General features: G+C 52.6%; 213 protein-coding genes, 3 tRNA genes, 12 pseudogenes and 1 riboswitch (2 of these 229 only partly in view). Of the genes and pseudogenes, 91 read left to right on the top strand and 137 right to left on the bottom strand.

The genetic code is table 11. The features are described from left to right. The 3 genes from IPK01_09280 to IPK01_09270 form a co-directional block, all read left to right on the top strand. Positions 1-328, top strand: the 3' portion of a protein-coding gene (locus IPK01_09280) for a response regulator (GenBank protein ID MBK7933675.1). 65 nt of this gene lie to the left of the window's left edge; 328 of the gene's 393 nt are visible here — the last part of the coding sequence; the start codon falls outside the window, past its left edge; its stop codon occupies positions 326-328. 16 nt (positions 329-344) lie between these two features. Further along, positions 345-1,145 (top strand): Hpt domain-containing protein, encoded by an 801-nt coding sequence (locus IPK01_09275; GenBank protein MBK7933674.1) that lies wholly within the window; start codon positions 345-347, stop codon positions 1,143-1,145. 211 nt (positions 1,146-1,356) lie between these two features. After that, positions 1,357-2,430, top strand: a complete 1,074-nt coding sequence (locus tag IPK01_09270) for a response regulator (GenBank protein ID MBK7933673.1) — start codon at positions 1,357-1,359, stop codon at positions 2,428-2,430. Here IPK01_09270 and IPK01_09265 read toward each other — a convergent pair. The 8 genes from IPK01_09265 to IPK01_09230 all read right to left on the bottom strand — a co-directional run bounded on the left by IPK01_09265 (position 2,402) and on the right by IPK01_09230 (position 11,764). Further along, entirely contained in the window at positions 2,402-3,118 is a 717-nt protein-coding gene (locus IPK01_09265) for an SDR family oxidoreductase (protein ID MBK7933672.1), read from the bottom strand. The two genes, IPK01_09270 and IPK01_09265, sit on opposite strands and share 29 nt — an antisense overlap. Positions 3,119-3,143: 25 nt before the next feature. Next, positions 3,144-4,130, bottom strand: coding sequence for a hypothetical protein (locus IPK01_09260; GenBank protein MBK7933671.1), 987 nt, complete (start codon positions 4,128-4,130; stop codon positions 3,144-3,146). Positions 4,131-4,147: 17 nt separating this feature from the next. Further along, positions 4,148-5,617 (bottom strand): Asp-tRNA(Asn)/Glu-tRNA(Gln) amidotransferase subunit GatB, encoded by a 1,470-nt coding sequence (gene gatB, locus IPK01_09255; GenBank protein MBK7933670.1) that lies wholly within the window; start codon positions 5,615-5,617, stop codon positions 4,148-4,150. Between the two features lie 3 nt (positions 5,618-5,620). Further along, positions 5,621-6,109: a hypothetical protein gene (locus IPK01_09250; protein ID MBK7933669.1), complete on the bottom strand. Its 489-nt coding sequence runs from the start codon at positions 6,107-6,109 to the stop codon at positions 5,621-5,623. 153 nt (positions 6,110-6,262) lie between these two features. Further along, positions 6,263-8,551: a TonB-dependent receptor gene (locus IPK01_09245; protein ID MBK7933668.1), complete on the bottom strand. Its 2,289-nt coding sequence runs from the start codon at positions 8,549-8,551 to the stop codon at positions 6,263-6,265. Between the two features lie 117 nt (positions 8,552-8,668). Next, a riboswitch (cobalamin riboswitch) is annotated at positions 8,669-8,864 on the bottom strand. Between the two features lie 53 nt (positions 8,865-8,917). After that, positions 8,918-9,640, bottom strand: a complete 723-nt coding sequence (locus IPK01_09240; protein MBK7933667.1) for an ABC transporter ATP-binding protein — start codon at positions 9,638-9,640, stop codon at positions 8,918-8,920. A gap of 111 nt (positions 9,641-9,751) precedes the next feature. Next, complete coding sequence (locus tag IPK01_09235) at positions 9,752-10,672, bottom strand: iron ABC transporter permease (protein MBK7933666.1); 921 nt, start codon at positions 10,670-10,672, stop codon at positions 9,752-9,754. A 222-nt stretch (positions 10,673-10,894) separates the two neighbouring features. Then, positions 10,895-11,764, bottom strand: a complete 870-nt coding sequence (locus IPK01_09230; GenBank protein ID MBK7933665.1) for a cobalamin-binding protein — start codon at positions 11,762-11,764, stop codon at positions 10,895-10,897. A 556-nt stretch (positions 11,765-12,320) separates the two neighbouring features. On the opposite strand from IPK01_09230, the gene IPK01_09225 reads away from it, so the two are divergent. The 6 genes from IPK01_09225 (at position 12,321) to IPK01_09200 (ending at position 19,011) form a co-directional block, all read left to right on the top strand. Then, positions 12,321-16,007 (top strand): HEAT repeat domain-containing protein, encoded by a 3,687-nt coding sequence (locus IPK01_09225; GenBank protein MBK7933664.1) that lies wholly within the window; start codon positions 12,321-12,323, stop codon positions 16,005-16,007. Between the two features lie 396 nt (positions 16,008-16,403). Continuing rightward, positions 16,404-16,646: a 30S ribosomal protein S21 gene (locus IPK01_09220; GenBank protein MBK7933663.1), complete on the top strand. Its 243-nt coding sequence runs from the start codon at positions 16,404-16,406 to the stop codon at positions 16,644-16,646. Between the two features lie 79 nt (positions 16,647-16,725). Further along, positions 16,726-17,472 (top strand): 5'/3'-nucleotidase SurE, encoded by a 747-nt coding sequence (surE, locus tag IPK01_09215; protein ID MBK7933662.1) that lies wholly within the window; start codon positions 16,726-16,728, stop codon positions 17,470-17,472. A 63-nt stretch (positions 17,473-17,535) separates the two neighbouring features. After that, a complete protein-coding gene (locus IPK01_09210) occupies positions 17,536-18,150 on the top strand; it encodes a protein-L-isoaspartate(D-aspartate) O-methyltransferase (GenBank protein MBK7933661.1) in 615 nt (204 codons plus the stop codon). Between the two features lie 12 nt (positions 18,151-18,162). Continuing rightward, positions 18,163-18,912 (top strand): VTT domain-containing protein, encoded by a 750-nt coding sequence (locus IPK01_09205; GenBank protein ID MBK7933660.1) that lies wholly within the window; start codon positions 18,163-18,165, stop codon positions 18,910-18,912. 22 nt (positions 18,913-18,934) lie between these two features. Then, positions 18,935-19,011: transfer RNA gene (locus IPK01_09200), tRNA-Pro, on the top strand. Positions 19,012-19,055: 44 nt separating this feature from the next. On the opposite strand, the gene IPK01_09195 is transcribed toward IPK01_09200, so the two are convergent. From IPK01_09195 to IPK01_09185, 3 genes are read right to left on the bottom strand one after another with little or no spacing between them, the layout of a single operon-like run. Beyond that, positions 19,056-19,520 carry a nuclear transport factor 2 family protein gene (locus IPK01_09195; protein ID MBK7933659.1) on the bottom strand — a complete coding sequence of 155 codons (465 nt, stop codon included), beginning with the start codon at positions 19,518-19,520 and terminating at the stop codon, positions 19,056-19,058. A gap of 45 nt (positions 19,521-19,565) precedes the next feature. Next, positions 19,566-19,949, bottom strand: a complete 384-nt coding sequence (gene queD, locus IPK01_09190; GenBank protein ID MBK7933658.1) for a 6-carboxytetrahydropterin synthase QueD — start codon at positions 19,947-19,949, stop codon at positions 19,566-19,568. 9 nt (positions 19,950-19,958) lie between these two features. Continuing rightward, on the bottom strand, positions 19,959-21,947 hold the full coding sequence (locus tag IPK01_09185; protein ID MBK7933657.1) for an ATP-dependent DNA helicase: 1,989 nt from the start codon (positions 21,945-21,947) through the stop codon (positions 19,959-19,961). A gap of 252 nt (positions 21,948-22,199) precedes the next feature. On the opposite strand from IPK01_09185, the gene IPK01_09180 reads away from it, so the two are divergent. The 3 genes from IPK01_09180 to IPK01_09170 all read left to right on the top strand — a co-directional run bounded on the left by IPK01_09180 (position 22,200) and on the right by IPK01_09170 (position 32,945). Further along, the gene (locus tag IPK01_09180) at positions 22,200-26,216 is read left to right on the top strand and encodes a M36 family metallopeptidase (GenBank protein ID MBK7933656.1); all 4,017 of its coding nucleotides are present in this window, start codon (positions 22,200-22,202) and stop codon (positions 26,214-26,216) included. A 284-nt stretch (positions 26,217-26,500) separates the two neighbouring features. Further along, a complete protein-coding gene (locus IPK01_09175; GenBank protein ID MBK7933655.1) occupies positions 26,501-31,252 on the top strand; it encodes a M36 family metallopeptidase in 4,752 nt (1,583 codons plus the stop codon). 238 nt (positions 31,253-31,490) lie between these two features. After that, positions 31,491-32,945, top strand: a complete 1,455-nt coding sequence (locus tag IPK01_09170; protein MBK7933654.1) for a hypothetical protein — start codon at positions 31,491-31,493, stop codon at positions 32,943-32,945. Between the two features lie 151 nt (positions 32,946-33,096). Here IPK01_09170 and pilQ read toward each other — a convergent pair whose 3' ends face one another. From pilQ to IPK01_09140, 6 genes are all read right to left on the bottom strand, one after another. After that, on the bottom strand, positions 33,097-34,758 hold the full coding sequence (pilQ, locus tag IPK01_09165) for a type IV pilus secretin PilQ (protein MBK7933653.1): 1,662 nt from the start codon (positions 34,756-34,758) through the stop codon (positions 33,097-33,099). A 92-nt stretch (positions 34,759-34,850) separates the two neighbouring features. Then, the gene (locus IPK01_09160; protein ID MBK7933652.1) at positions 34,851-35,585 is read right to left on the bottom strand and encodes a hypothetical protein; all 735 of its coding nucleotides are present in this window, start codon (positions 35,583-35,585) and stop codon (positions 34,851-34,853) included. Between the two features lie 42 nt (positions 35,586-35,627). Next, positions 35,628-36,293, bottom strand: a complete 666-nt coding sequence (gene pilO / locus IPK01_09155) for a type 4a pilus biogenesis protein PilO (GenBank protein ID MBK7933651.1) — start codon at positions 36,291-36,293, stop codon at positions 35,628-35,630. A 21-nt stretch (positions 36,294-36,314) separates the two neighbouring features. Then, on the bottom strand, positions 36,315-37,028 hold the full coding sequence (locus IPK01_09150) for a PilN domain-containing protein (protein MBK7933650.1): 714 nt from the start codon (positions 37,026-37,028) through the stop codon (positions 36,315-36,317). A gap of 4 nt (positions 37,029-37,032) precedes the next feature. Beyond that, positions 37,033-38,085 (bottom strand): type IV pilus assembly protein PilM, encoded by a 1,053-nt coding sequence (pilM, locus tag IPK01_09145; protein MBK7933649.1) that lies wholly within the window; start codon positions 38,083-38,085, stop codon positions 37,033-37,035. 453 nt (positions 38,086-38,538) lie between these two features. Further along, a complete protein-coding gene (locus IPK01_09140) occupies positions 38,539-39,732 on the bottom strand; it encodes an acyl-CoA dehydrogenase family protein (protein ID MBK7933648.1) in 1,194 nt (397 codons plus the stop codon). Positions 39,733-40,005: 273 nt separating this feature from the next. Here IPK01_09140 and IPK01_09135 point away from each other — a divergent pair, with 273 nt between their 5' ends. Beyond that, on the top strand, positions 40,006-41,154 hold the full coding sequence (locus IPK01_09135) for a phosphotransferase family protein (GenBank protein MBK7933647.1): 1,149 nt from the start codon (positions 40,006-40,008) through the stop codon (positions 41,152-41,154). Positions 41,155-41,169: 15 nt separating this feature from the next. Then, positions 41,170-41,727 carry a hypothetical protein gene (locus IPK01_09130; GenBank protein ID MBK7933646.1) on the top strand — a complete coding sequence of 186 codons (558 nt, stop codon included), beginning with the start codon at positions 41,170-41,172 and terminating at the stop codon, positions 41,725-41,727. 5 nt (positions 41,728-41,732) lie between these two features. On the opposite strand, the gene preA is transcribed toward IPK01_09130, so the two are convergent. The 17 genes and pseudogenes from preA to IPK01_09045 form a co-directional block, all read right to left on the bottom strand. Further along, on the bottom strand, positions 41,733-42,980 hold the full coding sequence (gene preA / locus IPK01_09125; protein MBK7933645.1) for an NAD-dependent dihydropyrimidine dehydrogenase subunit PreA: 1,248 nt from the start codon (positions 42,978-42,980) through the stop codon (positions 41,733-41,735). Positions 42,981-43,058: 78 nt separating this feature from the next. Beyond that, positions 43,059-43,526: a hypothetical protein gene (locus tag IPK01_09120; GenBank protein MBK7933644.1), complete on the bottom strand. Its 468-nt coding sequence runs from the start codon at positions 43,524-43,526 to the stop codon at positions 43,059-43,061. Positions 43,527-43,689: 163 nt separating this feature from the next. Then, entirely contained in the window at positions 43,690-45,048 is a 1,359-nt protein-coding gene (locus IPK01_09115; protein MBK7933643.1) for an NAD(P)-dependent oxidoreductase, read from the bottom strand. A 3-nt stretch (positions 45,049-45,051) separates the two neighbouring features. Further along, positions 45,052-45,921, bottom strand: a complete 870-nt coding sequence (locus IPK01_09110; GenBank protein MBK7933642.1) for an acyltransferase — start codon at positions 45,919-45,921, stop codon at positions 45,052-45,054. 21 nt (positions 45,922-45,942) lie between these two features. Next, complete coding sequence (locus tag IPK01_09105; protein ID MBK7933641.1) at positions 45,943-46,746, bottom strand: hypothetical protein; 804 nt, start codon at positions 46,744-46,746, stop codon at positions 45,943-45,945. Beyond that, complete coding sequence (locus IPK01_09100; protein ID MBK7933640.1) at positions 46,743-47,015, bottom strand: hypothetical protein; 273 nt, start codon at positions 47,013-47,015, stop codon at positions 46,743-46,745. Before IPK01_09100 ends, IPK01_09105 begins: the two co-directional genes overlap by 4 nt. 99 nt (positions 47,016-47,114) lie before the next feature. After that, the gene (locus IPK01_09095; GenBank protein MBK7933639.1) at positions 47,115-48,518 is read right to left on the bottom strand and encodes a CoA-acylating methylmalonate-semialdehyde dehydrogenase; all 1,404 of its coding nucleotides are present in this window, start codon (positions 48,516-48,518) and stop codon (positions 47,115-47,117) included. Further along, positions 48,499-49,998: pseudogene (locus IPK01_09090) on the bottom strand (NCS1 family nucleobase:cation symporter-1). The gene IPK01_09095 and the pseudogene IPK01_09090 overlap by 20 nt, the downstream one beginning before the upstream one ends. 204 nt (positions 49,999-50,202) lie before the next feature. Continuing rightward, positions 50,203-50,892, bottom strand: a complete 690-nt coding sequence (locus IPK01_09085) for a hypothetical protein (GenBank protein ID MBK7933638.1) — start codon at positions 50,890-50,892, stop codon at positions 50,203-50,205. A gap of 656 nt (positions 50,893-51,548) precedes the next feature. Then, the gene (locus IPK01_09080) at positions 51,549-52,505 is read right to left on the bottom strand and encodes an RNA-directed DNA polymerase (protein MBK7933637.1); all 957 of its coding nucleotides are present in this window, start codon (positions 52,503-52,505) and stop codon (positions 51,549-51,551) included. An 11-nt stretch (positions 52,506-52,516) separates the two neighbouring features. After that, positions 52,517-52,807, bottom strand: a complete 291-nt coding sequence (locus IPK01_09075; protein MBK7933636.1) for a helix-turn-helix transcriptional regulator — start codon at positions 52,805-52,807, stop codon at positions 52,517-52,519. Between the two features lie 790 nt (positions 52,808-53,597). Then, positions 53,598-54,371 (bottom strand): GNAT family N-acetyltransferase, encoded by a 774-nt coding sequence (locus tag IPK01_09070; GenBank protein ID MBK7933635.1) that lies wholly within the window; start codon positions 54,369-54,371, stop codon positions 53,598-53,600. Next, entirely contained in the window at positions 54,368-54,880 is a 513-nt protein-coding gene (locus IPK01_09065) for a GTP cyclohydrolase (protein MBK7933634.1), read from the bottom strand. Before IPK01_09065 ends, IPK01_09070 begins: the two co-directional genes overlap by 4 nt. 46 nt (positions 54,881-54,926) lie before the next feature. Beyond that, positions 54,927-57,600, bottom strand: a pseudogene (locus tag IPK01_09060) (pyruvate, phosphate dikinase). 205 nt (positions 57,601-57,805) lie between these two features. Continuing rightward, entirely contained in the window at positions 57,806-59,185 is a 1,380-nt protein-coding gene (gene hydA / locus IPK01_09055) for a dihydropyrimidinase (GenBank protein MBK7933633.1), read from the bottom strand. 15 nt (positions 59,186-59,200) lie between these two features. Further along, complete coding sequence (locus IPK01_09050; protein MBK7933632.1) at positions 59,201-60,835, bottom strand: amidohydrolase; 1,635 nt, start codon at positions 60,833-60,835, stop codon at positions 59,201-59,203. A gap of 588 nt (positions 60,836-61,423) precedes the next feature. Continuing rightward, positions 61,424-62,728, bottom strand: a complete 1,305-nt coding sequence (locus tag IPK01_09045; GenBank protein MBK7933631.1) for an aspartate aminotransferase family protein — start codon at positions 62,726-62,728, stop codon at positions 61,424-61,426. 193 nt (positions 62,729-62,921) lie between these two features. Here IPK01_09045 and IPK01_09040 point away from each other — a divergent pair, with 193 nt between their 5' ends. Then, entirely contained in the window at positions 62,922-64,094 is a 1,173-nt protein-coding gene (locus IPK01_09040; GenBank protein MBK7933630.1) for an inositol-3-phosphate synthase, read from the top strand. On the opposite strand, the gene IPK01_09035 is transcribed toward IPK01_09040, so the two are convergent. Next, entirely contained in the window at positions 64,071-64,982 is a 912-nt protein-coding gene (locus IPK01_09035; protein ID MBK7933629.1) for a tetratricopeptide repeat protein, read from the bottom strand. The genes IPK01_09040 and IPK01_09035 overlap by 24 nt on opposite strands. 63 nt (positions 64,983-65,045) lie before the next feature. Between IPK01_09035 and IPK01_09030 the strand changes: the two genes are divergently transcribed. Next, a complete protein-coding gene (locus IPK01_09030; GenBank protein MBK7933628.1) occupies positions 65,046-66,719 on the top strand; it encodes a bifunctional transaldolase/phosoglucose isomerase in 1,674 nt (557 codons plus the stop codon). A gap of 6 nt (positions 66,720-66,725) precedes the next feature. On the opposite strand, the gene IPK01_09025 is transcribed toward IPK01_09030, so the two are convergent. Then, positions 66,726-67,829: an ABC transporter permease gene (locus IPK01_09025; GenBank protein ID MBK7933627.1), complete on the bottom strand. Its 1,104-nt coding sequence runs from the start codon at positions 67,827-67,829 to the stop codon at positions 66,726-66,728. A 192-nt stretch (positions 67,830-68,021) separates the two neighbouring features. On the opposite strand from IPK01_09025, the gene IPK01_09020 reads away from it, so the two are divergent. Next, positions 68,022-68,396, top strand: a complete 375-nt coding sequence (locus IPK01_09020; GenBank protein MBK7933626.1) for a hypothetical protein — start codon at positions 68,022-68,024, stop codon at positions 68,394-68,396. On the opposite strand, the gene IPK01_09015 is transcribed toward IPK01_09020, so the two are convergent. The 3 genes from IPK01_09015 to IPK01_09005 form a co-directional block, all read right to left on the bottom strand. Next, a complete protein-coding gene (locus tag IPK01_09015; protein MBK7933625.1) occupies positions 68,353-69,519 on the bottom strand; it encodes a threonine synthase in 1,167 nt (388 codons plus the stop codon). The genes IPK01_09020 and IPK01_09015 overlap by 44 nt on opposite strands. Before the next feature lie 90 nt (positions 69,520-69,609). After that, positions 69,610-70,194, bottom strand: coding sequence for a hypothetical protein (locus tag IPK01_09010; GenBank protein ID MBK7933624.1), 585 nt, complete (start codon positions 70,192-70,194; stop codon positions 69,610-69,612). A 34-nt stretch (positions 70,195-70,228) separates the two neighbouring features. Beyond that, positions 70,229-70,909, bottom strand: coding sequence for an arylesterase (locus IPK01_09005; protein ID MBK7933623.1), 681 nt, complete (start codon positions 70,907-70,909; stop codon positions 70,229-70,231). A 64-nt stretch (positions 70,910-70,973) separates the two neighbouring features. Here IPK01_09005 and IPK01_09000 point away from each other — a divergent pair, with 64 nt between their 5' ends. After that, entirely contained in the window at positions 70,974-71,645 is a 672-nt protein-coding gene (locus tag IPK01_09000; GenBank protein MBK7933622.1) for an ABC transporter ATP-binding protein, read from the top strand. 45 nt (positions 71,646-71,690) lie between these two features. Beyond that, complete coding sequence (locus IPK01_08995) at positions 71,691-74,222, top strand: FtsX-like permease family protein (GenBank protein MBK7933621.1); 2,532 nt, start codon at positions 71,691-71,693, stop codon at positions 74,220-74,222. Positions 74,223-74,225: 3 nt separating this feature from the next. On the opposite strand, the gene IPK01_08990 is transcribed toward IPK01_08995, so the two are convergent. Continuing rightward, the gene (locus IPK01_08990; GenBank protein ID MBK7933620.1) at positions 74,226-75,221 is read right to left on the bottom strand and encodes a hypothetical protein; all 996 of its coding nucleotides are present in this window, start codon (positions 75,219-75,221) and stop codon (positions 74,226-74,228) included. A gap of 396 nt (positions 75,222-75,617) precedes the next feature. Here IPK01_08990 and rdgB point away from each other — a divergent pair, with 396 nt between their 5' ends. The 4 genes from rdgB (at position 75,618) to IPK01_08970 (ending at position 77,338) form a co-directional block, all read left to right on the top strand. Continuing rightward, positions 75,618-76,229, top strand: a complete 612-nt coding sequence (rdgB, locus tag IPK01_08985; GenBank protein MBK7933619.1) for an RdgB/HAM1 family non-canonical purine NTP pyrophosphatase — start codon at positions 75,618-75,620, stop codon at positions 76,227-76,229. 66 nt (positions 76,230-76,295) lie between these two features. Then, positions 76,296-76,372, top strand: a tRNA-Pro gene (locus IPK01_08980). Between the two features lie 114 nt (positions 76,373-76,486). Beyond that, positions 76,487-76,768, top strand: a complete 282-nt coding sequence (locus tag IPK01_08975) for an HU family DNA-binding protein (protein ID MBK7933618.1) — start codon at positions 76,487-76,489, stop codon at positions 76,766-76,768. 321 nt (positions 76,769-77,089) lie between these two features. Continuing rightward, a complete protein-coding gene (locus tag IPK01_08970) occupies positions 77,090-77,338 on the top strand; it encodes a hypothetical protein (protein MBK7933617.1) in 249 nt (82 codons plus the stop codon). Between the two features lie 67 nt (positions 77,339-77,405). On the opposite strand, the gene IPK01_08965 is transcribed toward IPK01_08970, so the two are convergent. Beyond that, positions 77,406-79,298: a hypothetical protein gene (locus IPK01_08965; protein MBK7933616.1), complete on the bottom strand. Its 1,893-nt coding sequence runs from the start codon at positions 79,296-79,298 to the stop codon at positions 77,406-77,408. Positions 79,299-79,548: 250 nt separating this feature from the next. Here IPK01_08965 and IPK01_08960 point away from each other — a divergent pair, with 250 nt between their 5' ends. Together IPK01_08960 and IPK01_08955 are read left to right on the top strand one after the other, a co-directional pair. Next, positions 79,549-79,842: a type II toxin-antitoxin system HigB family toxin gene (locus IPK01_08960; protein ID MBK7933615.1), complete on the top strand. Its 294-nt coding sequence runs from the start codon at positions 79,549-79,551 to the stop codon at positions 79,840-79,842. A gap of 18 nt (positions 79,843-79,860) precedes the next feature. Next, positions 79,861-80,265: a transcriptional regulator gene (locus IPK01_08955; GenBank protein MBK7933614.1), complete on the top strand. Its 405-nt coding sequence runs from the start codon at positions 79,861-79,863 to the stop codon at positions 80,263-80,265. A gap of 280 nt (positions 80,266-80,545) precedes the next feature. Here IPK01_08955 and IPK01_08950 read toward each other — a convergent pair whose 3' ends face one another. Further along, positions 80,546-81,970 carry an AAA family ATPase gene (locus tag IPK01_08950; GenBank protein ID MBK7933613.1) on the bottom strand — a complete coding sequence of 475 codons (1,425 nt, stop codon included), beginning with the start codon at positions 81,968-81,970 and terminating at the stop codon, positions 80,546-80,548. Positions 81,971-82,199: 229 nt separating this feature from the next. On the opposite strand from IPK01_08950, the gene IPK01_08945 reads away from it, so the two are divergent. The 10 genes from IPK01_08945 to IPK01_08900 all read left to right on the top strand — a co-directional run bounded on the left by IPK01_08945 (position 82,200) and on the right by IPK01_08900 (position 92,441). After that, positions 82,200-82,646: a GatB/YqeY domain-containing protein gene (locus tag IPK01_08945; protein ID MBK7933612.1), complete on the top strand. Its 447-nt coding sequence runs from the start codon at positions 82,200-82,202 to the stop codon at positions 82,644-82,646. Positions 82,647-82,650: 4 nt separating this feature from the next. Beyond that, entirely contained in the window at positions 82,651-83,433 is a 783-nt protein-coding gene (locus IPK01_08940; protein ID MBK7933611.1) for a class I SAM-dependent methyltransferase, read from the top strand. Positions 83,434-83,448: 15 nt separating this feature from the next. After that, a complete protein-coding gene (locus tag IPK01_08935; protein MBK7933610.1) occupies positions 83,449-84,906 on the top strand; it encodes a GNAT family N-acetyltransferase in 1,458 nt (485 codons plus the stop codon). Positions 84,907-85,025: 119 nt separating this feature from the next. After that, positions 85,026-85,346, top strand: a complete 321-nt coding sequence (locus IPK01_08930; GenBank protein ID MBK7933609.1) for a hypothetical protein — start codon at positions 85,026-85,028, stop codon at positions 85,344-85,346. A gap of 22 nt (positions 85,347-85,368) precedes the next feature. Then, positions 85,369-85,791: a hypothetical protein gene (locus IPK01_08925; protein ID MBK7933608.1), complete on the top strand. Its 423-nt coding sequence runs from the start codon at positions 85,369-85,371 to the stop codon at positions 85,789-85,791. Between the two features lie 15 nt (positions 85,792-85,806). Continuing rightward, on the top strand, positions 85,807-86,322 hold the full coding sequence (locus IPK01_08920) for a phage tail protein (GenBank protein ID MBK7933607.1): 516 nt from the start codon (positions 85,807-85,809) through the stop codon (positions 86,320-86,322). A gap of 49 nt (positions 86,323-86,371) precedes the next feature. Beyond that, positions 86,372-86,899, top strand: coding sequence for a phage tail protein (locus IPK01_08915; protein MBK7933606.1), 528 nt, complete (start codon positions 86,372-86,374; stop codon positions 86,897-86,899). 21 nt (positions 86,900-86,920) lie between these two features. Beyond that, positions 86,921-87,448 (top strand): phage tail protein, encoded by a 528-nt coding sequence (locus tag IPK01_08910; protein MBK7933605.1) that lies wholly within the window; start codon positions 86,921-86,923, stop codon positions 87,446-87,448. Positions 87,449-87,528: 80 nt separating this feature from the next. Next, positions 87,529-91,512: a hypothetical protein gene (locus tag IPK01_08905; GenBank protein ID MBK7933604.1), complete on the top strand. Its 3,984-nt coding sequence runs from the start codon at positions 87,529-87,531 to the stop codon at positions 91,510-91,512. A 176-nt stretch (positions 91,513-91,688) separates the two neighbouring features. Beyond that, positions 91,689-92,441: a hypothetical protein gene (locus IPK01_08900; GenBank protein MBK7933603.1), complete on the top strand. Its 753-nt coding sequence runs from the start codon at positions 91,689-91,691 to the stop codon at positions 92,439-92,441. A gap of 51 nt (positions 92,442-92,492) precedes the next feature. Here the strand turns inward: IPK01_08900 and IPK01_08895 are convergent, their stop codons facing one another. The 4 genes from IPK01_08895 to IPK01_08880 all read right to left on the bottom strand — a co-directional run bounded on the left by IPK01_08895 (position 92,493) and on the right by IPK01_08880 (position 97,119). After that, a complete protein-coding gene (locus IPK01_08895) occupies positions 92,493-93,644 on the bottom strand; it encodes an NAD-binding protein (GenBank protein MBK7933602.1) in 1,152 nt (383 codons plus the stop codon). 968 nt (positions 93,645-94,612) lie between these two features. Next, positions 94,613-95,011: a hypothetical protein gene (locus IPK01_08890; GenBank protein MBK7933601.1), complete on the bottom strand. Its 399-nt coding sequence runs from the start codon at positions 95,009-95,011 to the stop codon at positions 94,613-94,615. 131 nt (positions 95,012-95,142) lie between these two features. Continuing rightward, positions 95,143-96,639 carry a hypothetical protein gene (locus tag IPK01_08885; protein ID MBK7933600.1) on the bottom strand — a complete coding sequence of 499 codons (1,497 nt, stop codon included), beginning with the start codon at positions 96,637-96,639 and terminating at the stop codon, positions 95,143-95,145. A 6-nt stretch (positions 96,640-96,645) separates the two neighbouring features. Beyond that, a complete protein-coding gene (locus IPK01_08880) occupies positions 96,646-97,119 on the bottom strand; it encodes a flavin reductase family protein (GenBank protein MBK7933599.1) in 474 nt (157 codons plus the stop codon). Between the two features lie 426 nt (positions 97,120-97,545). Here IPK01_08880 and IPK01_08875 point away from each other — a divergent pair, with 426 nt between their 5' ends. Beyond that, positions 97,546-97,695, top strand: a complete 150-nt coding sequence (locus IPK01_08875) for a lmo0937 family membrane protein (GenBank protein MBK7933598.1) — start codon at positions 97,546-97,548, stop codon at positions 97,693-97,695. Between the two features lie 180 nt (positions 97,696-97,875). On the opposite strand, the gene IPK01_08870 is transcribed toward IPK01_08875, so the two are convergent. Continuing rightward, on the bottom strand, positions 97,876-98,094 hold the full coding sequence (locus IPK01_08870) for a hypothetical protein (GenBank protein ID MBK7933597.1): 219 nt from the start codon (positions 98,092-98,094) through the stop codon (positions 97,876-97,878). A 236-nt stretch (positions 98,095-98,330) separates the two neighbouring features. Here IPK01_08870 and IPK01_08865 point away from each other — a divergent pair, with 236 nt between their 5' ends. Together IPK01_08865 and IPK01_08860 are read left to right on the top strand one after the other, a co-directional pair. After that, complete coding sequence (locus IPK01_08865) at positions 98,331-98,756, top strand: YtxH domain-containing protein (GenBank protein ID MBK7933596.1); 426 nt, start codon at positions 98,331-98,333, stop codon at positions 98,754-98,756. A gap of 108 nt (positions 98,757-98,864) precedes the next feature. Next, positions 98,865-100,781 (top strand): hypothetical protein, encoded by a 1,917-nt coding sequence (locus IPK01_08860; GenBank protein MBK7933595.1) that lies wholly within the window; start codon positions 98,865-98,867, stop codon positions 100,779-100,781. 175 nt (positions 100,782-100,956) lie between these two features. On the opposite strand, the gene IPK01_08855 is transcribed toward IPK01_08860, so the two are convergent. From IPK01_08855 to IPK01_08815, 9 genes are all read right to left on the bottom strand, one after another. Beyond that, positions 100,957-101,106 (bottom strand): lmo0937 family membrane protein, encoded by a 150-nt coding sequence (locus tag IPK01_08855; GenBank protein ID MBK7933594.1) that lies wholly within the window; start codon positions 101,104-101,106, stop codon positions 100,957-100,959. Positions 101,107-101,303: 197 nt separating this feature from the next. Continuing rightward, on the bottom strand, positions 101,304-102,128 hold the full coding sequence (locus tag IPK01_08850) for a Crp/Fnr family transcriptional regulator (protein MBK7933593.1): 825 nt from the start codon (positions 102,126-102,128) through the stop codon (positions 101,304-101,306). A 282-nt stretch (positions 102,129-102,410) separates the two neighbouring features. Then, positions 102,411-103,067, bottom strand: a complete 657-nt coding sequence (locus IPK01_08845) for a response regulator transcription factor (protein ID MBK7933592.1) — start codon at positions 103,065-103,067, stop codon at positions 102,411-102,413. Beyond that, positions 103,064-104,878: a PAS domain S-box protein gene (locus IPK01_08840; GenBank protein ID MBK7933591.1), complete on the bottom strand. Its 1,815-nt coding sequence runs from the start codon at positions 104,876-104,878 to the stop codon at positions 103,064-103,066. The genes IPK01_08845 and IPK01_08840 overlap by 4 nt, the downstream gene beginning before the upstream one ends. Before the next feature lie 182 nt (positions 104,879-105,060). Beyond that, entirely contained in the window at positions 105,061-107,280 is a 2,220-nt protein-coding gene (locus IPK01_08835; GenBank protein MBK7933590.1) for a protein kinase, read from the bottom strand. Positions 107,281-107,395: 115 nt separating this feature from the next. Then, positions 107,396-108,730: a tetratricopeptide repeat protein gene (locus IPK01_08830; GenBank protein MBK7933589.1), complete on the bottom strand. Its 1,335-nt coding sequence runs from the start codon at positions 108,728-108,730 to the stop codon at positions 107,396-107,398. A 59-nt stretch (positions 108,731-108,789) separates the two neighbouring features. Then, positions 108,790-111,087, bottom strand: a complete 2,298-nt coding sequence (locus IPK01_08825) for an SUMF1/EgtB/PvdO family nonheme iron enzyme (GenBank protein MBK7933588.1) — start codon at positions 111,085-111,087, stop codon at positions 108,790-108,792. Positions 111,088-111,235: 148 nt separating this feature from the next. Then, on the bottom strand, positions 111,236-112,393 hold the full coding sequence (locus IPK01_08820) for a class I tRNA ligase family protein (GenBank protein ID MBK7933587.1): 1,158 nt from the start codon (positions 112,391-112,393) through the stop codon (positions 111,236-111,238). Positions 112,394-112,450: 57 nt separating this feature from the next. Beyond that, positions 112,451-113,929 carry a leucine--tRNA ligase gene (locus IPK01_08815; GenBank protein MBK7933586.1) on the bottom strand — a complete coding sequence of 493 codons (1,479 nt, stop codon included), beginning with the start codon at positions 113,927-113,929 and terminating at the stop codon, positions 112,451-112,453. Positions 113,930-114,278: 349 nt separating this feature from the next. On the opposite strand from IPK01_08815, the gene IPK01_08810 reads away from it, so the two are divergent. The 7 genes from IPK01_08810 to IPK01_08780 all read left to right on the top strand — a co-directional run bounded on the left by IPK01_08810 (position 114,279) and on the right by IPK01_08780 (position 119,691). Beyond that, positions 114,279-114,530: a hypothetical protein gene (locus IPK01_08810; GenBank protein MBK7933585.1), complete on the top strand. Its 252-nt coding sequence runs from the start codon at positions 114,279-114,281 to the stop codon at positions 114,528-114,530. 146 nt (positions 114,531-114,676) lie between these two features. Further along, a complete protein-coding gene (locus tag IPK01_08805) occupies positions 114,677-115,843 on the top strand; it encodes an ergothioneine biosynthesis protein EgtB (protein ID MBK7933584.1) in 1,167 nt (388 codons plus the stop codon). An 83-nt stretch (positions 115,844-115,926) separates the two neighbouring features. Then, the gene (gene egtD / locus IPK01_08800) at positions 115,927-116,898 is read left to right on the top strand and encodes an L-histidine N(alpha)-methyltransferase (protein ID MBK7933583.1); all 972 of its coding nucleotides are present in this window, start codon (positions 115,927-115,929) and stop codon (positions 116,896-116,898) included. After that, the gene (locus IPK01_08795; protein MBK7933582.1) at positions 116,895-117,635 is read left to right on the top strand and encodes a biotin--[acetyl-CoA-carboxylase] ligase; all 741 of its coding nucleotides are present in this window, start codon (positions 116,895-116,897) and stop codon (positions 117,633-117,635) included. The genes egtD and IPK01_08795 overlap by 4 nt, the downstream gene beginning before the upstream one ends. Before the next feature lie 68 nt (positions 117,636-117,703). Further along, positions 117,704-118,525, top strand: coding sequence for a VanW family protein (locus IPK01_08790; protein MBK7933581.1), 822 nt, complete (start codon positions 117,704-117,706; stop codon positions 118,523-118,525). A gap of 9 nt (positions 118,526-118,534) precedes the next feature. Then, positions 118,535-118,864, top strand: a complete 330-nt coding sequence (locus IPK01_08785) for a hypothetical protein (protein ID MBK7933580.1) — start codon at positions 118,535-118,537, stop codon at positions 118,862-118,864. Between the two features lie 74 nt (positions 118,865-118,938). Then, positions 118,939-119,691 (top strand): type III pantothenate kinase, encoded by a 753-nt coding sequence (locus IPK01_08780; protein MBK7933579.1) that lies wholly within the window; start codon positions 118,939-118,941, stop codon positions 119,689-119,691. Here IPK01_08780 and IPK01_08775 read toward each other — a convergent pair. From IPK01_08775 to IPK01_08765, 3 genes are all read right to left on the bottom strand, one after another. Then, the gene (locus IPK01_08775; protein ID MBK7933578.1) at positions 119,678-120,856 is read right to left on the bottom strand and encodes a hypothetical protein; all 1,179 of its coding nucleotides are present in this window, start codon (positions 120,854-120,856) and stop codon (positions 119,678-119,680) included. The genes IPK01_08780 and IPK01_08775 overlap by 14 nt on opposite strands. Before the next feature lie 211 nt (positions 120,857-121,067). Then, the gene (locus IPK01_08770; protein MBK7933577.1) at positions 121,068-122,651 is read right to left on the bottom strand and encodes an amidase; all 1,584 of its coding nucleotides are present in this window, start codon (positions 122,649-122,651) and stop codon (positions 121,068-121,070) included. Positions 122,652-122,666: 15 nt separating this feature from the next. Further along, on the bottom strand, positions 122,667-123,467 hold the full coding sequence (locus IPK01_08765; protein ID MBK7933576.1) for a glycosyltransferase family 2 protein: 801 nt from the start codon (positions 123,465-123,467) through the stop codon (positions 122,667-122,669). 260 nt (positions 123,468-123,727) lie between these two features. Here IPK01_08765 and IPK01_08760 point away from each other — a divergent pair, with 260 nt between their 5' ends. The 3 genes from IPK01_08760 to IPK01_08750 all read left to right on the top strand — a co-directional run bounded on the left by IPK01_08760 (position 123,728) and on the right by IPK01_08750 (position 127,057). Then, a complete protein-coding gene (locus tag IPK01_08760) occupies positions 123,728-125,032 on the top strand; it encodes a hypothetical protein (GenBank protein MBK7933575.1) in 1,305 nt (434 codons plus the stop codon). Positions 125,033-125,127: 95 nt separating this feature from the next. Further along, on the top strand, positions 125,128-125,583 hold the full coding sequence (gene nrfH / locus IPK01_08755; protein MBK7933574.1) for a cytochrome c nitrite reductase small subunit: 456 nt from the start codon (positions 125,128-125,130) through the stop codon (positions 125,581-125,583). Between the two features lie 16 nt (positions 125,584-125,599). Beyond that, on the top strand, positions 125,600-127,057 hold the full coding sequence (locus IPK01_08750) for an ammonia-forming cytochrome c nitrite reductase subunit c552 (GenBank protein MBK7933573.1): 1,458 nt from the start codon (positions 125,600-125,602) through the stop codon (positions 127,055-127,057). Positions 127,058-127,072: 15 nt separating this feature from the next. Here the strand turns inward: IPK01_08750 and IPK01_08745 are convergent, their stop codons facing one another. After that, complete coding sequence (locus IPK01_08745; protein MBK7933572.1) at positions 127,073-127,954, bottom strand: GNAT family N-acetyltransferase; 882 nt, start codon at positions 127,952-127,954, stop codon at positions 127,073-127,075. 57 nt (positions 127,955-128,011) lie between these two features. Here IPK01_08745 and ispH point away from each other — a divergent pair, with 57 nt between their 5' ends. Continuing rightward, a complete protein-coding gene (gene ispH, locus IPK01_08740) occupies positions 128,012-128,878 on the top strand; it encodes a 4-hydroxy-3-methylbut-2-enyl diphosphate reductase (protein ID MBK7933571.1) in 867 nt (288 codons plus the stop codon). A 149-nt stretch (positions 128,879-129,027) separates the two neighbouring features. Continuing rightward, positions 129,028-132,297, top strand: a complete 3,270-nt coding sequence (locus IPK01_08735; GenBank protein MBK7933570.1) for a CHAT domain-containing protein — start codon at positions 129,028-129,030, stop codon at positions 132,295-132,297. A gap of 1 nt (position 132,298) precedes the next feature. Here the strand turns inward: IPK01_08735 and IPK01_08730 are convergent, their stop codons facing one another. From IPK01_08730 to IPK01_08715, 4 genes are all read right to left on the bottom strand, one after another. After that, positions 132,299-134,806 carry an EAL domain-containing protein gene (locus IPK01_08730; protein MBK7933569.1) on the bottom strand — a complete coding sequence of 836 codons (2,508 nt, stop codon included), beginning with the start codon at positions 134,804-134,806 and terminating at the stop codon, positions 132,299-132,301. Positions 134,807-134,996: 190 nt separating this feature from the next. After that, positions 134,997-135,899 (bottom strand): GNAT family N-acetyltransferase, encoded by a 903-nt coding sequence (locus IPK01_08725; GenBank protein MBK7933568.1) that lies wholly within the window; start codon positions 135,897-135,899, stop codon positions 134,997-134,999. 31 nt (positions 135,900-135,930) lie between these two features. Then, entirely contained in the window at positions 135,931-138,486 is a 2,556-nt protein-coding gene (locus tag IPK01_08720; protein MBK7933567.1) for a S8 family serine peptidase, read from the bottom strand. Between the two features lie 261 nt (positions 138,487-138,747). After that, complete coding sequence (locus IPK01_08715) at positions 138,748-138,972, bottom strand: hypothetical protein (GenBank protein ID MBK7933566.1); 225 nt, start codon at positions 138,970-138,972, stop codon at positions 138,748-138,750. Positions 138,973-139,251: 279 nt separating this feature from the next. On the opposite strand from IPK01_08715, the gene IPK01_08710 reads away from it, so the two are divergent. Continuing rightward, positions 139,252-139,632, top strand: a complete 381-nt coding sequence (locus IPK01_08710) for a hypothetical protein (protein ID MBK7933565.1) — start codon at positions 139,252-139,254, stop codon at positions 139,630-139,632. Positions 139,633-139,752: 120 nt separating this feature from the next. On the opposite strand, the gene IPK01_08705 is transcribed toward IPK01_08710, so the two are convergent. After that, positions 139,753-141,984: a hypothetical protein gene (locus tag IPK01_08705; GenBank protein ID MBK7933564.1), complete on the bottom strand. Its 2,232-nt coding sequence runs from the start codon at positions 141,982-141,984 to the stop codon at positions 139,753-139,755. Positions 141,985-142,209: 225 nt separating this feature from the next. Continuing rightward, positions 142,210-143,145: a malate dehydrogenase gene (gene mdh / locus IPK01_08700; GenBank protein MBK7933563.1), complete on the bottom strand. Its 936-nt coding sequence runs from the start codon at positions 143,143-143,145 to the stop codon at positions 142,210-142,212. 100 nt (positions 143,146-143,245) lie between these two features. Here mdh and IPK01_08695 point away from each other — a divergent pair, with 100 nt between their 5' ends. Continuing rightward, positions 143,246-144,754: an amidohydrolase family protein gene (locus tag IPK01_08695; protein ID MBK7933562.1), complete on the top strand. Its 1,509-nt coding sequence runs from the start codon at positions 143,246-143,248 to the stop codon at positions 144,752-144,754. Positions 144,755-144,842: 88 nt separating this feature from the next. Here IPK01_08695 and IPK01_08690 read toward each other — a convergent pair whose 3' ends face one another. The 3 genes from IPK01_08690 to IPK01_08680 form a co-directional block, all read right to left on the bottom strand. Beyond that, the gene (locus IPK01_08690; protein MBK7933561.1) at positions 144,843-145,457 is read right to left on the bottom strand and encodes a hypothetical protein; all 615 of its coding nucleotides are present in this window, start codon (positions 145,455-145,457) and stop codon (positions 144,843-144,845) included. Positions 145,458-145,707: 250 nt separating this feature from the next. Then, positions 145,708-146,298 carry a hypothetical protein gene (locus tag IPK01_08685; protein MBK7933560.1) on the bottom strand — a complete coding sequence of 197 codons (591 nt, stop codon included), beginning with the start codon at positions 146,296-146,298 and terminating at the stop codon, positions 145,708-145,710. 86 nt (positions 146,299-146,384) lie between these two features. Next, positions 146,385-146,471: transfer RNA gene (locus tag IPK01_08680), tRNA-Leu, on the bottom strand. Between the two features lie 158 nt (positions 146,472-146,629). Here IPK01_08680 and IPK01_08675 point away from each other — a divergent pair. Continuing rightward, entirely contained in the window at positions 146,630-147,103 is a 474-nt protein-coding gene (locus tag IPK01_08675) for an NfeD family protein (protein ID MBK7933559.1), read from the top strand. Here the strand turns inward: IPK01_08675 and IPK01_08670 are convergent, their stop codons facing one another. The 4 genes from IPK01_08670 to IPK01_08655 all read right to left on the bottom strand — a co-directional run bounded on the left by IPK01_08670 (position 147,104) and on the right by IPK01_08655 (position 149,971). Next, positions 147,104-147,304, bottom strand: coding sequence for a hypothetical protein (locus IPK01_08670; GenBank protein ID MBK7933558.1), 201 nt, complete (start codon positions 147,302-147,304; stop codon positions 147,104-147,106). It lies immediately after the preceding gene. 90 nt (positions 147,305-147,394) lie between these two features. Further along, entirely contained in the window at positions 147,395-147,733 is a 339-nt protein-coding gene (locus IPK01_08665; protein ID MBK7933557.1) for a hypothetical protein, read from the bottom strand. Positions 147,734-147,787: 54 nt separating this feature from the next. Continuing rightward, positions 147,788-148,741 carry a serine/threonine-protein phosphatase gene (locus IPK01_08660; GenBank protein ID MBK7933556.1) on the bottom strand — a complete coding sequence of 318 codons (954 nt, stop codon included), beginning with the start codon at positions 148,739-148,741 and terminating at the stop codon, positions 147,788-147,790. 93 nt (positions 148,742-148,834) lie between these two features. Continuing rightward, entirely contained in the window at positions 148,835-149,971 is a 1,137-nt protein-coding gene (locus tag IPK01_08655; GenBank protein ID MBK7933555.1) for a cystathionine gamma-synthase, read from the bottom strand. A gap of 253 nt (positions 149,972-150,224) precedes the next feature. Between IPK01_08655 and IPK01_08650 the strand changes: the two genes are divergently transcribed. From IPK01_08650 to IPK01_08620, 7 genes are all read left to right on the top strand, one after another. Continuing rightward, complete coding sequence (locus IPK01_08650) at positions 150,225-151,118, top strand: LysR family transcriptional regulator (protein MBK7933554.1); 894 nt, start codon at positions 150,225-150,227, stop codon at positions 151,116-151,118. A 125-nt stretch (positions 151,119-151,243) separates the two neighbouring features. After that, entirely contained in the window at positions 151,244-151,576 is a 333-nt protein-coding gene (locus IPK01_08645) for a PilZ domain-containing protein (protein MBK7933553.1), read from the top strand. A 14-nt stretch (positions 151,577-151,590) separates the two neighbouring features. Continuing rightward, on the top strand, positions 151,591-152,712 hold the full coding sequence (locus IPK01_08640) for a carboxylate-amine ligase (protein ID MBK7933552.1): 1,122 nt from the start codon (positions 151,591-151,593) through the stop codon (positions 152,710-152,712). A gap of 199 nt (positions 152,713-152,911) precedes the next feature. Further along, on the top strand, positions 152,912-153,778 hold the full coding sequence (locus IPK01_08635) for a hypothetical protein (GenBank protein MBK7933551.1): 867 nt from the start codon (positions 152,912-152,914) through the stop codon (positions 153,776-153,778). A 25-nt stretch (positions 153,779-153,803) separates the two neighbouring features. Beyond that, positions 153,804-154,316: a type II secretion system protein gene (locus IPK01_08630; protein ID MBK7933550.1), complete on the top strand. Its 513-nt coding sequence runs from the start codon at positions 153,804-153,806 to the stop codon at positions 154,314-154,316. Between the two features lie 3 nt (positions 154,317-154,319). Next, a complete protein-coding gene (locus tag IPK01_08625; GenBank protein MBK7933549.1) occupies positions 154,320-154,979 on the top strand; it encodes a type II secretion system protein in 660 nt (219 codons plus the stop codon). 18 nt (positions 154,980-154,997) lie between these two features. Beyond that, positions 154,998-156,806 carry a hypothetical protein gene (locus IPK01_08620; GenBank protein MBK7933548.1) on the top strand — a complete coding sequence of 603 codons (1,809 nt, stop codon included), beginning with the start codon at positions 154,998-155,000 and terminating at the stop codon, positions 156,804-156,806. A 70-nt stretch (positions 156,807-156,876) separates the two neighbouring features. On the opposite strand, the gene IPK01_08615 is transcribed toward IPK01_08620, so the two are convergent. The 32 genes and pseudogenes from IPK01_08615 to IPK01_08460 all read right to left on the bottom strand — a co-directional run bounded on the left by IPK01_08615 (position 156,877) and on the right by IPK01_08460 (position 176,169). Continuing rightward, positions 156,877-157,212 carry a hypothetical protein gene (locus tag IPK01_08615; GenBank protein MBK7933547.1) on the bottom strand — a complete coding sequence of 112 codons (336 nt, stop codon included), beginning with the start codon at positions 157,210-157,212 and terminating at the stop codon, positions 156,877-156,879. Positions 157,213-157,477: 265 nt separating this feature from the next. Beyond that, positions 157,478-158,116, bottom strand: coding sequence for a gamma-glutamyl-gamma-aminobutyrate hydrolase family protein (locus IPK01_08610; protein ID MBK7933546.1), 639 nt, complete (start codon positions 158,114-158,116; stop codon positions 157,478-157,480). Then, positions 158,088-158,396 carry a hypothetical protein gene (locus IPK01_08605; protein MBK7933545.1) on the bottom strand — a complete coding sequence of 103 codons (309 nt, stop codon included), beginning with the start codon at positions 158,394-158,396 and terminating at the stop codon, positions 158,088-158,090. Before IPK01_08605 ends, IPK01_08610 begins: the two co-directional genes overlap by 29 nt. 41 nt (positions 158,397-158,437) lie before the next feature. Further along, positions 158,438-158,644: a hypothetical protein gene (locus tag IPK01_08600; protein MBK7933544.1), complete on the bottom strand. Its 207-nt coding sequence runs from the start codon at positions 158,642-158,644 to the stop codon at positions 158,438-158,440. A 3-nt stretch (positions 158,645-158,647) separates the two neighbouring features. Continuing rightward, a complete protein-coding gene (locus IPK01_08595; protein MBK7933543.1) occupies positions 158,648-159,124 on the bottom strand; it encodes a hypothetical protein in 477 nt (158 codons plus the stop codon). Positions 159,125-159,133: 9 nt separating this feature from the next. Continuing rightward, positions 159,134-160,678 (bottom strand): NADH-quinone oxidoreductase subunit N, encoded by a 1,545-nt coding sequence (locus IPK01_08590; GenBank protein ID MBK7933542.1) that lies wholly within the window; start codon positions 160,676-160,678, stop codon positions 159,134-159,136. Between the two features lie 20 nt (positions 160,679-160,698). After that, on the bottom strand, positions 160,699-161,301 hold the full coding sequence (locus IPK01_08585) for a DUF1684 domain-containing protein (protein MBK7933541.1): 603 nt from the start codon (positions 161,299-161,301) through the stop codon (positions 160,699-160,701). Between the two features lie 37 nt (positions 161,302-161,338). After that, on the bottom strand, positions 161,339-161,491 hold the full coding sequence (locus tag IPK01_08580) for a hypothetical protein (GenBank protein ID MBK7933540.1): 153 nt from the start codon (positions 161,489-161,491) through the stop codon (positions 161,339-161,341). Continuing rightward, on the bottom strand, positions 161,457-162,977 hold the full coding sequence (locus IPK01_08575; protein MBK7933539.1) for an NADH-quinone oxidoreductase subunit M: 1,521 nt from the start codon (positions 162,975-162,977) through the stop codon (positions 161,457-161,459). The genes IPK01_08580 and IPK01_08575 overlap by 35 nt, the downstream gene beginning before the upstream one ends. Positions 162,978-163,054: 77 nt before the next feature. Beyond that, the gene (locus IPK01_08570; protein ID MBK7933538.1) at positions 163,055-163,396 is read right to left on the bottom strand and encodes a hypothetical protein; all 342 of its coding nucleotides are present in this window, start codon (positions 163,394-163,396) and stop codon (positions 163,055-163,057) included. Then, positions 163,396-163,632 carry a hypothetical protein gene (locus tag IPK01_08565; protein MBK7933537.1) on the bottom strand — a complete coding sequence of 79 codons (237 nt, stop codon included), beginning with the start codon at positions 163,630-163,632 and terminating at the stop codon, positions 163,396-163,398. The genes IPK01_08570 and IPK01_08565 overlap by 1 nt, the downstream gene beginning before the upstream one ends. Then, a pseudogene (locus IPK01_08560) lies at positions 163,632-164,540 on the bottom strand (hypothetical protein). Before IPK01_08560 ends, IPK01_08565 begins: the two are co-directional and overlap by 1 nt. Next, positions 164,492-165,168 (bottom strand): annotated as a pseudogene (locus IPK01_08555) (hypothetical protein). Before IPK01_08555 ends, IPK01_08560 begins: the two co-directional pseudogenes overlap by 49 nt. 88 nt (positions 165,169-165,256) lie before the next feature. Further along, positions 165,257-165,550: an NADH-quinone oxidoreductase subunit NuoK gene (gene nuoK, locus IPK01_08550; GenBank protein MBK7933536.1), complete on the bottom strand. Its 294-nt coding sequence runs from the start codon at positions 165,548-165,550 to the stop codon at positions 165,257-165,259. A 37-nt stretch (positions 165,551-165,587) separates the two neighbouring features. Further along, a complete protein-coding gene (locus tag IPK01_08545; GenBank protein ID MBK7933535.1) occupies positions 165,588-166,145 on the bottom strand; it encodes an NADH-quinone oxidoreductase subunit J in 558 nt (185 codons plus the stop codon). 103 nt (positions 166,146-166,248) lie between these two features. After that, a pseudogene (nuoH, locus tag IPK01_08540) lies at positions 166,249-167,407 on the bottom strand (NADH-quinone oxidoreductase subunit NuoH). A gap of 333 nt (positions 167,408-167,740) precedes the next feature. Further along, positions 167,741-168,085 carry a molybdopterin-dependent oxidoreductase gene (locus tag IPK01_08535; protein ID MBK7933534.1) on the bottom strand — a complete coding sequence of 115 codons (345 nt, stop codon included), beginning with the start codon at positions 168,083-168,085 and terminating at the stop codon, positions 167,741-167,743. Between the two features lie 72 nt (positions 168,086-168,157). Next, complete coding sequence (locus IPK01_08530) at positions 168,158-168,421, bottom strand: hypothetical protein (protein ID MBK7933533.1); 264 nt, start codon at positions 168,419-168,421, stop codon at positions 168,158-168,160. 183 nt (positions 168,422-168,604) lie between these two features. Then, positions 168,605-168,835, bottom strand: coding sequence for a molybdopterin-dependent oxidoreductase (locus IPK01_08525; protein MBK7933532.1), 231 nt, complete (start codon positions 168,833-168,835; stop codon positions 168,605-168,607). After that, complete coding sequence (locus IPK01_08520; protein MBK7933531.1) at positions 168,765-169,190, bottom strand: 4Fe-4S binding protein; 426 nt, start codon at positions 169,188-169,190, stop codon at positions 168,765-168,767. The genes IPK01_08525 and IPK01_08520 overlap by 71 nt, the downstream gene beginning before the upstream one ends. Further along, positions 169,142-169,675, bottom strand: a complete 534-nt coding sequence (locus tag IPK01_08515) for a (2Fe-2S)-binding protein (protein ID MBK7933530.1) — start codon at positions 169,673-169,675, stop codon at positions 169,142-169,144. Before IPK01_08515 ends, IPK01_08520 begins: the two co-directional genes overlap by 49 nt. A gap of 110 nt (positions 169,676-169,785) precedes the next feature. Beyond that, on the bottom strand, positions 169,786-169,926 hold the full coding sequence (locus IPK01_08510; GenBank protein MBK7933529.1) for a 30S ribosomal protein THX: 141 nt from the start codon (positions 169,924-169,926) through the stop codon (positions 169,786-169,788). Positions 169,927-170,059: 133 nt separating this feature from the next. After that, entirely contained in the window at positions 170,060-170,227 is a 168-nt protein-coding gene (locus IPK01_08505) for a hypothetical protein (protein MBK7933528.1), read from the bottom strand. Between the two features lie 15 nt (positions 170,228-170,242). After that, positions 170,243-170,779, bottom strand: a complete 537-nt coding sequence (locus IPK01_08500; protein ID MBK7933527.1) for a hypothetical protein — start codon at positions 170,777-170,779, stop codon at positions 170,243-170,245. A 38-nt stretch (positions 170,780-170,817) separates the two neighbouring features. Beyond that, the gene (locus IPK01_08495) at positions 170,818-171,045 is read right to left on the bottom strand and encodes a hypothetical protein (GenBank protein ID MBK7933526.1); all 228 of its coding nucleotides are present in this window, start codon (positions 171,043-171,045) and stop codon (positions 170,818-170,820) included. Positions 171,046-171,345: 300 nt separating this feature from the next. After that, positions 171,346-172,606, bottom strand: a pseudogene (gene nuoF / locus IPK01_08490) (NADH-quinone oxidoreductase subunit NuoF). A gap of 46 nt (positions 172,607-172,652) precedes the next feature. Then, a pseudogene (nuoE, locus tag IPK01_08485) lies at positions 172,653-173,095 on the bottom strand (NADH-quinone oxidoreductase subunit NuoE). Positions 173,096-173,147: 52 nt separating this feature from the next. Continuing rightward, on the bottom strand, positions 173,148-174,404 hold the full coding sequence (gene nuoD, locus IPK01_08480) for an NADH dehydrogenase (quinone) subunit D (GenBank protein MBK7933525.1): 1,257 nt from the start codon (positions 174,402-174,404) through the stop codon (positions 173,148-173,150). A gap of 129 nt (positions 174,405-174,533) precedes the next feature. Next, positions 174,534-174,671, bottom strand: coding sequence for an NADH-quinone oxidoreductase subunit C (locus IPK01_08475; protein ID MBK7933524.1), 138 nt, complete (start codon positions 174,669-174,671; stop codon positions 174,534-174,536). A 288-nt stretch (positions 174,672-174,959) separates the two neighbouring features. Beyond that, complete coding sequence (locus IPK01_08470; protein MBK7933523.1) at positions 174,960-175,124, bottom strand: hypothetical protein; 165 nt, start codon at positions 175,122-175,124, stop codon at positions 174,960-174,962. A gap of 31 nt (positions 175,125-175,155) precedes the next feature. Further along, positions 175,156-175,616, bottom strand: a pseudogene (locus IPK01_08465) (NADH-quinone oxidoreductase subunit B). Between the two features lie 105 nt (positions 175,617-175,721). Further along, positions 175,722-176,169 (bottom strand): annotated as a pseudogene (locus IPK01_08460) (NADH-quinone oxidoreductase subunit A). A gap of 243 nt (positions 176,170-176,412) precedes the next feature. Here IPK01_08460 and IPK01_08455 point away from each other — a divergent pair. From IPK01_08455 to IPK01_08435, 5 genes and pseudogenes are all read left to right on the top strand, one after another. Next, complete coding sequence (locus tag IPK01_08455; protein MBK7933522.1) at positions 176,413-176,937, top strand: hypothetical protein; 525 nt, start codon at positions 176,413-176,415, stop codon at positions 176,935-176,937. Continuing rightward, the gene (locus tag IPK01_08450) at positions 176,937-177,203 is read left to right on the top strand and encodes a hypothetical protein (protein ID MBK7933521.1); all 267 of its coding nucleotides are present in this window, start codon (positions 176,937-176,939) and stop codon (positions 177,201-177,203) included. Before IPK01_08455 ends, IPK01_08450 begins: the two co-directional genes overlap by 1 nt. Before the next feature lie 288 nt (positions 177,204-177,491). Beyond that, the gene (locus IPK01_08445; GenBank protein ID MBK7933520.1) at positions 177,492-177,668 is read left to right on the top strand and encodes a hypothetical protein; all 177 of its coding nucleotides are present in this window, start codon (positions 177,492-177,494) and stop codon (positions 177,666-177,668) included. Further along, entirely contained in the window at positions 177,637-177,705 is a 69-nt protein-coding gene (locus tag IPK01_08440; GenBank protein ID MBK7933519.1) for a hypothetical protein, read from the top strand. The genes IPK01_08445 and IPK01_08440 overlap by 32 nt, the downstream gene beginning before the upstream one ends. Positions 177,706-177,898: 193 nt before the next feature. Further along, positions 177,899-178,822, top strand: a pseudogene (locus IPK01_08435) (hypothetical protein). Between the two features lie 466 nt (positions 178,823-179,288). On the opposite strand, the gene IPK01_08430 reads toward IPK01_08435, so the two are convergent. The 3 genes and pseudogenes from IPK01_08430 to IPK01_08420 all read right to left on the bottom strand — a co-directional run bounded on the left by IPK01_08430 (position 179,289) and on the right by IPK01_08420 (position 180,259). Then, the gene (locus IPK01_08430) at positions 179,289-179,432 is read right to left on the bottom strand and encodes a hypothetical protein (protein ID MBK7933518.1); all 144 of its coding nucleotides are present in this window, start codon (positions 179,430-179,432) and stop codon (positions 179,289-179,291) included. Between the two features lie 305 nt (positions 179,433-179,737). Beyond that, the gene (locus IPK01_08425) at positions 179,738-179,941 is read right to left on the bottom strand and encodes a hypothetical protein (GenBank protein MBK7933517.1); all 204 of its coding nucleotides are present in this window, start codon (positions 179,939-179,941) and stop codon (positions 179,738-179,740) included. Between the two features lies 1 nt (position 179,942). Continuing rightward, positions 179,943-180,259, bottom strand: a pseudogene (locus IPK01_08420) (HD domain-containing protein). 339 nt (positions 180,260-180,598) lie between these two features. On the opposite strand from IPK01_08420, the gene IPK01_08415 reads away from it, so the two are divergent. Then, entirely contained in the window at positions 180,599-180,916 is a 318-nt protein-coding gene (locus IPK01_08415) for a hypothetical protein (protein ID MBK7933516.1), read from the top strand. 76 nt (positions 180,917-180,992) lie between these two features. On the opposite strand, the gene IPK01_08410 is transcribed toward IPK01_08415, so the two are convergent. Beyond that, positions 180,993-181,961 carry a hypothetical protein gene (locus IPK01_08410; GenBank protein ID MBK7933515.1) on the bottom strand — a complete coding sequence of 323 codons (969 nt, stop codon included), beginning with the start codon at positions 181,959-181,961 and terminating at the stop codon, positions 180,993-180,995. Next, positions 181,958-182,215, bottom strand: coding sequence for a hypothetical protein (locus tag IPK01_08405; GenBank protein ID MBK7933514.1), 258 nt, complete (start codon positions 182,213-182,215; stop codon positions 181,958-181,960). Before IPK01_08405 ends, IPK01_08410 begins: the two co-directional genes overlap by 4 nt. 133 nt (positions 182,216-182,348) lie before the next feature. Between IPK01_08405 and IPK01_08400 the strand changes: the two genes are divergently transcribed. Genes IPK01_08400 through IPK01_08390 form a run of 3 tightly spaced genes read left to right on the top strand, consistent with a single transcriptional unit; the run spans position 182,349 to position 183,311 of the window. Next, positions 182,349-182,867 carry a hypothetical protein gene (locus tag IPK01_08400; protein ID MBK7933513.1) on the top strand — a complete coding sequence of 173 codons (519 nt, stop codon included), beginning with the start codon at positions 182,349-182,351 and terminating at the stop codon, positions 182,865-182,867. Position 182,868: 1 nt separating this feature from the next. After that, positions 182,869-183,111: a hypothetical protein gene (locus IPK01_08395; protein ID MBK7933512.1), complete on the top strand. Its 243-nt coding sequence runs from the start codon at positions 182,869-182,871 to the stop codon at positions 183,109-183,111. Beyond that, positions 183,111-183,311 (top strand): hypothetical protein, encoded by a 201-nt coding sequence (locus IPK01_08390; GenBank protein MBK7933511.1) that lies wholly within the window; start codon positions 183,111-183,113, stop codon positions 183,309-183,311. Before IPK01_08395 ends, IPK01_08390 begins: the two co-directional genes overlap by 1 nt. A 148-nt stretch (positions 183,312-183,459) precedes the next feature. On the opposite strand, the gene IPK01_08385 is transcribed toward IPK01_08390, so the two are convergent. The 3 genes from IPK01_08385 to IPK01_08375 all read right to left on the bottom strand — a co-directional run bounded on the left by IPK01_08385 (position 183,460) and on the right by IPK01_08375 (position 185,356). Continuing rightward, complete coding sequence (locus tag IPK01_08385; protein ID MBK7933510.1) at positions 183,460-184,005, bottom strand: LON peptidase substrate-binding domain-containing protein; 546 nt, start codon at positions 184,003-184,005, stop codon at positions 183,460-183,462. A 79-nt stretch (positions 184,006-184,084) separates the two neighbouring features. Then, positions 184,085-184,255, bottom strand: coding sequence for a hypothetical protein (locus IPK01_08380; protein ID MBK7933509.1), 171 nt, complete (start codon positions 184,253-184,255; stop codon positions 184,085-184,087). 105 nt (positions 184,256-184,360) lie between these two features. Continuing rightward, positions 184,361-185,356, bottom strand: a complete 996-nt coding sequence (locus tag IPK01_08375; GenBank protein ID MBK7933508.1) for a DNA repair exonuclease — start codon at positions 185,354-185,356, stop codon at positions 184,361-184,363. A 132-nt stretch (positions 185,357-185,488) separates the two neighbouring features. Between IPK01_08375 and IPK01_08370 the strand changes: the two are divergent. The 5 genes and pseudogenes from IPK01_08370 (at position 185,489) to IPK01_08350 (ending at position 187,983) form a co-directional block, all read left to right on the top strand. Beyond that, positions 185,489-186,296: pseudogene (locus tag IPK01_08370) on the top strand (SDR family oxidoreductase). A 131-nt stretch (positions 186,297-186,427) separates the two neighbouring features. Next, the gene (locus IPK01_08365) at positions 186,428-186,688 is read left to right on the top strand and encodes a hypothetical protein (protein ID MBK7933507.1); all 261 of its coding nucleotides are present in this window, start codon (positions 186,428-186,430) and stop codon (positions 186,686-186,688) included. Beyond that, entirely contained in the window at positions 186,636-187,565 is a 930-nt protein-coding gene (locus IPK01_08360; protein MBK7933506.1) for a B12-binding domain-containing radical SAM protein, read from the top strand. Before IPK01_08365 ends, IPK01_08360 begins: the two co-directional genes overlap by 53 nt. Continuing rightward, the gene (locus IPK01_08355; protein MBK7933505.1) at positions 187,478-187,846 is read left to right on the top strand and encodes a hypothetical protein; all 369 of its coding nucleotides are present in this window, start codon (positions 187,478-187,480) and stop codon (positions 187,844-187,846) included. The genes IPK01_08360 and IPK01_08355 overlap by 88 nt, the downstream gene beginning before the upstream one ends. Further along, the gene (locus IPK01_08350; protein MBK7933504.1) at positions 187,843-187,983 is read left to right on the top strand and encodes a hypothetical protein; all 141 of its coding nucleotides are present in this window, start codon (positions 187,843-187,845) and stop codon (positions 187,981-187,983) included. Before IPK01_08355 ends, IPK01_08350 begins: the two co-directional genes overlap by 4 nt. A gap of 82 nt (positions 187,984-188,065) precedes the next feature. On the opposite strand, the gene IPK01_08345 is transcribed toward IPK01_08350, so the two are convergent. Continuing rightward, entirely contained in the window at positions 188,066-190,237 is a 2,172-nt protein-coding gene (locus tag IPK01_08345) for a hypothetical protein (protein MBK7933503.1), read from the bottom strand. 367 nt (positions 190,238-190,604) lie between these two features. Continuing rightward, positions 190,605-190,919, bottom strand: a complete 315-nt coding sequence (locus IPK01_08340; GenBank protein MBK7933502.1) for a hypothetical protein — start codon at positions 190,917-190,919, stop codon at positions 190,605-190,607. Positions 190,920-191,195: 276 nt separating this feature from the next. Between IPK01_08340 and IPK01_08335 the strand changes: the two genes are divergently transcribed. The 3 genes from IPK01_08335 to IPK01_08325 all read left to right on the top strand — a co-directional run bounded on the left by IPK01_08335 (position 191,196) and on the right by IPK01_08325 (position 196,848). Then, positions 191,196-192,437, top strand: a complete 1,242-nt coding sequence (locus IPK01_08335; GenBank protein MBK7933501.1) for a winged helix-turn-helix domain-containing protein — start codon at positions 191,196-191,198, stop codon at positions 192,435-192,437. Between the two features lie 1,033 nt (positions 192,438-193,470). Next, positions 193,471-194,043, top strand: coding sequence for a sigma-70 family RNA polymerase sigma factor (locus IPK01_08330; GenBank protein MBK7933500.1), 573 nt, complete (start codon positions 193,471-193,473; stop codon positions 194,041-194,043). Between the two features lie 84 nt (positions 194,044-194,127). After that, positions 194,128-196,848: a protein kinase gene (locus IPK01_08325; GenBank protein MBK7933499.1), complete on the top strand. Its 2,721-nt coding sequence runs from the start codon at positions 194,128-194,130 to the stop codon at positions 196,846-196,848. 1,031 nt (positions 196,849-197,879) lie between these two features. On the opposite strand, the gene IPK01_08320 is transcribed toward IPK01_08325, so the two are convergent. From IPK01_08320 to IPK01_08305, 4 genes are all read right to left on the bottom strand, one after another. Continuing rightward, entirely contained in the window at positions 197,880-198,728 is an 849-nt protein-coding gene (locus IPK01_08320; GenBank protein MBK7933498.1) for a 3'(2'),5'-bisphosphate nucleotidase CysQ, read from the bottom strand. A 29-nt stretch (positions 198,729-198,757) separates the two neighbouring features. Further along, positions 198,758-198,997 carry a hypothetical protein gene (locus IPK01_08315; protein ID MBK7933497.1) on the bottom strand — a complete coding sequence of 80 codons (240 nt, stop codon included), beginning with the start codon at positions 198,995-198,997 and terminating at the stop codon, positions 198,758-198,760. Positions 198,998-199,048: 51 nt separating this feature from the next. Then, positions 199,049-200,254 carry a trypsin-like peptidase domain-containing protein gene (locus IPK01_08310; protein MBK7933496.1) on the bottom strand — a complete coding sequence of 402 codons (1,206 nt, stop codon included), beginning with the start codon at positions 200,252-200,254 and terminating at the stop codon, positions 199,049-199,051. A 169-nt stretch (positions 200,255-200,423) separates the two neighbouring features. Beyond that, positions 200,424-200,780 carry a hypothetical protein gene (locus tag IPK01_08305; protein ID MBK7933495.1) on the bottom strand — a complete coding sequence of 119 codons (357 nt, stop codon included), beginning with the start codon at positions 200,778-200,780 and terminating at the stop codon, positions 200,424-200,426. A gap of 321 nt (positions 200,781-201,101) precedes the next feature. On the opposite strand from IPK01_08305, the gene IPK01_08300 reads away from it, so the two are divergent. After that, positions 201,102-201,830 (top strand): hypothetical protein, encoded by a 729-nt coding sequence (locus IPK01_08300; protein ID MBK7933494.1) that lies wholly within the window; start codon positions 201,102-201,104, stop codon positions 201,828-201,830. Between the two features lie 55 nt (positions 201,831-201,885). Here the strand turns inward: IPK01_08300 and IPK01_08295 are convergent, their stop codons facing one another. Genes IPK01_08295 through IPK01_08285 form a run of 3 tightly spaced genes read right to left on the bottom strand, consistent with a single transcriptional unit; the run spans position 201,886 to position 204,638 of the window. Continuing rightward, positions 201,886-202,347 (bottom strand): PIN domain-containing protein, encoded by a 462-nt coding sequence (locus IPK01_08295; GenBank protein MBK7933493.1) that lies wholly within the window; start codon positions 202,345-202,347, stop codon positions 201,886-201,888. Between the two features lie 12 nt (positions 202,348-202,359). Then, complete coding sequence (locus IPK01_08290) at positions 202,360-203,943, bottom strand: aspartyl protease family protein (GenBank protein MBK7933492.1); 1,584 nt, start codon at positions 203,941-203,943, stop codon at positions 202,360-202,362. Between the two features lie 32 nt (positions 203,944-203,975). Then, on the bottom strand, positions 203,976-204,638 hold the full coding sequence (locus IPK01_08285; GenBank protein MBK7933491.1) for a hypothetical protein: 663 nt from the start codon (positions 204,636-204,638) through the stop codon (positions 203,976-203,978). Positions 204,639-204,773: 135 nt separating this feature from the next. On the opposite strand from IPK01_08285, the gene IPK01_08280 reads away from it, so the two are divergent. The 3 genes from IPK01_08280 (at position 204,774) to IPK01_08270 (ending at position 206,375) form a co-directional block, all read left to right on the top strand. Beyond that, positions 204,774-205,184 (top strand): hypothetical protein, encoded by a 411-nt coding sequence (locus IPK01_08280; protein ID MBK7933490.1) that lies wholly within the window; start codon positions 204,774-204,776, stop codon positions 205,182-205,184. A 365-nt stretch (positions 205,185-205,549) separates the two neighbouring features. Then, entirely contained in the window at positions 205,550-206,014 is a 465-nt protein-coding gene (gene bcp, locus IPK01_08275) for a thioredoxin-dependent thiol peroxidase (GenBank protein ID MBK7933489.1), read from the top strand. Between the two features lie 4 nt (positions 206,015-206,018). Further along, positions 206,019-206,375 carry a rhodanese-like domain-containing protein gene (locus IPK01_08270; protein MBK7933488.1) on the top strand — a complete coding sequence of 119 codons (357 nt, stop codon included), beginning with the start codon at positions 206,019-206,021 and terminating at the stop codon, positions 206,373-206,375. Between the two features lie 205 nt (positions 206,376-206,580). Here IPK01_08270 and wecB read toward each other — a convergent pair whose 3' ends face one another. Next, complete coding sequence (wecB, locus tag IPK01_08265) at positions 206,581-207,681, bottom strand: UDP-N-acetylglucosamine 2-epimerase (non-hydrolyzing) (GenBank protein MBK7933487.1); 1,101 nt, start codon at positions 207,679-207,681, stop codon at positions 206,581-206,583. Beyond that, complete coding sequence (locus tag IPK01_08260) at positions 207,681-209,018, bottom strand: nucleotide sugar dehydrogenase (protein ID MBK7933486.1); 1,338 nt, start codon at positions 209,016-209,018, stop codon at positions 207,681-207,683. The genes wecB and IPK01_08260 overlap by 1 nt, the downstream gene beginning before the upstream one ends. A gap of 197 nt (positions 209,019-209,215) precedes the next feature. On the opposite strand from IPK01_08260, the gene IPK01_08255 reads away from it, so the two are divergent. Next, positions 209,216-210,433, top strand: coding sequence for a hypothetical protein (locus IPK01_08255; protein MBK7933485.1), 1,218 nt, complete (start codon positions 209,216-209,218; stop codon positions 210,431-210,433). Here IPK01_08255 and IPK01_08250 read toward each other — a convergent pair. Then, positions 210,430-210,963 (bottom strand): metal-binding protein, encoded by a 534-nt coding sequence (locus tag IPK01_08250; GenBank protein MBK7933484.1) that lies wholly within the window; start codon positions 210,961-210,963, stop codon positions 210,430-210,432. The two genes, IPK01_08255 and IPK01_08250, sit on opposite strands and share 4 nt — an antisense overlap. A gap of 63 nt (positions 210,964-211,026) precedes the next feature. Between IPK01_08250 and IPK01_08245 the strand changes: the two genes are divergently transcribed. Both IPK01_08245 and IPK01_08240 read left to right on the top strand, forming a co-directional pair. Beyond that, entirely contained in the window at positions 211,027-211,917 is an 891-nt protein-coding gene (locus tag IPK01_08245) for a UbiA family prenyltransferase (protein MBK7933483.1), read from the top strand. Continuing rightward, complete coding sequence (locus tag IPK01_08240) at positions 211,914-212,564, top strand: Crp/Fnr family transcriptional regulator (protein ID MBK7933482.1); 651 nt, start codon at positions 211,914-211,916, stop codon at positions 212,562-212,564. The genes IPK01_08245 and IPK01_08240 overlap by 4 nt, the downstream gene beginning before the upstream one ends. Here the strand turns inward: IPK01_08240 and IPK01_08235 are convergent. The 8 genes from IPK01_08235 to IPK01_08200 form a co-directional block, all read right to left on the bottom strand. Beyond that, entirely contained in the window at positions 212,533-212,955 is a 423-nt protein-coding gene (locus IPK01_08235; protein MBK7933481.1) for a group III truncated hemoglobin, read from the bottom strand. The genes IPK01_08240 and IPK01_08235 overlap by 32 nt on opposite strands. 2 nt (positions 212,956-212,957) lie before the next feature. Continuing rightward, entirely contained in the window at positions 212,958-215,192 is a 2,235-nt protein-coding gene (locus IPK01_08230) for a nitric-oxide reductase large subunit (protein ID MBK7933480.1), read from the bottom strand. Between the two features lie 21 nt (positions 215,193-215,213). After that, positions 215,214-215,546 (bottom strand): hypothetical protein, encoded by a 333-nt coding sequence (locus tag IPK01_08225; GenBank protein ID MBK7933479.1) that lies wholly within the window; start codon positions 215,544-215,546, stop codon positions 215,214-215,216. Positions 215,547-215,701: 155 nt separating this feature from the next. Next, complete coding sequence (locus tag IPK01_08220; GenBank protein MBK7933478.1) at positions 215,702-217,447, bottom strand: CSLREA domain-containing protein; 1,746 nt, start codon at positions 217,445-217,447, stop codon at positions 215,702-215,704. A gap of 136 nt (positions 217,448-217,583) precedes the next feature. Continuing rightward, the gene (locus IPK01_08215; protein MBK7933477.1) at positions 217,584-218,444 is read right to left on the bottom strand and encodes an ABC transporter substrate-binding protein; all 861 of its coding nucleotides are present in this window, start codon (positions 218,442-218,444) and stop codon (positions 217,584-217,586) included. Between the two features lie 3 nt (positions 218,445-218,447). After that, positions 218,448-219,203 carry a methyltransferase domain-containing protein gene (locus IPK01_08210; protein ID MBK7933476.1) on the bottom strand — a complete coding sequence of 252 codons (756 nt, stop codon included), beginning with the start codon at positions 219,201-219,203 and terminating at the stop codon, positions 218,448-218,450. Positions 219,204-219,262: 59 nt separating this feature from the next. Further along, positions 219,263-219,865: a transposase gene (locus IPK01_08205; protein ID MBK7933475.1), complete on the bottom strand. Its 603-nt coding sequence runs from the start codon at positions 219,863-219,865 to the stop codon at positions 219,263-219,265. Positions 219,866-219,897: 32 nt separating this feature from the next. Further along, positions 219,898-220,506 (bottom strand): UbiX family flavin prenyltransferase, encoded by a 609-nt coding sequence (locus tag IPK01_08200; GenBank protein MBK7933474.1) that lies wholly within the window; start codon positions 220,504-220,506, stop codon positions 219,898-219,900. A gap of 100 nt (positions 220,507-220,606) precedes the next feature. On the opposite strand from IPK01_08200, the gene larB reads away from it, so the two are divergent. Next, positions 220,607-221,368, top strand: coding sequence for a nickel pincer cofactor biosynthesis protein LarB (gene larB, locus IPK01_08195; protein ID MBK7933473.1), 762 nt, complete (start codon positions 220,607-220,609; stop codon positions 221,366-221,368). Positions 221,369-221,511: 143 nt separating this feature from the next. Here larB and IPK01_08190 read toward each other — a convergent pair whose 3' ends face one another. From IPK01_08190 to IPK01_08180, 3 genes are all read right to left on the bottom strand, one after another. Next, positions 221,512-221,913 (bottom strand): hypothetical protein, encoded by a 402-nt coding sequence (locus IPK01_08190; GenBank protein MBK7933472.1) that lies wholly within the window; start codon positions 221,911-221,913, stop codon positions 221,512-221,514. Positions 221,914-222,223: 310 nt separating this feature from the next. Further along, on the bottom strand, positions 222,224-223,651 hold the full coding sequence (locus IPK01_08185; protein ID MBK7933471.1) for a tetratricopeptide repeat protein: 1,428 nt from the start codon (positions 223,649-223,651) through the stop codon (positions 222,224-222,226). 180 nt (positions 223,652-223,831) lie between these two features. Then, positions 223,832-225,139 carry a hypothetical protein gene (locus IPK01_08180; protein MBK7933470.1) on the bottom strand — a complete coding sequence of 436 codons (1,308 nt, stop codon included), beginning with the start codon at positions 225,137-225,139 and terminating at the stop codon, positions 223,832-223,834. A gap of 145 nt (positions 225,140-225,284) precedes the next feature. Between IPK01_08180 and rpiB the strand changes: the two genes are divergently transcribed. The 5 genes from rpiB (at position 225,285) to IPK01_08155 (ending at position 228,329) form a co-directional block, all read left to right on the top strand. After that, complete coding sequence (gene rpiB / locus IPK01_08175; protein ID MBK7933469.1) at positions 225,285-225,734, top strand: ribose 5-phosphate isomerase B; 450 nt, start codon at positions 225,285-225,287, stop codon at positions 225,732-225,734. A gap of 4 nt (positions 225,735-225,738) precedes the next feature. Further along, positions 225,739-226,305 carry an NAD(P)H-dependent oxidoreductase gene (locus tag IPK01_08170; protein ID MBK7933468.1) on the top strand — a complete coding sequence of 189 codons (567 nt, stop codon included), beginning with the start codon at positions 225,739-225,741 and terminating at the stop codon, positions 226,303-226,305. 30 nt (positions 226,306-226,335) lie between these two features. After that, on the top strand, positions 226,336-227,154 hold the full coding sequence (locus IPK01_08165) for a helix-turn-helix transcriptional regulator (protein ID MBK7933467.1): 819 nt from the start codon (positions 226,336-226,338) through the stop codon (positions 227,152-227,154). 51 nt (positions 227,155-227,205) lie between these two features. Next, positions 227,206-227,610 (top strand): DUF1761 domain-containing protein, encoded by a 405-nt coding sequence (locus tag IPK01_08160; GenBank protein ID MBK7933466.1) that lies wholly within the window; start codon positions 227,206-227,208, stop codon positions 227,608-227,610. A 146-nt stretch (positions 227,611-227,756) separates the two neighbouring features. Beyond that, positions 227,757-228,329 (top strand): DUF4287 domain-containing protein, encoded by a 573-nt coding sequence (locus IPK01_08155; GenBank protein MBK7933465.1) that lies wholly within the window; start codon positions 227,757-227,759, stop codon positions 228,327-228,329. Between the two features lie 69 nt (positions 228,330-228,398). On the opposite strand, the gene IPK01_08150 is transcribed toward IPK01_08155, so the two are convergent. Continuing rightward, positions 228,399-229,064: a DUF2461 domain-containing protein gene (locus IPK01_08150; protein ID MBK7933464.1), complete on the bottom strand. Its 666-nt coding sequence runs from the start codon at positions 229,062-229,064 to the stop codon at positions 228,399-228,401. Between the two features lie 34 nt (positions 229,065-229,098). On the opposite strand from IPK01_08150, the gene IPK01_08145 reads away from it, so the two are divergent. Beyond that, positions 229,099-230,686 carry the 5' portion of a PD40 domain-containing protein gene (locus IPK01_08145; protein MBK7933463.1) on the top strand. The gene runs 473 nt beyond the window's last position, so the window shows 1,588 of its 2,061 coding nt (coding positions 1-1,588); it begins with the start codon at positions 229,099-229,101; its stop codon lies off the right edge, out of view.

Here is a 230,686-nt window from a genome sequence, read left to right as displayed (position 1 = left end):
CAAACTCGAAAAGAGCGGCCATCAGGTCATCTGCGCTGTTGACGGAGTCGAAGCAATGGCAACTATCGAGACGATTGTTCCGGATCTGGTACTTCTCGATATTGCGATGCCGCGAATGGACGGCTACCAAGTTTGCAAGTTGATACGTTCGAACGAGGCAGTAAAAGATGTTCCGGTCGTAATGATCTCAGGCAAAGACGGCTTTTTCGATAAGGTCCGGGGCCGAATGGCCGGCACGACCGGTTACATCACCAAGCCTTTCGGACCGGAAACTCTGATGAAGGCCCTGGAAACCTACCTCATTCCTGAAACCGCCGCAGCCGAATAACCGCGGCTCGACGTCAATGGAATTAGAAGATATACAATCCTTTCTTGCAAGGGTCGGTGAACGCGTGGCCAGAACGCGTGCCGGCCTGCTTATCGTTGGTCAGGCCGGCGGTTCGCCGGACGATCTCGCACTTTGTTCGTACGAACTCGACGCCTTACGCGTGCGGGCCCTGCAGCTTGGACTTGCTGACGTAAGTGTCCGTTTGGCCGGTTGTATCTCAGAGCTTGAGAACATCTTTACCTCGGAAAAGGCCACCGGTCCGCACTTCATCAATAAAGCTCTTGACGAAGTCGCTAGCGTCGAGGCGGCGTTACTGGAGATCCCGCTAAACTCCGGCGAGTTTCTCGAAGACGTTGCGGGATTTGTAGATGCGTCGTTCGAAAATCTGGACGCTAGGCCTGCGCCGCCCGAACAAGACCAAGAAGATTTCGATATCGACGAAGAGACCCTTGAGATATTTCGCTCAGAGGCCGACGAGCTGCTTGCGGGGATCGCTCACAATCTTAAGACCCTCAATGCGTCACCCAATGACCGTCAAGCACTTTGGGAGATCCGGCGGAACGCTCACACATTCAAAGGTGCGGCAGGCATAGTCGGTCTCCGGGCGGCATCAGAGCTCGCTCATCGAGTAGAAGACCTACTCGACAAAATGGTGGAGCTGCAGTGTGATTCAAATCCCCAGTTGATCGCTTCTCGATCGTTCAAATGCAAGACTCAGTTCCCTGTCGACGGGAACCTCAGACGAGATCGAAGCACCGCCGTATTCAGAGTTTCAAAAGGTCATTTCCTCGCTGACGGCCGAAGTCGAAAACGGTAAGAGGCCTTCAAACGGAACAGCACCGAATGTATCTGTTGCGGACCCGGAACCTGTCCGTACACCGAGCACGCCGATCGTTCGAGTATCACTCGATCGTCTGGACGAACTCATACGTGTCTCTCATGACCTTGTTGAAAATCGGACCGCCATTTCCACCAACATCGCGGCAATTGGCAGAAATGCAACCGACGAGGATTTCAGCGGCCTGGAATTGCTTTTTGAAACGCAGCGTCGCTTGACAGATGAAATGCGGGAAAAGCTGCTTCGAATCCGCATGGTCAGATTCGGAACGCTTGAAACGCGTCTGAGCCGCGCCGTTCACGTGACCTGTCAGGAAGAGAACAAGCGGGCGACGGTCATTTTGGCGGATCCGGACATTGAGATCGACACGCAGATAATCGACGCAATGATCGAGCCTTTACTCCACCTGCTCAAGAACGCAGTTGTCCACGGCATCGAACCTCCCGACACGCGACGTCTGATCGGCAAACCTGAAAAAGGCATGATCACGATCGGTGTTTCGACCGACGCTAGTAACGTTATACTTTCAGTTGAGGACGACGGCCGCGGAATATCTGCGCTGAAACTCAAGGAGAAAGCGATAGAGACCGGACTGATCACATCCGAAACGGCGTCGCGAATGGCTGATTTCGAAACGTGGGAATTGATATTCGATCGCGGATTGACCACCGCTGATAAACTCAACCTCAATGCCGGCCGCGGCATAGGAATGAACATAGTCCGCGAAAGTGTCGAAAGCCGGGGCGGCAGCGTCAGCCTGAGGACGGAAGCTCAGATCGGTACGACGTTTACGATCCGTATGCCGCTCATTTTCAAAAAGTCTGAGCCGGTCGTCGATAATAAGCTGCTTTCAGAAGAAAAGCAGAAACCGTTGGTACTCGTCGTCGACGACAGTGCCAGCATCAGGCGACATCACGTAAAACTGGTCGAAGATGCGGGCTGCCAGGCAATCACGGCAAATGACGGCTCAGAGGCATTGATCCTTCTGCTTTCGGGTAAATGGGAGCCTGATCTGATTATTTCTGATGTTGAGATGCCGAATATGGACGGCTGGGGACTCCTTGAATACATCAAGACCGATGATAACTTCGGCCACATTCCCGTGATTATGGCCACATCATTAAATGCCGACGAACACATCAACCGAGCTGCCGAACTTGGTGCATCGGACTATCGGATAAAGCCCGTCAATGCAGAAGACATCCGATCTGTCCTATCGAATATTGTCGAAAAGGTTACCGAACCGGCGGTTTACTCGGCCTGATCTCGACTTTGCTCGGCAACGCGCGCGGATTCATCGCGAGTAGGTCCATCACGACCCGTGCGATATCCTCCGGCTGTAGCTGCCATGCTTTTTCGTCGGACGGCGTGTCATTTCCGAAGTACGTGTTTACGCTACCCGGACAAATATAGCTGACCTTGATATTGTCTTGCCGGATCTCTTGCATCAACGCTTCAGAGAATCCGTTCAGCCCAAATTTTGATGCGTTGTACGCCGCCATTTTCGGGTGAGCATTCTGTCCAGCAAGGCTTGAAATATTGATTATGTATCCGCCGCCTCGGTGCTTCATCCTAGGTATCGCATGGTGGCAGGCATAAAAAACCCCGAAGAGGTTGGTTTCAAGCGTCTGCCTGAACTCGTCACCCGACAGATCTTCGACCGTTTTGCCAAACACACCCATTCCGGCGTTGTTGACCAATATGTCGATGCCGCCAAGCGTCCGCTCACATTCCTCGATCATCTGTCGGACTTGATCTTCGCTACGGACATCGCAAACTTCCCCGGCGGCACGTCCGTGCTTTGACAGGTCGGCAACCGCATTGCGGATCTCCGTTTTGTTCCGGCCGCAAATAAGGACACTGGCACCCGCAATGACCAGACTTTCGGCGATCGCATATCCGATCCCCTTGGTCCCACCGGTAACGAGCGCAACCTTGGCGTCTAATTTCATAATGTATCGACCTCCATGCAAGACCCTACGGTTTCTCACCCTTTGGGGTTTCCAATGTTGTCGATCTAGTTGGAATCTTTAACTTCGGCGCGGCGGTGTTACTCAATTCGATCCAAATGATCGTTACACTGCCGTCCGGCGGTCGCTCAACAACCCGAAACGCCACGATCACATCCCGACGGCGGTCGAAGTCCATTTCATTATACTGCGCGCCGGGCACTGCTCGTTCTACTAGTCCATCGTACGCTATTACCCGCATCGCGTAAGTTGTATCTTCGTATGCGCCAACCGATCGAGAGTAAACAAAACCATCGCGTTCCAGCCCTAATCCAATTAGATCTTCGACCGCCACGGCTCGTTCAAAATCTGTCGAAGGTTTGAACTCTGTCAAAAATGCGATACCCGGCGTGCGCATCGAAACCTCAGGGAGAGGAATATTCCCAATGGGGGCCAACAAGCCGTGTGTCAAAATCCCGGGAATACGAAACTTGTCGCCGGCGAGCATCAGATCTGCCAAATGTCGAATGCGGTAATTGGCAGTGCGAAATGAATATGAATTACCCGCTCCGGGCATGGTGTATTTCAAACAGTCGTCGGTGGCAACAACCACCCGATGATTCTCGCTGCATCCTGCATCAGGAACAAGCTTGAAAATACCGGTGTCTTTTTGTTCAAGAAATTTCTTATATCGAAGCACAATATCCGAACTGGGTGCTATTGCCGCCAATTCGCTTTCGCTCGGCTTTCGATACAACGGAAAGGCATACTTTTGAAGTAAGAGTTGTCGAACTGCTAGTTCTTGCGAGGTCGTCATGCTGGGACGTCCATCGTACATTGAACTGACTCCGGTCCGGCTCCTAAAATTCACCGGAGTTTCCTGAGGTGCCGGTAATGGCCGCGGCGTCGATGTCGGTGTTGGGGATGCTTGCTGGGCCGCGACGCCGGTAAAGGAAACTGCCGCTGAAAACAAAATTAAGACCAAACGCCACATACCGCCTCCCGCAGCAGCCACAAACTCCGGATGGAAACCTACAGTTTTTCTTTCAATAGCTCGTTCACGATCTTTGGATTCGCCTTACCCTGCGAAGCTTTCATCACCTGCCCGACGAAAAAACCAAACAGCTTTTCATTGCCGCCGCGATATGCGTCGACATTCGACTGATTTGCCGCGATCACATCATCCACGATCTTCTCGATCGCACCAATATCCGATACCTGTTCAAAGCCCTTGTCAGCGATCACGACTTGCGCAGTCTTGCCGGTCGCAAACATTTCTACAAGCACCTCTTTCGCCTGATTATTGTTGATCGAACCCGACTCGATAGTCGTCAAAAGAGCGGCTAGATCCTCGGCCGTGACGAGGCTTTCGGTTGCCGCCTTACCAGAATTGTTCAGTTCCCTCGTAAGTTCACCAAGGATCCAATTTGCAGACAGCTTTGGATTTTTGCTAAATCTCGCAGTCGTTTCAAAATACTCTGCCAGGTCGCGATCCGCCACTAACTGCGATGCTTCGGCAAAACCTAATCCATACACGTCAATAAACCGGTCGCGCATCACATCCGGCAACTCAGGCATCTGAGCTTTGACCGCATTAACAAAATCCCCGGTCACAACAAGCGGCTGTAGGTCCGGTTCAGGGAAGTAGCGGTAATCGTGTGCGTCCTCTTTTCCACGCATAAACCGCGTCATGTTGTTCTTCTCATCCCAAAGACGCGATTCCTGATTTACGGGTTCGCCGGCCTCATGAGCCTCGATCTGGCGTTCGATCTCATATTCGATCGCTTTTTGCATAAATCGAACTGAATTGAGATTCTTCAGCTCGACTTTGTTTCTAAAAGCCGTCTCGCCGACCTTACGCACAGAGACATTTGCCTCACAACGCAGGTTTCCCTTTTCCATATCCGCGTCGCTGGCCCCGACCCATTGCAGCACTCTGCGAACGTGATTTACGTAATCATATGCCTGCCACGAGGTGCGAAAATCCGGCGAAGTAACTATCTCGCCAAGCGGCGTTCCGGCGCGATTGAGATCGACGTACGAGAACTTGTCAGTATCCGGCAAACCGTCATGCACATTCTTACCTGCGTCCTCTTCGAGGTGCATCCGTTGTATATGGATCGTCATCGGCCGCCATTCAGCGGCTCGGCCGTGATCGTCACGTTCTGAGGTCAGAATCGTCAAATGGCCATTTGCGGAAAATGGTTTGTCATACTGTGAGATCTGATAGCCCTTCGGAAGGTCAGGATAAAAGTAATTCTTGCGGGCAAAGATCGAGGTCTCCTGCACTTCAAGCCCCAGCGCCAACGCCGCTCTCGTCCCAAGTTCGATCACCCGCCGGTTCAATACCGGCAATGCTCCCGGCAATCCGAGACACGTGGGACAAGTATTCGAATTGGGCTCACCGCCGGTCTCGACCGCGCACGAACAAAAGATCTTCGTCTCCGTCGCCAACTGTGCATGGATCTCCATGCCGATCACTGCTTCCCAGCCTTGTTTCATATATTATTTTCTTGGTCGAGCTATCAACGGTTTCGGCTGCGTTCGCGGCCCGGTCGGCCAAAATTGTCCGCCGGCAAAGTAACCCGGCTGGTTGTTGTATCTGATCCGCGGATATCTGTAACGGCGGCCGTCGCTCCAAAAATACGTAGGCATCGCCACTCCATCAACATATATTATGGTCTCCGCACGATCAGCAACTTCTGCCCGCCTCAAGGCCGCCGCGTATTCGGCGTTTAATCGTTCCCGCTCAAGCCTTTCTGCACGTACGCGCGAAGCGGTTTCGGCCAATACTTTTCGATCTTGCTCATTCCGCCGATCAAGCTCTTCGGGCGAAGGCAGTCCCCGTTTCGCATAGTTCTCACGATAATCGACAGCCGCCTTTTCGCGTTCGGCTCGATACTTATCAAGATCGGCATTGGTCACAACCTTCGCCTGCGCTGCTACAACGATCGACGTCGACAAAAATATACAGACAAAAAACAGAATCTTCATAATTCATTGCCTCCGATGTCGTGATTTTAACACGATATAGGTTTTGGCAGAAGATTATTTCACCGCGAAAACAGCGAAAAGACGCTAAAGGAAATCGGAGATCACAGTGATTACCTTTTTCGCCCCTTTCGCGTCTTTCGCGGTCAACCTTTTCTAAAAACCAAATGCCAAACCAACTCGTCCCGTCGCTTTTGACGTGCGGAACCCGTTTTCGTAGTATTCCTGATCGAGAACGTTCTCAACCGTCCCAAACAGGCGCATCGTAATCTTTTCGTTCTTAAACCCAAAAGTATAACCCGCTGTCAGATCTCCCTTGCGATTGCCGGCAAAACGATATACATAAGTCGCGAAGGTCGCATTGCTAAAGATCGGTGCGAGATAGTCCGACGTCGCCAGTAGATCGAAGTTTACCCAAAATCGCTTGTACCGCTGCGTCGCTACTAGTGTAAACTGCTGCGTCGGAACACCCAACGTCCTGTTTACCCCGCTGCCCGAAACCTGCGGCATTATCTGATCGCTGTTGGTGTAGGTGTACGACGTAAAAATGTCCGTCGAACTAGTCGGCTTGACCGTCACGCTAAACTCCCCGCCCCGAGCGATGCCGCCTTTCTGATTGAGGTAACCGCCAAACGGCCTCGGCGTCGAACCGATATTTGGAACCACATTGCCGTAACCGATCACGTCCGTGAGCTTTGTGTAAAAGTACGTCGCCGTCAGCCGCACCTTATTTTTAGCGAGATCCTGCTCGACACCGGCATCGAATGCGATCGTCTTTTCCGGCTTCAAAAATGGATCGCCGAGAGCAATAAAGCTTGGGGTCCCGAACGAAGAAAAGAACGTTCCCATCCGCTCGTACAACGAAGGCACGCGATATCCGTTGCCAACGTGCGCCCGGAATTTCGTGCCGGTCTTTGAAATAAAATACGAAGCCGAACCATCGAATGTGTAGGCAGTCGGGGGATTCTCAAGTCCGAGACTGTTGTACGGCGCATTCGCTAGGCTAAACGACGGACGGTCGAGGCTGTATTGCTGCACTCGAATACCACCGGCAAGTTGAAGATTCCCTTCGAGCAAACGCACGAGGTCCTGTACGTAAATCGTGATGCTGGTCTGCCCCGCCTTTGTGAAAAAATTACCGGTTCCAGACGGCGTTCTGCCGTCGTTGCCGTATTTTTCTTTTTCAAACTCATATCCAACAATCAGTTCGTTTTCTTTGACCGGCGTCCAGTTTAGATGGACATTTCCCGTATTGATCGTTCCGTCAAAAATGCTGGTCGACGCACTCTGAAAACCTGCTCCGAGAGCGCCGTTATCGTTCGTACGCTTCGTCGTCAGGCCCTGGTAATAACCGCTTATGACGAGTTTGCTGTTTATGACCTGATTAAGCGCAAGCTGGCCACTAAAGAATTTTGACTTCTGAAAACTGTCCGGATCGTTGGCATCCGCAACGAAATTCACGTTCGGATTGGCGTTGATAACGATCGCATTCGATAAAGGCATTGTACCGAATGTGTCGGGACTCGAGTTAAGTCGGACGCTTGCATCAGACACGAAAAATCTCGCCGAGATATTCGTATTCGTAAATGGATTGAACTCTACACGCGATTGAAAATTGGTATTTGCGGCGTTATCCTGACCGTCAATTCCCTCTGTGTAAACAGTCCGCGAAACGCCGCCGCTGACCCCAAATTTGCTGTCCGATGTACCGTGCGAGAGATTTCCGCGGAACCGTCCGAGACCAAGGCCTCCAAAAGCACCCGATATTTGTCCGTGCGTTCCTGTTCGTACCGTCGGGGTCTGAAAATCGATCGTGCCGCCAACCGCGTTCGTACCGTACAACGAGGAACCCGAACCTCGAAGCACCTCGACCTTCGCCACGCTCGTCAGCGTAAAATCACTCAAAAACGGCGACGAATCGCCGGTGATCGCCGACGCATCGCGAAACCGAATTCCGTCGATCAAGATCGCCGTATCCTGATTACGCAATCCCCGAGTCTTTATCGTCGCCGTCCGACCAAATCCCCCGAGCTGCTGAACGCGAAAACCCGGTATCGTCCTTAACGTATCTGGCAGCGAAAAGTCCGCACGGTCCCGCAGTTCTTGTGCGGTGATGACATTGACGGTTTTGGAAACTTGTTCGATGGGCTGGCTTTCGCCAGCTGAGACCGTAACAATTTCGTGAAATCGCATTACGGACGCGGCGTCTGTAACACGGAGGGCGACGATCTTGCTGCGGTTTTGTGTCAAATCGACGTTCGCAGAAGTGGAAAGACGATCACCGTCTCCATAATATGCCCACAAAACATAACGGCCCAGTCTAAGGTTCTCAATGCGAAATCTTCCCTTGTCGTCCGCCTGTGTTGTTAAAACCGTTAGATTATCGCTCCGCAATTTAAGGATGATAGTTGCTTTACCCGCCGGCATTTCGTCTGCAGTTACCACCGTCCCCGAAATCGAACTATCCTGCTGCCCAGAGACCGCTGAAAATGTTAAAAGGATTAACGCACACGCAATAAAATTTCTCACAAATTATTCCTTTTCTGCCCATCGCAGAAGGGTTCAAAAACACAACAAACGGGCAAAGTTCCAGGCTCTCTCGATTTTGGATTTTTGATTGCCGATTTTGGATTAATCCAAAATTTAAAATCCAAAATGGATTCACTGTTGCGTGGGCAGCGTTGGCTTTGCACCAAACTTCCCTTGCGTCGTCTGTCAACAAAAGAGGATTCTTGCCACTAATAACACGAATATCACGAATTAAGATTTCTTCATCATTTGTGTCATTGGCGTTATTCGTGGCTAAATCTCCTAAAAAACGCTCGTCACTCGAACATTTCCACTCGCCGGATTTTTGTCCAGCAATACATCGACGCCGAAAACATTGCCTACATTTTCGGCTGTCAAAACCTCTTCGGGCGTGCCCTTTGCAGCAACACGGCCGTCTTTGAGCATGACTATCTCATCCGCAAATGCAGCCGCGAGATTGAGGTCGTGCGTGATCACAACTGCCGAGCAGCCGCATTCTTCGCAGCGTTTTCGCACTAATCGAAACATCATTGCCTGATGCGCGATATCGAGGTTCGCTGTCGGCTCGTCGAGGAGCAAAATGCTTGCTCCGGCCGCGAGTGCCCTCGCAAGAACAACACGCTGCCGCTCGCCGCCTGAGAGTTCATTCATAAGTCGGGACGCGTAGCCGCCGAGGTCGCAATCGGCAAGTGCTCCTTCCGCGAACTCAATATCTTCAGTCGATTCCCAACCAAACGCTCCTCCGTGAACAAACCGCCCCGACAGCACAAATTCCAAAACAGTAACCGGAAACCGCGTCTCATTTTCCTGAGCAACGACAGCAATTTGCGATGCTATCTCTCGCCTAGAATAGTTCGACAACGAACGATCATCGAGCTTGATCTCGCCCGCCGTTAAAGGCAAAGTTCCATTCAACGCTTTGATCAAAGAAGTCTTTCCGGCACCGTTTGCACCGAGAAGTGCGATGATGTCGCCTTCACGCAGATCGAGCGTTACGCTACTCAAAACCTTGCGCTCGCCATAACTTACCGAAATGTTTAGGACCTCAAGCATTCTCGATCAACTAATTAGTAATTAAAAATTTCGTAATTAGTAATTATTTTTGGATAGCCAACTTTAATTTCTTCTCAGCAAATAAATAAACAAGGGTGCACCTATCAGCGCTGTAACCGCTCCGACCGGCAATTCCCTTGGGGCTATCGCTGTTCGGGCGATGGTGTCGGCGAAAACGACAAATATCGCACCGACGATCGCCGAGAACGGCACGACCAAACGGTTGTCGCTGCCGACCGTAAGCCGAACCAAATGCGGCACGATCAAACCGACGTACCCGACGCTGCCGCTGGCCGCGACCGCTGCACCGACAACGAGGCTCGCCGCTCCAAAAACGAGCATTCGCACACGCCCGACCTCGACGCCAAAATCAAATGCATCACGTTCGCCAACCATCATCAAATTAAGTGCCCGTGCCTGCGACATCAGGACGATCGTTCCGACGATCACAGCCCCAAGGCTGATGTAAACGCCGTTCACTGTTGCCTGCGACAGGTCGCCCAACAGCCAAAATGTAAAGCTCCTAAGCTTCGCAGCATCGAGAAGTGTTGTAAGCATCACGATGATCGAGGACAAAAACGTCGTCACGATCACGCCAGACAGCACGAGCCGCTCGACATTCATCCCGGCACGGCTCTTCGCCATTCGATAGACCGCGATCGTTGCGAGTCCCGCTCCCGCAAACGCAAGCAGCGGCCGCGTGATCTCGAGGCTCTGAAAAAACACGAACGCGACCATGGTCCCCAACGCCGCACCGTTCGAAACGCCAAGCAAATAAGGCTCAGCCAGCGGATTCCGCAGCAGTGATTGCAAACCGGCCCCGGCAACTGCCAAACTCGCCCCGACACACGCCCCCAACAATATTCGCGGCAGCCGAATGTCATACAGTATCGACCGCTGCTGCTCCGAAAGATCAAACAAAGGCAGCCTCTCGGCACCAAGCATTGCCGCTGAAGTTAGAACGATGGCCAGAAGAAATAGCAACACACCGCCAATTAGCAGTCCACGATTTCTTGAATTCTTAATCGTTGTTGTTTTCAATAAATTGCCACTAGCTTTAGCTTATGGATAATCTCAGCAATTCCGGGCTGCTTTGGCCGAATTTCCAAAAGATTTAAGTTCTTCGCGGTTTACCAACATTTGGGCTAAAGCCGGGATTTCGTTCTTTGCTAACCACTAGCTAACGCTGGTGGCAACTCATAAAAACTACTTAAACTTCTCCGGATGCAGATACCGCGCGACCTGCTCCATCGCATCAACCAACCTCGGCCCGGGCCGCGACAGCAGATCGGCGTTTACCGTATATACGCGTCCCTCTTTCACCGCGTACGAATTCTTAAAAGCGTCGTTCGGCTCTTTGTTGTCCGGGCTATCGGACAGGATGATCGCCCCCGGCCGCAATGCGACAGCCGTTTCCTTACTGATTTTCGGATATGCGCTTGGGATCTCTGCGGTAGTGGAAATACCACCAGCGGCAGCTACGAGTTGATTAAGAAACGAGCCGCTGCCGATAGTGAATAAAGGTTCTCGTGAAATCTGCACGAACACTCTGACTCGACCATCGTCTAACTGCATGGGACCGCTTTGAGGAAGATCACGGAGGGCGACATTGATCGCCGCTACACGCTGCTCAAGCGCGTCCGCGACAAGGCTTGCCGTATCACCGGTGCCCAAGATGTCGCCGAGTGTCCTGATACTCTTAAACACTTGTGCAAGATCAGTCGGATTCGTCACATACACGGCGATCCCATTCGCCTCAAGCGTCTTTGTAAAATTCTCGATCTGTGATGCAGTCGAAACGAAGACGATGTCAGGTTTGAGGGCGACGATGGATTCCATATTGGGGTTCATCGTATCGCCGATCTTGCCTATTTGCTTGGCTTGCTCGGGATAGTTGCAGAAAGTTGTAACGCCGACGAGCCGGTCGCCTGCTCCGACGGCGAAGATGCTCTCGGTCAGGTTTGGTGCCAGAGATACGACACGCGTGACGTTTGTTGGAATCGTGACCTTTCGGTCTAGATCGTCAGTCACGACACGCATCGGTCGTATCGGTTCGGCAGTCGTATTTGAATTCAAATTCGACGTGCTGCGACACGCAGAAAATGACGATAACAACATCAGAGCTACAATTGCCTTGTTTACAAATTCTCCCGGCACTCTCAAAACCATAAAACTAAATCGAAAATATGAAAGCTGAAATTTCAAGTTTGAGATCAAAAAACGCCCTGCTGTTCGCGTCGAAATAGATCGAAGTCGAAAAACAAGGCGTTCCAAAAACTAACTTGAAATACTATGTCTGCCGGCGATGTTTTGACGCGAAACATCTATCTGGGCAATAACATCTGAGGCAGGCGTTCTGACTGTGACAGTGACGCGATCGTGCGGGATTTTCACCCGTCTTTCCCTGTTAGGCCGAATCTTGAAAAGTCGGCACCCCAATGCTAGAGATTGTTAAAGATCAAGTGGCAGATTATTGCCTTTCCCATCGCCATTGTCAATTTCGAAGCATGCTCCGATGCATTTGAACCGCGTTCACGGAAATGGAATCAATTCCAAGCAACTTTTTTCTTGATTTGGGATACGAAAGGCTTATAATCGCTGTGTCCACCTCGATCAACAGGATTCTTATCATATGACGAATGTCCTTCGTGCCGCTGCGTTTTGTGTTGTATTACTTACCACTCTGTCCGCGTTTTTGCTGCACACATCCGCTGCGAAAGAGGACATGGTTGCCAAACTCTTGCTGCTTCCCGGGCCGCCGCCGCCGAACCCGTTAGTGAAGCCTTATCGCGACCGCGGAACTGACTTTTACAGCAAGAGCAAAGTACCCGCAGATAATGCCTCCGATGAGGACCTGCTGGAATACTGGCGTATTCAAAGCGAATCCTATCAAAAATTAAGGTACATGCCTGAGCCCTCTGCCCGTTCGCTGGGCCGCATCAAGAAAGAGATCGAACGCGACCCGAAAAAGCTGCTCGAATTCCTGAATCTTTTTATTAAGGAAAAGGACGGTTTCGAGTTTGTAAAAGACCTATATGACGGACAAGGAACAACCGGTGCATTTGATAAAGACCAGCGTTCGACAATAAAGAACTGGCTTACATATAACAGTCCATATTTTAGTAACGACCTGGTGCGCGGGGCGCAGCAGGTGAGTGATGCAGATAGCTACGTTACCAACCAAGAAGAGCTCCTTGCTCTTGCGAAGTTCGATTTTGATAAGGCCAAACCGCTGATCGACCGTCTGGTCGCCGACAGCAGTTCGCGAGCATCGCTGGCACTTGCAAAATGGGCACTTTATAAGCACGCTCTCGAAACCGATTCTCTCGGAGATATCGAACGATATCGTGACGAACTCAAAGCGATCGTCGAGGACAAAAATAATCCTGACGGCATGCGTGATCTTGCAATGGACGCTCTTTCGAGTGAAAAGGACTGGTCAGGCCGAGATGATTGGTACTTCGGTTTATTGGAAGACCCGACCCTCGTCGGAATGCAGCGTTTTACCGGCCTCACGACTCTTCCGTTGATGTCGCCTGACGAAAAATACGTCGAAAAGATGATCGAGCTTTTGAAAAGCGGTAATCCGGTCGTCCGCGGAGCAGCAATAAGAAATCTTACGCTCAAGATCGACAGTGGAAATGTCGAGATCATCCGTGCTCTACTTCCCTGGCTCGAAGACCCAAAATGGGCCGTCGACAACAGCAACGTTCGCGAACAACTCCTCTACAAACTCGCTGAGATCGAAATGCCTGAATCCGTTCCGGGCTTGATCCAGATTCTCAATGAGCAAGTTTCGCGTCCCGGCTCTTCGGCAAACACCGCGGCGAACGCTGCAAAGCCTACGAGCAATGTGCGAGTCGCGAATACGGCATCAAACACCGCATCGACAAGCATAACGGACGAGTATGTTGCGCCTGCGATGCGTGGTGCCGCTGTTCGGGCTTTGGCGAAACAGAAGGACGGGCGTGCGGTGCCGTCATTGCGGCGCATCCTTCCCGAGGGCGAAGATTATGAGAAATCTCAAGTGATCGGGGCGATACTGGCATGCGGCGGATATGCGGTGGCGGAGCAAATGGATGCTCTCGATGCGGCCGCAAAGGGCGTCCGCGAAGAGATGGACACGGAGGAAAATCCCGCCGCCTCGAATGCGGCAGCCAATACCTATTTAGAGACCGCAAATACGAATGTTGCGATTCGCGGCAATCGGCCGTTCACCGCTGCGGAAATTAAAGCTCAGCTTGCAATACAGCTACTAGCTTCGACCGAGATATCGAACGATCTCGCTGGCGCACTGGTCAATCGCATCGAGGGCCTCGACAAGACAAATCCGCGTCTTTCTGCCGCATTCCGCAAGATGATCCTCCGTTGGCAAAATAACGTGATCAATGCACTAATGCTCCGCGATGTTAAAAATGACATTGCCGGCGTTGACATCGTCGTGCGATTGTTAAGTCAACGAAAAGTGCTTCGAGAAAATCAGGCCGCAGAGGTCATTGACGCCGGAAGCGGTTCATCGACAGGAAAGGGGATCGCTGCATGTATCCTGGACGAAGAGGCCGCATACGCTGCGATTCTGGATAGTGACGAAGTGATTGCCAAGACCGCGATGTTCGCGTGTGCACGCATGATCCGAGGCGTTCTCCCGATCGCGAAGGTCGCCGAGAGCCTGTCATCGACGAACAAACGACTTGTCACGGCCGCCGAACGTTATCTCGAAAGTGAGGATTCGCCCGAGGCTCGTGCCCTCGTCCTTGCCCGCTATCCCAATGAAGCTCGGATAACCGGAGCCAGCTCTGCATTTTACGTCGATGGTGCTCCTGACAGTTACAGCGAATATCTATATCTCCTGTACGCCAGTATTGGCGATAATTCGCTCTACAACGGCTGGGGTGGAGGAGAAAGCACCGATATTAAGGCCATTGAAAAACGTCTTCAGGACGAGGTCAAAAAAACTTCCGATCTGCTCGGTGTTTACTATTACGATGTCAACTACATACGGATTTACAGCGATCGAGTTCTATTCAGTTGGGATGAGGACGAGAACCGTTACCGCGAACGGCCATTGACCGAGTATGAATTCAACGAATTGAAAACGTATCTTACTGACAATAACGTCGATTCGCTCAAACCGTTCCTCGGCTGCGGAGGTGAATATTGCATTTCTAAAGAACTCCTGATGCTCGGGAAAAACGGCGGCCGGCGAGTCTATGTCAGTGGCGAGGGTTATGATTTCTTTGTTGGACTGGATAAGTACTTTGCTCGTCTTAAAGAGCCGCAGGCGGTCGTGAAGTATGCAATGAGTCGCGACATTCCCGGCCTCGAACTCGTTCTCTCAGATGACGACAAACATGTCGAAACTGTCTGGAAAGAAGGCTCTGATCTGCTCGTCGTTGTGAGTGATATGGAGATCCGCAAAAAGGTCGACGAAGAGATCGAGAAGGCCGTCGTAAGCGAAGATGGTGAAGTTCAGCCAGGGACCGAAACAAATGAATATGAACTTCGCGAAAAGCTAAAGGTAAAACGCGAATGGGAAGGATATGCGTGGCACAAAGTTGCCGGAGGCATTCTCGGCGAAGGTGTTGCACAACCGCCGTCTGCGGAGTACATCCCTCTCAAGGACGGGCTTGCCGTCCCTCCGGACCCCGAACGATGGAAGGCTCGCGTCGGTGCCGTCGAGATCAGGACATCGTCCGAAGGCCTGTATAAGGTCACTGGAGGCCGGATCACCAAGATCAGGGACGGCTTGTATCTAAATCCATTTTTGACACCAGCCGGCCGGTGGCTGCTCGTTAACAAGTCGAACGAAGAAAGCGGCGACTCGCTGATGCGCGTCGACCTGATGACAACTAAGGAGTTTCGCGTTGACGTCGAAGGTTTTGGCCGTCCGACACCGCGGGCATTTATTCCGACCCTGAACAAGGTGCTGATCGCATATCAAAGCGAATATGAGGATTACCTTTATGAAACAAACGAAGATCGGCGAATGCCTGACACCGACCCTGACTCAATGTTCCTGGTCGATGCGGTAACCGGAGCAATGCAGCCCGTCCGCGGCGAATTCAGGCCTTTGTCGCAACAGACCTTCCGGCCGTTGCAGAAGGCCTCACTGCCGAACGAATATTGGGGCGCGATCATTGACGCCGAAAAAGGCAGCACCCAGGTCGGCATTTACGAAACGCGGACATTCGGTTTCAAGCCCTTGCTGACTCTGCCAAAGATCGCCTTTAACAGCATGGATATGTACGTCGACGAAGCTGCTAAAAAGGTATTTTTCGTCTATCGCGGACACCTACTTGCCGTTCCGTTGCCGAAGTAGGGAGTGTCCAACAGTTGTAGCGTTTTGATGGAATTTAGCTGAAGAGCTTTGCGTGATAGAGATCCGGCTTGCCGCAAAGGCTCTTCAACGCCACATTAAGGGCGGAATTAGAGAAAGTTCTGTATCGATCCGACAAAACGTAAAGTAATACGACGCCGAGTGTTTCGTTTTGACAGAAAACGCGTATTTCGACCGCCGCCCTGCATTTCAATCATTCACCCGCTTCCGCCGTTGCCGCCGCTCGCTCCGCAAACCAATCGACCAACCACCTAAAAATCCGGACTCTTGGTGCGAGGCAGCGGCATCTCTCAGCGTTTGCTTTTTGCCCCCAAAAACTGTTTAATAGTTGTTTGCTCAAATGGGCAAGATCTTAGCCGAAAGGAGGTGAGAAAATAAATGGCATTTATATCCGTTAACAATAACGAATCGATCGAGTCGGCACTGCGCCGCTTTAAGCGGAAAGTGATCAGCGAAGAGATCATCAAGGATCTGAAAAAGCATTCTCACTTCATTCCGCCCGGTCAAAAAGCAAAACTCAAATCGGCAAACGCTCGCAAGCGTAACCGCAGGCGTTTTCGTCAGCAGCGTCCGATGAACAACGCAGGACCAGCTCGTCCGTCAGGGCCGATGGGCCGTTAGTTCGGTAAAGTAAATGAAAAAGTGAAAAGGTGAAAATGCGTTTTGCGCCTTTCACCTTTTCGCTTTTTTACTATCAACAATGTCAAAACCACGAATTTTATTGACCAATGACGACGGCATCCATGCCGACGGGATCGCCGCACTCGAGGCGGCTCTCGTCGAGATCGGCGACGTGTACGTCGTCGCTCCCGAATCGGAAATGAGCGGTGCGTCGCATAGCCTGACCTTGGCTCGGCCGCTGCGCATCCGCCAGGTCGACAGCCGCCATTGGACGGTCGACGGCACTCCGACCGACTGTGTTGTAATGGCCCTGAATCAGATTCTCTCTGCCGACGAACGCCCTCATATCTGCTGCTCAGGAATCAATCACGGGGCAAATCTCGGCGATGACGCTTCGTATTCGGGAACAGTCGCCGGAGCTCTCGAGGCAACGATCCTCGGCGTTCCGGGGCTCGCGTTCAGTCTCGTCGCGTATCGCGATCATGATTTTACCGAATCAGCCCGCATCGCCCGCGAAGTTACGGCCAAGGCACTGGCGGAGGGAATCCCGGAATCGACATTGCTAAATGTAAATGTACCGAAAGGCGTGCCGGTTGGCATTCGCATCACAAAGCAAGGATTCAAGACGGCCCGCCCGATCATAAGGGAACACATCGACCCTCGCGGCAAGCCATACTATTGGATCGGTGAGGTCCGTGAAGGTTTTCGTGCCGAGGGCGGCACCGATTTCGAGGCGATAGATGAGGGATTCGTCTCCGTTTCGCCAATGCGGGCCGATATGACAAATCATCGTGCGCTCGAGATCTTATCAGCCTGGAATACATAAGGTATGAACGGTATGTCACCGAAACGGAATAATGAGGACGGCTTCGAATTGCTGCGGCGATCGATGACAGAAAACCTGCGGACTCATTACAAGATCTCGGACGAACGCGTCCTGGAGGTAATGAGCCGCCTGCCGCGACACGTCTTTGTTCCGGACGCACTGCGTTCCCAAGCATACAAAGACAACGCCCTGCCGATCGCGGCGGGACAGACAATTTCGCAGCCGTTCATCGTGGCAAGAATGACCGAATTGCTTGGACTTGTCGGCACAGAAAAGGTCCTTGAGATCGGTGCAGGAACAGGATATCAAACCGCCGTACTTGCCAGCCTGGCGCGAAGAGTTTTCGCGATAGAGCGGCTGCCGAATCTGGCTGACGAAGCTGATCGTCGATTAAGGTCACTTGGGTTCACAAATGTAACGCTTAAAGCTGCTGACGGCACGGTCGGATGGGACGCGTATCAACTGTACGATGCAATACTCGTCGCGGCCGGCGGGCCGGTCGTACCGGAACCGCTTATCAAGCAGTTAAAGGTCGGCGGAAGGCTTGTGATCCCGATCGGCGATGAACAGCGGTCTCAGATGCTCATCCGCGTCACTCGCACGACATCAGGAAACACCTCCGAGAATTTTGGGCCATGCGCGTTCGTTCCTCTGATCGGCGAATACGGCTGGCAATAAACGGACAATCTTATGGAATCAATCGTTGATTTACTTTATCAGATCAAGGAATATCTAAATCCAAAGATAATTATCGACTGGATGCTGCTCAAGCTCGGGATCTGGGTCTATCTTGGTTTATTCCTCATTGTCTTTGCCGAAACAGGTCTTGCGATCGGCTTTTTTCTTCCGGGAGACTCTCTTCTGGTCGTCGCCGGACTTTTTGCGGCGGCCGGAAAGTTAAATTTGGCTGTGCTGATGATCACGCTTTTCGTGGCCGCAGTTGTAGGCGATGCGGTCGGTTATTATTCGGGCAAGAGAATTGGCCCCGCAATATTCAGCCGTCCGAAATCTCGATTCTTCAATCCGAAACATCTCAAAAAGGCTCACAGTTTTTATGAGAAACATGGTGGAAAAACGATCATTATTGCCCGTTTTGTTCCCATCGTTCGCACTTTCGCACCTATCGTTGCCGGAGCCGCCGATATGTCTTATCGACAGTTTGTTACTTACAACGTAGTCGGAGGATTTGCCTGGGTTGTCAGCATGCTGCTTGCAGGCTATTTTCTCGGCGGGGTCGTTGAGCAGTTTATGCGAAGCGTTTTCGGGATCGAGAATTTTCTGCTCGAAGACCATATCGACAAGGTCGTCATTGTCGTCGTTTTTCTTTCGCTGCTGCCGATCATCTTCGAATTTGTAAAGGCCTGGCGAGAAAAACGACGCGGCGGCAACAACGACGCCGATACTGAAACAGATACTGATTTGACTAAGTCAGACGAGTAACCTACACTCTTACTTTGGTCGGCGGGGCGTGGCTCAGTCTGGTAGAGCGCTCGGTTCGGGATCGAGAGGTCGGAGGTTCGAATCCTCTCGCCCCGACCATAAATTTCCGAAAAGCATAAAGCAGCTTAGCTTGATGCTTTTTTTTATTTTGTAGTCACGGTCGGTTTCGGCTTCATTTCCCAAAGGACATTTACGATCACCCAACGGCCGTTGGATTTGGCGATATGTAGATAATCGACCCAATCCGACGCCACGACCTTTACACTTGCAGTATTGCCGAAAACGTCAAGAATAGTTACATCCTTTTGCTGTTTCTCTTTTGGCGTGTCTTTTCCTCCGCCGCGTTTGACGCCTTGAACTAGACTCATGGCACTCATTTGTCCAAGCGAACTTCGGCCCTGCGCGTCTGTGCGGACGATCCGTTTTGCAAGATCGGGATGAAGTGCACGCTCCATGCGGTCCGGGTTTCCTTCGTACCAACCCTCGATATAATCGAGTGCGGTCGCCTTAATGGCTTCCTTATCGGCATCTAGAATCGCCGTCTGGGCTGAAACGTTCAGAACGGTAAATATAAATAGAAAGAATGTACCAATGATGACCTTACGCATCTAATTGACCTCCAATTGGGTTGGTATCTAGATCTCTAAAAAGCACTAGTCAATTTGATACGTCGCAACGCTGGTTGGGGTTTCGTAGCAGCGGACCTTGTGAACCTTGACGCGTTCATCGGCAATGCGGGTATTCAGATATTCAAGAAAATAACGGGCCAGGTTCTCAGCGGACGGGTTTAGTTCTTCGTCGAACGGCGGCAGTTCGTTTATATTTCGGTGGTCAAGATATTTAACGATCTCATCGGCGGCAGATTTAAGATCGCCAAAATCGATCAGCAGGCCGATGTTGTTCAGTTCCTCTCCACGCGCAAAGATCTCGATCTTATAATTATGCCCGTGCAGATTCTCACACTTCCCCTTGTACCCACGCAACTGGTGAGCCGATGAGAAATTGCGCTCGATCATTACCTCAAAAAAAGCCGCCATAGACCTCGATTATACCGCACTCTTGACGTCCGGTTGAAAAATTGCGTCGACATCGGAAAGATCGCCGGTTATCCGCATTCTCGGCAAGCTGTTCAGAAAATCACGTCCGTAGCCTTTCGATCTCAAACGTGGGTCGAGGATGGCGATCACGCCTCGGTCGGTCGAGCTGCGGATCAAACGGCCGATTCCTTGTTTCAGCGAGATCACAGCCTGAGGGACGCTGTAGTCGAAAAACGATTTGCCTCCATTCTCGTCAATAAAACGGCTGCGCGCTGCGACGATCGGGTCCGTCGGGACGGCGAACGGGAGTTTGTCGATGATGACGCACGAAAGCTGTTCGCCGCGAACATCGACGCCCTGCCAAAAGCTGGAAGTGGCGAAAAGAACGGCATTAGGCGTTTCCCGAAACTTTTCGAGCAGGCCGGTTTTTGCCATTGTTCCCTGCAAAAAGCACGGATATCCGATCCGCGACGAGACCAACTCGTACAATGCCGTCATTGACGAATTGCTAGTACACAGAACGAAAGCATGCCCGCGTGTAACCTGCACGATCTTGACGATCTCTATCGCCGCCGCGTGCGTAAATTCCGGAGAGCGCGGATCCGGCATCACCTTTGGCAAATAGACTATCGCCTGTTTTTCGTAATCGAACGACGAAGGAGCCGTGAGTGAGGTAGTTTTCGCCGGCGACAATCCCAAGCGATCACGGATAAAATTAAAACTGCCGTTCGCCGACAAGGTCGCGGAGGTCAAGACGCAGGTGTCGACCTTGTCGAACAGCTTCTCCTGCAGCAATGCCGAAACATCGACCGGCGAAGCCTGCAAAAATATGCCGCGTCCGCGTTTTTCGAGCCAATAGACGTAGTTCCGGTCTGCCTGTTTTATGATAAATCCCAGATCGAATCGAGTCTGTCTGATGCGTCTGACGACACTGTCAGCCTCAGGGATCTTTGCTGAGAATACATCGATCTCCGTCTCGAGCTGGCCAAGAGCCGAGTCGAGCGCCTCGTATGCCTCGCCGTGCGTAGTCGGCTGCGGCTGGCCATTTGCACCGCGCTGCGAAAAACTGTCCGGCATCAGCGGGAAACGCCCTTCGCTGCCGCGAGCTTGCAGGAATCGGATCCAAAATTGCTCCGCCAGACCGATAACCTTTGCCGATTTCCGCAAAATTCCCGCTGTCGCGATCGCGTCCGTTATCGGCAGCGTGTCGGCATCGCGAACGAGTTCGTCGATCTGAAACGTTGAGACCTGAAACCCAAAGTAATCGGCAGCGATGTCTTCGATCAGATGTGCTTCATCAAAGATCACGGCGGCGTAATCCGGCAAAACCTTTCCAAAATTGTTGCCACGAACGTTGAGGTCGGCGAAGAATAAGTGATGATTTACGATGACAATATCCGCCGCCTCAGCGTTCGTACGCATACGTGTGATAAAGCACGGTTCGTAATCAGGACATTTCTGGCCGATACACGTGTCGCTTTTGGCGTTTATTCGGCTCCAGAATGAAAGATTTTCAGGAAGATACGTCAGTTCGGCTCGATCGCCGGTTTTGGTTTCCAGAACCCAATCGCGGACCTCTTTGAAATGATCGATCTCACCGATGCCGTCGAGGATTGGCTGATGGTCGGATTTCGCAATGCGATAAAGACAGGCGTAATTCGAACGGCCCTTCATATACGCGGCCTTGAATTTTTTGGGCAATATCTTTTGCAGAAACGGAATATCCTTTTCCATCAACTGTTCCTGCAAGTTTTTCGTGCCCGTCGAGATTATTATTCGAGTCTTTTTTGCCAATGCGGCGGCGATCGCAGGCGTAAGATACGCAAGTGTCTTGCCGGTTCCGGTTCCGGCTTCGACGATCAGGTGTTTTTTCTCGGCGAATGCGGTCGTTATCGCCTCGGCCATTCTGACCTGGCCCTCGCGATATTCGTATGCATCGTGGTGCTGCGAGATCAGCCCGCCGCACCCGAAAACACTGTCGATCAGATCATCTTCCATGTTAAAGCGCGGGCCGAACTTCTAAATTCATTGACTTCGATCGCCGATTTGTTAAAATCATTTTTTGCGAACAATACAATTGAAACCTAATTTTCAGACCGTCGCCAATGTTGTTTATCGTGCCGCGGTCTTTTTGCGAACTAACACAAAATCTAGAGTCTAGTGGTTTTGTGGCGTAAATTCGATTTCTCCTGCGATATTTTGCATTTCTTATTGTCTGAAACCGTCTACATCTTTTAGGAGCTCATTTTAATGTCATCAAATTCAATGACCGATACGAGGCGTAATGCCATTTTGTGTTTAGTCGTCCTAACGCTTATCGCTGCCGCATTTCTGCTTCCTTTCAAACGGCCGGCCTCCGCAGCTCAGGGAATGGTACCTCAGACTGCGAGCCACGAGAATGAGCTTAATAACTACGATATCAGAACAGACAAATCGGCATTTGAAAAGATCGCTGCTTTTCGCAATACCGCCGGAAAAAGCGCGGTCGAGATCGCCGATGCCCGCGACGGATTTGTCGTTGGCGAACAGAACCTACGGCAGAATGTTCCATCGCTCAAGGTTGAATATAATTCTGATATCCGTATCCCTGAAGTGATCGGCCCCGACGTGAAGCAAGGCCGTGCATATTTGACGCGTCCGTCGTCAGCCAAGCGTTCAGACATTTTGAGAGAGTTTCTGCGACAAAACGCCGGCCTTGTCGGATCGACCTCGGAACAGATCGACGAGCTCAAGGTATTCGCCGATTACACCAATCCTGACGGTAACCTTTCGTTTGTCGAACTCAATCAAGACATCAACGGGATTCCGGTCTTCCGCGGAGAGGTTAAGGCCGGCTTCACCAAACAGGGCGAGATCATCCGAGTTATCAACAACCTCGCACCGGCGATCGATCACACAGCGGTGTCAGCTGAATTTGGTGATCCGCTTGCAGCAGTAAGGGCCGCGGCAGGGTATATCAATTCAGATATTTCGACGCTGAATATCAAGAGGGAGCAAACGGTTTCGAGCGAACTCAAAACGATATTCGGCACCGGCGACTCGGCAACGACTGCAGAGAAAATGTACTTTCCAACTGAGCCGGGTGTCGCGTTACCGGCTTGGCGCGTGCTTATTTGGCAACCTGTCAATGCCTATTACATTATCGTCGACGCCGCACACGGCACCATGCTTTGGCGTAAAAACATCACCGAAGATCAAACACAATCCGCAACTTACGGCGTTTACGCCAATCCCAACGCGATGATAAATGTTGCCGATAATCCATTTCCTTTTACGCCGGGCCCGACTTCGCCGAATGGGCAACAGGGCTCGCCGATATCGCGGACGAACATCACGCGCATTGGCAACGAAACACCTTATACATTCAATAACAACGGCTGGATCACTGACGGCGGCGACAGAACGGACGGAAACGCCGTGCAGGCCGGACTCGACCGCGACGGCGTTGATGGCGTGGACCCGAACAGCGAAGCGATAAACGCGGGCCGAACTTTTGCTTACACATACAGCCCTTTGAATCCAAATAGCAATACCGGCGAAGCACCGGTCGCCGTACCGCAGACCTATCCCGGAAGTGCGTTTCAGCAAGGCTCGGTGACACAGCTATTCTACATAACAAATTGGTATCACGACGAGTTATATCGTTTAGGATTTACCGAACAGGCTCGAAATTTCCAAGATTCAAATTTTGGGCGAGGCGGTGTTGAAAGCGACCGAATTCGCGGCGAAGGACAGGATTCTTCCGGAACGAACAACGCAAACTTTTCGACTCCGGCGGACGGCGGACGCGGACGGATGCAGATGTATATCTGGACCGCTCCGACTCCCGATATTGACGGAAATCTCGATGCCGATGTCGTAATTCACGAAATTACACACGGTACATCAAATCGTTTGCACGGCAACGGAAGCGGACTTTCGACAAATATGTCGCGAGGAATGGGTGAAGGCTGGTCGGATTGGTATGCCCATTGCTTGTTGTCTGAGCCATCGGACCCGATAAACGGAATCTATACGACTGGAAGTTATGACACTTATCTTTCGGGAGCAGGCTTGAACAATTACTATTATGCGATTCGGCGTTTTCCCAAAGCAGTTATGGCATTTACAGGCGGCCCAAACAATCGCCCGCACAATCCGCTAACATTTGCAGACGTTGATGCGACTCAACAGAACTTGAATGACGGCGCTTATCCGCCGCGGTTCAATACTACGGCTGACCAAGTTCATGCGGCTGGCGAAGTTTGGAGCACCGCTCTGTGGGAGGTTCGCGGACGATTAGTGACACGCCTCGGTTGGGCAGACGGAAACCGGCGGGTATTGCAGTATGTAACCGACGGAATGAAACTTGCGCCGATCGGCCCGACATTTTTGCAGGAACGTGATGCGATCATTGCCGCGGCTCAAAGTTCTCTGCCGTCCGGGCAAGCGAATCCCGACACCGCCGATGTTTGGGCAGGGTTTGCCATTCGCGGAATGGGCTTCAGTGCGGTTGTTAACAATCCGGGTTCAGGCAGTGGAACAGCACGGGTAACTGAGGCATTTGACCTGCCGAATTTATTGCAAACGCCATCATTCACAGTGTCCGATGCGACCGGAAACAATAATGGTTTTCCTGAACCCGGCGAAACCGTTTCACTGAGTATTCCGCTTTCTAATAATTCGGGCATCAATGCAACAAACACAACGCTGCAGGTTGCCGGTGGAAATTCGGTGAATTACGGCACGATCAACAACAATTCGACTGTGACGCAATCCGTTTTATATACCGTACCGGCGAATACGCCCTGCGGAAGTTCGATTAGCGTGACGTTTAATGTTGTAAGCAGTTTGGGGCCAACAAGTTTCACGCGAACATTGATAGCCGGTGTCCCGGTTGCGACTTTTACCGAATCTTTCGATAGCGTGACCGCACCGAACCTGCCGACCGGCTGGTTGACAGCTCAAAGCGGCTCGGGTGTGCTATTTGGAACGGTCACAAACAATACCAATTCCGCTCCGAATTCGGTATTTACGCCGAACACGGCGCTTATCGGAGGTGCGTCGTTGACCTCACCGGCGATCCCGATCACATCGGAGGCAGCAATTGTTACTTTCCGAAATAGGTACGACACCGAAGACGGTTGGGATGGCGGCGCGTTTGAGATCAGCATCAATGGCGGAGCGTTCACGGATATTTTGACCGCCGGCGGAAGATTTATCGAAGGCGGTTATAACGCCGCGGTCGGAACGGTTGCAAACAATCCGATCTCAGGACGGCCGGCATGGACGGGAACTTCGAGCGGCTTTATCACGACCAAGATCCAACTTCCGGCATCAGCTGCCGGTCAGAGCGTCAGCCTACGCTGGCTCTTCGGCGAAGACACTAATACCGCTTCGGTCGGTTGGTGGGTCGATAACGTCGAAGTTGCCGGAAACTACACCTGCAGTACGTTAAACCTCAGATCACGCGCCGACTTTGACGGTGACAGCAAAACTGACATTTCAGTTTTCCGCCCATCGGACGGCAATTGGTATCTGAATCGTTCGACCCAAGGGTTTACGGCACTTAATTTTGGCCTGTCGGCAGATATACCGACGCCGGGCGACTTTGACGGCGACGGAAAAGCCGATGTAGCCGTGTGGAGGCCTTCGGACGGAAATTGGCACCGGCTAAACAGTAGCAACGGCCAATACGTTGTCAATCATTTCGGATCGAATGGCGACATACCGCAGTCCGGTGATTTTGACGCAGACGGTAAGGATGATATCGCGGTTTTTAGACCCTCTAATGGCCTCTGGTATGTCCTCAACAGTTCGAACGGCATTATCACAATACTTAATTTCGGACTCAACGGCGATAAACCCGTGGCTGATGATTACGACGGTGACGGAAAGGACGACATCGCCGTTTGGCGGCCATCGACGGGCATTTGGTACAGAATGAACAGTGGAAACGGCCAATTCTTCGCGGTTCCATTTGGCTTGCCCGAAGATCTGCCGACGCCTGCCGACTATGATGGCGACGGCAAGACCGATGTCGCGGTCTATCGTCCATCGAGCGGCATTTGGTATCGCCTGAACAGCAGCAACGGCCAATTCGGGGCGATCGCATTTGGACTCAGTGGAGACATACCGGCTCCCGGAGATTACGATGGTGACGGTAAGGACGATCAAGCGGTCTATCGGGCCGGAATTTGGTATTTGAACCAGTCGCTCAGCGGCTTTTCAGCGTCATCGTTTGGGCTTCCCGGCGACTTGCCGATCCCTAATAAATACATTCCGTAAATGTAGTTAGCCGAAACGAGTGTCTTAGCAGTGATTTGTTACGCCAGAACTGCGTTATTTCATTGACGGCTGGTAATAAATCTGATAAAACATAGGGGATTCGTTTTAAAATTTTTGTTCACATCTACCGTTTAGCTTCTTTCGTCACGACGTTGCCATGTTTTGGAACGACGCGTTTTGATGTTTGAGTAATTCCAATTCCCGCGAATTTGGTCATCTTAGCCGAAGATCATTGCCACGAGATTTGAAAACTTCAGGATTTTAGCTTTTAGGAGGGCTTGGAAATGCAGAGACGTAAAAAGACAGAGACTCGAAAGGGTTTACTGTTGTGTTTATTTGTTTTAGGAATGGTTACGGCACTGACGATATTGCCGTATCAGTTCCGCTCATCGGCGACCGCGCCGAAGGGTTTAGTACAACGGACGGTCAGTGCTGATCCCGATATTCCAAAAATGTGGGATATTCGCGAATCGAAAGAAAGCATCGATGACCTAGCTCGGCTTCGCGACATGAGCGGGAAATCCGCTTCGTTGGTCGCCGACATCCGTGATGGATTCGTTCGCGGTGAAAGTGCTTTCAAGCAGACTCATCCGACAGCTAAGATCGACTACAACCTCGACATTCGAATTCCCGAATTGATGACACCTGATGTTTACCGTGCAAAGGTCGAATGGCTCACACCGCCATCATCGGCTAGCCGTGTTGAGATCCTCAGGAATTTCGTCAAACAGAACAACGAACTGATCGGTATCACCAATCAGGAAGTCGACGGATTGAAGGTCGCGGCGGATTACACCAATCCTGACGGCAATCTTTCGTATGTCCATCTCGAACAGAAATTCAACAACATTCCCGTATTCCGCGGCGAAGTCAAAGCCGGATTTACCAAGAATGGCGAGATCATCCGCGTGATCAACAACCTGGCTCCGGGTGTGGATGCAAGTCAGGTTTCACGGACCTTTAACAATCCGCTTGATGCAGTGCGTATTGCTGCTCAGCACATCAAACACGAACTCCGTCCTGAAGATGTTTCCAAGAACGAAGCTGAGTCGACTGATTTAAAAGCGGTCTTTGGCGGCGGCGACTGGGCAACAACTGCCGAAAAGATGTACTTCCCGACCGAACCTGGCGTTGCGGTTCCGTCATGGCGTGTCCTGATCTGGCGTCCGATCAATGCGTACTACGTGATCGTTGATGCACAGACCGGCATCGTACTTTGGCACAAGAACATCGCTGATGACCAGACCCAAGCGGCAACTTACAATGTTTATGCCAATGCTCCGTCGTATATCAACACTGCGGACCACGCAGCTCCATTGTCACCATACATCTCTGTTCCGCCCAACGACCCGACGGTCGGAGCTCAAGGTGTTTTAGGCTCGAGAACCAATCAAACTCTGATCGGTAATGAAGGTCCGCTTGCGACCATCAACCAACTCGGATGGATCAATGACAACACGAACATCACCGACGGTAACGCTAACGAAGCCGGTGTTGACCGTGTTGCTCCGAATGGCGTTGACGCACCGATGGTGGGCGACACCGCTTGTCCGGGTGCCGGATGCCGCGTCTTCTCTTCGACATGGAATCCTCCGCCGGGAATGCCCGCACCGGGCGATGACCCTCTAACTCCGCAAGCACAACGTGGAGCCGTTATTCAAATGTTTTACATTATGAACAAATACCACGACGAATTGTACCTGCGTGGATTTACCGAAGCGGCTCGCAACTTCCAGAACACAAACTTCACGGGAATGGGACTGGGCGCCGACCGCGTCTCGTCTGAAGGACAGGATTCATCAGGAACCAACAATGCTAACTTCGCAACACCGGCAGACGGCGGCCGCGGACGTATGCAGATGTTCCTCTGGACCGGTCCGACACCTGACCGCGATGGTACGGCTGATGCTGACATCGTTATTCACGAAGTCACTCACGGAACGTCAAACCGTCTGCACGGAAACGGCAGCGGCCTGGGCAACCAGGGCGGCATGATGGGCGAAGGCTGGGGCGACTGGTATGCACACACCATGCTTGCCGAGCCGACCGATAGCGTCAACGGCATCTATGGCCTTGGCGGTTATTCGCTTCTTAGCCTCGGCGGCACAATGACGTCGAACTATTATTACGGCATTCGCCGCTTCCCGACGGCGCTGATCGCTTCGACGGGCGGCCCGATGAACAAGCCGCACAATCCGCTGACCTTTGGTCACTTGAATGCCGGCTGCGACGCAACACTCGGAACGACCGCAACAGCGGTTTCCAGTGCATATCCACGTAATCCGGTTATCGCCACCTCGGGCAACTGCTCGCAGGTACATAACGCCGGTGAAATTTGGAAATCGGCACTTTGGGAAGTCCGCAGCTTGTTCATTGCACGTAACGGTTTCGCAACCGGTACGCGTGACGTACTTCAGGCCGTCACCGACGGCATGAAACTCACGCCGATCAACCCTAACATGCTGCAAGAACGTGACGGTATCATAGCCGCTGCAGCGGCTATGCCGCTTGCTCCGCAGAATGCCGGTTACGTCCTTGACGTTCGCGAAGGCTTCCGCCGTCGCGGTTTCGGATTCTCGGCATCGGTTACTTCGGCAACTGTCGTTACCGAAGCATTTGACTCAGCAGACCTGACCGCCGGTAACGGAACCGTGACCTCGGGCAACTTCCTGCTTGAGCCGAACGAATGCAACACGATGGACGTTCCGGTGACGAACAACTCGGGTAATCCGGCAACGGCCATCTCGGCTGTACTTTCGTCGGCAACGCCGGGCGTGACCATCACCCAGCCAAATTCGGCATATGCCGACCTCGCGGGTGGAGCTTCGGGAACAAATACGACTCCTTTCCAGGTGTCGCTTGACAACACCGTGGCTTGCTTCTCATCGGTCAACTTTACACTTACAGTCACCTTCACGGGTGCCGGCGGCGGTTCTCCTCATGTGAAGAACTTCTCGCTGCCGGTCGGCCAAGCTGGCCTCAATTATGTGTTCACACCCGGAATGGGAACGATCCCGGCGGGCGGAACATTGATCGCGGGCAGCCAGTTGGATGACGCTGCAGTTGCAGTTCCGCTTCCGATGGGCTGGTCATCGACCGTTTATGACGTCGCTGTTACTTCGCTCAGTGCGAGTACCAACGGCCAGGTAAACGTCAACGGTGCTGCAAACACAGCATTCACAAATGCCGCTCTTCCGACAGCTTCTGCCGGAGCCGGTGCGACATTGTTCCCGCTTTGGGATGACATGGACATGGATCCCGCGGACGTAACAAATGGCGGTATCTATACTCAGACAACCGGTATGGCTCCGAATCGCCAGTTCATTATCGAATGGCGCGGCCAGCACTTTGCTGAATCCACCAACGGGCCTATTAATGTCAACTATGCTTTGGTCCTAACAGAGGGCACGAGCAATGTGGATTACATCTACGCGTTGACCGGTATCGCACCTAACGCAAATGGCGTAAGTGCAACGGTCGGCGTTCAAAAGGCTACGACCGGCACGACGTTCACACAGCACTCGTTCAATAGTGCAGTGATCACACCGGGATTGAAGCTGAGCGGCGTCCTTCCGGGCGGCGTTTGTACACCGGGAACAGGCCCATGCGGTCCTGCGGTTCCGGACAATCCGCGTGCTGACTTCGATGGCGACGGCAGGACCGATCTTTCGGTATTCCGTCCGTCAGAAGGCAATTGGTATCTTCAAGGTTCGACAGCCGGATTCTCAGTTATCAACTGGGGAACATCGACTGACGTTCTGATTCCGGGCGACTACGACGGCGACGGCAAGGCTGACACGGCCGTGTTCCGAGCCAGTTCAAACCCGGCTGATAGCGATTACCTCATCCTCAAGAGCAACGGCTTTGTATATCAGGGCCTCTCATGGGGTGTTCCTGACGACGTTCCTGTCTCGGGCGACTATGACGGCGACGGCAAAACCGACCTATCGGTATTCCGTCCGTCCACGAACGTTTGGTACGTTCTGAACAGCAGCAACGGTTCAAATACCGTTGAGCCTTTCGGATCGGCTGCTGATGTTCCGCTCGCGATCGACATCGACGGTGACGGCAAGACCAATCTGGCCATTTATCGTCCGTCTGAAAACACCTGGTATATCGCCAAACCTACCGGCACGCCGGCAACGAACTTCGTCGCTGTTCCGTTCGGTACGACAGGCGATAGGATCGCACATGCCGACTTTGACGGTGACGGCAAAGATGACATCGCGGTATTCCGTCCGTCAGACGGTACGTGGTACATCCGCAAATCGTCCGATGCCTCGACCATAATCCAGGCATTCGGAACGAATGGCGATGTTCCTGTTCCGGGAGACTACGACGGTGACGGCAAAGATGACGTTGCGGTCTACCGTGCCGGAACCTGGCATGTACTCGGCTCGACGGCCGGCTATTCGGTCCAGGCATTTGGTGTCGGCAGCGACATCCCTGTCCCGAACCGCTATCTTCCGATAGTGGCGGGCGGCGGTGGCGGTGCTGTGACCGTTAGTTTCAACGGTGCGACCGCCATTCCGGATAATGTTCCGGCTGGCGTCAACATTCCGCTGATCGTTGCCGGTGTTGGAACCGTTGCTGATATGAACTTCAGCTTCGATAACGACCCTATGGGCACCTGCGATGCAACCGTTGGTGATGTCGATTGTGGTATCAACCATAGTTGGGTTGGTGATATTATCATTAAGATCACACCGCCTGACGGCTCGCCAACAGTTACGATCTATGATCGTCCCGGCGTACCGGTGCCGAACACAGTTGGTTGCAGCAACAACAATCTCGGAAATATCCTGTTGAACGATGAAGGCGGATTCCCGTCGATCGATCTTCAGGGTAATCCGACGCCCGGTGCTTGCAACACTGCATTGCAGTTTCCGACCGGCAACTTTTCACCATTTAGCCCAATGAGTGCTTTCGATGGTGAGAACGCTGACGGGACTTGGACGATAAATGTTTCTGACAATGCCGGTGCTGACACCGGTACGGTACGGAGATTTTCATTTATCTTCAACTCGGGGAATTAGTCCTCTTCAAAGCCGGCTCCAATAGTCCGGCTTTGGATACAAACCTTAAGCAGGGCCAAGTTCGACTTGGTCCTGCTTTTTTATTTTCGTTTCGTGAGGCTGCCCCCGGGGCAGAGTATAAAGATTGACATTCACGCCGCCTGAGCCTATTTTTTAAATAGCACTTTCATCGACTTTTGGGCCGTTCCCTCCGTCAAAACAGTTAGTTCCGTTTATTGTTTTCAGGAGTATCATTCACATGCAAGAACGCTTCGATAAAGCTGTTTTACTAAAGCTGTCCGTCATGGCTGCAGTCGCCGCGATCGCTGTTTTCGGTTTTGGAAGTTACGGCGATCCAACTCAGGGCGTCTCCGCCGCGTCAAGCGGCCCGTCTGCCTCTCATACCGGAGCTCCGGGCGAAGCGAATTGCACCTCATGCCATTCAGAATTCCCGGTCAATTCGGGTGAAGGAAACATCTCGATCACCGGCATTCCCGCCCTCTATACGCCGGGACAACAGATCCAGGTCACGGTGACCACCTCTCAGGCAAATGCGGTCATTTATGGCTTTCAACTCACTGCGATCAATGCTATCGGCGAAAAGATCGGGGTGTTCACGCTTCCAAATGAACCTCAGCCGAGATCACAGATCGTCACAGGTCTGGTAGGCGGCCGTGAACGCAAGTACGTCGAACACACCGAGAGCGGCCTCTTCCTTCCGATGACGTTTGGGTTCAACAGGTGGATATTCACCTGGACCGCACCCGCATCGCGCGGCGGCAGGGTCGGGTTTTATGCGGCAGGAAATGGAAGCGACAGCAACGGTGCTCCCTCAGGCGACTATATATACACCACATCGGCGGCAACGACGTCCGGCAGCCCTGTTTTCGACTTTGACGGCGACAATAAGACAGATGTGAGTATTTACCGTCCGAACGGCGGTTCCGGCGGCGAGTGGTGGTGGTCGAGATCATCGAACGGCGGAAATGGAGCTGTGCAGTTCGGGACTGCGACCGATGTCATCGTTCCGTCGGATTTCACTGGCGACAACAAGACGGACATCGCCTTCTTTCGTCCTTCGACCGGTTTCTGGTATGTGCTGAGGAGCGACGACTTTTCGTTCTTCGCATTTCCATTCGGTTCCGGCGGCGACGTTCCTGTACCTGCTGACTATGACGCCGACGGCCGGTCCGATCCGGCTGTGTTCCGACCTTCGAACAGCACTTGGTTCATCGCCAATTCAGGCGGCGGCACGGCCATACAGCAATTCGGTATCGCGGGCGACCTTCCGGTTCCGGCTGACTACGACGGCGACGCCAAGGCCGACATCGCGATATACCGGCCGAGCCTCGGCCAATGGTGGCTTGCCAGGAGCAGTGCGGGAACTGTCGCGTTCGAGTTCGGCACGGCGACGGACAAGGCAGTATCGGGCGACTATACCGGCGACGGCAAGGCCGATGTAGCGTTCTGGCGTCCTGCGACCGGCGATTGGTACATTTTGCGAAGCGAGAATAACAGCTACTTTGCGTTCCCGTTCGGAATTGCCTCTGATCTGCCGGTGCCCGGCGACTACGACGGTGACGGAAAGTATGACGCCGCCATCTTCCGCCCGTCGAACTCAACGTGGTTCGCCCAACGCTCGACCGCCGGAACACTCATCCAGCAGTTCGGCCAATCCGGCGATATCCCGCTTCCGAATGCTTTTGTTCGGTGACCGAGGTCGAGGCTTCCCGGACGCCGAATGTTATTTTGAATGAAAAGAAAACCTTCAAGTTCACGACTTTGACATAGCAGCAAGACCCATAAGAAAGCCCGCCGAAACCTTATGGTTCAGCGGGCCCTTCGGAAGAAACATTGAATATCCGTTACGGTTTGGTCGGAGTGGTGGCCATCTCCGGCCTTGCCAATGCCGGTCCTTGAACAACAGGCATCGGGGTATCGCCGCCGCGGGATGAGTTTGACGGCGGATTGCCCATTGGCACCGGCTGGAGGATCGATGCGGGACGAATCTGTCCGCCCTGTGCGGCATTCGATGTGTCCGGACGTGTGATCCGCGGTGTAATGAAGAACAAGATCTCGTTCGTGTTACGAGAAACTCCCTTTCGCTTAAAAAGGTTGCCCAGCAACGGGATCCTCGAGATTCCCGGCGTGCGGTCGGTGCTCTCGCGTTCGTCGTCGAACAAAACACCGCCAACAACGGTCGTTCCGCCATCGGGAACCGTTACCTGGGTCGTCATACTCTGGGTGTTGATGGCCGGAGCGGCTCCGCCAACGATCGTCGCGGTCGAGCTGTTTTCGGCAATAACATTGAGAATGACCGTACCAAGATCCGTGATCTGAGGCGTAATGGCCAATCGAAGAGGAACGTCAACATAGGTCGTCGTCGCAATAACTGCACCACCCGCGGCACTGCCCGGCTGGATCGTTGTGACCGGAATTTTGGTTCCGCTCTTGATCTCCGCCGGACGATTATTCAGAGTTGTGACGCGAGGTGTTGCAATGACCTTAGCCTGGCCTTTCTGTTCACCGGCAGAGATCATCGCGTTGATCTGAGCGGTTCCAAAAACGCCGGTCGTCAAACCGATGACCGTGTTTGCGATCTTCGAAAACATATCGTTGCCCACAGCACCATTAGGGATACTCGGAGGTACCGGCAAACCAAATGTATTGCCCGGCAGCGTTCCGCCGGCTGCTCCGCTTCCGCGGGGGCCGGTCAGAATCGCGCCTAGCTGGACACCGATATCGCGGCTAAAGTTTCGCGAAGCCACAACGATGCGTGCTTCGATCTCAACCTGCGGTTCCGGTTGGTCAAGATATGAGACTAGCTGGCGGATCGCTTCTATATTTTGTTTGACATCGGTGATGATAAGCGTGTTGCTGCGGCCGTCAACTTCGACCGTTCCGCGACGCGAAAGGCGTTTTTTGACAATGCCGAGAATTCCCTGGTCGCTTCCGCCGCTGGAACTGCTGCTATCTCCGCCTGATGGACCGCCGCTCGACGTTCCGGTGGTCAAACCACCCGCACCGCCGGCATCGCCGCTGAGCGTTCCCGAGGCACGTGCATAATTGAGCCTGAGAAATTCGGTATAAAGAGGCGAGCCATCGATCGCACCGTCCATTAATTTTGAACGAAGGTCTATCTCGTCCGAAAGCACTTTCGAATCGACAACTCGCAGGATGTTGCCGTTGACCTGTGCATTCAGCGACTGCGACTGCAGAACCGAATCGAGGGCGACGTTCCATGGAACATCGTTGAGCTTTACCGTCACCGGTACTTCTTTGACCGATTTGTCGATCACAAAGTTGATACCGTACTGATCAGTTATATAGCTGAGAATGTCGCGGATATCGGCATTCACAACGCTGAGATTGATCGGTTCGCCGCGAAATCCGGCGTCGCCGTAGCGAAGCCCTTCAGATTTGGGATCGACCTTTTGAGCCGTTGCTGAGATTGCCAGCACGGCGACTATCAGAAAAGCGAATGCGGTACGCTTTACCACGTCGCTGATGATGATAAGAGAATTCATGTTTCCTCCGTTACAGAAATGATCTTTCGGAAAAGATCGGATTGAAATGTTCATCAGATTAGGATCGCAAGGGTCTGCGATCGCAAAAATTGCTATTTGCCGGCTTTCGCAGCCTTGGCAGGCTTTTTGGCAGGCTTCTTCTTTGTATCGTCGACGGCCGGCGCGTTGTTCATCTCATCGACCGGCGATATGATCGGTCCTGCGGGTGAACCAATGACTGGAGCAGCTGCGACCTGGACGGGCTTGTTCTCATCTTGCGATGGAGCTGTTCCCTGGACGACCGCCTTCATATTGTATTGCTGCAGCGGCTTGTCTTCGACAGAGGCGACGAATTTGCCCGGGGCAGTCTTCGTGACCTTGCGAAAAATGAGTTTGTTCTCCTCGACAGCGACGAGTTGTCCGTCAAAGAATTTCTCACCGGGATAGATCGTGTATGAAAGCTTGATCGGTGTCGCCTCGACCATTGCGGCATAACCTCTCGGCGTCTTAAAGATGCCGGTGACGATCATTTCGCTGAGAGTCAGAACGCTGGTGACTTTCGGCAGCGGTTGGCCATTTGCCGCGGCTTGTTCTCTGAGCCGCTTGTAATATTCAATGCGTGCCTCGATCATTGGAGGGCCGTAGTTCACGGGCGTCGCGGCTACTCCGGTTTTCGAACCGGCTGACGGATTATTCACCGGTGCCGGCTTCTTTTCCTTTGCCCAGCTCGCCTTAGCGAATGGATCGCGTTGGGCATTTACCGACGAGGACTGTCCGCTCACGAGCACGAATGCTATTGCGATCGCGGTAAGGCAAGCTAATCGTATTGGTGTCGATTTGTAGATCATGGCTTTTTTCTCTTCTATTACTCGATAGGTGGGTGTGAAGTGTTACTTGGCAGGAGCGGCCGCAGGTGCCGGAACTGTTCCGGGGGCCGGGGCTGTTCCGGGGACCGGGGCTGCTCCGGGGGCTCCGGGAGCCGCAGCCGAATTGAGATCAGTTGGTGCCGCATAATATGCCGTCAGCAGGAACTGAGCATGCAGCGTTTTGTTCTCCGATTGCTTTTCAAGCTGATTGATCTTGAAATCGGTGATCGAAACGATACGCGGCAGTTTAGCCATGCTGTCAAAGAATGCACGCAGGTTGTTAAAGTTACTGTCAACCTCGACCTCGACCGGCTTGGCCATTATCATGTCCTGCTGAGTCTCGTCACGCGGACTGAACCGCATCACGATCAATCGGGCGTCGTTTGCAGTGTCCTGCAGGCCCTGAAGGACATTGGTCAGCTCACGCTGTTCCGGCAGTAGAACCTTGAGTTCTTCGTATTCAGCGGCCTTGCTGGCATAGAGCGAGCGAAACTCGTTTATACGCTGCGTGGCTAATCGTGCGGTCTCATTCTTCTGCTGAAGCTGAGCGACCTGGTCCGTTAGCGTCGTGATCTCTGCCCGCGTTTCGCTGGTCACAAAGTACCAGACGCTGGCGTAGATCAGCGATGCGACGCCGACGAGGATCATTAGCTGGAAGTGCCATTTGAGGTTTTTGATTTTCTCTAACATTGTAGTTTCCTTGTTTGGAGATTAGTTTTTTGCGACCTGGACAGGCTGCGTCTGAGCGGCTCCCGGAACCGATGCGGTCGTCGGTGCATTAGCACTCGATCCGGCCGCCTTCGAAGGCGTATACGCGGTCTTGATCACGAAATTGACGATCCCGATCTTCGGTGCTTCGCCCTCGGCATTCACTTTCTGAGGGGCGTTTTGGTTTTGAATTTCAGCACGAGTCGTCTCAATGCTCAGATTCGAGAATAGTCCGTTCGAAAATTCAAGACTGCGGCCAAACTGGGTGACCTGACTTTCGTCGGGGGAATTGCCCTTGAATGTCAACTGTTCGCCGTTTTGTTCGACACTCTCGAGGTAAAGCCCCGGTGTCATCGCAATGCGCTCGCGCATCGCTTCAAGTACGGCACTTGGGCCTGCCTGTGATCCACGAAGCTTCTTGATCGCTTCGATACGCATATCGATGTTCTGGATCTTCTGCTCGAGGTCTTTCTGCTCGGCGATCACAACCGCAAGATCTGCTTCGATCTGCTTCTGTTCTGCAAGCTGACGCTCGGCTTCGGTCTTGGCCATTTGCGTGCTGATAATGTCCCAGCCGATAACAGCGGCGAGTAGTGCAGCAACGACCAATGACATGACGACGAATCTGGACGCAGGACTCGCGATCTTGCGATCTACGGCTACGGCGGCTCCGCCTTGTCGTTCGGTTACAGAATTAAGTAAATTGATCTTGATCATCTTGTTACACTCCCCTTATTGCCAGACCGACTGCCACAGCCATTTCAGGCACGATCTCGCTAAGATATTCAGGGTCAAACTTTTTGTCGTCCACGCGAATATTACGGAACGGATTTAGAACTTCTACTGGAAGCTCGAGACGCTGCGAAAGTTCCTGCGACAAACCGGCAAGTTTCGAACCGCCGCCAGATATCAGGATCTTTTGTACAACGGTCTCGTTATCTTCGGTCGTCGCTCGATAGAAATCGAATGTCTTCTGTATTTCCATCGCTACGATCTCGGTAACGTTATTCATCAGCGGCTCGATCGCTTTTTCTTCGATACCGTCCACGGCGTCATTGACACCGCGTTTCACAGCCTCTGCTTGTTGGAAGTTTAGCCCTAGGCTTCGCTGAAGGACATCGGTGAACTGACTGCCGCCGACTGTGATATCGCGTGTAAATAAGGAACGTGTGCCCTTCACGATGTTGACGTTCATCGTCGAGGCACCGATATTGAGCAGCGTGACGACATCGTTGTCGGTCGGGCTGTAATTCGCTTCGTAGCAATTCTGCAGGGCGAACGTATCAACGTCGATGATCACCGGCTGCTTGCCGGCTAACTGAATGGCTTGTTTTATATTATCTATACGATCACGTTTGCACGCGGCGATCAGGACGTGAGTAGAATCAGCTGTCTCGGATGTGACTTGGTAATCCAGGCTCACATCAGCCAGATCATACGGAATATGCTCTTCGGCATGCCAGTCGATCGATTCCTCGAGTTCCTCTCGGCTCATCGACGGCAGAACGATGTTCTTTATAATGACACTGTGACCACTAACGCCGGTGACGACCTGTGTCGCGGCAACTTGGTGATTGTTGCAGACGCTCTGGATCACGTCCGAAACGACGTTCAGCTCCATGATCTGCCCGTCAATGATCGTGTCGCCCGGCAGATTTTCAAATCCGAGGCTGACCAAATTGAGACTGTTTGGTTTGCCGTCAAGCTCGACCATTTTGATCGAACTCGAACCTATATCCAAACCGGCAACGCTTTTCTTTTTACCGAACAGCATTATTTTTTGCTCCTTGTTGGCTTTCAGTTTACTTTCACGCCAATCTACTTCAATTAATAGAGTTTCCCTGAAATTTCCGGGTCGGTTGGGCTTTGGCGTTTCGGAAGATCTTTGCCACCTTCTGAATTAAACGCGTAGTCGTAAGCGATCGAACGGCAGGTCTGTTTACTTAGCAGTGCCAAAAACCCGCAACTTTCCGGATGTTTTGACCGCGAACTGCGGCCTTTGAACTGTCATTCTTGAGAAAACTCATTCGCATATGGTGGCGAAGGGTGAACAACCTATTGGCTGTTACTCTTTAGAATTTACAGTAATGCACAACGTCTGTCAACACTTTTTTGCATTGTTTAACTTAAAATGAAAGAAAAATATTCATACTGACTGGCGCGGTCGGTCAGAATGACGGCATAGAAGCCAATTTGTGAATTTTTTCTTGGCCCGGAATGGGACTTTCTACCGGCTTTTCTTTAACTCTAACTTTGCAATGGATTCAAGATGCACTTCGTCGGGCCCATCCGCGAGGCGAAGTGATCTGGCGTAGATCCAAAATTGCGCTAGTGGAAAGTCCTGGGACACGCCGCCGCCGCCGTGGACCTGGATCGCCTGATCGATCACTTTCAAAGCCATCTGCGGAACGACGGCTTTTATCATCGCGATCTCGCGTCGCGCGGCTTTGTTCCCAGCGGTGTCCATCATCCACGCCGCCTTGAGAACGAGCAAACGTGCTTGGTCAATCGCGAGCCGAGCTTCTGCGACCCATTGGCGAATCACACCCTGGTCGGCGACGGCTTTGCCGAATGCCATTCGGGTCTTTGCACGGGCACACATCAACTCAAGGGATCGCTCAGCGATTCCGATCAGCCGCATACAGTGATGGACTCGTCCGGGCCCAAGCCGCCCTTGCGCGATCTCAAAACCGCGGCCTTCACCGAGAAGCAAATTTTCCCTTGGAACACGGACGTTGGTGAATGAAATTTCCGAGTGTCCGTTCGGTGCATCGTCAAAACCGAACACCAGCAGATTTCGCTCGACCTTGACGCCCTCGGCATCCATCGGTACCAGCACCATTGATTGCTGCAGATGTTTCGGAGCATCCGGATCGGTCTTGCCCATAAAGATAGCAAGCTTGCATCGCTTGTCGCCCGCACCGGTCGACCACCATTTTCGCCCGTTCAAAATATAGCCATCACCTTCACTTACGATTGACGCACAAATGTTCGTGGCATCAGACGAGGCTACATCCGGCTCGGTCATCGCAAAACACGAACGAATCTCGCCATTTAGCAACGGTGCCAACCAATGCAGTTTTTGTTCCGGCGAACCGTACAAATGTAGCACCTCCATGTTGCCGGTGTCTGGAGCCGAGCAATTGAATACTTCGGATGCCCAAACAACACGCCCCATGATCTCAGCCAGCGGTGCGTATTCGAGATTTGTAAGCCCCGACACATCCGGCAAAAACAAATTCCACAGATCTGCAGATTGAGCATGATGCTTCAGTTCTTCCATCAGTTTTGACGCCTGCCATCGGTCACCAGAATTGATCTCGTCCAGATAGGCTTGCTCATTTGGATAGATCCACTCGTCCATGAACACATTCAGCCGCGATTGCATTTCCAATGATTTCTCAGAATATTCAAAGTTCATACCCGGTCATTCTCTTATACAAATGCCCTGCGCATCAACATCAATAGCGAGGTTTTTAATTGCACAAACATGAGATTCGCCGATCATCACCACACTTGATGAAGTCGTCTTGTTGTCGATCTGTGGGCGGGAGGGCTGGCCGAAGGACTTGAGTGAATTCGAGGCGTCACACAGGTTGCTCTACAACGAAAAATCCTGAATAATCGGGAGTAATTCCGGCCATTTTGAGGCATTCGAAAATTGAACAATATAGATCATGACCTCTATGAGTTTATGGGTGAGACCAAAAACGTCCGCAAGGGCGAAGAGATCGACATCGACAGTCTTAGGACCTATTGCAAAGGCCAGCCGAACCTGCTCGACGGCGAAATTCGTGTAGAACAATTTCCAGGCGGCAGTTCGAACCTGACTTATCTGATTCGACTAGGACGAAAGGAATTTGTACTCCGCCGGCCGCCGTTCGGGAACACGGTCAAGTCGGCCCACGATATGCGGCGTGAATTTGATGTGCTCTCAAAGCTATCGGCTGTGTACGAACCCGCTCCTCGGCCGCTGCTCTATTGCGAGGACCAGTCGGTCATCGGCTCCGAGTTTTACCTAATGGAACGCCGGCAAGGTTTGATAATCAGAGGAAAGATCCCGGGGACGCTCGAGCTTGGAGTCCCGCCTTCAGGCGGCAACACCGCGGGCGAAGAGCCGCCTGAAGGCGGGACTCAAAACGCCCTATCGCAAGCCGAGCTGCTCGAAACGTCTCAGGTGTTTCGATTCGAGGTTTGCAAGAGCTTCATCCAAAACCTAGCCGATCTCCACTCGCTGGATCTCAAGGACGCAAAACTGGAAACCCTCGGCAAACCCGTTGGCTACAACAAACGCCAAGTCGAAGGCTGGACTAAACGCTATTTCGCGGCCAGGATCGACGAGGTTCCGGAAATCGAAAATGCGATCGCGTGGCTCAATGAAAACATCCCGGCAGAATCGGGGGCTTCGCTGATCCACAACGATTACAAGTTCGACAACATCATGCTCGATCCGTCAGATCTTACAAAGGTAACGGCTGTTCTCGATTGGGAGATGGTCACCGTCGGCGATCCACTGATGGACCTCGGCACAACACTTGGCTATTGGATTTCCAGGGACGCACCCGACGGATTGCTCAACATGCCCTTCAACCCGAGGGTCCTGATGGAAAATATCACGCGGCAAGAGCTGGTCGATATGTACGCCGAATCTCAGGGACGCGCCGTTCCGGACATGCTGTTCTATTATGTCTTCGGCACATTCAAGATCGCCGTCATCGCGCAGCAGATCTACGCAAGATTCGCGAAAGGCTTCACCAGTGACGCAAGATTCGCAACATACAACAAATTTGTGGCATCACTCGGGATCATAGCCGCATCTGCGATATCTAGAAAATCGATCTGATCACAGAATCAAAATATGAGAAAAAATTTGTTACTCTTATTTATAGCACTCTCATTTTCGACCTTTGCGTACGGCCAGGGCACGCCAAAGCCAACTCCAACGCCCGCACCAAAGCCGCCTGTTTATATCGCTGCTGACAATGTCACGACCGTTGCGCAGGTCACGGATGTCACATCAAAAGACGAATATTACATTCACCTCAAAGCCTTGATCGAGTCGCACAAGGTCAAGAATTTGACGTATCAATATGAGTACAACGGTGCCGCAAATCTGAACTCACCTGATCTAGGATATATGGCTTCGAACGGGCAGATCGCGATGATGGCGGTAGCCAAAGAGCGAGGCATGTTGGCCTCAAAATACAAAGCACTCTTTGGAAAGAGTTGCTCAACGCCATTAGGCAAGAATGGAGTTCTGGCTGAGGCCGAAGTTCTCGAAGAACTAAAATGCCGATTCGGCCTGACCGAGATGAAAAACAGTACGCCAACGAACGTTGTGACGAAAGGCCGATTCGCGATGCTTCTCAATCAAGCCTTGAATCTCTGGATCCGCAAGCTCGACGCGTTGAAGTAGATCGGTTAGTTCCCTGCTGTCCGCTCACGCCAGCTTTGGGGCGGGCCGCCGGCATCGACGCGGACCATTTCGATCGCGCCGGGCGACGGGCAGACGAGGTAGCAGAGATTACAGCCGACACATTCTTTCTCGATGACACGCGGATAGCGTTTGCCGTTTGACTCGACAAACTCGAAGCTCTGATGGGCACCGTCTTCGCAGGCGACGTAACACAGATTGCACTGGATGCACTTTTCTTCGTTAACACGGGCCTTGACGTCGTAGTTGAGATCGAGATTGCCCCAGTCGGTCACGCGATGGACGGATTTGCCGATAATGTCATTGACCGACGCAAAGCCTTTCTCATCGAGATAATTATTCAGCCCGTCGATCATGTCCTCGACAATGCGATAGCCATAATGCATGACAGCCGTACAAACCTGAACGTTACCCGCACCGAGCAGCATAAATTCGACCGCATCGCGCCAGGTGTTGATACCGCCGATGCCCGAGATCGGAATGTTGAAATCAACATCCCTCGCCAATTCGCTCACCATATTCAGAGCGATCGGTTTGACCGCCGTCCCGCAATAACCGCCGTGAGCAGCCATGCCGTTGACGTTCGGGTACGGGATCATCGTATCGACATCGACGCCCATCACCGAGTTGATCGTGTTGATTAGCGATACGGCATCGGCTCCGCCGCGTTGAGCTGCATGTCCCGGCGGTACGATATGCGTAACATTCGGTGTCAGTTTGACTATCACCGGAATATTCGCAACTTCCTTGACCCATTCGGTGACCATGCAGGTATATTCCGGCACCTGCCCCATCGCCGCACCCATTCCGCGTTCGGACATACCGTGCGGACAGCCGAAATTGAGTTCAAAGGCGTCGCAGCCAGTGTCCTGGGTTCGCTTTGTAATTTCCTGCCAGGCTTCCTTTTTCGACTCGACCATCAGCGAAGCGATAACAGCGTGGTCCGGATATTTCTTCTTACACTCGGCCATCTCCTTAAGATTGACCTCGAGCGAACGGTCGGTGATCAGCTCAATATTATTCAGCCCGATCATCCGCACCGGCCCCTGATCAAGCGCAGCCAAACGCGAAGAAACATTGGTAATAGGTTCACCCAAAGTCTTCCAAACCGCCCCGCCCCAACCGGCATCAAATGCCCGCTCGATCATCGGCCCCATATTAGTAGGCGGGGCGCTAGCGAGCCAGAAAGGATTAGGAGATTTGATGCCTGCGAAATTCGATGTTAGATCAGCCATAATATCAGTCAAGCCATTCGATCTTTAGCCCGGTTGCTTTCACGATTGCTTCCCTTGACTCCAGTGTTTCAAACCCAATTACCGAATCTTGTCCACCGGTATCAAAATAGGTGAAACGCCCCTTTGTCTTGAGGATCTTTGTAAGTTCAACAACCTTTGAGAAAAGTTGAGGATCGGCCCAGTCATCAACAACCTCCAAATTCCACTTGTATGCCTTATTTCGAACCGAAAATGAGACCCATGCCTTTTATTCTCTACATCAACGTAATCCTTAAGATTGCTAAATTTCAATTCACCGCGCGTTATCCGCTCAAGGTTCTTCATAATGTCGACATACGCACCATGATCCTCGATCGCCTCCATGTCAAAATGCCAAACTCGGTCGGTAAGCGGCGTCCACGGCTCGCGTTCGATCGTTTGACCGAGCGTGATGTACATCGTCATGAACGGCGGCGTGTCGAATTCACTCTTTCCGCCCCAACGATCAATATCGTCAACCTTTATCGTAGGATTTAGAACAAAACCTAATCTTTCGAAAGTTTTCAACTGCTCTTCGAAGGACACTGATTTCTTTTCAACCTTTGGTGGCGGTGACGATGACTGTCCGTTAGTCGCCCGTTCGGAACAACCAAGGAAACAAACAACAAAGCCGAACAAGGCTGCCCTAAAAAATGTTATTCGTAATCGCATTGAATCAAATCTGAGCCTTCTACTTCGCTCCCGCAAATTTAACGGCCTCGCCCGTCAGCGTTTGATGAATTCCCTGAGCGGCCAACTTGCCCATCTGCGAAGCGTCAACCGCCTCGGCTCCGCCGTTAGCACAGTCGCCGCCGGAGAATATTTTTGGGTTCGAGGTCTGCATCTGATCGTTAATTACAACGCGGTCTTTTTCATCGACGGCAACACCAGCAACATCGCTAAAGAACGACGCCATTTTTTGCTGCCCTATAGCTTTGATGACCATGTCGCAGTCGATCTTAAATTCGGTGTTTCCCTGCCGAACACGCATTCCGCCGACGCTCGAAATGCCGCCGATCTCGACCGGCGTGGTTTCCCACATAAATTGGATGCCATCCTTTCGGGCGAGTTCCATCTCGTATTCGTACGCGGGAGCGTCTTTCTCCGTACGGCGATAGATGAGCGTGACCTTTTCAGCCCCAAGCCGCTTGGCTTGAGTAACCGCGTCGATCGCCGTATTTCCGGCGCCGATCACGGCAACGTTCTTGCCGAGCGGAACGTTCATCCAGTCGCGAGTTTTGATCTTTTCGATAAATTCAAGAGCATCATAAACGCCGTCAAGGTCCTCGCCGGGAATATTTAGCTTGTTGGTCTCACCGAGTCCTGTCGCTAGAAAGATCGCATCGTGCCACTCGTTCAGCACATCGAAGCCGACGGCATTTACTTCGCCAAGGATTTCGGAATCGGGCGTCGCTCCGCGGACGATCTGGGTATTCAAGATGAACTTAACTCCGAGTCCGGCGATATATTCGACCTCGCTCAATGAAACCGATTTCGGCATTTTGTACTCGGCCATGCCGTAAGTATCAAGCCCTCCGGCCTGAGCTTTTCGTTCATATACGGTCACGTCATAACCAAGGCGTGCGAGATATGTCCCACACGAAAGCCCAGCGGGCCCGCTGCCGACGATACCGACCGACTTGCCGTTCGATTCGCCTTTAGTAAAAACAGGGCGACCGCTCGCCATTGCAAAGTCGGTCGCATGACGCTGCAGACGTCCGATCTCAATGGGTTTCTTGAGGAGAGTTTTCTCAACGCACGCGCCTTCGCAAAGCACCTCGACCGGACAGACTCGCGCACAGCTAGCACCGATCGGATTCGCATCGAAAATAACGCGGGCTGAACCATGCAGATTACCGGTCGCGATCTTCTTAATGAACGAAGGCACATCGATGCCTGTCGGGCACGCCTGAATACAAGGTGCGTCATAACAGAACAGACACCTGTTTGCCTCATGCATCGCCTCGGCCGCGGAAAACGCCGGATTGATCTCCGAGAAATTTCGCTCGATCTGAGTAATTTCGAGCGGTGAGCAATAGTCGTTTGCCATATCTTAGTCAGCGACGATCGGCCCGTAGGCATCAGGGCGGCGATCTCTGAAGAATTGCCACGTGTTTCGCACTTCACGGATCTTGTCCATTTCGAGATCGGCGACGACCAATTCATCCTGGTCGCGAGACCCTTCGACGAGAATCTGACCCCGAGGGTCGCAGAAATAGCTCTGGCCGTAAAATTCCCCAATATTCCAAGGAGCTTCCGTTCCGACCCGGTTTATCGCTCCGACGAAATAGCCGTTCGCCACTGCGTGAGCGGGCTGTTCGAGTTTCCAAAGATATTCACTCAAACCCGCAACGGTCGCCGACGGATTAAAAACGATCTCGGCTCCATTGAGGCCGAGACATCTTGCCCCTTCGGGAAAATGCCGGTCGTAGCAAATATAGACGCCGATCCGGGCGAACGCCGTATCAAAACAAGGGTAGCCGAGATTGCCCGGCCGAAAGTAGAATTTCTCCCAAAATCCGGGGTTCACATGCGGAATATGGGTCTTTCGATATTTGCCTAGGTACTTACCGTCCGCGTCGATCACCGCGGCCGAATTATAATAAATCCCAGTCTGCTCTTCTTCATAAATCGGCACGATCAGCACCATTCCATACTGTTTCGCGACTTCCTGCATCAGTTTTACGGTCGGCCCGTCTGGAATCCGCTCGACTGCCTCGTACCAGCGAGTGGTCTGTTCCGCACAGAAATACGGCGTCGTGAAGATCTCTTGAAAACAGAGCATCTGCACGCCCTGACGTGCAGCGTCCTCGACCATACTCATTTGATGATCGAGATTGGCCTTTCGGATCTCTGGTATCGGAGCATCGGTCGGTGCGACGTTGTGGGCCTGAATAAGCCCGCATTTTACTATCCTAGACATTACAATTTATCCTCACTAGGTTTATTTCGCAGGTATCGCAAATTTGGAAGCATTGATAGCCGGGTTGATTTTTACGTCTGTTATCTTCCGGGTCCACTGGATCTGCGGCATCGCATACTTGATGGTCGTTGGCAGCTTAACACCGCCGAAATCCTTATAGTCCTGATAATCTACTTGAAAAACATGGTTGCCAAAAACGGTCGGGCTCGACGCCACTCGACGCACGAGCAGTCCCGAGACCGCATCGAAATAAAGGCGCTCGCGTTTTTTATCGGCAGTCGTTGCCAAGATCATATGTACATCGCGACCGTCTATCCTATCTAGAAATCGAAATTCGAGCGTAGCATATATCGTTTTGATACTCGGATTCCCAAACAACTGGGCTTCACGTTTGCCCTGCTCCAATTCGTCGGCCTTCAGGTCAATTTTGACTTCTCCGCCGAACTTCAAATAATCCACTCCGTCGAAGATCTCGCTCACCACATATTTACCGTAAATGGTATCGGAACGGAACCTGTTCCCTTTTTGAAATATCTCCTCCGGTTCTACGGTCTTGCCGTCCGGTTCGGCTCGACTTGCTTTGATCTCTCGCGATGTGATCTTAGCTATCCTATCTTTACCACCGAGAGCTATTTCATATTTCGCTAAGATCTCGTCGGCCGTGGGTTTGACTTCAGGTTGTTTCGGCCTTGCATCGGTTGTTTTTGCAGCTGAAAGCGGAAATGACGGCTGCGGGTGCGATCTGCCGTTATGGCATGAATTGCAATTGATCTCCGGACGGCCGTCGAACTGAGTTTTGTTCAGATCGAAGACCATCTTCATCATCTTGCGCCCGTATCCTTGTGCTCAAAGCCCTCTTTTTCATAGTCGCCGTCGTTCGATGCGTGACAGAACTTACAGTCCACGCCCAGGCTGGCCGAGATCATATTCATTACCTTGCCCATTTGGTCGGCCGGCATATCGTTCAATACCTTGATGCTCTTGAATTTCTGGCCAGCTGTCTCAACTTTGGTTTGTGTCTTTCCCACCGGCACCACAATGGCCAGAGCAACCGCACAGAATCCAGCGATTATTATCAGTTTCAGCTTGGTCAATTCTTTTCTCCGTTGAACTTCTTACTTTCAATATCGTGACTTCAACTAGCTCATCCAATTGACACCCGCCTCGGGGTTCCATTTGGTCGTCGTCTTTTTTCAGTCTTGTCCAAAATTCGATCGAGCTTTGCCCGTAATATCGTTTGCGCCAAATCGCGAATCATTCCAGCCGCCAAATGAAAATGGCTCGCGTGGAACCGGCACACCGATATTGACTCCGATCATACCGGCACTAGCGTGCTCCATGACGTACCTAGCAAGTCCGCCGCTCTGGGTAAATACTGCTGCGGCATTGCCATACGGGTTCGCATTCTCGATCTTGATCGCCTCATCCAACGTTTCAGTACGCATAATGGAGATCACCGGTCCAAAGATCTCCTCGTTCGCGACGGACATTTCCGGAGTCACAAAGTCAATAACAGTTGGGCCAACATAGGTACCGCCTTCTTTTCCGCTCACAACGGCATTGCGGCCATCGACGAGGATCTTTGCTCCATCGCGTTCGGCTTCAGAAATATAACCTTCAATACGCTCTTTCGCAGCCTGTGATATGACAGCTCCAAGATTCTGGCCGGGCACGATCTTGCGTGCCTCGACACAGATCTGGTCGATGATCGAATCAACATTCCCTACCGCAAGCATCGCCGATGCGGCCATGCAGCGTTGACCGGCACATCCCGACATTGACGCGGTCACATTCGAAGCCGTCATCGACGGATTGGCATCAGGCAGAACAAATAAGTGATTTTTCGCTCCGCCAAGTGCAATACATCGTTTCAGAGCGTTGGTACTTTGCTGGTAAACAAGCTTCGCGACTTTTGTCGATCCGACAAAACTGACGGCCTCGATATCCTCGTGAGCGCAGATCCCTTCGACGATCTCTTTCCCGCCATTGATCACATTGAAAACCCCGTCAGGTAATCCGGCATCCTTCAATAGCTGAGCCATTCTAAGGACAGAAAGCGGCACAAGTTCCGACGGCTTCATGATCATCGTGTTGCCGAGAACGAGTGCATTCGGCATCGTCCAATTAGGCACCATCAGCGGAAAATTGAACGGAGCGATCGAGGCGACAACACCGACCGGAAAATGTTCGATCCTGCATTCCACGCCGCGGCTCACTTCCAAAACTTCGTTTGAAACAAGCTGCGGCATCGAGCACGCAAATTCGGTCAGCTCGATGCTCTTATCCACCTCAGCCTTTGCCTCGTCCCAAGTTTTGCCGTTCTCCTCAGAAATAAGAGCTGTCAGCTCGTCAGAGTTCCTTTCAAGTAAATTTCGGTATTGAAAAAACACCTGAACGCGTTCCTTGATCGGAAGTTTGCTCCATGATTCAAAAGCATGTTTCGCCGAAGCGACCGCTGCATTTAATTCATCGACGGTCGACATCGGAACAGTCGACAGCAAATTGCCGTCAAGCGGCGATATAACATCCAGATCTTCGGACGAACTGCTGTCAACAAACTCGCCGTTGTAAAAATTCTTAACTCTCTGATACTTCATTATTACCGGTTTCTCTCGGCGGAACGACCGCCATTAATGCCCAGTGCACTACAAATCCAACGCCAAACCCTACAAACCATCCATAATCATATAGCACTCTGAGACTTGGAATTATCAACCCTATCCACGCAAAAAGCAACCCAAAAGCGTCGCAAACACGGCACGCCAATTCCAACCGCCGTAAATTCCCCCGTTTCGGTATAGATCGCCAAGGTTCAATTCTCTGCGTCGGACCAGCCAATAGTCCGCTATCAAGACGCCGGCAATAGAACCAAGTCCTCCCGAATAACCAACCAGCCAGCCAAAAATGTATCCTGACGGGTCGGCAAGCAGTTTCCATGGCATCATCAAGATACCGATAATTCCGGTAATAAGGCCGCCTGTACGGAACGATATCAGCTTGGGGAAAGCATTGGCAAAGTCATTGGCAGGAGAAACGACGTTCGCGGCAATATTCACTGACAGCGTCGCAACGACGACTGTGAACATCGATATCGCGACCACCGCGGGCTGAGTGAATTGGCCGACAAGCTTGACCGGATCCCAGGCATCGGCAGGGTTCATATTGGGGGAAAACGATCAATGCCGCTGAAGTGATAAGCACGCCCATTGCGGCAAACACAACCATAGTGGACGGCAATGCAACCACTTGCCCGACTGCCTGTTCCCGCTGGCTCTTGCCGAATCGAGTAAAGTCCGGCATGTTCAGGCTCAGAGTCGCCCAAAAACCGATCATAGCAGTCAGCGACGGGACAAATACGGGCCAAAACTCACCGAGCGAGTGGAATTTGCCGGGCTCGTTCAGCAGGAATCCAACGCCGCCCGCCTGGTACAAGATCCACGCCAACAGCAGGCCGGTCATCACCATCACATAAGGAGCCGCCCAATTCTCCACGATCCTGAGCAGATTCATCCCCTTATATATAATGGCGATATTCATCGCCCAAAAGATCAGGAAGGATAGCCACTCGGTCGGCGTGTGGCCGCCGATCGCCGGTCCGAGCAGTGTCGCCCAGCCCGGAATAAACGCCGCGAAAAAGGTCTGCAACGCCTGTCCGCCGATCCACGCCTGGATCCCAAACCAACCGCACGCCACGATCGCGCGCATCAGTGCCGGAAGATTCGAGCCCATCGTTCCATACGCCGCCCGGGCAAATACGGGAAACGGAATGCCGTATTTCGTTCCGGGATGCGAATTGAGCAAGATCGGCGCAAGCACGATGACATTGCCGAGCAGGATCGTAAACAGAGCCTGCCACCAGTTCATCCCAGCCGAGATCAGCCCCGAGGCCATCATATACGTCGGAATGCAATGGGCCATCGAGATCCAGAGAGCGGCGTAGTTGTACGTCGTCCAATTACGCTCTTTAACCGGCACCGGAGCGAGATCCTCGTTAAACAGCGCCGACCCCTCGATCTCCCGCAGAGCCTCGTCATTCAGCTCAACGCGTCCGTCATCGTGTTGAATGGTTTCGATCATAAGCCTCGCACCTGCCGCTTCTGCTCAAATCTTAGAATTCAATTATCTTAGTGTTACAAAAAACTAACCGATTTTAGCACAAAAAAACACGAACGGGATCTTCTCCCATTCGTGTCTTTTCGTGCAATTCGTGGCTAAATTTCAGCTAAAGCTCCCCTCCTTGGGAAAGGAGGGGTGCCCGGCTTTGCGGGCGGGGTGGTTCGCCTACGCCAGCGTCACGTCGTAGTTTGGCGAATAGTTGCCGAAATCGGCGTTTTTCCTGACGAATATCGAGCGGATGGTACCGACCTCGGGGTTATCGGGATCGGCCATCGGCACTTCGAACGTCGCGGGCAGATTGGTCACGATGGCGACCGTACCGTACGTCTGGCCCTTGGCGGCGTATTCGACACGCATGACCGGCAGGCCCTGCATGCTGCCGTTGATGGTGACCATGTTCGTGCTGGCCGAAACGGTCCTGAGCTCAGGAGCGGTCTCGGACGGGATCAATCCCTGCTGTTCGGCGCCGACGAGGCCGAGGTCTTCGCCCATCGCGAGCGTGTAGCCGTTGTTTGCGACTATCTGATCACGCAGATCGAAAAACTGATCGACCGTGCCGCGGGTGAACGCCGAGCCGTCGATGACCGGGAATACGGGAGCGGTCGGGGCGACAATTCCCCTTGGTTCGCCGTACAGCACGATGTCGCGCCAGTTGGTGACGGCCTGTGCCGTCGAGCGGCACTGATTCGCCGTGTTGATCGCGTTGATGATCATGTTGCAGAGCGTGATAGCGTCGGTGACCTGGCCGGCTGTCCAGCCGAGCGTCGCGGCATATCCGCCGATCTTCGCGATAACGTTTTCTAACAATAGTACCTGGTCGGCCAACGTCGAAGGCCACCAAAATGATCTAGCCATAGCTGATCCTCCTTACGTATTTTGGATACGTGGCTTGGGAAAAACGGCCGGGGTTGGCCAGAGTTTTGGAAGCCGGACATCGCTGCGGATGCGGGAGGTGCGACGCTTCCAAAAACAGAATAATAATTTTAAATTCCAAATGTCAACATTTTATTTTCGCACCAAAAACGCCCCAAATGCCCGTATTTACTGCCTTTCGCGAGATCACCAAAAAATATCTTCTCCCGCTCCCACAAAAATCCCCGATTCCTAAAAGAAAATCCCTAACCTAAAAGTAACTAACTCCTATAGATCGAAACAAAATTCCCCAAAAAACTTTTCGATCTTTCCCCCAAAAAATTCTATCTCTTCCCAACCCACTTTCGATCTCTCTCCGCCAAAAATTCCCCGCCCTTTTCAGAAACCGATCTCCCCCAAAAACAAAAAAGCCCGCCCCGGAAAAACCTCTTTCCCGACCAGATCATTCTCTCCCCGAAACAAATTTTCTTCTCTCCGCCATAAACCAGTATCCGTCCGGAACAGATCCTACTCTCCCCGAAATAGATCACCTTCCCCCAGACCGCTCGGTCCAGCGATAACCTTTAGCGTCCTGTCGCCGTCGGCGAAAAGAATCCAGCAACAGATTCGCGGGCCGGACACCAGTTTCCACATTTCAATTAGATCGCCTTAGTATATGGACTTAGGCTGCTGTTCTTAATTCGATTGAGCGTCGAATTCAAATTCTTCGTCAACGCCCGGGCTTGGTTCTTGTTAATTGTGTCGACATACCGAATTTTCGAATTTATCGAAGCAAACTGTTCCTTCAGGTTAAGCGGCGGGTGCGTTACCAGTTTGTTAATGGCCGATCGGACATTCGAGCGATAGATCTTATTTACGCCCATCGAGTTGTTTAAAGTTTGATTCATCAGTATTTGCGGCTTACTGCCACGCATTACCTTAACTTTGTTTCTGGCAACACGGAGTCCTGCTCGTCGCAGAGACGAAATCGCCTTCTCAAGAGCCAATTCCGCGTTTTCACCCGAAAACGCTAAATCGTCAACCCAGGTTGTGTAAGTTATTGAATTTTGCCGACAAAATTCGACGAGTTCGCCGTCGATGGAAATTAGAACGAGATTGGCTAAAGCTGTACTTGTTGGCGCTCCCTGCGGCAAACGACGCCGGAACGTCGTGAGCTGGGTCAACATAGCGGAGACTTCCGAGCCACATCCGAGAAATCGAAACCAAATGTCGTAAATGACCTTATTAGAAATACTAGGAAAATAGCTTCGGATGTCGATTGTAACGAGCTTTTCGTTCCCTAGGTGAAGTTTGGCGTTCTTTACCGTATTCCTTTCTTTGATACCGCCGAAAACGTGCTCGGGCCAGGGCACCCCGCAAAGCAAGTTATCGCAAATTCGCCTTTGAATAGTTTTCAATAACTCTGACGGGTTATCGATTTCTCGAACTTTGGCAGGCTTTGATTTTTTTGCAAATGGTTTCGGCTTCTTCCTTTGCTTAAACGGCTTGTAGTAATCCCCAGCATGCGCTGCAATGTGTCTCAACTTCTTCGGATCAATACGAAGTCGCTGGGCAAGGTCATTTACACTGACGATTGATAATTGTGGAATGCTCACTGCTCAAGGCATTAAGAGACTTTTGGCTTCAATAGAAGTTCGGCGAGAGCACTAGCTAGACTACGTAAATCTTCGGCTTTCTCACCCTTCACGTCTCCTCGTTCGGTCGCGAGCATCTTAAAGAGTGACACAGGCATTTCCAATGCAGAACTTAAAGACGCTATTGCCTCTGGGCCCGGACGTCTCTTACCAGATTCAATAAGTGATACGTAACTGGCGTCAAGTCCCGACTTCTCGGCAACTTCGGCTTGTTGCATTCCCGAAATTGCCCGTGCCACTCTAAGTGCTTTTCCGAAATCCATCGAGAAATAAAAGTAAATTGAATCGCCCTCGAACTCAAAGAATCAACTTCGTCTTCATCCAAGTAAAACGCATCAAAAATCATGTTGGAAATTTCTTCGACCGACCTTCGAAGTTCTGCACTATCGATCGTTCGTTTCCTCGACAATCCTATCAACCTTTTCCTGGCTGAGAACAGAAGTGCCTTCTGTCCGGATTCGTAATCGTATCTAAGCAACTTGTCGATGATGCTGACAACTGCTCTTATCTGTTGACTCTTCGTCATTAAATTTCCTCCTATACGGCGAAATGTCGCCGCGTTTCCAAGCAACGCTTTCCGCACAGGACGATTTGAATCGGGCGATTCATTTACAGAGCGTTTCAAAATTCTTACCTTCCTAACGTCGGCCAACGGGTTCGATGCCTACTGAAACTAGTAAGAAACCCGAACTGTTACCAGTTTAGCCCGTGCTACACCTTGTTAGTTACGATAAGGCATGCGCTCCGCGAAAATTCGGCAAGTGCCGCGACACGCTTTCGCGCGTCATTAGCTCCGAACGTATAGTTCGGTAAGGTCGTCGAATAGAAACTCGCCGACCCTTGGAAAGCTGCTTGCAACTATAGAAGAAAATGAGAAAGATCAACTTTGAAATCACCGTAACGGTGACCCATGTCTAGAATGAGGGAACGGAGCATGTTTGTCAACTCACGTGACAGGATTAACAAGGCGAATTAAGATAAAGAGTCCCCAAAATCCCGTAGTTCTGAAAAGAACTATTCAATTAACTGCCATTTTGTTCGGCTGTAGGCGATTTAGAAGCCGTTTTTTTGGGCGTTGCGTTGGGACTGGCTGCCGGGGGCGGTGCCCATGATGGCTAGTTTGCAGCCGTTGGATGCGGCGAAGTCGAGGCGGTCTTCGAGAAGAGCGGTCTGGGCGCCCTGATTGCGTTCGTCGGGCAAGGTGCTGGCACCGGCGAGCATGCAGATATCGTCGTAGATAAAGAGCATCCCGGTCGCGATCGCCCGGCCTTCGAGCTCGGCGATGTAGGGAGACGCCCCGCTGCACTGCGCGCTGACCGATCCGAAATTGAACATAAATTCGCCCAGGGCTTCGTGCTCGGTCCGCCAGGCGTCGGCCGAGGTCCGCGCCCAAAGCTCGACCTCGTCTGGCGTGATGACACGCGTTTTGAGTTCGGGGCGGCGTTCGCGTCTGGCAACGTCGGACGAGAGTTCGCGATACATTACGCTCGTCAGCTCTACGGGGCGATATCCACGCTCGCCGAGCAGCGTCATCAACGACGGATCGGTCATCGGACTGACCTCATGAAAGACCGGAGCTTCGCGTTCGCGAAAGAACGCCTCGATCTCGTCGAGATGTTCGGCCGTCGCGTCCTCAAATATCCCAAGCCCAAACGTCTGCGTCAGCGGCGATTCAGCCCCGTCAAACATCGCATACGCCCCGCCAACCTCGATCCACGCCGCACCGCTCTCCGGCGTCAAGCGTGCCCGCGTGTCAACAAAATCGGCATTCGCACGGGCCTCGGTCCGCTCGAGCTTCTGTGAAAAAATGCGGTCGATGTATTTCAGATCGTCATCTCCTTAGTTTCGGAAACAGTGATCGAGAATCTCCGAAGATCCTCGGCCTTTTCCGGATTGTTCGTGATCAATACCACAGATCTAATACCAAGATCTGAAAGTATTTCGGCAGCCGGCCGAAAACTCCGCGCATCTGCCTCGTAGCCAGCCAGCTCGTAGGCCTCGCCCTGCGAATGGCCGGCTTTCTTATGTTGGATACTCTTCATCAGCGCCAAGTGCCCGTTGCCTTTCCCTTCCTGATCGAGGTAAATGATAACGCCGCGTCCTGCCTTCTGGATCGCTGATTGAGCGGCAGCCATCTCGTTTGCACATTCGCACTCAACACTGTTGAATACGTGACCCGCGATACACGAAGAATGGACCCGGCATAGTATGTTTTCGCCATCACTAACGTCTCCCGTCAACAGAGCGATCGACTCGGCCTGACCGTCATAAAAGAGTATCTCCGTAAACACTCCAAATTTGGTGTGGAGTTCACGTTCAGCAAGTCTAATGTTCATTCGTTTCAAGAGTCGCTTTTTTCCACATCAATATTAATAGATCAAATCAATATCCGATAGCGGCCTGAGCCGCCGCCAGCCGTGCGATCGGCACGCGAAACGGTGAACAGCTTACATAATCCATCCCCAGTTTGTGACAGAATTTCACGCTGTCTGCGTCACCGCCGTGCTCACCACAAATGCCGACCTTCAGCTTTGGCTTGACTGCTCGGCCCCGATCGATGCCCATACGGATCAATTCACCGATACCGTCGGTATCGATAGTTTGAAATGGATCGTAGGGCAATATTCCGAGATCCAGATATTTCGGCAAAAACCCGCCAATATCATCGCGGCTAAATCCGAAGCTCATCTGCGTCAGATCATTGGTTCCGTAGCTGAAAAAATCAGCCACCTCGGCCATTAGCCCAGCCCTGATCGCAGCCCTCGGCGTCTCGATCATTGTTCCGTAGAGGAAAGGTATCTTTTTGAGCTTCTGCTTTTCACAGACCTCGCGATATACCTGATCGACGATCTTTTTCTGATGCTTTAGCTCGTTGAACGTACATGTGACCGGGATCATTATCTCGGGCAAGGCCTTCTTTCCGGCTTTGACCAATTCTGCCGTGGCCTCTAGGATCGCTCGAACTTGCATCTCCGTAATTTCCGGATAGCTGATCCCAAGACGCACTCCACGATGACCGAGCATAGGGTTGTTTTCCGCTAGAGCGATCACCCTTCGTTTCAACACACTCATACTGATGTCGAGCACCTTGCTCAGTTCCATCAGTTTGTCCTTATCGTGGGGTACAAATTCATGCAGCGGCGGATCGAGCAGGCGGATGGTCACCGGACGGCCGTTCATCACCTTGAGAGTGTCTTTTACATCTTTCTTTACAAATTTGTATAGCTCATTCAGCGCATTACGGCGTTCGGTTTCCGATTTGCTGACGATCATCTTTCGCAAGAGGAACAATGGCCGTTCACCGCCTTCGCCATAGAACATATGCTCGGTCCTGAAAAGTCCGATTCCCCTCAGCTCCAAATTTTAGAGCCTGCGATGCGTCCTCCGGAGTTTCGGCATTTGCCCTAACACCCATTGTCTTGACCTTGTCGACGAGCTTCATCAGATCTTTATACGACTGGTTCTTATCAAGATCGATATCGACGAGAGGCAGACTTCCGATGTAAACGAGCCCCTTGGTACCATTCAGGCTAAGCCAATCGCCCTCCCTAATGACCGTTCCATCCGCTGCCTTGAAGGTTCGCGCATCGTGGTTGATCTCAATTTCACCGCAACCGACGATACAGCACTTGCCCCAGCCTCGTGCCACCAGAGCAGCATGTGATGTCATGCCGCCTTTCGACGTAAGGATCGCCTCCGCCTTGTGCATTCCGTCAACGTCCTCGGGCGACGTTTCCTCCCGAACTAAGATCACCTGTTCGCCCTTCTTAGCCCATTCGACCGCATCATGCGAAGAAAAGACCACGCGGCCGCGTGCCCCGCCAGGCCCGGCCGGCAGCCCCTTGGCGATCGGCTTCGTGATAAGTTCGGCCTTCGGATCGAGCATAGGCAGAAGCAATTCGACAAGTTGATTCGGGCCGACACGCATGATCGCGGTATTGATATCGATCAGCTTTTCAGCGTACATTTCGGTCGCCATCCGGACGGCTGCTATGCCATTTCGTTTGCCGATACGGCACTGCAGCATATAGAGCTTCCCTTTCTCGATGGTGAACTCAATATCCTGCATATCCTTGTAATGCACTTCGAGCCGCTTTTGGTATTCGAATAGCTCCCGGTAAAGTTCCGGCATCAATTTCTCGAGTGTCTTAAAGTGTTTGCTTTGTGCGTTCTTTGAATATTCGTTGACCGGTGCTGGTGTTCGGGTGCCCGCGACGACATCTTCGCCTTGTGCATTTACCAAATACTCGCCGTAGAACCGGTTCTCGCCATTCCCTGGATTTCTCGTGAAAGCAACGCCGGTGCAGCTATCCGATCCTAAATTGCCGAAAACCATCGCCTGCACGTTTACGGCAGTTCCCCATTCATCGGGAATATTCTCGATCGCACGGTATTCGACCGCACGCTTTCCATTCCAACTGTTGAATACTGCACCGACGGCGCCCCACATCTGACTCCAAGGGTCTTCAGGAAAATCTGTGCCCAAGACCTTTTTTACGGTTTTCTTGAAATCTGCGACGAGAGCCTTCAACTCAGCGGCGGAAAGTTCGGTGTCGCTCTTGTATCCCTGCCGAACCTTTATCTTTTCCAGCTTTTCATCAAGTTGTTTACGGATGCCTTTGCCGCCTTTCGGTTCGATTCCTGCCCCTTTCTCCATAACGACATCGGCGTACATCATGATCAAACGCCGATACGCATCATAAGCAAACCGCTCGTCACCGCTTTGCTCGATCAGGCCCTTAATGGTCTTTTCATTGAGCCCCACATTCAGCACCGTTTCCATCATTCCCGGCATCGAACGCCGGGCTCCCGAACGGATCGACACCAGCATCGGGTTCATGTCGTCGCCGAATTTTTTACCGGTAAGCCTTTCCATGCGGAGCATTGATGCCTCGACCTCGGCTTTCAGTGTCCAGGGATAGGTCTTTTTGTGAGCGGTCAGGTAAGTACAAACTTCTGTAGTAACCGTAAAGCCCGGCGGCACCGGCAGCTTTAGTTTCGGATGGCCCGCCATTTCAGCTAAATTCGCCCCCTTGCCGCCTAAGAGATCCTTCATTGATTCATTCCCGTCGGCCTCGCCGCCGCCGAAGAAGTATACGTATTTTCTATTTTTCCCGTCGTTGCCATAGGTAAAGATCACCCTCCTTTGTCGAGATTAAGACCACACGCCGTCAATATTTAGGACGCAGGTCACAAAGCCGCGGCCCCGAAAGCGAAATTTGGGTGTCAGCTTATTTAGTATTTGAATTTTGTTTTGGCGACTAGACCTTGACACACTCTCCGCGTTTGAGGAATTGCCCGTCGCCTTGTTTGCCGGCATGTTCTCCGTTTTGGATAACTACGCGGCCGCGTGAGAGGACGGTCTCGACTTTCCCTTTCACCTTCCAGCCTTCGTAGGACGAGTAATCGACATTCATGTGTTCCTGCTCGACGCCGAATGTGTGTTCTGTATCTGGATTAAAGATGACGATGTCTGCGTCGGAGCCAACTGCAATTGTGCCCTTCTTTGGGAATAAACCGAACATTTTTGCCGCCGCGGTCGATGTCAGTTCGACAAATCTATTCAAAGAGATACGCTGCTCGACCACGCCGCCATTGTAGATTAGATTCATGCGGTTCTCGACGCCGGGAGCACCGTTCGGGATCTTTGAGAAATCGTCCTTGCCCAGTTCCTTTTGCTCTTTCATACAGAAAGGACAATGGTCGGTGGAGATAACTTGCAGGTCGTCCATCTTGAGGCCTTTCCAAAGCTCGGCACAATTATGTTTCTCACGCAAAGGCGGCGTCATTACGTATTTCGCACCTTCCCAGCCGTCGCCGTAATCGTCGATCGAGTGGAAAAGATATTGCGGACAAGTCTCGGCAAAAGCCGGAATGCCGCGATCTCTCGCCTGCCTCACCTGATTCAAAGCATCAGTACACGAAAGGTGAACGATGTATACCGGCGACTCCGCCATCTCAGCAATTGCGATCGCACGATGGACACCCTCGGCCTCGGCGATGGTCGGTCGCGTCAAGGCATGATACTTCGGAGCCGTTCGTCCTTCGGCGAGAAAGCGTTTGATGATCTCGTTGATGACGATGCCGTTCTCGGCGTGCATGCAGATCAGGCCGCCGCGTTTTCCGGCAGCCGACATCGCACGAAAGATCGTCGCGTCGTCCGCCAAAAACACGCCTGGATACGCCATGAACAGCTTGAACGACGTGATGCCCTCGTCCATCAGCTTGTACATCTCTTTCTCATCGCCGTCCTCAAAGTCGGTCGTGATGAGATGAAACCCGTAGTCGATCGCCGTCTTGCCCTCGGCCTTTTTGTGCCACGCATCGACGCCCGCGGTCATCGATTCGCCCTTCGTCTGCACCGCAAAATCAATGATCGTCGTCGTCCCCCCAAACGCCGCCGCCCGCGTGCCCGTAAAGAAATCATCCGACGAATGCGTCCCGCCAAACGGCAGCTCCATATGCGTATGCGGATCGATCCCGCCCGGGATCACCAGCCTTCCCGACGCGTCCAGCACAACATCCGCCTCCATATCCAGCCGCTTGCCGATAGTCGTCACCGTCTCGCCGTCAATGAAGATGTCAGCTCTATAGTCGTCGACCGCAGTAACGACACGTCCCTTTTTGATCAGTGTTTTCATAGAAGTATTTTGATCCTATTGCGTTCTTAATAGTTTCTCATCGTAAGATATCTTCCCGCCGATGATCGTAAGTATACTGTGCGTTTTCGGCAGTTCAGGCACGGGAGCTGTAAAGACGTCTTGCGAAAGTACAGATAGATCCGCCAGTTTCCCTCTAATCAAACTCCCTTTGTCTTTCTCGGCAAACTCGGCAAACGCCGCAACCTTTGTATATGCAACCACGGCTTGCTCGCGTGTTATTGCTTCGGTTGGCCTTGAAGGATGGATCGAGGAAAACATAATGTTCAGATATGGGTTCATCGGGCCATCTGAACCAAGTGCGAAATGCATTCCGCCATCAATGAGCGAGTGAGACTGCATGAAATCCATCTTGGGCGAATATCGGCTGTAGAGCATTTCGACAAACGACAAATGAGTGGGATTTTGCACAACGATCACGCCCAGCTTTCTGCCGCGTTCGATCAGATCGCCAATAACTCCGTCCCCGTGTTCGATTCGGACTCGCTTTTGCTTCCAATCAATTTTGATCTTTTCCATTGCATCAAAAACGGACGCGACGCATTGATCTCCGGAACAATGAAAGAGGATCTGTTGATTGAAATTCAGCGATTCCTTTAGCATTTTAGAGATCTCTGCTTCCGGAAAGTTCATTTTACCTTCGGAACTCGGCATATCCGCGTAGGGCCGACGTGTCGCTGAACCGCGTTCGAAAGGAGTGCCGTCCAAGATCCATTTGATGCCGCTTGCCTTAACTTTTGACTTTGGAAAATTGAGTTTTGACAACATCTGAAATTCAGACAGATCGCGCCTGCTTTCAAAAGTGAGGGCAAACGGAATGGCACGTACCCGAATTGGCAGATTAGCCTTGACCAATAGTTTCGCAAACCGGTCAATACTCAAAGTTGACATAACTTGCATCGAAGTAACGCCAAATCGAACAGCTTCGTCCGACATCTTTTTTAATTCTGCGATGGCAATTTCATCCGAAGCCTGATCGGCCAAGACCCTTGATGGCCTCCACTGAGCATATTCCCAAGATCTGCCGTTAATCTTCTGCGAATTTGAAACCCGTTCAAAATATCCGCCCAGCACGTCGGGGGCGTCATCGGTAATTTTCAAAAGCGGCATAGCTTTTGAATTGACGATATTACCGTGTCCGTAAAAAGCACCTAGTGAGATCGGATTGTCAGGCGAAATTTGGTCAAGAGCAAAACGGTCGGCCGTTTTTTCGGACAGAGCGTTGTAACCGATAGTACCGAAGATCCATTTTCCCTTCGGTGCAGTTTTGACCGCTTTTTTAATGGCTTCGACAGTTTCCGCCCAAGTTGGCTCCATACTGTCAAATGTTAATTGAATGCCCTCAGGAAAAGGCGTGAAATGAAAATGAGCATGGTTGATACCGGGAATGACAGTTTTGCCCTGCAGATCGATCAAACGAGTTTTGTTACCGGCAAGTCGTTTGATCTCCTCATCTGATCCGACGGCCAGGATCCTTTCGCCGCGAATCGCAAGGGCTTCGACGGTCGATTGATTAGATTCGGCAGTAAATATTTTCCCGTTAAACAAGATCAGTTCGGGCGAACCGCCCTGTGCGAACGCAAAAAGGCCTGTCAGAAGTACAATCGAGAGAGTTAGAAAGATCTTCTTCATATTATTTCATCGAATGGCCGTAATAAATAGTAGAGGCCCGCCCGATGGTCGTCCACCGCAGTAACAACCCGCCCGTTTTTGATTAGTGTTTTCATAGCTCAACTCGGCCAATTCTTATAGGCTTTTGAAAGTACCGCAACAAATACGATTGAAACGGCTATTAAAAAGAATAGAAGCGAAACCAAATAAATGCCGCCTAAGTACCATACCGCTAAGCGCCAAAGCAAGTAGGCTACCGTCAGCATCAAAATGGTTCGCAGTACAACTTTCATCGAAATAAATGCAACTAGAAACGTATTGAACCCCACCCACTAAAACTTTCACACCGAGCGGAACGGGTTATTTGTCGCTTAGCACGCTTTTCTTGTCACAAAACTTCCGATCGATATCGCTTAACTCGCTCTTTACGTCATTTAATTGGAAATTAAATCGCTTAATTTTCAATTTACATCGTTTAATTCACGATCTATCTCTTTTAATTTTCGATTTATATCGCTTAATTTACGTTCTATGCCACTTAATTCTTAATTAAATCTCTTAACTGTCGTTCCAAGCGACCAAATCTTCAATAATAACGACCAAACTCTGTTAACAAAGAGCCAAACCGGCATCCAACGCCTCGATGACTTTGTCGATCGAATCGGTGGTGGAGTTGAGCATCACGCCGGTGCGGATGACGTTGCCGTAGAGGCCGCCTTTGCCGATGAGGACGCCCTGGCGTTTGGTTTCTTCGAAGACGCGAAGGACGAGGTCGGGGGCCGGTTCTTTTGTTTGGCGGTCCTTGACGAGCTCGATGCCCTGCATCAGGCCCATGCCGCGAACGTCACCGATACAGGCGTATTTTTCCTGCAATTTGAGCAGCTCATTATGGAAATAATCGCCGACGACGCGGGCGTTTGTGCGGAGGTCGTCTTCTTCGATGACGTTGATGACCGCGAGGCCGACCGCCGACGAGACGGGATTGCCACCGAATGTCGAGAACGTGAGGCCCGGGAACGCATCGGCGACCTCAGGCGTCGCGATCGTCCAGCCGATCGGCACACCGTTGCCCATGCCTTTGGCCGAAGTGATGATGTCCGGCTCGACGCCCCAATGCTCGATGCCAAACCATTTATCGCCCGTCCGGCCCCAGGCGGCCTGGACTTCGTCGGAGATAAACAACCCGCCGTGGCTGCGTGCGATCTCAGCGACACGCGGGAAATATTCCTTTGGCGGAATGATAAATCCGCCGACGCCAAGAACCGTCTCAGCCATAAACGCCGCGATGTTGCCGGTCGTCGTTGTGTTGATCAATTCCTCGACGTCATCCGCACAGGCGACGCCGCACGTTGGGTATTCGAGCTTGAACGGACAACGATAACAATACGGCGCCGCCGCATGAACGATCCCCGCTACCTGCGAAGCGATCGGCTTCCAAGTCTTATGCCCGATCGTCGAAAGCGCAGTCGCCGAACGCCCTGCGTAACTGTGCCTTAGAACAACGATCTCGTTATTCCCCGTCGCGATCTTCGCCGCAAGAATGGCTGTGTCGTCGGCCTCAGTTCCGCTATTCGAGAAAAACGACTTTTTTAAATTCCCCGGCGTTATCTCCGCCAGCTTCTCCGCCAGATCGCCCTGCGGCCCGTTCGCGTAAAGCGTCGACATATGCGAAATCTTATCAACCTGATCCTTCCACGCCGCATTGACCCGCGGATTCGCATGCCCGATGCTAACCGTGAGGACACCGCCAAAGGCATCTAGATACTTATTGCCCTGATCATCCCAGACATACTCACCCTCGCCGCGAACCAAAGCGATCGGCTCTTGGTAGTAAGTGGCAACGGCCGGGAAAAGAAACTCTTTGTGTTTACGAACGGCGTCCGAGACTGTCGATCTTTGTTCTGGTTGGCTCATATTGATAGTAGTGTCTGCATTCGAAATGAATTGTTGCTGACTGCAGCTGGTTAAACGAGAAAGTACCGAACATTTTACGACAATTTGCAGAAAAATAAAGTAACAGAGCTCTCAATCGACAGTTTTAATTTCACTGTCCTTTCGTCAGAAATTGGCATCGGAGTTTGCGAAGTTGTAAACTCAACTGTTTCGTATGGGAAATCGCACATTAGGAATTGCAGTTGTGGGCATTGGCGGCGCAGTCGGGACGACGATGGCGGCGGGCGTCGAATTGCTCAAGAAAGGCCTGATCGGCCACGAAGGCCTGCCGCTCGCCGAGCTTGACATTGACGGAATAGCGGAATACACGGATATCGTCTTCGCGGGTTGGGATCTATTCGGGGAACACCTAGCCAAGGCCGCGGAAGAACATGACGTCCTCACGCACAAACAATTCGTCGCGGTCGATGAAGCCTTACGCTCCGTCAAGCCATGGCCGGCGATCGGGAATGACAAATTCCTTTCGAACATCGACGGTGAAAATCGCCTAAGCGAAAGTTCGCATCGTGCAAACATCGCTAAACTGCGAAATGATCTCATCGCGTTCCGCGAAACAGTCGATGCGGTCGTTGTCATAAACCTTGCTTCAACGGAAAAATTGGCGGTCGAGGGGAACGAAATACTCAATTCGCTCGCTGAATTCGAAACTGCTCTCGATGATAACTCGGCGGATATCTCGCCCGCGATGCTTTATGCGTACGCGGCCATCGCCGAGAGGATACCCTACGGCAATTTTACTCCGTCGGTCTCAGTAGATATTCCCGCTTTGATAGAATTTGCCGCAAAAATGGCCGTTCCGATAGCGGGCAAGGATGGCAAGACTGGCCAGACATTTATCAAATCCGTTCTCGCACCGGCCTTTCGATCGCGCGCCTTGAGGGTAAAGGGTTGGTACTCGACGAATATCCTCGGCAATCGCGATGGTTTGGCACTCTCGAACGAAGATTCTCTCGCCTCTAAGATAAAGACGAAAAGCAGTCTCCTAGACGATATTCTCGGCTACGAGGTCGAAGATCATCTCGTAGATATTCGTTATTACCGACCACGAGGCGATAACAAAGAAGCTTGGGACAGCATTGATATTACGGGGTTCCTCGGACAGCAAATGCAGATAAAGGTGAATTTTCTCTGCAAGGACTCGATTTTAGCAGCCCCGCTCGCGATAGAGATTGCCCGCTGTCTCGATCTCGCGGCACAGCGTGGCGAATCGGGAATTCAGGAGCAGCTTTCAGTCTTCTTCAAATTGCCGATGAATCCCACTGGTAAAAATCTCGAACAGGCGTTCCATAAGCAGGAAGATATGTTACTTTCGTGGCTGTCTAGCTAATTCCGCCTCAGCCGCAATATAGCCAAAACTCGCCCATTGATCGCCGGCAACAATCTTGCGAAAAATATCCAACCCCTTTTCAGTTTCGCCGATGTAAAAATACCAGTTGCCAAGTCCATACCCGAGTGACGCACTTCCGAGAGTTTTCGCTTCTCGTCCAAGGATCTTTGAGAGATCCTCGGCATTTCGTTCCCCTCGATACAGACGTATCAGGGTAAGATAATCGTCATTTTCGATCACCTCGATGTTGCCTTTAAACTGATCAAGCAACCTCGCGGCCGCTACTTTTTTCCCCATTCGTCTCATCGTCATATACTGCCAATGGGCTGTCGCCACACGCATATCATTGTTCTTTGAGACCTTCGCACACTTCTCGTATGCTTTCAGAGCCCTTTTTAGATCGCCCTTGAGATAGTACGCGAGCCCGAGATGGTACCAGATGTTCGATTGCAGCGTACTTGTAGGGATGTTCTTTGCGTTGGGCATCCCATCGGGCTCGATCTCGTCGGGCTTGCCTTTGGTCATGGCGGCTGCCTTTTCAAGGTCTTGTACCGCGTCTTCAAAGCAACGAAGTGTAATGAGACGATGTCCGCGATGACGATAAATGCGAGCATCGCCCGGGAACTTTTCGAGCGAGATCGTCAGGGCGTCGACCGCGTCCTTGTACCGCCCGAGATAACCTTTGCGTCGGGCGTACCAGATGAGATTATCGGCACTCGGGTCTGAGACGGCGTTTCTCGCGGCGATCTCGAGGTTGCGCGAGTATTCCATTTCGGCTTCGGCCGACAATTGAGGACGGACCTCTTGAGCTTTCTCTGAGCAAGATTGTCCAAGGCCGGTAATACAAAACGACGCCAGCAGGCTGGCCAGCACGAGCACGATTTTCATAAGCCGATATTACATTAAAACTCAAAATTTGACAGTCGGCGTCCGATTGCACAAGATTGTGAAATGCTTAACACATTTCACTATTCCCTACCTGACGAGATCAGGAACGCAGTCATTTCAAAAACAAATTCCTGGCAAGAAGCCGACAAGATCGGCCGCATCTGGCGAAAGGACGCGACGGTCTGGACGGGCAGCGATGAGGCCAAATGGCTCGGGTGGCTCGAAATCGTCGGTGAAGAACTCAACGATCTGCAAAAATACCGCGATCTCCAGACCGATCTCGCAACCGCAGGTTTTTCTGACGTTCTGCTGATGGGAATGGGCGGATCTTCGCTATGTCCTGAGGTGCTCGCAATGACCTTTGGAAAGACAAATTTTCACATTCTCGATTCGACTGTTCCGGCTCAGGTCAAGGCGACCGAGGATAAACTGGACATCGAGAGAACACTGTTCATTGTCGCGAGCAAGTCAGGCTCCACGCTTGAACCGAATTGTTTTAAGCAGTATTTCTTCGAACGCGTCGTCGGGATAGTTGGGCGGGAAAATGCCGGAAAACAGTTGATTAAGATCACCGATCCGGGCTCGAAAATGGAACAAGTCGCGAAGGCTGACGGCTTTCGACATATCTTCTACGGTAAGCCGCAGATCGGAGGACGCTTTTCGGCATTGTCCGCCTTTGGAATGACGGCTGCGGCTTCGATGGGACTTAATGTCGCGCAGTTTCTGACCAGCGCCAACGAAATGGTCGCCGCCTGTCGCAATGAAGACGCCGCAACGAATCCCGGAGCGATACTCGGGCTTATTCTCGGCACGTGCCACGCCAAAGGCCGTGACAAGCTGACGATCTTCACGTCGCCCGAAATTCACGATCTCGGTGCGTGGATGGAGCAGCTCGTTGCCGAATCGACCGGTAAGAACGGTGTTTCGATAATTCCGGTCGATCGCGAGCCGCTCCAGCCAACGGAAAAGTATGGCAACGATCGCGTATTTGCTTTTCTCAGCTTAAAAGACAGCCCTGCGATGGACGATGCATATAACAACATCGCCGCCGTTCATCCGGCGATACGCGTCGAGCTCGAGAGTAAAGACAACCTCGGACAGGAATTCTTCCGCTGGGAATTTGCTACCGCTGTTGCGGGTGCCGTGATGAGCCTCAACCCATTCGATCAGCCCGATGTCGAATCGGCAAAGATAGAGGCACGAAAGATCACGGACGAATACAAAAGGTTCGGCTCGCTGTCCCATGAGAAGGCGTTCTATGAGGCTAACGGAGTGTCGCTATTCACGAGTTCCGAGTACGTAGAGCAGCTTGGTGAGCTTTCTTCGATTCCGTCGATACTCGACGCGCATTTTGCTCAGATCGTCACGGGAGATTATTTCGCAATTCTCGGATATCTCGAGATGAATGCTGAGACCGAAACGCTACTTCAAACTATCCGCGAGAAAGTTCTTGCCCGCACCGGTGCCGCGACATGTCTCGGGTTTGGACCGCGATTTCTACACTCGACCGGACAGGCCTACAAAGGTGGCGCAAACGACGGCGTATTCCTTCAGATAACTTCCGACGACGCCTTTGACCTTGCGGTGCCCGGACAACAATATACGTTCGGCGTGGTGAAAACCGCGCAGTCCCGAGGCGATTTTCAGGTTCTGCTGGATCGCGGGCGGAGAGCCTTACGCGTGCATCTCGGTTCGGATGTGGTCGGAGGCCTCAAGTCACTCAACGATCTGATATGATCGGTTCTAGTCGTAGTTGAGAGCTTCGACGGCATCGAGCCGTGCAGCCCGCATGCCGGGATATAACGCGCCGATCACGCCGCTCACGAGCCCGACGACAAGAATACTGACCACAACTTGCGATTCGATCTGGACATTTAACGTACTCCATTTCGCCAACGCAATACTCAGTACCCAAGTCGCTATAAGTCCGAATAGGATCCCACCGAAACTGATCAGTAATGATTCCTGCACGATCGTCCACGCAATATTCATCTTCGACATTCCAAGTGATTTGAGCACACCGATCTGCCGCGTTCGTTCAGTTACCGTCGTGTACATTGTCAGCAAAATGATCAGAGCACTGATCACCCCCGCGACACCAATAACGACATTCAGGAATACATTCAATGCGGGAATGCTCTGCATATAGAGCTCTTCGAGTTCGCGAGTCAAGATGATCTGTTCGTTTGGGAATTTGGCCTGCAAATTTGCAGCGGCCGTATCGACCGTAAATCCATCTTTGACCTTGATCAAGATCGCCGAGGCCTTACCTTCGCTTCCAAGCTGATCCTGCATCGTTGCGAGCGGAATCTTGGTCCTGGCACCTGCTCCCGGCTCGTAAACGCCCACAAGCTTAAAGTTGCGCTCATACAGCGGTATGTCGTCGCCGATGGAGAGTTTCTTCTGCGTCATCCAGGCCGCGTCACAGATGATCTCATCGCCCGAACTGCCGAGCGGGCGGCCCTTCACGATCTGGAGACCGGCGATGGCGGCGTATTTATCATAATCAATACCGTCAACAAGACGCGTTCCGGTGTTAGCATCTTTGACTGAAACGGTGTTTTGAGCGATGGCAACAGCCGACTGGATCCCCTCGACCTTTTCGATCTCTTGCTCCATCGTCACGGGCAATCGGAGCGACTCAGAACCGCTCAGACCGACGCTTCCCGAAGCCCGCAGCATGATCTCGGCACCTACATTCGCCTCACGCTTGGCACGCTCCCGCAAACTGCCGTTCGCCAAACCAACCGTAAAAACGATCAGCAAAATACCGATCCCGATCCCTATGATGCTAACAACCGTCCGTGCCGGGCGGTGAAGCATATTTGAAAACACCAGACTGTTCATCAAAAACGTTCCCAAAAAGTCGTTAAAACAAATTGCCACTAACTCACAGGTTGGCGGCAAACAATAAATCTACTCCTTTGCAGCGTAAAACGCTAGACGCCGCCCAAAATCGCGTATTTCATTGGATCTTTTTGCGTGTTCGCAGTAGCTATTAATCGGTTCATTCGCCAAATCAATGCGTTCCGCGGACTTATGAATGTGTTCCGCGGACTATTAAACGCGTTCATCGGACTAATAATCACGTTCATCGGACAAATAGTCGCGTTCATCGGACAAATAGTCGCGTTTATCGGACTAATAATCACGTTCAGCGGGCTAATGATCGGGTTCAGCGGACTGATGATCGCGTTCAGCAGACTAATGATTGGGTTCAGCTGGCTAATGATCGCGTTCAGCGAACTTATGATCGCGTTCAGCGGACTGATGATCGCGTTCCGCGGGCTGATGAAGGCGGTCATTTACCTGATGAGGACGGCCATCGGCCGAATTTGTCATCTACGGTTCGCGAAATTGCTGTCAGAATTTAAGAGAACGCTTCGAGATATTTCACGCCCGATCCCGTATTAAAGATCACCACGGACTCGCCCTCGCCGACGGTTCCGTTTGCTATCAGTTTTCTCAATGCCGGAAGGCAGGCGGCGCCTTCGGGGGCGGTGAAGATGCCTGTTAGGGCTCCGAGCTCGGCGACGGCGGCGGTTAGTTCGGCGTCGGTGACGGTGATCGCGGTGCCATTTGAGGCCCGGATGGCGTCGAGGATGAGGAAATCGCCGATGCACTTTGGCACGCGAAGCCCGGAGGCGACGGTCGAGGCGTTTTCGAACTCGTCGGCAAAGCGTTCGCCTTTTTCGAAAGCTCTGACTATCGGCGCACACGTCTCGGACTGCACCGAAACCATTCGCGGACGCTCGCTCCCGATCCAGCCCATCTGCTCCATCTCGTCAAAGGCTTTCCACATACCGATCAGCCCCGTACCTCCGCCGGTAGGATAGAGAATAACGTCAGGAAGTTTGAAATCGAATTGTTCAGCGAGTTCGTATCCCATCGTCTTTTTCCCTTCGACGCGGTAGGGCTCTTTTAGGGTGGAGACGTCGAACCAGCCCATTTCGTCCATGCGTTTGGCCACGATCTTGCCGCAATCGGTGATGAGGCCGTCGATGAGAGTGACGTTGGCTCCGGTCTGTTGGCATTCGACGATGTTCGCTCGCGGCGTGTCGGCGGGCATGAAGATGTTGGCTTCCATGCCGGCGAGTGCGGCATACGCAGCCATCGCTCCGGCAGCGTTACCGGCGGATGGAACTGCGAGTTTTGTCACACCAAGTTCTTTTGCCATCGAGATCGCGGCCGTCATACCGCGAGCCTTAAAAGACTGCGTCGGATTCTGGCCTTCGTCCTTAATGTAGAGATCGAGTTTGATCGGCAATGTCGCCGCGAGCCTGTCCGTCTTGAACAAAGGCGTCCAACCTTCGCCAAGCGAAACGATATTCGCTTCATCGACGACGGGCAACACCTCGCGATACCGCCACAGCGAAGATTCTCTCGTCGCCAACGATTCCCTCGTCAATCCCAGGGATGCACGCTCGAGGTCATAACGAACAAGCAAAGGTTTTCCGCAGGTTGTGCAGAGATTTTGTAGAGTATTCGCCTCGTGCCGTAAGCCGCACAAGGCACATTCGAGATGAGTAACGTTCATAAAACCATTTTAGCCGCAAAGAGGCACAAAAGACGCAAAAGAAAAGCTCTTTGTGCGCCTTTTGTGCCTTTTCGCGGCGAATCTCTGCTTCTACTTCTTAAACGCGAACTCTTTCACGAGGTTGAACAACGAGTTGATTCCGAGCGAGATCGTGCCGCTTTTCATGCCGTCTTTCCAGTTGTAACGGGACGGATACCATGCTTCGGCGGCAATAATGCTCGCGGTGTAGGTGCCGACGATTCGCGACACTCCGACCGTCCGTTTGCCGCTCGCGGTCCTTGCTGTGAATGTCGAGGCGATGGCATTACCGGCCCGTGCACCGAAATCACGCTTCTTGCTGCGATAGAAGTGGCTGTCGATCTTCAGAGCCTCGTCGATGCCGTAGATCGCCGTGTTTCGAATCACGTTTTTACCAAAACTTGAGGCGAATCGCTTGCCAAATCCGTTGGCCGACCTACCCCACTCATCAGGCTCGTTGCGGATGGTCGAAAACCCAGAACTCGCCGCGATACCAACCCAGGCGAACGGGCCGGCGGTGTCATTAACAAATCGTTTGAAGCGCTTTTCCGCAGTTGGACGTAGGTACGACGCCTGATTGCTGGGAGCAGCAGTTTGTGCCGAAATGGTAAGTGCGGTGACAGATGTCAAGATCAAAATAAAGATAAATTTTTTCATAAATAGTCGTTTCGACTTGATCGCCAAAGCGGATTCACTTCGTGAGCATCGGCTTGAGAGCTTTGTAAATATTATTGGTCATGATCCGCGCCCCTTCCGCGTTGGGATGAATCCCGTCGGCCTGATTAAGCTCCTTCTTTAGTGCAACTCCATCGAGAAGGAACGCCAGAAAATCAACCTTATGTTGCGTAGCAAGATCGGGGAACAACGCGGTAAACTCGCGAGAATAATCACCGTTTCCTGGCGGTGCAAGCATTCCACAGAGCAGTACGCGGACCTTCTTGGCCTTTGCCTTCTTGATCATCGTGTCGAGGTTCGCCTTCACTTTTGGAACCGGAACGCCCCGAATAAGATCGTTGGCGCCGAGTTCGAGGATCAGTACGTTGATATTGTCGATCTCGAGTACCCAATCGATGCGTTCGAGTCCGCCTAGCGTTGTGTCACCCGAGACACCGGCGTTTACTACCTCGAAATCGTAACCGTCAGCCGTCAGCTTTTCCTGCAATAAATATGGATACGATTCCTTTTCTAGCAAGCCAAAACCCGCGGTTAAACTGTCGCCGAATGCGACGATCTTGGGCTTGTTCGATACGTCCTGCGGAACAGCAAGCGGTTTGTTGATCGCAGGTTTGCGGCTTGCCGAAGCACAGCCGGCAAGTCCGAATGCAATAAATATGAAACTAACAACTACTGTTTTTCGAATTAGATAACGCATAATTCACTGCTTTATTGTACGCTAAAACAATCACGAAAGATGCAATTTGATTGACTCATAGATCATGATCGAATTAAGAAATATAACCAAAACCGTTCGCTCGGGCACCGAGGACCTGACTATTCTCGATGACGTGTCGATGACAGTTCCTGATGGACAGTTCGTCGCCGTGACCGGTGCATCTGGCAGCGGCAAATCGACGCTCCTCGGCCTGATCGCCGGGCTTGATGCTCCGTCGAGCGGCGAGGTATTCATCGACGATGACGAGATCACTGCTCTCAAAGAAGACCGACTGGCTGAGATCCGAAGCAAAAAGATCGGCTTTATTTTTCAATCATTTCATCTGATCCCGAGCCTAACGGCATTTGAGAATATCCTCATTCCAATGGAGATCCTCGGAATATTAAATGCCAGCGAACGAGCGGAAATGCTGATCGAGAACGTCGACCTCTCGAACCGCGGTCACCATTATCCGGCCGAGCTCTCCGGCGGGGAACAGCAGCGAGTCGCCATCGCAAGGGCGTTTGCTAATTCGCCAAAGATACTGCTTGCCGACGAGCCAACCGGCAATTTGGATTCAAAGAACGGCGAACATATCTTCGAATTAATGACTGAGCTCCACCGTAAAAATAACGTGACACTCGTGCTCGTAACTCACGACAAAGCACTAGCCGACAAGTCTCAGCGGCAGATCATTCTCCGCGATGGGCGTATCGAAGCGGATGTATTAAATTGAGGTTTTTTGTTCCATGAAACACGTTTGTGCGAGGTGGGACGGAACATGCGAATGCAATTCATTTTTAAGTTAACGATCCGCGAATTCCGTTCATCATGGCGGCGTCTGCTGTTTTTCTTTCTCTGCATTGCTCTCGGTGTCGGATCGGTGGTTGCTCTGCGTTCGCTTATTCAGAATCTTACGCAGGCCGTCGGCACCGATGCACGGGCTTTGATGACCGCCGATCTTGAGGTCAGCTCGACCAACGATTTTTCGCCAGCCGATATCGAAAAGGTCGAAAAGATCATCAATTCGTCGCCTATCGTCGATGGCCGGAATGAGACGATCACCGCTGCCGTTATGGCACGTCCCGTGGATGCAGCAAATCTTTCGGTCAAGTTTGTCGAGCTCAAAGGCATCGAGCCGCCGTTTCCGCTTGTCGGGTCGTTTATTCTCTCGGACGGTTCGCCCTTCGATTTCAAACTGCTCGAAAACAACGGCACTGTCATCGCCAAGATCCTGCTCGAAGACCTCAACGTAAGGGTCGGCGATAAGATCCGCATCGGCGAAACTGCATTCGAGATCCGGGCTACGGTTGACGAAGAACCTGGCGGCACTAGCGGTTTTCGCCTTGGAGCCCGTGTCTTTGTCGAGAAAAAGGCTTTCGACACTTCGGGCATAACCCGGAATAACGGTCGCGTCCGTCGACGCATTCTATACCGGACGACCGACAATCCGACTTCGCTAGTCAAAGAGCTCCGCGAAGCTTTGAGTGGCACGACCGTTACTGTCGGTTCTTATCGTGAACAGCAGGAGAACCTGAATCAACAATTCGTTCGCACCGAGAATTATCTGGCTCTCACTGGCCTGTTGATCCTCGTTCTCGGAGGCGTCGGTGTTTGGAATGTAGCACGGGCGTTCGTCGAGCAAAAACGAAAAACCGTTGCGGTCCTCAAATGCCTTGGTGCCAGTGGCAACCGAATTATCACCGTCTATCTGCTCCAAATTTTAACGCTTGGCCTCGTCGGCAGCCTGTTCGGCGCGGCACTAGCACAGGGAGCATTGTGGCTCGTCAAATTGCGTTTTGCCGATGCGCTGCCCAACAAGATGACTTACGGGGTTGGCCTTTCGACTGCGGGGCAGGGTATTATTCTCGGCGTTTTGATCTCGTTGCTATTTAGTGCTCTACCGCTGTTGCAGATCCGCACGATCAAACCAAAACTACTACTCCGCGACGAGAATAGCGCGAGCCTGAACGAACTTGACCGCAGCAAATGGCTCTTTGGCTTTCTGTCACTTGCCGGTTTACTCGGCCTCGCAGTGTGGCAGGCAGGTTCTATCACCATAGGCGCGTTTTTTCTCGTGGGTCTTGGAATGACTTCGCTGATTTTGTATCTTTCCGCGGCGGTACTAACCTGGATGCTGCGGCGTGTCCGTTCGCTTGGGCCGTTTCCGGTTCGCCAGGCGGTCAATTCACTTTACCGGCCGGGCAATCAAACACGGATCATTCTACTTGCGGTCGGTCTTGGGGCGTTTGTCGTTTTGGCGGTCCAATCGATGCAGTCAAATTTGGTTCGAGAATTCGACTTTACGCGTAATCAGAAGCTGCCGAGCCTGTTTTTCGTCGACATTCAGAGAAGCCAGATAGACGGGCTCCGACAGTTGATCAATGAACGCATCGGCGAAATGCCCGAGGTGATACCGACGGTTCGAGCTCGAATCGCGTTTGTAAACGGCGAGCCGATCGATTTTCAAAACCGTGAAGTCCGTCAGCAACAAGGCCAGATTGGCCGTGAATTCGCGATCACATACCGTCCGAATCTGGACGTCAACGAGAAAGTCATCGTTGGGAATTGGTGGTCAAGTGACGTTAATGAAGTACCGGAGGTCTCGGTCGAAGAAGAAATGGCTAAACGGCTAAACATCACTGCCGGCGATTCGATTTCGTTCGATATCTCGGGCCGAAAGATCACTGCTCGCGTAGCAAACGTGCGTCAGCTCGATGTAAGGAACACCCGAACCGCGTTTGTTTTTGTGTTCCGGCCGGGAACGCTTGAGATCGCTCCGCAGAGCTTTGCGGCGACGGTTCTCAAACACATTCCCGCTACCGATCGCCAACGTCTGCAGCGTGATCTGCTCGCACAATTTCCAAACATTCAGGTCTTTGATGTCGATGATATCTTGGCGGCCGTTCAGCGGTTGATACGCAATTTCGTGATCGCGATATCGTTTGTCGGCGGATTCGTCATGCTCAGCGGCATTCTGATCCTTATCGGCTCTATCGCTCTGACGAAATCGCAACGTATTTACGAGAACGCGATCCTTAAGACCCTCGGTGCTAAACTTGGCACGCTTGCCGCTATTCTCGTCTCCGAATACGGCCTTCTCGGACTGCTCGCCGGTGTTATCGGAACGGGGTTTGCAACCGCTCTGTCTTTTGCCGTGAGCCGATTTGTCATGGATATTCAATGGGAATTCGATCCTTTGGTGACCGTTCTCGGCGTTGTAATCACGACCTTCCTTGTAATGTTGGTTGGCGTTGCGGCAAGTTTCGATGTTCTGTTCCGTAAACCGCTTTCGACACTTCGATTACAGTAAATGCTATTTACCTGTTTCGAACGGATGTGCTTCCAGCACTGCTCGCATGTTGACCTGAGCGAAAAGCGTTTCCAGATACGCTCCGAATCTGTGGACGATAGGCACCAGATCTTTCTTTTGCTTTGTTACCAATATCTCTTCAACAAAACGCTCAAAGGTCTCGATATCTTTGTAAAAAAGGAACCGCACGGTCTTATCCATGAACTTGATCAAAGCTGAATTCAGTTTCTCGATGTTTCGTCCGTCCGGATCTTTTTCGACGAGCCTGACAATCTGAGCAATCGTGTAGATTTCTTTTCGTAGCATTTGTGACTGGTCGAGTTTGTGCCGAAAATTTGGAAACAGATCGAAAATGTCGATCGTTGGATCGATTTGTTTCGCGAACTGAGCGAGTATTTGCTGAAAACTCTCGGTCAACAGTGCATAGGCCGTCTCAGTTCGGGCATACACGGTTGTCGCCGGACGAATCGAAGCGACACCTGACAATTCCTGCCGGACAACCTTTTTGAGCTCGATCGAGGCAGTATATGCAGCACCGTCAAGTACGGTAATGAACTCATCAGATTCCTCTGACCACTGATTGACTCGCTGGTTCAGATAGTCGACCAATTCCTGTGTATGTTCCGAGACCTTCGCAAATATTAATAAGGCACCTTTGAGCGGCTCGTCGCGTTCAAGAAGTTCGCCGACGATGTCCAAAAGCCGCAGGATCTTGCCAAATCGTGGCAATATGGCATCAAGCTCGGCCTCAATTTGCGGAGGTGCATCTGCGTCATTGATGAGCCTCTTGAGCTTTTCTGGAAGAAACATACCACCGCCGGCTTCCGTGCCGGCAACGAGCTTTGAGAATGCGGGATCGGCATAGAACCGCTCAAGAACCAACCTGCTCCATGCCCTCCATTCACCAAGGTAAAGCGTCGGAGCGTTCATTAACGCGTTTGAAAGAAGAATCGGTTCACGAAGCATTGCCGAAAAAGTCCTGACTTCGTCGATCGACACTACTGAACTCCCGACTGTTCTACTCAGCGAATCCGTCAAGACAAAACTCAGGTGTGCACATCGTTGTAAGGCCGAACTTGCGATTCGGATTTCTTTGTTGAAGGACTCGTTAGAGGCTGGAATATTGTGATCTAAGTCAAAGCTCCCGTCGTTGGATAAAAAGCTCGCGAGCCCACTTATCCACGCCCCGAGTTGGAAGCTGACCGTTGCGGTCTCTGCCGGCGGAAGGTTCCCCGGGGCATCTCGGTCAGAAGGCACAACCCTTTCTATTCTTTCGACAGCAACAGGTTCCAAGCTAGTTATTTCCTCAGTTCAACAATGGTAAGCTAGACGGCGAGCAGCAGAAGTTCTGCAAGTTAATTTATACCGTTTTTTACCTAACCTTGGCAATCAAAAATGTTGAGCAACACTGCAAAACTCGTCGTCGCGACCTCAAATCCGGGTAAACTTGCCGAATTGCGGCAAATGTTGGCTGAAACGCCCGTTTCTGTTCTCAGCCTCGCCAATTTTGGATCGATCGTTGAGATCGAAGAAACCGGCTCGACATTTGCAGAAAATGCGATCATGAAGGCAGCAGGTTATGCTAGTCAAACGGGCCTTCCAACGCTTGCTGACGACTCGGGGCTTGAAATCGAAGCCCTCGGAGGCAGACCGGGCATTCACTCGGCCCGATATGGCGGCGACATGATATTTGCCGAAAAGATGGGTTTGGTTCTCGCCGAACTGCTGGATACCGCAACCAACAACCGCCGTGCCCGCTTTGTTTCTTCCATCGCCTTTGCCTCAGCGGACGGTGCTATCATACATACGGTCGAGGGCGAATGCTCCGGCATTATTGCCGAAGACTCACGCGGAAACGGCGGTTTCGGTTATGATCCGATCTTTGTGCCCGACGGATATGATCAGACCTTCGGTGAGCTCGCCGACTCGATAAAAGAACAAATCAGCCATCGCAGTCGCGCATTTTCAAAGATAATCCCGTATTTACGCGATTTCTACTCAGTTTGACTTGACCTAACAGTTTTTCCGCCTTAGAATTCGACTCTTGAGAATCGTTTCCTATGGTTGAAATAACGGGGCGTAGCACAGCCTGGTAGTGCGCTCGCTTTGGGAGCGAGAGGCCGCAAGTTCGAATCTTGCCGCCCCGACCACTCATCCCAAAGATGAGTATCAACCCTGCACTCATGCCGATGCGTAGTTTGCGGGCAAATCGATTCGCTGATAAGTATTTATATTCACAATCACAACTGGAGGTTAGATAAACTATGGCTCGTATGACACAAACGGAAATTATTGGCAACTTGGCTGATTCGTCGGGACTTAAGAAAACGGACGTCAAAGGTCTGTTCGACGCTCTTGCAGCTCTCGCAACGGCGGAAGTCAAAAAGAACGGTGAATTCACACTGCCGGGTTTTGGCAAGTTGAAGAAAACCCACCGCAAAGCACGTGATGGCCGCAATCCTGCGACGGGTGCTGTCATCAAGATTCCGGCCAAGACGACTGTCAAATTCAGCATCGGTAAAGCGATGAAAGACGCTGTCGGCTAATACCTGATATTGTAGTCAGATAATATAAGAGTGGCATATCTTGCGACATGCCACTCTTAGTTGTTTTCACGACGTTTTTTTGGTGACAAGTGCTTTTCACGAAAAAAAGTAGTGACAAACGGAGCAACAGTCTGTTAACATCTCCTTACAGGTTGAAACAGAAGCGGTACGCTTATTTTTGCAGCAACTATCCGGTTGTGTTTTTCAACTTATTTATTCTGAAATACTCACGGCGTTATGTATTTCAGAGCAACTTGTCTAAGATCAAGGATAGTGTCCACGCAAATGCGTGAACAATTTTATAGTCAAGGAGAATAAAAAGTGGCAGCAGCTAGACCAATGACATTGCAGGACAGAGTTTTGCAAATTGACCATATTCAAGCACGCCGTTTTTCTAAGTTGTCAGGCGAAACTTTGGAAATTGCGACGGAAGGCATCATCAGACACCTGCGGGCTTGTGTTCGCATGGATGTTAATCCGGATGCGTCGGCCGTTCGCGAGATCATCGACGATGCCCTGAATGGCCGCAGGGTGTTTGCAGAAACCTCCAACGATCTGTTGGCCGCCTAGTTTTTATATTTTAATAGTTTTATCAAGCTCGACCGCTTCTTTTTGGAGCGGTCTTTTTTTGTCTCATTTATCTCAATTTCAATCTGTAAAGCGTGTATTTGCCGAATATCTCGCCGGCGCCACGTTCGTACCATTTATCGATATTTGCAAAATTCGGCGGCGAATCCGTCTCGGAGATGGCGTAATTTAGCGGCGGATTTCCGGCCTTTAGCGGATCGAATGCTTTCAAATAATCACCGAACCGATGCATCTCGTCGTCGATCTCGCGGAACGTCAGCGGCGTGTATGCGGCATTCAGACGGTCGGTGTGCCGGCCCCAGCCGAAGAGAGCGATGACCGAGACGAAATCGTTGCCGCTCTTGATGCCGGCGGCGAGGTGGCGTTCGTCGACGCCCATGTAATAGAGATATTGATAATAGCGTTCCTTGTTTTCCTGCCACGTAACGCCCGCGAAAACGTGCTGGTGACGTGCCCAGAGGACGGATTGCGGTGCTAGGGTCGGAAGGTCGTCGCCCTCGGCCATGCCGAAATGCATAACGACCGAGGCGTGCGGGTTTGGTTCGCCTTTGGCGATCTCGTCGAGGCGGCGGGCGACCGGAAAGGCCTCGTCGCGGGCAACGTTAACGTCGTCGAGGATCCGGACAGTGTAATGACACTCGACAAATCCCCAGCCCGCTGCGATGAGCGTCAGAACGGCCATCGCGAATTTCCCCGTCACCGCTTGCCTGTTATCGGCCCGCCGCCGAAATAGTCCAAACAGCATCACGAGCGAAAGGCCGGCGACATAATTGCCGATAAAGACCTGATAATGTATCGGCTGCAGCGATTGGCCGGTGATGACCTGCTGGTTAAAGACGATCAGCGGAACGAGAGCGAGAGAGGCCGTGAACAGAACGGCGCGATCTTTCAACTCAAGCTTTTTCAATGTGACCGCGATACCGATCGACGCGAGCACAGCGAACCCGATGAACTCCGGCACTCGGATCAGATCGGGCATGTGCGTTCGGACGAGCAGTTGGACATCGTCCATCGTATGCGACCGCTTGGACAGCAGATACGCATACGGAGCGAGGCAAACGACACACGCGATGCCGAGGGCGATAAGATACCTGATGTCCTTTACAAAGCCCTTAGGCCGCACCGCGAGCCAAACAAGCCCGACACAGCCGAGCCAAGCAAGCGCCGACGTCCAGACGTAGAAGTATGAGAAGACGGTGTAAGCGAACGCCGCTGTAGAAAGGGAGATGAGGAGAAGAGGAGAAGAGGAGAAAGATGGCGTTTGGCTTGTGGTCTTTGAATTTTGATCTTTTTCGTCGATCTCGCGTGTTTCGCGGTTAAACTCTTCCTGCCCGCTGACGTCTGACAACTGACTACCGACAACTTTCCACACCAAACCGACCAGCAGAAAGAACGCCGGGAATGCCATGGCGGGGATGTATCTTCGGAATCCGGGAAAATACGGATACGCGTAGCTCCAGCCGGTGATCTCGCCGATGGCGCCTTCGCCGGCGAAGAGAGCACCTCCGGCTAGCGTGATTAGGCTGCCGGCCATCGCAAAGAGCGAGTCGCCCGTTATCGAGGCCAGAAGCCAGAATATCGCGAGCGCCGTCAGGAACGCCGCCAGAGCTCCGGCAATGGTCATTGCCCATGTCGCGGGCACACCGAGCAGCCTCGCGGGCAGAGCGATCGTGTAAGGGGCAACAAATTGTATCGAGAACAGCGATTCTTCCTGCGGAGTCTCGGGCGAATCATCGCGGCCTGTGTAGGGGTCGTTCTTTCGCGGGCGTCCGTCGATCAACGCACGCACATACGCCGCATATGCGACCTCGTCGATGTCATTGTACGCATAATGGCCGTTCCAGTCCTGCCCGCGAAGATAGACCATCTTCATCTGCGGATACAGCGAAAAAACCGCCAAAAACAAGCCTGCAATTATGCCGTAACGCCAGCGGATCTTCATAAAACAGTGGTCGGTGGCCGGTGGTCAGTGGCCAGTCGTAAGATCAACGACTGATTCTCTCATTGTCCTCTGACAACTGACAACCGACCACTGACCACTGTTCGTGTTCCGTTCCACCACACACAAACGTGTTTCATGGAACATCATATTGCAAATTGAAATATTTTTCTTGACAAGTATTGCTTTCTGCAATACTATTCAGACGGTACGGCCACATTTAACGTGCCGTCCTCAGTCCTAGGATAAATGAATGAGGATAATCAGCCGAAAGGCATTTCGAATGTTTTCGGAAAGGCACCCGGAATCGGGACCGGCCTTAGACGATTTTTATGGAAAGATCAAACGGTGTAGCCCAAGTAACATGGCCGAATTTCGGCAAACGTTTCCGAGCGCTGATAGCGTCGGAGACTGTATCGTGTTCAATGTCGGCGGGAATAAATATCGTGTCATAGTTCATCTGGACTATGAGGTACAAACGATGTGGATAAGGTTTGTCCTTGCTCATGCCGAATACGACAGAGAACGGTGGAAAGATGACTGTTAGATCTCTTGGGGAGAAAACATGACAACCAATTACAACCCGCAAAAATACGCAAGCCTGTTGGTTGACTATTTGCCCGGCGTCATACGAACGGAAGAAGAAAACGACAACGCCATAGAATTTGCCGGAGCCTTAATGAAAAAAGGAGCCGGCCGATCGCCCGAAGAAACAAGGCTGCTTGATCTTATTGTGACCCTTATCGAAGATTTCGAAGACAAAGCATATCCAATGGGCGAGACATCGAACCCGCAGGTCGCTCTGCGCGAGCTGATGCGTGAGCACGAACTAAAACAAACCGATATGCTCGATATCTTCGGCTCGCAAGGCGTCGTCTCACAAGTCCTCAACGGCAAACGCGAGATCAGCAAAGCCCAAGCCCGCCGATTGTCCGAACGGTTTCGACTTCCAATTGATATTTTTATTTGAAGGCAAGAGATTCTTTCGGAACCGCTGCTCTGACGTGTCTTTCGTGCCATTTAGTGCATTTCCGTGGTTCCGCCAAGTTCTAAACCACTAAACAACACGAAAAGGACACGAAACAGATAAAGCAAAGTGAAAAGCCTCGCTGAGTGATCGGCGAGGCTTTTTCTTGTCAGAACCGAGAGCGATAGCGACCGGGTTCAACGTTTTCGGGCATCAACTTGATCAACCCCACCCAACACGACTACACCGAATGCAACCGATATACAACCCGATCAAAGAGCAATCAACTTTTACGCCAGTGGTTAGCTCGTTGGGCGCGGGTTTGCAGGCTTGACCCGGTCGCTATCGCTTGCGGTTTTGACAGGAGGCGTCCGCCGGGTCGGCGTAGGCCTTGGTCTGGCTGATGTATCGGTTGATGGTGGTTAGGGAGAGGCCGAGGGTTTGGGCGATCTGGCGTTGGGATTTGCCTTCGGAGTGGAGGACGTGGGCTTTGTAGAGTTTCTCGACGCGGGTCGGGTCGAAGCGCGTGCCGTACCAGCCGATGTGATCGCGTTCGGGCTCGGTGCCGGTGTGGGTGAATCCGAGGAACGGCAAAGCCGTCAGTGATGAGTGATGAGTGACAAGTGATGAGGAAGAACCACCCCGTCCTCCCAAAGCGGCGGCCACCCCTCCTTGGTAAGGAGGGGAGCTGCTGAGTTGTTTGGCGGAAGGTTTTAGGGGGAGCTGGTTGGACGCCGGGTATTTTTTGTAGGTGCATGGTGAAGGTGTTGTTTTCGTCGTATTTTCGTTGGTGCCGGCGTGATTTTAGCTGTTTTAGGTAGCGGACGTTGGGGCCGGAGCGGCTCCGGCCCTTCGCGAAGATCGAGTCGGCAAAATTTGAGAGCATTTTGCTGCCGAAAAGGTCATTTACGCTCAAAGGGCTCGCTCCGTAGCGCTTGGGCGTGTGGGCGAGGATGAGCAGTGATAGGCCGTTTGAGACCTTGAGGTGGTTGAGGATCTTCATCAAACGGGCCGAATCGGTCGTGCTGTGGGTCGATGTGGTCAGCCAGGTGATGTTGTCGATGATGACGATGTTTGCCTGGTAATACTCGACGTGTTCGACGATCGATGATGCAATGTAGTGCGTGAATGTCCGGAAATGGTCAGGTTTTTCCGTATTCGGACTGATAACGATCCGTATCAGCTCATCTGAGAACTGAAACCGGTGAACTCCGTCGGGTGACGAATAGCGGTTCGCGATCTGCCGCTCGTCCATTTCAAAGTCGAACAGCAGAACGCGTCGAGGCCCGCAGCCCATTTCGAACGGCGGTATCGCGATTCCCGAGGCGATGCTCTCGGCGATCTGTACCGCGAGGATGCTCTTGCCGATGCCGGTATCGGCGAAGAAGATCGCGAGTTCATTTTCCTGCCAAAATGGGCCAAACAGCGGACGCTGCAGCGGCCCTCCGGCGGCGGTTTGCAGGTAACGGTTGATCGGACGCGCCGAAAAAAGATTGCCGTAACATTCGAATCGGAGCGGGTCGTCGGGGTCGAGCGGGACATGGGTGTCGGCTTGGTCGGGCGAGGCTGCGGCCGGTGCCGGCTTGATCGGTTCGGGCGTGCTTTCGCTTTCCGTTTCGTCGAACAGATCGCCATAGCGCTCGCGTGCCTCGGCCTCTTCATCAAAATCGTCGTCGATGTCGTTAACGGGGCGTAACTTGTCATTCATATATTGAATTATAACCCATAGATGCAACAATTCAAAGATTTTTTTCTTTTGCCCGCGGGCGACGCCAGAGGTGTCGAATGTTTATTGAAACCGGGCGGCCAAGAAAAATACGACGCCGGCCGGGGTCGCACCTATTTATGTTTCATCATTTCTATAAACATTCGATCCCTCCGGGATCGCGGATCCTGCGAACTTGTGACTTCCCCGCTCTGACATTACACTTCTAAGTATGAGTTTAACTGAGACAATAATCGCCGATCTTACGGCGGCGATGAAGGCTAAGGATGCGGACAAACTGTCGACCTTGAGGATGGTCAAGGCGAATCTGATGAACCGCAAGATCGACAAGGGCGGCGATCTGACGGACGACGAGGTGCTGAAGGCTTTGCAGTCGCTGGTGAAGCAGAGGCGTGATTCGATCGAGCAATATGAGGCGGCGGGCCGGAACGAGCTAGCGGCGAAAGAGAAGAGCGAGATCGCGGTGATCGAAGTTTATTTGCCGCAGGCGGCGACGCAGGACGAGGTAAATGCGGCGGTCGAGGCAGCGGCTGCCGAAACAGGGGCTTCGTCGATGAAGGACATGGGAACGCTAATGAAAGCCGCGATGGCATTGCTCGCGGGCAAATCCGCCGACGGCAAAATGGTCAGTGAAGCCGTCAAGGCTCGACTCTCGTAGATCAATGCTCGAACGCCATCAACGTGAGGCCGGCTGGGCCGACAGGGCCGTTCGCAGGCGCGGTGCCCGTGCATTGCAGCGGCAGCTCGATTATCAGGAGCATAAGGCGGCGGCGTTCGCGGGGCACGAAGACGAGATGGTGCGGGGCAATTTTGTGCGGGCTCAGCAGATCCGCAAATTGCTCGACGAGGTGAGGCCTTTTGACGAGAACGACCGCGTTCTTGAGGTCGGCAGCGGTGCCCACGGTCTGGTATTCGGGTTCGGGACGAAGTTCGGCGTCGGGATCGACCCACTGGCGGTCGGCTATAAACGGCTCTTTCCAAAATTACAATCGAATGCGAATACAGCGGCAGCGATCGGTGAGGAATTGCCATTTGCGGACGCGGCGTTTGAAGTAGTGCTGAGCGACAACGTGATCGACCATGCCGAACGTCCGCTGGCGATCGTGCCGGAGCTGATCCGCGTTCTAAAGCCGGGCGGAGTGCTCTATTTTACCGTTAACGTACACCATCCGCTCTACAATTTCGCCTCGAATCTGCACGGAGCGTGGAACGCGATCGGCATCAAGGTCGAGCTGTCGGCGTTTGCCGACCACACGATCCACCTGACCGAGGACCGTATTTCGGCAGCGTTCGTCGGGCAGCCGCTCGATATTATCAGCCAGCGTTCGACAGTCGATGAGACGCGTTCGATCCAGCGTTCTGCGAGAGCATTTGATCCCGATTCCCTGCTCAAAAAACTCTTTTTTAAGAATGCGGTGTTTGAGCTTATTGCAAAAAGAGCGTAAGTTTTGGCGATACGTATGTCTCAGCCGTCGTTCGAATCACAGCTCTATTCTCACGCACATCAGCTGCTAAAAACGCACGAGACATTGCTGCGCGACGAGGTTCGGAATCGGGCGTTCTACGCGGCTTTGGAACGGTCGGTGACGGCGGATTCGGCGGTTCTCGATATTGGCTCCGGCGTCGGTGTATGGGCCATAGCGGCGGCGAAGTTGGGTGCTGAACGGGTAGTCGCGATCGACATGGACGAGATGCTCGTCGGGTTGACGCGAAAGCTGGCGGCCGAGCACGGAGTGAGCGATCGCGTGGAGGTCATTTGGGGAAATTCGTTTGCTGTTGAGCTTGGCCGTGAATTCGATATTGTCGTTTCCGAGACCATCGGCTATCTCGGTTACGACGAAGCCATCGTCGAGATCATGGCGGACGCACGCGAGCGGTTCCTGAAGCCCGGCGGCATTTTGATACCTGAGACCGTGTCGCTCCACGCTGCGGCGGCAAAGATGAATGTGCGAACCGAGTCAATTCCGGTTGGACTGGCTATCGAATTCACTCAACTCGAACGGATCAATCTGAATTCACCGCGAGTTTTGAAAAGAAAGGAAGACGCAACGGTCTTGACCGAGCCGCAGTGCCTTGTTTCGACCGATCTCTACGGCGCGACGGAAAGGCCGGATCTCACCAATTTGCGAGCAAGTTGGGAGACTGACGCCGACGTGGATTGTTTTCTCGTTTGGGTGCGATCGCGCCTCGGCGGCGATGTCGTGCTCGACACCCGCGAGACGACATCGTGGTATCCGAACGTCTATCGCCTCGAGCCGTCCGACGCGCATTCCCGCGTCGATCTGACGCTTTCGCTGACGGCGGAGAGCAACTATTGGACCGTCGAATTTTCGGGCGGCGGCGAATCTGTGTCGCGGCGCTATTCGCCTGAGTATGCAGCGGTCGAGATGATCGCCGCGGCGAGGTCAGAACTGGAAATTCGCGACGGCCGCGTCATTCATGAACCGATAATAACGCTGCGTGACGCGACGGACGACGACGCTGACTTTCTGTTTGCGGCATATCGGTCGACCCGTGCGGCGGAGGTCACGATGCTTGGGTGGGACGAGGCACAGCAGGATGCGTTTTTGCGAATGCAATTTGAATTGCAGACGCGATCCTACGCGATGCAGGTGCCAAACGCCGCAACTAGTGTGATCGTCTGCGGAACAGAAAGGGCCGGGCGATTGATCGTCAACCGAACGAAAACCGCGATCTCGTTGACCGATATCATTGTGATGCCGGAATTTCGCCGAGGCGGCATCGCGGCGAAATTGATCGGGCAGTTACAGAAAGAAGCCGCTGAAAAGCGTGTGCCGTTGGAATTGAGTGTCGATAAGGCAAATTCGGCGGCGATCGCGTTGTATTCAAAGCTCGGGTTTGAGTCGATCAGTGAGAGCGAGTTCGATCATATTTTGCGATGGTCAAACGATGCATAAATTTGTGTGAACCTGACTCAAGTTTTTACACCGAAATTCAAAAAAATCTGCTACTATCCCTGTATCGTATTTTTCGGCTTAATGTTTGACGGATGGCTCCACCGTTTTCGCGGCTCTATATGAGCGATATTGCAGTCACATTACCAACCCACGATCAGTTTGCAGCCGTCGCGAACAGCCTTTTCAATGCAAGGCTCGATGACGGCAGTACCGCGGAATTCAGCCTTGATAAGGTTAGCGGACTTAATGAGAATGGCGTAACGCGGGCATTTTCGCTCACCTTTCGTGCCCCCGGCGACGTGCCGGCGGAGCAGTCTATTTATCAATTCAGCCACGAAACGCTCGGCGCGGTCGAGCTTTTTCTCGTGCCGGTCCGGCGCGACAGTGACAGTATTTATTTTGAATCAATATTTAACCAGCTTGTTGCAGCAGACGGTTAGCTCAGTTCGGAGGAAGTAGGAAATGAAGATCTCACGCAGAAACTTTATCGCCGCGGCACCTGTTGCTGTTACGGTGGTCTCGCAGATGAACGGCATCGCACTCGGCCAGCCGCGGCGCTCTGTTGACCGTTTGGCGAAAATGACGTCAGCAGTATTTTTGCCGTTTGTCGGCACGAATTTCACATTTCGCGGCAGCGATGGACGTGCGGTGGTGCTTCGGTTAGCAGATGTCGATATTCGCACGCCGTCGAGTTATGTACCAGCCGGACGCGGCGAAGAGTGTTTCGCACTGCGATTTGAGGGCCCGTCCGGCCAGCCTCTGGCGCAAAACACTTATGAGGTCGATCATTTTGCGTTTCGTTCGTTTTCGCTGTTCATAACGGAAAATGGCGACGCGGAAGGCAACCGGTTGTATGACGCGGTCTTTAATCGGTTAGCACACTAGTATTGGAGTAAAACAATGGCATTACCTTACGTTGGTGAGATCAAGATGTTTGCCGGGTTTCGGCTTCCGGTCGGCTGGCTGCGTTGCGATGGCTCGCTATTACCTATTTTGGAGTACGAAACTTTATTTACTTTACTCGGCACGACCTACGGCGGCGACGGACAGAACACTTTTTCGGTGCCGGACCTTCGAGGGCGGATTCCGATCCATCAGGGCCAGGGTTCGGGGCTGCCTAATTATTTTTTGGGCGAGAATGGCGGGGTTGAGACCGTAACCTTGTCGGCCCAGCAAATCGGGCCTCATACGCACAGTGTCGGGGCGAGCAACACGGCCGGCACCGCAGCTTCGCCGGAAGACGCGACCTGGGGGACGGCACCGACGAACATCTACAACACGTCCTCACCGGCCACACCAATGGCGTCGACCATTGTCAGCATTGCCGGGTCGAGCCAGCCGCATTCGAACGTGCAACCGATATTGTGCATCTCGTTCATTATTTCGGCCTTTGGCATTTTCCCTCAGCAATCTTGAGAAAATAACAAGTTCGGGGTGTTTCAACGGTTTGAATCGGAGAAATAAGATGACAGAACAAAATTTAGGGCTCGATCAATTCCTTGGTGAGATCAGGATATTCGGTTTTGGTTACACTCCGCAGGGCTGGGCAAAATGTGACGGCCAGACATTGGGGATCTCTCAGAACCAGGCTCTTTTTTCGCTCTTGGGCACGACCTACGGCGGTGACGGGATCACGACATTTGCATTGCCAAATTTAAAGGGGCGTGTCCCGATCCACTGGGGACAAGGCCCGGGTCTTTCACCGTATTCGATCGGCCAACAGGCCGGGTATCCCACGCATGCACTTTCAGCGGCTGAAACAGCGCAGCATAATCACGTGTTGTCAGCCAGCACCGCGGCGCCTAATCAGCCAAGTGTCGCCGGCGGAATCTGGGCGAATAATTCAAATGCCTACGTTGACTCTGCACCAAACGCATCTATGCAGTCCGGCAGCCTCTCGGCGGTAGGCGGACAGGCCCATGAGAATATGTCACCGTATTTGGCACTAAACTTTTGCATCGCGATAACGGGCATCTTTCCATCGCAAAATTAAACGCAGATCCAGAGATCAATTATGTCAGAACCATTTATTGCAGAAATAAGGATTTTTGGGGGCAACTTTGCCCCTCGCGGATGGGCAAGATGCGAAGGCCAGCTCTTGCCGATCGCACAAAATACAGCTTTGTTTTCGCTGATCGGCACGACCTACGGCGGAAACGGGACGGTGACATTTGGACTGCCGGACCTTCGGGGCCGTGCCCCGATGCAATTCGGTCAAGGGCCGGGGCTGTCAGATCGAGTTCTTGGCGAGCAGGATGGTGCCGAAAATGTCACGCTGCTCACAACGCAAATGCCTGCGCATAGTCATTCACCGATGGGCAGCACCGCGGCGGGATCGCAAAATACTGCCTCAGGCGGCACATGGGCAAGCTCGTCCGGCGGCCGGACGCCGCCGCCGCTGTATCAGAACGTGAAAGATACTGCGATGCGCACGGACCTGATCGGCTTTGCCGGCGGCAATCAACCGCACAATAACATGCAGCCGTATCTCGCGATCACATTCATCATCGCACTGCAGGGAGTATACCCTCCGGCGGCCTGAGCATCGTGATCCAGCACGTCCTAAATAGGCATTGATCATTAAGACCAGGCCTCTCATGTAATTTCGAGGTGATAAAAAATATGAACTCCATGTTCTCTCGTACCAATACTGCCGCATTCTTTACATTATCAGCCTTTCTGATCGGTGCCGCCGTTTTCCAATTCGGCACAACGCCCGGTTCGGCTGATAGCCGTTCGGGCGAGGCGGGCATGAGTGTCAGGTTATCTGCTCTGAACGGTTTTGATCCGGGAATTACCGTCCCGGCGTCAGCAGACACGGGGTTGACAAAATTTCAGGCGGGCCGCGAATTGGAGTTGGATGGCGTGCTTGGCGGGCTGCGCGCCGAGGGCATTGATGCCGGTTCGGCTGAACCGCTTTCGCTGGCGACGGATGATATTAACGGCGACGGTTATCCTGATCTGGTGAGCGGTTACCGTTCGTCTGGCGGCGGTTTTTTGGTGGTCTATTACGGGAATGAGCGTGCGTATTCGCCTTCGGACGAAGAGGTATTGCGTGGGATCCGCGAGGAAACGCGATTCCCGATGCCCTTCGAGTCAGCTAGAATAGTACGGCTCGGCGACGCACCTGAACTATTGGTTACGGGCGATTTTGATCGTGACGGTTTGAAAGATATTGTGGCGGCGACGCGCGGAGCATCGTCGATCGAACTTGTGGCGAGTGATCGCGAGAACGGTTTTCGCGGTGTTGAGCGAGTTGCGGTCGCGGGTTCGATAACAGCGATCGGAGCCGGGCAGATCAGTGCGGGTGATGCGAATGCTGATCTGGTAGTCGGCGTCGGCGGTGACGCGGCATTGTTGGTCTACAGCTCAAACGAATCGATCCTGGTCCAGCGGCCCGAGCTTCGGCCGGTCGGCGGAACGGTCGAGCGGATCGTGTTTGGCGATCTCGACGCTGCTCAAGGTGAAGACATCGTCGCTGCGTCAGGTTCGCGGATCTTCGTTTTACAAGGCCGTGGATCCGGTGTCGATACGATAGACCTGCCGTCGCGTGCGAGAGATATTGCGGTCGGAGAATTTGCCTGGGACCGTGAATCGCGGCCCGAGATAGCCATTGTCGGCGACGACGGAATGACCCGCGTGATCGCGAATGGACGGCTCGATACTCGTGAGTTTACGGAAGCCGAAGCGCTTACGAAACGGCGACAGCTCGCACGCATTCGAAATGGCGAAATTACGGCTCCGGCGGCAAAGGCGAGAACGTCCAATTGGCGTGTTGCCGAGGAAGTTGCCTCAAACGGCACGTTTATCAACGGTGCCCGCATTTCGACACAGCCCTCGGACGATCTGATCGTGACCGGCGGCAGCATCGATGTTGTAACGCGCGACAAGTCGGCTCAGCGGTCTTCGACGAGGCTCTCGCCGGCGGGCGAGACTGTCGCCATTCTGCCGATGCGTTTGAGCGTGATGGGCGTTCCGGGAATGGTCTTGCTGCAAAAGGGCAAGATCGAGCCGACCATTGTGATGGTTGCACCGCTGGCGACATTTACGGTCGACCGCAATGATGACACTGCGGCAGCGTCAGCGTGTACAGGAGCGGCAAATGATTGCAGTCTTCGCGGAGCCGTCATTGCTTCGAATGCGAACGGCGTCGGTGCTGACGTGATCACATTCAATCCCGGCATCGCTCCCCAATTGACTGTGGTAAGCGGCGGCGGTGCTGAGAATGCTGCCGCAACAGGCGACCTCGACGTGAATGGCAGCCTTACCATCACGGGAAATGCCCCAACCACTCTGACAACGACTTACACCAACGCTTGCGGAGACTGCAAACTGTTTGGCATGAACCAGACCGGAGCAATTTCCGGCATTAATGTCGGATTTTCGGGAATGAATATGTCCGGCGGAGTTAATAACGGAGCGGCATTTTGCGGCTCGTTCTTCGAGACCGGCGGCGGAATTGATTTTTTCCTGATGCTGACGGGCAATGTATTTTCACTTTCGGGATCGACCGTTTCGGGCAATACGGTGACCGGCTGCGCTCAGAGCTATGGCGGCGGTGTCAACATCGACAGCGCAAACACGGCAACTCCGGGCGGGGCGAGTGCCGGCTCGGTATCCCTTAACAACAACACGATCTCGGGAAACATTGCTGCTCGCGAAAGCGGCGGGATCAATATGTTCGCAGATAAACACGATGTGACGCTGACCAACACGTCATCCTCCAACAATACGTCTTCTGCGGGTGCTGGCGGCGGCGGCGGCAGGATCAGGCATTCATATGGCGGCACGGTGACGATCAATGGCGGGTTGTTCAACAGCAACGCCGCAACGAACGGCGGCGGCTTCTTGATCGATGGGAATCAAGTTGCAAATATCGGATCGGTGAGCATTCAAACCAACGTTGCGAACGGCACAGGCGGCGTTGGCGGCGGCGTTGCCATTTCGAATCTCGGAGCTCTGGGAGTTGTGGGCAGTACGCAAATTACAAGCTGCACGATCAATGTTAACCACGCTGACAACGCTACGGGAAAAGGCGGAGGAGTCTATTTCCTAGCGGCATACAATGCGGCGATCAGCAGCAGCACCATCTCAGGCAATACGTCCCCGACCGGCGCAGGGGTATTTAACGGCGGCGGTGGAGCGGGCATATCACTTACGATCAATTCAGCTTCGGGTATGGTTTCGAATGTCGCAACAGGAGCGGGCGGTGCTATCCGTAACGATGCGACGAGTTCGACGACGAATATCGACGGTCTTACGATAAACAACAACACATCGGGAACTGGCGGTGACGGGATCGACCAGAATGCGGGTTCGATGAATCTATCGGGGGCGATATCGGTTCTCGGAGGCGACAGTATCAATCTGAACGCGGGAACATTTACCTCGACGTCCGGCACTCTCGATCTGACCGGAAGCTTGACACGGGCGGCGGCGGCAACGTTTACGCATAATTCCGGTACCGTGAATTTTAGCGGAACAGGTGCTCAAAACCTCAACGGCACGGCTTCGAGCATTTCGTTTAACCACTTTACCGTAAATAAAAGCAGCGGAACGCTCCAAGCCGCGGGCAGTGTCACCTCGCTACCGATCGCGGGAAATATGACCATTACGGCCGGGACATTTGCGGCCGGAACGGCGACGGCGATCGGCATGACCGGGGCGAGCTGGACGAATAATGCCACCTTTACGGCGGGAAGCAGCGTCGTCACCTTCAACGGCAGTGCGGCCCAGACCATAGGAGGAGCCGCCGTTACAACTTTTAACGGACTGACGATCAATAACGCTGCCGGCGTGACGATGAACCAGAACGAGACCGTCAACGGTGCTCTGACTTTGTCGGGCGGCGAATTGACCGTGAGCGGAATAAATGTTCTTTCTATCGGCACTGCCGGAACTACTTCGCGGACCGCCGGCCATGTCAAAGGAAGGCTGAGAAAGGTATTTGGGGCGGCTGGACCGGCGTTCCTCTATCCGGTCGGGACGACAGGGGCATACTCGCCGGTGACGACGACCGTAACGGCAGGTTCTGGCGAATTGACGGTATTCGCAAATGCCGCGGTTGCTCCGCTCGCTCCGGTGCCGCTTGGAAATGCGACAACATTGCATCGCTATTGGACGTTGAGCGGCAGCGGGATCACGTCTAATATCGTCTTTAATTACCTGACACCCGATGTCTTTGGCAACGAGGCTGTGTATCAGGTTATCCGTGTGACCGGCGGAACAACGGCTGTAACGTATGCGAATGGTGCAAGTGTTTTTGTGACACCGGCGGCGAATACATTTACGGTCAACGGACTGACTTCATATTCCGATTGGACTGCGGGCGAACCGCTGCCGCCAACTGCGGCAAGTGCATCGATCGCGGGCCGCTTGACGTCGGCAGATGGGCGTTCGCTCGGTCGCGTAAGCGTCATCGTAACTGACTCTGAAGGAAACGCACGAAGGGCGATATCAAGTGCTTTCGGCTATTACAAGGTCGAAGGTCTGCTCGTCGGCCAGACTTATATTGTCTCGGCACAAAGCAAGCAGTACACATTCACGCCGCGAACGATCTCGCTCGGCGAAGACGCGGTCGGGTTTGACCTGATCGCCGAACCGTAAGAGGCGGAGTTTAACCGCGAAATACGCGAAAGGACGCTAAAAGAAGAAAATGCTTCTTTTAGGCGTCCTTTCGCGTATTTCGCGGTTAAATTTTTTCCTGATACTTTTTTCTGCGATCTTTCGCCTTATCTGGTGAAGGCGATCTTGCCTAACGACTTCGATAACGGAGAAAGGTTATGGCTACAAATTTTGCGACAGATTTTCCTACGACAGAACTCGCGGCCCGGCGGCAGCGGCTATCATTTGAACACCGCTTTTTTCTCGCAGTTGCAGTGTTATTTCCGCTGGTGAACATCATCGGATTTGCACCTTCATATTACTTCAAGACCCTTACTACAGCACCGCCGCTGCCGAGCCTGCTTGTTCACGTTCACGGACTCGTGATGTCCGCCTGGATCATTTTGATCAGCGTTCAGGCGACCTTGATCTCAGCCAAAAAGATAAAGCTACACATGACGCTCGGTATTTTGGGTTGTGTGCTCGCGGCCGCCGTCGTGGTTGTCGGGACAATGACCGGTTACGCGATGTTTGCCCGCGGATCGACATTCCCGGGCTACACTTCGGCCCAATTCTTTATCATTCCGATGGCCGATATCGTTAAATTTGTGATCATCTTTACTGCGGCGATCTACTATCGCAGGAACGCAGCCAATCACAAGCGTTTGATCCTCGTGACAGTGCTCAATTTCATGCCGTCATCGCTTGCACGCTTTCCGTTCGCGTTCGTACCCGAACTCGGAGCGATCTGGTTCATTGGCCTTCCGGCGTTGCTCGGCTTGATCTTTCTCGCGGTCGATACGTACAGGAACGGCAAGATGAATCGAGCCTTTGCCGCCGCCGTCGCTTTGCTGGCCGCGGCCGGCCCTGTCACATCACTGATCGCAAGGACCGAAACTTGGGAAAGGTTTGCGATGTGGACGATCAGCTAACACGCAACGATCCTTTAGGAGAAATAGGAACGGGTCCGAAGGCCCGTTTTTTTATGCGTTGAACCCTTCGATCTCCGAGCCGGGACAGATCATCAGCAATGCACGCTCGATCTTTTCGACTGAGCCGGACAAGAGCAGAGTATCGCCGTCGCATAGTCGGTAACCGGCACCGGGACTTACCTTTGTCTCACCGTTTCGGATAACGGCCAGTACCGTCGCACCGGTCTTGCCGCGAAGGTCGATCTCGCCGAGATCTTTTCCTGTGACAGGCGACCGATCGGTCAGCAGCACGGTTTGTGTGACCGCCTTGTGCAGAGCCTCGTTGAGGTTGCCCATTTCGACCTGCGGTATCGAAGGGCTACGGAGCATCTCGTATCCCTGACGGCGAATACGGCCGATCTGGTCTTCGATGGTGCTTCGCGGCATTCCGAAGCGATGAAGGACGCGTGAGAATATTTCGATGCTTGTCTCAAACTCCTCCGGAATGACCTCGTTGGCGCCAATTTTGAGCAGTTCGGTGATCTCAGCCGTGTAGCGTGTGCGTACGACGATGTGCAGGTCCTTGTTCAAACTCCGGGCGAGGGCGACGGTACGGCGGCCGGCCTCGGGGTCGGACAATGCGAGCACCAGCACCCACGCCTTGTCGACAGCGGCGTGCAGCAGCACTTCGCGACGGGCGGCGTCACCAAAATTGATCTTTTCGCCCTTTTCTTTTGCAAGGCGAACGGTCTCGGCATTGATGTCGAGCACGGTGTAGGGCACACCGACCGAGCGCAGGACGCGCGACAGATTGCGTCCGTTGAGGCCGTAACCGACGATGACGACGTGTCGTTCGAGCCCGCCGCTGGACGTTAGATGGATGTCCTCGGAAACGCTCTGGTCAGCGATATCTGCACCCCGCGAGAACAGCGATTGGATACCATAGCCGATCCGCGGAGCGAGAGCGATAAGGAATGGCGTCGCGATCATCGAGATGATCGAAGCAGCGAGAAATGTCTGATAGTCGTTTTCGGGCAGCAAGCCGGCCCCCTGCCCCGATTTGGCCAGTACGAATGAAAATTCGCCGATCTGTGCAAGCCCGATACCGGCCATAACAGCAACGCGCTGCGGAGAACCGATGATTCGCATGATCGCGTAGATGATCAGTGCCTTCGCGGCGATCAGGACGACGACGACGACCATTACTGTCTCGATATTCTGCACAAACGCCGCCAGCGACAGCAGCATTCCGATCGACAAAAAAAATACTGTTAAAAATATCGCGAAACGGCAGCACCTCTGCCGTGACCTGATGGCTGTAGTCTGAATCTGCAAGCACCATGCCGGCGATAAATCCGCCAAGAGCAAGTGACATTCCAAAGTGAGCGGTAACCCACGACATACCGATACAGAGCAGGACGACCGTCAAAAGAAAGACCTCAGTACTGCGAAGGCCGACCATGCGACCGAGGAATTTGGGCAGCAGAAGCCACGCTCCGAGCACGATGAGAGCGAGGGCAAGCAGCGAGCCTCCCAGATCGATAAGCACCGAATAAGCCGTCATATCGCCCTTGCCGCCGAGCATCGGTATCATCAGCAGCATGAACACGATGCTGATGTCCTGAAAGAGCAAAATACCGACGCCGGCACGGCCATGCGGGGCGTCGACCTCGCGGCGGTCAACGTAGCTTTTGAGGACGATCGCGGTACTTGAAAGCGCGACCAAAAAGCCAAAGAAAACGGCCTGGTTCAATTCCCTGCCGAGAAAGACCGCGAGGCCCGCGACCGCGGCAACCGTGACGCCGACCTGGAGCCCGCCGCCGACCAGCACGAGGCGTTTCATTTCACGCAGCCGGCTGAGGGAAAATTCGAGGCCGATCGTAAATAGGAGAAGCATCACGCCGATCTCGGCGAGTATCTCAACGCCTTCGACATCTTTGATCAGCCCGAGCCCATAAGGGCCGATCGCAATACCGGTAAGCATCAAACCGACAAGCAACGGCAGTTTTAGCCTGAGGCACAGAAATGCCACAGGTACTGAGACGAGAAAGATAATTAAAAGATCAGTAAATAACTGGGGTGTATGCATTTATTCCGCTCCGGCGGCACATGTGCCGCAAATTCAAATAGTGCCCGGCCGTTTCGTGGGGAAATGGCCAAATTTTCAAAAGATCAGATGTTTTTGACAAACACTATGCGCGAGGTGGTGCACGGCCCTGGAGCCCGGAAACAAATTTGAGCGGAAAGAAAACGACCGGCCCCGAAATACCGTCAGCCGGTGCGGGTACCATGGTTCTGTCTGAAATAGGAGATCTACCTGCATTTAACAGGACCAACTGGGCATCGCTGCCATCATCCGACGAGCCGTCCTCTTTTTTCTCACGGCCCTTTTCGACGCGGGGAACATTCTCCTCGTATTGGATCCGCTGACCATTGTCCGTTCCGAATGAACCGGTGCCGACGGCCTTTTCGACCGGAAACGGAAACAGGCGAACACCTTCGCCGCATGAGAACAACAGGCCGGCCAGCACACCGTACAAGACGAGCGCGCGGCATGCGGAACGATACCTATCGAAAAGAACAAGTTCCATGGCGTCTTTTCAGAATAACAAAGCGGGTCGTACGGAATCAATCACCGCGTCCGGAACGGCGTGAGGCCATCACCGTTCGGGAAACGAGCAGGGATCGCTATTTTCAACTCAGGAATGCGTGAGGTCCGGTGTTAAGGTTTGTTTTCTTCGCCGACCTTTGCGTCCTTTACCTCGGTCTCGAAGCGGCGGTAATCGCCGTATTTTATCAGGTTATTAATGTTGATGCCGGCGAATAAGATCTTGATCTGGAGATTGATGTCGGCTTGCGAAGGCAGCCAGATCTCGTTGTTGACGAGTTCGTTGTCGAGACTGAACGATGCCCCGCGTTTTGCCTTGGCGAGGAAGTTGCCGGCACTCTGAGCCAGTACGGCCTCGAGCCGAACGACCTGTTTTGTGGCGGTGTCTACCCATACAGCACCGGTGCAGAGTGCGAAGAGCTTCTCGTTCCGAGTTTTCGGTTTGAATGTCGGGTTTGGTTCGTAGTCAAATACGATCACGTCGCGGCCCTTGAATCGCTCACGGCGCGGATTAATGAGCAAACTTCCCTTCAGCGCGTCGGCGATTGTGATACGCTGGCCTTCGCCTTTTGGCTGTCCGGCTGAGCCTGATGCGATCTCGCGTTTTTCTTTCGCGGCTACTTTCTTTTCGATCTCAGCGACCTGTTTTTGGGCGTCCCTGTCTTCCTTCTCTTGATCGGAAGCCGAGAGAGGTTTGCCGTTCTTCTCGATCTGACGGTTGATGCGATAGCCTTTATAAAAGGTCAGGAGTCGTTTTTCGGATGACTTTTCAGCAAGATTTCCCGCGGCATCCATCTCACGGTCAATGCGGAGCTCGGTGTAGCTATAGTTTTCGAGCAATTCATCGACCTTGTCTGCATTGACGCGAATGTCGTTAAGTAATGCCGTGATGTCGGGAAGCGGCTCGCTGGATATCTGCGGAAAATCGAACACGCTGCGGGCGACTACCTGGTTTACCTTTGTGTCCGCGATCGAGATCTCGTAAGTTTCGCCGTCGGCCTGCGACCTGATCGAGAATGGTCTTTGTATGCCGTTAACAGGACGGTAATTGCTGTAATCAAATATCTTACCGGAAATGACCTCGCGTACGAGGAGGCTTGTCGTTTTGTCGAAGTACAACTGTATTCGAGATCCTTTGGCAGTGTTCAGAATAATGACATTCGTCTGTTTACCGTCGATCTCAGCCGTGCCGCCAGATGTGACTTTGGTCTTTTCGGCTTTTACGGTGAGCCAGCGAGTGTTGCGGTAGGCGGCCTCTGCTTGAAAGTCTCGTCCGGCATCGCCGGTGATCGTTCGAAGTCCGTTCTTCGAATCACGCTGCCAGCCCGACTTGCCATTGTAACCGCTCGAAACCTCAAAACCGCCAAGATCGTAAGCCTCGCCATACATCTTGCCGCCCGAAGCATACGAGGTGTATTTGCCGCCCGCACCGTCAGCGACGCGTTTGATCGTGCCGGTCATCTGCCAAGAAGTGATTGCTTTCAGAGCCTTTTCGCCGCCGAGGGCTTTGTTTGCGGCGGATAGTATCTTTGACGGCGATTGGGAAAAAGCGGCTGTCGTCAGCAGCAGTTGCAGCGGCAAAACGAGCAAAAGCAGAAGTCTGAATTTCATAAAACCCTAATCCTTGATCTTGCGGTAGTCGTGATGGTAATAGATGAGCGGGGCACCCGAGCGGATGTCTGCATTTTCGACGATGCCGACGATGATCGTGTGGTCGCCGGCGTCGTGGACACTGGCGACACTGCATTCGAGTGTGACGAGAGCGTCGGCGAGCATCGGGAGGCCCTCGGTCGATTCGTAGATCTGCGTGCCGTCAAACTTGTCCATTGCAGGTTCGGCAAACTGCTGCGAGATCTGACGCTGGTGTTCGCCGAGAATGTGGACCACAAAGGCCGCTCGTTCGAGGAATGCGTAATGGCTTGCGGTTTCTTTGTGAATGCAGGCCAGCACCATCGGCGGCGTCATCGAAACCGAACAAAACGCGCTGACAGTGATCCCGTGAGGACGCCCGGCGGCATCGGCCGTTGTCATGACAGTTACGCCGCTCGCAAACCGGCTCATTGCGGATCTGAATTCTTCGTCTGTAACCATGGTGAATCGCTGAGTTCGATTCTACCGTTCGGTTGGCGTATTTTCCACTTCGTTGAAATATATTAACAATAAAAGGGCGACCGCAGCTTTCGCCGAAATCGCCCGATAAGACAGCATCACCTGCCTTTTGTAACAGCCGAAGCCGTAAACCCCTTGTTCACCGTCGTCGTTCCGAGCGTTCCCTAAGAATGTTCCCGGATCGAAACTTTCGATGTTCCAAATTTAACTCACGTTCGCACGGCAGTCTGTGCCCTACCGCACATAACTTATAGAAAATCTGCCGCCCGTCAAAATGCTAGGTGCGCTACCACACAGACGGGCCTACAAGAAGATGTTCAAATGATAGTGAGCCGTTGATAGATCGGATGGAATCTGAGATTTGAGATCTTAACTTGGGATTCGAGATCAGCGGACTGGAGGTGGATCATGCTTTGGACAATTATTTTAATACTATTGGTTTTGTGGGCTTTGGGATTCGGTTTTGCCGGTGCAGCGACGGGCAATTTGATTCACATTTTGCTCGTGGTCGCGGTCGTTGTGCTGATCTTGCAGTTGGTCAGAGGACGGCGCATTTAATTTTTGGCTTTTAAGCTGTTGCGGGATTAAGTTGCCCAATTAGCAGGCTGCCGGAGACGGCGGCCTTTTTTTGCGCGAAAAAAAGAGAAAGCATTTATCTGCTTTCCCTTTTCGTCGTCATCCACCCCGAATATTAGGTCTGTATAAATCGCCGAAGCGGACGCGATCAGCCGTTAAATGCTATTTACCCGTGTTCGCGTTGCTGTTAGCTATCTGTGCAGGTGTATCGATCTTGCCGTCACTGCCCGCACGTATAAAGAAGGCCCACATCAAGATAAACATGATCGCAAGCCCAATTGCCGCGGTCACGAGTCCCCAACGCGTGAATCGAAACGCCTTGGCAGAATCCTCGCGAACGAGCACATCCTTTCCGTCAACGTGTATTACTTCCTTATTCATAACTACTCACCTCAAAAGCAAGTCTAGCTGTTGAGGCGGCGGTCGTATGTACGGCCGCACACATTTAGATCCGAGATGCTGCCGCTGTGTGGCCTACCGCACAGACCTATGTGTTTCATTTGTTTACGCTTAGTTCAGAACCTGAGGATCGGCACTCTTCCTGGTTGGATCAAATTAATTCGCCGAAAGCCGGGATTCGCTGGAATATTTATACGGAATAGTTAAGGAGACATCATATGAGAGAGACATACAACACAGACCAAAACCTTTCGACTTCAAATAGCGGCTTTCGCAACGGATTCACATATCTTCTGATCGGCGGCGGCATCGGTGCGGTACTCGCATTACTGTTTGCACCGAAATCGGGCAGCGAATTGCGTGGCGAGATCGCCGACGTTTCGAGAAAGGGCTATGACGCGACTCTAGCGAAAGCAAACGAGTTAAAAGAGCAGTCGGCAGAAGTGATCCAGAACGTAAGGGAAAAGGCTGACAAGGTTTACGATTTCGCCGCAAACAAGCTCGCTAAGGGCGAACAGGCGATCGACGACGCGGTTGCGACCGCGGCAGGAGCCGTCTCGGACGGTCTCGACAGCCTCAAAGAAGACACAGCGAATATTAGCGGCAAGGGCGGAAACAACCGCAGGGCCTCGAGCATAATGTAGGCCGGACAAGAAAAATACTTTTGATCAACTTGGCCGGCTGCAATCTCGCGGCCGGCCATATGATTTGATAGCGACTCTCCCGAAAGGCGAAGGCCTGAGGACAATTATATGTACAAGACGAATTTATTAAAGATATCACTGCTCGCGATAGTCGCGATCATCTCTACGTTCACCACAACGCAGGCACAGAACCGTGCTTACACCGGCACGGACCGTCAGCTGCAGACGCTGCTCGAACGGATCGAGACGCAAACCGACGCATTCAGCCGCGAGATCGACAGATCGCTTGACCGCAGCAGCATCGACGGCACCACACGTGAAGATTCGATCACGTCAATGGTGTCAAATTTTGAACAGGCGACCGATACGCTGAGAGACAACTTTACAACGCGCCGTTCGTCGGCGAGCGATGTGCAGGAAGTTTTGAACCGCGCTATATCGATCAACACATTCATGCAGAACAACCGCGTGACAACGCTCGCACAGCGTCAGTGGTCGCAGCTACGCAACGAACTGAATCTGCTCGCGAGCAACTACCGCGTTACCTCGAACTGGAATGCCGTGAACAATAATTACGGCAATCAGACGGGCCGGACAGTTAGCGATGCCCAGATCATCACGCTGATCAGGCGTATCAAGACCCGCAGCAATTCATTCAGACTGTCGGTTGGACGCCTGAACCGCGGAAATACGCGCGAAACGGCGGCGGAGATCACACAGGAACTTTCCACCTTCGACGTCGCCCTTGACGATCTGAACCGCAGCTTGAATCAGCGAAATTACGGCAACGGCAATATTCAGAATGTGCTTGAGCCTGCTTCGTCGATCAATGGCGTTCTTTCATCGAACCGGACAAATAATGACGTCACTAACAAATGGAACCTGCTTCGCAGCGATCTGACGACGCTGGCCGGTTATTATCGCGTGAGATGGAACGGCGACACGATCATCACTCCGGGCGACCAATGGGGCCAGAATAACAATTTTGACTCGCGTTTGACCGGCACATACCGTTTGAATACGGCGCAGAGCGACAACGTCGCGACCATCGTCGATCGTGCGATCAATGACGCCAATTATCAGGCAAATCAGACCGACCGTATTCGACGCAACCTCGAACGCCGTTTGGCTTCACCGGAAACAATGTCGTTTCAGAAGAACGGACAGCAGGTCACGATGTCGTCCGCAAATGCCGCAGCGATCACGCTAGCGGCGGACGGACGCAACCAAACCGAGACATCGCCGAACGGCCGAACCGTGACGACGAATGTCACGGCGACCAACCGGGACCTGACGATCAGTTACGAAGGCGACCGAATTAACGACTACAACGTCGTGTTCACGCCGGTCGGCAACCGACAGCTCAGGGTAACGCGTCGTATTTATTTGGAAAATCAGAGCCAAACTGTAACTGTGACGAGTGTTTACGACAAGACCAGTCAGACCCCTGATTGGAACACCGTTGGAAATACGAATGGCACGACGTCAGACGGCTTTGCTGTACCCAATAATACGCGCATGACGGCAACGCTCAACACTGCTCTTTCGACGAGGACGATCCGCGACAGAGACCAGTTCTCAATGACGGTGACGTCGCCATCGCAGTTCAACGGAGCAGTGATCACCGGAACGGTCAATGGCGACAAATCGGGAATGGTGTCGGGCCGTGCGAATATGTCGCTCACGTTTGACACGATCAGGTTGACGAATGGCAACGTATATCGCTTTGCCGGAATTGTCGACGAGGTCCGCTCGGCTTACGGCAACACCGTCAATGTAAATAACGAGGGTGCCATCCGCGACGGCAATCAGACGACCAAGACCGTCACGCGTGCCGGTATCGGAGCCGTACTCGGTGCGATCATCGGTGCAATTGCCGGAGGCGGCGAAGGTGCCGCGATAGGTGCCGGCGTCGGAGCCGGTGCAGGCGTCGGAACGGTGATATTACAGGGCCGCGACAATCTGGAGCTCGGAGTTGGTACGACCTTTGCCATAACCGCAACAGCTCCTGCTAACACGCGGTAGTCTTACAACATTGACCTCGGACGAGGCTCGGTCCGCAAGGACGCGGCAGTTCGCTACAATGCGAACTGCCGTTTTTTTTAAGTCTGTTCGCGGCAGGCATTAATTTTGACGCAGCGGCAAATGAAAACGGCCGCCCAGATCGGACGACCTCTATCATTGAGGGTCTTTACTTATTTCAAACCCTGCTGCCTCTGACTAGCTGAAGCACCAGGGTGATGATCGCCAGTATAAGAAGTATGTGAACTAGGTTTCCCACGGCCGCACCGGCGAATCCAAATCCTAAAGCCCAAAGCACCAAAAGTATCAATATGATCGTCCAAAGCATGTCTTTTCTCCTTTTAATAGTATTTACCTTCGAATAAAAATAAGAACGGAAGTTTGGTGGGAACCGAATGAACGTTTTAGTAGATGTTCAGGGTGTGACCGGTTCCCGCCGGACGGGATCAGGTGATCCTGCCGCAGTGAAATCTTTCGTCAGGCCGCAGCACACCTTCGCGGAACCCGGACGTTTAACGAAGCACTTCAATTCAACCAGGCTGTTTCAGGCCCGCTTAGCTCGAAATAGCAAGTGCAGGCAGCATCCTCGACGCGTTCGCGGTCGCAGATCCTTAATCCGCCCCGTGAATAGCTGATCAGGTTGCTTTCCCTAAGTTCGAAAGCCATTCGCGATACGCTCGGCCGATTGACACCAAGGATGCGTGAGATCTGTTCGTGCGTGAGATGCATCTTCTTCTTGCCCGAACGGTCCTGGACCATCAGCAGCCAAGTGCACATTCGCTCTTTCACCGAGTGGTACATGTTACAGATCGACTTCTGCGAGATCTGCCGGATATAGTGGTCAGTGTGGCGGCCAAGTGCGAATCGAAGTTGTTCGTCCGATCGCAGCAGCCGTTCGAGCTTGGAAACGGATATCTTTTTTGCAAGTCCGCCTTGCGAGACCTGCGTGTAGTTGTGAGCGATGTGCGAACCTGCGAGTATGTTGGACAGTCCGACGGCTCCCTCGTTACCGGTGACTGCGATCTCCACCATGCGGCCATCCTCCAACATTCGAAATTCCGAAACTACTGCCGTCACCGGAAAGTAAATAACATCGAGATCATCTTCTTCCTGAAACAGGACCTGTTCCATATTTAGCTCGACCGTTACAAACGATCCCTGGATACTTCGAGCCATTTCGCCGTCGAGCGAATCGATGACCGAATTTCCTGATCGGACCGTCGGTTCCGCCTTTCGCAAAAAGCCGTCGGGCCGGAACGAGCGGCTGCCGTCGACCGATCCAAACTTTTTCGTTCGATCGTATGAATGTGAATATGCAGATCGATTAGCTGTCGTTTCTCCAAATGCCATTGTCTTTATCTCCTTTTTCGCGGGATCTAACGGTGCGAGAAGCGGTGGGAGTTGATTCTCGCTCGACCCTTGAGATCGAAGCAGCGGCTGCGGTTTCCTTTCTACTCCATCACTAGCAAAATGGCCGCATTCGCCGCTTCGATAGAATGAGTATCTATCGAAATGAAGATCGGGAAAATCGGGGAAAACGACAACTTTATTAGGGAAAATCCCTATACGGGCAGGGGAAGTATCGAGGGAGCAGATCGACACCGGAACGTTTATGATTGCGGGCCTTTCGACTCAATTATCTTGCAGCCAGTTTTGAAGAATGGCGTAGCGGACGATGTCTGTGCGGCTGGTGATGCCGAGCTTTCGCATGCTGTTGGCTTTGTGAGCCTCGACGGTCTTGACACTGAGGTCGATGCGTTCGGCGATCTCCTTGTTGCTGTAGCCGAGGGCGATCAGACGAAGGACTTCAGATTCGCGATCGGTAAGTTCACTCTTATTCTCGCCGCGAAGCGACGACGAGCGAGCCGCATAACTACCGAGAACCTTGCCCTGTAGGCTCGGGTCGACGTATGCATTGCCCGAACCGATCGTGCGGATGGCATTTATCAGCTCGTCGGGGGCGCTCTGTTTCAGGACGTAGCCATTAACACCGGCGGCAATAAGCTGGTGGAGATAGCCGTCTTCCGTATGGCGTGTGAGTGTCAGTATTTTTACATCAAGTCCGAGCGAACGAAGCCGTTTCGTAGCCTTGAGGCCGTTCATTGTCGGCATCGAAATGTCCATGACGACAAGGTCAGGCTGTAGCCGCTGAACTTCGGCGACCGCCATCTCGCCGTCACTTGCTTCGCCGACTATTTCCATATCGTCCTGTGAGTTCACGAGCAGCTTGATGCCCTCGCGAACCGTCTGGTGATCTTCGGCGATCAGTATCCTCAATTTATTATTCATTCATTGGCCGCCTTTGCTGTGCTCGCCATCGGTACACGGACAAATATAGTGGTCCCGCTGCCCGGTGCCGATTCGATCTCAACGTCGCCGCCGACGAGGGTTGCACGCTCGCGCATTCCCAAAAGTCCTAGTCCCCGGCCCGAACGGCTCGGTTTTGTCAGCGACGCCGGGTCGAATCCTTTTCCGTTATCCTCGATTATGAGGATAATGCGGTCGTCGTGTTTTTCCAAAACGACGCTGACCTGCGTTGCTCCTGCGTGCTTTGAAATATTGTTCAGAGCTTCCTGAGTTATTCGATAAAGGTGCGTTTCTGTGTCCTTGCTCGATCGGCGTTTAGGGATCTTTGCCGCTTGAAAATCAGCCGGGATATCAAAGTGGCGTGACCATTCCTTCACAAACGCCCTGACCGCGGCCGCAAATCCGAGATCGTCGAGGGCGGTCGGCCTCAGTTCCCACGCTAGGTAACTGACTTCAGAATCAAGCATTTCGGCGATCTGCTGCAGACGTGTGATCTTCGGCTCGAGCACCTCATTTCCGGCCGCTGCCTCTTTTAGCGAAGCGATCTTGAGCCTGAGCGCGGTCAACCGCTGTCCAAGCTGATCGTGCAGGTCGCGGGCAATACGGCGGCGTTCGGTCTCCTGGCCCGAGACCAAGCGTCCGAGCAGTTCGATGCGTTTCTGCTCGGCGATGGCATGTTCTTCCATTTCACGGATCAACTCGGCGTGCGTCTCGGCAAGTTCGAAAGTCCGATGTTTTACGCGGGCCTCGAGCTCGTCATAGCTCTTGCTAAGCTCCAGGGCGTGCAGTTTTCTTTCGGTCACGTCACGAAAAACAAGAACGCTTCCGACGGCCGCTCCCTTGCTGTTAAGGACCGGGGCCGCATGATCCTCGACCGGCACCTTTGTACCGTAACGTGTCGCTAGCAAGACACTGTCGGAACTCAGCGCAGTTCCCTCTCGAAGAGCTTTAAGTGACGGACTTTCGGCTTCGAAACCGGTTGCGTCATCAATGAACTGAACGACAGAGCGGAGCTGTTGTCCTCGGGCTTCGGCCTCTGTCCATCCGGTCAATCGCTCGGCCATGAGATTCAGCGAGGTGATACGGCCTTCGATATCGGTCGTAACGACGGCATCTCCAATGCTGGTCAGCGTCGCCCGCAAATGTTCGCGGCCGCTAAGTATCTCACGCTCTGAACGAACGATCGCCCGGCTGACGGATTGCCCGGTGACGATCGCGATCACAATGCAAAGAATAAAGATTATCAGCATGAACCGCTCGGCGGCTTCAACCTGCTGGTAGGCGATCTGCGTTATCGCATTGTAATTGACCAGCGCATCCGGCTGCATTTCACCCCTGATCAGCTCGATCATCGCAGTTCGGCTCGCCGCGATACTTTCCCATTCCGCGTCACTGTAAAAACGTGTGCCGCCGTTGATCACCGCCAGTCCCTTTGTCTTGTATTCCTGCCAAAGCGGGTCGATCCTTGCCGCGAGTTCACGCTGCCGTTCAGTAGATGCCAGTCTGCGGTATTCGGCGATATTGGCTTCAACATTGAGCTGCTCGCGTTCGGCCTCATTCTTATAGATCGGGGCACCGGTTTGAGCATATGTCCTGACTGCCAAGCCGAATGCAAACACATTCGCCTCGAGGCCCCTGGTCGCTGAACGAAGCGGCCGACCGACCTCAGACATTGCTCGGATCTGCTCATTGACCGAGCGGAGCGGCAACAGTACCGCCGCTTGATTCAATACCAGTAAGACGATCACGCCGCCAAATCCGAGAGTTAGTTTTGTCGCAGTGGAAAATCTCATGCTCGTCGCTGCTCATTCCCGGACCACCGAACCTCGAAAAAGGAATCGAAGCCGGGAAAAGTTTAGGCACAGATCCTTATTGCTGTATGTTACCAAAAATACACAAAATGAAGATCGTCGGTTTAAAACAGGTAAGACACGCCAAGCGTGACGCGTCTTTCTTTTACATGGTCCGATATATTCTAGAAATTCTGGCTCGGTTCGAAGCTGTAGAGGATCTGTGCGAGTTCGCCCTTGACGCCGACGTCGTCGACGCTGTGGATCTCATCGGCATATGAGGTCGCAAGCATGGTGATCTCAAAGCCGTTTCGAACGCCTGGACGCTGTGCGGGGATAAAGAGGCGGCGGCCCCAGACGAGGAGGCGTTCGCCCGTGTCGGAGGTGCCGCTGCCCTGGAACTTTATTTCGTACGCCTGCCAATCGCCGTTGACCTTGATCTCGCCCTCAGAGAGCATTTGATAGCCCGGGATCAATTTTTTGAGCGTTTCGTTGGTCTCTTTGACCAATTGCGGAAAACCGGGTGTATCCTCGGCAAATGTGCCTTTGCTCGGATAATAGCTGATGAGCATTTGTTCGCGGAGACGCCCTTCCGCCGTCGATCTTGAAACGTCGAAGAACTTGCCTCGGCCGGTCGGACTGCTGCTCGGCATGGCTCCGTTTACCGTCCAGCCTTTAGGATAATAGAGCTTGAAACCAACGAAATTGCGTATCAGGTCGCCCTTCAGATTTTGCTTGATATTGGCGTAATACTCGGTGTCAGGCGGCTGCGGGATGTTGCGTTCGAGTGGCGGAACGACGGTATCGACCGCACTTAGGGTGTCAGCGGTGATCGTGCCTGGGGCCGTCGTATTGGTTACCTGAAAATCAGGTTGAGCCGGACGATTAACGAGGTAATACCACGCACCCGCAAGCAGAACGAGCAGAGCAGCGAACAAAATGCCCGCTATTCTAAGCCAACGCGAATTTGGTTCGGCGATCGGCTCAGGCGATCGGCGTGTCCATGCAGGTCCATCTTCCTGATAGTTCGGAAAATCCGCCAATACCGCGGCCCTATCTTTCTTTGCCTCGGCTGACGGAGGTTTGACGACAGGTAGTTCTTCGGAGACCCTAATGACAGCGTCAACAACGGGAATTTCCGCAGCAGCCGGAGCTGGCTTGGTCGCGGCTGCGAAAAAAGCATCGCCGAATTCACGGGCCGTGACAAATCTCGCACGCGGATCAGCAGATAGTGCCTTTGAAAAGACCGCATCTATATCGGGCGAAAGGCCTCCGACGATGGTAGTTGCGAGCGTCGTACCCGACCGCTGCGCCGCCCGAAGTTCTTTCTCCGTCGCACCATCGAAGGGCCGTTGTCCGGTTAGCATTTCGTATGCAACGACCGCAAGGGAATAACTGTCACTGGCAACGGTCGGAATGCGGCCGTCGAGGCGTTCGGGTGACTGATATGCGAGATTTCCAGGATTCAAGTCGCCGGATGACACGCCAAAATTGGTTACCTTGACCGTTTCGATCTCCGTATCGGACGGAGCGATCGCAATATTTTCGGGATGAATGTCGCGGTGCAGAATGCGTTCATTATGCAGATCACCGACAGCGTATGCCGCCAGCTTGATCACGCGGGCAGCCCGCTCCGGCGAAAAACGGCCATGGATCTGTAAAATGTCGTCGACCGTCAGACCGTCGATATGCTCGCTGATCAAATAGATCGTACCGGTTGGATATGAGCCCGAATCAAATAATCGGGCGACATTCGGATGATTGATATGACAAAGCGAAATTCGTTCTTCAGCAAGTATGCTTTCGGTGATCTCATCGATGTCGCCTTTGTTTGAAAGAATTCGAATGACAACTCGTTTGTCGCCGACAATTCGATCCTCACCAAGATATGCAAAGCCCGAATCGTCCTCACCGATCATCTCGGTGACGAGATAACGCCCCTTTACGGTCTTTCCGACAAATGAATTCGGGTCGTCGATTTCAAATTCGTTGAAGTGCGCCGTTGATTGCCCGCGGTCTCCGAGATCTACGTGACCGGCCGGTATCTCATGCGGATCGATGCGGCGTCCAAACGGTTTTGATGAAGGAGCATCGTCGATGACAAATACGTCACTGCCCAGTTCGATCTCAGGATCCTCGTCGAAAAACATCGCTGCCGTCTGCTGATCCTTGAGGTGAAGCCGCGGCTCAGGGCGTTCGCCTTCGTTGATGACGAAGCTCGGCACATCCGTGAACGTGCGGGTGTTGTCCACCGCAGGTTTTGACAAAATACTCGAAAAAACGCCGCCGGTAGGCCGAACATTAGAGGTGTCGGGGACGAGGCGAGTGCCGTCGGTGTCGCAGAAACGCTGGAAACCGTCGGGATAATTTTGGCCGCATTTTGGGCAATGCATTTTGTCGATCACAATAATTACCTAATCACTTTTTCAATGCCGTTGGCAGGCATTTCCACAACAAAAAACGCTCAATCGCCGTCGAATTTCAGTAACTCGACAACATAAGATCCTAAGGCCGACGGACCTACTTATATTTGGCTAGCTTTCCGGCGAGTGATTCGCGGTCGGGGTCGAGAGTTTTCGCCTGTCGATAGACACGAGCTGCGGCTGATGCCTTTCCGGTCTTGGCAAATTCGTCGCCGACGGATTCGAACTGAGTAGCCAGCAGACGCTTGTCAAACGGTCCCGCAAAACGAGCAGCCTGAATAAGATAATTTTCGGCCGATTCAAGCCTGCCCTGTCGCGCATGCAATGCTGCGAGCAGACTATACGAAATAAACCCTGATGGGCTGACCTCGACGCTCTTTTTCAAATAGCGTTCGGCATCCGCAAAATTGCCCTGCGTCGTCATCGCCCGACCGAGCATTGTCAGTGCCGTCGGATTTCTAGTATCGATGGCAAGTGCCTGCTGGAGTAATTGTACCGATTCCTTATACTTGCCCTCGGACTGCATCACATCGGCGACGAGCAGTTTGGAGCCAACGTCGGTCGCACGCGCCATTGCGTCATTGTACGAGGCCGTGGATGCAGCGGTCTTGCCTTTCTTTCTCAATAATCTCGCAAGGTGAGCGTGTGCCGGAGCAAAATCAGGTTCGAGCTGGATCGAACGGCGATAAGCATTTTCGGTCTCGCTGCCGATCTCGCCGCTCAGTTCGAGGGCAACGCCAAGTTGATCCGCGGCAAGTGCACTTCGGCCATTGAGCTCGATAGCCCGCCGGGCAAGCTTTTCGGCCTCAGCGTACCGCTCGGAAAGATTCGAAGCCGCAACAGGCCTTGTCAGAATGAAGCTAAGGGCAACGATCAATTCGACATAATCAGGTTCGAGAGCGACTGCCGAACGGTATGACTTTTCGGCGTCAGACCAACGCTGCTGATCGGAGTAAAGGTTGCCGAGGCCAAGAAAAGCACGTGCATCCCGCGGTTTCAGCCTACTCGCTTTCTGATAGGCGAGTTCGGCTCCGCCGTAATTTCGTTCATCACGCTCGATATTACCGAGTTCGATCAGCTCTTCATATTGTTCATCATTTGCGGCAGAATTTGCACCGATCACGACCTTGGGCTCGTCGCCGACAATAATAACCTTGGGTTCGCTCCCAGTCTTTTTCGGCGCAATGACCGCAGGTGTTGTTTCTGTTTTGACCGCAGGTTTTTTAGCAGTGACCACCGTCGAAGGTTTTGCGGGCCGTTTCTTTACGGATACGGGCTTGCGGACAGTGGTCTTTACTTTCGGCTTGGCGGCAGATGGCTTTGGGGGAGCTTTTTTGGTCTTTGCAGGAGCGGGCTTGGAACCGCCGAAGAGCTTGTTGCTGCTGCCGAGATCTTGGCCCGATACAGCCGCAGCGAAGACGAAACTCAACATTAAAACCGTAATACTTTTTAGCGATAGGACTCTCATCTTCATTGTGTTTACCGCGATTGTTAGCCGGGCTTTACCAGCCTGAAACCAAGCGTTTTCTCTTTTGTATCGTCCGCAACGTCGATCCTAAAAGCGGACGTAATGTCGATCTTCGTCCGGTTCTCGTTGGCCGAGCCGCCGCGGATCATAATTCGACGGCCGGGCTTTTTCTTTATTTCGAGGTTGCTGCCCGGATATGCTGCTAATTCGTTGCTCGTCCACTCCCAAACGTTTCCTATAAGATCGACGACACCCCATGAATTCTTACCATCGGCCTTTGACCCGACAGCATCGGGTTCCGAATCGGCCTTCGCCATAACAGCTTTGCCGTCTTCCCACTGCGGACCCCAAGGATAAAGATCACTTTTCGCACCGTTTCGGGCTGCATATTCCCATTCGGCCTCAGTAGGAAGCCGATATATCACACTGTCACGTTTAGAACGCCACTCGGCAAACGCCGTTGCATCCGACAGATCGACGAAACTCACGGGCTTATTCTCAGTGCCCGGCACCGGGAGCCCGTTGACCCAATGTTTCGGTGCCGTTCGATTCGTCTGAGCGACAAATTGAGCGTATTCAGCATTTGTCACCTCGGTCCTATCCATTTCAAATGACGCGACCGTGATCGAATGAGCCGGCATCTGGTTCAACTCTTCGGGCCTCGTCATACTATCGCGGCCCATCTTGAATGTTCCGCCCGGAATCTGCACCATGTCCGGTTTTATAACGACCGGCGAACTGCCCGGCTTCGGCGTTGCCGAGTTTCCGGGCGTGACGGTCGATCCGCCAAACAGGCCGAGCATATACGCGGCCACACCACCCGCAATTACAACAAAGAATAGAGCGAATATTCCGCCGATTCCCAAAATCCATCCAAGCTTGGACTTTTTGGGCGGCATCGACTGGACACCGATCGTGCTTCCGGTCATCTGAAATCCGCCCGGCGGAGCGGTCTGTTGAAGCGGAATGGCCGTTTGTTGGATCGGCGGCGCAGTTTGCTGTAAATGCTGGCCCGGTGGCGGAGTATCCGGATGCAGCCTTGTCGCAGCCTCGGTATTGACGGCGATCGGCGACAGTTCTTGGAAGTTGGGTCGTGGTATCGCTCCCTGAGAAGCTGTCATTTCAGTCCGGAGCTCGGCAACGACCTCAACGGGCTTGCCGTCGCAGACGACATCGCCGAGCCAATCCTGAAATCCATCGTGACTGACACGAAGGCGGTGATTGCCGCTTTGTATGCCTTCGAGCAACAGCGAACCGTCCTCAGGCGACTGACCAACGGCGACATTATCAACAAAGACCTTTGAACGCGGCGGCCTGGTCCGCACGATAAGTGATGAGACCGGCAATGCGTGTCCAGTCTGTGCCTGTGACGTGTGAAGGCCGGGATGAACGGCATCGCGGAATTCCTCGACCATCTCTTCGACGGTGGGCGTGCGGTGTGCCGGATCTTTGACCAACGTATGCTGGAGAGCGAGTTCGATGTCGCGCGAGACCGTAACCCCAAAATCTGCAAGCGTCGGTGCCGGATCGCTAATATGCTTTTTCATGATCGCCGGTATCGACGAACCTTTGAACGGCACATCGCCAGCGAGCATCTGGAAAAGCATCACGCCGAGACTGTAGATATCGGCCCGCATGTCGGGCTCTTCGTCGGCCCATTGCTCGGGAGCCATATAATACGGCGAGCCCATCAGACCGGTCGTCTGCGCCTGGATGAACGAACCGAGCAGCTCGCCCGATTTGATCTTGGCGAGTCCGAAATCAAGGATCTTGACCGACTGAGCCAAAGTCGGCTTGTCGTTACAGATCATGATGTTGAGCGGCTTGAGATCGCGGTGAACAATTCCCTGATGATGAGCAGCTCCGACTCCGGCACAGATCGCTGAGATCAATTCGAGAGCGTATTCCGGTTTGAGCTGTTTTTCGCGGGTCAGAAGATCGTGGAGCGATTCGCCGTCCACATACTCCATCACAAGGAATGGCACGGTGCCGTTGATGACGCCGTAATCCGAAACGCCGACCACATTCTGATGACGGATCGCCGCCGCCGCCAATGCTTCTTGCCTGAATCGGGTGACGAGCTGCGGATCATTGCCGACGAGGTCCGGCAAAATGATCTTGATCGCGTGGAGTGTCTTGAGATAGGCGTGGCGGGCCTTGTAAACGACACCCATTCCGCCCTGACCGAGCCGGCATTCGAGATGATATTTGCCCTCAAGAACAGGCTCGCCCTCGATAGTATGCGCGGTCGGCATCCCATCATTAGGACAGGTAGTGACCGCGTCGGCGAAACAGTTTTTGCAGAGCTGACACTCTCTCATTTTCGGTTCTTAGATGGCAAACACACCAATTTCGCTCGCCGCATTATCTGAAAACACGCACATACGCGCGAAAATTGTAGATTAACACGATTTGATTCTAAAATCTTTGCCAATTGCAAGCAAGGAAAAATCGCACGAGCAATAAGAATCAGTCCCGAATGACGATATTCACCAGCCGCTTTGGAACGACGATCACCTTGACGATCGTTTTGCCGTCGGTGTATTCCCGTGTCTTTTCATCAGCAAGTGCCAGCGTTTCCAATTCGTCATTCGGCGTATCAGGGGCGGCCATTATCCGTGAACGCAGTTTCCCATTGATCTGGACAGGGATCTCGATCTCATCGGCCTTGGCAAGTTCCTCACTATATTCCGGGAACATTGCACCGTTTGCGAGCATACCGTTGTCGTTACCAATGATCACCGAGTAAAGTTCCTCGGCAGTATGCGGGGCAAAGTGCGTCAGCATCAGTGTGAGCGCGGTGACCGCCTCGCGGACGGCTCTTATCTCTGACCCATCAGCGTTTTCGGGTTCAACGCCAACGTCGTAGATCGCATTGCACATTTCCATCAGTGCCGCGACCGGCGTGTTGAACTGAAGCGTATCGAAACTGTCGCCGATGCGTTTGATGGTTTGATGCGTTTTTTGGCGGAGCTTTTTCGCGTTCGGAGTGTCTGCCTCGGCCGTTTCGAGCAGACTGGCAGTCTGCACTCCCTCCTGCCCACTGCCTAGTGCCAACTGCCAACGGTGCACCAGCCGCCATACACGCTGGAGAAATCTCACGGCACCTTCGATACCGGCTTCGTTCCAGACGAGTTCGTTCTCGATCGGGGCAGCGAACATAACAAACAGGCGTGCGGCGTCAGCACCGTAGATCTCGACCATTTCGTCAGGATCGACGCCGTTGCCTTTTGACTTAGACATACGCTCGATGGCGTATTTTAGCGTTTTACCGTCATTGGAAACGGCTCCGGTTATCTTACCTTTGGGGTCGCGTGTCGTCGCTACGTTATCAGGCTGATGATAGACACGTTTGCCCGTCTCGTCGTCAAAGAAAGTCTCGCCGACGACCATTCCCTGTGTGAGCAGGCGCTTTACGGGTTCGTCAAAGGTAACGAGGCCCATATCTCGCATAACTTTTGACCAAAAGCGTGCGTAGATCAGGTGCATTACGGCGTGGTCGTCGCCGCCGATATATTGATCTATAGGCATCCAATATGCGGCCGTTTTGGTGTCGAACGGCCGATCAGCGTTCGTCGGATCTGTATACCGGAAGAAATACCACGACGAATCGACGAACGTATCCATCGTGTCGGTCTCACGGGTCGCGGAACCGCCGCACTGCAGACATGTCGTTTCGTAAAACTACGGCACCTTGGCAAGCGGTGATTCGCCGGTACCGGTGATCGGTGCGTTTTCGGGCAGACGGATCGGCAGATTTTCGTACTTTTCGGGAACAACACCGCAAGTGCCGCAATATACGATCGGTATCGGCGAGCCCCAAAACCGCTGCCGCGAAATGCCCCAATCACGGAGGCGATAAGTTATTGCCCCTTCGCCGAATCCGTGTTTGACAGCGTAATCCGTCATGTCTTTCTTTGCCTGCTCGCTCGTTCGGCCGTTCCAATAATCGGAATGGACGAGCACTCCATATTCGGAAAATGCCTGTTCGAGAGCCAGCGCCTGCATCGCATGATGGGCATGCTCCATGTGCGGTTCGGAGATGACCTGACGGATCGGCAAGTCGAATTTCTTGGCAAATTCGAAATCGCGTTCGTCGTGGGCTGGCACGCTCATGACGGCTCCGGTGCCGTATTCCATCATCACGTAATTGCCAACCCAAACGGGCAATTGCTCGCCGCTGAACGGATTTATCGCTTTCAGACCGGTGTCGATTCCGTCCTTTTCAACCTCGGTCTCGCGGTCTTTTGGTTTCAGATTTTCGGCGACGATGGCGTCGATCTTCGCGATGACATCGACCGAAAATGTCCCACGATTTGCCGCAACGATCGGATGTTCAGCCGCTACGACAACAGCATTTGCTCCGTAGATCGTGTCGATCCTTGTAGTGAAGACCCGTATCGAATCAGGTGCGCCGATCGCCGTGCTTTTCAATGCTCCGGTCGCTATTCGTATCTTAAAATCGACGTACGCACCTTCGCTGCGGCCCATCCAGTCGCTCTGGCGTTTGAGAACGCTCGCGGGCCAGCCGGCCTCGATCTCGGCCATGTCGTCCAGCAACTGGTCTGTGTAGGCGGTCGTTTTGAGGAACCATTGTTCGAGGTCTTTCTTGGTCACAGGATTGCCGCAACGCCAGCAGAGTCCGCCGCTTGCCTGTTCGTTCGAAAGCGTTGCCTGGTCGGTCTCGCACCAGTTGACCTGCGTTTTTTTCTTGTACGCTAGGCCCATTTCATACATTTTGAGAAAGAACCACTGGTCAAATTTGTAATATTCGGGCGTGTGGGCATACATCTGGCGTCGCCAGTCGTAGCTCAAACCGAGCCGTTCAAGTTGGCCGCGCATTACTTTGATATTTTCTTCGGTCCATACGCGCGGATTGACACCGCGTTTGACAGCCGCGTCCTCGGCCGGCTGGCCAAACGAATCCCAACCGATCGGATGAAGCACATTAAAGCCGCGCAGACGCTTATACCAGGCCAATGCGTCACCCGCGGAATAATTGCGAACATGCCCCATGTGCAAGTTGCCCGACGGATACGGCAGCATCTCGAGCGCGTAAAATTTTGAACGCGTCGTATCGATCTCGGCGTGAAACGCACCGCTCTCGGCCCATCTTTTCTGCCACTTCTGTTCGATCTTTTTTGCGAAATATTTCTCGTCCATAGGTAAAAGTCCATTAGTTCCGGAGTCCAAAGCCCCACGTTCTAAAGGCTATTCCGGTGAATCCTAAAGTTTAGCGAATAAACACGGGTCTATCCACTTATTGTGCTGTTAAATTACTGTAAGTGTCGCCGCGTCATCAACTTGTGTTGACGAGCGGCTATGTAAGGGCGAGGTCGTTTCGACGAACTGTCATAACGTCAGTCTAAAAAATCTCGCAGAAGATGTCCACATTTTTCTTTTCTTGACGAAAAAATCGTGATATTCTTGCAGAACCTTAATATTCGAGGGAGCTACTTATTACTAAAAACTTGATGAGTAAAAATACGTTAACGCAGACGCTCGGCACTTGATGTTTTGGGTTCGACCGTCTGCCCCGAAATTTGGAGGCATTACGATGGTCAACCGCAACGAAACAAATACCGCTCGCCCTAACGACAGAAACCTAACCACCTCCAACAAGCTCGAACATTTCCCTGCTCAACGATCCAAAAATATCGACGACGTGATCTATTCACTCGCGAACCGACCCGAAAACCGCCGTGCACGTCAGGTGACGGAATGGGAACGCTTGCGGCATCAGACTTTTAGAGCGGCGGCTTGAACACAAGCTCAATTATTAGAAAGCAGTTGTCTGCTTTTGGCAGGCGGCTTTTCGTTGCTTTGAGTTTCTCTCAGAAATTTCTTCACCTTTCCCGTGTGATTTGTTTTAATAATTGAATGCAGACATCCGGAACACGCGAGGCCGAAATGAGCCTGGCCGACAGATACGAGCAAGTAAGACAGGCTACGAGGATGCTCTGCGAGCCGCTGGAGATCGAAGACCACATCCCGCAGCCGACGGTCGACGTATCGCCGCCGAAGTGGAATATCGCACATACAACATGGTTTTTTGAGGAGGTGATACTCAAAAACTTTGTAGACGGATATGAGGTTTTCGACCCGAATTTCGGCTTCTTATTTAACAGCTATTACAACTCGATCGGAGAACGGACCCGACGCGACAATCGCGGCGACCTGAGCCGTCCGACGGTTAAACATGTTTTGGAGTACCGAAAATATGTTGACGAACGAATGAGTGCTTTGTTGAAAGGTGATGTGCCGGAGGATCTTCGTGACCTCGTCGTTCTCGGCCTCAACCACGAGCAGCAGCATCAGGAGTTGTTCCTGACCGATCTTAAGTACACATTCAGCGTCAATCCTCTTTTTCCCGTGTATCGTGAAGACTTTGCGATCGAGGAATCGGCTGAGTCCGGAGCTGCAACTTTTGTGGAAATCGAGGGCGGCATTCACAAGATCGGTTTCGAGGGTGACGGATTTTGTTTTGACAACGAATTGTCACGGCACAAGGTCTATTTTGACGACCTTGCGATCTGTAACCGGCTTGTCACAAATGCTGAGTTCATTGAGTTTATCGACGCTGGTGGTTATCGCGAGCATTCTCTGTGGCACTCGGAAGGTTGGGATCGGATAAACAACAATAGTATCGGATCGCCGCTATATTGGCATCAGCGTGATGATGGCTGGCACCATTTCTCGCTAGCCGGATTGCGAAAGTTGCCGCTTGATGCTCCGGTTTGTCACATTTCTTTTTACGAAGCTGCAGCGTTTGCTGAATGGCGAGGCTGCCGATTACCGACCGAGTTCGAATGGGAGATCGCGAGCAGCAAATTTGACTGGGGCAGGCGTTGGGAGTGGACAAATTCAGCCTATCTGCCATATCCCGGCTTTTCGAAAGCGGCCGGAGCAGTCGGCGAATACAACGGTAAATTTATGATCAACCAGATGGTGCTCAGAGGCGGATCTGTCGCGACACCAGAGGGCCACAGCCGTCCAACCTATCGCAATTTTTTTCATCCGCATCTTAGGTGGCAGTTTACAGGAATCCGGCTCGTCAAGTCAGAACCACCTGCGTAAGCGGGCGGCGTGTACTAGAGGTTCCGACGCCGTTTAATGATAAGCTTCCGGACCGCCCGCTTACGCAGGCGGTTCTGACAAATATGCAAAGTTCGACAACACCAGAACTCTCACAATTTGCCGAAGACGTCCGTCGCGGCCTCTCCTCGACGCCGAAGGAGCTTTCGTCCAAGTATTTTTACGACGACGAAGGCTCGCGGCTGTTTCAGGAGATAATGAAGCTACCTGAATACTATCTGACAGGCTGTGAGAAAGAGATATTTGAGGTTCAGACGGCGGAGATCTTTCGGGCGTTTGCGAACGGAAATAATGCGTTTGACCTGATCGAGCTCGGTGCGGGAGATGGAACAAAGACAGCGGTATTGGTCGAGCATTTCTTAAAACAGAATGTTGATGTTTCGTACGCTCCGATCGATATTTCGCAGGAAGCTCTCGACGCTTTGACTGAGAAATTCAACCGTGAATTCTCCGCACTCAAGATGAACGCCATGAAGGGCGATTATTTTAAGATCCTCGAATCACTCAAGGACGATTCGGGTCGTCGGAAGATATTGCTGTTCTTAGGTTCGAATATCGGTAATTTCAGCCGCGAGCAGGCGGTTGGATTTTTCCGCTCACTCTGTGCGGTGATGAATGACGACGATCTGCTTTTTATTGGCTTTGACTTGCAAAAAGATCCTCATGTGATCGCCGCTGCCTATGACGACGCGGCCGGTGTCACGGCGAAATTCAACCTGAATCTCCTGACCCGCATCAATCGCGAACTCGGCGGCGATTTTGACCTCGAGAAATTTACGCATTACGCGAATTACCGCCCGATCGAGGGCTCGGCACGCTCATTTCTTGTTAGCCGCGAAAAGCAGACCGTAAATATTAAGTCGCTTGGCCGAGCATTCGAATTTGACGCATGGGAAGCCGTTTTTATGGAGATATCGCAGAAGTACAGTCCGGCAATGATCGAAGAATTGGCCGACGAGAGCGGGTTTGAGATCAAACAGAATTTCCGGGACAGCCGGAATTATTACTGCGATTCGCTTTGGCATCCTACCAAATGAATATCAACATCCTTCGCTACGACACGCTCGGATCGACCAATACCGAGGCGGCGAGCCAAATCCGGCAGGGAGCGGCTGAGGGATTGTGTGTTATCGCAGGCAGGCAGACCGCAGGGCGAGGCAGGCAAGGCCGCGAATGGGTTTCGAGCGAAGGTGCCGGTCTGTACTTCAGTATTGTTCTTCGGCCGCGGATCGAAATGCGATTTTTCCCGCTGGTCACTTTGATGGCCGGCGTCGCGGTTCATGACACGCTCATGGAATTTGGCCTCAAACCTGACATCAAATGGGTAAATGACATCCTGATCGGCGATGACAAGATCAGCGGTATTCTCGCCGAGACGGTCGACACACCGGCCGGCACCGCCGTGATCGTCGGTATCGGGATCAACCTCACGAGTTCAAGTTTTCCGGAAGAACTGGCTGCAACTGCGACATCGCTCGAGTTGGAAACCGGAAATTCCGTTACAGCTGATGAAGTAGCGGAACGATTGACCCATCATCTTTCGTATTTTTACGACATTTTGAATGATGAAAATGGCTCTGGGGAGATCGTGCATCATTGGCGGCAGCGTTCGACCTACTTCAGCGGCAAGAGGGTCCGCGTCACGCTGGAAGGCTCGACATTCGAAGGCACAACTGACGGCCTTGAAGAAAACGGTGCACTGAGAGTGAAGACAACTGACGGTTCAGTTACAATCGTCCAAGCCGGAGATGTAGAAAGGCTAAGAGGAGTTTAGCCGCCGATGCCATCGAAAACAGATAGGAATTTCTGTCTTTTTGATCCGTGCAATCGGTGGCCGCAGAGATCTTGAAACGTAGACTTTCCGAAATTCATCCATTGTTGTATCGCGGCCGCATCTGGCAGAAGCGTTTTTTTCGGCGTGTGGCCGATCTGCCGCGTGTCGGACGTTTTGCGGCCGAGATCGGCGGCGAGACGCTGCCGTTCACTTGTAAAAAGCACCAGTCATTATTGCGCCGTAAGCTCGGCAATTCTGACCCGCAATTACAGGAGAACAAGGTCGAAAATCTGAAGATCGCTTGTCCGACGATCGACGGTATCTTGATCAAGCCTAGACAGACGTTCTCATTTTGGCGGCAATTGGGTGAGGCGACAGGAGAGAAAGGATATTGTGAGGGAATGCAGTTATCGCGTGGTGAGGTGGTTCGCGGCATCGGCGGCGGGCTGTGTCAGCTTGCAAATCTGTTGTATTGGATGGCGTTGCATACGCCGCTTGAGATCGCCGAGCGGCATCATCACAGCTTTGATCCGTTTCCGGACGAAAACCGCGTGCTTCCGTTTGGCTCGGGAGCCGGCGTATTTTACAACTACATCGATCTTAGGTTTTACAACCCGACAGAACTGACGTTTCAGATCAAGCTTTGGTTGACCGGCGATCATCTCAAGGGAGCGATCTATGCGAGCAGCGAGCCTCAATACGCATATCACGTGTTTGAAAAAAATCACCGCTTCATACACGAAGACGGCAAGAACTACCGCGAAAACGAAATCTGGCGAGAACTGGTCGACCGTCGGACCGGGAACCGTGTCGCCGAGGAGATGCTTGTCAAAAACCACGCTGAGGTAAAGTACGAATTGAATTTTTCGGCGGCAGCGTGTAGTTTGTAGTAACGCATTATGAGCAACGAATTTGATTACGAAGCCGATTTTGATTTTGACGACGAATTCGACGAAGACCTCGCCGAGTTTGACGAGTTTGACGACGAACTCGACAACGTCAACGTCCGTACGGCCGTCATGCAAAAGGACAATATGATCGCGCTTCTGTGCATCAAGACCGCAACCGTCGGTGCCGCCATCTGCCGCGTCGATCCTCGCGAAGACCGGCCGGCCGTCCAGATCTACGACGACGCGAATGCAGCCGTCGAATGGTTTACCAAGAGCCTGCGGACCAGCCGAAAGAACGGTTGGAATGTCGTTTATGACGGATTGCCCCTGCAGGGCTAAGGCCAATCAGTAGTTGATAGTGGAGGATTTGAGATGGGTCTTGATTCGCCATTTTCAATGTTTCATTATCAGGTATGTTGTTAGCTGTCGACATCGGAAATACCAATATCAAGTTCGGCGTCTATGACGGCGAAAGTCTCCTTGCCAAATTATCTGTTCCGACAATCCGTGATATCTCGGCGGCCGGCCTCGCAAAGGTAATAGGGAGCCGCGTCACGCACGATATCTCGGCTGCGATCGTTAGCTCAGTCGTACCCGAGGTCGATGCTGCAATGCGTGAATTTATAAATTCCACATTTAACATTGCACCGGTATTTGTGGCGAATGACAGCGATCTGGGGTTGACGATCAAGTACGAACCGCTCGCGGACGCGGGTAGCGATCGTCTGGTAAATACATTTTCGGCGGTCCAAAAATACGGTGCTCCGTGCATCGTTTGCAGTTTTGGAACGGCCCTTACGGTCGATTATGTCAATAAATACAATGTGCTGATAGGGGGATTGATCGCTCCGGGAATGAACACGCTTGCAACTGCGCTAAAGATCACAACATCGAAACTGCCTGAGGTCGCGATCGAAAAACCGGACGTTGTTATTCAAAATACGACTATTGGTTCGATACAGTCGGGAATAGTCTATGGCTACTTTGGTCTGGTCGAGTCGCTCTTAACTAAGGTCAAGAAAGAAATGGGCGACGACGCTCAGGTCATCGCCACCGGCGGATTTGCCGCTTTGATCGCTGAAAATACGACTCAGATCAGCGCTGTTGATGAAAACCTGCTGCTCGACGGTCTGCAGCGTTTGCATGCTCGGCTTATGGCCACGTAAATCCTTTTAGGGCATTGCCATAAAAGGCGTCCGTCTTCCACGTCGCTGAACTCCATTTATCTTTATCACCCATGATCTTCACCGGAATAAAGACCTTTGTGTCGTTGAAACCGCTATTCTTAGCGACACCGTTATCGGCAAACATGCCGCCGGAAACGGTAAATGACGCTTCGCGTATTTGAATGCCCTTATGAAACACCCTGACGGTATATTCGCCGTCAGATTCGTTCATAAACCGCGCTTGTTTGAACATGTTTCGGCCCTGCGGTGTCGCGGCGTATTTGAATTTGTACCACTCAAAATTGAACAGTTCCCATCGATGCGTCTCTTTGTTCTCGAGACTGTTTGGATAGCGCGCCTCCTTCGAACTGACGGCTCCCATATCATCGGTCGTGAGAATCTGTGTGCCATTATAGAATAATCGAGCTTCGAGATCGTCGAGCCGCGTTTCGCCTTTTAGCCACATGCTGACGGTCGGCGGCGGTGCGTTCTTGTCCTTCCAGTCGAGCCAAACATAGCCAACAGGCAGGTTCCAGTCCTGATCGACGAAGAAATCATTCTGGTTCTTGAACATCGGGATGTTCGGGCCGTATTTAAATTTTCCGACCTTGAATTTCCCCTGAAACAGCACGCTGCCATCCTTGGAATCGACGATTTTGACGCCAAAAAGGCCGGTCGCGATAGTCGATTTGCCCTCAAAACGCGGGCCGACACGGTCGGTGATCATCTCCATCGTCTTCTCGACCGAATCCGCTTTGTTGAGTTTGAGCGTTTCGCTGAACCACGGTTTGCCGTCGGGCGTCGAGTATTCGGCCATCAAACGCAGTTTCTCAGCTCCGGTATATACGACCCTGAATTTGACCATCGGGATCCAGCTCGTATAGCTCGATTCGCCTGGCATCTTCCAATAACGTGCCTCGGTATCACAGCGTATATCGAGCGTTGTCGCAAGCAGCAGAGGTTTTTCGCTTCCTTGCGGTGTTTGGGCCGTTCCCATCGAACCGTTACTTCCATGATTGATCGGCGGTTGCGGAGCGTTTGTGGGCGACGCTCTAGGCGTAGGTGACGGTTTGGGGCCGATGGTCGGGAGTTTGAATATCTGGGCTGATGCACTCGCGCAGGCTACTGCGATAACGAAGAATACTCCGGCGTAGATCTTTTTCATGTGTGTTTTCTTCCTCGATCGTGGAATTTGGGTACAGCTTTACACGAGATAGACGCTGAGGTTATCAGTTCGGTCGCAGTTTTTTTTATTTAATTGGAAACCCGTCTCGGAGGAGCTTGCGGAAAACTCTGCGATCTCTGCGCTAAAAAGGTCAGTTTAACGCAGAGGTCGCTGAAAAATTCGCAGAAGTACAAACAGTTATCAAACGAACTTAGGCATATGTAGGCAGAAATTTGGGCGTTCTACGCGCTTTGGTCGCTTGTTCGAACGAATATGCGAGTTTGATTAGCGTCGCTTCGGTCCAAGCCTTTCCAAAGAACGAGATGCCGATCGGGAGTTCTTTGGCGAAGCCGGCCGGAACTGTGATATTTGGATAGCCGGCGACGGCCGCGAGCGACGAACTTCCGACATAACCACTGCCGCAATCGCCGTTTACAGTGTCGATCATCCAAGTTGGTGCGTTCGACGGGGCGACGATAGCATCAAGTTTGTTGTCATTTACAGCTTTATCGATGCCGAGTTCGCGGGCGTATTTCCGGCACGTTTCGAGCGCGTCGAGATATGCCTTCGAGGTAAGGTCACCGAGGTTCGCGGAAGAATCGAGGATTCCATGTTTGAAATATGGCATCTCGCGGGAAGCATTGTCATTGTTAAATTTGATCAGGTCGGCGAGCGTGCTGTATTTTGCTCCACGCTGTCTTAGATACTTTTCGAGGCCGTCTTTGAATTCGTATTGCAGCACCAGAAACTCGGCGTCGCCAAATTTTCGCAGGTCTGGAAACTTGATGTCGATCAACTCGGCACCTGCCTTTTTCATCTCGGCCAGGGCGACGTCCGTGACGGCATCCACCACAGCATTTCGACCCCAATAGTCTCGGGCAACTCCAATTCGAGCACCGCGGAGACCGTCGGCTTGGAGAGAAGCGGTGTAATCGAAATTCCATGCGCGTTTAACGCCGGTCATGGCAGCATCTTCGGGGTCATGAAATTTGATAGCGTTCAGCAAAAGTGCTGCGTCCGTCACCGTTCGCGTCATCGGTCCGGCCGTATCTTGCGAAGCGGCGATCGGAATGATGCCGGACCGCGAGACGAGGCCGATCGTCGGTTTGAGGCCGACGAGACCGCAGATCGACGACGGACAAAGGATCGAACCGTCGGTCTCTGTGCCGACACCGATCGCAGCGAGGCTGGCAGCGATCGCCGCACCGGTCCCTGACGACGAGCCGCACGGATTGCGATCGAGGATATAAGGGTTTCGCGTCTGGCCGCCGCGGCCAGACCAACCGCTGATCGAATCATTATCGCGGAAATTTGCCCATTCGGAAAGGTTCGTTTTGCCTAGCAGAACGGCTCCGACTTCTCTCAATTTCGACACGATAAAAGCGTCTTTCGCCGGTGTCGGTGCATCAACAAGTGCCAGGCTGCCCGCGGTGGTTTTCATCTTGTCGGCGGTGTCGATGTTGTCTTTGATCACGACCGGGATCCCGTGGAGCGGGCCGCGAACCTTCCCGGCTTTTCGTTCACGATCCATTTCAGCGGCAATAGCAAGGGCATCGGGATTTAGTTCGATGATCGAATTGATACTCTTGTCGATCTTCGCGATCCGCGCCAAATAGCCTTGCGTGATCTTTTTAGCGGTGGTTTGGCCGGCGGTCATCGCAGCCTGCAGGCTTGCGACCGTAGCTTCCTCGAGCGGCACTTCGGTCGCGGCAAATGAAATTCGTGGTACTGCTAAAATAGCCGCTCCTGCAACTGCCGCCGCACCAAGGAATTCACGCCTGTCGATGTTCTTCATCTGATCTCTCCGTATTTATTTGACCTTTGAACTTGCTTCGATCTCACGATAATATTCGGCTTCGCCGATCTCTTGTGCGGTCCCGAACAGCCTTGAACGCCCAACGCCCAATCGTCTCATCCGAAACGACAACGATGTCGCCAACACGCCGAGGCCGTACTTGACGCTTCGCGAAAAATTGATAGATGACGATTCGGCCGTGTAACGCGTCGGGCACGAAAGCTCGCCGATACGAAAGCCGAAATAAACGGTCTGCGTGAGCATTTGGTTGTCGAAAACAAAATCATCGGAATTTTGACCGAGCGGCAACGTCCCGAGCACTTCGCGACTGAAAGCACGAAATCCGGTGTGATATTCCGAGAGTTTGTAGCTGATCAAAATGTTTTGAAACAATGTCAGGAATCGATTGGCGATATATTTGTATCGCGGCATTCCGCCCTCGATCGCTCCCGTACCCAAGATACGCGAACCGATAACCGCATCGTAATCACCATAGGCGATCATCGACGCCATCGGGACGATCAGTTTCGGCGAATATTGATAATCAGGGTGGACCATCACGACGATGTCCGCACCTCTTGCAAGAGCCTCGGCGTAGCACGTTTTCTGATTGCGGCCGTAGCCGAAATTTTCGTCATGGCGAAAGACGATGAGGCCGAGTTCACTTGCCTCCGAGACCGTATCGTCCGAACTTCCGTCATCAACGACTATTATATCGTCGACCATGTTGCGGTCGATCTCGGCGACGGTCTTGGCGAGCGTTTTGGCCGCGTTATATGCCGGCATCACGACGATGATTTTTTTGCCGTTAAGCATATCAATGGAAACAGTTTGGGCAAGAGCAGTATAACAAACTTTCGTGATGCAACCCTGCGATTTCAGCGTCTTCCTCTGCCAACTCCGCGTCAATACTTTTTCGGTGGCTGATCAGCATTATTTTTCGTGTAGCGGTCACATGGAAGACGCTGAGAGCAGAGAGCAAATTTGGGCAATTCGTTCGTTTGTCTCGATAAATCTCCGAACTCATTCTATCGGCAAATTCTTAAATTCGGCCGATACCGTTATACTTGTCTGAAATGGAAACGCGAAACCATGAGATCCCGCCGCCGAAGCTGATCAACGCTCTGAAGCGATTTGATCTGCTGCCGGCGATCGTCTTTTTGCCGACGCGGCGAAAATGCGATGAGGCGGCTCAGGATGTCGGGGCGGACCGTTCGCAGGAGTTCAACACCGAACGGCAGATGCTGCGGCGCGAAATGTTTGAGAAATTCGAAGCTGATTTTCCTGAGATCAGCGACCACAAACACCGCAAATTGATCGTCTTTTCGGGTGTCGCCGCTCATCATGCAGGGCATATTCCGGCGTGGAAACTGCTGGTTGAGAAGATGATGTCATCAGGTTTGTTAAATGCGATTTTTGCAACCTCGACGGTGGCGGCCGGCGTTGATTTTCCTGCAAGAACGGTCGTCATCAGCAATGCTGACGCTCGCGGCAATGACGGTTGGCGGTCGCTGACAGCGAGTGAATTGCAGCAGATGACCGGTCGGGCCGGACGGCGTGGGCGTGATAATGTGGGTTTTGTGGTGCTCGTGCCAAGTCCGTTTCAAAATGCACGTAAGATCGCCGAATTGCTCTCGGCAAAACCCGACGCTTTACAGAGCAGATTCAAGGCTACGTATACAAGTTTACTCAACCTGCTCGATGCGTACGGCAATTTCGAGCAGGTTCGTGAGATCGCAGAAAAGAGTTTTGCATTTCGCGAAAGCCGGCGGGCGATCGCCGATGACCGTCACGACAATGGTGCCGAGATGTTAAGCGACCGGATCTGGGCCCCATTTGAAAATCGGGCCCGTGTGCTCGATCATTTCGAATATATCGATTTCGAAGCCGAGAAAGTGCTGGAAAACGGTAAATGGCTAGCCGATCTTCGGATCGACCGGCCGCTGCTCGTCGGCGAGGCATTGAAAGCAGGCATTTTTGATCAATTGTCTTTATCCGAGGCCGCCGCCCTAATGGCATCAGTCGCGTCTGATGCGGACCGCAGCTACGGCGAAATGCGTACAACTCGCAAGACAAACGACCTACTCGATGATCTCGGCACAATTGTCATTGCGGTTTCAAATGTCGAGTGGAAGTTTGGCGTCGATCCGGTCGAAGAGCTAAATTACTCAGCCGCCGCGGCCGCCGAACGCTGGGCTGCCGGATTGGAATGGGACGACCTCGTCGGCCGCACAAAAGCAGAGCCTGGCGACCTTGTTCGCCTTTTGGCCCGCACAGGTGAAGCTCTTCGCCAATTGGGCAACCTTCGCGAATCAAATCCGGCCGCGGCAGCGATAGCAAATGTGGCGGCCGAAACTATCCTCCGAGAACCTGTGAGATAGTCAATGCACCAATAAACTTCTCGATTGTGACATTCGTCGCACGCCAGTATTTTGGTATTTGCAATTCGGTGAAAAGTGATAAAAACTAGTCTTGAATGTCGCTCCAGACCATCAAACTCGCCGTCGTCGGCATAGCCATAGGCTTGGCCGTCGGGATCGGTTTGTTTACGTTCGTTTACGCCAAAGGCTATTCGTACATGAGCAACGATCCCGTAGCATGTGCCAATTGCCATGTGATGAACGAACAGCACGATGGCTGGCAGAAATCGAGCCACAAGAACGTCGCAACATGCAACGATTGCCACACTCCTGCCGATACGATCGGCAAATACACGACCAAGGCGTCGAATGGTTTCTGGCATTCGTACTATTTTACCTTCAACAATTTCCACGAACCGATACAGATCACTGAACGCAATAGGCAAATTACCGAGGCATCGTGCCGCCGATGCCATGGTGAACTGACCGAATCGATCTCCGCACACAGCGAAAAGGATAACGATCAGATCTCATGCATACGATGCCATCGAAATGTCGGGCATATGCATTGACCAATGAGGTTATAGAATGAACACCGAAGATACCAACACAGAGAAAACTGAAACAACTGAAGTGAAAGACGCACCAAAAAAGCGTTCGAGTCTTAGATTCATCTTTATCGTAGGATTTTTTGCGTTCATAGCCGCCATATTGGGCGTTGCCTTACTTACCAATATCATGGAGCGAAAGCAGGAGAGCAAGAATCCGTTCTTTCGCGTGGTCGAGTTGACAGATGAAACGGACGATCCGGCGGTGTGGGGCAAGAATTTTCCAATGCAGTATGACGGTTATAAAAGGACCGTGGACCAGAAACGCACCCGTTACGGTGGAAGTGAGGCGATACATAAGACACCCAAAGACTCAGACCCGCGTTCGGTCGTTTCGCAATCGCGACTGGAAGAAGACCCTCGGCTGAAAGTAATGTGGGACGGTTACGCGTTTGCGGTCGATTTTCGCGAAGAACGCGGCCATGGTTTCATGCTTGACGATCAGACGTTTACCGAACGGCAGGGAGTAACGCAGCAGCCCGGAAGCTGTATTAATTGTCACGCGTCTGTATATAACACCTACAAAAGGCTCGGCAATGGCGACATTTTCGCGGGTTTTGACGCTGTTAATAAGCTGCCGTATCAGGAGGCCAGAAAACAGGTCACACATCCTGTCGCCTGTATAGATTGCCATGATTCGGCGACGATGGCTTTGCGCGTCACGCGGCCGGCATTTATGAATGGGATCAAAGCCCTAAAAGCGTCGCAGGGCGTCCAGAATTACGATGTCAACCGAGACGCAACGCGTCAGGAAATGCGGAGTTTCGTTTGCGGGCAGTGTCACGTTGAATACTATTTCAAAGGCCCCGAAAAAACATTGACTTATCCGTGGCAAAACGGACTGAAGATCGAAAATATTGTCGCCTATTACGACGAGGTAAAGCACAAGGATTGGACACATAAACGCACGGGCGCCGACGCGTTGAAAGCTCAGCATCCTGAGTTTGAGATGTATAACCAAGGAATCCATGCCCGAGCCGGCGTCGCCTGTGCCGATTGCCATATGCCCTATAAACGCGAGGGAGCAATGAAGATAAGTGATCACCACGTACAAAGCCCACTGTTGAACATCAGTCAGTCGTGCCAGACATGTCACAAAGCTGATGAAGCCGAGTTGAAGTTCCGAGCCGAGACCATCCAGACTCGAACCTACGACTTGAGGAATCTCGCGATGGACGCCCTGGTTGACGTGATCAACGAGATCCAAAAAGCCAAGGACGCTGGGCGGCCCGACACTGAACTTGCTCTAGCCCGCGATTATCAACGAAAGGCCCAATTTTATTTAGATTTTGTCGAAGCCGAGAACTCGATGGGATTTCATGCGCCGGCCGAGGCCGCCCGCATTCTTGGCGAATCGATGAACTTTTCAAGATTGGCACTTATGGCACTGAGCGGCGTTCAGCCAACGCGGACGGATATGAAGTTGGCCGCAAAATAAGCTTGACGTGAACGGTCATATCGCCCGGATCATTTCAAATTGACTGAGTTTTGTCTTGAAGCACCGGTTTTCGAAGAATGCCATTGCTTCGTGGAGGGAGCGGTCTATATTGACGACCTGCGGTCTGGCGGTAGGATCGCTTTCAGATAGCAGTTTCTTCAGAAGCAATGAACCAATGCCGAGGCCGCGATAATTTTGGTCGACCGCGATCTGTGCTATGCGGCCTGAGTTCGCCGCAAAGATAATGTAACCGAGACAATCATTTTCGTGAAATGCACCGATAAATCGCTTCTGGAGCAGACTGCGTTTGACCGCTAAAATTGAATTCTGCCACGAAGGATCGCCGTCCCAAAACGTTTGAAGCAAGTCCCAATCAGGATCGTCGATATCGCGTAACTCTATGTCGATCAGCGCATCGGGGGCAAGATTCGCCTGACCGCTTAATTCGAGCAGCGAAAGAGTCCTTGTTTTACCGAAACCAAGCTTTTCGTACATCGATATCGCGTTTTTGTTGGTCGTTACAACCTCGAGCAGGTATTGTTCGATACCGCGATCCTTAAATATCGGCATCATCACATCAAACATCGTCAGGCCCATGCCGCGGCGGCGAAATTCGGGCAGCACGCCGGTCCCGGCGTCGTAAACGGTTTGGCGGCCGTTCCATTTCCCAAACCCATTGATCGTAAATCCGACCAGCTTTTCACCTTCGATAATGCCGACCGAGGATGCAAGATCTACAGCATTGAGCACAATGTGATTGCGGAACTGCTGCTCACTGAGATCGAAGGGCATTACATAATCCGCGAAAGCGGCAATAAATGCGTCATAGAGCGAGAGGAAGTAGGTCTCGTCCATAAACCGCCACTGTCTGGAATAAGTTTCGTTTCTACTATCCATTTGATAAACTACCTATCTGCTGGGGGCAATTAGAAAATAAGGCAGTTGGCGATACAAATGCAAGTTTTACTGGCGAATGAATACGGATTTTGTTTTGGCGTTGAGCGTGCGGTCGAAATGGTCGAAGAGGCTATCGGCGAGGGCGATACAGTACGCGCTTTAGGCCCGCTAATCCACAACGAGCAGGAAATGCAGCGTCTCGCACACGAAGGTGTGACGACGATCAAAGAGCCTGTTGAGATCGGCCGCAACGAGACTGCCGTTATTCGGGCCCACGGCGTAACGCCCGAAGTTCAGCGTGAACTCGAAGAAAAGGCTGCAAAAGTGGTCGATGCGACATGTCCGTTCGTAACGCGTGTGCAAAAGCTCGCGTCTCGTGCCGCAAACGAAAACCGCCATGTTGTCATCATCGGCAGCCCCGAACATCCGGAAATGGTCGGCGTCAAGGGCTACGCTCCCGAGCACGCATTCGTTATCAGGGATGAGAGCGAAGTCGCGGGCCTACCGCGGCTGCGTAATCCGTTGGTAGTTGCTCAGACTACTATCAAGGCGAAGACTTTTTTCGACACTGCTGAAGCTATCAAAACGAAAACAGACGATGAAGTCCAAATAATCAATACGATCTGTTCGGCTACCCGAGACCGTCAGGATGCCGCTCGTGCGTTAGCGACAATGGTCGATGCGTTCTATATTATCGGTGGCCGCCACTCGTCAAATAGCGTAAAACTGCTTGCGGTCTCCAAAGAATCGTGTGAGAAGAGTTTCCTGATCGAGACTGAAGACGAGATCGACGCTGATGACTTGATCGGAGTTGAAAAGGTCGGCGTTACCGCTGGAGCATCGACGCCAAATTGGCTTATCGATAAGGTCGTAGCTCACCTCAAGAAACTCGGCAAGAATCAGGAGTTGATCCTGAAACCGTAGTCGTAAGATTTCACGCTGCTTATCCATCGAAATTTCCGGGCGAAAGCCAGAAAGTTCGGTGGATTTTTATTGGTACTTGCTTCAATTTGGCGGGTTAAAAGAAATGACTATGGCAAAACGGTTTAATTGCCATATAATTCTGAACACCAATGACTCACAAATATGATCCCAATATGGCTGTTCAGAACCGAACTTTGCCGAGGCAATCGCCGACGGCCCGTTATTTGTTAGTTGGCGTCATCGTGATCGTCAGCTGCACGGCGGTATGGCGGATTGGCCTTTATCGGTCAAATATTGAGACTGGCCTTGCCGAACTGCAAGGTTCGATCAGTGATTCGCGTCCCATTGAGGTGCGGATCGCAGATTTCGATCACGCCCCGTGGACAGCTATCAGAGGAAACCCCAACCTTGAGCAAAAGGATGCCAGAGATAGAGCCGAGCGACTGTTGGTGGCTGCGGCCGGCGAGCAGGACGATGCCACCTCGCTTGCCGCCTTGGGAAAGTTCTACCTCGCCGAACGGAAATTTGAGAAGGCGAACGACCTTTTCGAACGGGCCGCCTCAAAAGAAAAAGAGGCCGCGGTAATCCACGCGGATTGGGGGGCATCACTTCTCGAACTGGGTAAGTTCACTCGCGATTCCGGAGATCGTGCAAGGAGCGTGGAGCTATTTGATCAAGCACTCGGGCGTTTCGAAGAAGCATTGGATAGATCGCCGAAAATGCTCGAAGCTCGTTTCAATCTAGCACTGTGTCTCGAGGCGTTGTATCTTTCCGACGGATCAAGGAAAGCTTGGTCCGACTATCTCAGCCTTGACAGTTCTTCAAAATGGGCGGAAGAGGCACGGCAAAGGTTTGCTCGATTTGACACGTCCTTTGTCGAACTCAAACCGGAAAAACTTCGCGAAGATTTTTTATCTGCGGCTTCGAGCGGGGACCGCGACGCCGCATGGAGCTTACTCAGCAAGAACCGTGAACTGATCGCTCAGAAGTATTTGCCGCAAAATCTTGCTATGGCGTTCGTCGATGCTGATCCTGCCGAACGATCGCAGCTTCTGAATGCTCTGGACCTTGCCGGTATGCTTGAAGCTGAGAATACCAACGATACGTTTGCGTCAAATATCGCCCGATATTATCGTGGGCGAAATGTTACAGAGATCGCGATGCTTCGTGAAGCTCAAGCGGCGGTCAAGAATGGCTATCGATCGTGTTTAGAACTGAAATATTCGGAGTGTCTTACGGAATTTAACAGGGCGGAAATGATCTTTGGCCAAGTTGGGAATATTTGGGAAGCAAATCTAAGCGCATATTTTGTCGGATATTGCAGGATCAATCTCGGCGATGGCTTTGCGGGAATAGAAATACTTGGAAAAGTCGTAGAATACGCCAAAAAAAACAAGTTCAAATGGCTCGAAATGACCGCGTTGTATTGGAACGCCGGAGCAAAGCGTCTAATTAAATTACAAGCCGAATCAAATGTCCTCTACCGGCGGGCTCTCGTGATCGCCGAGAATATCGGCGACGATTATGCGATCCAACGAAATCTGTTCGACCTATCGTTCAACAGTTCATTTCTTGGTCAATATTCTGAAGCATTCGCGTACATGCAACGGGCTGCGGCACTTTCGTTCCCGTCTGGGTCGAGTATGAGACAGCGCTATCGAAATGCCAACTTTGCCTCACAAACTTATTCGTCCGCCGGACTGAACTCTTGTGCAAAGGCGGCCGCGGTCGAGGCAGTCACGCTTGCCGATAGCTTGAATGATCTAATGTTCAAGGCGAATTCGCGAGGCACAGCGAGCATCACCTTTTTACGTTCCGGTGAAAATGAAACTGCACGAAAGTATATTGATGAAAGCCTCGATACCGCCGCCAATATAGGCGACGAAAAGACTCGAAACAAAGTAACGGCAATTGCACAGATCCGGGCGGCATCGATCGCCGAACAAACCGGCGATCTCGCCGAATCCATCCGGCTGCTCCGTGAAGCCGACGAAGCCTTAGATGTCGAGGCGATCTCGCATTATCAATATCAGGCAAAAAAGGGATTACTCTATGGATTGAACTCAGCAGGCGAGAAAGAGGAACTTGATCGCCGACTGCCGCAGACAATCGCCTTGATCGAAGAATATAGAGGGAACATAGAGCTCGAAAAGGAGCGGACGAGCTTTTTTGACAATGGCGTGACAATCTATGACATAGCGGTCGAGAGCGAATTTGAAAAGGGCGACCTCGCTGCCGCCTTTAATTACACTGAGCGTTCGACATCGCGTTCGCTGGTCGACCGTATGAGGTCACATGAGAATACCGCCTTTCCCGCATCTATATCAGGTCCTGGGCCGTTCACTATCGATCAGATCCGTGAACGAATGAATGCTAGTTCGCAGATCGTGAGGTTTAGCGTGCTCGAAAAGAAGCTACTGATATGGATCATCTCAAAGGACAAATTTTCGGTCGTACCGGTCACGATCAGTGCCGCCGAATTGCGATCGAAGGTTGAGAATTATGTAAGGCTTGTTAAACGGGGCATTCCGGCGGATGGCGGGGCAATTTCTTCGTCTGGGCAGGAGCTTTACCGCCTGCTCATCGAACCTGTCAGCGATCAGCTGGATGCGTCGCTTGAAACTTGCGTTATCCCAAGTAAATTCCTGTATTATTTGCCGTTTGCAGCTCTTGCCGATCTCAGCGGTGAACCTCTGGTAAAGACGTATTCTATTGGTTACGCTCCAAGCGCGACTATTTTCGTTCTTGCGTCGGCCGATGCCGCAGTCCGGCCTCGATCACAAACCGAATCACTCCTTGCGGTCGGAAATCCGGCTTTCAGCCCGACGGATTTTGCCGATCTACCAAACCTGCCTTCGGCAGAAATTGAGGTGAAGACTATTGCGGGCAATTATCGCAAGCCGACAATTCTGATGAACGAGGCGGCAAAGAAAGAGACGTTCGTAAGGGAAATTTCATCGGCTGATATTATCCACTTCGCCGGACATTACGTCGTAGCCGAACGCGATCCCGATTCATCGTATATGCTGCTTGCCTCAAACGGCAAATCGGCCAGCGAGAGTATTTTGACAAATGAGGAATTGGAAAAAATTCGCCTTACCCGCACGAAACTTGTCGTGCTTGCGGCTTGCGATTCCGGGCTAGAGAACTATTTTGACGGCGAAGGATTGGTCGGACTGTCGCGAACATTCTTGGCATCCGGTGTTCCGGTGGTGGTTGCCAGCCAATGGAGTGTCGATTCAGACGCATCAGCCGAGCTGATGAAACGTTTTCACATACATCGCCGCTCCAACAGAATGAGTACGCCACGCGCTCTTCGAGCCGCTCAACTCGAACTGGCAACCGAGCAGAACGGGCGTTTTACTAATCCGTATTATTGGGCCGCATTTGCCGTATTCGGGGGAAATTCCTCTTATTGAATTACTGCACCGTCAAAATCGTCGGAATATCTTCGAATCGAACGGCACCTGAAGAAGGAGCCGCATCACGTCGTAGAAACTGCATCAGGTCGGGAAAATTCATTGGCGCGGCGAAAAAGAAACCCTGGCCGCCTTCACAGTTGAGTTCCTTGAGTTTTCGCAGCTGACTCTCGGTTTCGATGCCCTCGGCGACTACTCTTAGGTCAAGATTGCGTGCCAGATTGACGATCGCTTTGACGATCTCATCGTTGCTTCCGTCGTCATCGACCATCGAAATGAACGATCGATCGATCTTGAGCGTCGAGATCGGCAGCTTCATCAAATAGCTGAGATTCGAATAGCCCGTACCAAAATCGTCGATATTGATATCGACGCCCAGAGTTCGCAGCTTGTTCAGCATACCTATCGCACGGTCGGCGTGCTCGAAAAAGACAGATTCAGTAATCTCGAGTTTCAGATGCTCGGGCGAAAATGCCGTTGCGTCCAGGATACCGCAAATGCTCTGCACAAGTGTACTTTGGGCAAATTGCCGGCACGATAGATTTACGCTCAACGACAACTGGCGTTCCTTTGAACGGCGATCGTGAAGCGAACCGACTTCATTGCATGCCTGCCGAAGCACCTGCTCGCAGAGCGTGTCAATGAGGCCGATCTCTTCGGCAAGTGGTATGAATTTGCTGGGTGAGATGGGTCCAAGCATCGGATGATTCCAGCGGGCAAGCGACTCGATTCCCTCGATGTTCCCGGTCGCCAGATCATAGATTGGCTGGTAATGCACCGTTATTTCATTTCGTTCGACAGCACGGCGAAGGTCTGTTTCGAGCTGTAACATCTCTCTCGCCGCTTTGTGCATTTCCTCGTCGAAAATTGCGTGGCGGGCTTTGCCAGCACGTTTTGCTTGGTACATTGCCGTATCAGCGTCACGCATCATGTCTTCAGATGTAAGGTGCTTGTGCGATGCATGAAGAATGCCGATACTCGCCGAGCTGTAGACCTCGTGGCCGTCGAGATTAAATGGCATGCCGAATTTTTGCTGAATTCGCTCCGCGATACGTGTGACTTCGCGTTCGTCGTAGGTGCCCTCGACGAGGATGGTAAATTCGTCTCCGCCGAGCCTCGCGACGATATCGGATGGACGCATACATTCGCGTAGGCGTTCCGCGATCCCCTTTAGCAACTCGTCGCCGATCAAATGACCAAGACTGTCATTGACGACCTTGAATCGGTCGAGGTCGATGAAGAGTACGCTGACCTTGTATCCGCCGATGTGTCTGACCTTTTCCAACGCAGAACTCAGCCGCGACATGAAGAATGGCCGATTTGGAAGAGAGGTAAGGGCGTCGTGCGTCGCTTCGTGTTGGAGCTTCTCTTCGGCGCTTTTCTTGTCGGTTATGTCTTGTATCTGAAAGATCAGATTTGGCTGCTTTGATTGAACATCGCTTGCGGCGGACACACTCCAGGACGTCCAAACGGTTCGGCCGGTCTTATGAATATAACGCTGTTCCATCTGGCAACTGGCGATCTTACCGGCAATAAGTTCGTGAATCTTGACCAAAGTTAGGCCGAGGTCTTCGGGCAGCGTTATTGACTGGAAATCCATTTCCATGAAGTCGCTTTCAGAGTATCCGAGTATTTCGGTCAAAGCGTGATTGACCTTGAGCCATTTTCCGGACGAGGTAAGTAATCCGATGCCGATCGGGGCATAGTCGAAAGCACTGCGAAAACGCTCCTCGGACTCGCGAAGTGCGTCGGATTGCGATTCAAGGATCTTGGCGTATTGTTCAGCCTGCTCCGCCTGCTGCATCGAGATCTCGACGTTCTTCATGTACATGCGGTATGACATGAAGACAAAAAAGCAGACCGGAAAGGTCGCGACGATTATGCCGAAGCCCATGACGGCGGCAAGCTGGACCAAGAGGCCCGCACACGCAGCCCCGACAAAGTACGTGAAAAACGACCAGATATATTTATTCTTCCACGTTTCCCACAATGGATTTGAATCGCGAAGCGAGCCGTAAACGGATGCAAGCGAGGTGTTTACGAAGAACTGTGTCAATGCTATCACCGAGAGAGCGATCACGAAGCTCTGTCTATAATCATCGTCGCCGTGAAGTTGATTTTCAGTGTAGAGGCCAGCCAACTGCAGAACTAAAACAACGGCACTTGTCGATACCGCCATCGTTGCTGTGTTGAAGAAAACCGTGGTTTTCTTCTTACAGAATCGCCAGGAGGTAACGAATGCCTCGGCGGCCGCAAGTATTACCGCAAACTCGCCTCCGTATGATAGAAGAGCAAGGAAGATAAATGTCTCCGAAGCCGAAATATATGACTTGAATCTTGGTATTTGGATCGTTATCCGCGAGCCTATGGCCACGGTAAATACAAACAAAAGCGCCAGGTGAACATCGATCTTTGTGTAATCCGCCGTCAGAAATGACAACGAAACACAAATGACACCGAGGGCAATGACCGCCGTCATGTAGCTTTTTGTGATTTTCGGAAAATTCATCCAGTGTGTGGTGAGAATTTCGCGCACCTTCCGCTCAGGCCGAGCCGAAAGAAATGAGAGTGGGATTCCTCAGACCGAACAGTAAAATAGGCAGTTGGCTAAACAGCCGGCAATAGAAAAGGAAGGCTGCGGGAGCGTAGCCTTCCTAATTATGCAGAAAAACAATCATTTTGTCTATTGTTTTCTTGAGTTAAACAAACAGCGTCACACATTCATCGGTTTTCTTGAAACCGGCTTTTGCGTAACTCTTGTGAGCCGATTCGAAATCCACATTACTGAGCATGCATATATTTGAAGTTCTGCCCAACAGATCCAATGTCAGATTTGAAAGGCACGTCGAACCGATTCCCTGACCGCGGTACTCTTCGCCGACGTAAACACCTTCAAGATAGATGCATTCTGAGGTTTCGGCAATAATGTCAGCCTTGAATACAAGGTTGTCACCGTCGAACACTACGAATATGCGTTCTTGTTCTATCCGTCGGGCAACGCGTTTGAGAAAGCCTTCGCGGTCCTTCAGCATGGGGTCGATACCGCACTCCATGAAGGCTACCTCGGCTTGAGCCTCGGCGACCGGCAGGATTTCGTCCATTGACGCTGGCCGCAATCCGGCATTTCGCTTTTTAACGGCGAACGGTAAGGCTGCTTCGAAGAGTGCCTCGCGGCAAGTAAGTCGGGGTGAAGCACCAAGTGCAAGATAGTTCCAGAACCGCTCGGCGGCGTTTCCGCTCGACATGACGAGGTGGATCGGCATCTCAGCTTTCCGTGCACTCACGGCAAGCGCTCTGAGTGCTTCGTCTGTCCGAGCCTCGACAAGAGTCGAGTGCCCGATAAGTGCGACGCCTTCGAGTTTACCATTCGGGCCGCGGAATCCGAAGAATTTGCCGCGGTTCAGTGCGCTTTCGAGTCCGTTGTCAACTATGAAGCTGGTCATCACGACCGTGTGCACCGGTCGAACTGCGAGAAAAGCTAACACTTCGACGCGGTCGTTTTCGGTTAGACGGCTGAGCCTGCTCATATCCGGAACAATCGCTAGCTGGCTGATTGCAAGTTGGTGCAGTTGTAGCGTATTGGCTAGTGTTGTCTGCAGCATATGTTTATCTCCTTATTTGTATAATAAACACCTACTGCATTGCAGGAGTATCATCGCCAAGAAGTACGCTGTCACCGACCAAGACTCCATCGCCGACAAGAACCCCATCACCGACAAGAACCCCATCACCGACTAAGACTCCGTCGCCGACTAAAACTCCATCAGCTACCAAGACCCCATCACCGACTAAGACTCCGTCGCCGACCAAAACTCCATCACCTACTAGTACCCCGTAAGAAAGGTACGTTGTTCCTGCCCCAAATGGCTGGCCATTGCTTGTTGTAACGTTGCGATTAACGGCAAGGCCTGTCGTGAAATACGAGCCGGTGTTGAGGGTGAAATTGCCGGAGGCAAAATTGACGCCGGTGCCGATCAGGTTCTCGCGTTTGTACACGGTCTGGAACTGCGACACGAGGTTTGCGCCTGAGATCGAGGTGTATTTGCCGATCACGTGCTGCGCCCATGACGAGGTGTTGCCACCGATCGTGGTCGTGGTAGTGGGCATTGCCCAGCCGGTCGGGACCGTTGATGTGCCCTTTGCGAGCATCTGAAAATCAACGCCCGTCTTGAGCGAACGTGCCAGACGCACTGCGCCTTCCATGTTGAGCTGGCCTGCTCCCTGCTCGAAGGTGTTGGCACCTGCGATCGGGGTGGCGGTGTACTGCATGATCATGCGGACCATGTTCGGCGTCAGGTTCGGGTTGACCTGCAGGAGCAGGGCAGCCGCACCGGCGACGAGCGGTGCCGACATCGAAGTTCCGCTCATGTACATCATCGAGTCGTTTCCGTTGGTCGAGTCGAGATTGAGCATCGGATTGTCGGTCGACATTTTGTTGCTCGCCGATTTGTAGGAAACGAGCCTGTTTCCGGCCGAAACGATGTCCGGTTTGATCAGATTGTCGTAAACGGTCGTGCCGTTCGACGTGCGATAAAAGCTGCGTGTCGGGCCGCGTGAGCTGTAGCTCGCCATCGTGTCGTCTGCGCGTGTTGTGGTTCCGAACGAATTGCTCGCACCGACGGTGATCGCGTAGGGGCTGTTGCCCGGGCTGTGGATCTGGCCGTACATTTTCTGACCCAACGCGTTCTTGCCGAGGTTGCCGGCAGCGGCGATGACGACGATACCTGCTTGGGCCAAAGCTTTGACCTTGAGGCAGACAGGATCGTTCGTGTACGAATCGATCGCAGTCGTGCCGAGGCTGAGATTAACGACCTTGATGTTGTAGGTCGTGCGATTGTTGAGGATCCACTGGAGTCCGTTAAGCAACGCGGAAGTGCTGCCCGTGCCGGTGTTGCTGAGCACCTTGACGCTGATGATATCGGCCTTTTTCGCGATACCTTTGTATGCACCGCTATTTTTGGAGGAATCGCCGACTGCAAGACCGGCAACGTGCGTTCCGTGTCCAAAACCGTCAACGGTATCTGTGAGATTAGAATTTGTGAAGTTTACGTTGGCAACGATACGGTCTTTGAAACCGTTGTGCGATGCCATTATGCCTGAATCGACAACCGCGACTCCGATACCGTCGCCGTCCAAGTTGTACGATGCCCGCCCATTGAGCGCAGGCTGCGAACGCATGAGCGAAACGCCTGTCGTCTCTTCGACGTGACCCGTGATGGTCGTCGGGCGATCGGGCGAAACGTAGTTCATGAGGCCGCTCGTCGAAAGCGAGCTGAGAGCTGAAAGCGGCAGATTGACGACGAGCGTCTCGCTGTCACCGATGCGATCGGTGATGCGTGCCTGGCCGCCGGCGAGCAGCGAGCGAAGCGCCGCACTGTCAGCATTCTTTGCCTGGAGGATCACGTCAACGCGTTTGTTGCCGCTCGGGTCCTGCTCCATCATCTCGCGAAGGTCGGGCGAAACGTTGTCGCCGCGATATTCGGTCGAGATCGAGCTGTCGTTCTGTGCGACGGCAGCACCGGTTCGGCCGGCGACGAGGATGCCTTCGAAAAATCCTGCAACTTCTGAGTTGGCGGTCACATTCTCTTCGTATGCAACAGCCGAGCTGCTGCCGATGATGGCGATCTTGCCGTCGCGGATAGCGTTGAAGAATTCTTCGGTGGCCGATTTTGCACCGACGAAATTGGACATTTCGTCAACGAAAAGGATAACACGGCCTTTCGAAGCGATGGCTTCGGCAACGATCGAATCGACGATCTGTGCGGCCTCGGCCATTGAACGCGTGTTTGAGAAAAGATTGGCGGTATCGACCTTGACGATCGACTTTCCGGCGAGGCCTTCGGGTGCGGTGCCTTTGGCAACGCGAAGTGCAGCCTGTTCGACGATCAAGTTCTGGATCTCGGCGTCCTCATTGACGACGACCGGCTGACGAAGACCACCCTCGGCTAACACTTTGAGAAGCTGAATCGTCTCGTTCTCATAGCTCAGGTTTTCACGCAATCTGCCTTCACGGCCCAGCTGCGTCAAATCGGTGGTATATTTCGCCATTGCCGTGGTGCTCGCTACGACATTAATTGTGTCGTTGCGAACCGCTCCAACGGCGAACGCATTTGTGAACAGGATCGATACAACGATCGCGAGGCTGGCGATCTGCTGTATCATTCCTTTCTTTATTCCTATCGTTTTCATAACTGTCGGCTCCTTTCTGGGGCTAAATTCAGCGGCACAAACACACGTGCTTTCGACGCTCTTATTACAAGCCCTGTGCCATACAGCTAAATGAAGAAATAATGAGAGTTATCGTGGTGCGGCTAAATTTCGGTGTGACCGAATTCGGTCAGGTTGAATGAGTGAATCGGTCAAAATGAAAGGTCATACAGCAACTTGTCTTTGGATAATGGTCTTAGGACGCTGCGACAGTTCTAAAACGGCTTGCGACAGTGATTTGACCTACCTGCGACAATGTTTATACCCGCCTGCCACAATTATTTTGGCATCAGCGACAATGCCTTTTTGCCCAACTGCCCGAAACCGGACCGACACGCCGCCACAGTTTGGATCAACGGCCACGACCGCGACAGAATTACGGCGAGCACGACCGAAACCGCCGAATCCATCGAAATATCCGTTCCCGCGATCGTCAAAATACACAGCCGAATCCAGGGCGACGCTCATTTGTATCATTCGCCGAACATCTATAAACTTTGTCAATAAAAACTGCGGTGTCTGACACCGCGAACTTGCTTTGGGGCTTCGCTTAGCCACGCCATTTATGGCGTGGTGTCGTTGGTCAATTCAGCTCAGCCGGTTCACGGGCTTTTTCAAATTGATATGAATCTGACCACGCCGTAAACGGCATGGCTCAGCCGGTACAAGATCAAACAAAATTCTTGACATGATGTTGCATTTATGATACATTGGTTCATATCTAAATATCTTGGAGATGTGTGAAGCGTGATACGTAGAAATTGGGTCGAGTTTTTGGGGAAGCCGAATCGCGTGGACAGGAGTGCTCTGCATGTGACGTTGAACCGGAAGGGGATCTTTCTGATAAACAAGGCGGCGTTCGAGGCGTTGGGCGAGCCCGAGGCGGTGAAGCTGTTTCATGACGAACGAAACAATGCGGTCGGGATCATCAAGTGCGAAGTGGGCCCCGAAAACGCATTTCCGGTGAAACAAAAGGACAAATACAGCAACCGCGTGATCTGTGCGAGCCCGGCGTGCCGCGATTTTGGCATCCGCGCCGAAAAGACGATCGCTTTCAACGGCATCGAATTTGACCACGACGGCGTAATGTCTCTCGACCTGGACAAGGCGACGGTTATAGGAAGATAGGGAGAAGGGGAGATCTTCTAAACTCCCCTCCTTGGAAAAGGAGGGGAGTTTTAACGAACCACCCCGTCAGCCGAAGCGGCTGCCACCCCTCCTTTCCCAAGGAGGGGAGCTTTACCTGAACTACTTGACCTCAAAGGTGCGGATGGCGGCGGCTAGGTCGCGGGCTAGTTGGAGGCGTTGTTCGCTTAGCGACCTTCGCTCTTTTTCCATTTCCTCGAGGCGTGTTTCCTGGTCGTTGGCTTTGGCGATGTAGCGGGCGATCAGGGTTTTGGCCTCGGGTGTTTTGGACAGGGCCTCGATGTTTTCGCGGAGGCGTTTTTGGTCGTCCTCGATCTTTTCGACCTCGTCGTCAAAGCCGTTGAGTTTGGCTTCGATCTGGGCAGACTGTGATCGAATATCGATGATCTTTTCGAGGCGGACACGCGTTTCGTCGTTGATGTAGCCCTTGGTAAAGAACGTCTGCAGATCGACGCGGTTCAATTGTGCGAGCTGGTACGATTCCATCAGCGGCTGGCGGACGGATATCTTTATCTTTTTGTCCTCGAGCGGGCCGAGTTCGACGCGGAAACGGTAGTATTTCTGCGTCGAATAATCGGGTTTCGGTGAATCGTCTGAGAGCTGCCAACCGTCGCGGATCGGGTATTCGATGTACATCACTTTGGCTCGTCCGGTCTGATTTGTGATCTCATAGGTCCGCTGGTCCGTGCGGAAATAGTGCACCTGAAGCACGCCGTCGACCGCCTTTATCAACCTCGCCGGTTCGCTGTCGCCTTCGTTGCGGACCTTGACGTGCGTGCCGAGGTCGAGGGCGAAAGAGATCAGACGCTGTTCTTTTGGCTTGAGGCGTTCCATCAAGGCCTCGCCGGCATAGGCGTTGCCGTCGATGACGGTCATGCTGCCGGCCTCGAGGGTCAGCTTGGTACCGTTTTTGAGCAGGACGCCGCTGAACGGCCTATCGGGCCGAACCGCCTGGTTGTAAACCGAGACGCGTTCGCCCTCCATCTTGGTCTGGACGATCGGGATGAGCGCCGAGCGGTTTCGCTCGACCGTTACGGGCTGCTCGATATTGTATTGGAAAAGGTCGCCGATCTCGCCGCCGGTCGCGGCGGTTTGGATCCCGGAATTTCCGCCCGTTAGAACATCACTTACTTTGATCTCGCTTTTGGCACTGCTGAAATTCGACTCCAGAGAACCTGTCCTGAAATTGGTAACCTCCTGACCGTCAATAACATACACATTCTCCGATCCGCTCGCACCATCGATCTGGAACCCGCCGGTTCTTCCCGGCAGGGATTTTACTTGTTTCGAGGCAACTGTACTTGTTACTTGCGAGCTTGACGTCTCAACCGTCGTTTCACCGCTTCCGCTTCCGCTCCCGCTTTCCGGTTCATAGATCTGCGGCTCGAGCTGTAGATCGCTCGGTGTCGGGACGACGGGGCGATAGCGGTAGAACGGTTTCTGCAGGTTTTGGATGAACGAGATCGGCGAGCCCGAGACGAGCGACATCTGGACGCTCTGCCAGTCCTCTTCGCTGACGTTATCGACGATCGCCCAGCCCTGGAAGAACGGCTGTCCGGCTTCGTCGAGCACGACGCGATAGGTCGTTTTCCAGATCGGAGCGGCGATGGTGTAGCTGACGACCATCTCACGCTGGCCGCTTCCCTGCGATGTGACGGTGATCGTTTTGGCGTCGAGACGGCGGGCAGATGCGGCGGCGTTCGCAAATTCGTTTATGTCCTTGCGTGTGCCGTCGTCGAGCATTTTTACGCTGCGGACATCACGCAGGTCAAAGCTCGTTATCTCGCCGCTCTCGCTGGCGATGACGAGAATGGTCGTTGTCTGAGTCTCTTTTTCGACGGTGATCTGTTTGCGTTCGAGCGTCAATATCGAACCTGAGGCTGTGCCTTTGGTCGAGGTGACGAGCACCTTGGCTCCCTGCAGTTGGGCGAGGACCGAAGCGACACCGCCGGCGCTCGTCGAAACGGGATCGACCGAGAACGGTATCTCGGACATCCGCGACGATATCGGAGCCGACGAATTGTAGCTGACCGCTCCGATCTTGCCCTGGCCGAGATCGAGAACGATCATCGATTTGAGGACATCATCGACCTGCGATTGTTTGAACGACAGATTGACCTCGGCATTGCCCGAAACGATGCCGCGGCGTTCGATATACGCAACGCCGTTTGAATAGAGAATAACGCGGCGGATCGGCAGCGTATTGACCGCCGAATTTATCGGAGCCGAGCTCGCGGGCAGGACCGAATTTGCCGCCCGACGAGCCCCGCGGACCTGCGCTTGGGCCGAGATCGAGCATACGAATAGTAACAGCACAATAATTTGCTTTTTCATTGGGACTTATTTCCTTGTGTTTTGAAAGATAGTTTGGTGTCGCTAACTGACTGATGCGGCAAGACGCTGTATTGGTTGCATTTTACGGAATTTAGATCAGCGACGCCGGAGGTGTCGTAGGTTTATAGAAACACCGAACAAATGAAAAAGGTACGGCCCTTATGGGGCCGTACCGATTTGAGCGTGGCTTGTTTCTATGAACATTCGATCCCGCCGGGATCGAGATCAAACGTTCAGAATATCAACGAGTTCCTGAACGGCGGCGGCACTCTTGTGCAGGGCCGTGCGTTCGTCGTTGGTCAGGCTGATCTCGATGATCTGTTCGATGCCGTTCTTGCCGAGCTTGACGGGAACGCCGACGAAGAGATTGCTGACGCCATATTCGCCTTCGAGGAAGACGGCACAGGGCAGGATCTTTTTCTTGTCCTTAAGGATCGCTTCGGTCATCTCGACCGCTCCGAGCGACGGTGCGTAGTATGCACTGCCGGTCTTGAGCAGGCCGACGATCTCGGCTCCGCCGTTGGCGGTGCGGGTGATGATCGCGTCGAGTTTATCCTTGGGGATCAATTCGGTGATCGGGATACCGGCGACCGTCGAATATCGCGGCAGCGGGACCATCGTGTCGCCGTGTCCGCCGAGCACGAAGCAGGTGACATTTTCGACCGAGACATCGAGTTCCTCAGCGACAAAGCAGCGCATACGTGCGCTGTCGAGCACGCCGGCCATTCCCATGACGCGGTTCTTCGGGAAGCCCGAGCGGCGGAATGCGACCTGTGCCATCGCGTCGAGCGGATTCGAAACGACGATGATGATCGAATTGGGCGAATATTTGGCGACCTGATCGGTGACCTGTCCGACGATGTCGGAGTTCGTTTTGAGTAGATCGTCGCGGCTCATGCCCGGTTTACGCGGCAAACCGGCAGTGATGATGACCACATCAGAGTTTGCCGTTTCCTCGTAACTATTTGCACCGACCAGCTTTACGTCAAAGCCGTCGATCGGTGCGGCCTGGGCGAGATCGAGGCATTTGCCCTGCGGCGTTCCCTCGACGATATCCACCAAAACCACGTCCGCCAATTCCTTAGCGGCGATCCAATGAGCAGCCGTCGCACCGACATTACCGGCACCGACAACCGTAACCTTATTTCTTCCTGCAGCCATTATTTTCCTCTCTTTATATAGTTATCTACTGAATACGTGTGTTATTAAAAGATATATTCTATTATTCGTCATAGGTTCCCGCAAATTCATTGAATCAATTATGAAGATCAAACAAATCCGAACTCTATTGGCGTGTATCTTGATCGCGGCAACGCTGGCCGCGAGCGGTTTTGGGCAAGCTTCGCCATCGTCTTTTTCAGGTAAACGGCTGAAGCGCATCATCGTCCGTAACGCGATGGTCGTGGACGGCAGCGGCAAGCCGGCGGCTGGGCCGCTCGATATTACGGTCGAGAATGATGTGATCACGCGAATCGCGGGTTCGCCGGCCGTGCGGCCGACCGCGGCTGCGTCGCTTCCGGACGAACTTATTATAGACGCGACGGGCAAATACGTTTTGCCCGGGCTTATCAACCTGCACGGGCACACTCAAGACGAGCGTGCCGGCAAGCCGATGCCGGTCGAGTATGTGACGAAGATGTGGCTCGCGTGCGGCATTACGACGGTGCGTGACGCCTGGGCGAACCCGAAAATTCTTGGATATCGCGATCAGATCGCGGCGGGAACGCTCGTCGGGCCGCGTTTGTTTCCGTATGGCGGTTTTCCGGCGGCGAATCTGAATACAGCGGAACAGGTGCGCGCACGAGTTCGGGATCTCAAGGCCGCAGGCTATGACGGCATCAAGCTCTACACAATGGACCGCGACCTGATGGCGGCGATGATGGACGAAGCAAAAAAGCAAGGCATGCGCGTGATGCACCACGTCGGTGTCGAAGAGACCAACGCCTGGGACGACATCAAAGGCGGGACGACCTCTATAGAGCATTGGTACGGCATCCCGGACGCTGCGATCGCGAGCGGGCGGCAAAATTTCCCTTCGACATACAATTACAACAACGAGGTCGACCGTTTCCGCTATGCCGGACGTTTATGGCGCGAGGCAGATCCGGCAAAGCTCGATAAGGTGCTCGACGCGATGGTCGCGGCAAATGTCGCTTGGGACCCGACGCTTGTCATCTACGAAGCGTCGCGGGACCTGCAGCGGGCACAGACCAATCCGGCGTTCGCCGAATATCTGCATCCTGTTTTAGAAGAATATTTCAAACCAAATCCGGACAATCACGGTTCGTATTTTATCGGCTGGTCTTCGACCGACGAGACGTTTTGGAAGGAAAACTACCGCATCTGGATGAAGGCGGTCTATGACTTCGAAATGAAAGGCGGCCTGATCGGCACCGGCGAGGACGCAGGATTTATTTATCAGATGTACGGTTTCGGCCTCATACGCGAGCTCGAACTGCATCAGGAAGCAGGCTTTCATCCATTAAAAGTAATTCAGCACGCTACATCAAATGGCGCTAAGATACTGGGCAAAGAAGACACCATCGGGCGAATTCGTGTCGGCTACAAAGCCGATCTGATCGTCGTTAACGGCAATCCGCTCGAGAATTTCAAGGTGCTTTCGCCCCTCGGCACCGAGGAGATCGTAAATGGCAAAGCCGTAAAAACCGGCGGCATCGAATGGACGATCACGAACGGCGTTCCATATCACGCACCTACGCTGGCGGCGGAGATCCGCAAAATGGTCGCCGATGCTCGGCGCACAAAATAGAAAAAGCCCGATGCGCTCTCCCCTTCGCATCGGGCTTTTTCAGGTATGGCCGACGGTTCTCGCCAACGACCAAACTTTTAATACTTTTTCAATAATCGAGCACAGGCAGCACGACCTCTTTTTTCAACTCAATCTCAAATTCCCGGTCTTTAGCTATCCGCATCTCTTTGCCCTTTCGTAAGAGCAAAACACCTGTTCCTGTTCCGGCACCGATCCCAGCGCCGATCAACGCTCCTTTGCCCGACATTGCCGCGGCACCGATCAATGCACCCGTTGCCGTTCCGCCGATCAAGCTCAGTGCGTTCAGCGTCGATGACGATTCGGTTCGGATCTTTGTGATCAGCACTCCGTCGATCTCACGCTTGGCGTCTTTCGACAACCTGAGCCATTCGAAAACGATGTCGAGCTTGCCGTTCTTTCCGCCGCTTTTTGCTCGGGAAACCGCTATCACTCGGCCCTCGATCTCGGTCCCGGCGGGCAGGATCACTGTTTCGCGATCGATCACCGACTTTGCCACGAATGCCTTAAACGTATCGTTAACGCTCGAGACCTTAGAACTAAGCTCGGTCTCGAGTTTGACCGTGATCCGCGTTCCGGCGGGCAGACGGTAGATCGAATCGACCTGGGCGTTTGCGATCACAAAATTTGCAAAGATCAAGAGCAGCAAACCTGCCGTTTTGCTTACAGCCGCGAAGACGTTCATTTAAGACCTCCATCTCCGGCGAGCGTAAACGCTGCCCACACGAAGTCGAATTGCAATGCCTGTGCCACTTACGCGGCAAAAACGGAAATGGGCAAAAGTGCCCGTTTTCCGAGTATTTTGTTTCTCAAACGACTATGATGCGGGAAATGCGAAAACGGTTTGGTGGAGCAAGTATACGAAATAGGTTGGGGGGCAGGGGCAGGGGCAGACCGGACTCTGACTGCTACTGCTACTTGCGGCCGCCGCTTTCCTACTGAAGTATCGGGTGTCCGCCGCCCTGGCTGTGGTCGGCGGTTTCGCTGTAGCGTCGGCGGTCGTTGTGATATAGCACGAGGTGCTCGCCTTCGTAACGGACGACCTCGGAGATGCGCTGGAAATCCTTAGTATGCTCGGCGATCATGAACGCACACGGATTTAGTGCGACAACAATGCCCGATGCGTAAATATAGCCGCCCTTATCGTAGATCGTTCCCGCATATTGGGCAGACGCGATCGCAATGTCGGGCGAGTAATTGTTCTCGAAGTTCTTTGTTCTGTCAGCTTTACCGATATAGATCGTGTAATCTGAGTAGTTCAAACGCTTTCGATATTTGTTCTTGCGGGCGATCACGAATAGATCGCTGAGGCCCTGGTCGATGGCATTCAGAACGGCCTTCGAAGGCTGTTTTAAGGCATAGACGTTCGCACCCATCGGCGAACGTGTCGAAATGGTAAATTTGTCCCCCGATATCCGCTCTGCTTCGTTAAAGACCGTGCGGTTCTGCCCGTCCGCGATCTGTGCGAAGCCGAAAACGAACACCGCGATAAGTCCAACAGTTGATATTAATGTTCTTGATCTCATGATTGTCACCCAACCCTTTACAAGCAACTATGATACCAAACGAAAAATGAGGAAACCGTGTTCCTCATCACATAGCAAAGATATGGTGGTACTGGGGACGGGAATCGAACCCGTACGTCCCTAAGGACACAGGATTTTAAGTCCTGGGCGTCTACCAATTCCGCCACCCCAGCACGTTTTTAGAGATTAACACGCGCGAACGTTGGTTGTCAGTCGACAGTGGTCAGTTGTTAGTTCCTGATCTAAGATCTTTTGCTTTTTCTATTCGAATTTTGCCTTTTGACTTAAGTAATCGTGTATATTGAGAGTGTCTGGTATCGACGGGGAACGTATGGATCAATTGGCTTGGATATTGTGGCTGGTGTTGGGCGTTGTGCTGATCATCGCCGAGATATTTACGCTCGGGTTCGTGTTGCTGTGGTTTGGGCTCGGAGCTCTGGGTGCGGCGGCGGCCGGATATCTCGGATTTGGTTTCGGCGTACAGTTTTTGGTCTTTGCGATCGTATCTGTCGCCCTTACGGCGATGTCAAGAACGATATTTGCCAACTATTTGCCGCACGGATCGGACGAAGTGAAATACGGCGTCGATTCTCTTCCCGGAAAGGTCGGAACCGTCACGATAGCGAGCAGCGGAGCCTTGAATGAAAGCGCGGTCAAGGTCTACGGTTCGATCTGGACGGCGTATCCGGCCGACGGCCAAACGCATCTGATCGAGGGAGAAAAGGTCGAGGTCGTGGAGGTAAAAGGTTCGTCGATCTATGTTCGACGCGTAACTAACGAACTTCCCGGCTGGCGCGAAGAATAGTCATTCCCACGAACGCCCTTTGTAATCGTCGTTGTCGTAGTCGCCATCTTTGTCGATGTCAAAATGGTCGCCTTTCTGAGCCTTTAGGTAATCGATCTCAAATTTCGACCCGCCGATCTTACCCAATGTCACTAATTGAGCTCGATTGCACTCCATTTCCTCATCGACCATTACCTTGAATGCGGCCTTTTTATCGCTCATCAGATGGGCGTCGCCAAACTTCTTGCCGGAGTCCTTGTATTTCTTGATGTGAGTCGCTTCGTGAACGAGTACGCTTGTCAGCCATTCGAGCTATGCGTCAAAGGTCTGTTTGCCGATGTCGATCGTCATTATCTGCTCGTTAAAATTTGCACCGCTGGCCGGCCAGGCACGAATGATGCCAATGTAGGTCTGGATCAGCTTCAGATCTTCAGGCGATCTGTTTTTCAGAAGCGTAAGAGCGGCCGTTATCTTGGCGATAAATGCCTTGTCTTCGATGACCTTGGCGTTGGTCTGGATCACGATCCCTTCGACCTTGAGCGGTGCCGGAGCGTTCGTTGCGGGAACGGGTCTTACCTTGACAACTGTCTGTGCCGAGAGATGAGCAACGAAGCCGAAAACAACCAACGCAACGAGAAATACAGACTTCATAAAACCTAATATCTCCTTTTCCGTGCGGTTGGATGCAGATATTAGCTGAAAGGTTCAAATTATTTCAGCGGTATCTTCGTCGTCAGCGAGGTCCTGGTCTGCGGTGTCGTGGATGCCGCCGAGGTCGATGAGTTCGAGTTTGACATCGTCGCCGACAGGCTCGGGCAGAGCGTCGCCGGTAAATTTGGCAAGGATAACGGTGATGTTGTCTTCGCCGCCGTTTTCGTTGGCTTCGCGGATGAGCTCGACGCAGGCGTTTTCGAGCGAATCAAAATTTTCGAGCACGATCTGCTGCATGCTGGCCGCACTGACCTTGTTCGAAAGCCCGTCGCTGCAGAGCAGAAAGACATCGTTCTGATGCGGAGCAACTCGAGCTGAAACCGGATATATCTCGTTTTGGGCACCGAGTGCCTGCAGGATCACGTTTTTTAGTGTATGTGTCTCGGCCTCTTCGGCAGAGATCTGATTGGCGTCGATCAGCTGTTGGACGAGCGATTGGTCCTTGGTGACCTGATAGATCTTGCCGTTCCGCACCAGATATGCACGGCTGTCGCCAACCTGTATTATGTCGGCTGCCGCGGGCGTAACTCCGAGTCCCGTAAATGTCGCGCCCATTCCCTGATATTGCGGGTCGGTACGTCCTTGATTGTGGATCAGATAATTTGCGTTGACAGTAGCGTCGTAGAGCTTGGCGATCAAATGATGGTCATACGCCTCAGGCACAAGCGTTTCGTCGATGTCCTGTCCGAGCAGGCGTTCGCTGACGGTCTCGACCGCCATCGTGCTCGCAACTTCGCCCGCGAGGGCTCCGCCCATTCCGTCCGAAACAGCCATCACCACGCCGTTATCATCGACCTCAAAACGCTGCGATTCGATGACAAATTCGTTGTCATCCTGATCGCCCGTCCAGCGTTTGCCGCCCGAAATATTCAACAAGAGGTAATTGTCCTCGTTGCCTTTTCTGACGCGGCCGATGTGCGAGGTCGCATGTGTTTCAACAATAAACATTCTTTTTCAGTTTCGAGTTCTGAGTTCTAAGTTCCGAGTTAAAAATTATCACGAATTCCAAAAACTCGGAACTCGAAACTTCGAACTCGGCGCTTACGCTAACGCTTGATCGAGATCGGCGATTATGTCCTCAACGTCTTCGATACCGACAGACACGCGAACCAGGCCGTCGGTGATACCGAGGGCGTCGCGTTTTTCGGCCGGAACAGACGCGTGCGTCATCGATGCCGGATGCGAGATCAAACTCTCAACGCCGCCCAAACTCTCGCCCAAAGTACACAACTTGACGCCTTCTAAAACTTTTTTTGCGTTAGCAAGCGAACCGGTCTCAAACGCGACCATTCCGCCGAATCCTGACTGCTGCCGCTTTGCGAGCTCATGCTGCGGATGCGAAACGAGTCCGGGATAATAGACCTTTTCGATACGCGGATGCTCCGCCAAGAAATTGGCAACGATTCGGCCGTTCTTGTCGTGGGCCTCCATACGGACTGCGAGCGTCTTAGTACCGCGCAAGACAAGGAAAGAATCGAATGGCGACAAGATCGCTCCGATCCCATTCTGTACAAAACCGATCCATTCGGCATCTTTCTCATCATTGAGAGCAACAAAACCGCCGACGCTGTCAGAGTGGCCGTTGAGATATTTGGTCGTCGAATGCACGACGATGTCGCACCCGAATTCCATCGGCCGCTGAAAATACGGCGACATGAAGGTGTTGTCGCAGACGACCTTGGCACCGTTTGCGTGGGCGAGATCGGAGACGGCTCGCAGATCCGTGACCGACATCACAGGGTTTGTCGGCGTTTCGACAAAGACCATTTTCGTGTTCGGTTTGAAAGCCCGTTCGAGATTCGAAATGTCCGTCGTGTCGGCGAGGTCGAATTCGACGCCGTAATTGACCAGGATCTTGCTGAACAGACGAAAAGTGCCGCCATAGGTGTTGTCGCCGAGGATCACGTGTTCGCCGGCTTTTACAAGCTTGAGGACCGTGTCGATCGCCGACATTCCGGAGGCGAAGGCAAAGCCGAATCTGGCACCTTCGAGAGCGGCGATGTTGCGTTCAAGTGCAGAGCGCGTCGGATTTTGCGTCCGGGCGTATTCGTAGCCGCCGGTCGGCTTTCCGAGAGCCTCTTGCTTGTATGTTGATGTTTGGTAGATCGGAACGCTGACGGCTCCGGTCACCGGATCCGGTTCGTTGCCCGCGTGGATGGCGACAGTCGAAAAACCCATAAATTTATTGCGTCCGCAACCGTTTACGAACGGCCGTCTGCAGCAGCGTCAAGCTAACAAAATGCTTAGTTTAACGAGCATTTATGGTAACTTGACGGTGTGAAAATTGCAATGATGTGCACCACAATTGGATCTACCTTATGCAACTGAATATTGCATAATATCCGGTTATACGCGTATAATTGTCTCGATCACAGGTCCGTCAAAATTAGCTGGAAGGCCTTTACGGATAATAAGTGAACCGGTTCGAATTATGGATATTAATCAGCTAGAAGTACTCGTCACGGTCGCCGGCGAAAGGAGTTTTTCGCGTGCCGCTGAGGTATTGAACCGAACGCAGCCGGCGATCAGCCAGTCTATACGGCGGCTCGAAAAGGAGATCGGTGAAACGCTGTTCGATCGTTCGTCAAAGGACGGCACGCTGACCTTTGCCGGCGAGGTCCTGCTCGATCACGCAAAGCAGATGCTAAACCTGCGGCATAATGCCGAAAACGCTCTGCGGGAGATGCGTTCCCTGCAGCAAGGCAAGGTCTCGATCAGTGCAAATGAGCATACCGTTTTCTTTCTGCTGCCGGTCATTGAGGAATTTCACGCCAAGCATCCGCTGATCAAGGTCGAGGTCCAACGCGGGGTCGCGAGCCGAATTCCCAAGCAGATCACTGCCCGCGAGGTCGAATTGGGCGTGATCTCGTTCTCGCCGAACGACGAGAGTTTACATTCCGTTCCGGTCTTCACGGACGAACTCGTACTCGTAGTTTCGCCGAAACACAGGCTCGCAGGCAGCGGGAGCGTGTCGATCAAAGATCTCGGCACGGAGGCATTCATCGCCCACAACGCGGTGTCGCCATATCGGCGTCAAGTGATCGAATCGTTTGAGAAGCACAAGACAGAGCTTCACATCGTCGTCGAATTGCCGTCGCTCGAAGCGATCAAACGCTTGGTCGAACGCGGTGTCGGTATCGCACTTGTTCCGCGATTGACGGCCCAGAGCGAGATCGCCGCCGGATCGCTGGCCGCCCTCTCGGTCAGCGAAATGAGGCTGAACCGCAAACTGAACATCGTTTACCGCCGAAATTCATCGCTGTCACACGCGGCCGAGGCTTTTTTGAAAGCGGCAAAGCAACTTGGCAAGGCGATGGCAAATTAAATCGGGTTCAGGTCAACATTTCCCTGTGTTTTGGCCGGGAATTGGGTTAGAATATTCGGAAAGTTGCAGTTCTGTTCGCAACCTTTGATTCCGTAAACAACATTTCAAAAATCGGTGGATTAAAAATGGCTGAAAATGAACTCGGTGAAGCTCTGTCACCATCTGACCGTCGGGATTCGGATCGAAAGAAGCTCATCGTCGATGTACGCTATGAGGGCGGTGACGGCACTGGCATCGCTAATACGCGGGACATCGGCGTCGGCGGGCTGTATATGACGACCGCCGCTTCGCTCGAAGTAAATACGCAGATCATGATGACCGTCAGCGTTCGTGGGCGAACGATGCGGCTCAACGGCGTTGTCGTCTATACCGATCCGGGCCACGGCGTCGGGGTCCGGTTTAGCAATTTTCTGGACGAAGACCTCAACTTTTTGAAGTACGAGTTGGAATTGGCCTAGTAGGAATAATATTTATGTTCGATCAATTTACGCTCGGTATTGAAGAAGAATTTCAGATAGTCGACCCGGAAACCCGTGAGCTCAAATCGCACGTTTCGGAGATCCTCGAAGAGGGCAAGATGCTGCTCGGTGAAAAGATCAAGCCCGAAATGATCCAATCGATGATCGAGGTCGGCACCGGCGTTTGCGCGAACATACAAGAAGCCCGCGAAGACCTCACGAAGCTGCGCTGCATCATTTCGAGCCTAGCCCGCAAAAAGAACATGGCGATCATCGCCGCTTCGACGCATCCGTTCTCTAAATGGTCCGAGCAAGAGATCTACGACGGCGACCGATACAAACTATTGGTCGACGAATTGCAGATGGTCGCCCGCAGCCTGCTGATCTTTGGATTGCACGTCCATGTCGGGATCCCTGATATGGAAAAGCGCATACAGGTGATGAATGCTGCCCGCTATTTCCTGCCGCACGTTTTGGCGCTGACCACGTCATCGCCGTTTTGGCTCGGATTTAATACCGGCCTCAAATCCTATCGCTCGGAAGTCTTCAAAAAATTCCCGCGAACAGAGATACCCGACACCTTCGAGTCGTACCAGCAATTTCAGGCCTATGTGGATCTGCTGGTCAAGATGAACTGCATTCAGAACGGTTCGAAGATCTGGTGGGACGTGCGTCCGCATCACTTGTTCCCAACGCTTGAATTCCGCATCTGCGACATTCCGACGCGTGTTGATGATACGATCGCGATCGCGGCCCTATTTCAGGCGATCGTGGCGAAATTGATGGTCCTGAATGAGGGTAATATCGGTTTCCGAATCTACCACCGCCGCCTGATCCTCGAAAATAAATGGCGTGCGATCCGCTACGGTCTCGACGGCAACTTACTCGATCTCGGCAAACAAAAAGAGGTGCCGGCAAGGGACCTGATCCGCGAACTGCTTGAGTTTGTCGATGACGTCGTCGACCCGCTCGATTCGCGCAAAGAGATCGAGCATATCCACACGATCCTCGAACGCGGCACTTCGGCTGACGAACAGTTAAGGGTCTACGAAGAGACCGGTGGTGATTTTAATGCGGTTGTCGATATGCTGATGGTAAATACTCTCGAGAATGTGCCCCAAGATTGTTTTTCCTGATAACCTGACCTCTGTGTAAGTACACCTCTGTTATTCCTCTAGATCAGAGAATGGTCTTTGATGCTCAACGTGCGTTCAACGTTGTTAAATTTGTATAGACATTGTTGTTTCGAATGTGTTATTTTGATTGATGTAGCTTGATATTCAAGCTGGATCAATGTCTAACGGCCTCGGCTGGCCGCGACGCGGAAATAACAAAATGAAACGGAACCGCACAACCTCACAATCCGGTGCTTCCATAATGGAGTTGCTGATAGTATTGGCGATCGCCGCCGTGCTTGTTACGGCATCGGTTGCCCTGTTCGGCCGGTCCACCGCAAATATCCAGCGGCAGAATGCTGCCCGCCAATTCAAAAACTACCTTGAACGTGCCCGTTTTGATTCGATCAAACGGCGTGCAAATCTGCCTGCGCAGATGGCCAATATCCAGATCGTCAACGGGAATAGGTTTTCGGTAACTCTGGACCAAAATCAAAACGGAACCCTCGATCTGCCCGCCGAGACAACATTGATCGACCTCGGTTTGAGCGGTTCGACCACCATAGCCGGCAGCAACTTTGCCTGCCCGATCACGATAAGGTTCGACCAGCGTGGACAGATCGATGTCTTTAACGGCGATGGCGTCAATATCACGCCGCTTTTCTATTTCTGCGATACGAGCTGCACCTCAACTACGGTGAGCGCTGCGAACTCGAGTATTATCTACATTTCGCCGACCGGAACTGTCGCGATGATGCGCGGCGGTGAGGTCGTTCCGACATTCGACAATCCGACTGTCACCGTAATTGCGAGCAATACTGCCGTGAATCCGCTGCTCGCGGTTTGGGATCCGCGAAGCATCTACTCATCGACGACGCCGACTCCAACGCCGACTCCGACGCCAACGCCGACTCCAACGCCGACCCCAACCCCAACCCCGACTCCGACACCAACGCCGAATCAGACACCGACACCAACGCCGACGCCTACACCGGCACCGCCGACCTGCCTTTCAGGCCAAGCCGTAACGACACCGTGTCTATGTTTACAGCCGATGTGGCAGCGGTCGAACGGCAAGTGCCGCTAACGTAAGCAGATAGAAAAGAACCCGGATGAAAACGATCATCACATACGAACACGATGACGCCGGCAAGCCCGGCATCAGCCCCGAACGCCGAAATATGTCCGGCGAAGAAGGCTTTTCGCTGATAGAGACCACTTGTGCAATGGTGATCATACTCATCGCGTTGCTTGGCGTCGCATTTTCATTTACATACGCGATCAACTACAACGCCGGCAATCAATCCAGAACGGAGTGCCTTGCCGTACTGCAGCAGGAAGTGGAGCAGATGCGGGCGGCGAAATTTACGCCAAGCGTGACCGATCCCGGCTTGACGGGCGGCGCTAAGCTGCCGCGTACCATTATTTCGTCGACGGGAAAGCGATTTCTGGTAACGGTATCGGTCGACAATGACCCGAACACGGCAGGCATCCAAAGCGACACCGATGTGCCCGTACCGACGATCAAGGAAGTAACGATCTCGGCAAAACTCGAGGCTCCGAGCCCGGGCTGGCAGATCACGGTGCCGTCGACAATAGTGCTCCGCCGAGTGAGGGCTAATTAGGTTATGAAATCAAGATCGTCAAATAAAGGCTTTTCGCTGATCGAACTGATGATCGCCATGACCATCATGCTGGTCCTGCTCGGTATCGTTTCGGTACTGCTCTCGCGGGCATTTAGCGTTCGTCAGCGTGAGAGTCAAAGGACCGATGCGTTGACTTCGGCCCAAGCCGCTCTGAATGTGATCTCCCGTGAGATCGCGAACTCCGGCTTCGGCATCCAGTCCGGCACCAATTCGAGGCTGGCAAGCAACGGTATAATCCCGGCTGATTCGAATTCATCGCGTATCCATTTCCGGGCCAATGTCAACAATTTCGGCCCGATGTCCGGCAGCGGAACTGTCCTGGCGACAGACAACGCGGGCGAGGACATCACCTATTTCTACGATGACGCGAACGATTCGATCGTCAGATACGACCCGAATGACTCGCCGCAAACCTCGGTCGTGGTCAACAGAATAAGTGCAATTACATTCAGATATTTCGACTACTCAGGCACAAATTCGTCGGGAGTTGAGGTCAGCACTCCGACCGAAAATACGGGCCGAGTGAGCATCAGGGTCCTGGTCCAGCTCGATCCGGTACACGGGCAGCCAAATCCGCTCGACGTGCAATTCACCTCGGAGGTAACACTGCGAAATTCGAGTTATATGCTCAATCAATATTGATCAGCGAAAAAGGGTGATATGAACGAAGTAACTATAGAAAAAACGAGATCGCGGGAAGGCGAAAAAGGTGCCGCAATGGTAATGGCACTGTTGGTCTCATTTCTTCTCTTGGCCGCAAGTGCCGGCCTGCTGCTCGAATCTGCGCTCAATACGCAAAACGTGACCGACGCTACCGCTGAACAACAGGCATACAACGCCGCCGAAAGCGGTATCCAATCGGCAGTGAACGTGCTTCGCGGAAATGTGGTGCCAAATCCGCTGCTTGACACATCAAAGGCTGCGACCGACCCGGCAAACAAGATCACATTCGTCAAGGCTCTCAAGCTGTCGTCTTCGAATACATTCGGAGACCCTGCAACGGTTTCAAGACTGTCGCGATGGTTCGATTACGATGACACATGCAGCGATCGAGTCGTTCTGGGTGGCGTTGCATGCAATCGGCAGAATGGTTACGGCTTCGCCGTCGCACTTTCAGATCCCGACAACACAGGCACACGGCTTTCGTTCTCAACGTCAGGACAGCTCTTCGATGCCGACATTGGGGATCCGACACAAAAGACGTACGGCACGGGCATGAATAAAGTGGTGGTCAAATACTATCCGAATGCCGCCGTCGATCTGGATGTCAGCGGGGCACCGGCCAGTACCAATTTCGGCAGATTTGTGCTCACGATAACGGGGACGGGAGCAACGATCCCGGCCTTCAACCGCTTTGAGATCGTTATCCGAATGACGAAACCATATGTCGTCACACGAGTGATTCGCGGCTATATCGAGACGAATTCGACCGGCACGGCAAATCCACCAAAAATTATCTTTGACGCCCAGACCTTTACGATGCAGGGCAGTACGATGACATTAGGTTTTGGCTGGGGACTGCCTGCCAATGTCGCGGTCATGGGTCCGCCTCAGCGTTACGGCTATGAAGCGACATTGAGCACGGGCGACAACGTCATAACCGGAACCGTGGAATCGCCCGAACCGACGCGGATCCTAATAAGATCAACAGGTTTTGGGCCCCGTGGTGCCGTAAAGCGGCTGGAGGCGATCGTTCAAAAGGACTTTTTCAATGGCCTGACCGCCCCGGCGACACTTACGCTTGTAGGGCCGCCGAGTACGACATCGCCGGCGACGACGTTTATGTTCAATCCGGGATCGTCGAACGTGACTGTATATTCCGGTGACGACGTCGTTTCGACCGACATCATTCCGCCGATCGGCACAACGAACAGCAGCAATCTCGACACGGTGGAGTCCTCGGTATCCGGCGAACCTCCGCATCCGTTCAATGGAACCGTTATCGGATCACCGTCGAATGTCGGCAGCGAGATGCCCGATTGGCTCTCAAATCCGACCAACCTCGACGCAACGGTTCGTTCGCTGGCGACGGTCGCTCAGTCGTCCGGCAGATTCTTTCCCAGCGGCGTCAACCCGACGTCATTCGGCAATAACCTTACGGGCCAGGGCATCACCTTTTGCGATGGGAATTGTACTTTCACAGGCAATGGCGGAGGAATAATGGTCGTGACCGGCAAGCTGACGCTCAACGGAAACTTCAGCTTTAACGGCCTGATCATCGTGACCGGGCAGGCCGGAGTTGACCGGTCCGGCGGCGGAAACGGCACTATTCAGGGAAATATCGTGATCTCCCCATATGAAGGCAGCCGAATTCAGGACGGAATAAATCCATCTTCGTCAGCTAATTTTCTTTCGCCTCAATATAATCTGTCCGGCGGCGGTAATTCGACCGTGGTGTACAATTCGCAGACAGTCGCCGGCGGCCTGGTGGCCGTCAGCAACTTTGTCCTCGGCGTCGTCGAAAAGTAAATACTTCCGGTAAAAAATGACGGCCCTGATATCGATCGCAACCGATCAGTGTCAGGGCCACCGCGATTTCTTAATAGATCGACACCGTCAGTGTAAAGGTCGTGGCGGTTTTGCAGTTGTTAAAAATATCGATCCAGTTATCGCCCCGATTGGTCGTGTAGTTTTCGCTTGTTTGCCCATTTCCGAGGACGACACAGCCATTGCGCGAGCTTATATTGGCTGACAAGGTCTGGCCCGCTTGCGCACCGAGCACATACTTTCGCTGACCTCTGCTGCCGATCGTCGAAGAAACGGTCGCCGAGGTGCGCCCGCGTGCAAAACGAATACGCGTTTGTGCCGAAGCGGTCTCAACGTACATCGTCAAGAACATCAGGGACAAAAGCGATAAGGTCAAAAGTTTTTTCATCATTTTCTCCTTTTTGTGTTTTTCTGAGATCTGAAAAATAAATCTCCCTAATTATTCATCGAAATCCTAAAAACGTAAACCGGCAAATGACAAAAGATCACCGCACCGCTCGGCGATGCTAATAGTTGACCAGAATAAAGAACGAGAGAAGTTGGGGCTCTGATTAAAGGGGAAAAGAAGGGTGACGCAGGCCTCGACATTTCTTTTGAAAACTGAGGTGCGTTCGCCTAACGTTGGATGTCTTGCGTTTGATCGTCAGAGCAGATCAGGAATCAGCTCGATGTTCGAGAGCGAGTTTCAGAAAATTCTCGAATAGGATACGGCCGTCGCGGCTTTCGTTCTGGTGTTCCCAGCGGGTCGGATTCTTTGACCAATCTTCGAAGGATTTCTCGAGGTGAAATTGTACGCAGTAGATGAGCTGATCGTCAGTTTTCCTGACCATCATTTGGTTTTTACAGAGGTATGATGTCGCGAGTAATTTGAATCCGCCGGGCACGCCGTCGACCTGGACGCCGTGGTTCTGCCAGACTCGCAGGATATCGTCCTGCGTCGTATAGTCCTGCCAGATGCCCGATCGGTCGTCGTCATTGCCCTCAAAGATCGGGTCGGTCTTGTCAACGATCTTGACGAAACGATATTGATATTCGACAACGCGGTCTGTGCGTTTATCGGCGAGTTCGCGGTCATCGAGCGTCTTGAGCTTTGCTCCAAATGAGATCGCTACCAACTGATGAGCTCCACAGATGGCGAGGATCGGGATCTTTGTCTCTTTCACAAAATCCGCAAAACTCGCAATGTGCTCGGGGTTGTAGTAATCAAAATCGGCGTAGGTGCCGCTCATGACGATCGCATCGGGGCGAAACTTCTCTGCCGCATCAGCGATCTCTGAGAGATGAACGGTCATCGTCTTGGGATTTTGACGAGACGCAGAACATTTTTGCAATATTGTTGCAGGCCATGCCCGAGACAAGGCGTTCGAATTCGAGCCGCTGCTCGGTCGACCCGTTCCAGTCCTTTCGGGCAAGATCGGACAGATCCGAATCGTAACGCAGCAGGTCGTTGACGATCAAGACCTTGGCAAAGTCGATCTTCTTCTCGATCGGCTCGTACCGGCAGAAAGTGCTCTTATTGTACGGGAACGGAAGCTTTTCAGATTCGGTTGCCTTTGCCACTGCATCAAACATAGGTCACTGAGATCGTATTCACATTGCGCCAAACGCGCGCATCACTCGATTATATCATCAATCAACGCTCCGTAAAGGCTGACGAACGCCCCGCACTTGAAATGCGGCTCGTCCGCCTGATCGAGCCGGTTGAGATTGCACAAGATCTCTTCGTCCGGATCGTCCTTTTTTTCGCACATCAAGCACATCCGCGGGACCGGAATTCCCGTCGGGTCGATCTCGTTACCATCGTCGTCGTAATACGGCATCGTCTAACTCCGACGCTGCCTCGTCGCCGTATCGAACTCCGGCATTACATCGCCAGCACCGATCGCGGCGATCTCGGTTCTCATCGCTTTGACCAGTTGATTGCGCGCCCGTTTGCGTGCTTTCTCAGACAATGTTTGCGACTTTTCCTCGGACAATAACAACGCCCGATGCCACGCGGTCTCGAGCTCATCCGCGAGCGGCGAGGTCCTGGTGATGTCGTATGGCAGTGCGAAATCCGTCGATCCGATCCTCGCAAAAATGCGCATGTAACGGGCCGCAGCCAGATCGGGGCAGGCGAATCGGCGCTTACCGACCTTAAGTTCGATTCCGAGAAGTGTGTATTGAATTTCGGCCGCGTTCTCGCGAACGGGCACGTCGATATGGACCGAACGTGTGCGTCCGGGGCGAACCTTGTTTTCGTATATAGCCGGAAGCCACTCGTCGGCAAGGCCTAGCTTGATCTCTGAAATGACGTCCATCGAGCGGTACTACTTTTCGGCCCGGACGATAACTGCAGCCGGCGACTGGGCAAATTTAGAGATCACACTGTCGCCGAAAATGCCGAAGTAAAAAACACCAAGCACAGTGATCACCAATGCCGCGGTCAGCGGTGCCGCCATCTTGGGAGTATGCCAATCGGAGGTGCGGTCCTTGAAAAACATCACAACGATCAGCCGCAGATAGTAGTAAGCAGAAAGGGCCGAGCCGAGAACGGCGACCACGACAAGGATAGTGACCATTGTGTTGCCCGCCTCAAGTGCCGGACGGAAAACGAGGACCTTGCCGATAAATCCGGCCGTCAGCGGCATGCCCAGCAATGAGAGCATGAAAAGCGAGAGCGAAAATGCAAGGACAGGCGATCGGAAACCGATACCATTGTAATCTTCGAACTCGGTCCGGCGGTCGTTCTTTTGCGAGAGAAGCGTGACGATGGCAAACGCTCCGAGGTTCGTCACGGCATACGTCAGCATGTAAAATGCAACTGCGGCAATCGCGGTATCACGCTGTTCGGTGGTCGTTGAGAGGCCTGCACCGACAAATCCGACGAGAGCATATCCTGCGTGAGCGATCGACGAATAGGCGAGCATGCGTTTGACGCTCGACTGCATGATCGCGGCTACATTACCGACGATTATGGTGAGCATCGCGAGGACCGCAACGGTCGTGATCCAGGTCGTGTGCAAATAGCCCGAGACCTGAACACCCGCGACCAACGGAAACCCGAGAACAAAAACACGCATGAAAGATGCAAAGGCAGCCGCCTTTGGCCCGGCGGCCATGAAACCGGTGATCGGCGTCGGGGCACCTTCGTACACGTCCGGCGTCCAGACATGGAAAGGGGCCATCGCGATCTTAAATCCAAATCCGATGATCATCATCGCCGCACCAATTAGAAGAAGTGCGGGAAAGTTCGGATCTGACATTTTTTGCGCGATCGCCGTCAGATTTGTCTCGCCTGTCGCACCATAAGTGAGTGCCATTCCGTATAGCAAAAATGCGGACGCGAACGAACCGAGGATGAAATACTTCATCGCCGATTCGTTGGAACGCAGATCGGCCTTACGCAATCCTGCCATTACATAGGTCGCGATCGAAAGCGTTTCGAGGCCGAGGAAGATAACAACGAGATCATTGCCGGCTGACATCATCATCATGCCGAATGTGGCGAACAGCAGCAGTGCGTGATATTCGCCGGCCGGAACGTCCTCGCGTTCGACCCAAACGGTCGATATCAGCACTGTCATCGCCGAGACAAAGAGGAACACGAACGAGAAGCTTAGCCGCAGATTGTCATGAGCGATCATGCCGCCCCACGCATTTGCCGGTGCCGCACTGCCCCATGACATTGCGAGCATGACGCCCGAGGCAACGAGGCCGAGCAATGCGATCACGCCCGAAACGGCACGCTGCTTCGGAAAATAACTGTCGTAGATCATTACGACGACGCCCGCGATAGCGACGATCATCTCAGGCAGAATGATCGTTAAATTCGCATTCGGCGGAACTAATTCTGATAGAAAAAACGTGTTCATTTTGGTCTCAATATCCCAAGCTAATGTGTCTTGTCATAGCCGGAATATATGTATCTCTTTTCGCCCGCCGTGATCGAAACCTCTAAAGTGTTCTCCCTTGGCGGTATCGGGCAATTGTATTTGTCGCTGCCGTAGGCACAATTCGGATTGTATGCAAGATTAAGATCCAGCGTGACCGTCTTGCCCCTTGGCTCCATAATGTCAATGTACCGTCCGCCGCCGTAAGTATCGGTCCGGTTCGTCGGATCCCTGAACGGCACGAAAAGCAGGTCGGCATATTCCGGAAACTTTGCGAGTGTCTCGGCGTCCGTCTGATAAACGCTCAGACGCTGCTGTTTGCCGCCGATAGCAAATGTCAAAACTCCGTATTTGACGAACTTCTTGGTCGTGCCCGACGACGTCGGCATCTGAAAATATTTCTCATCGGCCGTCCGTTCGAATACCGCAGTTACGCGAAACGCTTTGTCGAACGGATAATTGTTCAGCCCTTTGAACTTCGCAAAATCTTCCGCTTTCAACGGTGATTCGTCTTTATTGCGAAACTCCTTGTCACGCCCGTCGCGAAACGTTTTCAGATCGGTCGTGCCGTAAAACGTCTGTGCGTTTGCACCGGCAAACAGCATCAAGGCCGCAAAACAGATGGCGAACGTTCTTTTCAAATCAATGCCCCGCCTTTTCGGTCTCTACTTTCGGAGCCGCTTTCGGTTCCAGATCGGCCTTGTCGATCGTGCCGCCGCCCTGATGCATCACATTCGCTTCGATCGCCTTGACCGCACTTTCAGAGCGGCTCAGGAACGGTTTCGGGAAATACACCCATATAGACCATCAACATGATCAGCGGTATCATCAGCCCGATCTCACGCCAGCTGAGGTCCGCGAGTGACTTGTTTTTGTCATTCGTGACCTTGCCGAAAAACACACGCTGAACCATCCAAAGCAAATAAACGGCTGCAAAGATGACGCCGGTTCCCGCCGCCATGGTCGCGATGATGTTCCAGTTGACGGCGGCCGTCACTCCGAGAACGGTCGATTTGAACATTCCGACCATGATCAGAAATTCGCCGACGAATCCATTGAGGAACGGAAGGCCGATCGAAGCCATCGTCGTGATAACGAAAATGGTCGCGTAGATCGGCATCACATTCGAAATCCCGCCGAACTGCGTGATCTCCCGCGTATGACGGCGTTCGTAGATAAATCCGACGAGCAGGAACAACGCACCGGTCGTAACGCCGTGGGCCAGCATCGTGAACAGGGCACCCTGCATTCCGGCCTCAGTGAACGAGAACATCCCCAAGATCACGAAGCCCATGTGGGCGACCGACGAATACGCAACGAGGCGTTTTACATCGGGCTGGACCATCGCGACGAGAGCTCCGTAGATAATGCCGACGATCGCGAGCGTGATAAACAGCCACGCCCATTCGCGGCTCTGGTCAGGGAACAAGGCGAAATTAAACCGCATCAATCCGTACGTTCCCATTTTGAGCAGCACTGCGGCAAGTATCACCGAACCGGCCGTCGGGGCCTCGGTGTGTGCGTCAGGCAGCCATGTGTGGAACGGGAACAGCGGCACCTTGATCGCAAACGCCAGGGCGAACGCCATGAACAGCAGCGTTCCTGTTCCGGCCATTGCTCCGCTGAAACTCATCGTGCCGATCTTGAACGCGTTTTGTATCGCCACCAGATCGAAAGTTCCGGCAAAGCCCGTCTGATCGGCGTAGATGAAGTACAGCGAGATGATCGCGACCAGCATCAGCAAACTGCCGAGTGCGGTAAAGATAAAGAATTTGACCGCTGCGTAGATGCGGTTCTCGCCGCCCCAAATGCCGATGAGGAAAAACATCGGAATGAGCGAAGCTTCGAAAAACAGATAGAAAACAAGCAGATCCAAGGACACAAAGACGCCGATCATCGCCGATTCGAGCAGCAGCAGAAAGATGTAAAACGCCGTTACGCGCTTCTCGACCGCATTCCATGTCGAGATCACGGCGATCGGCATGATGAACGTCGTCAAGATCAGCAGCCAAAAGCTCAGCCCGTCAACGCCGACGTGGAAATTGGGGCTTATCGCACTGATCCACGGCACGTTCTTTTCGAACATATAGCTGCCCGAGGCCGCGGCCGGTTTTGCGAACATCAGCAGCGAAACCGCAAAATTTACCAGCGTAAAACCAAGCGTCAGCCATTTGATCTGGCCTTCCTGCTTCCAAAACATCTGGTGCGCGAGCGTCAGCACCGCACCGAATACCGGCAGCAAGATCAGGATCGCTAACAAATTTTCGTATAAAAAGTTCATATCTAATGTTCAGAGTGCAAGCACTAGCTTGTTTTGTCGTAGCGTCGAGACAAGCTAAAGCTTGCACTCTGAACCTTTTAACTAACCAATTTCAAACCGTAATAGATAAAATACCCAACGACGATCAACGCTCCGACGACGATAACGGCCGCATAGCTGCGGACGTAGCCGACCTGAAGACCACGTACGACGTTACCGGCTTCCATTACAAAACCGCCGATCCCGTTGACGATGCCATCAATAAAGCCGAGGTCAAACCCTTTCCACAATCCCTCGCGGGACAATTTCGTGATCGGATCGACAATATAGCCGTTGTAAAGTTCGTCGAGCCGCCATTTTTGTTCGAGTATCTTCGGCATCTTGCGAAGCGGGTTGCTGCGGAACGCAAACCAGCCGATCGCGATACCAATGACCGCCATCACGACCGAAAGCCCGGCGAGCAGTCCTTTCTTTTGCCCACCGCAGGCTCGTGGGCCTTTGCATTTTCCTTTGCGGCGATCGCCGTTTCCATTTTGTTTTCGGCGACGACCGGTTCGAGCACATGTTCGAACGCGTTCGCTTCCTTGATACCGACCAGCGAACTCATCGCGTACGGCACGCCGACCAAACCTCCGACCGTCGACAGGAACGCCAGTATGATCAGCGGCACGGTCATCACCCACGGCGATTCGTGCGGCTTGAAACCGGCGGGCAGGGCATGGTGATGCTCGTCGTCGTCATCGTGATCATCGTGGGCGTCATCGTGCCATCGTCGTGGATGGCGGCGGCATGGTCGTGAGCTTCTTCCGGCAGAACGTCGTGAAAACGCTCTTTGCCCCAGAATGTCATGACCATCATTCGGGTCATATAGACCGCGGTCAGGACCGCCGTGAATCGCGCGATGCCCCACAGGGATCTCTTCGCCCGGGAATACACCCGCCGGGAAATACCTATCGGCCGCAAATGTCTTATAAAGGATCTCGTCCTTCGAGAAAAAGCCTGCCCAGATCGGAATTCCGCAGATCGCCAGCCAGCCCATCGCCATCGTGATGAACGTAATAGGCATGTGCTTTTTCAGGTTGCCCATCTTTCGCATGTCCTGCTCGTGGTGCATCCCGTGAATGACCGAACCGGATCCGAGAAACAAAGCAGAGCTTTGAAGAACGCGTGCGTCATCACGTGAAAGATCGCCGCGATAAACGCTCCGACGCCGCACGCGAGGAACATGTATCCAAGCTGCGAAACGGTCGAATAGGCGAGCACCTTCTTAATATCGTTCTGCGCGATCGCGATCGTGGCCGCAAATATCGCGGTCGCCGCACCGATTATCGCAACGATCCACATCGCGGTCGGGGACATTTGATAGATCGCGTTGGAACGGACGACCAGATAAACACCGGCCGTGACCATCGTCGCCGCGTGGATAAGTGCCGAAACCGGCGTCGGGCCGGCCATCGCGTCCGGCAGCCAAGTGAGCAGCGGTATTTGTGCTGATTTGCCGGTCGCACCGATAAACAGCAGCACGCCGACCGAGGTCAGTCCGCCGGCGAAGATCGCTCCCCATGTGAACGGATCGGCCGACATATTTTCACGACGAACGTGAAGACGCTCTTAACCTGTTCGCCGTCAACCACCTTGTCAAAGAACGAGATCGAACCGGTCATCGTGAAGATCAGGAAAACTCCCATCAGCACGCCCCAGTCGCCGATCCGGTTCATGACGAACGCTTTTTTCGCCGCCTTTCGGGCTTCGTCTTTCTTGAGTAAAAGCCAATGAGCAGGTATGAGCAAAGGCCGACGCCTTCCCATCCGACAAACATCAGCAGAAAATTATCTGCCAAACGAGCGTCAGCATCGAGAACATGAACAGGTTGAGATAAGCGAAAAAGCGGTAAAATCCTTTGTCGCCCTTCATATAACCGGTCGCAAAAATATGGATCAGCAGACCCGACGAACGTAATAAAGCAGGCGTAAATGCCGGTCAGACGGTCCATTCCGAGCCCAAAATCCGCACGGAAATCCGCCGACCTGTATCCAGGTCCACAGATGGTCGAGGATCGGTTTGCCCTCAGGATGACAACGCTCCGGCATGCAGCGCCAAAGCCGAACGCGATGTGAAACGCCACGATCATCGAAACGACGATCGTCCCGCACCCGACCACGCTGCTGAACAATTCGTTCTTCAGCCGCCCGCCGATCAGCCAATTGATCATGGCACCGGCCAGCGGGGCAAAAATATTAGACTTAGGTTATTTTCAACCATTATCTCCTTCGTTTCGGGTCCTGCGAACAGGAACCATGTTAATTCTTCATCAAACTCGCGTCATCGACATCTACCGAGCGGCTGTTGCGGAAGAACGCGATGACTGATACCGCGGCCACGGCGGCGACGGCCATTACCATAAATACAAAAAGCTGCCCGGTCGTATCGGCGTAATATCGCGAGAACGCGACAAACGTCAGATTGACCGCGTTGAGCATCAACTCAATACACATGAACATCCCGATCGCGTTGCGTTTGAAAATAACGCCGACGCTGCCGATCGTGAACAATATTCCTGATAACGCCAGATAACTGGCTAAGCGCGGTTCCATTTCTTAGTTAATCCAAAGTCCAAATCCAAAAACCTTACTATTGTGCGTCGTGGTGTCGTTCCGACTCGCGGTCGACCACGAGTTCGAGCTGCGGCTGTGCCAAACGCCTTGCCAAAATTACCGATCCGATCACCGCCATCATCAGCAATATGCCGACGATCTCGACCGGCAGCAGATATTCGCTGTACATCGCATGGCCGATGTCCATTGTCTTTCCGGCCGTCGTGTTCGGATCGACCAGGTGATTCGGGGCCTGCATTACAGCGTAAAAGATGAAAAACGTCTGTGCCAGCAATAGCACGCCGAGTCCGCCGCCCAGTGCGTACAGGTATCGCAGACGGTTGAGCGGTTTGTCGTCGTCCAGGTTCAAAAGCATAATCACGAAAACGACCAAAACCATAATCGCGCCGGCATAAATCAAAATCTGCACGGCGGCGATAAACGGCGCGGCAAGCGTTACATAAATACACGACAGCGAAATAAACACGCCAACCAACGAGATCGCGCTGTAAAGCGGATTTTTGTGATAGACCATCGAGATCGCACTAGCGATCGCAAGGCCGGCAAATAAGAAAAATAAAACAGTTCCAACCATAAGAACCTTTTTCAACGCAGAGGCCAGAGGACACAGAGAAAACTTCGAAAAGCAACGGATGCTTACCCTGCGTCCATCTGCGATCTGCGTTAATACCAACGATTCAAAAAAACACCACCACGATCGTCAGGATCACATTTGCGATCGCGACGGGCAGTAGAAACTTCCAGCCGAAATTCATCAGCTGGTCAAAACGAAAACTCGGCAACGTTCCGCGGATCCAGATGTATAGGAACAAAAATGCACAGATCTTGCCGATAAATCCGAAGTGGCTGATGAGGGCGTAGCACCGTTCCCAACCGAGCCAAGCTTCGAGTCTTGCGTCGCAGCCAGCCGAGGCCCGGAATGTACCAACCGCCCAGGAACAGCACCGTACACATCATCGAGACCGTGAACATATTCACGTATTCAGCCATGAAGAACAGTGCAAATTTGAGTGCCGAATATTCAGTATGAAATCCCGCTACGAGCTCTGTTTCTGCCTCAGGCAGATCGAACGGCACTCGGTTGGTCTCGGCAAATGCTGCGATCAGGAATACAAAAAATCCGATGATCTGCGGAATGATGTACCATTTGAACGGCGAATTGATCTGCCCGTTGATGATGCCGTTGAGGTCCAGCGATCCGGCCAGCATCACGACACCGATGACCGAGGCTCCCATTGCGAGTTCGTACGAGATCATCTGGGCCGACGAACGAAGGCCGCCCATCAGGCTGTATTTGCTGTTCGAAGACCAACCCGCGAGGGCGATACCGTAAACGCCGACTGACGTGATCCCGAGTACAAACAGAACACCTACGTCGATCCGGGCGATCGTGAGCGGCATATTCATCGCCTGTGGCACGAGCCAATTTATCGCATCGACCAGCGAACTGCCGACAGCCGGTATCCAACTGACTGCAGAGATCAGATAAGGCGAGACCCATGTCAGCGGATCCTTGATCCTCGGCCCGAACGGATACACAACGATCGGCATCAACGCACATGTCAATGCGACCAACGGTGCGAGAAAATAGACGAATTTCGTCGATTTATCCGGAACGAGGTCTTCCTTAAAGATAAATTTGAGCAGATCGGCGAACGGCTGCAAAACGCCCCACGGGCCGACACGATTGGGCCCGATGCGGCCCTGGATCCAGCCCAGGACCTTTCGTTCGGCAAGCACAGTATAGGCAACGATCATCAACACCATCTGGAATCCGATCAGGATCCCAACGGTGATAACGATGAAAGGAAATGCCGTTTTTAGAACCTCTTCCATAAAAACTATCTATTTGGCCGGAGCGCTCCGGTCCGACGCTCCAACGCGGCCGCCACACTATCTTCACGCGGCATTCCGTCAAGACCAAACTGAGCCAAGCGGCGAAACCAGCAGATTTGCCGGCTTCGGATTGCCGTTGCGAGCAGGTGAAACTGCTGCGTCTTGCTCGTCATCGTTGTCAAACGATGCAATTTATGCCCGAACTTCGGACGTCTGTGATTTTTTTCCGCCGCATCGCCCATCGCCTCGACCTTGCCTTTCAAGGCCTGATCTGAGCCGAAACATCGCCGCCTGAGGTCGCGTATTTCGCCTGAACCGGTTCCGATTCGTCTTTCAATGCCGGATAACGCAGGCCTTCGTACGCCGGCATCGCATCGCGAGGTTTCGGAAAACCGCCGATGCTGACCAATCAGGTGCGATTTCAGCGCCCATTTCGCGGGCGATCATTGCCGTGATCATCCAATCTGGTTTCGACTGATGAACCGGCTCGATCGCCTTGCGAACACGCTGCACATTGCCCGCATTGTTCGTAAACGTACCGTCAACCTCAGCAAAACTCGCCGCCGGAAAGACCACATCTGCGTGATCGGTCGTCTCGGTCTGGAATAGTTCCTGAACGACAACAAAGTCCTTGCCGCCAGAACGCTCGCGTCCTGCAAACTGCCGCCGATAAGCAATGCTTTTGAGCTTTTAACGACCTCGTCGACCGATTTGCGTCCCGGCGTCATGTCGTTTGCACCGACCGAGTTGTTATATCTCGGCAGCGGATGCAAGCGTCACGCGGCGATCGTCCGCCGCAAGTCCTGCCGCCGAGGCCGCGATCGCGGCCTGAGCCTCAGCCGAAAGTTCGCCGCCGAACATAATGATCATTCGCCCGTCGGTTCGTTGATCGTCTTTCCGGCCGGCTCGATCTCGTCGCGTCGATGCCCAGTTTGCCGGCGCCGTTTGACCTGCTTCCGCCATCCGCAAGAGCCAATGCAAAAGCATCGACTGAGCCTGCGTTTGCATGAACAAACTGAGTCGCACGCCGCGAAAGATTGATCGGAGTGTCGTTGACGCAGATGAACTTCGCACCGCCGTTTCGCACGGCCTGTCGTATCTGTTTCGCCGTGTAGGTCTGTTCCTCTTCGGGCTCGCCGCCGATCAGGACGATCGTTTTGGCAAACCGAATTTCTTTGTGCGTGCAGAGCGGGACGCTCAGATTATCAAATACCGGAGCGAGATCGGAACGTCCGAGACCGCGATATTGCCGCTGCCGGCCGCTTCGTTCGCAAAACGGTTGAGCGTGAAGATCGCTTCGTTCGTCAGCCTCGGGCTGGCGATAACGCCGACGTTCTTGCCGTGCTCCTTTAACTTGTCAGCCGCAAATTTGATCGCCGCGTCCCAAGTCGCCGGAATTAGCTTTCCGCCTTTCGAATAGCGGATCATCGGCGTTTTTGATGCGGTCGTCGTGGTTGACGAATTCGTGGGCAAATCGTGCCTTGACATCGAGAAATTCGCCGTTCAGACCGTTCACATAACGGTCGCGGGCGACGACGCGGTGAACCTTGCCTGCTCGCGAACCGATCGAAAGCTGCATTCCGTCCGAGCCGTAAACGTCAGTCGTAACGGTCTGTTCGAGTTCCCAAGGCCGCGTTTCGTGGCGATAAACACCGTCGAGCAAAGTTCCGGTCGGGCAAACCTCGATGCAATTGCCGCACTGCGAACAATTTAGCCAGCCGCCATACGTGCCAATTACAGTATTGACGCCGCGATTGCCGGCCTCGATGGCGTCCTCGCCCATCCACTCGTCACAGACTCGCGTGCAGCGTTTGCAAAGGATGCATCGCTGCGGGTCGTTGGCGACGATCGGCGAAAGATATTTTTCGGGTTCGCGGTTCTTTTTCTCGTAAAACGCTCTTCGACATCGCCCCAGTCGAAGATGACTTCCTGCAGTTCGCATTCGCCGCCGCGGTCGCAAACCGGGCAATCGAGCGGATGATTGGTCAGCAAGAATTCGCCCATCGCACGCTGGGCCTTTTCGACCTCTTCGGACTCGGTGGTGACGACCATGCCGTCGGTACATTTGATCGTGCACGAGGTCTGCAGCTTCGGCATTTTGTCGATGCGAACCAGGCACATCTGGCACGAGGCCTGGACCTCAAGGTCCTGGTAATAGCAAAACGAAGGAATCCCAAACCCCTTGTCGCGGCAAACGTCGATCAGCCGAGCACCGGCGTCGACGTCAAATTCCTGCTCGTTAATTGTTACTTTTATCTGTTCTGACATTAATTCTTTCGCGTATATCGCTCGGTCGCTTTTGTCGCCCTCGGCCCATGCGCCCCCGGGCCCGCCCCGCCGCCGGGACAGCGCTGACCTAGCGGCGTTTTTTGTCAAATTCAACCTTTTTGCTTTTTCGCCGTTTTCGCTGGCTTTTCTTCGGCCGGTTTTACCGATTTCCCTTTTCGTTTCGGTCGCGACTTGCCAAAGCTGCCGGCAAATATCTTGCCTCGTCTTGATCGTTTATCACCTTTTCCCATTTTCGACTCCTTACCATCGGCGTTATTGCGGCCTTTACTTAGTCATTAAAAAGCCCGATGAGATAAGTCTGCACATCGGTGTTGGCTCCGAGCTTATTGTGCTCTTCGCAAATGAATTTCTTCGCTTCCGGATTCAATATCGACGGCACTTTTGCGATCTTTCGACTGCGTGTCGGACTCGAGCGATCTGGTCGTCACGACTACCGTCGCCCGGCGACAACATTACGGTCTTTAATTCGTCCGAAGTCACCTTTTCGCCGCCATTCTTAGTAAATCCGTCGGCTTGAAGAGCGTTTTCCATTTTGCCGACTTGGGATCACGGTATACCAAAACCGTGTCGAGCGTCGGCGTGCAGTCCGCACCGAGGATCTCGAATTTTAGTGCTCCATTCGCAGTGCCCGCCGATAGGGCTTCGTGCAAATGTTTCGCCCGTTTTAGCATGCCTGTAAAAATGCAGTTGCACTCCGCCGTTCGGCCCATTGAACTGGGTGGGAACGCCCTTGTCGTCGATCGCATTCCATCCGTATTTCGTCCAGACCTTCGGATCGTAAAGATCGATATTGAGCGGTTCGAGATTTTCGTCGACAGCCTGGAATGTGCCCGGAGCCGGCAAAAGCTGGTAGCTCGACGGGATGGTAAAAACGTCATAATCTCGAGAGATTCTGACGAACGGCAGGTTGATGTTGAGTCCGCCAATCGACGAACCGCTTATCAACGCCCATAGCGATATTGCCGAACCCTCGCTCGGCGTGCCCATCAACACAACACGGTTGAAATGCTTCGCACCGGCCCATGTCGGAACTGCTTTTTTGGTTCCCGGTAGGAAGATCGGCGTCACCGTACATCGCCGCATAGCGGGCTATGATGCCGCCCATCGAATGGCCGATAACATTAAATTTCAAGTTCGGGCTGCTTGATCTTTGCCTTTAGATCGACGATCTTCCGTATCAAGAGCCTTGCGTTCTCGACATTGTCGAGCCGCCAATCGTACGGAAAAACGTAGATAGATTTTTCGCCGCCTTTGGCGGTCGGCGTATCCCAAAATTCCTCGTGGTAGCCCTGGAATTCTTGAACGCATCGACCAAACTGCCGTAAACATCGACCGAGGCAAGATCCCAAACTTTACGCTCCGCAGAATGTCTCCCGGTACAAGATCGTCGCGGTTGCGGCCAAAATTTGACGAGATCGGCAATCGCAGATCATCGTCCTTAGATCTCGGGGCCTTGAACCATACGACCTCGCCCGATCTTTTGATTTACGAGTTCCGGAACCCGTTAGACCCGGAATGATGATGACCGGCGTTTTGCCGTTACCCTGAGGCAGGGAGTCGGCGTTTGCGATGCAACCGGAAAAATACGAGCGAGAGCATCACGCCAAAATGGCATGTGTCCCGAGTGTTCGCATTTTTTGAGAAGTTCATTAAATATTGGCTGTCACACCATTAGATGCGGTCTTATCGCCCAGCCATTTTTTAAAATCGTCCGGAAACTGTTTGATCGCACTCTGTATCGGCCATGCCGCCGCGTCGCCAGCGGGCAGAACGATTTACCCTCGATGTTGTCGCAGATATCGAGCATCAACTGGGCGTCCTCAGGCCTTCCGCCGCCATCTGCGATCCGGTTAAATATCTTGACCAGCCAGTCCGTGCCTTCGCGGCAAGGCGTACACCATCCGCAGGATTCGTGTTTGTAGAATTCGGTGAGATTCTTGGTCGATTCGATCACGTCGACGGTCTCGTCCATCACGATAAATCCGCCCGAGCCGACCGACGAGCCCGCCGCGACGAGCCCTTCGTAATCCATCAGCACATTTTTGCCCACGATCTGCCCTGCATTCATGATGTAAACGCTCGAACCGCCGGGAATGCAGGCCTTGAGCTTTTTGCCGCCGCGGATCCCGCCGCAGTCTTCCATGATGAACTTTTCCATGTCGGCATAGCCCATCGGCAGCTCGTAAACGCCCGGTTTGTTGACGTGTCCGCTGATCGACCAAAGCTTTGTGCCGCCCGATTTTTCGGTGCCGAGTTTCTGCCAAGCCTCGCCGCCCATATTTATGATCTGCGGCACGGCGGTCAGTGTTTCGACATTATTGACGACCGTCGGCGAGGCATAAACGCCCTCGACCGCAGGAAAGGCGGTTTCAGACGCGGATGTCCGCGAGAGCCTTCGAGCGAACTCAGAAGAGCGGTCTCTTCGCCGCAAATGTAAGCTCCGGCACCGGTGTGGGTGTGGATATCCATATCCAAACCCGAACCGAGAATGTTTTTGCCAAGCAAGCCGGCTTCGCGTGCCTCGGCGATCGCGACGTCCATCACGTCGATCAGATATTTGTATTCGCCGCGTGTGTAAATAAAACCGGTCGTCGATCCCAACGCCCAACCGGCGATGATCATACCTTCGAGCAAGGCGTGCGGGTCGCGTTCCATTAGGTAGCGGTCTTTGAACGTTCCGGGCTCTGATTCGTCGGCGTTGCAGACAACATATTTCGTTTTCGGCGAATCTTTCGGCACGAACGACCACTTCATCCCGGTCGGAAAACCCGCACCGCCGCGTCCGCGAAGAGCACTCTTTTTGACCTCGTCGATCACATCGCCCGGTGCCATCTTGAGCGCCTTCTCAAGCGCCTTGTAACCGCCATGATCGCGATAGACCTTCAGCGTATGCCCGTCTTTGACGTGCATCAGCTTGAGTTGAAGCGGCTCGCAGCCTATTGCTTTGATCTCCATACTATTTGCACGCCTCCAAGATCTTGTCTACCTTCTCAGTCGTCAGATCTTCGTGATAATCAAACCCGATCTGCATCATCGGTGCGGGGCCGCAGCTACCCAAACACTCGACCATCGTGACTGTGTATTTGCCGTCTTCGGTCGTTTCGCCGGGATGAATGCCGAGTTTTGAGCAGATATGATCCGTGATCTCGGGTTCGCCCATGATCTTGCACGACAGCGTCTTGCAGATCTGGATGTGATGCCGCCCGACCGGACGCATATTGAACATCGAGTAAAACGTCGCGGTTTCCCACACATCCGTCACCTCAAGGTTCAAAACTTCGCAAGAAAATTAACGCCCGGATTATCCACCCATCCGCGTTCGCGTTGGATTACGAACAATAGCCGTATCAAAGCCGAACGGCTCCGCTCGGCCGGATATTTCGCAACGTGCATCTTCATCTCCTCAACGACCGCAGCCGAAAACTCAGCCACTTCGTCCGAGACGAGGATCTTATCTGTATAACTTGTTGGTGTTGCTGCTGCCATGATTTACCCTATCTATTTCACCCAACACAATATCCAAACTACCAATGATCGCCACAACGTCAGCGACCATCTCGCCCTCGCTCATCACGGGCAGAGCGGCAAGGTTAACGAAGCTGGGGCCGCGGAAATGGACACGTTCGGGTTTGGGGCCGCCGTTCGATTTCATGTAAACGCCGAGCTCGCCTTTTGAGGCTTCGATGGCGTGGTAGACCTCGCCTTCGGGGACGTTGAAACCCTCTGCGACGATCAGGAAATGGTGGATCAGCGAATCCATATGCTTTCGCATATCGTCGCGATCGGGCAGCACGATCTTTGGGCTGTCGGCTTTGATCGGTCCCGGTTTCAGGCGGTCTAGAGCCTGGCGGACGATCTTGTACGACTCGAGACATTCACGCATTCTGACCTTGAACCGTGCCCAGACGTCGCCGTCCTGTTCGACCGGAATATCGAAATCGTATGTCTCGTAACCTGTGTACGGATTATGCCGTCTGAGGTCGAGTTCGACACCGCTGCTCGCAGGCACGGACCTGTCAAGGCCCCAGTTGATCGCTTCGTCGCGTTCGATGACGCCGATGCCCTTGGTGCGGCTCATCCAGATCGTGTTGCCAGTGACGAGGGTGTCAAACGTGTCCATCGCCGCCGGAAAATCAGCGAGAAACTGTCGACAACGGCTCTCAAAACCCGCGGGCAAGTCCATCATCAGGCCGCCGATGCGGAAATAGCTCGGCGTCATTCGACCGCCGGATGCTGCCTCGATCAGGTTTAGGATCTTCTCGCGTTGGCGGAAACAGTAAAAGAAGACCGACATGGCACCGATATCGAGACAGTGCGTTCCAAGCCAGACCATGTGCGAAGCGATACGCTGAAGTTCGCACATCAGCACGCGGATGACCTGAGCACGTTCGGGAATTTCCAGATCGAGCAGTTTTTCCGCCGCCATCACATAAGCGAGGTTGTTTCCGAGCGGATTGAGATAATCCATCCGGTCAGTGATAACGATACCCTGCTGGTATTTCTTGTATTCGAAGAGCTTCTCCATTCCCGTATGGAGATATCCGATGTCGGGGATGCAGCCGACGACAAGTTCGCCGTCGAGTTTGAGATCGAGACGCAGGACGCCGTGGGTCGAAGGATGCTGCGGCCCCATCGACAGTGTCATCTCTGACTCGAGCGGCCGGTCGAGAACATCAAATTGTTGGAGATCTTGTACCGTAGTACTCATAACTATTTGGATTTTGGATTTACGATTTTGGATCAGCTGAAAGCCATAAAGCAATCAAAAAATCCGAAATCTAAAATCCAAAATCAGTTTAGGCTGTAAGGCTCATAGCCTCGCAGCGGATAATCTTTCTCAGTGATGCCCGTCAAAATCCGAAGGCAGCAAGATGCGCCGCAGGTCCGGATGGCCGTCAAACTTGATGCCGACGAGATCGTATGTTTCGCGTTCGTGCCAATTTGCCGTCTTCCACAGCCCGGAGACCGTCGGCAGGTTCGGCTCGTCCTCCGAGCAGCACCTTCAAACGCAGGCGGCTGTAATGGATCGTCGAGAACAGATGATACTTGACCTCGAACCGAGGGGCTTCCTCGGGACCGCGATCGGCCCCGCAGAGGTCGGCGAGCATGTCAAAATCATGCTCGCGTTTCAAGAAAGCGCAAACATCGACGACCGACCCACGTGGTACCGTAACGAGTCACCTCACCGTGCCGTTCGACCACGGACACTACCCAAGCAGCGTCCTTTGCCTTTATCTTTTCCACGTATTCGTGGGTTTCTCAGTCATAAATCCTGCTGCGACGATCTGCGCCGTTCGTGCTTCGATGGCACTGAATACGGCCGCGATGTTTCGCCCGATGCGACCTCGGCTTCCATTTCGCGTTCGAGTGCAGTGCCTTCTGTCACCGGCAGTGTTCCGGGACCATCGAGCGCGCGATTCCAGCTCATATGTGTCGCGGCGGTCCTTGACCGACTCTTTCATGATCTTGTCCTGCAGCATCGCGGTCGCGTGAACCAGCATTTCGGGACGCGGCGGGCATCCGGGATATAAATATCGACCGGGACGATCTTGTCGACGCCTGGACGATCGCATAGTTATCAAAAACACCGCCCGATGTCGCACAGGCACCCATCAGAAATGACCCATTTGGGTTCCGGGCATCTGATCGTAGATCCGGCGAAGTACCGGGCCATCTTTCGCGAAAACGCGCCGATACGATCGTGCAATCTGCCTGACGCGGGCTGGCACGAAATGTCTCTGCCCCAAAACGCGAAATATCCTACCGCGACGATGCCGTTCCATCATTTCGATCGCGCAGCAAGCGAGCCCGGAACGTTGCTGGCCAAATGCCTTTCTTTCCGTGCCCAGTTGATAACGGCGTCAAGTTTGACGGTGACGACGTCCGGCAGCGATTCGAATAGATTATTTTCTAAACCCATAAAACTAGTTTCTTGAGTGTTTTGAGTTTGTCGAGTTCCTTGAGATCAGAAGGTTTAACTTGCCTCAATGAACTCAAAACACTCTGCCGACTCAATAAACTTTCGCTATGCGGCAAGCTTAATGCCCGATTCAGCGTCGTCGCGGCGGCGTTTTGCGTTACGCTTCGCCTCTTCGCGTGCTTCGGCTCGAGCCTGCATTCCCCAATCGAAAACGCCTTTCTTCCAAACGTAGATATATCCGACGACCAGCGTCGAGATAAAAGACCAGGATCTCAATAAATGCGATAGTGCCGTACAAAATTCCGGACGCCTTTTCGTCCGCCATCAGGCTCTTGAAAGCAACAGCAAACGGGATCATGAACAGGACTTCGATGTCGAACAGCAAAAATATGACCGCGACTACATAAAACTATATCGAGAACTTGTCCCGGGCGTTCCCGACGGGATCTTTGCCGCATTCGTACGGCATCAGCTTGGTAGCGGTTCTCTTGCGCGGACCGATCGTCTGCGTGACGAGCAGCTGGCTCACACCAAATCCGGCGACCAAAAACATGATCGCAATAGGGAACGTAATCGGAAACGTTGTATTCAGACATCTCGACCTTAATTACTGACTAAATTGACCGAAAAAATGTTTCAAATATGGCGGCCACGACTGCTTAGATTAAGGAATTTTGGCACAATCTAAATCGTAATTTAACACTGTATTAGTGTCAAGGCGGTTGACCAAGCGACGATTCGCGAAATGCCCGTATTTATTCGTTGACCGTGATCAAAACGGTGTGTTAATTTTTATATGGCGGCGTGTGCCGCAAATCCGCCGCTTTTCCTCGCATTAATGGGTAAAATTAGCATTGTGATCTCTGGTTTTAATACAGATATAGAATTTGACGGTATCGTGTACCACGTTCAAACCGAAGACAAAGGATTGTCATCGAAATTGATCGTGTCGCTGATCTATGACCGCGGCACGATCCTGGCGAGCAAACGCGTTAGCTACGAGGATCTCGCAGAGGGCAATTTTGACGAAACTGCTATCACCGACCGACTCAACCGCCAGCACAAGTTGATCTGTGCCGCCGTAAAAGCCGGCCGCATCGAGGATCTGAAATCGATGTCGCGCAAAGCTGTTCCGGCGGCCGCGGCCGCATCGCCAAATGTGCCCGCAATTCCGATCGCTCCGGTGTCGATCGACAAGCCTGAGTCCGAACACATCGCCGCATACACGCCTCCGGATCCTGTCGACGTCTTTCCCGCACCGAGCAGCCGCCAGATTCGACACCGGCGTTCGTTCCGCCGGAGATCGTCCGGAGATCTTTAATGAACCGATTCTCACGGCCGAAGATTTCTTTGCCGACGCTCCGTTGTTCGAAGACGTACAGATCCATCGAGGATGGCGTAATCGAGATCGACGCTGCTGCCGTCGAGGTGGTCAGCGAACTCTCTGGCGTCGAGCGTCCGACCAACGACAAACTGAGTATCGAGCTTCTGGGAGATTCAAAATTCGCCGGCGGCGACCGCCGGAAACCGTCAACATCATGCTCTGCCGCGGAACCGCCCGCCGTGTCATCGGCGGTGCCCAGATAATGATCAAGGTGCTCGGTTCCAGTTTCCGTCCCGTTATATTTCACGCCAAACTGACAACAACGGCCTCGCCAGCGTCCACCTCCAACTGCCGCATTTCCGGCCGGCCGTGCGGCATTGCTGATCCGCGCCATGTCTGACGGCGAAGAGATCGAGCTAAGACGCGTCGTCACGCCGGGCTGAAATCGATTAGATCCGAAAACTGGAGCCAAACACACGGTCGACTTCAAAATTTCAAATCTGATATCTCCAGATTTGTATTCGAGTCCGCCAAAGCGGAAAATCTCCGTAATGACCTCGATCAGCATCAAACTCAACGGCGAAACGAAAACCATTTCCGACACGCCCACGCTCGACCTGCTCCTCGAACATTTCTCACTGCCTAAACAACGCGTTGCGATCGGGTTGAACGGTACAATGTCGTCCGCCGCATCGATTGGGCTCAAACGCTTTGGTCCGCGACGGTGACCGCATCGAGGTCGTCCACTTTGTCGGCGGAGGATAAGAAGTAGAGGAGAAGAGGAGTGGGAGAAGGGAGACGGTAGCGTCGAATCTCCCCTTCTCCTCCGCTCCACTTCTCCTCTTCTGGCGTCAATGTGGTAAATTTCTCTTATGTCGGAAAGTTCCCAACTTGCAAGATACCACATTTACTTCACGCCTCATCATCGGCACGGGCAAAATATCGTTCGTATGACGAGATGAAGGCGGACATGTGCCTCGGTTCCGAGATGGTCACGGTCGCGGTCAACCGTGTGCCGCTTGACGGCTCTGCCGAGTCGTTCCTCGACCACCTCGACCCAAAAATGAAGATCCTGCCGAACACAGCAGGATCGCTACGACGCCGAACACGCGATCCGCACGGCTCGCTTGGCACGCGAGCCTCTTGAAACTTATTGGATAAAACGCTGGAGGTCATCGGCGATCAGATCACTTTGCTGCCCGACAACGAGCGAAACACTCGCGGCTGCGAAGATACTTGTGAACGAGGGCTTCATCGTCCTGCCGTATTTCACCGACGACCTTATCATGGCCAAAGCTGCTCGACGCCGGCTGCCCCGGCAGTCGCCCCCCTCGCCGCAACGATCGGTTCGGGAATGGTGTCCAAAACCCTCCGAATCTTCGAATAATGCGTGAGCAATTGCCCGAAACGCCGTCATTATCGTCGATACGGGCGTCGCCGTTCCTTCCGACGCCGCCATCGCCATGGAGCTAGGCGCGATGCGATCCTTATGAACACCGCCACCGCCGAAGCCCAGCGACGCCGCCGCGGTGTCCACCGCCATGAACTACGCCGTCCAAGCCAAGCCGGCTGCATATCTTTCAAGGCCGAAATGCCCAAACGTCTGTACGCATCCGCATCAGAGCCCCGATCGAGAGGGCGCGATCAGGTAATCATGGCGAATGCTCTTGATCAATCTCTTAGTCCTTATACTTGCCTTGGCTCAATTAACATTGCTCCGGATGAGTGCTTTGTGAGAGGGACTGTCGTTGACAAAAGCAAAAAGCCGCTTGTGGGGCCAGCATTATGCGTACGCTCCGCCGTCGGGTTTGGAAGACTGATTCTCCGCATTGTCAGATCGAGAATGGCTTTTTTGAACTGGATTTTCCTACAAATCAACTAATACAAGTCTTTTCGTGACACCGCCTCTCGATTTTGAGAAGAACTTTATCCGTTGCATACTCCTTTTTCGAAAGTTGACCGAAAGTATAAAGGACTCGCGGGGATTAATACCATACATCAAGAAAGGGACTCAATGTAGGAACCGTTGTTGCTTACGACTATCTCAAAACTGAGATTGAATTTGTGTAGATGAATCTGAAACCCTTTCCTGCCAGCCCGTTATCGATACCAATCTCTGGTTGCACGAATCAGGCCAATCGGTGGCTCATGGATCAAATTGGGGGAACAAGTGTTAGGGATCTTGAAGGCCCTAAAGTGAGTAACAGTTCGGTCCTAAAGCATGATCTTGCCCCGAAGGCAAGGCGGATCATCGAGTTTGAATCTAAACCACGGCGATGGCGTTTGGTATTATCCGACAAAATCGTCGATATTAGCAATGTAACATCTGGAACGTTGAGATTTAGGACTTAAGTGACTCGGAAGAAGACTTTGAAATAGTCGACACATGCGTATTTCAAGTCCTTTTTCGGAGCACCGCCGATCACCGGCCGACGCCGCGTCGATATCGAATTGCCGCTCGACGCAAAAGCGGGCGATGTTTTCCAAGGCATCCATCGACCATCTCCACTGTTGGAAAAGCACCGACTCCATATTTCGTAAATCAGCATACGCGACGGCAACGAGTTGCTCAACGACGGCGACGAGCTCGCGATCTTCACAACATTGAGCGGCGGATAGAGCCGTCGGAATGCAGGCTGCCAGCCTGCCGGTGTCTTATTTTTCGCCGGCTGGCACTGCGTTCCGACCTATGGACTTTTCGAACTATCGACCCAACCATCGACATCGCCATGCGTTGCACGGCCGCGTGGTGCCGCCGGAACAGAAGGTGAGCATTGGATCGAGGGCAACGCCCAACCTACCTAGGCCAGTTCATCCAGTTTTCATTTGCCAACGCGACGACCTCATCAAAGAGTTCGTCGAGCTGATCGCTCGCTCCGCGCAACCCCTCAACGACATTGACCGCCCATTGGACGTATTCGCCGCGCCGCTGTTTGTCCCAATCTTCGGCCGGGCTGGCGATGACGTCGCGACATTGCTGATCTTGTCGGCGAGCGATCACCTTAGCCCGTATGGATGCGGGGCGTGCTCGATCTGCGGCTCTTTGCGTCGGTGCTTAGGCAGAGATTTATCATCCGAGACCTCGAGGACACAGCCCCGCGACGGTCTCGCCGAATTTTCATTGATCTGTCGCCCGTGACGCCGCAATCCTCGACCGTGTCATGCAGCAACGCCGCCGAGAGGATGTCCTCGTCGTCGATCATGCCGACATTGGCGATCAGATTGGCGACTTCGATCGGGTGATTGATGTATGGTTCGCGTCTCGAACCTTGCGAAAATGCCCGGTGTGTTTTTCAGCTGCAAAACGGGCCGCGTGCAGCGTTTTATTTAGGTTATTCACATTTTAGATTGCCAAATTAAAACAAAAGGTCAACGATATTCTTACCGTTGACCTCAATGCCTAGATAATTCAGATCTTATCTGATGACCTCGACCGCGATCGTCTGCGAGCCGGTAACGATATGGTCCGACCCCGGCAAGGTATTTGGTCTAATATGACTTTCTGCGTTGTCGGTTTGGCACCGCCGGCGGTTCGGTCGTTATTCATCGTAGCAAGGACGGACGGCGGCAGATTCGGCATTTCGCTCGCGCCGACGACGGCACCGGTCGAAGTGCGGTAAAGAATGGCGTACAACCGATCCCGCCTTTCAGCGAATTGATGATCTCGGATCAACTCAGCCGCCGATTTTGGTGCAAATTGCTTGATCGCCGCGTTTTCCTGCACCGAATTACCGTCACCGACCACAGCGACAATGGCCCGGCCGGAGCGTCTTTCGGAATCGTGATTGAAACAGGCTGCTCGATCCAACTTTCCGGCGTCATTGCGAACAAAGACCGAAAAATTCAGAGCGTCTCCGGCTTTCACCTGAAGGGCGTCAACCGCCAAGGCGTTCAAGACGGCGGTCTTGCTGCCTTCGGTGATATTGAAGGTCAGGTTTACGGCGGTAATATCGAGACCCTCGAAATTTGCCTTTAAGAGCGAGGCCAGTGGTGCCGAGGCCGAAGCCGACGCAAAGGCCGACGCCTGCTGACCCGAAAACGGCGGCTAATTTTCACGCTTCCTCTCCGCGAACGCGGATCTCGCCCTGAACCTCAATGGTCGTTTCGCCAATACCGCGTTCGTTAGCCTGTATCGTGTTCTGTACTCCGATATTGATGATCAGAGGTGTCGGAAAATCGTCAACGGCAGATTCAAACTTGATCTCTTGATCGCTGCCGCGGCTGTTCGTCACCTTTATTTTGACCGGTATCATCCGAGGCGTTTGGCCGAGCTTGCCAAATATCCCGGTCGCCCGGTCCTGTGTCAGCGAACCGACCATCGCGTCCGGCACCGCCAGCTTGAACGAGTTGTTGGCATTCGGCACCACGTCCACAACGTGTGATTCGTTCATCGGCAGATCGGTCGATCCAAGGCTGAAGAACGGATGGCCAAACGCATAGATCTTGTCGCCGTCGCGAAGCGTCACCGTACCGGCAGCACCGATCGATATATCTCCGCGGGCGAGTTGTACGACGACCGATGTACCGCCGACCAGGGTCGCCGCGTCTGCTTTTTTTATTGTTCCCAATTTCGATCCGCCGCCAAGCGCCGCAACGGGCATTATGCCGGCCCGTGTCAATTCCGGCGTGAACAGATCTGGTGTCGATTGCGACACGCCTGCGAATGTCAGCGGTGTCGCGATCCGCTGAAGCCTCTGACCGGCGACCTGCGCAAGTGCCGAGTTTGCCGACATACCGGAGATCAGCGGTTGGTCGACGGCAATGCTCGCGAGGCGGCCCACACTCCAGCGATCGGCCCGCAGATCGTCGACCGAGACCGTTCGAGCCTCGGCTGCCGCCTTTTTCGCCGGCCCTTTTTCAAAAAGCGATATCATTTGCTCGATCGGCGTGATGCCGCAGATAGGTTCTTTGGCGAAAGGAAAACTGTAAGAGATGGCCCCGACGATCTTGCCGTCAATGTAAACGGGCGAACCCGACATGCCTGCAAAGACGAAGGTCCGCATCGCATTTTCGCCGCTCAATTTCCGATGATCATGTCCTGATGAGGCCCGATCGATCCGGGGATCACGCCGAGGATCTCGACGCCGAATTCCTCGGGAGCAGTGCCGCGAAAGACGGTTCGGGCAGTGCCCTTCAACCCCTCTTTTACTTGCGAAAGCGGGAAGATCTGCGAGCCCGGAATTGCCGGAATAATTGTCGATCCCTGGGCAAATCCGGCACCGCAAAGCACCGATATTAACAGGAAAAATACCAAAATTTGTAACGGTTTTAACATTAAAAAATCCTATCGAAAAACTGCAGTTTATGTTATCATCTAAGGTGTCATATCGAAAGCCTTTTCCGTTTCGGCTTTCCTCGTTTCCTCTCACGCTTGTTTTGATTCAAAGTTTCACCTTTCGATTCCCGTTATGGCCAATTCGACACGTCTTTTCAAAAGCATTTTCCGTTTGCTGTTTCCGGTTTTACTGATAATCGTCGCCGCTGTGGCAGGATTTTCAATTTGGCTGGTCTACAAGACCGCCAGACCGCAGACAGCCGCCTACCTCGTAACGCCGGAAAAATTCGGCCAGCTCAGCTCTCGAGCCGCCCAGATAACGGACGAAAGCTGGACGAACCGCGATGGTTCAGGTGCTCGCGGATGGCTGCTTCGCGGGGCCGAAAATGCTCCGGCTGTCATCTTGTTCCACAAATACGGTGCGGACCGTTCGTATGTCCTGAATCTCGGCGTCAAGCTCAACGAATCGACGAACTTCACCGTCCTGATGCCCGACCTGCGGGCACATGGCAAACGACCCAAAGCTGAAGACCTGTTCGTTCGGCGGCTGCGAGACCGAGGATGCCACCGCTGCGGTCGAGTTCGTTCGCGGACTGAAAACGGCGAATCAGATCACGCTTGTAGGCAAAGATATTGGGTTATATGGAGTTGAATTGGGCTCGCTTTCGGCACTGACAACAGCTGCGAAGGACAAAACCGTCAAGGCCATCGCGCTCGATTCGGTTCCCGAAAGATCCGATCAATTGCTCGAGGATGCGATCAGCCGCCGCTTCCCTTTTGCCAGCAACATAACGGCTAAATTTGCCCGCCTCGGCACTTACCTCTATTTCTTCGACGGCTGTTACAAACACGAATCTTTTGCGAAACAGCCCGGTCGATCGAAGATCGAAAAATAATGCTGCTCGCCGGCATCGACGCTCAGGTCTTCCAGGAATCGACCGGCAAACTTGCTAAGTGCTTTGCCGGCAGCAATAAGATCGAACAAAAATTAGACCTCAGCCCATCCGGCTACAGCATCATCAACGCCTCGCTGGAACAAAGCGAGTCGTACGATCAGCGTGTGATCGATTTCTTTCGAGGTGCCCTGCAGAACTAAAGATCGAGTTTTTTCTTGCTGTGGCCGTTCGTTTTGGACACTGCGTGGATATCCGCGCTTTCTTCCATTTGGCCGACCATTTTCTTCAGGATCTCGCGAAGCTTCTCGAGGCGTTCGGAAGTCGAGGTCATTTCGAGAAGGCGGTATTTCAGCTCGTTCTCAAAATTGAACGCTGCGGTGACCAGGAATGACAACTGCTCGGGGTCTCCGCGGTGAATTTCGGGCAATTACCGCGGCCGCCGCTCATTTTGAACGCAGCTTTGGCGATCCGCTGAAATAGTTCGAATACTTCGTCAGCCGGCCCATCGGTCTCGACGGTGTCAGCCTCGTCGTCCTCAAAAAACTCGACCTCGCCGACAAGATACGGCTCGCCCTCGTCGATGTAATCGAGCACCCGAAACCGAACAACGCCGAGTGTTACGATGTTTGCACGCCCGTCTTCTAACATGTCGGTGTCGCGGATCTCGGCAACGCATCCGATCGTTCCGGTTTTGGGACGGTCTACGAAATCCTCGACCGGCTCAAAAAACACGACACCGAACATCTTGTTCGTCGCTTCAACATCCCTGAGCATCTGTTGATAACGCTCCTCAAAGATATGCAGCGGTAATATCTCGTTCGGCAGCATCACGAGCGGCAGCGGAAAGATGGGAAGTTGGTTGATACCGGCGACTTTTTCTAAAACCTCAGACATATAATTTTAGAGATGGAGAAGTGGAGATCTGAAACAAAGATCGATCTATTTCCCTAATTATCCCTTTTCCTCGGCGTTACTACCTCGTCATCTCCCCCTTCACTCCGACTGCTTTCATCCCGATGAACTCCGCGATCTTCGCCGGTTCATCATCGCTGAGGGCCATTCGTTTGGCTCCTATGACGGCGTCAGCGATGTCCTCGACCCGCGTTTTGTAACGGTTATCACGAATCACAAGATCGTCGATCACTCGGCCTCGAGGCGTTCGCGTCCGGCATCGTCGGTTTCCTTTCGGGTGTTTCAAGATAATCGGCGGGAACCGAGTGATTCTTGATGCGAACGTGCAGGGCGTTGGTCATCGATTTTGTTTCGTCACGTATTTTCTGCATTTCGAGCAGCGAATTCGGAAATCCCAGTGGCCCCGCAGCGAGATCTCGATTATCGGCTGAGGCTTGCCGGCCTCGGCGACCCGAGCCTCGGTCCCGATCATTTTGAGGATGTCTTCCGTCACGATCTTTGTGTCGGCATAGCCTGTAACATTGAAGATCAATTGCTGGAACGGGCGAAAATGATAATCGGTCAAATGCGTTGCCTTAACATTGTTCTGCTCATCTACGTCAACAATGAACGCCCCGCGATTCTCGCGAAATTCGCTGATATTGGTGATCTCGATCGAGCCGGGATTGAACGCCCAGTTATCGATCTCATAATGTTTGTGCGTATGGCCGAGGCCGACGTATTCGACAGCTGTTTTCAGCTCCGAAAGTGCGGCGACGGACAACGCCGGGATCGGATGCATCTGGTGGCCTTCGACATCGGTGTGGAGCATCAGGATATGAAATGCTCCGTCGCGGCGGTTCTCCTTGATCGTCTCGGTCAGCATCGGGATCGCCCAGTTTCCCGACGCACCGAACCACTCCGAACCAAAGATCCTCGCCCGCCCGATATCGATAAAGCCGCCTTTTTTCGCAGCTTCGTCCCAGGGTGAATAGGTCATTTTGTCGTCTACCAGTTTGGGTTCGAGCAGTTTGACGAGCCCCCAACTCGAGAGCGAACGGAGCCAGCTGAATTCATTGTCCGTGTGTTTTTGATCGTGATTTCCCTCGATGGTGATGACCGGAATTCTGGCTTCGCGGACCATCGTCAGGCCTTCGACCGCATAGTTCATCGTTTCGGGCGGTACCGATCTTTTGTGAAAAAAGTCGCCGCACATGATTACGAAATCGACCTTTTCGTCGATCGCATAACGCTGCAGAACATCGACCCATGCATCAAAAAAATCCCTTGGGCTCTCAGCCAGCTGATACCGTGTACACCCAAGATGCACATCAGCGATATGTAGGAACTTCATTGTTGCATCTTAACATAGGACGATTTAACCGCAGAGACGCGGAGTCGCGGAGACGTCAAACGAAATGCCGGCTCTCTTTCTCAGCTACTCTGCGTCTCTGCGGTTAACTTCCCTCGTGATAAGATTCAAACTATGAACAAAGTTGTACTTATCACCGGGGCATCGACCGGGATCGGACTCGAAACAGCCAAGCTCTTCCAGACAAAGAACTGGAAGGTAGCTGCGACAATGCGTCCCCGAAAGTGCCGCGGACCTGCAGAAGATCGCAGATATTGAGTGTTTTCGCCTCGATGTCACTGATGTCGATTCGATCAGAGCCGCAATTTCTGCGACGCTCGAAAATTCGGACGGATCGATGCTGTTGTCAATAATGCCGGATACGCGGTCGTCGGCCCGTTCGAGGCCGCGACGGAAGAAGCAGATAAAGCGTCAGTTCGACACCAACGTGTTTGGATTGATGAGTGTCTGCCGCGAGATCCTGCCGTATTTCCGTGAGCAAAAACGCGGCACATCGTTAACGTCGCATCAATAGCCGGACGTGTGACATTTCCGCTTTATAGCCTCTATCATGCGTCGAAATGGGCTGTCGAGGGCTTTTTCGGAATCCCTTCAATTTGAGCTTGAACAATTCAATATCAGGGTCAAAATAATTGAGCCCGGCCCGATCAAGACCGATTTTTACGACCGTTCGATGGACATGACCCAAAAGGACGGGCTCACCGCTTATGACGCGATGGCCCACCGGGTAATGCCCAATATGCAGCAAAGCAGCGACGACGCTCCTGACGGTTCGATCGTCGCTGAGGCTATTTACAACTCTGTGACCGACGGTTCTAAGAGGTTGCGATACGGCGTTAACACTAAGGGAATACTCAAATTGCGGCGGCTTTTGCCTGAGAGTGTGTTCTTTTCGATCATTAGAAAGATATTTATTAAGTAGTTTTTTTGCAGAAAACGTGCGATGATAAGGCTTCTGTTATTGTACTTAAACCTTTTTCTCTATAAAATTCTCCTTTGGTGACGTGAACCGGCGAAGTTGGACCGGTCAGTAGTTTGTCCTAATAAGTTCGAATGAAGATACTCCTTTACAACCCTGATAACGGCATAACGCGGAATTTCATGCCGCATCCCTGGATGTTCTTGCTTCAGTCGCTGACGCCGCCCGAACATGCGGCTAGCCGGATCGACGGCAATGCCAAGGCGGTGACGCGGCCTGCATTGGTCCAAGTCTGTAAGGATAAGGACATCGGCCTGATCGTGATCGGTGCGATGACTACGAATGGTCGCACGTGCGTACCTCGTCGCCGACGCACTCCGCGAAGCAGGATTTAAGGTCGTAATGGGCGGCCCGCACGTGACGGAATGTCCGGATGAGGCGTTGGGTCGCGACGGCGGCCCGCGGCATGCCGACGCCATTGCACTTGGCGAGGCGGACGAAACTTGGCCGCTGATGGTCGCCGATGCGGCCCGCGGCGAACTCAAAGATATCTACATGCCCGAGGTCGATCCCGCGGGCAACGACAAGAAACCAAACCTTCAGCCATATCCGCACATTCCCTGGGAAACGCTCGATCTCGATCAATTCAGCCTCGTGCCCAAAATGCTGCAGCCCGCACTTTCGCGAATGGGCGAAGGCTGGGGCAAGTTCTTTGTAGTACCGATCGAGACCGGCCGCGGCTGTCCGTACGGCTGCGAATTTTGCACCGTCACCGGATTCTTTGGCGATTCGATCCGTTTCCGTTCTAACGAAAGCGTTATCGAAGAGCTGCTGAGATTAAAGGCACGAGCGAAAAAAGAAAAAGGCCAGATCGCCGTCTTCTTCATCGACGACAATCTCGCGATCAACAAAAAGCGGCTCAAGGGCCTGCTCCGCGACATGATCGCCGCCGATGCTATATTGCCATGGGTCGCCCAGATCAGCGCCAATCTATTGGCTGATGAAGAACTGGTCGATCTGATCGCCGACGCCGGTGCCCGCTGGATCTTTATCGGCATGGAATCGATCGATCCGGCAAACATGGCCGACGTTAACAAGACATTTTCTAAGCCCGCAAATTATCAGGAGTGCTCGAAGGTTTGGCCCGCCGCAACATCTACGCCATCACGTCGTTCATCGTCGGAATGGACAATGACACCGTCGGCGACGCTGACCGTACGGTCGATGAGATCGAAAAATGGGCTCCGGGTCTGCCGGTATTCGGCCAGTTGACGCCGTTCCCGGCAACGCCGCTCTATGACCGTCTCGAAGCCGCCGGACGCCTCAAGCGTCCCAAGCACTGGCTCGACTTCGCGCCGTTCGTAATGGCACACGATCCGCTCAAGATGTCGATCGAGGATGCCAAAAGGAAACATTTGCTGCATGGTCGCGATCGTATAGCCCCGAACGCAATTTTGAGGCGATCGATTCGATCCGTCATGCGCCGATCGACACACGCATCAGTCACCTTGTGGCGAGGTTGTTCTTCCGCGGGATCTATTTCCCGCAAATGAGCAAAATGGCGTGGGTCAAGCTCATTTTCGACAACCGACGTTCGATCCTCAGCCTGACTGCTGAGGGCATCAGCACCTGGCGGAAAGCGAGAAAACGCCGCCGCGTCGAGGCGAGAGAAGTACAAACGGCACAGTAGCAAAGGCTAAAAAGTTACTGACCGATCTGCACAAAAAAGCACTAAACGGAGGTTTCCCGTTTAGTGCTTTTTTTTGCTTAGATCAACGCCGGTTTCCTATCTCACGTAAACACTCGGCAGCGGAACATCGCCGGTGATCCCGAATTGTTGTATCAGCGTGCCGCCGGTCGATCGATTGGCGAACCATGTCCCGTTTGACGGCCTGAAGACGCCCGGGATCGGTCTTTCCGTCCCCGTCATAATCGGCCGGAACCGGAATATCGCCTGCCGCACCGAACGGGAATGCGAAGTACGAGAGATCCTCGCTTCTGAGAACGTACCAAAAACCGTTTGCCGGGAGATAAACAGCGATATCGGCCTTGCCGTCGCCCGTATATTCTCCGGGAACGGCCTTGTCGGTCGCCGAACCGAACTGAACGGCAAAGACCACGCCCGTCGCACTCCGCCTCGTCCACCATTCGGCTCCGTTCGCTCCGTTTGGGCGGAATATCGCAATGTCGGCCTTGCCGTCACCGTCATAGTCCATTGGTACGGGCCTATCACCGACCGAACCAAATCCGACGATATCGGTCCCGCCGGAAGATCTGTTGATGAACCATGTCTGCGAACTTTCCCTAAAAACAGCCGGATCGGCCTTGTTATCGCCGTCAAAATCCGCCGGGACCGGTACATCGCCATTCGCCCCGAACGGGAACGCAAAATATGAGAAATCCTCGCTTCTCAGGACAAACCACTGTCCCGTCGCCGGCCGCCAAAACGTGATGTCCGTCTTGCCGTCACCCGTAAAATCAGCAGGCACGATCTTGTCGGTCGAACTGCCAAACTGCACAGCTCCGTTGCCGCCGTTCGAGCTGTTCAGCCACCACCATTCGCCCGGTGCCGGACGAAAGATCGACAGGTCGGCCTTTGAGTCGCCGTCAAAATCGAAAAGCGTTCGAATTGGAACGACCGGAGCGTCGCCTTCGATCCTGATGACCATGAACTGGATGCCGGTCTCGCCCGCAATCACAATGCGGCCGGTGCTGTCGATCGCTGACGCGTAACCGACATTGTCGGTCTCGACGCCAAAATTGTATGTGGCCTTGCCGTCGGTATCAAAGGACGTATCAGGCGTACCATTTGGATTCCAGCGAAATGCCGCCGCGTCGTAATCCGAAGCGTTGCTCGCACCGCCTGTCACGACGATCTTGCCGTTCGACTGGATGGCGACCGCTGTCGCCGCATCGCTGCCGCCGAGTATCGATTGGGTGTCCTTGCCGTCGCTGCTGAAAGTGTTGTCGAGCGATCCGTCACTGTTGTACCGGGCGATGCCGAAATGCAGATTCGCCCCTGACTTGGCATAGCCGGCCGCTACGATCTTGTTATCCGTCTGCAGAGCAACACCCGTAACGCCGTCGTCAACGCCGAGGATCGCCGTCGTCAGCTTACCGTCCGTGTCGAAGGTATTATCGAGCGAACCGTCACCGTTATACCGAAGTATCGCAAAATTGCTCACCGCTCCGCTGAATGCAAAGCCCGCCGCGACGATCTTGCCGTCCGAACGGATCGCGACCGCGTTTGCCGAGTCATTGCCCGCCAGGACCGGCGTTGTGACGATACCGTCAGTGTCGAATGTCGTATCGAGCGAACCGTCCGTGTTGTAACGGGCCAATGCGGCGTCGTAATTCGTGCCGTTGTATGCACCGCCGGCAAGTAGGATCTTGCCGTTGGACTGCAGCCTCATCGCGTTCGCAAAGCTGTCAACCCCGAGGATCGAGGTGGTTGCTTTGCCGTCGGTATCAAATGTCGTGTCGAGCGAACCGTCCGCGTTGTACCGTGCCAACGCAAAAACGTAGTTTGCACCGCTGAGTGCATATCCGGCGGCGACGATCTTGCCGTCCGTCTGTATCGCGAGGCCCGTGATCCCGTCATCCGCTCCGAATATCGACGTGGTCACTTTACCGTCAGTGTCAAAGGTCGTGTCGAGCGTGCCGTTCGCATTGTAGCGGACCAGCCCGAACAGGTAATTGGCACCGCTCTTTGCATATCCGCCCGCAATTATCTTGCCGTCCGACTGCAGAGCCACCGCCCGTGCCGAGTCGTCACCGCCATTGAATCCGACATTGGCGAGCCCTGATACTCCGAACGTAGTGTCAAGATCTCCCGGAGCCCCAAAGACCGACGCCCCGCACACCAAGAGCAAAACGCTGAAGATTGCAGCGGCAAACACCCGTCTTTTCGCTGTTCGGCGGACAAGATCAATTAAAACTCGCATAGATAAAACCGGCTGTTCGCGATCGACATCGAACGGTATAGTAAATGTTGAAAGTATCGCAATTACCGCGAAAATACAAGATTTTTTCCGCCCGGCCGCCAAAGAGCAGTGCCCGCGTGAGAACCGCCGCCGACCGACTTGTCTCGAAATTCGGCGCTGAATTTGGACTTCATTAAAGCGTAGGCGATTGCCCCGCGTGAAGAAGTTGGCCTTAGTGCCGCTGGACACGCTTGGATCAATTGACGCCAATTTGCCATGCTCGGAAAGTTAGATTCCCGGCGCCGAAATTAGACAAGAGCCGTCGCACCGACTTCCGTGGGATCGAAGTCTGGTGCGACGGCCTTTGTTGCAGGAGCTTGAGCTGTTTTTACGGATTCGACGATCGTCGATCTAGCCTTACCGGCCAGGTATCCGCAGAGTTCATCATCGCCGATATGATCGCGTCCGAAACTTTCGCGGATCTGCGTTTGCCGAGAGCTGCATTACGCGTATCGCAGTTACACACCGATCTTGTCATCTTCGCGATGATCAATGATGCACCGAGACCCGTTCGCACTAACTTGAGGTTCTTCGCGATAGCTAGGACCTCTGGAACCGTCTGGGATCTAACGGTGCCTGGTGAAACAGCAGCCAGAAGAACAGTTAACACAAAAAGTGCTTTGCCGAGTCGTATTCGCTGCATTATGATTCTCACAGATCGCCTTGGTTTGGCGTCCAGCGTACATGTTGAGTCAGGTCCGCTGGATCACAAAATCAAAGACGAGTGGAAATCCGGGACTTCCATGTTGCGAGTTTAATGTTATATTTTTGGTAAGCAATGCATTTAAAATGCATTCTTTATATAGAGATTATTGATTTTCCGTATTCATTAGGTAAATGCCCGATTTAGCTCGATACAGAGGGCTCAAGTTCGGTTGTAAATTTCCAAAAACATATGTAATATTCAGGCGCAAACTCAATGAATTCCAACGATACTCACATGTTTCAGTTTGACGGCTTTTCGTTCGATGCCGACCGATTTGCACTCTATCACAATGGAAATGTGGTGAAGAACGCCGGCACCAAGCCGTTGGCGGTACTGGCTGCCTTACTGATCAACGCGAACCAACTCGTAACATACGATGAAATTATTGAGTTTGTCTGGGCTGACAACCCGCATGGAGCAACCTCGGCTCGAGTCAATCAATATGCAAGTAAGCTGCAGAAATTGTTTGCAGACTACGCTCCGGATTCGGATTACCTCGAAAATGTTCCCGGGCGTGGATATATTTTCATAGGCCACTCGACGAGTACTGTCGTTAACCAAGCCATTGACTCTTCAACAAGCAGTCAAGATTTGGAAACTCATTCAGATTCACACGGGACCAATCGGTCGAGATTGGCAGAACGAAAGTCACCCAGAGCAATGGCAGTTTATGCGGTCGCAGTTGTGGCCATTTTCTCAGCGGCATTTGCCTGGTATCTATATCCAACGAACGACGACGCAGCGATTCGCTTAGCTGTAAAAGATTCACAGATCTACGAATCCCTTGTTCTCTACGAAAACCCTACCGCCTTTGTCGAAACTGATCTCGATCGATATTGGACATCCGATATTGATGCGAACGTAAATTATGATCGCCGCAGGATCCGCGACGGGGTCAATAAAATGATCTCCGAAGGGCGCAAGTATGGTGTCGAATCCAGATGCGACCAGTTTGAATTTCAGTCGGTTGAGATCGACAAAAATAACGACACCGCCGTTGTTAAGACGCTGGAAAAATGGTTTGTTGCCGTATACCAAAATGACGGTACGTTGCTCAAGAATCGAACGATCGGTCCTTATTTTGTTAGCTACGTTCTGAGAAAGGTCAACGGACGGTGGCTAATTGAGAAATCTACGACCGGACGCGTGAATCGCCCAATTCCTCGAGTCAGTGGAGTCGAAATGATGTCAGAGGTAAAGGCGGGCCAACAATTTTTGGTCAAGGTCAATGGCAATGATTTCGAAGTCGAAACCATTGCGATTGAGGTTGTGGGACCTGGTTGCCCCGAATTAAAGCCCTGTAAAGTTCCCAATTCAGTTTTGCGCGAAAACGCTAAATTGTCGGAAACCGCCATCAGCAATATACCGTTGACCCTTGCATCCGGCAATTTTAAGATAACTGCCCGCAACGGCGATTCGCAACCTTCTGAGGCGATTCCGATTACCGTTCCGTAGTTATTTGCCTTCAATTTATAAATATTCTTTGCCGCGTGGAGACATTCTCTATGAAAACGAAGGATAAAGATTTGGTGCCAGCCCTCCGTTTTTGATGATCTGCTCGATGCGACATCTCGATAGGATCTATTGACGTCGTCTACAGACTCTTTCAATATCTCATCAGCTTGCATTATGCGGACCCCGGCGTCGTGGCTTCGCCTGCCGGATCATGAGGACATATTGGTCGGAAACGACGGCTTCGGAATTTTTATCGCCTGGAAAGTCGAGAATTCCCTACAAATACACGCTGAAATTGCGTGAAAAACCATCATCGTCCGGATATCTCTGTTCAAATTGATCGTATTCGTCGAGATCGTAAGCGTTTTGTCGCGGCGGTCCGTAAATACGAAGGCTAGGCGGCATTATGATCGTGGTAATATCCGTGTTCCGAATGATCGTTGTGATCGAGATGATCAAAAACGCATTTTTCGGCCTTGGTCACCATCTTTCACAGACGGCGAAATTTCAGGTGTCGAAATGGGCCTAACAAATCGCCGTTGTCGACACCTATTTCGACACCCGAATTGACGCCTTTTCGCACTCTTCGCAGCACGCTCCGAAGCTGCAAAATGCGCAAAAACGACGATTCCCGGACCGCGGATCGTCCGAATTGTGGTTCGTACCACAATTTGAATGTGAGGTGAAAAATACACATTTGGTCTTCCCCAAAAAAGTGTTGCCGCGATCACAATACGCGCACGCGGAAGCGTAAGCATCCGAAACAGAATGGCGCAGATTCGCGACACCGTTGTCATCTGTATTTGTTGCGGAAGCGCTCGCTCCATTAGCACCGATGCCGGATATGGCAACTAGTATTCCGATCAAGTTCCAGCTTCTTCTTATGTTGATACGCATATTATCCTCCGGTATATTTTCGAATAGACCTTGCCTGTTTCCTGATAATGAGTAAAAGGCAGAAATGATACGGCAAAATCTATCTTTGCAATGCAGTTTTGGGGTAAAATGACCCGAATAACCAACGATCAAGAATATGAGCCACTCCCCGAAAACCGAAATCACGCAGATCTTGCATGAGTGGAAGCACGGGGATGATGATGCCCGCGAAAAGCTCGTTCGCGTCGTGTATGACACCTTAAAGCGTCAGGCACGGATCATGATGTCCCGTGAGCGTTCGAACCATACGCTGCAGCCAACGGCGTTGGTCCATGAGGCTTTTCTGAAGATGGGCAATGCCGACGGCATTGAGTGGCAGGACCGGGCACATTTTTTTGGGTTTACTTCGCGGATAATGCGTCAAATACTCGTCGATCACGCACGTTTCCACGCGGCTGACAAGCGAGGCAACAGCCCGATCCATTTTTCAACAGATGACATCGATATTCCGGTGGATGAGCGGGCCGATTCGATACTTGCAGTGGACGAAGTTCTCAACAGGTTAGCGGTGTTCGACGAACGCCAGGCTCGGATCGTCGAGATGAAATTTTTCGGGGGCATGACTAATTCGGAGATAGCCGAAGCACTTGATATTAGTGAGCGGACGGCTGTTCGAGAATGGCAATTTGCACGAATGTGGCTTTCCCGGGAATTCGGGTCGCAAAAATGATATTTCAATATAGATCTTAAATACTTTGGCTACAGTCTCTACTGCTTTACGCATTCTCAAACAAAGGAGTTTTAGATCCGATATATGGACGCAGCCAACTGGGCAAAAGTAAAGGAAGTTCTCGACCAGACAGTCGACCTCGACCAAAAAAACAGATCGACATTTTTGGAAGGACTGGATATATCGCCCGATATTCGAGCAGAGGTCGAATCGCTTCTGGCTCAAGAAGTTGGTGCGGAGAATATCATGCAGCTTTCGGCTGTCGCATTCTCTCGAGATTTTATCGAGGACAATGCCCTTGTCGGACAGGAGATCGGGGCATACAAGGTGATCGGCGAACTCGGCAATGGTGGTATGGGAGCCGTCTATTTGGGCGAGCGGACCGACGGCAAGTTCACCCAACGAGTCGCCTTAAAACTGCTCAGACGCGAGATGAATACGGGTGCGATCCGCCGGCGATTTCGCCGCGAACGCGAGATCCTGGCGAGTCTCGACCATACGAACATTGCCCGCCTGCTCGACGCCGGCACGACCAGCGACAAGATACCGTTTCTGGCGATGGAATATGTCGACGGCCTGCCGATCGACGAATATTGCGACCGTAACGAACTTGGCCTCGAAGCGCGGCTCGACCTTTTCCGCAAGGTTTGTTCTGTCGTCGATTTTGCTCATCGCAGCCTCGTGGTACATCGCGATCTAAAACCGTCAAACATTCTCGTGACCGCCGATGGAACCCCCAAATTGCTCGATTTTGGGATTTCTAAGATCGTCACCGAGGAATCTGACAATACCGCTACCGTGACGCGGCTCGGCGTGATGACGCCAAGCTATGCGGCGCCCGAACAGCTGCGAAATAAAAGTGTGACGACCGCTGCGGATATTTATTCTTTGGGCGTAATTCTCTACCAATTACTCAGCGGCCATCGGCCGTTTGAAAGCAAAGAAAGTGATCTCAAGGAGATCCTCAAGGCCGTTACCGAAGTCGACCCGCCGTTGCCCTCAGCCGTGGCACACACCGAAACAGGCCCACGAGCCGGATCGGAGTGGAAGTCGGAAGGGCATCGGCCGTCAGTCGGACAAACCGAGCCGGTGAAGGCACTTGTGACGGCACCGCGAACCGTAGGTATCAAGCCGCAGCACCTTCGCGGCGACCTCGACAATATCGTCTTGAAGGCTCTGAAAAAGGAGCCTGAACGCCGCTATTTGTCAGCTGAGAGTTTTTCGGAGGACATCGGACGGCATCTTTCCGGTTTGCCCGTTACGGCTCGACCGGACACGTTTTCATATAGGGCTGAGAAATTTGTAAAGCGCAACAGTGTTTCGGTCGTTGCCGCCGGAGCGATATCGCTCGCGATCATTGGCGGAGTCGTGGCGACTCTTTGGCAGGCTAGCGTCGCTCGTGCAGAGAGAACACGGGCCGAAAAGCGGTTCAACGACGTCAGAAAACTGGCCAATTCGTATCTGTTCGATGTTTATCCCGAGATCGAAAATCTAGAGGGTTCGCTCAAGGCTCGCGAGACTATTCTTAAGAGTGCACTGGAATATCTAGACAGTCTATCGATGGAGGTAGGTTCGGACCTTGCACTTCAGAGCGAACTTGCGACCGCATACGAAAAGGTCGGCGACGTGCAAGGAGCACTAAATAATTCGAGCCTGGGCAATATCAAAGCGGGACTTGAAAGTTACGAAAAGGCCCGCCGACTGCGCGAAACGGTCTATACCGCCGACCCGTCAAACCTCGATACCAAGGCAAAACTCGCCAACAACTACTACACGACGGCACGGACGCTGTGGAACAACAGCCAAACCAAAGATGCTGAAGAAGTATTTGAAAAGGGCCTGAAATTGCGCCGCGAACTAGCTGCCGCACAGCCCGATTCGGTCGAGGCAAAGAATCGACTGGCGGTTTTGCTTGTCGATTATGGTGCGATTCCGGCGTTCAATTTTCAAGCTGAAAGAGGACTTGTTCTCTACACCGAGGCCTCTGCGATCATTAACGAACTTAGAACTCGAGAGCCGGAAAATGCCGATTTCAAAAAGAGCCAAACGCGTATGATCCGTTCGATGAGCAAGGTCAAGACCACGCTCGGCGATTACGAGAGTGCATTTCGCGACCTTGCCTATGCCGTTGATGTGAGCAAGGAACTGGCACTGCAATTTCCAAAAGATTTTCGTGTGCAGCGCAGTGTTTGGCTGACCGAGTCGATCATCTGCGAAGCCTACATCGATAAAGCCGATCGCCAAAAAGTGGTTGACGCCTGTACCAAGATCATTGACTTTCCGACAAAAGCACTTGAAAAGGAACCGGAAAACGGCGTCGTCGCCTACGACCTCGCCATCTCGCATTTCAATCTTTCGCGTGCTTATCGCATTAACGACGATCCGGTAAAGACTATCGCTTCGGCACAGAAAGCCATCAAAGTGATGTCCGCCCTCATCAAAAAAGACCCCGAAAACGGTGAATACAACCGCAACCTCGCCGTTTACCAAACCGAGATCGGCCGCTCGTACATGATGCTCAAACAATATGACAAGGCGGTCGCCGAACTGAAGAACGTGATCGCCGAGATGATCTCGATAGCAGAATACGACAAGGCAACAACCACCTATCAATATGATCTAGCGATCGGCCACCGGCTGATCGCCGAGTCCTATTTCAAGTCCGGCAACCCCGCCGCCGCTGTGGAGAACACCGACAAGGCAATCACCCTAGTCAACGGCCTAATATCCCAGAATGCCATTCGCGAATCCGACAAAAAGCTCCTAACGGAACTCGAACAGGAAAAACTCAGCTACTCAAAATAATGTCAGGAACACCTGGAGTTGTGGATGGCTCGACCGAATCACAAAAAACAAGCATTGATCACGCTGAAAGCAATAACAGAGATAGGTTCCAATCTGCCTTGTCCGTGTTATTTGTGGCTAATTCTATCTTTCGTTCTAACGCACGAACATGCCCGGTACCGGCAGATCGCCCGTTTGGCCGAATTGTTGGATGAGCGTTCCGGCAGTCGACCGTTGAAAATACCAGGTTGAATTTGACGGATAAAGAATTGGTGCCAGGCCTCCGTTGTTGACGATCAGTTCGATGTGACATCGAGATAGGATCTGATGACGTCGTATACAGACTCTTTCAATATCTCATAAGCTTGCATTATGCGGATTCTGGCGTCGCGGCGTCGGCTCTCGGATCATGAGGACATATTGGTCGGAAAGGACGGCTTCGGAATTCTTATCGCCTGGAAGGTCGGCTATTCCAGACAAATGCACGCTGAAATTGCGTGAAACACCGTGATCGTTCGGATATCTCTGTTCAAATTGATCGTATTCGTCGAGTTTATAGGCGTTTTGTCGCGGCGGCCCACAAATTCAATGCCTCGGCGGCGATGTGATCGCGGTAATGTCCGTGTTCAGAATGATCGTTGTGGTCGAGATAATTGAAAACGCATTGTTCGGCCTCGATCCCGGCTTTTCACGAATCGCTAAATTTGAGGTGTCGAAATGTGCCTAACAAGCCGCCGAGTTCGACACCCATTCCGACACCCTAAACGACACCCTTTCGTGTTCTTCGCAGCTCGCTCCGAAGCTGCAAAATGCACTTTGTCGTGCTCTAAAACCCAATAAAACAGGCTGTTTCAACTCAAATTGTGGTACGTACCACAATTTAAACCAAATCTATCAAAAGTCCCTTTTCGACACCCTAAAATTCGCTTTTCAAAATGCGCAAAAACGACGATCTCCGGACCGCGGATCGTCCAATTTGTGGGCCGTACCACGATTTGAATCCTGGGTGAAAGATACACATTTGGTTCTCCGCCCAAAAAATGATTTTTAAGCTACAGAACGCGTACGCGGCCGAATTCGGTCAGGAGAGGTAGCATGTGTTCGACCGCGGCTTGATGCGCTGCTCCGTTAGTGGCGAGGATGCCGTTGTAGTTTTGCAGTTTGGCTCGATCATAGCGCATCTCGCCGCCGAAGATGTCGGTCATACGTCCGCCGGCCTCCTCGAGGATGATCTGCGGCCCGCAGGTATCCCAGATCTTGGTTCGCGGGCTCGGATGTATGTAGATGTCGCACTCACGCGAAGCGATCAGGCCGGTTTTCAGTCCGACGCTCCCTCTGGTCACAACATTCGCAAAAGCAAAGTGTTCGATGATGCGGCCCATCCGCGACGTCGGATGGTTGCGGGTCATCGCAAGCGTCATTTTTGTAAGGTCGGTGTGGTCCGAAACACTGAGGCGTTCCGGCTCGCCGCCGCCGATCGAAAGATACGATCCGCCGCCTTTTACGGCATAACTCATCGAATCGTGAAACGGCAGAAAGACAACGCCCGCAACCGGCACGCCATCCTCAGCAAGCCCGATCTGGACAGCAAAATCGCCGTCTTTCTTAACAAAACCGGCGGTTCCGTCGATCGGATCGATTATCCAGACGCGTCGGGCGGCAAGCCGTCGGTCGAGGTCATCTGCCTCTTCTTCGGACAAGATCGCATCGTCCGGAAACGCGGCCTCGAGGCCGTCTACAATGATCCGGCTTGCCTCTTTGTCCGCAATTGTGACAGGTTCGTAGCGGTCATCGACGCCGAGCTTCTGCTCCGTGGCAAAATCGGTCGCGTAATGTTCGAGGATCTTTTTTCCGGCGATACGTGCCAGTGAAATGGCGGTCTCAAGCTCTTTCTGCAGCATTATTTACAGCCTATCACGCCGCATCTGCATTAGGAAATATCGACCAGTTCGGTGACGCCGCATCGCGGACAGATCAGCGTCCGGCGCTCGGCGTCCAGCCATTTGGCCAGCGCAAGGCTGGCCAATTGCGGACCTTTGCTCTCAGCTTCCCCTTCGCGAAACATCCGTGAATGCGTGTGTGTAGGTTTCTTTTTGGGTGTCAGCTCGTGCTCGCATTGACGGCAGACCCAGCCCCTGCCGTCATTGTAAAAATCGTGGAGTTCGATCATTGATAAAAATGGCGGGCCATTCGTGCGGCCCGCCGTTTGGTCATCGGAGCATCATTCCATCCGTCGTACAGACCGGGATGCCGTAGTGCCAAGCAGTTTCACCGGCAGCTTCACATTCGCACCGTTGCGATAGAGTTCGACCTGGACGGTTTCGCCGATCTGCTTTTTATCAAGGAAACGATATAGGTCGTCAAGATCCTTCATCAGCTCGCCATCCATCGAAATGATAATATCGCCGAGGGCGATACCGCCAGTCGCAGATTGCGTAAACCCTTTTAATCCGGCATTTGCAGCAGTTGTGCCCGGGTCGACACGCTGAAGGACGAGTCCGTCCTCGACCGGCAAGCGATAGCCGCGGCGGTTAACATCGGCTGCACTGATCAACGAAGCACCGAGTTTTGGCCGGCGCACCTCGCCAAATTGCAACAGCTGCGGAATCACGCGCTTTGCCGTGCTCACGGGTATCGCAAAGCCGACGCCGACGCTTCCGCCTGCGGGTGACAATATCTGTGAATTGATGCCGATCATCTTACCGAATTTATCAAGCAAAGGGCCGCCCGAATTGCCCGGATTGATCGATGCATCGGTCTGTATCGCGGCATCGATAGGACGGCCTGTCGGCGCACCCGTCATCGGTCGCGAACGTATCGGACGCTGTAATCCTGAGATCACTCCGGTCGTCAAGGTCCGGTCAAGTCCGAACGGATTACCGATCGCAAGCACCTTTTGCCCAACGGTCAATTTGTCCGAATCGCCGAGTGGCACCACCGTCATTCCTGCGGGCGGATCGATCTTGATGATCGCAAGGTCCGTGTCCGGATCGCCGCCGATCACCTTGGCCGGATAGACCTTGTCCCCGCCAAAGCTGACCGTCACCTTCTGTGCACCTTCGATTACGTGGTAGTTGGTCAGGATGTTACCGTTCGCATCGATCACCGAGCCTGAACCGTTGCCCTTGCCTTCGGAAACATCGCCCCAGAAATCCTGTTGATAGGTTGTTGTATTGATGAATGCAACGCCCGGCGAGATCGATCTATAGACCTCAATATTGTTTTGCTCGTCGGAAACCGACGACGGATCTGAGATACCCGGCGGCGGAGCTTGTTCCGCTAATGTCAGGTCAGCACCATTCTTTGCAAGCAGCAGCTTGCCGTAATTGTAAATGAGCGCTGTCGCACCAACGGCGATCAACGCGGAAGCAAAAGCGAGCAGTAATATCTGCCTGGCCGATAATTGATATACCGAATTCTTAGTCATAAATGCACACTACCCTCAAAGTTAAACATAGCAAGGATTTTGATGCGTGAAAAATCCTCATTGGTTGTGCATTGGATTACGAAAAAAACGGCCCGCGTGTTTCGATTGAAACAATTCGGGCCGTTTTATCTATCGAAATTATCGCCGGGATTGACTATCGGTCAAACGATCAACGCGAACAGTTGCCCCCTATTTCGCCAAGATCTTTTAACAATTCGTTTGAAACATAGCCAACCGCTGCGAGCCCGGTGAACAAATGTATTCCCATCAAGCCAATATAGATCGCAAGTGCGACCGCTAGGCCGTATTTCGCGAGCGGACGATCGCCGCTACGAAGCAATACGAGGGCCGCTACTGCTCCAATAGCTATCTTAACGGCTAAGAACGGCCCGTTCCCGATATCCAGCAGTGTTGCCATAAGCTGATTACCCTCAGTCGCTACGCCGGTACGGACCCAGACGATCGTAAGGAGCGCGTCAAGCAGGTTTAGCGAAAATAATAGGATAGTTGGCAACGCTAGTGGCATAAGATGTTTACTCCTTGCAAAACTTTGTTAAAACTTCCCCTTAAACGACTTAACCCCCGGATCTTCATCCGGGGGTTAAGCAAGTTTTAGGTTTGTGAACTGTCTCTGACGCTTTGAGTAAAGTGCTAATCGAAGTCGTTTTCAGCAAATGCTCGGATATTTATTTTTTTTCATATCGGTGATAATCTGAGAAGAAATCTATTGCTTTTTGCCCGCCAGTTAGCGGACAACGATTAAGGCTCTGATTGATTCAAAAGTGGGGCTTGAATTGCGGTAATCCGGTCAAGTTTTTGTGTAAGGACATTTAGGGAGCGAACGACTATGAAAAAAATATTAAGCATCAAACATTTAGCAATATTATTTGCCGTCTTACTTGCTATCGGATCCGGTGATGCGATGGCACAAAAGAAGAAGCCGGTTCTGAAGAAAAAACCGGTAGTAAAAAAGGTTATCAAACCTGTAACTCCGATGTTCACGGTCGAATCCGGCACGGTCTTCCGAGCCAAGATGAACTCAACGATCTCGTCGAAAACTACTACGGCCGGCAGTACGTTCACCGCTCGGGTGATCGAACCCGTATATTCAACTACCGGCGAAGTCGTGATACCGGAGGGTTCGACCTTGATCGGCCGCGTTGATTCGGTCAAACCCGCAAAAAAGGGCGGTAACGTCGGCGAGATAGATGTGAGTTTCTCATCGGTCAAGCTGCCGAATGGCAAAACCCGGGCGATCAACGGTTCGCTCACAGATCTCGATTCAAAATCCGCCAAAAGTGATTCTGAAGGCACAGCGGCAGGCGATAAAACCAGCCATCGGAAAGTCAAATTCATTGGTGGAGGAGGTGTCGGCGGAGCTGTTATTGGCGGGGCGATAGGCGGCGGCAAAGGTGCGTTGATCGGCGGCATCATCGGCGGTGTCGGGGGGCTGATCGCCGAAACCCAGACAAAGGGCGAAGAGGCGACCGTCAAATCAGGCACCGAGTTTGGGGTACATCTCAACCAAACGATCTCGCTGCCAAAATATGCACCGACAACTTTTCAAAATCCTTAGATCTTTGAGCAGAACCATGTCAAAAAGGCTGGCGTAAACGTCGGCCTTTTTTATTTTAAACTGCATGAACAAGAAACTCAGGAGTGACGATAGTCGGTGCGAAGAAACCGGCGGCGGAGTTGAACATTCTCAGCCGGGCTTGTTTTCGAACGTTTGCGATATGGCCGAAATTCCAAGTTACTAGGTAATCGATCTTGTGAAACGAGGCCAAGGCGACGTGGATCGCATCCGCGATATACTTTCGTTGAAAAATGCCGCGTTCAATGTACGCTTCGGCAAGTATCGCAACCTCCTCGGCAAGTTCAATCTGTGCTAGCGGCCTTACCAGATTCAAATATCCGGATCGATGCGGCTCCGCTATGCGTTCGAGCTCCCTCTGAACCAAGATCGAGCTAAATGCTTCATACTCCTTAAGCTCGTGTTCCCACCAGTGAATAGTCAGATCGCGGCGAAACGGATCACCGTTGTCCAAATATGCTCCGACAACAGATGTTTCGAGATAGAGACTTATTTTCATCGCCCGTCTAGTTTAGTTTTCGGGCGTTACGGATGTAAAGGTCACTTTTGAGTTCCTAAAATCAAAAGTGAGGCTGTAATTCTTGAGGAAATTGCCGCCAAGTATGCCGGACTGCTCAAATCCCGATGCTTCATTTATCAGGTCCAAGTCTAGAGCGATCGCTTCGATCCACCTTCGCGAATGTGAGCCGAAAGTGACGCGCGGTAGCATATAACTCGGGACCCCTTCGGTTATACCAGCGGCCCCGATCACGCGAAGTTTTTCTTCACTCAAATGCGGTAATATCTCTTTCTCGTTTGCGACCCGGTCTGAGATCACAGACACGCTGGCTCCGGTATCGACGATGAAATTCAGCGACGAATTGATACCCTCAAGCTGAACCTCACCGCTCAAAAATCCGCTCGATGTTAAGCGCAGTGGCAGAGACATCGCCCCGTTTTCTCTGAATTCACGAGCGTCATTATCCTTTTTTGTGAGTGTAAAGGTCTTTGATCCGTAATCGATCGTGGTCAGGAATTTCGATATCAATGCGAGGCCAATATAACCGTCGATCTTTTGTGTAGGATCGTGGAATTCGCGGATGTAAACAGGAACATTGCGCACCGCCACCTTTCCGATATCGACCTGTTGAAGGAATCCATAAACGATCTCAAAGCGGCCGTCGCCCCCGATCCCCTTCGCATGGCCGCCGCGGGTGATCGACTTAACTTTAAGCATTTTTGCGGTCTTATCTGATATAACCGTTATTCCCGAGCCCGTATCAAGTACGAATCTGAGCGGTTCGTTGCGGCCGTTGACTTGAACCGTGATGATCGGCCGGTTGCCGACAAGCTCAAATTTTACCTTTGAACTGTCATTACCGCTCGAGTAATAAAGCGCTTGTTTGTGGCCGAGAAACTGCAGAAATTTAATGAGTCCCTTTATCCGTTCTCGTCGGTCTTTGTCCGTATCCTTCGAGACGCTAAGAAAACGGTAATAGGCATCGGCAGCTTCGCCGTACCGTTCTGCCCTCGCCGAGATCTGAGCAAGCGCAAATAAATAGTCAGGTTCATTTGCGTTGTGAAAAACCGCTTCCTTGATGTTGATCAAGCTCTGAGGGATCTTATTTTCGTAAAATTCGACCAAACCGATTCCAGCCCAGCCGAGGTCTTCGCTTCGGTTCAGCCTGAGCGAGTTATAGAAGATAAGGCGGGCATCATTAAACCTTCCGGCTGCAAGCAGGACGGCTCCCAACACCGCATACGCACGCGAATTTTCAGGCTCTGCCTCGGCAACGGGAAATACGAGGTTATAAGCTTCTCCGAGCCTCCGTTGTTTTGACAGTACAAATGCAAGCTCCACCTTCGCGGATGTGGAACGCGAGTCTGTCTCGATCGCCCGACGGAGCATTTTCTCAGCATCGTCAAGCAGCCCGGCACGAGTCAATTTCCTTGACTGTTTTATTATCTTTCGTGTCTCATCTGTACCGCTGAAGTCGGGCTCAGTTCCGTAGGAGGCAGTAATGTTGGCTGATACACAGAATATGGCGAAAACAAATAAAGCTAATATGCCTCTGCTAATACCATCGAAATTTGATCTGCTTTCAGCTTTTTTCATTGCGCCGCCTCCGACTGAGTTGTCCAATATCGTTACTTAAGGATCATTCCGGCTTTCATCGACCATAGGACAAGATCCATTTCATCAAAGTCGATCCCGGTCAATGCTGTCAATATGTGGAGCTTTTCTTCGTACATTAGATACTTCGAACGCGTATTTGGTGGCTTTGGGTCGTCAATTATTTTTAATTCGGCCAAACAGTGCAGAACATGCTTATCAAGGATCGCATAGCCCTTAAATCCAATGTTCCGTAAATAGTGGCTCGCCTCTTTATACCCGAGGCCTTTGATACCTTTTTCCTTAACGAGCCAATCCCGCCGGTCATGATCGCATCTGAAGCTGTAAAGCTTCTTACGCAACTTCATATCGCAGTGTGCCTGCAAAAAAATGCGCGATGCGATGACATAACGCGCGCGGGCGTTGGGGTATCGGTGAACACCGAGCAGGGCGTTCGTCAACTCGGCAAGTCCGCCGCTCATCAGTATTGGTTTCACTGCTTCGAGCGATCTTAGGCCCATTCGGGCTGAGCATCCGCCGGTAAAAAAACAGAAGACCATTTCTTCCCAGAGTACGCGGTCGCTTCCGTTCCTACCGATCGATTCGAATTCTTTCAGTCGAGCCTTGATCTCGTCCTTTCTCGCTGCGTGAACTCGTTTTATATTTTCAATTGTGATCGGCTCTTTTAATTTCTTCACTGTGTTTAGCTTGATTTTAGGAGCTCCGGAATCGCAGTGTCAATCCAATTCTCGCCTGACATGTTTACTTTCACGGTCAAATTCTGTTATCTTGCCCCAGGCCAAGTTAAAGTCTAATGGAGGAAACCTCAAGAAATGGGTAGGATCATCGTCGGAGTGGTAGTCGGATTCATTGTTTGGTCGATCGTTTGGGTCGGCAGCGAGCAAACTCTTGGAAGATTCTGGACGGAGTTTGGGGCACACACGCTAGAGGCTGAGAAGGCTCTTACTAATAACACCTCACTGGAAACTAGCCCGGCCATCGCGATCGCGAACCTTATTCGAAGTTTCTTGACTTCGGTCATTGCCGGATATCTCGCGGCACTGGCGGCGGGCGAATATAAACGATCGACAATGATCCTCGGTGTTATTCTCGTTGCGGTCGGCATCGCGGTCGAATATATGTTCTGGAATCTCGCTCCCGCTTGGTACCACATCTTGTTTGTCTTGTTCCTTCGACAAGCGTACGTTGCAGATTCGGTTTCCAGACATTCGTCGAGTTTATAAGTCTCGATGCAGTCGGCCGTGCGTTTCGCGACGGCCTTTTGCTCTTCTAACGGCAATTCAAGGAGTGCCGCCTTTATCGACTCAGCCTCGAGCCGAGAAATTCGGACATTCACAAAATGTGCATCGAGGCAGCATGCTCCCGGCGTTTCGCACGTCACACAGCTTTTTGCACGGTGCTCGTAACCGTCCCTGATCGTGGCTCGAAACTCGGTCCTGATATTGTCCAGTTTTGAGAAAGCGCTTTTCTGACTGATCAATTTCATTATTATTGATAGCTAATGCCGATTTCGATCGTTGCAAATTTGCGTAACGTTATCGGCACCGTGTTACACTCAGGATGTTTCGATTTTACACATTTTTACAGAATTATGCTTAAAGAGGGCGATAAGGCTCCGGCTTTCACAACAACAGACCAGAACGGAAACACGGTAAAACTGACCGATCTAATGGGCCAACGAGTGGTTCTGTATTTTTATCCGAAAGACGATACTCCCGGCTGCACAAAGGAAGCCTGCTCATTCCGCGATGCTGACGAAGTCTATCGGAGCAAGGGGATTCGTGTACTTGGCGTTTCGATCGACAGCGAAAAATCACATCAGAAATTCATCTCAAAATATCAACTTCCCTTCGACCTGTTAGCCGATACAGACAAGCAGATCGTCGAGACGTACGGCGTTTGGGCTGAAAAAAGCATGTACGGTAAGAAGTATATGGGAACGCTCCGCAAAACTTTTTTGATCGACGGCGATGGTAAGATCGTCAAGATATTCGACAAGGTGAATGTCTCAGCTCATGCAGACGAGGTTCTCGAAGCATTCGGAGAAAAGTAAATAAATGGTGACAAAAGTACTCTTTTTTAGTGCGATTATTTTGGCTGGAAGCATCGTTTCTTCGTGCGAAGCCTCTAAAACAAACACGTCGGTCAGCAATTCCGCAGCCAAACAGGCCACGCCTTCAGCATCGCCACCCGCGGGTCCGTCCCAGCCGCAGATCGACAACGCGGCACGAATTTCTCTCGCCGATGCCAAAAAAGCGTTTGACGACGGGTCCGCAATATTTATCGACACGCGTGCAGACAGCACCTACAAATTGGAACATATCAAGGGCTCGATCAACATTCCGGCCGGCACGGTAGATGCCAACATGAGCAAACTATCAAAGGGCAAAAAACTGATTGCCTATTGTTCCTGACCAAACGAGCAAACCAGTGCCAGTTTGGTATCTGAACTAAAACAAAAAGGATTTGATAACAGTTTCGCTCTCATCGGCGGCACCAAAGCCTGGCATGATGCCAATTTTCCGATGGAAACGATTAAATAGGGGATCTGACAGCAATAGAAATTAGTGGCACAGGATAATGAGAATTCTTATCCTGTGCCTTTCGCTTGTCTAGCGGTCAACTTTTTCTTATGAGTTCGTCGCAAATTCGACCGGCGGTCTTACCGTCCCATAGCGGGGGAATGCGACCTGTCTTAGATAATTCATCTTTGTCCAGTATTTCAAACGCCGCTCGCATTATCTTTTCACCGTCGGTTCCAACCAGGATATTTGTACCAAGCTCGATGGTCACCGGACGCTCCGTGTTCTCGCGAAGTGTCAAGCACGGAATTCCCAACACCGTAGTTTCTTCCTGAATACCGCCCGAATCGGTCAGCACCAGCCTAGCTCCGCTATACAGCCGCATAAAATCGAGATAACCGAGCGGTTCGATCAGGCGAAGGTTCGAATTTTTGATCACTTCCCCATATCCAAATTCCTCGATCTTCGCCTTTGTGCGTGGATGTACAGGAAAGACGATCGGCAGCCTGTTCGCGATCGCGATGAGCGAATTGATGATACCTGAAAACACCGGACGTTCATCAACATTGGACGGCCGATGTAGCGTCAACAAGGCATATTTGCTCTGCTCAACACCAAGTTCTTCACGAATCGTCGAGCGTTCGGCTATCTTCAGCTGCTCGAGCAGCGAGTCGATCATTACGTTGCCGACAAATCTTATCCTGTCCGCGGGAATGCCTTCTTGAGAGAGGTTTTCGTCGGCATCCTGCGAAGTTGTAAGCAGCAGATCAGAGATCGAATCCGTTAGAATTCGATTGATCTCCTCAGGCATCGCCCGATCCCGAGATCTGAGGCCTGCCTCGACGTGTGCGACCTTGATCCCAAGTTTCGAGCAGACCAAAGCGCAGGCAATCGTCGAATTCACGTCGCCGACCACGACGACCCAATCGGGTCCATGTTCTAAAACGACTGGCTCAAATTCGGTCATCACCTTTGCCGTCTGAACGGCATGAGTGCCGGAGCCCACACCCAGATAAACATCAGGCTTTGGCATCCCGAGATCATCAAAGAAAGCGTCCGACATCGCCGCATCATAGTGCTGTCCGGTATGCACGATCAGCGGCTCGAACTCGACCGGCCGCCTCTTCATTTCAGCGTAGATCGGCGCCACCTTCATGAAGTTTGGCCGAGCACCGACGATGAGAAGAACTTTGAGCATTAGAGCCTGACAATTCTAGCCTTGCTTCCATCACGCGTTTCAGGTGAAAGCGCATTCCGCGTGTCAACGATCAACGATGCTAATTCACAAACGCGACCATAATCGACGGGCGAATGCTCAGTGCATATTATGACGCAATCAGAACCCGTTATCAGATCATCGGTCAGTTCGCGATTGTGCAGCGGCTCGCCATCGCCGATCGTGTAAGCATGGTCAAAGGTCACTGTTTCGACGAATGGATCGTGAAAATACACATCGGCCCCATCAGCACGCAAAAGGTCGATTATCGACAACGCCGGCGACTCGCGCATATCGTCGATATCTTTTTTATATGCGACGCCCAGTATCAGTATTTTCGAACCATTGACCGACTTTTTCTCATCGTTCAGAGCCGTTGTCGCCAGTTCTACGACATAATTGGGCATAGTCGAATTGATCTGTTCGGCGAGTGAAATAAATTGCGAATCGAAGCCATGCTGCCGTGCTTTCCACGACAAATAATGCGGATCAAGAGGGATGCAATGGCCGCCGATTCCAGGTCCGGGGAAGAACGGCATAAAGCCAAACGGCTTTGTCGCCGCCGCACGAACGACCTCCCATGTATCAATGCCGAGGGCATTGCATAGCTTGGCCATCTCGTTCGCCATACCGATGTTAATGGCGCGAAAAGTGTTTTCCCATAGCTTTGCCGCCTCAGCGACACGGGCGGACGATACGCGATGAACGTCATTCACGATCTGCCCGTAAAGTAACGCCGCGACGTCAGTCGAATCATTTGAGACTCCGCCGACGACCTTCGGAATGTTGTGAGTTTGAAACTGCGGATTGCCCGGGTCGACACGTTCAGGCGAAAATGCAAGTAAAAAGTCCTCATCGAGTTCGAAGCCCTTCTCCTCGAACATCGGTTGCAAGATCTCGTCTGTCGTTCCCGGATATGTTGTTGATTCGAGGATGATCAACTGCCCTCGACGCATGTATTTCTGGATCTCGCCGCCAGCCGTCAGAATGTACGACATATCAGGATCCTTCGTCTTTCTTAGCGGCGTCGGAACGCAGATGATGATCACGTCGCACGCGTTCAGCTGACTAAAATCTGTCGTTGCCGTGAGTTTGCCGCCATCGACGCATTTCGCGACCGTTTCGTCTGAAACATCGACAATGTACGAGCGTCCGGCATTAAGCTCAGCGACCTTTTTATCGTCGACCTCAAAACCGATCGAGTTGAAGCCTTTCAAGCAAAATTCGGCGATCAGCGGAAGGCCGACGTAGCCAAGTCCGATGACACCGATACGCGCCTCAGCGGTAGAAATAATTCGTTCTAATTCGTCCTTTATCATTACTTTGTTAATAAGATTATTGTGAAATAAACGGCGGGGTATGACCAAAAACAAGCATCTTGCCCTCGTTTTAAACTATGTTAATCGATAGGGTTAGTCAAGAAAGAGTGAATCTATGTTAAGATGTTCGTGCCCTGAGTTCGTCCGGGTTCTCCACTGAGTTTTGCCCTGGTTTGTAGGTCTTCTCTTGACCCAATATGAGTTCTGAGATCACTTCGTCCAATCCTGTTGTGAGCGCTGTTATCGGCGGCACGGCTCCGCGCCCTGCCCAACTTGCAGCGTCGCGGGGAGTGTTGCCTTTGCCTCAGGCAGACCTTCTCGAAATACTCGTTCACTTTTACAATGGCAGCGACGCCGAACTCAGGGGAAATGCCCGCTCGACACTTATCGGGCAAAGCAGTGAGGAACTGGAGAGTTCGCTGCGATCCACGGATATTTCACCATCAGTACTTGCCTATTTTGCCGAACAGCCAAACTTGCCGACGGCACTCCACGAGGCGATCGTCACAAACACCCGTACGCCGGCCGATGCCATTTCGAAATTCGCCCGAACGACTCAAAACGGGCAACTGCTCGAACTGATATCCTTCAATCAGCAGCTTTTGATTCAAAATCCTGCGGTCATCGATGCGATCATTGCCAATCCGCACCGCTCCGCCGAGGCCGAACGTCGGGCGGCGGAAACAAAGCGCGAATTCTTTGAAAAGGAACGCGGTGCACAGCAGATAGCCAATGAATTGCGTGCGCGCGGCCAGGACGCCGCGGCTGAGTTTGTCGAAAATTCAGAATTTGGCGCCTCGATGGAAGATTCGGGAATGACCGTCGAGGACGCTCTGTTTCTGGCTCAGCATATTGAGGTCCTCGACCGCGAAACTGATGATTCTTGGCTCGGCCTCGAGTACATCGAAGAGATCTACGAGGAAACCGAAGAGCAGCGAAAGGCTGCCCTCGACAAGATACTCGGCGAGCTCGCAAATGAAGAAGAGGAGATTCCCGGCGAACGCATCTCCATGATCAACCGGATCATGAAGATGGGCGTCAAGGATCGCGTCCGCCTTGGTATGAAGGGAGACCGCGAGGCTCGCAACATCCTTATCCGCGACCCGAACAAGCTCGTGTCGAGTGCTGTAGTAAATAATCCGCGGATCACGGAACAGGAAGTTGAGCTGATCGCGGCGATGAAATCACTTTCCGAAGACATCCTTCGCCAGATCGCGTCAAATCGTCATTGGTCACGAAGTTATAACGTGATGCACAATCTGGTTCGCAATCCGCGAACACCGATCGCAAATGCGATGACAATAATGTCGCGTTTACAGCTTCGCGACCTGACTGGATTGTCAAAGAACCGAAATGTTTCGGATGCCGTTCGCCGCCATGCTACGCGTTTGCTGGCGGCCCGTTCGGGCCGTTAGAGGAATTTTGCAACTCTGCCGGTTTTGACGAATGATCCCGCCATATCGGTAAAAGTATGACTTGCTGCTCCCAGCCATAAGCCGACAAAACTGAGTGGGAAGAATCCGTCGCCCAGGTTCGTCCTTACAAACTCGCCGACCAGCCGCCAGGCAATGGCAAAATCACGAATGTCCGGAACACTATCATCCGACATCCCTGTCCACGCAAGCGCCAACACGTACGTGGCAAGTGTCAAAACACCCATGAAATATACGACGCGGATCAGGGAACCAAAAATGAGACCGTGCGAAAAGCGGGATCTGTGATCGAAAAACGACCGGTACGGAAACCACAAGAAACGAAAAAAGTGCCAACGCGAATACTGCCGCGAAACTGTGTCGAGATCCGGGCCAAACATCAATCCGCCAAACAAGAATGCGACTCCCAATGTTGCCGCCGACCAAATATCGCGGGTGACAGTGTAAGCGGCGACAGTCGCCGGTATGGCCAATAGAAAAGTGATCGCATCATGTGTTCGTCCGCTTGGCATCGGTCCATTCTATCGCAGCCTTACAAGACTCGACACCGCAATTTTGTTAAACTCTTCGATTCGATGGCAAGTCTCTGGCAAAAACTTAATACTACCCTCGCGATGATCAAGTTCGAGCATACTCTGTTCGCACTTCCCTTTGCGTTCCTGGGGGCGATCCTCGCAATGAGCTCGCTTCCGGACTGGCGGGAACAATTTCCAAATTGGTGGCAATTACTCTGGATCACGGTCGCAATGTTTGGTGCCCGTTCCGCGGCAATGACATTTAACCGTATTGTCGATAGAGATATCGACGCTAAGAACCCGCGCACCGCCGGCCGCGAATTGCCGAGCGGTAAGCTGTCGGTCGGATTTGCCTGGGCGTTTCTTTATGTTTCGATCGGCGTGTTTTTGGTAGCGTCGTACTCGCTTAATTGGCTCACGTTCGCACTGTCACCTGTCGCCCTGATATGCGTTCTTGGATATTCGTACGCAAAACGATTCACGGCTGCCGCTCATATTTTACTCGGCCTGGCTCTCGCGATATCGCCGTCAGCAGCGTGGATCGCCGTCAGGGGTTCGCTTAGCGATGAGATCCCGATATTACTCTCGTTGATGGTACTGATGTGGACGGCTGGTTTTGACGTACTTTATGCCTGTCAGGATTTTGAGTTTGATAAGAAGTCAGGACTACACTCGATACCCGCACGCTTCGGTATCGCACGTTCCCTTTGGATCGCTCGTTTATTTCATTTTCAGGCGTTTATAGTGTTGCTGATATTATATCTTGTCACCGGTTTGGGTTTCCTGGCTCTCGCTGGCGTTGTTGCGACGGGCATGTTGCTCGTATATCAGCACACACTCATCAAGGCTAATGATCTCAGCAAGATGAACGCGGCCTTCTTCACCACGAACGCCTTTGTCAGCGTTATTCTTCTTCTCACGTTCGGTGGTGCTGTTTTTCTTGAAAAATGAAACCGCTCCTAGCAAACATCAGCCCGGAACTTGCCGCAACGCTATACTCCCGCGGCAATAAACGCTCGTACAGTGTAGAACAAGAGATTTTCGCAGAAGGAGACTCTGCAGAATTCTTGCCTGTCGTTATTACCGGTGCGATCAAGATGTATCGCTCGCCCGAGCCCGGCAAAGAAGTGATAATCGGTATTTTTCGGAACGGCGAGATGTTTGCCGTGCCGCCTGTGTTTGATGGTGGGCCGTTTCCCGCTTCGGCTTCGGCGATCGAGGATACGCAGCTACTGCAGATCCGCCGTGTCGCGTTTCAGGAACTTTTGAAGGAGTCGGCCGAGTTTGCCTACTCCGTGATCGCCTGGACGTGCGAGATGCTTAGAGAAAAAACGTCGATCATCCGCAACCTTGCCACCGCCTCACCGGAACATCGTGTCGGCAATGTCCTCATAAAACTGGCCGAGGCACATGATCCTGCGTTTTTTCCGATTAGGATCGCGGTCCGTCGCCAAGACATCGCGGAAATGGCGAGCCTGACGACTGAAACAACGATCCGTGTAATTCGACGATTTGCCGATCAAGGAATGCTTCGGATCATTCACGGTAAGGTGATGATCGATTCGGTCATGCCTCTACGGCAATTTCTTCGGGATTAGTTGATCCTTCGCTCAGAATGCCGAGATTTACCTGAAATCGGCTAGCGATCGATCGGGCCCGGAATTTAATGAACTCAGTCCGCGGTCCGGCGAATTCGTCATCGACACTTTTTACAAATAGCTCGAGCCATCTCGAAAAGTGATCGGACTTGAATGCCGATCGTAGATGCAGTTGCCGATGAACCTCCATCGGATTTCGCCCGCGAAGCTGATAATCGCCCGTCCGAAACAAGATCGCCTCCCAAAAATCGCCGATTATCGGTAAATGGTGTTCGAGGTCGAGCTTCGCGACATCTCTGAAAATATAGCCGATGACCTCGTCAGCGAGTGCCCTTTCGTAGAACACACGCATGACGAGATCAATATCGGTCCTTGTTTCGATATCACGCATAATTATGGAAGTTCGGCAGCCCGGTTTGTCCCTTTGGTCAACATTAGCTTGAGTGCGAACCAAACGAACGCCACTGCCCCCACTGCGAATACGGTATCGCCTACCATACGCATCCAACGCAAGGTCTGCATTAGATCGGTCTGCATAAATTCCGGGCTGCGTGCCGACCAATAACCGACCGATACCGACTGATACGTCTGCAGTAATCCGATCGGCAATAGGCTTAGGAGCATCTCCATCAGCATACCGATGTTGATTGCCCAAAAAGCAAATCCGAGCAGCTTTGTATTCCAGATCCGTTCCGGCTGCATCGCCCTCATACAAAAGAGCAGAAGAGCGAGGCCAAGTGTTCCATACACACCGTACAATGCTCCGTGTGCGTGAACGGCAGTGGTATTGAGCCCTTGCATATAATACAGAGCAATGGGCGGATTGATCATGAATCCGAAGATGCCCGCGCCAACTAGGTTCCAAAACGCCACCGCGACGAAGAAATAGACCACCCATTTATATTGAGCAAGCCATGGTTTCACTTTCGAATGGCGGATATTCTCGAACGCCTCGTAGCCGACAAATACCAGCGGCACGATCTCAAGTGCGCTAAATACCGATCCAAATGCCAACGCTATTGTCGGCGTTCCGGCAAAGTACAAATGATGCAGCGTTCCAATGATGCCGCCGCTAAGGTATATCGCGCCCGAGAGCAGCGAGGCCTGCGCGGCATGTTCGGCTTTGATCACCTTTAATCGGGCGAACAAGAACGCGATAACGACAGTCGCAAAGACCTCAAAAAATCCTTCTACCCAAAGGTGAACGACCCACCAACGCCAATATTCGACTACCGTGATATGCGAGCGCATTCCCCAGAACAAACCCGGAGCGTAAAACAGAGCTATGCCGGCCGTTGTACCCATAAAAAGCCAGATCAGCGACTTATTTGTACCTTCACGTTTCAATGCCGGAATTGCGGCACGGGCGATCAGGAACAGCCATAGAAGCAGGCCAATAAACAACGCCGCTTGCCAGACGCGGCCGAGGTCGACGTATTCATAACCCTGATGGCCGAACCAAAACCACAGATCGCCGTTGCCGAGTTTGTGCATGACGCTCATCCATTGCCCGCCCATCGACCCGAGCACGACGATCAGCAAAGCACCAAATAATACGTCAACGCCGAGCTTCTGGAATTTCGGTTCTTTTCCGCAGATATACGGCGAGATAAACAGGCCGGCCGCCAGCCAAGCCGTGGCGATCCAGAAAATACCGAGCTGTGTATGCCACGTTCGTGAAACGACATACGGCAGATAATCCTGGAGGGGAATTCCATACAAACCGCCGCCCTCGACACCGTAATGCGCCGTGATAATACCCATCACGATCTGCAGTAAAAAAAGTAGCGAAACAACGAGAAAATACTTGACCGTCGCCTTTTGCGATGCGGTCAGGGTCTCTCCGATCAGCGGGTCGCTATCGGGCGTCTCGCTGTCCTCAGCTTCCTTTCGCCACCCCGCATAAAACCAGACCATCGCACCGATACCCGCGATGAGCATGATCACGCTGACACCCGTCCAGACGATCGCCGAACTCGTCGGAACGTTCCCGACGAGCGGCTCGGACGGGAAATTACTCGTGTAAGAAATGTTATTGTTAGGACGATTCGCCACCGAGGCCCACGCTGTCCAGAAGAAAAATGCGGTGAGCGAGCGAAGCTTAACCGGATCGGACTGAGCATTTCGCTGGATCGCATAATCCTTGTTGCCGTTGGCAAACACGTCCGAATAATGTTTGAGATTGTCCTCAAATGCCTTGGCCCGCAGCGGGTCGACAGTTATATTTCCGGTGGATTCGTCGTACGTATTCGTACGCATCATATCTTGCAGCCGCTGCCTAAGAACGGCCTGCTTTTCGCTCGAGAGAGTGTCGTATGTGCCGCCCGACTCGGCGGCGGCCCACGAATTCAATATGAATACTGATTCACGATGCAAATAGTCCGCAGTCCAATCAGGAGCAACATAAGAGCCGTGCCCCCAGATCGAACCGACCTGCATTCCACCCATTGCCTGCCAGACATTTTGACCGTCTGAGACCTGTTCCGCCGCGATCAACACCGTACCGTCGGTCGATACGACCTCTTTCGGTATCGGCGGAGCCTGACGAAATATCTCCGTTCCGACCCAGCCCAAAATCGCAAACGACAATACAAATACCGCACCTAATATTATCCAAAGCCTCTTCATACTCCCCCCCGTCTCGAATCTTCAATTCGCCTTAAATTTCGTAACCAAAATGTGCACCTCGGGATCGGCGACTACTTCATGCTCGATACCGGCCTCAAGTGTAAGTAATGTTCCCGGACGCAGTTCCTGAAACTCGTCGAGCTCCGATCCCGCCGCAAATACTCCTTTGCCCGAAATGCAGTAAACCGTGATCGGCACATCGGCATGATGTCTCGCGAGCACGGCATTGTTTCGAAGCCTTACCTCGACCAATCTTCGAAACGTTCCATCATAGAGTTGTTCGACGGTCTTGTCCTTAGCATCGTCGGCATTTCTGTCGTGAATTGGATCTTTTATTAATTTGATGTGTTTCATATTCTATTAACCTCGGTTGTTCCTACTTTACGGCCGATTCGAGGCACACAAAATGATTGCAATCATAAAGTGATATTTTTTGGTATCGCCAAAATAAAACGCGCGGAACCCACGATAGATTCCGCGCGTTTTGTTCAATTATCCGCCAGCCTCTATTAGGGCTGAGCCGTGAAGTTCAAATTACTTATGTTGTCATTGACCAAAACAACCTGAGAACTCGGTACGAACGTGAATGACTTGCTATTGACGGTGACTGTGTAGGTCTCGCCAATATTGAGATTGTCGAAACTATAATAGCCGAACGAACTGGTCAATATCCTTCGCTGGTTTCCGCCCATATCTGCGATCGTGACCAATACTCCCTTGATGCCGCTGCCATCCGCACGAAGCACACGGCCGCCGACGCTTGCGTTTACTGCATTCGATGTGACAACAAGTCGATAGTTGACCAATGCGGAATTTGCACCGTTGGTCAGGTTTACACCGAAATCGAACGTTCCGCTCTGAGTCGGCGTTCCGGCTATTGACGCGACCACTCCTCCGGTGTTCACGGTAACGCCATTCGGCGGTGCTCCGCCCATTTGCGTGTAAGCAAATGCTCCAACATTCTGAGTCAGCCCGTAGGTGTAAGGCTGGTTTAGCTTTGCCGACGGTAATTCGGCAATATACGCGGTCGAATTTTCAAACGCACCGATATCTACCGTTCCCCCGAACGGCCTGGCGGCACCTCGCTGGTCGGTCGTGATGGCTGCCGGTGGATTGCCGATGGCACACGATAGGTCAGTTACGCAGTTTTGCCCGGCGTTAAGTGCCGGCGATGTGGTCAGCAGTGGATAGGTCTGGCCAATACCTCCGTGAGATCCCAGCGGGCCGAGAAGCGGATTCACATTCTGCAGATCGGACGCGACCCATCCGGTCGAAGTTCCAACTACGCCGATAATATTGTTACCCTGCGAATTGAAAGCACCAAGAGCATCAGGATTTGCGGCCGCACCGCTGTTTCCTGAGATGATAGTGTTGCGGACGTTGGCGTTCAGCGTCGCGGTCGATTTGTGAAGCCCGCCTGCACCGTTCGCTGCCGTGTTGCCCGATATCGTCACGTTATTCAGCGTCAATCCGACACCATTAAAAATGATCCCGCCGCCGCCCGTTCCGGCCGGAGCGTTGTTGCCCGAGATCGTAGAGTTCGTAATTGTCACGGTTCCGTTCGCCTGGATCCCGCCGCCGGCAAGGCCGGCCAGGTTGGAGGTATTTCCCGAAATGGTCGAATTGATTACATTCAGGAAGCTGGTCGAGAAATTTTGCATCGCTCCGCCCGAAGATGTCGAGGAGTTGTTGCTCACAACACAATTGATGATCGTCAGGTTTGCGGGAACGGCCGGACCGGACGATGCCGCATTATTGAATGCTCCGCCGTTTGCCGCCGAGTTTCCGGTGATGATCGAATTTGAGACGACCATCGTACCGCCGACGTTGTATATAGCTCCGCCGCGGCCCGTATTTGTCGCTCCAACACCGTTCCCGCCTGTAAATCTCAAATTGTTGATATTGACCACTACATTCGCTCCGCTCGCAAAGATTCGGCTCGCGTTGTTACCACTGATCGTCAATTTGTCGGCTCCGGGGCCAGTGATCGTCAGCGTCCCGTTGTTTGCAAAAACGATCTCCGTGCCGCCGAGCGTGATGGTTTGCGGCGCGTTGAAAAGGGCAGAAAACGCCACAATGTCGTTATCGATGGTAGCGTTTGCGGCCACCACGGCCTCGCGCAAACTGCAATCGGAGTCGCAAGTGCCGTCGGACGTGTCGGCGGTCTTTGTGACCGTATACGTTGCTCCAAAAACCGACGCACTTGAACCGACGATCAAGACCAGACCAAAGACAATGCCGCAAATCCTAAACATAGGGCCTCCATTTCTGCTGATTTTTACTTTGCTTTCGGCAACAGTCTATACCAAAACTCTCGAACTGCAAAGTATTTTTACGCGCAAAAAAGGCGTGCCGGGCACACCCTTTTTCCTAAATATCATTTAGCCCTAATTAATCTACGAAATCGATCTTGACCTTGTGCGGGATAATGCCCTTTTTGTGGCCCTCGGCCATGAGGCGTTTTACAGCTTCGCGGCCGCGGTCGCCGTAGTCGAGCGTGAGGTCGTTGACCCACATCGCGACGAAGCGGTCTGCAAGTTCCGGCTGCATATCACGGGCAAACTGCATCGCATAGGCGAGTGCGTCCTCACGGTTTTCCATCGAATATACGATGCTCGCGTGCAGGTGTTTCGAGACCTGTTTCATCAGGTCCTTGCCGAGGTCGCGGCGGATAACATTGCCGCCCATCGGCAGCGGAAGTCCGGTCTTGTCAAACCACCATTCGCCGAGGTCGAGCACCTTGTTAAGACCCATTTGGTTGTAGAATAGCTGACCTTCGTGAATGAGCAGGCCCGCGTCAACCTTGTCTTTCTGCACCGCTTCGATGATCTCGTCGAATGGATAAACGACGTATTCAAAATCGGGATTGAAGATCCGAAGAGCGAGAAACGCGCTTGTCAGTTCGCCCGGAATGGCGATCTTCATCGAACCGATCTCGTCCGCCGAACGCGGCTCTTTCGACACAACGATCGGGCCGTATTTGTCGCCGATGCTCGCACCGTGCGGCAGCAGAGCATATTTGTCGGCAACATACGCATACGCGTGAAACGAGATCGCCGTCACGTCAAACACGCCGTTTTTGGCGTCTTCGTTGAGCGATTGGATATCTTTGAGCGTGTGCTCAAATTTCAAACCGTCGGTCTCGAGTTTGTTGGTAGCGAGTCCATAGAACATGAACGCGTCGTCCGAATCGGGCGAATGCGCTACTGTGATGGTGCGTGTTTCGGGAGATGTTCCTGCTGATAATGGCATACTCTAGATCTGGGAAAAATACACTCGCGTGTCGTACGAAACCTTTATTTTACCGTTTTCGGCGTGTTTCGCAAATAGGGCTTCTAGTTCGGCGATCATCGCGGGAAATACGTCGGCGGTTTCGCTCGGCATATATGATGAAGACAGCATTCGGCCCTTTATACCGTCAAAATCGAAGACCTGCTCATTCTGAAATATCGCCGAACCGTAATCTTGTTGAAAAAATCCGCGAAGCTCTGCGTCCGCAATATTTTCATGACGGACATTTCCATAGTCATTTGCGTACCTGAGTAGAAACGCCTCGTACTCGACCAGAAACGGCGTCGCGTCGAGTTGGCGTTCGTTCCAGATGAGTACAATGTACCCGCCCGGCTTGAGAATTCGTCTAAATTCGGGACGAGTCCAGTCAGGATCGAACCAATGAAACGCCTGTGCCGCGACGACCAGATCAACCGAAGCGTTGTCTAACGTCGTCGCTTCTGAAGTGCCGTCAATGGCAATGAACCAAGGAAATTCGGCAAGCTGTCGTACCGCCGCTGCTCGCATCGCGGCGTTCGGTTCGACACCAAAAACACGGTTGCCGTTCTCCAAAAACATCCGGCACGAAATGCCCGTTCCGCATCCGACATCCGCCACTACCGACTCACGGGTCAAACCGCAGTTCGCCTCCAGATACGCCACTATCTCACGCGGATAATCGGGCCGGTATTTAACGTAATTCTCAACACGATTTGAAAATCTCTCGACGGTATCTGTCATAGGTTCAGAGTGCAAGCTTCAGCTTGTCCCAACGCGATCATCCACGAACTTGAGCTAAACTAATAAACGTCCCATCCCTTACCATAATCCAAAACCGGATAATCCCGCCAAATCCTCGCCGCCTCTTCGCGCCCAAATTCTTCCAGATAAATATGCGCGCTAGAGTACGGCCATTCCTGCCAATGTTCGACATACTCGTGCTGAACCGCGTTGTTATTGATGTAATTGAGACTAGCCCAATAATGTCTGTCAGACTTCATCTCGCGGTCAAAATAGTTGCACCATACCTTGCGTCCGACTTCCCCGTCTTCTTGGTTCCAAGTTCTCGACGTTCGCCCGTGAAGTTGTCCGAGTAGCTTCCTAAGTTCCTTTATTCGGTCGGTTCGTGCGAGCAGATGATAGTGATTTGGGAGTACGCACCACGCGTATACTTTTGCTCCCACTGCTGCGCATGCGTCAAGCAGTTGCGATTCAAAATCGGCTATCCGCTCGACACTTTTCCCGATCATTTGCCGATGTTCAAAACAGGCCGCTGTGATGATAAACGTGAAGGAGCCGATAAAATCCAAATGCGGCGGACGATGCCATGGTAGATAATGGAACTTGCGGTCGCGGAGGATGCGTTCCTGTTGGGCCTTCGTGAGTTTTCGCCACTTGTACATATCGTGCGTTGGGACAAGCTAAAGCTTGCACTCTAAACCTCTTCGCCGGTCCACTCACTCTTCTTCGAATGCGGAATATCAAACTGATCCAGTATCCGAAAACACAAATGCTCGACGAGTTCGTCGATTGTCTTCGGCCGATGGTAGAAGCCAGGGCTCGCCGGCACAATTTGTGCTCCGGCGTTTGTCAGCCTGAGCATGTTCTCAAGATGAATCGCGTTGTATGGCGTCTCACGCGGCACGAGGACGAGTTTACGGCGTTCTTTGAGGCAAACATCTGCAGCACGATGGATCAGATTAGTCCCCGCACCCGATGCGATCGCACCGAGCGTACCCATCGAACACGGCACGATTATCATTCCTGCTTGTTTATTCGATCCCGATGACGGTTTCGCTGCAAAATTGTCGAGCCGCCAATATCTTATTAACTTTGAGTCTGCACTCAGGCCTAGCCATTCATTGATCTTCGCTGTATTTATATCGCGAAGATTCGCCCCGGTTTCGACCTGAGCAACTACGGCGGCCGTTCCCGATATTATCAGATTTATCGTCTCGACCACCCCGCTCGCGGCCAGCAATTGCAGCGTCCGATGCGCATATATCGTGCCCGAAGCACCCGTGATCGCGACCGTTAATTCCATATGTTTGATATTAGCCTCTGTTTACAAAATTCGAAAGCTTTCGTTCCTTTCGGCCCATTGACATTTATTCGCCTGCGGGTTTGTTGTAGATTCTAAACAGATGAATATTGACGATATTAGATCGATCCTCGACGCGGTTTCGAGCGGAAATGTAACTGCCGACTCGGCCGCCGAACAGATCAAGAACCTTTCCTTCGAAGATGTCGGCTACGCAAAGATCGACCACGGACGTGCGACGCGGCAAGGGTTTCCTGAGGTAGTTTTCGGCCAGGGCAAGACCCGCGAACAGGTCGTAGGTATTTTTGAAAAACTCATCGTTCGCTCGCCGAATGTGCTGATCACACGTACTACTGCCGATGTTTACGGCGAAATTCGCAACGTTCTCGCCGACGCCGAGTGGCATGAAAGTGCGAAACTTATTCGCGTGATGCGCGACAAGACCGAGCTCGGAGGCGGCGAGATCGCCGTCGTCACCGCCGGAACCAGCGATATTCCCGTCGCCGAAGAAGCAGCACTCACCGCCGAAGCGATGGGCAATCGCGTCACACGTATCTGGGACGCGGGCGTCGCCGGCATCCACCGCATCATCTCACAGCGTGAGATCCTGCAAAATGCCCGTGTCGTCATCGTCGCGGCCGGTATGGAAGGAGCTCTGCCGTCGGTCGTCGGCGGACTTGTCGCCGTGCCCGTCATCGGCGTCCCGACCAGCATCGGTTACGGTGCATCTTTCGGCGGTATCGCCGCACTGCTCGGTATGCTCAATTCCTGCTCGTCAAATGTCACTGTCGTTAACATCGACAACGGATTCGGCGCCGGTTTCGTCGCCAGCCTGATCAACCGTTCGCCCGGCCCGACCGCGTAAGAATATTGATCAACAATTAGCGTATTTGCTGCGACAGGGGCGGCTTGCCTGCCGGGCCGACCGATCCGCCGGTAAACAACTAGCCGCGGCCTCGATCTTCCGGGAGAGATCTCGTCGAAGCCGGAAACTCGAGGCACTTTTCTTTAATTCCGTCGGCCGGAGCCGCGCTTTTTTCGAGTTGTCGATCGCGTTTTGAGAAGGCCGAGGACGAGGATCCCGTTTTCGATCTCCGCCTGCAGGAAACGAACCGTTTCGTCGAACCGCATATCGTGACGCTCGCAAAAAGGTTTTATTCGGATGCGTTTATTATCGCTGCGGCCCTTGTTACGCAGGGGAAACGCACTGGTCATAAACCTACTTACAGGCCGCAGCCCGATTACATCCGTGTCCGGATCATACATCAGCTTGACGGCCTCCGGCCTTCCCAACGCTTCGAAAGTAAATCGATTTAACATCAGGTCTCCGACTCGGTTTATCGAAACGTATATGTTTTCCGGCTCCGGTTGTCTCGGCCCATCCTCGTATTCGATCCAGTTCCTATTCATTTTGGTCACCTCTCAAGATCGCTTTTAATTGTATCATCTGTATCGCTTTGTTGCAAGCATGATATTACGGGATGAGATATCTTTCTTCTGATCCTAATGTAAAGTTGGGGCGAATTTCGGACTACATAGACTACGTTTAGACCCAAACTGCTAACTTGGACTACGTTGATCAGCCTGACCAATAGCGAAGATCACAGCAGGAAACGGATTGTCGCTGGGGCCGATTTTCGTTGTCGCTGACCGCGAAAATCGTTGTCGCAGACCTGAAATACACTGTCGCAGAGGAGTAATTTTATTGTCGCAGAAATGGTTAGGGATTTAACAAGACATAGAGCCTGTCTGCCCAGTCTGACCGGGAATTTTTGAGTATCTCGTATTGGACCTGAGCGAGGTCGCGGTTACCTTGTTTTAGATAGGCACGGCCGAGGTTGTAACGGGCTTTGTCAAAGTCAGGGTTGTAGCCGAGCGCACTGTTCAGTGCCTCAATACTCTCGTCTGGTTTGCCCGCTTCGAGGTAGCTTTCGCCGAGATAATTGTATGTTTTGGCATCCGGCTTGTATGTTTTTAGCTGATCGAAAATGACCGCAGAATCGCCGTAACGCTTTTGTTTATAGAGTGCCAGACCGAGTTTTTCGATCGAATTCACGTGATCGGGCTTGATCGCGATCGCACGGCGAAAGGCAAGTATCTCTTCGTCGACACGATTCATTTTGCCAAAGGTAAGGCCCAGTGAATACTGTGTGTCCGCGTTGTCTTCGTCGAGCCTGACGGCCTGCCGATAGGCTTCGACGGCATCCTTATATTGCCCAAGTGCGTAGCTGGATGCACCAATGTTTATATAGGTCGCTGCCCATTCCGGCCTGAGTTTTGCGGCCGTACGCGACGCCTTCAACGCTTCGGCGTGACGCCCCAGAATGCCATAGCAAAACCCCGCCTGATACCACGCCTCCGCATAATTCGGATCTGCTTCGACGGCTCGTTCAAAATACGGGACAGCCCGAGCGTAATCGTCACGCGACATCTGAGCCAGACCTTGCGAATAGAGCCTCTCGGCCGACGAACGTTTACTTTTTGCAGCTTCAGAGTTAAGCGTCGAAAATGTTTGGAGTTCGGTGATCTTTAGCTGAGCGATGCGTTCGGCCGGAACGGCAAAATTCAGATTTTGCCCTTCGGCAGCCTGCAAAGTCGCGACGCCGATGACTTGGCCGGCCATATTGACCACAGGCGACCCCGAAGAACCGGGCGATATCGACGCCGTAATTTGAATGATCTTGCCGTAACCTGAGATCTCGCGAACAGCCGAAACAATACCGTTGGAAACACTGCCTTCGAGTCCGAAGGGATTACCGATGACAACGATCGATTCGCCTTCCTGCGGCACCGCACGAACGATCGGCAGCGGCACTGCGAGGGCCCGCGGAACATCAACCTGGAGCAGAGCAAGGTCGCCCTCGCCATCGACGGCCAACACGCCGCGGACCGTAAACTTCTTGCCGTCAAGCAGATGTATCACGACACGGCTTGATCTCTCGATCACATGCCGATTTGTGATAACGCGGTCCGGAGCAATGAAAAAACCACTCCCGCGTGCTATCGGATTGTCCTTGGCGTCAAACGTCTCGATCGCGACAGCCGACGGCTTTATGCGTTTCACGAGCTCAGGCAAAAATTCCTGCGCAGATGCATTGACCGCAAACGCAGCCAAAAGCAGCAGGGATTTTACCAAAGTTCTTATCATCTTTTCGATAGATGCGAGATCTGTTGCGATTATATGCCCTTTGGTGCGCTCCAACAAACTTTTCAAAAAGAAAGAGCGGGCTGAACCTAAGTCCCAAAAACTCCCGCATTAAAAAAGCCGCCCAAGAGACCTCTTGGACAGCTTCAAAAAACAAATTCTAACTTCTTATTTATTTGGCTTTCATCTATTAATTATGCCATTGCCATCAAGAGCCGTGTAGACATCGGACGAATACAGCCCGAGCCATTTGTCCGAGCCCGGCGTCTTGAATATATCGGTATAGACGCGATCATTGAAGGTTTCCAATGCTTCGGTACCCCGATTTGCGTTTAGCCACTCATAGATCTTGGTGTGGTAGAGAAAATCATTCCGCGTCGTGTCGAGTGCGACGAAGCTTTCTAGTTTTGCGAGCAAACCCTTGAATTCGCTTTCTGTCAGCCCTGTCTTTGCATTTTGCCGGCGAATGAAAGCACGGCTGTTGTCGTCGATCTTGAGTACCGGTGAATACAGTTTCGCGAGTTTGTCCCAGTCGGTAAAGGTCACCGCAGGTTCAAATTTAGCGAAATCATCATATACCCGTAAAATCGAATATTCGTCTGTCACGACCATTTTTGCCGTCGCGATCGGGGCCGCCGAAAGTGCACTTGGTGCTGCAAGCACGAGGCCCGAATTGTCCGCTGGTGTTTCTTTGAGTTCGACCTTTGCATATCCGACCGCTTTGTCGCGTTTTTGCTTGATCTGGTCAAAGTTCATCTGGCGGTATCGCATAAAGGCTCGTGCCCGGTCATTTTTTGGGAAATTCCCGGCTATTTTAGATATCTCGCGGCCATCGGTAAGATACTTGAGAAACGCCCGCGGACTATAAAGTCCCGGCAAAGCGTCGATTATCGTGCCGTCCTCATCCACAATATAGTGGATCGAATTACCTGTTATCGTTCGTTCGATCTTGCGTCCGTCGCCAAAATCGATCGTCACGCGCGGTGCCGGACGTATCGATCGCCAATGCAGAATATAGTTATCACGAAGGTACTTTGAGACCTCCGCGTTCGGGTAAAGCAACGCCCTAAACAGGCGGCTGTTAGCACAACTGAATTCCTCGTTGAGGTTGCCCAGCAGGCGAAGACTCAATATCGGTTTGTTCTGTTTGTCTGCGACCCGTTTTGCTTCTTCGATATCTGTGTACCAAAAGAGCTGCGAGGCATAATCGTCCTTCTGCATCGAAACGTTATCGAGTGCCGCCGAGATACGCAGCCATTGCTCGTCCACTTCTCCAGTCGTCTTGAAACGGTCGATCTCGGCTGCGTATTTTGTAAAAAGTGCATCCAGCCCGACGCGGCCCATTTCGCGAAGTTCCGTGATGGAAGCGGTCGCCAGGTCTTTGTCATTCGAGACCGCATTCGCCGCCAATTCCTCTGCCGTTGCAGCAAAAGTAAGAGCCGTAAACGACAGGCAGAGCACCAAGATCAACGCTAATTTTGAAATTTTCATAGTCTTTTCCCCAAACTGTGGCTTATGAACGTTTCAAACTATGAGTTCTTGCACAAATTATTAGTTGCCCAGTCGAAAACAATCGCGCGATTTTTGCCCGATTTGCGAATTACGGCTAGAATTTAGCTTCGATCAACTAAACATTATGAAAATCGCCATCGGTGCCGACCACGCAGGTTTTGAAGAAAAAGAGAGCATCAAGCCCACACTCGAAGCTCTCGGGATCGAATTTGTCGATGTCGGTACAATGTCGTCCGCCTCGGTCGACTATCCCGATTTTGCCCGTAAGGTGGCCGAAGCCGTCGCGAATGGTGACGTCGATCAAGGCCTGTTGATGTGCGGCTCGGGCACCGGCATGGCGATTTCCGCCAATAAGGTGAAAGGCGTCCGTGCAGCGGTCGCTTGGAACGAAGATATTGCCAGGCTCGCTCGCCAGCATAATAATGCGAATGTGCTTGCTCTTCCGGCGCGGTTCGCCTCAAAAGAAGAAATGGCCAATATAGTAAAGGCCTTTTTCACCACTGATTTCGAAGGCGGCCGACATGCACCGCGCGTCGATAAGATTTCACAGATCGAACGCGACGACCTTTGCTAAAAATATGTCAAAAATACTAGCCGTCGCGGGTAGCTTTCGCGAACATTCATACAACAAACGCGTCCTAAATATCGCTGCCAATGGTGCCCGTGAGGCGGGTGCCGACGTCACTGTAATCGATCTGCGCGATTTCCCGCTTCCGATCTACGACGCGGATATACAAGCTAACGGTGCGTTTGATGAAAACGCATTGCGGTTACAGGACGTATTCAACGATCACGACGGCTTTCTCATCTCGTCCCCTGAATATAACGGCGGGATTCCCGGCGGATTCAAAAATGCGATCGACTGGCTTTCACGTGCCAACGGTAAATACGGGATGTACGGCCCGATCAAAGGCAAAACGGCTGCTCTGATAACTGCCTCGCCGGGCCAGTTCGGCGGTATCCGCTGCCTCGCACATCTTCGCGGTGTTCTTTCAATAATGGGTGTCCACGTACTGCCGGCTGAGGTTGCGGTCGCATTTGTCGGACAAAAATTTGATGGTGACGGCGTTGAGATGATCGATGAAAAAACTAAACATATCCTCGAGAATCTTGGCGCTTCGCTCGCAGGTGTGCTAAAACACTAAAACGCTCGCGAACCGGGCGTTGCGAGTCCGATGATCTATCAGTTCCACATTCCCGGATTTCCGCTTGATCAGTTTGTCGAGATGATTGTCTATTTTAACGATGTGAGCTTTGCTCACAATTTCGACCGCTTTCTTCCAAACGGCGATACCGAGATCCTGATCGATTTTCACGACACTCCTCAATTCATTTACGACAACACAAGCTTGTTGGAGATACAGGCTTGTCATCACGTCTGGGCATCGGGACTGCGGACCGAGCCGATAACAATTCCGGCCGGCAATAAATCTGAGATGATGGTCATCTCGTTCAAAAAAGGCATGGCAGCCTCTTTCTTTCCGTTTCCGATGCAGGAGATCGCCGACAGTGTCATAGATGCCGATCTGGTCTGGGGTACGGATTTCGGATCGTTGCGTGAGCGTTTACTCGGTACGAGAGATATCAATTTACGCTTTCGGATCGTCGAGGACTTTCTGATCAAGGAGTTTCGCTCGCAGATGGAGGTAAACCCTTGTGTTGCGTTCGCGATCGGTGAAATGACCGAGCGGCCCGACGCGTTGAACATAGCGCGTATGAACGAAAAGATCGGCTATTCGAAGAAGCACTTTGCCGAAATGTTTCGTCGCCAAGTCGGCGTGACGCCAAAATCCTATTTGAAGATAATGCGTTTTCAGAAAGCTGTTAAAACGATCGATGCCTCCACAAATATCGATTGGAGCCGCATCTCGCTCGAATGCGGCTTTTACGATCAGTCACATTTCATTAACGATTTCAAACATTTCTCGGGCTTCACTCCGGAGAAATACGCTAAGATCCACACAAACTATCAAAACTATATTCCAGTCGGGTAGGTAAATTTTTTCCAATACACAGCCTTCGGCGCGGCCTATCATCGCCATGCTATGGAAAATATTTATATCAATCATATTGCAGTCTTTGTTTGTGCGGTCATGAGTCTTGTTATCGGCGGGCTTTGGTGGTCACCTCTCCTATTTGCAAAATTATGGCAAAAGGAAAACGGCCTGACGAACGAACAACTTGCAAAGAGCAATCCGGCAATGACATTCGGCCTGACATTTTTGCTTGCGTGGATAATGTCTTACAATCTCGCCTTCTTCCTCGGAGCTTCGGGTACGACCTGGCAATGGGGTGTGGCGGTCGGTCTACTGACGTCGATCTGGGTACTTGGTATGTTTATTATCATCGCACTGTTCGAGCAGAGGTCATGGAAATATATGGAGATCAATTGCGGTTATGTTACCGTCTATTTCGCGGTAATTGGATTTATTCTAGGAATTTGGAGGTAGGAAGGTCAGTAGCACGCACGTGAGTAAGGGCTCAAGTTTGTGTGATCTCAATTCTCGGGAGGTCAATTTTTTCGTCCCGGGTTCGAGTTGATTTTACGGCGAGTTGAGCCCTTACTTACGTCCGGGCTACGGACTCTAAGGAGACTATGGCACAGAAAACATCAGGCGAATTTGAAAAGGAATTTATGGATGGGCTGAAAGGCTCGACGGGCAAGGATCTGGCCGCTTGGCTGAAGATAATCGACGGATTTCAGAGCAAAAAACGAAACGAAGTGATCGCATGGCTAAAATCTGAACACAAGTTTCAGCACATGCACGCTTCGTTGCTCGCCGGTATTCACGCAAACGGCGGCAAACCCGTTTACGCGAGCACCGACGATCTGCTCGAGAATCAGTTTGCCAAGGCCGCCGAGATGCGTCCGCTGTATGACGCATTTGTCGCGTTCATCGCGAGGAACTTTCCTGACGCGACCTTCTTGCCGAAAAAGACTTATGTCTCGGTGCTGGAGAACCGTGAATTCGGAGCGGTAAACATTAAGAAAGCCGAACTCCGTATCGGCCTAGACCTCGGCGACCGGCCGTTTGACGACAACGTCGAAAAAGCCAAACTCACCGGCCCAATGCCGCGGATCTCGCACATGATGGTCGTCACCGATGCGGGACAATTTGACGGAGAAATGGCGGAATTATTTAAGCTATCGCACGCAAGGTGTCACTGACTGGAGCGGCAAGCATCCCTGCTTGCCCAAAAAGACCTGCACCGCAAGCAAGGATGCTTGCGGCTCCAGTCATGTTAGTGACTTCCGCAAGAACGAGATCAGCGGATACATCTCTTTCATCGTTTTCCCGAGATATTTTGGAAACTCGGACGACACTAGAAACTCGTCATCGTGCAGCTCGGTGTAGGCCATGAACTCTTTTAGTTTTAGATGTTCGACGGCTTTGTGTTCGGGATCGAAGCCTTTCGGGGCAGATTTGAGACGGTCACCGCGCATTTCGCCGAAGGTATCAGAGTAACTTTTCTTACTGATGATCTTGAGAAATTCGTGTGTATTTGCGGCGATCGCGGTGCGTATTTTCAGCAGTTCCGGGCCGTCGGGAATATGTTTGCCGCCGGCGACAAAGCTCGCTCCGGGCTGCAGGTGAAAATAGTAACCGGGCTGCATCGATTTGCGGCCGCCGGGGCTGATGTAGGCTCCGAGATTTACTTTGTACGGGCTCTTGTCCTTTGAAAATCGAACATCGCGATAGATGCGAAAAACGCATATTTTCGGGTCGATATCGGCAACGATGTCATCGAATTTGCCGATCTCGCCGATCAGGTAACCGGCAAAAGCCGTCATATTGTCCTGAGCCGCGTCGAATGCCTTTTTGTTCGCCTGAAACCATTCGCGGTTGTTGTTTGTGGAGAGTTTTTTGAGAAAATCAAGTGTTTCCTTAGTCAGCATGGTCAAACATATTATCACGGAGTCGTATAGAATTCATTTAATGAAATACCACACAATTGCCAAACTGCTTCGGATGGTCAGCCTACTGTTCATCTTCGCCGCGTGTTCCCGGATAGCGGTTTCACAGAAAGCTGACATCGAGTATCGATCCTATCTCGCCCATATTGCTGCGGCCTCAAATGCCCTGCGCGTCAACGAAACAGGCGAGGCAAGGCGTTGGATCGATGCGGCCCCGGTCAAATATCGCGGCTGGGAATGGGCCTATCTCAATGCTCAGACCAGTCAGCACGCGTTGTCACGCATAATGCATACCGCACCCGTTACCGCTGTTGCCGTTAGCCCGGACGGTAAGCTTTTGGCGAGTGCCTCGTCAGATCGCACGATCAAGATAATCGATCTGACCACCGGATCAGAGGTTTTTACTTTTACTGATGCAAAACTTTCCCCGCAGTCAGTCACGTTCTCGCCGGACGGCAAAGGTCTCGCCGCCACATTCTCGCGTCATTTGGTCATAGTTTGGGATATCGCAGCAAAAAACGAGGTCCGGCGATTTCAGGGTCAGGGCAGAGGTATTACGGCGGTCGCCTTTAGCCCTGACGGAGCATTTATCGCGGCCTGCTCGTGGAATGTCACACAGGCACGCGGCGTTTGGGGAATTGTCGAGGTTTGGGACGCCCTAACCGGAAGATCTATAAAACAACTCGAATACGGTATCAAGCCGCTCGTCGCGATCGCATTCAGTCCGGACGGGAAACGGCTAGCTGTCGCTTCGTGGGAAGTCGACAAGATCGTCGCCGTGTGGGACACGGCAAAATGGGGCGAGCCTACCGTGATGCAAAGCGAAGGCGACGAGGTTTACAAGGCGGGGCAAGCGATAGCGTTCAGCCCCGACGGAAAGTGGCTGGCTGCGGGCGGCAAGGACAATGCTATTCGAATTTGGGACACCGCAACCGGAAAAATGGCTAGAAAACTCGGCGGAGCCGGCACCGGCCATGCGAAATGGGTCAACGGCATCGCGTTCACGCCCGACGGGAAAAATCTGGTTTCGGTTTCCACAGATCAGAGCCTAAAACTGTGGGACGCCGCAACCGGAAATGAGTTAACTTCTCTTCACGGACACACAAAAAGCGTCAACGCCGTAGCCGTCGGCCCGGAAGGAAAAACTTTCTACACTGCCTCGGGCGACGCCACCGTTAAGACATGGAATTTCTCACCGGACGACGCGAAGCGACAAAGTTGGAAACACGATGGCAGCGCGTACGGATTTGCAGTCAGCCCCGATGGCAAAACGGCCGCAACTGCTGCGTGGATGGGCAAATTGCGACTGTGGAATCTCGCAACCGGAACCGAAACCGCCGTATGGCAGGCTCACGGCCAGTCGGCGAATGCTGTCGCATTTAGCCCGGACGGCAAACGGTTGGCAAGCGTCGGGAACGACAATACGATCAAATTGTGGGATATCGAGAGCAAGACTGAACTGCGGACGTTTGAAGAAGTCAAAGGTGGCAATCAACTGATCTCTGTTGATTTCAGCCCCGATGGCAAAAATGTCTTTGCAACATCATCGGCCGACAGTGCGAAGATCTGGGATGCAGAAACGGGAAAACTCGTTCGCGATCTCAATCACA

This window comes from Acidobacteriota bacterium (assembly GCA_016713675.1).
In the GTDB taxonomy this organism is placed as follows: Bacteria; Acidobacteriota; Blastocatellia; order Pyrinomonadales; family Pyrinomonadaceae; genus OLB17.
This window is presented reverse-complemented; position numbering and strand designations above follow the sequence as displayed.

Coding starts and splice junctions, on each gene's coding strand:
- IPK01_09275 (MBK7933674.1), top strand. CDS start 345: ATGGAATTAGAAGATATACAATCCTTTCTTGCAAGGGTCGGTGAACGC.
- IPK01_09265 (MBK7933672.1), bottom strand. CDS start 3,118: ATGAAATTAGACGCCAAGGTTGCGCTCGTTACCGGTGGGACCAAGGGG.
- gatB (MBK7933670.1), bottom strand. CDS start 5,617: ATGAAACAAGGCTGGGAAGCAGTGATCGGCATGGAGATCCATGCACAG.
- IPK01_09250 (MBK7933669.1), bottom strand. CDS start 6,109: ATGAAGATTCTGTTTTTTGTCTGTATATTTTTGTCGACGTCGATCGTT.
- IPK01_09225 (MBK7933664.1), top strand. CDS start 12,321: ATGACGAATGTCCTTCGTGCCGCTGCGTTTTGTGTTGTATTACTTACC.
- IPK01_09220 (MBK7933663.1), top strand. CDS start 16,404: ATGGCATTTATATCCGTTAACAATAACGAATCGATCGAGTCGGCACTG.
- surE (MBK7933662.1), top strand. CDS start 16,726: ATGTCAAAACCACGAATTTTATTGACCAATGACGACGGCATCCATGCC.
- IPK01_09210 (MBK7933661.1), top strand. CDS start 17,536: ATGACAGAAAACCTGCGGACTCATTACAAGATCTCGGACGAACGCGTC.
- IPK01_09205 (MBK7933660.1), top strand. CDS start 18,163: ATGGAATCAATCGTTGATTTACTTTATCAGATCAAGGAATATCTAAAT.
- IPK01_09195 (MBK7933659.1), bottom strand. CDS start 19,520: ATGCGTAAGGTCATCATTGGTACATTCTTTCTATTTATATTTACCGTT.
- queD (MBK7933658.1), bottom strand. CDS start 19,949: ATGGCGGCTTTTTTTGAGGTAATGATCGAGCGCAATTTCTCATCGGCT.
- IPK01_09185 (MBK7933657.1), bottom strand. CDS start 21,947: ATGGAAGATGATCTGATCGACAGTGTTTTCGGGTGCGGCGGGCTGATC.
- IPK01_09180 (MBK7933656.1), top strand. CDS start 22,200: ATGTCATCAAATTCAATGACCGATACGAGGCGTAATGCCATTTTGTGT.
- IPK01_09175 (MBK7933655.1), top strand. CDS start 26,501: ATGCAGAGACGTAAAAAGACAGAGACTCGAAAGGGTTTACTGTTGTGT.
- IPK01_09170 (MBK7933654.1), top strand. CDS start 31,491: ATGCAAGAACGCTTCGATAAAGCTGTTTTACTAAAGCTGTCCGTCATG.
- pilQ (MBK7933653.1), bottom strand. CDS start 34,758: ATGAATTCTCTTATCATCATCAGCGACGTGGTAAAGCGTACCGCATTC.
- IPK01_09160 (MBK7933652.1), bottom strand. CDS start 35,585: ATGATCTACAAATCGACACCAATACGATTAGCTTGCCTTACCGCGATC.
- pilO (MBK7933651.1), bottom strand. CDS start 36,293: ATGTTAGAGAAAATCAAAAACCTCAAATGGCACTTCCAGCTAATGATC.
- IPK01_09150 (MBK7933650.1), bottom strand. CDS start 37,028: ATGATCAAGATCAATTTACTTAATTCTGTAACCGAACGACAAGGCGGA.
- pilM (MBK7933649.1), bottom strand. CDS start 38,085: ATGCTGTTCGGTAAAAAGAAAAGCGTTGCCGGTTTGGATATAGGTTCG.
- IPK01_09140 (MBK7933648.1), bottom strand. CDS start 39,732: ATGAACTTTGAATATTCTGAGAAATCATTGGAAATGCAATCGCGGCTG.
- IPK01_09135 (MBK7933647.1), top strand. CDS start 40,006: ATGGGTGAGACCAAAAACGTCCGCAAGGGCGAAGAGATCGACATCGAC.
- IPK01_09130 (MBK7933646.1), top strand. CDS start 41,170: ATGAGAAAAAATTTGTTACTCTTATTTATAGCACTCTCATTTTCGACC.
- preA (MBK7933645.1), bottom strand. CDS start 42,980: ATGGCTGATCTAACATCGAATTTCGCAGGCATCAAATCTCCTAATCCT.
- IPK01_09115 (MBK7933643.1), bottom strand. CDS start 45,048: ATGGCAAACGACTATTGCTCACCGCTCGAAATTACTCAGATCGAGCGA.
- IPK01_09110 (MBK7933642.1), bottom strand. CDS start 45,921: ATGTCTAGGATAGTAAAATGCGGGCTTATTCAGGCCCACAACGTCGCA.
- IPK01_09105 (MBK7933641.1), bottom strand. CDS start 46,746: ATGATGAAGATGGTCTTCGATCTGAACAAAACTCAGTTCGACGGCCGT.
- IPK01_09095 (MBK7933639.1), bottom strand. CDS start 48,518: ATGAAGTATCAGAGAGTTAAGAATTTTTACAACGGCGAGTTTGTTGAC.
- IPK01_09085 (MBK7933638.1), bottom strand. CDS start 50,892: ATGGCTAGATCATTTTGGTGGCCTTCGACGTTGGCCGACCAGGTACTA.
- IPK01_09075 (MBK7933636.1), bottom strand. CDS start 52,807: ATGGATTTCGGAAAAGCACTTAGAGTGGCACGGGCAATTTCGGGAATG.
- IPK01_09065 (MBK7933634.1), bottom strand. CDS start 54,880: ATGAACATTAGACTTGCTGAACGTGAACTCCACACCAAATTTGGAGTG.
- hydA (MBK7933633.1), bottom strand. CDS start 59,185: ATGAAAACACTGATCAAAAAGGGACGTGTCGTTACTGCGGTCGACGAC.
- IPK01_09050 (MBK7933632.1), bottom strand. CDS start 60,835: ATGAAGAAGATCTTTCTAACTCTCTCGATTGTACTTCTGACAGGCCTT.
- IPK01_09045 (MBK7933631.1), bottom strand. CDS start 62,728: ATGAGCCAACCAGAACAAAGATCGACAGTCTCGGACGCCGTTCGTAAA.
- IPK01_09040 (MBK7933630.1), top strand. CDS start 62,922: ATGGGAAATCGCACATTAGGAATTGCAGTTGTGGGCATTGGCGGCGCA.
- IPK01_09035 (MBK7933629.1), bottom strand. CDS start 64,982: ATGAAAATCGTGCTCGTGCTGGCCAGCCTGCTGGCGTCGTTTTGTATT.
- IPK01_09030 (MBK7933628.1), top strand. CDS start 65,046: ATGCTTAACACATTTCACTATTCCCTACCTGACGAGATCAGGAACGCA.
- IPK01_09025 (MBK7933627.1), bottom strand. CDS start 67,829: ATGAACAGTCTGGTGTTTTCAAATATGCTTCACCGCCCGGCACGGACG.
- IPK01_09020 (MBK7933626.1), top strand. CDS start 68,022: ATGAATGTGTTCCGCGGACTATTAAACGCGTTCATCGGACTAATAATC.
- IPK01_09015 (MBK7933625.1), bottom strand. CDS start 69,519: ATGAACGTTACTCATCTCGAATGTGCCTTGTGCGGCTTACGGCACGAG.
- IPK01_09010 (MBK7933624.1), bottom strand. CDS start 70,194: ATGAAAAAATTTATCTTTATTTTGATCTTGACATCTGTCACCGCACTT.
- IPK01_09005 (MBK7933623.1), bottom strand. CDS start 70,909: ATGCGTTATCTAATTCGAAAAACAGTAGTTGTTAGTTTCATATTTATT.
- IPK01_09000 (MBK7933622.1), top strand. CDS start 70,974: ATGATCGAATTAAGAAATATAACCAAAACCGTTCGCTCGGGCACCGAG.
- IPK01_08995 (MBK7933621.1), top strand. CDS start 71,691: ATGCGAATGCAATTCATTTTTAAGTTAACGATCCGCGAATTCCGTTCA.
- rdgB (MBK7933619.1), top strand. CDS start 75,618: ATGTTGAGCAACACTGCAAAACTCGTCGTCGCGACCTCAAATCCGGGT.
- IPK01_08975 (MBK7933618.1), top strand. CDS start 76,487: ATGGCTCGTATGACACAAACGGAAATTATTGGCAACTTGGCTGATTCG.
- IPK01_08965 (MBK7933616.1), bottom strand. CDS start 79,298: ATGAAGATCCGCTGGCGTTACGGCATAATTGCAGGCTTGTTTTTGGCG.
- IPK01_08960 (MBK7933615.1), top strand. CDS start 79,549: ATGAGGATAATCAGCCGAAAGGCATTTCGAATGTTTTCGGAAAGGCAC.
- IPK01_08955 (MBK7933614.1), top strand. CDS start 79,861: ATGACAACCAATTACAACCCGCAAAAATACGCAAGCCTGTTGGTTGAC.
- IPK01_08950 (MBK7933613.1), bottom strand. CDS start 81,970: ATGAATGACAAGTTACGCCCCGTTAACGACATCGACGACGATTTTGAT.
- IPK01_08945 (MBK7933612.1), top strand. CDS start 82,200: ATGAGTTTAACTGAGACAATAATCGCCGATCTTACGGCGGCGATGAAG.
- IPK01_08940 (MBK7933611.1), top strand. CDS start 82,651: ATGCTCGAACGCCATCAACGTGAGGCCGGCTGGGCCGACAGGGCCGTT.
- IPK01_08935 (MBK7933610.1), top strand. CDS start 83,449: ATGTCTCAGCCGTCGTTCGAATCACAGCTCTATTCTCACGCACATCAG.
- IPK01_08930 (MBK7933609.1), top strand. CDS start 85,026: ATGAGCGATATTGCAGTCACATTACCAACCCACGATCAGTTTGCAGCC.
- IPK01_08925 (MBK7933608.1), top strand. CDS start 85,369: ATGAAGATCTCACGCAGAAACTTTATCGCCGCGGCACCTGTTGCTGTT.
- IPK01_08920 (MBK7933607.1), top strand. CDS start 85,807: ATGGCATTACCTTACGTTGGTGAGATCAAGATGTTTGCCGGGTTTCGG.
- IPK01_08915 (MBK7933606.1), top strand. CDS start 86,372: ATGACAGAACAAAATTTAGGGCTCGATCAATTCCTTGGTGAGATCAGG.
- IPK01_08910 (MBK7933605.1), top strand. CDS start 86,921: ATGTCAGAACCATTTATTGCAGAAATAAGGATTTTTGGGGGCAACTTT.
- IPK01_08905 (MBK7933604.1), top strand. CDS start 87,529: ATGAACTCCATGTTCTCTCGTACCAATACTGCCGCATTCTTTACATTA.
- IPK01_08900 (MBK7933603.1), top strand. CDS start 91,689: ATGGCTACAAATTTTGCGACAGATTTTCCTACGACAGAACTCGCGGCC.
- IPK01_08890 (MBK7933601.1), bottom strand. CDS start 95,011: ATGGAACTTGTTCTTTTCGATAGGTATCGTTCCGCATGCCGCGCGCTC.
- IPK01_08885 (MBK7933600.1), bottom strand. CDS start 96,639: ATGAAATTCAGACTTCTGCTTTTGCTCGTTTTGCCGCTGCAACTGCTG.
- IPK01_08880 (MBK7933599.1), bottom strand. CDS start 97,119: ATGGTTACAGACGAAGAATTCAGATCCGCAATGAGCCGGTTTGCGAGC.
- IPK01_08875 (MBK7933598.1), top strand. CDS start 97,546: ATGCTTTGGACAATTATTTTAATACTATTGGTTTTGTGGGCTTTGGGA.
- IPK01_08870 (MBK7933597.1), bottom strand. CDS start 98,094: ATGAATAAGGAAGTAATACACGTTGACGGAAAGGATGTGCTCGTTCGC.
- IPK01_08865 (MBK7933596.1), top strand. CDS start 98,331: ATGAGAGAGACATACAACACAGACCAAAACCTTTCGACTTCAAATAGC.
- IPK01_08860 (MBK7933595.1), top strand. CDS start 98,865: ATGTACAAGACGAATTTATTAAAGATATCACTGCTCGCGATAGTCGCG.
- IPK01_08855 (MBK7933594.1), bottom strand. CDS start 101,106: ATGCTTTGGACGATCATATTGATACTTTTGGTGCTTTGGGCTTTAGGA.
- IPK01_08850 (MBK7933593.1), bottom strand. CDS start 102,128: ATGGCATTTGGAGAAACGACAGCTAATCGATCTGCATATTCACATTCA.
- IPK01_08845 (MBK7933592.1), bottom strand. CDS start 103,067: ATGAATAATAAATTGAGGATACTGATCGCCGAAGATCACCAGACGGTT.
- IPK01_08840 (MBK7933591.1), bottom strand. CDS start 104,878: ATGAGATTTTCCACTGCGACAAAACTAACTCTCGGATTTGGCGGCGTG.
- IPK01_08830 (MBK7933589.1), bottom strand. CDS start 108,730: ATGTTGAGTTTCGTCTTCGCTGCGGCTGTATCGGGCCAAGATCTCGGC.
- IPK01_08825 (MBK7933588.1), bottom strand. CDS start 111,087: ATGAGAGAGTGTCAGCTCTGCAAAAACTGTTTCGCCGACGCGGTCACT.
- IPK01_08820 (MBK7933587.1), bottom strand. CDS start 112,393: ATGGATACGTTCGTCGATTCGTCGTGGTATTTCTTCCGGTATACAGAT.
- IPK01_08815 (MBK7933586.1), bottom strand. CDS start 113,929: ATGGACGAGAAATATTTCGCAAAAAAGATCGAACAGAAGTGGCAGAAA.
- IPK01_08810 (MBK7933585.1), top strand. CDS start 114,279: ATGTTTTGGGTTCGACCGTCTGCCCCGAAATTTGGAGGCATTACGATG.
- IPK01_08805 (MBK7933584.1), top strand. CDS start 114,677: ATGAGCCTGGCCGACAGATACGAGCAAGTAAGACAGGCTACGAGGATG.
- egtD (MBK7933583.1), top strand. CDS start 115,927: ATGCAAAGTTCGACAACACCAGAACTCTCACAATTTGCCGAAGACGTC.
- IPK01_08795 (MBK7933582.1), top strand. CDS start 116,895: ATGAATATCAACATCCTTCGCTACGACACGCTCGGATCGACCAATACC.
- IPK01_08785 (MBK7933580.1), top strand. CDS start 118,535: ATGAGCAACGAATTTGATTACGAAGCCGATTTTGATTTTGACGACGAA.
- IPK01_08780 (MBK7933579.1), top strand. CDS start 118,939: ATGTTGTTAGCTGTCGACATCGGAAATACCAATATCAAGTTCGGCGTC.
- IPK01_08775 (MBK7933578.1), bottom strand. CDS start 120,856: ATGAAAAAGATCTACGCCGGAGTATTCTTCGTTATCGCAGTAGCCTGC.
- IPK01_08770 (MBK7933577.1), bottom strand. CDS start 122,651: ATGAAGAACATCGACAGGCGTGAATTCCTTGGTGCGGCGGCAGTTGCA.
- IPK01_08765 (MBK7933576.1), bottom strand. CDS start 123,467: ATGCTTAACGGCAAAAAAATCATCGTCGTGATGCCGGCATATAACGCG.
- IPK01_08760 (MBK7933575.1), top strand. CDS start 123,728: ATGGAAACGCGAAACCATGAGATCCCGCCGCCGAAGCTGATCAACGCT.
- nrfH (MBK7933574.1), top strand. CDS start 125,128: ATGTCGCTCCAGACCATCAAACTCGCCGTCGTCGGCATAGCCATAGGC.
- IPK01_08750 (MBK7933573.1), top strand. CDS start 125,600: ATGAACACCGAAGATACCAACACAGAGAAAACTGAAACAACTGAAGTG.
- IPK01_08745 (MBK7933572.1), bottom strand. CDS start 127,954: ATGGATAGTAGAAACGAAACTTATTCCAGACAGTGGCGGTTTATGGAC.
- ispH (MBK7933571.1), top strand. CDS start 128,012: ATGCAAGTTTTACTGGCGAATGAATACGGATTTTGTTTTGGCGTTGAG.
- IPK01_08735 (MBK7933570.1), top strand. CDS start 129,028: ATGACTCACAAATATGATCCCAATATGGCTGTTCAGAACCGAACTTTG.
- IPK01_08730 (MBK7933569.1), bottom strand. CDS start 134,806: ATGAATTTTCCGAAAATCACAAAAAGCTACATGACGGCGGTCATTGCC.
- IPK01_08725 (MBK7933568.1), bottom strand. CDS start 135,899: ATGCTGCAGACAACACTAGCCAATACGCTACAACTGCACCAACTTGCA.
- IPK01_08720 (MBK7933567.1), bottom strand. CDS start 138,486: ATGAAAACGATAGGAATAAAGAAAGGAATGATACAGCAGATCGCCAGC.
- IPK01_08715 (MBK7933566.1), bottom strand. CDS start 138,972: ATGAGCGTCGCCCTGGATTCGGCTGTGTATTTTGACGATCGCGGGAAC.
- IPK01_08705 (MBK7933564.1), bottom strand. CDS start 141,984: ATGAAAAAGCAAATTATTGTGCTGTTACTATTCGTATGCTCGATCTCG.
- mdh (MBK7933563.1), bottom strand. CDS start 143,145: ATGGCTGCAGGAAGAAATAAGGTTACGGTTGTCGGTGCCGGTAATGTC.
- IPK01_08695 (MBK7933562.1), top strand. CDS start 143,246: ATGAAGATCAAACAAATCCGAACTCTATTGGCGTGTATCTTGATCGCG.
- IPK01_08690 (MBK7933561.1), bottom strand. CDS start 145,457: ATGAACGTCTTCGCGGCTGTAAGCAAAACGGCAGGTTTGCTGCTCTTG.
- IPK01_08685 (MBK7933560.1), bottom strand. CDS start 146,298: ATGAGATCAAGAACATTAATATCAACTGTTGGACTTATCGCGGTGTTC.
- IPK01_08675 (MBK7933559.1), top strand. CDS start 146,630: ATGGATCAATTGGCTTGGATATTGTGGCTGGTGTTGGGCGTTGTGCTG.
- IPK01_08670 (MBK7933558.1), bottom strand. CDS start 147,304: ATGAGCGATAAAAAGGCCGCATTCAAGGTAATGGTCGATGAGGAAATG.
- IPK01_08665 (MBK7933557.1), bottom strand. CDS start 147,733: ATGAAGTCTGTATTTCTCGTTGCGTTGGTTGTTTTCGGCTTCGTTGCT.
- IPK01_08660 (MBK7933556.1), bottom strand. CDS start 148,741: ATGTTTATTGTTGAAACACATGCGACCTCGCACATCGGCCGCGTCAGA.
- IPK01_08655 (MBK7933555.1), bottom strand. CDS start 149,971: ATGGGTTTTTCGACTGTCGCCATCCACGCGGGCAACGAACCGGATCCG.
- IPK01_08650 (MBK7933554.1), top strand. CDS start 150,225: ATGGATATTAATCAGCTAGAAGTACTCGTCACGGTCGCCGGCGAAAGG.
- IPK01_08645 (MBK7933553.1), top strand. CDS start 151,244: ATGGCTGAAAATGAACTCGGTGAAGCTCTGTCACCATCTGACCGTCGG.
- IPK01_08640 (MBK7933552.1), top strand. CDS start 151,591: ATGTTCGATCAATTTACGCTCGGTATTGAAGAAGAATTTCAGATAGTC.
- IPK01_08635 (MBK7933551.1), top strand. CDS start 152,912: ATGAAACGGAACCGCACAACCTCACAATCCGGTGCTTCCATAATGGAG.
- IPK01_08630 (MBK7933550.1), top strand. CDS start 153,804: ATGAAAACGATCATCACATACGAACACGATGACGCCGGCAAGCCCGGC.
- IPK01_08625 (MBK7933549.1), top strand. CDS start 154,320: ATGAAATCAAGATCGTCAAATAAAGGCTTTTCGCTGATCGAACTGATG.
- IPK01_08620 (MBK7933548.1), top strand. CDS start 154,998: ATGAACGAAGTAACTATAGAAAAAACGAGATCGCGGGAAGGCGAAAAA.
- IPK01_08615 (MBK7933547.1), bottom strand. CDS start 157,212: ATGAAAAAACTTTTGACCTTATCGCTTTTGTCCCTGATGTTCTTGACG.
- IPK01_08610 (MBK7933546.1), bottom strand. CDS start 158,116: ATGACCGTTCATCTCTCAGAGATCGCTGATGCGGCAGAGAAGTTTCGC.
- IPK01_08605 (MBK7933545.1), bottom strand. CDS start 158,396: ATGTTTGATGCAGTGGCAAAGGCAACCGAATCTGAAAAGCTTCCGTTC.
- IPK01_08600 (MBK7933544.1), bottom strand. CDS start 158,644: ATGCCGTATTACGACGACGATGGTAACGAGATCGACCCGACGGGAATT.
- IPK01_08595 (MBK7933543.1), bottom strand. CDS start 159,124: ATGGACGTCATTTCAGAGATCAAGCTAGGCCTTGCCGACGAGTGGCTT.
- IPK01_08590 (MBK7933542.1), bottom strand. CDS start 160,678: ATGAACACGTTTTTTCTATCAGAATTAGTTCCGCCGAATGCGAATTTA.
- IPK01_08585 (MBK7933541.1), bottom strand. CDS start 161,301: ATGCTGTTTGCCGGTGCAAACGCACAGACGTTTTACGGCACGACCGAT.
- IPK01_08575 (MBK7933539.1), bottom strand. CDS start 162,977: ATGAACTTTTTATACGAAAATTTGTTAGCGATCCTGATCTTGCTGCCG.
- IPK01_08570 (MBK7933538.1), bottom strand. CDS start 163,396: ATGGCGGTCATTGGTATCGCGATCGGCTGGTTTGCGTTCCGCAGCAAC.
- IPK01_08565 (MBK7933537.1), bottom strand. CDS start 163,632: ATGACCGTGCCGCTGATCATACTGGCGTTCCTGTCGACGGTCGGAGGT.
- nuoK (MBK7933536.1), bottom strand. CDS start 165,550: ATGGAACCGCGCTTAGCCAGTTATCTGGCGTTATCAGGAATATTGTTC.
- IPK01_08545 (MBK7933535.1), bottom strand. CDS start 166,145: ATGGTTGGAACTGTTTTATTTTTCTTATTTGCCGGCCTTGCGATCGCT.
- IPK01_08525 (MBK7933532.1), bottom strand. CDS start 168,835: ATGATCCGCTATTCGAAAGGCGGAAAGCTAATTCCGGCGACTTGGGAC.
- IPK01_08520 (MBK7933531.1), bottom strand. CDS start 169,190: ATGGGCGAGGACGCCATCGAGGCCGGCAATCGCGGCGTCAATACTGTA.
- IPK01_08515 (MBK7933530.1), bottom strand. CDS start 169,675: ATGTCAGAACAGATAAAAGTAACAATTAACGAGCAGGAATTTGACGTC.
- IPK01_08510 (MBK7933529.1), bottom strand. CDS start 169,926: ATGGGAAAAGGTGATAAACGATCAAGACGAGGCAAGATATTTGCCGGC.
- IPK01_08505 (MBK7933528.1), bottom strand. CDS start 170,227: ATGGAAAACGCTCTTCAAGCCGACGGATTTACTAAGAATGGCGGCGAA.
- IPK01_08500 (MBK7933527.1), bottom strand. CDS start 170,779: ATGCGGCGATGTACGGTGACGCCGATCTTCCTACCGGGAACCAAAAAA.
- nuoD (MBK7933525.1), bottom strand. CDS start 174,404: ATGAGTACTACGGTACAAGATCTCCAACAATTTGATGTTCTCGACCGG.
- IPK01_08470 (MBK7933523.1), bottom strand. CDS start 175,124: ATGAGCTGGAATCGCGCGCTCGATGGTCCCGGAACACTGCCGGTGACA.
- IPK01_08455 (MBK7933522.1), top strand. CDS start 176,413: ATGGCGGCGTGTGCCGCAAATCCGCCGCTTTTCCTCGCATTAATGGGT.
- IPK01_08450 (MBK7933521.1), top strand. CDS start 176,937: ATGAACCGATTCTCACGGCCGAAGATTTCTTTGCCGACGCTCCGTTGT.
- IPK01_08445 (MBK7933520.1), top strand. CDS start 177,492: ATGACCTCGATCAGCATCAAACTCAACGGCGAAACGAAAACCATTTCC.
- IPK01_08430 (MBK7933518.1), bottom strand. CDS start 179,432: ATGCCTTGGAAAACATCGCCCGCTTTTGCGTCGAGCGGCAATTCGATA.
- IPK01_08415 (MBK7933516.1), top strand. CDS start 180,599: ATGATCTCGGATCAACTCAGCCGCCGATTTTGGTGCAAATTGCTTGAT.
- IPK01_08405 (MBK7933514.1), bottom strand. CDS start 182,215: ATGTTAAAACCGTTACAAATTTTGGTATTTTTCCTGTTAATATCGGTG.
- IPK01_08400 (MBK7933513.1), top strand. CDS start 182,349: ATGGCCAATTCGACACGTCTTTTCAAAAGCATTTTCCGTTTGCTGTTT.
- IPK01_08390 (MBK7933511.1), top strand. CDS start 183,111: ATGCTGCTCGCCGGCATCGACGCTCAGGTCTTCCAGGAATCGACCGGC.
- IPK01_08385 (MBK7933510.1), bottom strand. CDS start 184,005: ATGTCTGAGGTTTTAGAAAAAGTCGCCGGTATCAACCAACTTCCCATC.
- IPK01_08375 (MBK7933508.1), bottom strand. CDS start 185,356: ATGAAGTTCCTACATATCGCTGATGTGCATCTTGGGTGTACACGGTAT.
- IPK01_08365 (MBK7933507.1), top strand. CDS start 186,428: ATGAAGATACTCCTTTACAACCCTGATAACGGCATAACGCGGAATTTC.
- IPK01_08360 (MBK7933506.1), top strand. CDS start 186,636: ATGGTCGCACGTGCGTACCTCGTCGCCGACGCACTCCGCGAAGCAGGA.
- IPK01_08355 (MBK7933505.1), top strand. CDS start 187,478: ATGGACAATGACACCGTCGGCGACGCTGACCGTACGGTCGATGAGATC.
- IPK01_08350 (MBK7933504.1), top strand. CDS start 187,843: ATGAGCAAAATGGCGTGGGTCAAGCTCATTTTCGACAACCGACGTTCG.
- IPK01_08345 (MBK7933503.1), bottom strand. CDS start 190,237: ATGCGAGTTTTAATTGATCTTGTCCGCCGAACAGCGAAAAGACGGGTG.
- IPK01_08340 (MBK7933502.1), bottom strand. CDS start 190,919: ATGCAGCGAATACGACTCGGCAAAGCACTTTTTGTGTTAACTGTTCTT.
- IPK01_08335 (MBK7933501.1), top strand. CDS start 191,196: ATGAATTCCAACGATACTCACATGTTTCAGTTTGACGGCTTTTCGTTC.
- IPK01_08330 (MBK7933500.1), top strand. CDS start 193,471: ATGAGCCACTCCCCGAAAACCGAAATCACGCAGATCTTGCATGAGTGG.
- IPK01_08325 (MBK7933499.1), top strand. CDS start 194,128: ATGGACGCAGCCAACTGGGCAAAAGTAAAGGAAGTTCTCGACCAGACA.
- IPK01_08320 (MBK7933498.1), bottom strand. CDS start 198,728: ATGCTGCAGAAAGAGCTTGAGACCGCCATTTCACTGGCACGTATCGCC.
- IPK01_08315 (MBK7933497.1), bottom strand. CDS start 198,997: ATGATCGAACTCCACGATTTTTACAATGACGGCAGGGGCTGGGTCTGC.
- IPK01_08310 (MBK7933496.1), bottom strand. CDS start 200,254: ATGACTAAGAATTCGGTATATCAATTATCGGCCAGGCAGATATTACTG.
- IPK01_08305 (MBK7933495.1), bottom strand. CDS start 200,780: ATGCCACTAGCGTTGCCAACTATCCTATTATTTTCGCTAAACCTGCTT.
- IPK01_08300 (MBK7933494.1), top strand. CDS start 201,102: ATGAAAAAAATATTAAGCATCAAACATTTAGCAATATTATTTGCCGTC.
- IPK01_08295 (MBK7933493.1), bottom strand. CDS start 202,347: ATGAAAATAAGTCTCTATCTCGAAACATCTGTTGTCGGAGCATATTTG.
- IPK01_08290 (MBK7933492.1), bottom strand. CDS start 203,943: ATGAAAAAAGCTGAAAGCAGATCAAATTTCGATGGTATTAGCAGAGGC.
- IPK01_08280 (MBK7933490.1), top strand. CDS start 204,774: ATGGGTAGGATCATCGTCGGAGTGGTAGTCGGATTCATTGTTTGGTCG.
- IPK01_08270 (MBK7933488.1), top strand. CDS start 206,019: ATGGTGACAAAAGTACTCTTTTTTAGTGCGATTATTTTGGCTGGAAGC.
- wecB (MBK7933487.1), bottom strand. CDS start 207,681: ATGCTCAAAGTTCTTCTCATCGTCGGTGCTCGGCCAAACTTCATGAAG.
- IPK01_08260 (MBK7933486.1), bottom strand. CDS start 209,018: ATGATAAAGGACGAATTAGAACGAATTATTTCTACCGCTGAGGCGCGT.
- IPK01_08255 (MBK7933485.1), top strand. CDS start 209,216: ATGAGTTCTGAGATCACTTCGTCCAATCCTGTTGTGAGCGCTGTTATC.
- IPK01_08250 (MBK7933484.1), bottom strand. CDS start 210,963: ATGCCAAGCGGACGAACACATGATGCGATCACTTTTCTATTGGCCATA.
- IPK01_08245 (MBK7933483.1), top strand. CDS start 211,027: ATGGCAAGTCTCTGGCAAAAACTTAATACTACCCTCGCGATGATCAAG.
- IPK01_08240 (MBK7933482.1), top strand. CDS start 211,914: ATGAAACCGCTCCTAGCAAACATCAGCCCGGAACTTGCCGCAACGCTA.
- IPK01_08235 (MBK7933481.1), bottom strand. CDS start 212,955: ATGCGTGATATCGAAACAAGGACCGATATTGATCTCGTCATGCGTGTG.
- IPK01_08230 (MBK7933480.1), bottom strand. CDS start 215,192: ATGAAGAGGCTTTGGATAATATTAGGTGCGGTATTTGTATTGTCGTTT.
- IPK01_08225 (MBK7933479.1), bottom strand. CDS start 215,546: ATGAAACACATCAAATTAATAAAAGATCCAATTCACGACAGAAATGCC.
- IPK01_08220 (MBK7933478.1), bottom strand. CDS start 217,447: ATGTTTAGGATTTGCGGCATTGTCTTTGGTCTGGTCTTGATCGTCGGT.
- IPK01_08215 (MBK7933477.1), bottom strand. CDS start 218,444: ATGCCATTATCAGCAGGAACATCTCCCGAAACACGCACCATCACAGTA.
- IPK01_08210 (MBK7933476.1), bottom strand. CDS start 219,203: ATGACAGATACCGTCGAGAGATTTTCAAATCGTGTTGAGAATTACGTT.
- IPK01_08205 (MBK7933475.1), bottom strand. CDS start 219,865: ATGTACAAGTGGCGAAAACTCACGAAGGCCCAACAGGAACGCATCCTC.
- IPK01_08200 (MBK7933474.1), bottom strand. CDS start 220,506: ATGGAATTAACGGTCGCGATCACGGGTGCTTCGGGCACGATATATGCG.
- larB (MBK7933473.1), top strand. CDS start 220,607: ATGAATATTGACGATATTAGATCGATCCTCGACGCGGTTTCGAGCGGA.
- IPK01_08190 (MBK7933472.1), bottom strand. CDS start 221,913: ATGAATAGGAACTGGATCGAATACGAGGATGGGCCGAGACAACCGGAG.
- IPK01_08185 (MBK7933471.1), bottom strand. CDS start 223,651: ATGATAAGAACTTTGGTAAAATCCCTGCTGCTTTTGGCTGCGTTTGCG.
- IPK01_08180 (MBK7933470.1), bottom strand. CDS start 225,139: ATGAAAATTTCAAAATTAGCGTTGATCTTGGTGCTCTGCCTGTCGTTT.
- rpiB (MBK7933469.1), top strand. CDS start 225,285: ATGAAAATCGCCATCGGTGCCGACCACGCAGGTTTTGAAGAAAAAGAG.
- IPK01_08170 (MBK7933468.1), top strand. CDS start 225,739: ATGTCAAAAATACTAGCCGTCGCGGGTAGCTTTCGCGAACATTCATAC.
- IPK01_08165 (MBK7933467.1), top strand. CDS start 226,336: ATGATCTATCAGTTCCACATTCCCGGATTTCCGCTTGATCAGTTTGTC.
- IPK01_08160 (MBK7933466.1), top strand. CDS start 227,206: ATGGAAAATATTTATATCAATCATATTGCAGTCTTTGTTTGTGCGGTC.
- IPK01_08155 (MBK7933465.1), top strand. CDS start 227,757: ATGGCACAGAAAACATCAGGCGAATTTGAAAAGGAATTTATGGATGGG.